At 68.0% G+C, this 228,125-nt stretch carries 203 protein-coding genes, 6 tRNA genes and 3 pseudogenes (2 of these 212 cut by a window edge); 115 read left to right on the forward strand and 97 right to left on the reverse strand.

Translation table 11 applies throughout. The features are described 5' to 3' along the window. Positions 1-1,555 carry the 5' portion of an energy-dependent translational throttle protein EttA gene (gene ettA / locus RF701_RS03780; protein WP_203310016.1) on the reverse strand. The gene continues 125 nt to the left of window position 1, outside the view, so the window shows 1,555 of its 1,680 coding nt (coding positions 1-1,555); the start codon lies at positions 1,553-1,555; the stop codon falls past the left edge of the window. Between the two features lie 144 nt (positions 1,556-1,699). On the opposite strand from ettA, the gene RF701_RS03785 reads away from it, so the two are divergent. The 3 genes from RF701_RS03785 to RF701_RS03795 all read left to right on the forward strand — a co-directional run bounded on the left by RF701_RS03785 (position 1,700) and on the right by RF701_RS03795 (position 3,772). Further along, positions 1,700-3,109 carry a M28 family peptidase gene (locus RF701_RS03785; protein ID WP_308814132.1) on the forward strand — a complete coding sequence of 470 codons (1,410 nt, stop codon included), beginning with the start codon at positions 1,700-1,702 and terminating at the stop codon, positions 3,107-3,109. Between the two features lie 198 nt (positions 3,110-3,307). Continuing rightward, positions 3,308-3,571: a hypothetical protein gene (locus tag RF701_RS03790; RefSeq protein ID WP_203310018.1), complete on the forward strand. Its 264-nt coding sequence runs from the start codon at positions 3,308-3,310 to the stop codon at positions 3,569-3,571. A 125-nt stretch (positions 3,572-3,696) separates the two neighbouring features. Next, positions 3,697-3,772, forward strand: a tRNA-Ile gene (locus RF701_RS03795). Positions 3,773-3,901: 129 nt separating this feature from the next. Here the strand turns inward: RF701_RS03795 and RF701_RS03800 are convergent. Further along, positions 3,902-4,159, reverse strand: a complete 258-nt coding sequence (locus RF701_RS03800; protein WP_203310019.1) for a hypothetical protein — start codon at positions 4,157-4,159, stop codon at positions 3,902-3,904. 333 nt (positions 4,160-4,492) lie between these two features. Here RF701_RS03800 and RF701_RS03805 point away from each other — a divergent pair, with 333 nt between their 5' ends. Together RF701_RS03805 and RF701_RS03810 are read left to right on the forward strand one after the other, a co-directional pair. Further along, positions 4,493-4,636 (forward strand): hypothetical protein, encoded by a 144-nt coding sequence (locus RF701_RS03805; protein WP_308814133.1) that lies wholly within the window; start codon positions 4,493-4,495, stop codon positions 4,634-4,636. A gap of 211 nt (positions 4,637-4,847) precedes the next feature. Next, positions 4,848-4,924 (forward strand) — tRNA-Pro (locus RF701_RS03810). A 16-nt stretch (positions 4,925-4,940) separates the two neighbouring features. Here the strand turns inward: RF701_RS03810 and RF701_RS03815 are convergent. From RF701_RS03815 to RF701_RS03830, 4 genes are all read right to left on the reverse strand, one after another. Further along, positions 4,941-5,189 carry a hypothetical protein gene (locus RF701_RS03815; RefSeq protein WP_210358545.1) on the reverse strand — a complete coding sequence of 83 codons (249 nt, stop codon included), beginning with the start codon at positions 5,187-5,189 and terminating at the stop codon, positions 4,941-4,943. A 178-nt stretch (positions 5,190-5,367) separates the two neighbouring features. Then, positions 5,368-6,192, reverse strand: a complete 825-nt coding sequence (locus RF701_RS03820; RefSeq protein ID WP_308814134.1) for a 4-(cytidine 5'-diphospho)-2-C-methyl-D-erythritol kinase — start codon at positions 6,190-6,192, stop codon at positions 5,368-5,370. Further along, entirely contained in the window at positions 6,189-7,778 is a 1,590-nt protein-coding gene (locus RF701_RS03825) for a tetratricopeptide repeat protein (RefSeq protein ID WP_308814135.1), read from the reverse strand. The genes RF701_RS03820 and RF701_RS03825 overlap by 4 nt, the downstream gene beginning before the upstream one ends. A gap of 7 nt (positions 7,779-7,785) precedes the next feature. Next, complete coding sequence (locus tag RF701_RS03830) at positions 7,786-9,441, reverse strand: electron transfer flavoprotein-ubiquinone oxidoreductase (protein WP_287978584.1); 1,656 nt, start codon at positions 9,439-9,441, stop codon at positions 7,786-7,788. Between the two features lie 136 nt (positions 9,442-9,577). Between RF701_RS03830 and RF701_RS03835 the strand changes: the two genes are divergently transcribed. The 3 genes from RF701_RS03835 to RF701_RS03845 all read left to right on the forward strand — a co-directional run bounded on the left by RF701_RS03835 (position 9,578) and on the right by RF701_RS03845 (position 13,849). Then, positions 9,578-10,333 carry a uracil-DNA glycosylase gene (locus tag RF701_RS03835; protein ID WP_308814136.1) on the forward strand — a complete coding sequence of 252 codons (756 nt, stop codon included), beginning with the start codon at positions 9,578-9,580 and terminating at the stop codon, positions 10,331-10,333. Then, the gene (locus tag RF701_RS03840; RefSeq protein ID WP_308814137.1) at positions 10,330-12,156 is read left to right on the forward strand and encodes a lytic transglycosylase domain-containing protein; all 1,827 of its coding nucleotides are present in this window, start codon (positions 10,330-10,332) and stop codon (positions 12,154-12,156) included. The genes RF701_RS03835 and RF701_RS03840 overlap by 4 nt, the downstream gene beginning before the upstream one ends. Before the next feature lie 103 nt (positions 12,157-12,259). Then, positions 12,260-13,849, forward strand: coding sequence for a long-chain fatty acid--CoA ligase (locus tag RF701_RS03845; protein WP_308814138.1), 1,590 nt, complete (start codon positions 12,260-12,262; stop codon positions 13,847-13,849). An 8-nt stretch (positions 13,850-13,857) separates the two neighbouring features. Here the strand turns inward: RF701_RS03845 and RF701_RS03850 are convergent, their stop codons facing one another. Genes RF701_RS03850 through RF701_RS03860 form a run of 3 tightly spaced genes read right to left on the reverse strand, consistent with a single transcriptional unit; the run spans position 13,858 to position 16,589 of the window. Continuing rightward, a complete protein-coding gene (locus tag RF701_RS03850; protein ID WP_282596512.1) occupies positions 13,858-13,992 on the reverse strand; it encodes a hypothetical protein in 135 nt (44 codons plus the stop codon). Positions 13,993-14,030: 38 nt separating this feature from the next. Continuing rightward, complete coding sequence (locus RF701_RS03855) at positions 14,031-15,470, reverse strand: glycosyltransferase family 39 protein (protein WP_308814139.1); 1,440 nt, start codon at positions 15,468-15,470, stop codon at positions 14,031-14,033. 42 nt (positions 15,471-15,512) lie between these two features. Further along, a complete protein-coding gene (locus tag RF701_RS03860) occupies positions 15,513-16,589 on the reverse strand; it encodes a PA0069 family radical SAM protein (protein WP_308814140.1) in 1,077 nt (358 codons plus the stop codon). 52 nt (positions 16,590-16,641) lie between these two features. Between RF701_RS03860 and RF701_RS03865 the strand changes: the two genes are divergently transcribed. After that, complete coding sequence (locus tag RF701_RS03865; protein WP_308814141.1) at positions 16,642-16,977, forward strand: VOC family protein; 336 nt, start codon at positions 16,642-16,644, stop codon at positions 16,975-16,977. Positions 16,978-17,129: 152 nt separating this feature from the next. Here RF701_RS03865 and moaB read toward each other — a convergent pair whose 3' ends face one another. Beyond that, entirely contained in the window at positions 17,130-17,657 is a 528-nt protein-coding gene (gene moaB, locus RF701_RS03870) for a molybdenum cofactor biosynthesis protein B (protein WP_203310029.1), read from the reverse strand. A gap of 6 nt (positions 17,658-17,663) precedes the next feature. Next, a complete protein-coding gene (dnaE, locus tag RF701_RS03875) occupies positions 17,664-21,215 on the reverse strand; it encodes a DNA polymerase III subunit alpha (RefSeq protein WP_308814142.1) in 3,552 nt (1,183 codons plus the stop codon). Between the two features lie 98 nt (positions 21,216-21,313). Between dnaE and RF701_RS03880 the strand changes: the two genes are divergently transcribed. Then, entirely contained in the window at positions 21,314-21,892 is a 579-nt protein-coding gene (locus RF701_RS03880; RefSeq protein WP_308814143.1) for an HdeD family acid-resistance protein, read from the forward strand. On the opposite strand, the gene RF701_RS03885 is transcribed toward RF701_RS03880, so the two are convergent. The 5 genes from RF701_RS03885 to RF701_RS03905 all read right to left on the reverse strand — a co-directional run bounded on the left by RF701_RS03885 (position 21,889) and on the right by RF701_RS03905 (position 27,845). Further along, positions 21,889-22,368 carry a glutathione peroxidase gene (locus RF701_RS03885; RefSeq protein ID WP_308814144.1) on the reverse strand — a complete coding sequence of 160 codons (480 nt, stop codon included), beginning with the start codon at positions 22,366-22,368 and terminating at the stop codon, positions 21,889-21,891. The two genes, RF701_RS03880 and RF701_RS03885, sit on opposite strands and share 4 nt — an antisense overlap. Further along, positions 22,365-22,958, reverse strand: coding sequence for a GNAT family protein (locus tag RF701_RS03890; RefSeq protein ID WP_308814145.1), 594 nt, complete (start codon positions 22,956-22,958; stop codon positions 22,365-22,367). Before RF701_RS03890 ends, RF701_RS03885 begins: the two co-directional genes overlap by 4 nt. Continuing rightward, positions 22,955-23,632, reverse strand: a complete 678-nt coding sequence (locus RF701_RS03895) for an ABC transporter ATP-binding protein (protein WP_203310034.1) — start codon at positions 23,630-23,632, stop codon at positions 22,955-22,957. The genes RF701_RS03890 and RF701_RS03895 overlap by 4 nt, the downstream gene beginning before the upstream one ends. Positions 23,633-23,696: 64 nt before the next feature. Continuing rightward, positions 23,697-24,941 (reverse strand): lipoprotein-releasing ABC transporter permease subunit, encoded by a 1,245-nt coding sequence (locus RF701_RS03900; protein ID WP_203310035.1) that lies wholly within the window; start codon positions 24,939-24,941, stop codon positions 23,697-23,699. 432 nt (positions 24,942-25,373) lie between these two features. Continuing rightward, entirely contained in the window at positions 25,374-27,845 is a 2,472-nt protein-coding gene (locus RF701_RS03905) for a TonB-dependent receptor (protein WP_308814146.1), read from the reverse strand. A gap of 254 nt (positions 27,846-28,099) precedes the next feature. Between RF701_RS03905 and RF701_RS03910 the strand changes: the two genes are divergently transcribed. After that, positions 28,100-28,567 carry an Hsp20 family protein gene (locus tag RF701_RS03910; protein WP_203310037.1) on the forward strand — a complete coding sequence of 156 codons (468 nt, stop codon included), beginning with the start codon at positions 28,100-28,102 and terminating at the stop codon, positions 28,565-28,567. A gap of 264 nt (positions 28,568-28,831) precedes the next feature. Here the strand turns inward: RF701_RS03910 and RF701_RS03915 are convergent. From RF701_RS03915 to secG, 3 genes and pseudogenes are all read right to left on the reverse strand, one after another. Beyond that, positions 28,832-29,118: pseudogene (locus RF701_RS03915) on the reverse strand (transposase); the annotation flags it as partial. 78 nt (positions 29,119-29,196) lie between these two features. Next, entirely contained in the window at positions 29,197-30,831 is a 1,635-nt protein-coding gene (locus RF701_RS03920) for a CTP synthase (protein WP_203310039.1), read from the reverse strand. A gap of 89 nt (positions 30,832-30,920) precedes the next feature. Next, positions 30,921-31,301, reverse strand: a complete 381-nt coding sequence (gene secG, locus RF701_RS03925) for a preprotein translocase subunit SecG (protein WP_203310040.1) — start codon at positions 31,299-31,301, stop codon at positions 30,921-30,923. 234 nt (positions 31,302-31,535) lie between these two features. On the opposite strand from secG, the gene RF701_RS03930 reads away from it, so the two are divergent. The 8 genes from RF701_RS03930 to eda all read left to right on the forward strand — a co-directional run bounded on the left by RF701_RS03930 (position 31,536) and on the right by eda (position 38,947). After that, positions 31,536-31,877, forward strand: a complete 342-nt coding sequence (locus RF701_RS03930; RefSeq protein ID WP_203310041.1) for a MarR family transcriptional regulator — start codon at positions 31,536-31,538, stop codon at positions 31,875-31,877. Beyond that, positions 31,792-32,184 (forward strand): SH3 domain-containing protein, encoded by a 393-nt coding sequence (locus RF701_RS03935; protein WP_238940942.1) that lies wholly within the window; start codon positions 31,792-31,794, stop codon positions 32,182-32,184. Before RF701_RS03930 ends, RF701_RS03935 begins: the two co-directional genes overlap by 86 nt. Continuing rightward, positions 32,181-33,119, forward strand: coding sequence for an N-acetyl-gamma-glutamyl-phosphate reductase (argC, locus tag RF701_RS03940; RefSeq protein WP_203310042.1), 939 nt, complete (start codon positions 32,181-32,183; stop codon positions 33,117-33,119). The genes RF701_RS03935 and argC overlap by 4 nt, the downstream gene beginning before the upstream one ends. A gap of 4 nt (positions 33,120-33,123) precedes the next feature. Beyond that, on the forward strand, positions 33,124-34,587 hold the full coding sequence (gene zwf, locus RF701_RS03945) for a glucose-6-phosphate dehydrogenase (protein WP_203310043.1): 1,464 nt from the start codon (positions 33,124-33,126) through the stop codon (positions 34,585-34,587). 115 nt (positions 34,588-34,702) lie between these two features. Then, positions 34,703-35,407: a 6-phosphogluconolactonase gene (gene pgl / locus RF701_RS03950; protein WP_203310044.1), complete on the forward strand. Its 705-nt coding sequence runs from the start codon at positions 34,703-34,705 to the stop codon at positions 35,405-35,407. 35 nt (positions 35,408-35,442) lie between these two features. Further along, positions 35,443-37,254 (forward strand): phosphogluconate dehydratase, encoded by a 1,812-nt coding sequence (gene edd, locus RF701_RS03955; RefSeq protein ID WP_308814147.1) that lies wholly within the window; start codon positions 35,443-35,445, stop codon positions 37,252-37,254. A 104-nt stretch (positions 37,255-37,358) separates the two neighbouring features. Further along, complete coding sequence (gene glk, locus RF701_RS03960) at positions 37,359-38,330, forward strand: glucokinase (RefSeq protein WP_203310046.1); 972 nt, start codon at positions 37,359-37,361, stop codon at positions 38,328-38,330. Positions 38,331-38,341: 11 nt separating this feature from the next. Beyond that, positions 38,342-38,947, forward strand: a complete 606-nt coding sequence (eda, locus tag RF701_RS03965; protein WP_308814148.1) for a bifunctional 4-hydroxy-2-oxoglutarate aldolase/2-dehydro-3-deoxy-phosphogluconate aldolase — start codon at positions 38,342-38,344, stop codon at positions 38,945-38,947. 108 nt (positions 38,948-39,055) lie between these two features. Here eda and RF701_RS03970 read toward each other — a convergent pair whose 3' ends face one another. The 6 genes from RF701_RS03970 to fabD all read right to left on the reverse strand — a co-directional run bounded on the left by RF701_RS03970 (position 39,056) and on the right by fabD (position 45,317). Continuing rightward, positions 39,056-40,645, reverse strand: a complete 1,590-nt coding sequence (locus RF701_RS03970; RefSeq protein ID WP_308814149.1) for a DUF5597 domain-containing protein — start codon at positions 40,643-40,645, stop codon at positions 39,056-39,058. Positions 40,646-40,716: 71 nt separating this feature from the next. After that, on the reverse strand, positions 40,717-41,685 hold the full coding sequence (gene mltG / locus RF701_RS03975; RefSeq protein ID WP_210358523.1) for an endolytic transglycosylase MltG: 969 nt from the start codon (positions 41,683-41,685) through the stop codon (positions 40,717-40,719). A gap of 23 nt (positions 41,686-41,708) precedes the next feature. Beyond that, positions 41,709-42,968, reverse strand: a complete 1,260-nt coding sequence (gene fabF / locus RF701_RS03980; RefSeq protein WP_203310050.1) for a beta-ketoacyl-ACP synthase II — start codon at positions 42,966-42,968, stop codon at positions 41,709-41,711. Between the two features lie 171 nt (positions 42,969-43,139). Beyond that, a complete protein-coding gene (locus RF701_RS03985) occupies positions 43,140-43,376 on the reverse strand; it encodes an acyl carrier protein (protein WP_017979028.1) in 237 nt (78 codons plus the stop codon). Between the two features lie 122 nt (positions 43,377-43,498). Then, positions 43,499-44,239: a 3-oxoacyl-[acyl-carrier-protein] reductase gene (fabG, locus tag RF701_RS03990; RefSeq protein WP_308814150.1), complete on the reverse strand. Its 741-nt coding sequence runs from the start codon at positions 44,237-44,239 to the stop codon at positions 43,499-43,501. Positions 44,240-44,357: 118 nt separating this feature from the next. Further along, on the reverse strand, positions 44,358-45,317 hold the full coding sequence (gene fabD, locus RF701_RS03995) for an ACP S-malonyltransferase (RefSeq protein ID WP_308815612.1): 960 nt from the start codon (positions 45,315-45,317) through the stop codon (positions 44,358-44,360). A 236-nt stretch (positions 45,318-45,553) separates the two neighbouring features. Between fabD and RF701_RS04000 the strand changes: the two genes are divergently transcribed. From RF701_RS04000 to rplI, 4 genes are all read left to right on the forward strand, one after another. Continuing rightward, positions 45,554-45,883 (forward strand): RcnB family protein, encoded by a 330-nt coding sequence (locus RF701_RS04000; RefSeq protein ID WP_210358520.1) that lies wholly within the window; start codon positions 45,554-45,556, stop codon positions 45,881-45,883. A gap of 168 nt (positions 45,884-46,051) precedes the next feature. Then, the gene (rpsF, locus tag RF701_RS04005) at positions 46,052-46,486 is read left to right on the forward strand and encodes a 30S ribosomal protein S6 (RefSeq protein WP_203310101.1); all 435 of its coding nucleotides are present in this window, start codon (positions 46,052-46,054) and stop codon (positions 46,484-46,486) included. Then, positions 46,486-46,710 carry a 30S ribosomal protein S18 gene (rpsR, locus tag RF701_RS04010; RefSeq protein ID WP_007403456.1) on the forward strand — a complete coding sequence of 75 codons (225 nt, stop codon included), beginning with the start codon at positions 46,486-46,488 and terminating at the stop codon, positions 46,708-46,710. The genes rpsF and rpsR overlap by 1 nt, the downstream gene beginning before the upstream one ends. Before the next feature lie 12 nt (positions 46,711-46,722). After that, entirely contained in the window at positions 46,723-47,313 is a 591-nt protein-coding gene (gene rplI, locus RF701_RS04015; protein WP_203310053.1) for a 50S ribosomal protein L9, read from the forward strand. A gap of 370 nt (positions 47,314-47,683) precedes the next feature. Here the strand turns inward: rplI and RF701_RS04020 are convergent, their stop codons facing one another. The 3 genes from RF701_RS04020 to RF701_RS04030 are packed head-to-tail and all read right to left on the reverse strand — an operon-like array spanning position 47,684 to position 51,952. Beyond that, positions 47,684-49,198 carry an efflux transporter outer membrane subunit gene (locus RF701_RS04020; protein WP_308814152.1) on the reverse strand — a complete coding sequence of 505 codons (1,515 nt, stop codon included), beginning with the start codon at positions 49,196-49,198 and terminating at the stop codon, positions 47,684-47,686. Then, a complete protein-coding gene (locus tag RF701_RS04025; RefSeq protein WP_308814153.1) occupies positions 49,198-50,769 on the reverse strand; it encodes an MDR family MFS transporter in 1,572 nt (523 codons plus the stop codon). The genes RF701_RS04020 and RF701_RS04025 overlap by 1 nt, the downstream gene beginning before the upstream one ends. 1 nt (position 50,770) lies before the next feature. Next, on the reverse strand, positions 50,771-51,952 hold the full coding sequence (locus tag RF701_RS04030) for an HlyD family secretion protein (RefSeq protein WP_210358517.1): 1,182 nt from the start codon (positions 51,950-51,952) through the stop codon (positions 50,771-50,773). Positions 51,953-52,127: 175 nt separating this feature from the next. Here RF701_RS04030 and RF701_RS04035 point away from each other — a divergent pair, with 175 nt between their 5' ends. After that, positions 52,128-52,694, forward strand: coding sequence for a helix-turn-helix domain-containing protein (locus RF701_RS04035; protein ID WP_308814154.1), 567 nt, complete (start codon positions 52,128-52,130; stop codon positions 52,692-52,694). A gap of 496 nt (positions 52,695-53,190) precedes the next feature. Here the strand turns inward: RF701_RS04035 and mutL are convergent, their stop codons facing one another. Continuing rightward, positions 53,191-54,999 (reverse strand): DNA mismatch repair endonuclease MutL, encoded by a 1,809-nt coding sequence (gene mutL, locus RF701_RS04040; RefSeq protein ID WP_308814155.1) that lies wholly within the window; start codon positions 54,997-54,999, stop codon positions 53,191-53,193. A gap of 135 nt (positions 55,000-55,134) precedes the next feature. Here mutL and RF701_RS04045 point away from each other — a divergent pair, with 135 nt between their 5' ends. The 9 genes and pseudogenes from RF701_RS04045 to RF701_RS04080 all read left to right on the forward strand — a co-directional run bounded on the left by RF701_RS04045 (position 55,135) and on the right by RF701_RS04080 (position 63,343). Continuing rightward, positions 55,135-56,175: a rod shape-determining protein gene (locus tag RF701_RS04045; protein WP_203310059.1), complete on the forward strand. Its 1,041-nt coding sequence runs from the start codon at positions 55,135-55,137 to the stop codon at positions 56,173-56,175. A 25-nt stretch (positions 56,176-56,200) separates the two neighbouring features. Then, positions 56,201-57,112 carry a rod shape-determining protein MreC gene (gene mreC, locus RF701_RS04050; protein ID WP_210358514.1) on the forward strand — a complete coding sequence of 304 codons (912 nt, stop codon included), beginning with the start codon at positions 56,201-56,203 and terminating at the stop codon, positions 57,110-57,112. After that, positions 57,109-57,627, forward strand: coding sequence for a rod shape-determining protein MreD (gene mreD / locus RF701_RS04055; RefSeq protein WP_203310061.1), 519 nt, complete (start codon positions 57,109-57,111; stop codon positions 57,625-57,627). Before mreC ends, mreD begins: the two co-directional genes overlap by 4 nt. After that, positions 57,624-59,708: a penicillin-binding protein 2 gene (mrdA, locus tag RF701_RS04060; RefSeq protein WP_287978912.1), complete on the forward strand. Its 2,085-nt coding sequence runs from the start codon at positions 57,624-57,626 to the stop codon at positions 59,706-59,708. Before mreD ends, mrdA begins: the two co-directional genes overlap by 4 nt. Before the next feature lie 24 nt (positions 59,709-59,732). Next, positions 59,733-60,845, forward strand: coding sequence for a rod shape-determining protein RodA (gene rodA, locus RF701_RS04065; RefSeq protein ID WP_210358511.1), 1,113 nt, complete (start codon positions 59,733-59,735; stop codon positions 60,843-60,845). A gap of 112 nt (positions 60,846-60,957) precedes the next feature. After that, a tRNA-Lys gene (locus tag RF701_RS04070) sits at positions 60,958-61,033 on the forward strand. A 153-nt stretch (positions 61,034-61,186) separates the two neighbouring features. Then, positions 61,187-62,110: pseudogene (locus RF701_RS04075) on the forward strand (SGNH/GDSL hydrolase family protein); the annotation flags it as partial. A gap of 24 nt (positions 62,111-62,134) precedes the next feature. Continuing rightward, a pseudogene (locus RF701_RS17630) lies at positions 62,135-62,281 on the forward strand (PEPxxWA-CTERM sorting domain-containing protein); the annotation flags it as partial. A gap of 330 nt (positions 62,282-62,611) precedes the next feature. After that, a complete protein-coding gene (locus tag RF701_RS04080; protein ID WP_210358509.1) occupies positions 62,612-63,343 on the forward strand; it encodes a Crp/Fnr family transcriptional regulator in 732 nt (243 codons plus the stop codon). Positions 63,344-63,367: 24 nt separating this feature from the next. Here RF701_RS04080 and RF701_RS04085 read toward each other — a convergent pair whose 3' ends face one another. Continuing rightward, positions 63,368-63,598 carry a hypothetical protein gene (locus RF701_RS04085; RefSeq protein WP_308814157.1) on the reverse strand — a complete coding sequence of 77 codons (231 nt, stop codon included), beginning with the start codon at positions 63,596-63,598 and terminating at the stop codon, positions 63,368-63,370. Between the two features lie 65 nt (positions 63,599-63,663). Here RF701_RS04085 and RF701_RS04090 point away from each other — a divergent pair, with 65 nt between their 5' ends. From RF701_RS04090 to RF701_RS04105, 4 genes are all read left to right on the forward strand, one after another. Further along, complete coding sequence (locus RF701_RS04090; protein WP_308814158.1) at positions 63,664-64,611, forward strand: Crp/Fnr family transcriptional regulator; 948 nt, start codon at positions 63,664-63,666, stop codon at positions 64,609-64,611. A gap of 157 nt (positions 64,612-64,768) precedes the next feature. Then, positions 64,769-67,036, forward strand: a complete 2,268-nt coding sequence (gene glf / locus RF701_RS04095; RefSeq protein WP_308814159.1) for a UDP-galactopyranose mutase — start codon at positions 64,769-64,771, stop codon at positions 67,034-67,036. Between the two features lies 1 nt (position 67,037). Next, entirely contained in the window at positions 67,038-67,454 is a 417-nt protein-coding gene (locus tag RF701_RS04100) for a hypothetical protein (protein WP_308814161.1), read from the forward strand. Beyond that, the gene (locus RF701_RS04105) at positions 67,444-69,168 is read left to right on the forward strand and encodes a family 1 glycosylhydrolase (protein WP_308814162.1); all 1,725 of its coding nucleotides are present in this window, start codon (positions 67,444-67,446) and stop codon (positions 69,166-69,168) included. The genes RF701_RS04100 and RF701_RS04105 overlap by 11 nt, the downstream gene beginning before the upstream one ends. Positions 69,169-69,294: 126 nt before the next feature. Here RF701_RS04105 and RF701_RS04110 read toward each other — a convergent pair whose 3' ends face one another. Together RF701_RS04110 and RF701_RS04115 are read right to left on the reverse strand one after the other, a co-directional pair. Next, on the reverse strand, positions 69,295-71,211 hold the full coding sequence (locus tag RF701_RS04110; protein WP_308814163.1) for a PAS domain S-box protein: 1,917 nt from the start codon (positions 71,209-71,211) through the stop codon (positions 69,295-69,297). 171 nt (positions 71,212-71,382) lie between these two features. Continuing rightward, positions 71,383-71,886, reverse strand: a complete 504-nt coding sequence (locus RF701_RS04115) for a MarR family transcriptional regulator (RefSeq protein WP_308814165.1) — start codon at positions 71,884-71,886, stop codon at positions 71,383-71,385. 191 nt (positions 71,887-72,077) lie between these two features. On the opposite strand from RF701_RS04115, the gene RF701_RS04120 reads away from it, so the two are divergent. The 19 genes from RF701_RS04120 to RF701_RS04210 all read left to right on the forward strand — a co-directional run bounded on the left by RF701_RS04120 (position 72,078) and on the right by RF701_RS04210 (position 88,378). Next, positions 72,078-73,223 (forward strand): HlyD family secretion protein, encoded by a 1,146-nt coding sequence (locus tag RF701_RS04120; protein ID WP_308814166.1) that lies wholly within the window; start codon positions 72,078-72,080, stop codon positions 73,221-73,223. Continuing rightward, positions 73,220-74,737 carry a DHA2 family efflux MFS transporter permease subunit gene (locus RF701_RS04125; protein WP_210358501.1) on the forward strand — a complete coding sequence of 506 codons (1,518 nt, stop codon included), beginning with the start codon at positions 73,220-73,222 and terminating at the stop codon, positions 74,735-74,737. The genes RF701_RS04120 and RF701_RS04125 overlap by 4 nt, the downstream gene beginning before the upstream one ends. Before the next feature lie 7 nt (positions 74,738-74,744). Further along, complete coding sequence (locus RF701_RS04130) at positions 74,745-76,220, forward strand: efflux transporter outer membrane subunit (protein WP_308814168.1); 1,476 nt, start codon at positions 74,745-74,747, stop codon at positions 76,218-76,220. A 251-nt stretch (positions 76,221-76,471) separates the two neighbouring features. Then, positions 76,472-76,837 carry a DUF6481 family protein gene (locus tag RF701_RS04135; protein WP_210358499.1) on the forward strand — a complete coding sequence of 122 codons (366 nt, stop codon included), beginning with the start codon at positions 76,472-76,474 and terminating at the stop codon, positions 76,835-76,837. Next, positions 76,834-77,517: a spermidine synthase gene (locus RF701_RS04140; protein WP_308814169.1), complete on the forward strand. Its 684-nt coding sequence runs from the start codon at positions 76,834-76,836 to the stop codon at positions 77,515-77,517. Before RF701_RS04135 ends, RF701_RS04140 begins: the two co-directional genes overlap by 4 nt. 52 nt (positions 77,518-77,569) lie before the next feature. Beyond that, positions 77,570-77,645 (forward strand) — tRNA-Thr (locus RF701_RS04145). Positions 77,646-77,723: 78 nt separating this feature from the next. Next, a complete protein-coding gene (locus tag RF701_RS04150) occupies positions 77,724-78,017 on the forward strand; it encodes a hypothetical protein (RefSeq protein ID WP_246848264.1) in 294 nt (97 codons plus the stop codon). Between the two features lie 43 nt (positions 78,018-78,060). Beyond that, entirely contained in the window at positions 78,061-78,771 is a 711-nt protein-coding gene (locus RF701_RS04155) for an endonuclease/exonuclease/phosphatase family protein (protein WP_203311026.1), read from the forward strand. Between the two features lie 18 nt (positions 78,772-78,789). Further along, positions 78,790-81,084: a patatin-like protein gene (locus RF701_RS04160; protein ID WP_308814170.1), complete on the forward strand. Its 2,295-nt coding sequence runs from the start codon at positions 78,790-78,792 to the stop codon at positions 81,082-81,084. 79 nt (positions 81,085-81,163) lie between these two features. After that, on the forward strand, positions 81,164-81,508 hold the full coding sequence (locus RF701_RS04165; RefSeq protein WP_203311024.1) for a lipopolysaccharide assembly protein LapA domain-containing protein: 345 nt from the start codon (positions 81,164-81,166) through the stop codon (positions 81,506-81,508). After that, positions 81,505-82,176, forward strand: a complete 672-nt coding sequence (gene pyrF, locus RF701_RS04170) for an orotidine-5'-phosphate decarboxylase (protein WP_308814171.1) — start codon at positions 81,505-81,507, stop codon at positions 82,174-82,176. Before RF701_RS04165 ends, pyrF begins: the two co-directional genes overlap by 4 nt. A gap of 4 nt (positions 82,177-82,180) precedes the next feature. After that, positions 82,181-82,555: a VOC family protein gene (locus RF701_RS04175; RefSeq protein ID WP_308814172.1), complete on the forward strand. Its 375-nt coding sequence runs from the start codon at positions 82,181-82,183 to the stop codon at positions 82,553-82,555. Continuing rightward, positions 82,552-82,974 (forward strand): GFA family protein, encoded by a 423-nt coding sequence (locus tag RF701_RS04180; RefSeq protein WP_308814173.1) that lies wholly within the window; start codon positions 82,552-82,554, stop codon positions 82,972-82,974. The genes RF701_RS04175 and RF701_RS04180 overlap by 4 nt, the downstream gene beginning before the upstream one ends. 43 nt (positions 82,975-83,017) lie before the next feature. After that, a complete protein-coding gene (locus RF701_RS04185; RefSeq protein ID WP_308814174.1) occupies positions 83,018-83,653 on the forward strand; it encodes a phosphoribosylanthranilate isomerase in 636 nt (211 codons plus the stop codon). Further along, complete coding sequence (gene trpB, locus RF701_RS04190) at positions 83,650-84,882, forward strand: tryptophan synthase subunit beta (protein ID WP_308814175.1); 1,233 nt, start codon at positions 83,650-83,652, stop codon at positions 84,880-84,882. Before RF701_RS04185 ends, trpB begins: the two co-directional genes overlap by 4 nt. Beyond that, complete coding sequence (gene trpA, locus RF701_RS04195; protein WP_210358491.1) at positions 84,879-85,685, forward strand: tryptophan synthase subunit alpha; 807 nt, start codon at positions 84,879-84,881, stop codon at positions 85,683-85,685. Before trpB ends, trpA begins: the two co-directional genes overlap by 4 nt. Beyond that, a complete protein-coding gene (accD, locus tag RF701_RS04200) occupies positions 85,682-86,539 on the forward strand; it encodes an acetyl-CoA carboxylase, carboxyltransferase subunit beta (protein WP_308814176.1) in 858 nt (285 codons plus the stop codon). Before trpA ends, accD begins: the two co-directional genes overlap by 4 nt. Before the next feature lie 31 nt (positions 86,540-86,570). Beyond that, entirely contained in the window at positions 86,571-87,878 is a 1,308-nt protein-coding gene (locus tag RF701_RS04205) for a glutamate ligase domain-containing protein (RefSeq protein WP_308814177.1), read from the forward strand. Positions 87,879-87,949: 71 nt separating this feature from the next. Then, positions 87,950-88,378, forward strand: coding sequence for a DUF6628 family protein (locus RF701_RS04210; RefSeq protein ID WP_210358488.1), 429 nt, complete (start codon positions 87,950-87,952; stop codon positions 88,376-88,378). 2 nt (positions 88,379-88,380) lie between these two features. Here RF701_RS04210 and RF701_RS04215 read toward each other — a convergent pair whose 3' ends face one another. Both RF701_RS04215 and RF701_RS04220 read right to left on the reverse strand, forming a co-directional pair. Beyond that, positions 88,381-89,709 carry an MFS transporter gene (locus tag RF701_RS04215; protein ID WP_308814178.1) on the reverse strand — a complete coding sequence of 443 codons (1,329 nt, stop codon included), beginning with the start codon at positions 89,707-89,709 and terminating at the stop codon, positions 88,381-88,383. A gap of 87 nt (positions 89,710-89,796) precedes the next feature. Beyond that, positions 89,797-90,234, reverse strand: coding sequence for a response regulator (locus RF701_RS04220; protein WP_308814179.1), 438 nt, complete (start codon positions 90,232-90,234; stop codon positions 89,797-89,799). Between the two features lie 111 nt (positions 90,235-90,345). Between RF701_RS04220 and RF701_RS04225 the strand changes: the two genes are divergently transcribed. Together RF701_RS04225 and rsmD are read left to right on the forward strand one after the other, a co-directional pair. Continuing rightward, entirely contained in the window at positions 90,346-91,686 is a 1,341-nt protein-coding gene (locus RF701_RS04225) for a pseudouridine synthase (protein ID WP_308814180.1), read from the forward strand. Beyond that, positions 91,683-92,228: a 16S rRNA (guanine(966)-N(2))-methyltransferase RsmD gene (gene rsmD, locus RF701_RS04230; protein WP_308814181.1), complete on the forward strand. Its 546-nt coding sequence runs from the start codon at positions 91,683-91,685 to the stop codon at positions 92,226-92,228. Before RF701_RS04225 ends, rsmD begins: the two co-directional genes overlap by 4 nt. A gap of 58 nt (positions 92,229-92,286) precedes the next feature. Here rsmD and RF701_RS04235 read toward each other — a convergent pair whose 3' ends face one another. Beyond that, a complete protein-coding gene (locus RF701_RS04235; RefSeq protein ID WP_308814182.1) occupies positions 92,287-93,549 on the reverse strand; it encodes an MFS transporter in 1,263 nt (420 codons plus the stop codon). A 313-nt stretch (positions 93,550-93,862) separates the two neighbouring features. Between RF701_RS04235 and RF701_RS04240 the strand changes: the two genes are divergently transcribed. Together RF701_RS04240 and RF701_RS04245 are read left to right on the forward strand one after the other, a co-directional pair. Further along, entirely contained in the window at positions 93,863-96,130 is a 2,268-nt protein-coding gene (locus RF701_RS04240; protein WP_374758589.1) for an ATP-dependent helicase, read from the forward strand. Positions 96,131-96,236: 106 nt separating this feature from the next. After that, complete coding sequence (locus RF701_RS04245) at positions 96,237-96,797, forward strand: glycine zipper 2TM domain-containing protein (RefSeq protein WP_308814184.1); 561 nt, start codon at positions 96,237-96,239, stop codon at positions 96,795-96,797. 27 nt (positions 96,798-96,824) lie between these two features. Here the strand turns inward: RF701_RS04245 and RF701_RS04250 are convergent, their stop codons facing one another. Further along, entirely contained in the window at positions 96,825-97,160 is a 336-nt protein-coding gene (locus RF701_RS04250) for a hypothetical protein (protein ID WP_210358481.1), read from the reverse strand. Between the two features lie 93 nt (positions 97,161-97,253). Here RF701_RS04250 and RF701_RS04255 point away from each other — a divergent pair, with 93 nt between their 5' ends. Continuing rightward, the gene (locus RF701_RS04255; protein WP_210358480.1) at positions 97,254-97,745 is read left to right on the forward strand and encodes a hypothetical protein; all 492 of its coding nucleotides are present in this window, start codon (positions 97,254-97,256) and stop codon (positions 97,743-97,745) included. 37 nt (positions 97,746-97,782) lie between these two features. On the opposite strand, the gene RF701_RS04260 is transcribed toward RF701_RS04255, so the two are convergent. Then, positions 97,783-99,888 (reverse strand): prolyl oligopeptidase family serine peptidase, encoded by a 2,106-nt coding sequence (locus tag RF701_RS04260; RefSeq protein WP_308814185.1) that lies wholly within the window; start codon positions 99,886-99,888, stop codon positions 97,783-97,785. A gap of 65 nt (positions 99,889-99,953) precedes the next feature. Between RF701_RS04260 and RF701_RS04265 the strand changes: the two genes are divergently transcribed. Continuing rightward, positions 99,954-101,351, forward strand: coding sequence for an MFS transporter (locus RF701_RS04265; RefSeq protein WP_308814186.1), 1,398 nt, complete (start codon positions 99,954-99,956; stop codon positions 101,349-101,351). Between the two features lie 9 nt (positions 101,352-101,360). Here the strand turns inward: RF701_RS04265 and RF701_RS04270 are convergent, their stop codons facing one another. Together RF701_RS04270 and RF701_RS04275 are read right to left on the reverse strand one after the other, a co-directional pair. Continuing rightward, positions 101,361-102,101, reverse strand: a complete 741-nt coding sequence (locus tag RF701_RS04270; RefSeq protein ID WP_308814187.1) for a hypothetical protein — start codon at positions 102,099-102,101, stop codon at positions 101,361-101,363. A gap of 122 nt (positions 102,102-102,223) precedes the next feature. Then, positions 102,224-103,987, reverse strand: coding sequence for a DUF885 domain-containing protein (locus tag RF701_RS04275; protein ID WP_374758590.1), 1,764 nt, complete (start codon positions 103,985-103,987; stop codon positions 102,224-102,226). Positions 103,988-104,115: 128 nt separating this feature from the next. Between RF701_RS04275 and RF701_RS04280 the strand changes: the two genes are divergently transcribed. The 6 genes from RF701_RS04280 (at position 104,116) to RF701_RS04305 (ending at position 111,230) form a co-directional block, all read left to right on the forward strand. Further along, positions 104,116-104,943 (forward strand): alpha/beta fold hydrolase, encoded by an 828-nt coding sequence (locus tag RF701_RS04280; protein ID WP_203311001.1) that lies wholly within the window; start codon positions 104,116-104,118, stop codon positions 104,941-104,943. A 130-nt stretch (positions 104,944-105,073) separates the two neighbouring features. Continuing rightward, positions 105,074-107,011 carry an acetate--CoA ligase gene (acs, locus tag RF701_RS04285; RefSeq protein ID WP_308814189.1) on the forward strand — a complete coding sequence of 646 codons (1,938 nt, stop codon included), beginning with the start codon at positions 105,074-105,076 and terminating at the stop codon, positions 107,009-107,011. Between the two features lie 235 nt (positions 107,012-107,246). Further along, positions 107,247-109,298, forward strand: a complete 2,052-nt coding sequence (locus RF701_RS04290) for a carbon starvation CstA family protein (protein ID WP_308814190.1) — start codon at positions 107,247-107,249, stop codon at positions 109,296-109,298. A gap of 1 nt (position 109,299) precedes the next feature. After that, on the forward strand, positions 109,300-109,485 hold the full coding sequence (locus RF701_RS04295) for a YbdD/YjiX family protein (protein ID WP_210358472.1): 186 nt from the start codon (positions 109,300-109,302) through the stop codon (positions 109,483-109,485). Positions 109,486-109,738: 253 nt separating this feature from the next. Continuing rightward, positions 109,739-110,824 (forward strand): GAF domain-containing protein, encoded by a 1,086-nt coding sequence (locus RF701_RS04300; protein WP_210358471.1) that lies wholly within the window; start codon positions 109,739-109,741, stop codon positions 110,822-110,824. After that, the gene (locus RF701_RS04305) at positions 110,817-111,230 is read left to right on the forward strand and encodes a response regulator (protein ID WP_210358470.1); all 414 of its coding nucleotides are present in this window, start codon (positions 110,817-110,819) and stop codon (positions 111,228-111,230) included. Before RF701_RS04300 ends, RF701_RS04305 begins: the two co-directional genes overlap by 8 nt. Before the next feature lie 7 nt (positions 111,231-111,237). Here the strand turns inward: RF701_RS04305 and RF701_RS04310 are convergent, their stop codons facing one another. Further along, the gene (locus RF701_RS04310; protein ID WP_203310995.1) at positions 111,238-111,651 is read right to left on the reverse strand and encodes a MerR family DNA-binding transcriptional regulator; all 414 of its coding nucleotides are present in this window, start codon (positions 111,649-111,651) and stop codon (positions 111,238-111,240) included. Positions 111,652-111,674: 23 nt separating this feature from the next. Beyond that, a complete protein-coding gene (locus RF701_RS04315; RefSeq protein ID WP_308814191.1) occupies positions 111,675-113,369 on the reverse strand; it encodes a long-chain fatty acid--CoA ligase in 1,695 nt (564 codons plus the stop codon). Between the two features lie 152 nt (positions 113,370-113,521). Here RF701_RS04315 and RF701_RS04320 point away from each other — a divergent pair, with 152 nt between their 5' ends. The 6 genes from RF701_RS04320 (at position 113,522) to RF701_RS04345 (ending at position 122,517) form a co-directional block, all read left to right on the forward strand. Next, positions 113,522-114,658: a thiolase family protein gene (locus RF701_RS04320; RefSeq protein WP_210358469.1), complete on the forward strand. Its 1,137-nt coding sequence runs from the start codon at positions 113,522-113,524 to the stop codon at positions 114,656-114,658. Position 114,659: 1 nt separating this feature from the next. Then, on the forward strand, positions 114,660-116,978 hold the full coding sequence (locus tag RF701_RS04325; protein WP_308814192.1) for a 3-hydroxyacyl-CoA dehydrogenase NAD-binding domain-containing protein: 2,319 nt from the start codon (positions 114,660-114,662) through the stop codon (positions 116,976-116,978). 60 nt (positions 116,979-117,038) lie between these two features. Next, positions 117,039-118,835 carry an acyl-CoA dehydrogenase C-terminal domain-containing protein gene (locus RF701_RS04330; RefSeq protein ID WP_308814193.1) on the forward strand — a complete coding sequence of 599 codons (1,797 nt, stop codon included), beginning with the start codon at positions 117,039-117,041 and terminating at the stop codon, positions 118,833-118,835. Positions 118,836-119,040: 205 nt separating this feature from the next. Further along, entirely contained in the window at positions 119,041-119,469 is a 429-nt protein-coding gene (locus tag RF701_RS04335; protein WP_203310991.1) for a DUF2147 domain-containing protein, read from the forward strand. 39 nt (positions 119,470-119,508) lie between these two features. Continuing rightward, on the forward strand, positions 119,509-120,813 hold the full coding sequence (locus tag RF701_RS04340; RefSeq protein ID WP_308814194.1) for a porin: 1,305 nt from the start codon (positions 119,509-119,511) through the stop codon (positions 120,811-120,813). Between the two features lie 156 nt (positions 120,814-120,969). After that, complete coding sequence (locus RF701_RS04345; RefSeq protein WP_308814195.1) at positions 120,970-122,517, forward strand: MDR family MFS transporter; 1,548 nt, start codon at positions 120,970-120,972, stop codon at positions 122,515-122,517. Positions 122,518-122,571: 54 nt separating this feature from the next. Here the strand turns inward: RF701_RS04345 and RF701_RS04350 are convergent, their stop codons facing one another. Beyond that, positions 122,572-122,787 (reverse strand): hypothetical protein, encoded by a 216-nt coding sequence (locus RF701_RS04350; protein ID WP_308814196.1) that lies wholly within the window; start codon positions 122,785-122,787, stop codon positions 122,572-122,574. Between the two features lie 77 nt (positions 122,788-122,864). Then, positions 122,865-123,773, reverse strand: coding sequence for a LysR family transcriptional regulator (locus RF701_RS04355; RefSeq protein ID WP_308814197.1), 909 nt, complete (start codon positions 123,771-123,773; stop codon positions 122,865-122,867). A 95-nt stretch (positions 123,774-123,868) separates the two neighbouring features. Between RF701_RS04355 and RF701_RS04360 the strand changes: the two genes are divergently transcribed. The 4 genes from RF701_RS04360 to RF701_RS04375 all read left to right on the forward strand — a co-directional run bounded on the left by RF701_RS04360 (position 123,869) and on the right by RF701_RS04375 (position 132,297). Beyond that, on the forward strand, positions 123,869-125,941 hold the full coding sequence (locus RF701_RS04360; protein ID WP_308814198.1) for a malate synthase G: 2,073 nt from the start codon (positions 123,869-123,871) through the stop codon (positions 125,939-125,941). Positions 125,942-125,984: 43 nt separating this feature from the next. Continuing rightward, positions 125,985-128,360, forward strand: coding sequence for a DUF3772 domain-containing protein (locus RF701_RS04365; protein WP_308814199.1), 2,376 nt, complete (start codon positions 125,985-125,987; stop codon positions 128,358-128,360). A gap of 103 nt (positions 128,361-128,463) precedes the next feature. Next, entirely contained in the window at positions 128,464-131,064 is a 2,601-nt protein-coding gene (locus RF701_RS04370) for a TonB-dependent receptor (RefSeq protein ID WP_308814200.1), read from the forward strand. A 12-nt stretch (positions 131,065-131,076) separates the two neighbouring features. Continuing rightward, positions 131,077-132,297, forward strand: a complete 1,221-nt coding sequence (locus RF701_RS04375) for a histidine-type phosphatase (protein WP_308814201.1) — start codon at positions 131,077-131,079, stop codon at positions 132,295-132,297. Here RF701_RS04375 and RF701_RS04380 read toward each other — a convergent pair. Further along, positions 132,294-132,824: a DUF2141 domain-containing protein gene (locus RF701_RS04380; RefSeq protein WP_308814202.1), complete on the reverse strand. Its 531-nt coding sequence runs from the start codon at positions 132,822-132,824 to the stop codon at positions 132,294-132,296. The two genes, RF701_RS04375 and RF701_RS04380, sit on opposite strands and share 4 nt — an antisense overlap. 88 nt (positions 132,825-132,912) lie before the next feature. Next, complete coding sequence (locus tag RF701_RS04385; protein ID WP_246848261.1) at positions 132,913-134,418, reverse strand: hypothetical protein; 1,506 nt, start codon at positions 134,416-134,418, stop codon at positions 132,913-132,915. A 165-nt stretch (positions 134,419-134,583) separates the two neighbouring features. On the opposite strand from RF701_RS04385, the gene RF701_RS04390 reads away from it, so the two are divergent. The 8 genes from RF701_RS04390 to RF701_RS04425 all read left to right on the forward strand — a co-directional run bounded on the left by RF701_RS04390 (position 134,584) and on the right by RF701_RS04425 (position 144,378). Beyond that, complete coding sequence (locus RF701_RS04390) at positions 134,584-135,465, forward strand: glycosyltransferase family A protein (protein WP_308814203.1); 882 nt, start codon at positions 134,584-134,586, stop codon at positions 135,463-135,465. Then, positions 135,440-136,243: a ChbG/HpnK family deacetylase gene (locus RF701_RS04395; protein ID WP_203310982.1), complete on the forward strand. Its 804-nt coding sequence runs from the start codon at positions 135,440-135,442 to the stop codon at positions 136,241-136,243. The genes RF701_RS04390 and RF701_RS04395 overlap by 26 nt, the downstream gene beginning before the upstream one ends. Before the next feature lie 19 nt (positions 136,244-136,262). Further along, positions 136,263-136,820, forward strand: coding sequence for an RNA polymerase sigma factor (locus RF701_RS04400; protein ID WP_210358460.1), 558 nt, complete (start codon positions 136,263-136,265; stop codon positions 136,818-136,820). Beyond that, positions 136,810-137,763: a FecR domain-containing protein gene (locus RF701_RS04405; protein ID WP_308814205.1), complete on the forward strand. Its 954-nt coding sequence runs from the start codon at positions 136,810-136,812 to the stop codon at positions 137,761-137,763. Before RF701_RS04400 ends, RF701_RS04405 begins: the two co-directional genes overlap by 11 nt. Further along, positions 137,714-140,140: a TonB-dependent receptor domain-containing protein gene (locus tag RF701_RS04410; RefSeq protein WP_308814206.1), complete on the forward strand. Its 2,427-nt coding sequence runs from the start codon at positions 137,714-137,716 to the stop codon at positions 140,138-140,140. Before RF701_RS04405 ends, RF701_RS04410 begins: the two co-directional genes overlap by 50 nt. A 54-nt stretch (positions 140,141-140,194) precedes the next feature. Beyond that, positions 140,195-141,523 (forward strand): 30S ribosomal protein S12 methylthiotransferase RimO, encoded by a 1,329-nt coding sequence (rimO, locus tag RF701_RS04415; RefSeq protein WP_308814207.1) that lies wholly within the window; start codon positions 140,195-140,197, stop codon positions 141,521-141,523. A 66-nt stretch (positions 141,524-141,589) separates the two neighbouring features. Beyond that, positions 141,590-142,987, forward strand: a complete 1,398-nt coding sequence (locus RF701_RS04420; protein ID WP_308814208.1) for a serine hydrolase domain-containing protein — start codon at positions 141,590-141,592, stop codon at positions 142,985-142,987. Then, positions 142,984-144,378, forward strand: coding sequence for a leucyl aminopeptidase family protein (locus tag RF701_RS04425; protein WP_308814209.1), 1,395 nt, complete (start codon positions 142,984-142,986; stop codon positions 144,376-144,378). The genes RF701_RS04420 and RF701_RS04425 overlap by 4 nt, the downstream gene beginning before the upstream one ends. On the opposite strand, the gene RF701_RS04430 is transcribed toward RF701_RS04425, so the two are convergent. Both RF701_RS04430 and tpiA read right to left on the reverse strand, forming a co-directional pair. Then, a complete protein-coding gene (locus RF701_RS04430) occupies positions 144,353-145,132 on the reverse strand; it encodes an energy transducer TonB (RefSeq protein WP_308814210.1) in 780 nt (259 codons plus the stop codon). The two genes, RF701_RS04425 and RF701_RS04430, sit on opposite strands and share 26 nt — an antisense overlap. A 62-nt stretch (positions 145,133-145,194) precedes the next feature. Further along, the gene (tpiA, locus tag RF701_RS04435) at positions 145,195-145,941 is read right to left on the reverse strand and encodes a triose-phosphate isomerase (RefSeq protein ID WP_308814211.1); all 747 of its coding nucleotides are present in this window, start codon (positions 145,939-145,941) and stop codon (positions 145,195-145,197) included. A 119-nt stretch (positions 145,942-146,060) separates the two neighbouring features. Between tpiA and RF701_RS04440 the strand changes: the two genes are divergently transcribed. After that, a complete protein-coding gene (locus RF701_RS04440; protein WP_210358453.1) occupies positions 146,061-148,016 on the forward strand; it encodes a peptidylprolyl isomerase in 1,956 nt (651 codons plus the stop codon). Between the two features lies 1 nt (position 148,017). Further along, a complete protein-coding gene (locus RF701_RS04445; protein WP_308814212.1) occupies positions 148,018-149,508 on the forward strand; it encodes a chorismate-binding protein in 1,491 nt (496 codons plus the stop codon). A 4-nt stretch (positions 149,509-149,512) separates the two neighbouring features. Here RF701_RS04445 and RF701_RS04450 read toward each other — a convergent pair whose 3' ends face one another. Further along, a complete protein-coding gene (locus tag RF701_RS04450; RefSeq protein WP_210358451.1) occupies positions 149,513-149,944 on the reverse strand; it encodes a hypothetical protein in 432 nt (143 codons plus the stop codon). Between the two features lie 188 nt (positions 149,945-150,132). Here RF701_RS04450 and RF701_RS04455 point away from each other — a divergent pair, with 188 nt between their 5' ends. Genes RF701_RS04455 through lexA form a run of 6 tightly spaced genes read left to right on the forward strand, consistent with a single transcriptional unit; the run spans position 150,133 to position 154,886 of the window. Next, positions 150,133-150,720 (forward strand): aminodeoxychorismate/anthranilate synthase component II, encoded by a 588-nt coding sequence (locus RF701_RS04455; protein ID WP_308814214.1) that lies wholly within the window; start codon positions 150,133-150,135, stop codon positions 150,718-150,720. Then, on the forward strand, positions 150,717-151,712 hold the full coding sequence (gene trpD / locus RF701_RS04460) for an anthranilate phosphoribosyltransferase (RefSeq protein WP_308814215.1): 996 nt from the start codon (positions 150,717-150,719) through the stop codon (positions 151,710-151,712). Before RF701_RS04455 ends, trpD begins: the two co-directional genes overlap by 4 nt. Then, the gene (trpC, locus tag RF701_RS04465) at positions 151,709-152,488 is read left to right on the forward strand and encodes an indole-3-glycerol phosphate synthase TrpC (protein WP_308814216.1); all 780 of its coding nucleotides are present in this window, start codon (positions 151,709-151,711) and stop codon (positions 152,486-152,488) included. The genes trpD and trpC overlap by 4 nt, the downstream gene beginning before the upstream one ends. After that, positions 152,485-152,955, forward strand: coding sequence for a cyclic pyranopterin monophosphate synthase MoaC (gene moaC, locus RF701_RS04470; RefSeq protein WP_308814217.1), 471 nt, complete (start codon positions 152,485-152,487; stop codon positions 152,953-152,955). Before trpC ends, moaC begins: the two co-directional genes overlap by 4 nt. Then, positions 152,952-154,133: a gephyrin-like molybdotransferase Glp gene (glp, locus tag RF701_RS04475; protein ID WP_308814218.1), complete on the forward strand. Its 1,182-nt coding sequence runs from the start codon at positions 152,952-152,954 to the stop codon at positions 154,131-154,133. The genes moaC and glp overlap by 4 nt, the downstream gene beginning before the upstream one ends. Positions 154,134-154,190: 57 nt before the next feature. Further along, complete coding sequence (gene lexA / locus RF701_RS04480) at positions 154,191-154,886, forward strand: transcriptional repressor LexA (RefSeq protein ID WP_210358446.1); 696 nt, start codon at positions 154,191-154,193, stop codon at positions 154,884-154,886. Between the two features lie 381 nt (positions 154,887-155,267). Here the strand turns inward: lexA and RF701_RS04485 are convergent, their stop codons facing one another. After that, positions 155,268-157,379 carry a ComEC/Rec2 family competence protein gene (locus RF701_RS04485; protein ID WP_308814219.1) on the reverse strand — a complete coding sequence of 704 codons (2,112 nt, stop codon included), beginning with the start codon at positions 157,377-157,379 and terminating at the stop codon, positions 155,268-155,270. Between the two features lie 169 nt (positions 157,380-157,548). Between RF701_RS04485 and gltX the strand changes: the two genes are divergently transcribed. Genes gltX through RF701_RS04500 form a run of 3 tightly spaced genes read left to right on the forward strand, consistent with a single transcriptional unit; the run spans position 157,549 to position 160,475 of the window. After that, positions 157,549-158,970 carry a glutamate--tRNA ligase gene (gene gltX / locus RF701_RS04490; RefSeq protein WP_308814220.1) on the forward strand — a complete coding sequence of 474 codons (1,422 nt, stop codon included), beginning with the start codon at positions 157,549-157,551 and terminating at the stop codon, positions 158,968-158,970. Positions 158,971-158,985: 15 nt separating this feature from the next. Continuing rightward, positions 158,986-160,269, forward strand: coding sequence for a citrate synthase (locus RF701_RS04495; RefSeq protein WP_203310964.1), 1,284 nt, complete (start codon positions 158,986-158,988; stop codon positions 160,267-160,269). Next, positions 160,269-160,475 carry a hypothetical protein gene (locus RF701_RS04500; protein WP_308814221.1) on the forward strand — a complete coding sequence of 69 codons (207 nt, stop codon included), beginning with the start codon at positions 160,269-160,271 and terminating at the stop codon, positions 160,473-160,475. The genes RF701_RS04495 and RF701_RS04500 overlap by 1 nt, the downstream gene beginning before the upstream one ends. A gap of 66 nt (positions 160,476-160,541) precedes the next feature. On the opposite strand, the gene RF701_RS04505 is transcribed toward RF701_RS04500, so the two are convergent. The 4 genes from RF701_RS04505 to RF701_RS04520 all read right to left on the reverse strand — a co-directional run bounded on the left by RF701_RS04505 (position 160,542) and on the right by RF701_RS04520 (position 164,599). Beyond that, positions 160,542-161,897, reverse strand: coding sequence for a HAMP domain-containing sensor histidine kinase (locus RF701_RS04505; RefSeq protein ID WP_308814222.1), 1,356 nt, complete (start codon positions 161,895-161,897; stop codon positions 160,542-160,544). Beyond that, entirely contained in the window at positions 161,894-162,994 is a 1,101-nt protein-coding gene (locus RF701_RS04510; protein WP_308814223.1) for a hypothetical protein, read from the reverse strand. Before RF701_RS04510 ends, RF701_RS04505 begins: the two co-directional genes overlap by 4 nt. Positions 162,995-163,030: 36 nt before the next feature. Beyond that, positions 163,031-164,212: a hypothetical protein gene (locus RF701_RS04515; protein WP_308814224.1), complete on the reverse strand. Its 1,182-nt coding sequence runs from the start codon at positions 164,210-164,212 to the stop codon at positions 163,031-163,033. A gap of 96 nt (positions 164,213-164,308) precedes the next feature. Next, positions 164,309-164,599, reverse strand: coding sequence for an Hpt domain-containing protein (locus tag RF701_RS04520; RefSeq protein WP_203310960.1), 291 nt, complete (start codon positions 164,597-164,599; stop codon positions 164,309-164,311). Positions 164,600-164,698: 99 nt separating this feature from the next. On the opposite strand from RF701_RS04520, the gene RF701_RS04525 reads away from it, so the two are divergent. After that, positions 164,699-166,990: a hypothetical protein gene (locus RF701_RS04525; RefSeq protein WP_308814225.1), complete on the forward strand. Its 2,292-nt coding sequence runs from the start codon at positions 164,699-164,701 to the stop codon at positions 166,988-166,990. A 175-nt stretch (positions 166,991-167,165) separates the two neighbouring features. Here RF701_RS04525 and RF701_RS04530 read toward each other — a convergent pair whose 3' ends face one another. From RF701_RS04530 to RF701_RS04645, 24 genes are all read right to left on the reverse strand, one after another. Then, complete coding sequence (locus tag RF701_RS04530) at positions 167,166-167,450, reverse strand: DUF1467 family protein (protein ID WP_203310959.1); 285 nt, start codon at positions 167,448-167,450, stop codon at positions 167,166-167,168. A gap of 23 nt (positions 167,451-167,473) precedes the next feature. Next, on the reverse strand, positions 167,474-169,111 hold the full coding sequence (locus RF701_RS04535; protein WP_210358441.1) for a ribonuclease J: 1,638 nt from the start codon (positions 169,109-169,111) through the stop codon (positions 167,474-167,476). 55 nt (positions 169,112-169,166) lie between these two features. Beyond that, a complete protein-coding gene (locus RF701_RS04540; protein ID WP_203310957.1) occupies positions 169,167-169,949 on the reverse strand; it encodes a type III pantothenate kinase in 783 nt (260 codons plus the stop codon). Between the two features lie 47 nt (positions 169,950-169,996). Then, complete coding sequence (locus RF701_RS04545) at positions 169,997-170,695, reverse strand: biotin--[acetyl-CoA-carboxylase] ligase (RefSeq protein ID WP_210358440.1); 699 nt, start codon at positions 170,693-170,695, stop codon at positions 169,997-169,999. 14 nt (positions 170,696-170,709) lie between these two features. Continuing rightward, the gene (gene nuoN, locus RF701_RS04550) at positions 170,710-172,155 is read right to left on the reverse strand and encodes an NADH-quinone oxidoreductase subunit NuoN (protein WP_203310955.1); all 1,446 of its coding nucleotides are present in this window, start codon (positions 172,153-172,155) and stop codon (positions 170,710-170,712) included. Continuing rightward, complete coding sequence (locus RF701_RS04555; protein WP_203310954.1) at positions 172,155-173,684, reverse strand: NADH-quinone oxidoreductase subunit M; 1,530 nt, start codon at positions 173,682-173,684, stop codon at positions 172,155-172,157. The genes nuoN and RF701_RS04555 overlap by 1 nt, the downstream gene beginning before the upstream one ends. Beyond that, complete coding sequence (gene nuoL / locus RF701_RS04560; protein ID WP_308814226.1) at positions 173,681-175,846, reverse strand: NADH-quinone oxidoreductase subunit L; 2,166 nt, start codon at positions 175,844-175,846, stop codon at positions 173,681-173,683. The genes RF701_RS04555 and nuoL overlap by 4 nt, the downstream gene beginning before the upstream one ends. 7 nt (positions 175,847-175,853) lie before the next feature. Then, positions 175,854-176,162 carry an NADH-quinone oxidoreductase subunit NuoK gene (nuoK, locus tag RF701_RS04565; RefSeq protein WP_115380523.1) on the reverse strand — a complete coding sequence of 103 codons (309 nt, stop codon included), beginning with the start codon at positions 176,160-176,162 and terminating at the stop codon, positions 175,854-175,856. Then, entirely contained in the window at positions 176,159-176,770 is a 612-nt protein-coding gene (locus RF701_RS04570; RefSeq protein ID WP_203310952.1) for an NADH-quinone oxidoreductase subunit J, read from the reverse strand. Before RF701_RS04570 ends, nuoK begins: the two co-directional genes overlap by 4 nt. A 45-nt stretch (positions 176,771-176,815) precedes the next feature. Then, positions 176,816-177,301, reverse strand: a complete 486-nt coding sequence (nuoI, locus tag RF701_RS04575; protein WP_115380527.1) for an NADH-quinone oxidoreductase subunit NuoI — start codon at positions 177,299-177,301, stop codon at positions 176,816-176,818. 124 nt (positions 177,302-177,425) lie between these two features. Beyond that, positions 177,426-178,445 carry an NADH-quinone oxidoreductase subunit NuoH gene (nuoH, locus tag RF701_RS04580; protein WP_210358638.1) on the reverse strand — a complete coding sequence of 340 codons (1,020 nt, stop codon included), beginning with the start codon at positions 178,443-178,445 and terminating at the stop codon, positions 177,426-177,428. A gap of 26 nt (positions 178,446-178,471) precedes the next feature. Continuing rightward, on the reverse strand, positions 178,472-180,490 hold the full coding sequence (gene nuoG / locus RF701_RS04585; protein WP_308814227.1) for an NADH-quinone oxidoreductase subunit NuoG: 2,019 nt from the start codon (positions 180,488-180,490) through the stop codon (positions 178,472-178,474). After that, positions 180,490-181,794 carry an NADH-quinone oxidoreductase subunit NuoF gene (nuoF, locus tag RF701_RS04590; protein ID WP_203310949.1) on the reverse strand — a complete coding sequence of 435 codons (1,305 nt, stop codon included), beginning with the start codon at positions 181,792-181,794 and terminating at the stop codon, positions 180,490-180,492. The genes nuoG and nuoF overlap by 1 nt, the downstream gene beginning before the upstream one ends. Then, on the reverse strand, positions 181,794-182,462 hold the full coding sequence (locus RF701_RS04595) for an NAD(P)H-dependent oxidoreductase subunit E (protein ID WP_210358437.1): 669 nt from the start codon (positions 182,460-182,462) through the stop codon (positions 181,794-181,796). Before RF701_RS04595 ends, nuoF begins: the two co-directional genes overlap by 1 nt. Further along, positions 182,462-183,673 carry an NADH-quinone oxidoreductase subunit D gene (locus RF701_RS04600; RefSeq protein ID WP_203311048.1) on the reverse strand — a complete coding sequence of 404 codons (1,212 nt, stop codon included), beginning with the start codon at positions 183,671-183,673 and terminating at the stop codon, positions 182,462-182,464. Before RF701_RS04600 ends, RF701_RS04595 begins: the two co-directional genes overlap by 1 nt. 20 nt (positions 183,674-183,693) lie before the next feature. Then, positions 183,694-184,548 carry an NADH-quinone oxidoreductase subunit C gene (locus RF701_RS04605; RefSeq protein WP_308814229.1) on the reverse strand — a complete coding sequence of 285 codons (855 nt, stop codon included), beginning with the start codon at positions 184,546-184,548 and terminating at the stop codon, positions 183,694-183,696. Next, the gene (locus tag RF701_RS04610; protein ID WP_203310946.1) at positions 184,545-185,105 is read right to left on the reverse strand and encodes an NADH-quinone oxidoreductase subunit B family protein; all 561 of its coding nucleotides are present in this window, start codon (positions 185,103-185,105) and stop codon (positions 184,545-184,547) included. Before RF701_RS04610 ends, RF701_RS04605 begins: the two co-directional genes overlap by 4 nt. Beyond that, positions 185,102-185,476 (reverse strand): NADH-quinone oxidoreductase subunit A, encoded by a 375-nt coding sequence (locus RF701_RS04615; protein WP_308814230.1) that lies wholly within the window; start codon positions 185,474-185,476, stop codon positions 185,102-185,104. The genes RF701_RS04610 and RF701_RS04615 overlap by 4 nt, the downstream gene beginning before the upstream one ends. A 242-nt stretch (positions 185,477-185,718) precedes the next feature. Further along, positions 185,719-186,531, reverse strand: a complete 813-nt coding sequence (locus tag RF701_RS04620; RefSeq protein ID WP_203310945.1) for an inositol monophosphatase family protein — start codon at positions 186,529-186,531, stop codon at positions 185,719-185,721. A 143-nt stretch (positions 186,532-186,674) separates the two neighbouring features. Further along, on the reverse strand, positions 186,675-187,238 hold the full coding sequence (gene efp, locus RF701_RS04625; protein ID WP_203310944.1) for an elongation factor P: 564 nt from the start codon (positions 187,236-187,238) through the stop codon (positions 186,675-186,677). Positions 187,239-187,305: 67 nt separating this feature from the next. Then, positions 187,306-187,905 carry a M23 family metallopeptidase gene (locus tag RF701_RS04630; protein WP_308814231.1) on the reverse strand — a complete coding sequence of 200 codons (600 nt, stop codon included), beginning with the start codon at positions 187,903-187,905 and terminating at the stop codon, positions 187,306-187,308. Positions 187,906-187,909: 4 nt separating this feature from the next. Then, the gene (locus RF701_RS04635) at positions 187,910-188,074 is read right to left on the reverse strand and encodes a hypothetical protein (protein WP_308814232.1); all 165 of its coding nucleotides are present in this window, start codon (positions 188,072-188,074) and stop codon (positions 187,910-187,912) included. A gap of 43 nt (positions 188,075-188,117) precedes the next feature. Further along, a complete protein-coding gene (gene thiE, locus RF701_RS04640; RefSeq protein WP_308814233.1) occupies positions 188,118-188,831 on the reverse strand; it encodes a thiamine phosphate synthase in 714 nt (237 codons plus the stop codon). A 126-nt stretch (positions 188,832-188,957) separates the two neighbouring features. Further along, the gene (locus tag RF701_RS04645; protein ID WP_308815613.1) at positions 188,958-189,863 is read right to left on the reverse strand and encodes a fructose bisphosphate aldolase; all 906 of its coding nucleotides are present in this window, start codon (positions 189,861-189,863) and stop codon (positions 188,958-188,960) included. A 153-nt stretch (positions 189,864-190,016) separates the two neighbouring features. Here RF701_RS04645 and RF701_RS04650 point away from each other — a divergent pair, with 153 nt between their 5' ends. Further along, positions 190,017-190,541 carry a peroxiredoxin family protein gene (locus RF701_RS04650; RefSeq protein WP_308814234.1) on the forward strand — a complete coding sequence of 175 codons (525 nt, stop codon included), beginning with the start codon at positions 190,017-190,019 and terminating at the stop codon, positions 190,539-190,541. A 31-nt stretch (positions 190,542-190,572) separates the two neighbouring features. Here the strand turns inward: RF701_RS04650 and pgk are convergent, their stop codons facing one another. The 3 genes from pgk to gap all read right to left on the reverse strand — a co-directional run bounded on the left by pgk (position 190,573) and on the right by gap (position 193,364). Next, complete coding sequence (gene pgk / locus RF701_RS04655) at positions 190,573-191,763, reverse strand: phosphoglycerate kinase (RefSeq protein ID WP_210358433.1); 1,191 nt, start codon at positions 191,761-191,763, stop codon at positions 190,573-190,575. Continuing rightward, positions 191,760-192,251, reverse strand: coding sequence for an MOSC domain-containing protein (locus tag RF701_RS04660; RefSeq protein WP_210358432.1), 492 nt, complete (start codon positions 192,249-192,251; stop codon positions 191,760-191,762). Before RF701_RS04660 ends, pgk begins: the two co-directional genes overlap by 4 nt. 102 nt (positions 192,252-192,353) lie before the next feature. Continuing rightward, complete coding sequence (gene gap, locus RF701_RS04665) at positions 192,354-193,364, reverse strand: type I glyceraldehyde-3-phosphate dehydrogenase (RefSeq protein ID WP_203310937.1); 1,011 nt, start codon at positions 193,362-193,364, stop codon at positions 192,354-192,356. 253 nt (positions 193,365-193,617) lie between these two features. Between gap and RF701_RS04670 the strand changes: the two genes are divergently transcribed. The 4 genes from RF701_RS04670 to RF701_RS04685 all read left to right on the forward strand — a co-directional run bounded on the left by RF701_RS04670 (position 193,618) and on the right by RF701_RS04685 (position 195,274). Further along, positions 193,618-193,800 (forward strand): hypothetical protein, encoded by a 183-nt coding sequence (locus RF701_RS04670; protein ID WP_203310936.1) that lies wholly within the window; start codon positions 193,618-193,620, stop codon positions 193,798-193,800. Next, positions 193,800-194,108, forward strand: a complete 309-nt coding sequence (locus RF701_RS04675) for a cell division protein ZapA (RefSeq protein ID WP_308814235.1) — start codon at positions 193,800-193,802, stop codon at positions 194,106-194,108. Before RF701_RS04670 ends, RF701_RS04675 begins: the two co-directional genes overlap by 1 nt. Positions 194,109-194,534: 426 nt before the next feature. Further along, positions 194,535-195,071 (forward strand): 5-formyltetrahydrofolate cyclo-ligase, encoded by a 537-nt coding sequence (locus tag RF701_RS04680; protein WP_308814236.1) that lies wholly within the window; start codon positions 194,535-194,537, stop codon positions 195,069-195,071. Next, a complete protein-coding gene (locus RF701_RS04685; RefSeq protein ID WP_308814237.1) occupies positions 195,068-195,274 on the forward strand; it encodes a DUF2842 domain-containing protein in 207 nt (68 codons plus the stop codon). The genes RF701_RS04680 and RF701_RS04685 overlap by 4 nt, the downstream gene beginning before the upstream one ends. 219 nt (positions 195,275-195,493) lie before the next feature. Here the strand turns inward: RF701_RS04685 and RF701_RS04690 are convergent. The 4 genes from RF701_RS04690 to RF701_RS04705 all read right to left on the reverse strand — a co-directional run bounded on the left by RF701_RS04690 (position 195,494) and on the right by RF701_RS04705 (position 198,811). Further along, positions 195,494-195,570: transfer RNA gene (locus RF701_RS04690), tRNA-Asp, on the reverse strand. Positions 195,571-195,634: 64 nt separating this feature from the next. Then, a tRNA-Asp gene (locus tag RF701_RS04695) sits at positions 195,635-195,711 on the reverse strand. 53 nt (positions 195,712-195,764) lie between these two features. Next, positions 195,765-197,000 carry an AI-2E family transporter gene (locus tag RF701_RS04700; protein ID WP_308814238.1) on the reverse strand — a complete coding sequence of 412 codons (1,236 nt, stop codon included), beginning with the start codon at positions 196,998-197,000 and terminating at the stop codon, positions 195,765-195,767. A 65-nt stretch (positions 197,001-197,065) separates the two neighbouring features. Further along, positions 197,066-198,811, reverse strand: a complete 1,746-nt coding sequence (locus RF701_RS04705) for a class I adenylate-forming enzyme family protein (protein WP_308814239.1) — start codon at positions 198,809-198,811, stop codon at positions 197,066-197,068. A 110-nt stretch (positions 198,812-198,921) separates the two neighbouring features. On the opposite strand from RF701_RS04705, the gene RF701_RS04710 reads away from it, so the two are divergent. The 5 genes from RF701_RS04710 to RF701_RS04730 all read left to right on the forward strand — a co-directional run bounded on the left by RF701_RS04710 (position 198,922) and on the right by RF701_RS04730 (position 205,610). After that, a complete protein-coding gene (locus tag RF701_RS04710; protein WP_374758592.1) occupies positions 198,922-200,148 on the forward strand; it encodes a serine hydrolase domain-containing protein in 1,227 nt (408 codons plus the stop codon). A 25-nt stretch (positions 200,149-200,173) separates the two neighbouring features. Continuing rightward, positions 200,174-202,186 (forward strand): 3-hydroxyacyl-CoA dehydrogenase NAD-binding domain-containing protein, encoded by a 2,013-nt coding sequence (locus tag RF701_RS04715; protein WP_308814240.1) that lies wholly within the window; start codon positions 200,174-200,176, stop codon positions 202,184-202,186. Positions 202,187-202,242: 56 nt separating this feature from the next. Continuing rightward, positions 202,243-203,430, forward strand: coding sequence for an acyl-CoA dehydrogenase family protein (locus tag RF701_RS04720; protein WP_246848255.1), 1,188 nt, complete (start codon positions 202,243-202,245; stop codon positions 203,428-203,430). 135 nt (positions 203,431-203,565) lie between these two features. Next, positions 203,566-204,693, forward strand: coding sequence for an acyl-CoA dehydrogenase family protein (locus RF701_RS04725; protein WP_210358426.1), 1,128 nt, complete (start codon positions 203,566-203,568; stop codon positions 204,691-204,693). Then, complete coding sequence (locus RF701_RS04730; RefSeq protein WP_308814241.1) at positions 204,693-205,610, forward strand: acyl-CoA thioesterase II; 918 nt, start codon at positions 204,693-204,695, stop codon at positions 205,608-205,610. Before RF701_RS04725 ends, RF701_RS04730 begins: the two co-directional genes overlap by 1 nt. 10 nt (positions 205,611-205,620) lie before the next feature. On the opposite strand, the gene RF701_RS04735 is transcribed toward RF701_RS04730, so the two are convergent. From RF701_RS04735 to RF701_RS04760, 6 genes are all read right to left on the reverse strand, one after another. Beyond that, positions 205,621-206,733, reverse strand: a complete 1,113-nt coding sequence (locus RF701_RS04735; RefSeq protein ID WP_308814242.1) for a hypothetical protein — start codon at positions 206,731-206,733, stop codon at positions 205,621-205,623. 36 nt (positions 206,734-206,769) lie between these two features. After that, positions 206,770-207,570 carry an SDR family oxidoreductase gene (locus RF701_RS04740; RefSeq protein WP_308814243.1) on the reverse strand — a complete coding sequence of 267 codons (801 nt, stop codon included), beginning with the start codon at positions 207,568-207,570 and terminating at the stop codon, positions 206,770-206,772. Continuing rightward, positions 207,570-208,331 (reverse strand): SDR family oxidoreductase, encoded by a 762-nt coding sequence (locus RF701_RS04745; RefSeq protein ID WP_210358423.1) that lies wholly within the window; start codon positions 208,329-208,331, stop codon positions 207,570-207,572. The genes RF701_RS04740 and RF701_RS04745 overlap by 1 nt, the downstream gene beginning before the upstream one ends. Positions 208,332-208,413: 82 nt before the next feature. Continuing rightward, positions 208,414-209,466, reverse strand: coding sequence for a phosphotransferase family protein (locus tag RF701_RS04750; RefSeq protein WP_210358422.1), 1,053 nt, complete (start codon positions 209,464-209,466; stop codon positions 208,414-208,416). A gap of 19 nt (positions 209,467-209,485) precedes the next feature. Further along, positions 209,486-210,580 (reverse strand): Zn-dependent alcohol dehydrogenase, encoded by a 1,095-nt coding sequence (locus RF701_RS04755; RefSeq protein WP_210358421.1) that lies wholly within the window; start codon positions 210,578-210,580, stop codon positions 209,486-209,488. 105 nt (positions 210,581-210,685) lie between these two features. Further along, on the reverse strand, positions 210,686-211,948 hold the full coding sequence (locus RF701_RS04760) for an acyl-CoA dehydrogenase family protein (RefSeq protein ID WP_308814244.1): 1,263 nt from the start codon (positions 211,946-211,948) through the stop codon (positions 210,686-210,688). A gap of 155 nt (positions 211,949-212,103) precedes the next feature. Here RF701_RS04760 and RF701_RS04765 point away from each other — a divergent pair, with 155 nt between their 5' ends. Next, positions 212,104-213,357: a TetR/AcrR family transcriptional regulator gene (locus tag RF701_RS04765; RefSeq protein WP_210358420.1), complete on the forward strand. Its 1,254-nt coding sequence runs from the start codon at positions 212,104-212,106 to the stop codon at positions 213,355-213,357. Positions 213,358-213,543: 186 nt separating this feature from the next. Further along, positions 213,544-214,071 carry a MarR family winged helix-turn-helix transcriptional regulator gene (locus tag RF701_RS04770; protein ID WP_210358419.1) on the forward strand — a complete coding sequence of 176 codons (528 nt, stop codon included), beginning with the start codon at positions 213,544-213,546 and terminating at the stop codon, positions 214,069-214,071. Between the two features lie 144 nt (positions 214,072-214,215). On the opposite strand, the gene RF701_RS04775 is transcribed toward RF701_RS04770, so the two are convergent. Beyond that, positions 214,216-215,283 carry an acyl-CoA dehydrogenase family protein gene (locus tag RF701_RS04775; protein WP_308814245.1) on the reverse strand — a complete coding sequence of 356 codons (1,068 nt, stop codon included), beginning with the start codon at positions 215,281-215,283 and terminating at the stop codon, positions 214,216-214,218. Positions 215,284-215,314: 31 nt separating this feature from the next. Next, positions 215,315-216,532: an acyl-CoA dehydrogenase family protein gene (locus tag RF701_RS04780; protein ID WP_308814246.1), complete on the reverse strand. Its 1,218-nt coding sequence runs from the start codon at positions 216,530-216,532 to the stop codon at positions 215,315-215,317. Between the two features lie 170 nt (positions 216,533-216,702). Between RF701_RS04780 and RF701_RS04785 the strand changes: the two genes are divergently transcribed. Then, entirely contained in the window at positions 216,703-217,929 is a 1,227-nt protein-coding gene (locus RF701_RS04785; RefSeq protein WP_308814247.1) for an MFS transporter, read from the forward strand. Here RF701_RS04785 and RF701_RS04790 read toward each other — a convergent pair. After that, complete coding sequence (locus RF701_RS04790; RefSeq protein WP_288936099.1) at positions 217,919-218,590, reverse strand: hypothetical protein; 672 nt, start codon at positions 218,588-218,590, stop codon at positions 217,919-217,921. The two genes, RF701_RS04785 and RF701_RS04790, sit on opposite strands and share 11 nt — an antisense overlap. A 211-nt stretch (positions 218,591-218,801) precedes the next feature. Here RF701_RS04790 and RF701_RS04795 point away from each other — a divergent pair, with 211 nt between their 5' ends. The 4 genes from RF701_RS04795 to RF701_RS04810 all read left to right on the forward strand — a co-directional run bounded on the left by RF701_RS04795 (position 218,802) and on the right by RF701_RS04810 (position 222,440). After that, positions 218,802-219,575, forward strand: a complete 774-nt coding sequence (locus tag RF701_RS04795) for a thioesterase family protein (RefSeq protein ID WP_308814248.1) — start codon at positions 218,802-218,804, stop codon at positions 219,573-219,575. 144 nt (positions 219,576-219,719) lie between these two features. Continuing rightward, positions 219,720-220,259 (forward strand): hypothetical protein, encoded by a 540-nt coding sequence (locus RF701_RS04800; RefSeq protein ID WP_308814249.1) that lies wholly within the window; start codon positions 219,720-219,722, stop codon positions 220,257-220,259. Between the two features lie 73 nt (positions 220,260-220,332). Beyond that, complete coding sequence (locus RF701_RS04805) at positions 220,333-221,052, forward strand: response regulator (RefSeq protein ID WP_203310914.1); 720 nt, start codon at positions 220,333-220,335, stop codon at positions 221,050-221,052. Positions 221,053-221,060: 8 nt separating this feature from the next. Next, positions 221,061-222,440 (forward strand): HAMP domain-containing sensor histidine kinase, encoded by a 1,380-nt coding sequence (locus tag RF701_RS04810; RefSeq protein WP_308815614.1) that lies wholly within the window; start codon positions 221,061-221,063, stop codon positions 222,438-222,440. Positions 222,441-222,475: 35 nt separating this feature from the next. Here RF701_RS04810 and RF701_RS04815 read toward each other — a convergent pair whose 3' ends face one another. The 4 genes from RF701_RS04815 to RF701_RS04830 all read right to left on the reverse strand — a co-directional run. Next, the gene (locus RF701_RS04815; RefSeq protein WP_308814250.1) at positions 222,476-223,756 is read right to left on the reverse strand and encodes an MFS transporter; all 1,281 of its coding nucleotides are present in this window, start codon (positions 223,754-223,756) and stop codon (positions 222,476-222,478) included. A gap of 135 nt (positions 223,757-223,891) precedes the next feature. Then, positions 223,892-226,204, reverse strand: a complete 2,313-nt coding sequence (locus RF701_RS04820) for a GH92 family glycosyl hydrolase (protein WP_308814251.1) — start codon at positions 226,202-226,204, stop codon at positions 223,892-223,894. Between the two features lie 63 nt (positions 226,205-226,267). After that, the gene (locus RF701_RS04825) at positions 226,268-227,032 is read right to left on the reverse strand and encodes a Crp/Fnr family transcriptional regulator (protein ID WP_287980609.1); all 765 of its coding nucleotides are present in this window, start codon (positions 227,030-227,032) and stop codon (positions 226,268-226,270) included. 116 nt (positions 227,033-227,148) lie between these two features. Further along, positions 227,149-228,125: the 3' portion of a glycosyltransferase gene (locus RF701_RS04830; RefSeq protein WP_308814252.1), read on the reverse strand. 151 nt of this gene lie beyond the right edge of the window; the window shows 977 of its 1,128 coding nt (coding positions 152-1,128); the start codon falls outside the window, past its right edge; its stop codon occupies positions 227,149-227,151.

Raw genomic sequence — 228,125 nt, forward strand, 5'->3', positions numbered from 1 at the left:
CGAACGCCAGGATGTGGGTGCAGAGGCGATCGAGGAAGAAGCGATCGTGGCTGATCACCACCGCGCAGCCCGCGAACGTCTCCAGCGCCTCTTCGAGCGCACGCAGCGTCTCGACGTCGAGGTCGTTGGTCGGCTCGTCGAGCAGCAGGACGTTGCCGCCCTCCTTCAGCATCTTGGCCATGTGGACGCGGTTGCGCTCACCGCCGGAGAGCTGGCCGACCTTCTTCTGCTGGTCCTGGCCCTTGAAGTTGAACGCGCCGACATAGGCACGCGTGCCCAGTTCCTGCTTGCCGAAGCGGAAGACGTCGAGCCCGTCCGAGATTTCTTCCCAGACGTTCTTGTTGGGATCGAGGTCGTCGCGGCTCTGGTCGACATAGCCGAGGCGCACGGTCGAGCCGACCTCGATCGAGCCGGAATCCGGCTGGTCCTGGCCGGTGATCAGCCGGAACAGCGTCGACTTGCCCGCGCCGTTCGGCCCGATCACCCCGACGATCCCGCCCGGCGGCAGGTTGAAGTCGAGGTTCTCGAACAGCAGCTTGTCGCCATAGGCCTTGGTCAGCCCCTTGGCCTCGATCACCTTGCCGCCGAGCCGCTCGGGGATCTGGATGAGAATCTGCGCCTTGCCGACCGCGCGATTCTCCTGCGCCGCCATCAGTTCGTCGAACGCACGGATACGCGCCTTGGACTTGGTCTGGCGGGCCTTCGGCGTCTGTCGCATCCAGGCCAGCTCGTCGGCGATCGCCTTCTGGCGGCCCTGCTCCTCGCGCTCCTCCTGTTCGAGGCGCTTCGCCTTTTTCTCGAGATAGCCCGAATAGTTGCTCTCGTACGTGTAGTAGCGGCCGCGATCCAGCTCGAGCACCCAGTTCACGACATTGTCGAGGAAGTAGCGGTCGTGGGTGACGAGAATGACGTTGCCGGTATATTCCTTGAGGAAATTCTCCAGCCAGGCGACGCTCTCCGCGTCGAGGTGGTTGGTCGGCTCGTCGAGCAGCAGAATGTCCGGCTTTTCGAGAAGCAGGCGGCACAGCGCAACGCGACGCTTCTCGCCACCCGAAAGATTGGTCACCGGCGAGTCGGACGGTGGGCAGCGTAGCGCTTCCATCGCCTGCTCGAGCTGCGAATCTAGGCTCCACCCATCGGCGGCATCGATCTCCGCCTGCAGGTCGCCCATCTCCGTCATCAGGGCGTCGAAGTCGGTGTCGTCCTTCGGGTCGCCCATTTCGGCGGAGATGGCGTTGAAGCGGTTGATCTTGTCGACGATCGGACCGGCGCCGAGCCGCACGTTCTCGATCACCGTCTTGTCGGGATCGAGTTGCGGCTCCTGCGGCAGATAGCCGACGCGCACGCCCTCCGCGGCCCAGGCCTCGCCCTGGAAGTCCTGGTCGATGCCGCCCATGATCTTCATCAGCGTCGACTTGCCCGACCCGTTGGGCCCGATGATCGCGATCTTCGCGCTCGGCAGGAACTGAAGGTGGATGTTGTTGAGCACGGGCTTGTTCGCGCCCGGGAAGGTCTTCGTCAGACCCTTCATGACGTAGGTATACTGGACGGCCATGTGCCGACGGCTCCTGATCGAGAAAGCTGGGAGGATTTGCACGTGCATGTAGCGACCGGCGATCCTCTGCGCAAATGCCCGGCTTGTGCACCCGGCCGGCAACCGCCAAACCGCGGCAACATGCACGATCCAAAGGGGAAATTGATGACGCGTTCCGCCCTTGCCCTGTTGGCGCTGGTCGCCTCCACCGCGATGCCCGCCGCAGTCGGCGCGCAGCGCGCCGCCCCGCCCCTCCCGGCGAAGGTCGACCCGAAGGTCGCGGCGCTGCGCGATGCCGCGCTCAAGGACGACGTCGCCTGGGACATCGTCGAGGGCCTGACCACCGAGGTCGGCCAGCGGCTCGCCGCGACCGAGGCGGAGGCGCGCGCGCGAAGCTGGGCGGTGGCGAAGCTCAAGGCGCTCGGCTTCCGCAACGTCCATGTCGAGACCTACCAGATGCCGGTCTGGCTGCGCGGCGAGGAAAGCGCGCAGATCGTCGCCCCCTTTCCGCAGCAGCTGAAGCTCGTTGCGCTGGGCAATTCGGGCGCGACGCCCGCGGGCGGCATCACCGCCCCGGTGGTCGTGTTCAAGACCTATGGCGATCTCGCCAACGCCCCGGACGGCAGCCTCGCGGGCAAGATCGCCTATGTCGGCAATGCGATGCAGCCTGCGCAGGACGGGTCGAGCTACGGCACCTATGGCGTCGCGCGCTTCGTTGGACCGGCTCTGGCGGCACGCAAGGGCGCTATGGCGACGGTGATACGCTCGATCGGGACCGATCATCACCGCAACCCGCACACGGGCGGCACCAACTGGCCCGACGGGGTGACCCCGATCCCCGCCGCCGCGCTGTCGGTGCCGGACGCGGAATTGATCGAGCGGATGGCGGAGCGCGGCAAGCCCATCACGATGAAGCTCGTGCTCACGCCCCGCTTCGCCGGCACCGGTACGTCGGGCAACGTCGTCGCGGAGGTGCCGGGCACCGATCCGAAGGCGGGAATCGTGCTCGTCGGCGGTCACCTGGACAGCTGGGATCTCGGTACCGGCGCGATCGACGACGCCAGCGGCGTCGCGATCACGACCGCGGCGGCCAAGCGGCTGCTCGATGGTCCGCGCCCGCGCCGTACGATCCGTGTCGTCTGGTTCGGGGCGGAGGAACCGGGCGGCTTCGGCGGCAAGGACTATGCACGCGTCCATGGCAGCGAGCGCCATGCCACCGCCGGCGAAAGCGATTTCGGCGCGGACCGCGTATGGCGGTTCGAGGTCAACCTGCCGGACAGCGCGAAGCCCGTCGCCGACCGGTTGCAATCTGCGCTCGCGCCGCTGGGCATCGGGCGCGGCGCGGGTGTCGGGGGCGACGGCACCGACGTCGGCCCGACCCTGGCGCTGGGCGTTGCGGCGATCGACCTGAACCAGGATGGCACGCGCTATTTCGACACGCACCACACGCCGGACGACGTCCTGGATCGGATCGATCCCGAACAGCTGCGCCAGAATGTCGCCGCCTGGACGACGATGCTCGCCATCGTCGCCAACGCGCCCGAGGAAATCGGCGCGGTGACGCCGCGCCGCTGAGCCGTCCGGCGAACGCGATTGCCCTCACCGATGCCGGTTCAGCCGATCTCCGAGCGTAACGATTTGCCTCAAATCGGCCGCATTGGTTGCTGGCGGATGAATTTCGGCATTGACCGGGGGGAGTCGTGCGGTATTTGGGCTGTCTCGCGTCGGCAATCGGGTCGGCCGCGAACCTTTGCTTTGCTTGGGAGCAATCGAATGAAGAAGATCGCTTTCGTTCTCGCTGCCGCCGGCCTGATGTCCGTCGCTGCGTGCTCGAAGTCGCCGGAAGCTGCCGCCGTCGAGAACAACGGTGACATGCTGGCCGACAACATGGAAATGCAGGCGGACAACATGGACGCCATGGCCGACAACACCTCGAACGCCGCGGCTGCTGCGACGCTCGAGAACGCGGCCGACAACATGAACGCTGCTGCCGACAACGTCCGCGACGCCGCCGACGCCAAGGCCGACAACATGTAATCGCGCCCGCGTCGGGTCCGCCCGACGCGCCGGTGCATCATGTTGCACGTTCGAAAAGGGCGTTTCCCGATGCGGGAAGCGCCCTTTTTCTTTTTCCGGTCCTGCGCTAGGCGGGAACGAGGGTGGGGCCTGTAGCTCAATGGTTAGAGCTGGCCGCTCATAACGGCTAGGTTGCGGGTTCGAGTCCTGCCGGGCCCACCACTATCGCCTTGCACGACGACAAAGGGTCGCGGGGGAGCACAGCTCGCGGCCTGCCGCGATCAACGCGCGGACGGCCTTACTGACGACCGGGTGCCGCAGCCTCCCCGGCATTCGTCGCGACGTCGCGGATCAATCGGGCAATTTGCGCGACCAGGGTTTCCACCAGCGACGGGGTGCGAACAAGGTGATGCCCTTCTCGTCCGTCGCGCGATACAGATCCCTCGCCAGCGACCGCAACTGCCGGTCGTTCAGCGCGAGGTGCAGCTTGGTATAGCTTCCCTGCCGGAAACCTTCCGCCGAATCCGCGATCTGAAGGGTCAGCACCGTACCGCCGCGGGTCCGATTGCGGCGCCAGCCAGCCAATGCGCCAGCCATCTCGATCAGCATCAAACCCCTCCGGCAGGCGGCAGAACCGCCGATTCGGATTCAATTAACCATCTTTTCCGGTTGCGACCAGATGCCACGGACAGGCGCTTAGGCATTGCGGTGCAAGCCATTACCGATACGTGTCCGGGCATCCGCATGCCGCGGCCAGACGACGTGCCTCTCCCTTCCTTCCACGGCCACTGCCCGCCCGGTCATCGTGCCGCTTCCTGGCACCGATGCGCTTGCATGCACTAGCCCGCCCCATGTATGTCTTGGCTTTCCAACCGGTAAGCGCGATGAATTGGAACCGGCGACCGCGTTAACGGTTTGTTTGCGATCTTCCAGGAGGGGAACATGGACCCGCTTATCATCGTCCTTCCATTGCTGCTCGTCCTGCTCGTCGGATCGATCAGGATGGCGGGGTCGGAAAAGCGCCGCCGGCGCCAGGCGTGGGCCGCCTATTACCGCCAACCGGACAGCTATGGTTCGAAGCGCTGACCCTGCATGAGCAAAACGGGGTGCGATAACGGCTCCGAGGACCATCACGAACCGGTGCGTGACGCCGGCTGCACATCGTCTGCCGCGTTTAACGTCGTCCGCTGCATGTTTTAAGCCATGGTCGACTGCAGAGAGACATTCAGCGGTCGGCGGGCGCAGTCATCAAAGGCTTGCCTCGCGGCACATCTGTCCCTAGGCGCAGTCGCTCGGTCGGGGAGTGGCGCAGTCCGGTAGCGCGCCTGCTTTGGGAGCAGGATGTCGCAGGTTCGAATCCTGTCTCCCCGACCATCCGCAATCCCCCCGCTTATTCGTCAGCGTGATGCGATGCCCGCTGGTCGGTGAGGCGCGCCGTTCCGCGTGGCCAGCGGCTGATGAGGACACGGATCAATCCCCCCTCATGGAAAGCGGCGCGATGCCAGGCGGCATAGCGGCGGCTCCTTATGCGCAGGTCGTGGCGATAGAGTGCGATTGCGCCGATCGGTGCGGCTGCGACTGCGCCGATAACGATCCAGTCCGTCAGATCGAGGTGCTGCCAATACATCGCGTCACCCATTGGGGCGCTCTGTCGGGAGGGAGTTCACGAGCCATCCGACAGAGCGTGCGCTGATCATGCAACCGTACAGAAACGGTAGCAATGACAATGATATGCCGAAAGCTGCTGGCAGTCCCCGATCGGGACGGCGCCGCCGCAGGCCGGGCATGGGGACAGGCCCTTACGCACGCGCGCCGGATCAGCGCAGCACGGTGGCCAGCGTCCACCAGCCGTGCGCGCGCGCCGCGTCAGCAGCCTCGTCGCGCCCGGCCTCGTCCTCGAACAATGCGAAGCAGGTCGCACCCGATCCCGACATCCGGGACAGTGTCGCCCCCGGCGCCGCGTCGAGCAACGCGCGAACGTCGGCAATGACGGGCGCGAGCGCGATCGCGGGGGGTTCCAGGTCGTTGCGTCCCGCCCGGGCCGTCGCCATCAGGTCGGTGCCCAACACAAGGGGGCCGCGGTCTATGCCGTCCCAGCGGCCGAACACCACCGAGGTCGATACCGCCACACCCGGATTGACCAGCAGCAGCGGCCGACCCGACAAGCCCTCGACCGCGGTCAACGCCTCCCCCTTGCCCGTGCCCAGGGTGGTTCGTCCGTCGAGACAGGCGGGGACGTCCGCGCCGAGCGCGGCGGCGATTGCGAACAGGCGTGGATCGTCGACCGCGACGCCATTGATACGGGCGAGCGCCCTCAGCGTCGCTGCGGCATCGGCGGAGCCGCCGCCGATACCGGACGCGATCGGCAGATGCTTGTCGAGCGTGATCGCCACGGCACCGCCGCCGAAGGTCGCGCGGAACGCGTCCCGCGCGCGTGTGACGAGATTGTCGGACGAGGCCGACAGACCGTGACCGAAAGGTCCCGTGATCGCGACATCATCCGTTTCGGCTTCGACGACGGTGATCGTGTCTCCGTCGCGGGCGAAGGCGAACAGCGTCTCCAGCTCGTGGTAACCGTCCGCGCGACGGCGGCGGACATGCAGCGCGAGGTTGATCTTCGCCGGCGCGATCTCCTCGATCATCGGGCGACGCGTCCTTCCGCGATCTTTCGCGACAGACGGGCCGACACGTCTTTGTCCGCTCCGAGCGCGGCGGCCCGCCACGCATAGCGTGCCTCGAAACGCCGCCCCAGCACCCAATACAGATCGCCGAGATGCTCGCCGATCTCCGCATTGCCGGGTTGCGCCTCCGCCGCGCCGACGATCAGCGGCAGGGCGTCACGGTCGCGTCCGACGAGATGATAGGCCCAGCCGAGCGAGTCGGCGATGGAACTGTCCTGCGGCTTAAGGCTGTGCGCGCGTTCGAGCATGGCGACGGCGCCCGCTCTGTCGTCATCGTGGTCGGCCATGGCATAGCCAAGATAGTTGAGCGCCAGCGGTTCGGCCGGCGCCAGCGCGACGGCCTTGCGGAGTGCTTCGCGCGCGGACGGCCAGTCACCGGCCTGTTCCAGCGCCCCGCCATATTGCAGCCAGCTTGCCCATTCGCCGCCGGCGCCCTCGTCGATGATATGACGGTACCAGCGAGCCCCCTCAGCGTAGCGACCCGCGGCGAGCAGGCGGTCGGCATAGCGCTGCCAGTCACCGGCGGTGGCGTCCCTCGCCGTCGCGCGGTCAGCCGCGAGCGACAAGGCTTCTGCATCCTGTTTCGCCCCCGCGAGCACATCGATCCGTGCGGCGGCGGCGGACGGCGCAAAGGGGCTGGTGGCCGGAACGGCGGCGAGCAGCGCGATCGCGCCGTCGGTCATTCCCTCCGCGGCCAGCGCGCTGGCGAGCAGCATGCGCGCACGATCGTTCGAAGGATCGGCGATCAGTGCGGTCCGCGACAGCGCGACCGCCAGCACGGAAGGCCCCTGCCCGGCCAGATCCCCGGCGACACGCGCGAGCAGCCGCGACACGCCGAACGCCAGCGTCGGCCGCGCCCCGATCCCCTTTCGAAAGGCCGCAATGACGGGGTCGTCACCCGTCAGGAAACTCCGCGCGGGCTCCGGCTGCCCCTTGTCGAACAGGAGTTGTGCAGCAGCGAGGCGCAGATCGATGGGCGCACCGGTCGCCTGCATCGCGCGGACGGTCGCGACGCCCCGCACCGTGTCACCGCCCGCGATCTGGAGCAACGCGCCGGTCTCCATCGCAAGCCGCTGCGCGATGGGATCCTTCAGCGCGGCGGCGGACGCGAGCGCCGGCGCCGGATCGACACCCCGAACGAAGCTGGTCCAGCCGCGCAACGCAGGGGCGAGGACGCCGAGCGGCGTGTCGACCAGCCCCGCGATGGCACGATCCGCGGCCGCCACATCGCCACGACGCGCAGCCTCCGCCAGGGGGAACAGCGCCAGATCGCCGGGCGCCTGCGGCGATCCCTGAAGGATGCCGACGGCGCGTGCGGCAAGGGCAAGATCGCCCCCCTCCAGCGCCTCGCGATACGCGCGCGCGGCGATTGCCGCGTCGCCGGGCGATGCCATCAACGCGCGCGCATAGCTCGCGCTGGCGGCGTCCACCTGCCCCGCCGCGTCCGCGGCGCGGGCCTTCATATAGTCGGCGATCCCGCGCGAAGTGGCGCCGGTATCGGCGTGCGCCGGGCGGGCGATCAGCAGGATTGCCGCCGACGCAATCAACGAACGCTTACATATTGGGATAATTCGGGCCTCCGCCACCCTCGGGCACCACCCAGTTGATGTTCTGGGTCGGGTCCTTGATGTCGCACGTCTTGCAGTGGACGCAATTCTGCGCGTTGATCACGAACTTCGGGTCGCCGGTCTCGACACCCACAACCTCGTAAACGCCCGCCGGGCAGTAGCGTTGCGCCGGCTCGTCGTACAGAGGCAGGTTGTGCTCGATCGGAACGTGCGCGTCCTTGAGCGTGAGGTGGACGGGCTGGTCCTCCTCGTGGTTGGTGTTCGAGAGGAACACCGACGACAGGCGATCGAAGGTCAGCACGCCGTCCGGCTTGGGATAGACGGGCGGCTTGACCATGTCCTTGCGCCACAGGCTTTCGTGGTCCGGATGATGCTTCATCGTGAAGGGCATGCGGATGCCGAAATGCTCGAGCCACATGGTCACGCCGGCCAGCCCCGAGCCCAGGAAGTCGCCGAACTTCTTGACCAGCGGCACGACGTTGCGGACGATCGACAGCTCCTTCTTCACCCACGACCGGTCGAACGCCTCCGGATAGGCGGCAAGTTCGTCATGCTCGCGCTGCGACAGGATCGCGTCGACCGCCGCCTCGGCCGCCATCATGCCGCTCTTCATCGCGGTATGCGTGCCCTTGATGCGCGGGACGTTGAGGAAGCCGGCGCTGTCGCCGATCAGCGCGCCGCCGGGGAACACGAGCTTGGGTAGCGACTGCAGGCCGCCGTCGCTGATTGCGCGCGCGCCGTAGGACACGCGCTTGCCGCCCTTCAGGATCGCGGCGATCTCCGGATGCGTCTTCCACTTCTGCATCTCCTGGAACGGCGAGATGTAGGGGTTGGAATAGTTGAGCCAGGTAACGAAGCCGAGGCTGACCTGGCCGTTCGCCTGATGATAGAGCCAGCCGCCGCCATTGGCGTCGTCGCCCAGCGGCCAGCCCTGCGTGTGAATGACGCGGCCGGGCTTGTGGAACGCGGGATCGATGTCCCACAATTCCTTGACGCCCAGGCCATAGACCTGCGGATCGCTGTCCTTGTCGAGCGCGAAGGTGCGGATGATCTCCTTGCTGAGATGACCGCGGCAGCCCTCGCCGAAGAAGGTGTATTTGGCGTGCAGCTCCAGCCCGGGCTGATAATCGGGCTTGTGCGTGCCGTCGCGCGCGACGCCCATGTCGCCCGTGGCAACGCCCTTCACCCGCCCCTGCTCGTCGAACAGGATCTCCGCCGCGGCGAACCCCGGGAAGATCTCGACGCCCAGCTCCTCCGCCTTGCCCGCCAGCCAGCGGCACAGATTGCCCAGGCTGCCGGTATAGGTGCCCTTGTTGTGCAGGAAGGGCGGCGTCCACAGATGGGGCAGCACGGTCTTCTTCTTCGCCGACAGGACCCAGTGCAGATTCTCCGTCACCGGCACCTCGGCAAGCGGGCAGCCGTCGTCGCGCCAGTCGGGCAACAGCTCGTCGAGCGTGCGCGGGTCGATCACCGCACCCGAGAGGATGTGCGCGCCGACCTCCGATCCCTTTTCGAGGACGCAGACCGAAAGGTCCGCACCCTTTTCGGCGGCCATCTGCTTGAAGCGGATCGCGGCGCTGAGCCCAGCGGGGCCTGCGCCGACGATCACCACGTCATAGGGCATCGATTCGCGGTTCGACATCATCTCACTCCCGGATGCCGGTATCCGTAACGGAACGACCGCGCGTGGCGATCGGGCGCGGGCCGGCAACGTCTTGTCCACGAAACGCGATCGGACAAGTTGACGAAAACGTCAACCACGGTGAGAAGGCGCACCGATGGGGGCGGATCAACATCTCGACTGGATGGGCGCGGCGGCAAGCGCATTGTCCTGGTGGCAGGACGCCGGCGTCGACATGCTTGTCGACGACGCGCCCCGCGACTGGTTGGCGCCCCCATCGCCGGAACCGGCCGACCCGCTCGGAACGTCCCTAGGCGGAGCTGCAACGCAGGCGCCCGCCGTCGCCGTGCCCGCCGTAGCCATGCCCGAGACGCTCGAAGCCTTCATGGCGTGGCGCATGGGGCAGGACGTGCCGGAGGCGTCATGGCGCGGCATTTCCGTAGCGGCCAGCGGCCCGGCGGATGCGGCCATCATGGTCCTGGCGGATTGTCCCGACAAGGACGACGGCGATGCCGGCACCCTGCTGACCGGCGCAGCGGGGCGGCTGTTCGACCGGATGCTCGCGGCGATCGGACTCTCGCGTGACGCGATCCACGTCGCCGCGGTATGCGCACGCCGGCCCGTCGCGGGTCGCATGCCGGGCGAGGTGGAGGAACGGCTTGGGGATATCGCGCGCCATCACATCGGCCTTGTCGCGCCGAAGCGGCTGCTGTTGCTCGGCAATGCGGCGAGCCGTGCGATTCTATCGGCGGAAATGCCGGGCACGCGCGGGTCTTTACACCCGTTTAACCATAAACGCGGCACGACACAGGTGGTCGCGACCTTCCACCCGCGCTTCCTGATCGAGAAGCCGGTGGCCAAGGCCGAGGCGTGGAAGGACCTGCAATTGCTGATGGGGGATTGGCCCGCATGACCCGCACGCTGGCGATCATACTGGCGACGACGCTCATTCCGGCTGCCGCGCATGCGGCGCCTGACTCCGCACCGGCCTCGTCGGCCGCAACCACTGGAGCGGCGAACCCGGTCGAACAGGTTCCCGCGCAACTCGATGCAGCGCAGCGCGAGGGGTATCGCGCCGTCTTCCAGGCGATCCGCGAGGCACGCTGGCAGGATGCGCAGATCGGGCTGGACACGATGAAGCCGGGCCCGCTGCATGCGATCGCCCGGGCGGAGCTGTACACCGCCAAGGGTTCGCCGAAGGTCGAGATGGCGCCCCTCGTCGCGCTGCTGAACGAAGCGCCCGAGCTACCGGAGGCGGCGGATCTGACGCGCCTGGCGAAGGCCCGCGGGGCGACCGACCTGCCCCCGCTGCCGATGGCGCAGCGGCTGATCTGGCAGGATGGCGCCCCGCGCCGGGTACGGGCGAAGGCGACGCGGTCCGACGAGATCGCGGCCACGCTTGCCGTGCAGATGCAGCCGTTCGTCAAGGCGGACATGGCGCTCGAGGCGCGCGCGCTGCTGGAGTCGACGAGCGGCCTGTCGCCCGAGGCGCAGACCGAGTGGCAGGCCAAGGTCGCCTGGGTGTATTTCCTGACCGGCGACGACGCCAACGCCCGCGTGATGGCCGCGCAGGCCGGCGACGGTGCGGGCGACTGGAGCGTGCAGGGCCGATGGATGGGCGCCCTCGCCGCCTGGCGCCAGGGCGATTGCGCCGCGGCGGAGGCTGGCTTCGAAGGCGTCGCGGCACGCGCGACGGACGTCGATCTGCGCGCGGCCGCGCTCTACTGGGCGTCGCGGGCCGATATCGTCTGCGGTCGACCCGACAAGGTGCAGGCGCGCCTGCAGTCCGCGGCGCAATTCTCCGAAAGCTTCTATGGTCAGCTGTCGCGGCAGGCGCTGCTGATCCGCGACAAGGCCAAGCCCGGCAGCGGCGTCGTCGCGGCGGACTGGGCACGGCTCGAGAGGCGCCCCAATCTGCGCGTCGCGGCGGCCCTGGTCGAGATCGGCGAGACGGATCTCGCCGACGACGTGATCCGCCAGCAGGCGCGGATCGGCGATCCAGCCGAATTCGGCAGCCTCGTTCGCGTCGCCGAGGCGCTGAGCCTGCCGGCGACGACGGTTTGGCTCGCCCACAACTGCCCGCAGGGCGTCACCGCAACGGCCGAGGCCCGGTACCCGACGCCGAACTGGACGCCCGCCAGCGGCTGGCGCGTCGACAAGGCGCTCGTCTACGCGCACACGCTCGAAGAAAGCGGCTTTCGGAGCAAAGTGACCAGCCCGGCCGGCGCCTATGGCCTGATGCAGATCATGCCCGCCGCGGCGACCGACTATATGCGCGAGCGCGGGATGACGGTGGACAAGGCGGCCCTGTCCAAGCCCTCGACCAATATGGACATCGGCCAGCGGCATCTCGAAAGGCTGCGCGACATGGCGAGCGTGACGGGCGGCCTGCTGCCCAAGGTGATCGCCGCCTACAATGCCGGTCCGAAGCCGGTCGGCGAGTGGAACGCCATCGTCCGCGACGGCGGCGATCCGCTGCTCTACATCGAGAGCATCCCCTATTGGGAGACGCGCGGTTACGTGACGACCGTGCTGCGCAACTATTGGATGTACGAGGCGCAGGCCGGTCGCAAGGCGTCGACCAGCCGGTCCGCGCTGGCGCAGGGTCTCTGGCCTCGCTTCCCCGGTCTGCCCGGCGCGTCGTCGGTCCGCCTCAACACGCGCGCACCCGCCACGGCGATCGCGGTCAACGGCAGCGTCTCGCCGCGTTCGACGACCACCGTCGCGCACGACTGACCGCAACCTTTCGTCACGCGCGCCGCGCTTGTCGCGGTTCCGCGATCGGGTATGTTGCCCCCGCCGACGCGATCCGACGTTCGGCGGATGGAGAGGCGCGACGATGCTTGGCGGCATGCAGGATTTCGAACTTCGGGTTCCTTCGATCCTCGACCATGCGGCGCGCGAGCATAGCGCGCGCGAGATCGTTACCCATTGGGCCGACGGACGCGAGACGCGGACGACCTGGGCGGGCATCGCGCATGATGCGCGGCGGCTGGCACAGGCATTCACGCGCCTTGGCCTGCGACCCGGGGACAGGGTCGCGACACTGGCGATGAACCACGCCCATCACCTGACCGCCTGGTATGGCGCGATCGGCATGGGCGGCGTGATCCACACGATCAATCCGCGCCTTTTCGACGACCAGCTCGTCTATATCGCCAATCACGCGGAAGATCGCGTGCTGCTCTACGATCGCGCGTTCCAGCCGATCGTCGATCGCCTCCGCGACCGGTGGACGACGATCGAACATTATGTCGTGATGGACGGCGAAGGCTCCGGCAGCTTCGCCGCGCTGATCGACGCGGAGGATGGCGACTTCGCCTGGGTCGCCGGTCCCGAACGCGATCCCTGCATGCTCTGCTACACCAGCGGCACGACGGGCAATCCGAAGGGCGTTCTGTTCACGCATCGCTCGAGCGTGCTGCACGCCTTGCTCGTCGCCTCCCCGGCGGTGCTGACGCTCAACTCGGCGGCGGTCCTGCTGCCGGTGGTGCCGCTGTTCCATGCCGCCGCCTGGGGCACGTCGTTCGCCGCGCCGCTCGCCGGTGCGAAACTCGTCTATTCGGCTGTCAACGACGCCGCCGTGCTGTGCGACCTGATGAACCGAGAGAAGGTCACCATCTCCGCCGGCGTACCGACCGTGTGGCTGGCGATGTTCGCGCATATCGATGCGACCGGACAGCGGCCGGAGCATCTGAAGCTGGCGACGATCGGCGGCTCGGCCGCGCCGCGCGCGATGATCGCACGGCTGATGGACATGGGCGCGGAGGTCAAGCACCTGTGGGGCATGACGGAGACGTCGCCCGTCGCGACCGCCGCCGCACCGCCGCCGGACTGGGACGATTGGACGCGCGAGGAGAAGTTAGACCTGCTGACCCGGCAGGGTGCCGTTCCCTATGGCGTGGAGCTGAGCATCCTGGACGATGCCGGAAACCGCCTGCCGCGCGACGGCAAGAGCGCGGGGCGGCTCCACATCCGCGGCCCTTGGGTGATCCAGCGCTACTTCGGTGCGGACACGGACGCGGTCGACGCCGAGGGCTGGTTCGACACGGGCGACGTCGCGGTGCTGCACCCAGACGGATCGATGCAGATCACCGACCGGTCCAAGGACGTCATCAAGTCGGGCGGCGAATGGATCAGCTCGGTCGAGCTGGAGAATGCCGCGATCGGCTGCCCCGGCGTGGCGGAGGCCGCCGCGATCGGCGTGCCGCATCCCAAATGGGACGAGCGGCCGTTGCTCGTCGTCGTCCGCAAGCCGGGGGCGACCGTATCGGAGGAGGACGTGTTGACGCATCTGCGCCCGCTCGTCGCCAAATGGTGGCTGCCGGACGCGGTCGTCTTCGTCGACTCGCTTCCCCATACTGCCACTGGGAAGCTGCTCAAGACGGCGTTGCGCGAGACGTTTCGCGACTATCGCTTCGCCGCCTGAGCGGGATATTACGCGTCCGAAGGCTCGTCGGGAGCGTGATTGCCGTAACCAGCGCCCGATTCCGGCTGCTGCTCGGCGGCGTCGTCGCGGTCCGTCTCGTCGACTGGGTCGGGTTGCTGCTGGTCGGGTCGGGGATCGGTCATCTCTGTCTCCTTGCCCGGAATCAACCGACAGCCGCTGCTTACGATCCCTCCCGGCGTGCGTAGATCGTATAGCCGAGCGAGGTGCCGACAGGCCGGTAGTCGATGGCGATCGCGCGCATCACGATCGCGAAGGTGGCGGGATTGACGTCGCCCTGCGGCGGCGCGGTGACGATCACCGGCGGACGCGCGCGCAGGATTCGCAAGACCTCGTCCGCGGGGTCGACCCCGATCGCGCCCCGCTCGCCCGCGAACGTCAGGTGGGAAGCAAAGGGATAGCGCGTCGGCAAGCAGGCATCGGCAGCCGTGTAGAAGACGGGCGGCGCCTGAAAGACGAAGGGACAACCGCGACCGGCCGCATAGCGATGAACGAGTGTCGCCCCCCGGGCGACATCCCGCCGCGCCGCCGCCGTCTCGCCCGCGTGCGGAAAGCCGGACAAGACTAGCAGCGCCGCCCCCGCCAGGCCGAGCAATGCGAGGAAAGGCCCGCGCCGCGCGGCCCCGATGCCCGCGGCGACCGCCACCGGCACGAGCAGCGGCAACGCATAATGATTGTAGTAGGGGGGAATGGCGAGCCATGCGGCGATCGCCGCCGACAGCCACGTCGCCATCATCAACCGCGCACGTCCGCGCAGTGCGCCGAGACCGAGCAGGCCGACCGCCAAGGGTATCACGAGCACCAGCAATGCGCCTTCCAGCCTGGTTGCGACGGGCTCGTTGGCGGTGACGTGACGGAGGAAGATCGACCGGACGTTGGCGAACCACCAGGCGTCGCCGTGCCCGGTCACGACATAGAAGGCGGCGGCCACGAAGGTCGGTACCAGGGCAAGGGCGGCGAGGAGCGACGCCTCCCGGAGGATAGCGCCCGCGCGCGGATCGCGTCGCCAGCTCGCCATCAACGCCAATCCCGCGAATGCGACGCCCTCGACGACCGCGGTCGGCTTGACCTCGATGGCGAGGCCGATCAGCAGCATCGCGCAGCGCGCGGGCGCTACCGGAGCGTCGCGCAACGTCCGCCAGACGAGCAATGCGGCGAGCGCGACGAGGGGGTTGTAGAAGACCGGCGCCTGCCCGCCGCGCCCGCCCAACAAGGCGATCCAGACGAGATACACGAGGCCCGCGACCACCGCCGCGCGCGCTCCAGCCATCGAACGGGCGATGAGCGCCACGATCCCTGCGGCCGCGATCGCCGCGACCAGCGCAGCCCATTGATAGGCGACCACCGAATCCCCGCCGAACCCCTGCGTGCCGGCATAGACCAGGAACAGGCCGATCGGCTTGCGATCCCAGATGTCCACGTACGGCAAGGCGCCGTGCCACATCCTGCTGCCGACAAGCAGGTACATCTGTTCGTCGAGATCGATCACTGGATTGCCCAGGTCCGGCAGCCGCAGCACGAGCGCCGCGATGGTGAGGATCAGCCACAGGCGAGCCAATCCGCCCCGATCGTCCGTCGCCGCCGTGCCTAGCCCCATGATCATCGCGCCTTCATGACAGCGCATGGTAAATGCTACGCCAACGGATCAGAACAATTCCCCCTGCGGTCCGGCCGGCGCCTTGAAGAGGTCGGTCCGCAGCGGCACGCCGCGATTGGCGAGGCCGTGGCGGCGGCAGGCGATGGCGAAGCGGGTCCGCATCAGTTCCGCCCATGGACCGCTGCCACGCATGCGCGTGAAGAAACCCGGATCATTGTCGCGACCGTCCCGCAACGACCGGATCGTCGCCATGACCTTCGCCGCGCGGTCAGGGTAATGCTCCTCGAGCCATGCACGGAACAGCGGCGCGACCTCGTGCGGCAGGCGTACCGGAATGAAGAAACACGCCCGCGCTCCGGCCGCGGCGGCATGCTCGACAAGATGCTCCAGTTCGTGATCGGTGATCGCGGGAATGACGGGCGCGATGGAGACATAGGCGGGTATGCCCGCATCGGCGAGCGCACGGACGGCGGCCAGTCGCTTCATCGGATGCGGTGCGCGCGGCTCGACCGTGCGCGCGGTGGCGGGATCGAGCGACGTGAGCGAAACCGCCACCGCCGCCAAGCCCTCCGCCGCCATCGGTGCCAAGATATCGATGTCGCGCATCACGCGGTCGGACTTGGTGGTGATCGTCACCGGATGACGCGCATTCCGGAGAACCTCCAGAATGCCCCGCGTGATACGCCAGTCGCGTTCGATGGGTTGATAGGGATCCGTGTTGGTTCCCAGTGCGATCGGGCGCACGGCATAGTCGCGTCGACGCAGCTCGCTCGTCAGCAGCGCGGGCGCGTCGGGCTTCGCGAACAGCCGGCTCTCGAAATCCAGTCCGGGCGACAGATCGTGAAAGGCATGCGTCGGCCGGGCGAAGCAATAGATGCACCCATGCTCGCAGCCGCGATACGGATTGATCGATCGATCGAAGCCAATGTCGGGCGACGCGTTGCGACTGATGATGGTGCGCGGATGCTCGACCGTCACCGTCGTCGCACGCGGCAGGGGCGCGCCGTCGATCGCGTCGCGCGCATCCGCCCAGTCCCCGTCGATCTCCTGCTGCGGGAGATTGAACCGCGTACTTTCGTGGTTCGACGTCGCGCCACGCGCGGCCCTCGGCTTGCGTGCCACCATGAGAAGATGCTAGACGGCCAATGGGAACATAGCAAGAACGATGGGGTGCACCATGGCGCGGATGAACTATCTGGAGTTGCCGGTCGCGGATACCGCGCGGGCCAAGGGCTTTTACGCGGCCGCATTCGGCTGGACCTTCACCGATTTCGGGCCGAGCTATGCGGCCACGATGAGTGGCGATACGGACGTCGGCTTCCAGGCCGACCCGGCGGAGCGCACGCGATCCGCGCTGCCCGTGATCGAGGTCGACGACCTGGAACGGGCGCAGGTGGCCGTCGAAAGCGCTGGCGGGCGGGTCACGAGGCATATCTTCGCCTTTCCCGGCGGCCGGCGGTTCCATTTCGTCGACCCGGATGGACACGAACTGGCGGCCGTCCAGCCCGCCTAGGCCATGCGGGCCGGGGCTAAAAGCATGATGACATTCCATGGATCCGACATTGCTTCGCTATGCTCGCAATGACGGCGTGGTTCGCCCTGATGTCATCCCACTCTAATCCTGCCGGTGTCCGTCGCGCACGGCCACTGCATGGTCGTGCGCGGTCAGCGTTCCGTCAGGCGCGGCATGAGCTCCACGAAATTACAGGGCCGATGACGGCTATCGAGCTGATCCTTCAGGATACCGTCCCATCCGTCCTTCACGGCGCCGGTCGATCCGGGTAGCGCGAAGACGTAGGTGCCCCGGGCAACGCAGGCGCAGGCGCGCGACTGCACGGTCGACGTGCCGATCTTCGCGTAGCTCAGCCATCGGAACAGTTCACCGAAGCCGGGGATCATCTTGTCGGCGATCCGCTCGATCGCCTCCGGAGTCACGTCGCGACCGGTCACGCCGGTCCCGCCCGTCGTGATGACGCAATCGACGGAGGGATCATCCACCCACCGGTCGAGCTGGTCGACGATGGCATCGACATCGTCGCGCAGGATCCTGCGATCCGCCAGTTCGTGTCCCGCCTCCGCGATGCGGGCGACGAGCGCGTCGCCCGAGCGATCCTCGGCCAGTCCGCGCGTGTCGGATACGGTGAGGACGGCAATGCGGACGGGACGGAACGGCAGGCTCGTGTCGATCGGCATGAACAGTCAGCCCACCAGCTGGAGTTGCGAGGCGGCCCGGTCGAGCGCGACATCGGTGACGCCGGGAATCGCCTCGATGGCGGCGACGAGTTCGAGATCCAGCAGGAAATCACGGCCAAGCAGTAGCTTCGCCTCGCCGCCGTCGATCGGCATGCGCACGCGCACCTCGCCGCGCGCGCCGCGCTGCGTCGACAGGAGATCGGCGAGCGCGGTCATCGCCGCCAGATCGGCCACCTTTGCCTCGATCGTGAAGCGGGCATGGGTCGCGAGGCTTTCGAACGGCTGTATGCGCTTGACCGAGACGCGCGGCGTCTCCTCGCCGGGCCTCCGGTCGAGCTCTACCGTGATGAGACCGCAGCCGCCTTCGCGCGCCGCCTCTTCCAGGTCCGCGGCGACCGCATCGTCGAAACAGGTGGCGACGAACTGGCCGCTCGCGTCCGACAGCGTCGCCATCATGTAGCGCTTGCCCCGCGCGGAGGTGCGCCAGCGCGCATCCTCGACCAGCACCGCCATCGTCGCGCCAGCGCGCGTCCCATCCTCGGGAATGCGCAGCTCGGTCAGGGACACATATTGCCGCGCCCCGTGCATGCGCGCGAGGTGCGCGTGACGGTCGACCGGATGGGCGGAGAAGTAGAAGCCGAATGCTTCCTTTTCCTGCTCCATGGTCGCCGCCATGTTCCAGCGCAGCGAACGGTTGAGCTTGATCGTGTCGCCGGCGACGTCGTCGGCGCCGAAAAGGCCACCCTGCCCGCTCGTCCGGCCGGCGTGGGTGTGCGCCGCGAGCCCCAGGATCGTCTCCGCCACGGCGTGGACGGCGGCGCGGTTCGGCTCGATCGCGTCGAAGGCGCCCGCGGCGGCAAGCGTCTCGAGCTGCCGTTTGTTGATCAGGCGCGGATCGACGCGGTTGGCGAGATCGTCCAGGCTCTTGAACGGCCCGGCCGCCTCCCGCTCCGCGACGAGCTTTTCCATCGCGCCCTCGCCCACCGACTTGAGCGCGCCGAGCGCATAGCGGACCACGAGGCCATCCGCCGTCTCCTGCACGTCGAACTCGGCCTCGCTTGCGTTGATGTCGGGTCCGACGATCGCCACCCCCAGGCGCCGCATGTCATCGACGAAGATGCTCAGCTTGTCCGTCAATGCCATGTCGTAGCACATGGATGCCGCGAAGAATTCGTGGGGATGATGCGCCTTCAGCCAGGCGGTCTGGTACGCGAGCAAGGCATAGGCCGCGGCGTGGCTCTTGTTGAAGCCATAACCCGCGAACTTGTCGATCAAGTCGAACAGCTGGTTGGCGTAATCCGCCTTGATGCCATTGTGCTTGGCGCAGCCCTCGACGAAGGTCGCGCGCTGCGCGTCCATCTCCGCCTTGATCTTCTTGCCCATCGCGCGGCGCAGCAGATCGGCGCCGCCCAGCGAATAGCCGGCGAGGACCTGCGCGGCCTGCATCACCTGTTCCTGGTAGACGAAGATCCCGTAGGTCTCCTTCAGGATCGGCTCGAGCAAAGGATGCGGGTAGGTGAGGTCTTCCGTCCCCTGCTTGCGGCGGCCGAAGCTCGGAATATTGTCCATCGGGCCGGGCCGGTAGAGCGAGACGAGCGCGACGATGTCGCCGAAATTGGTCGGACGCACCGCCGACAGCGTGCGCCGCATGCCTTCCGATTCCAGCTGGAAGACGCCGACCGTGTCGCCCTTCTGCAGCAAACGATAGACGCCCTCGTCATCCCAGGAGAGCGCGTCGAGATCGACCAGGATCCCCCGCTTGGCGAGAAGCTGGACCGCCTTCTTCAGGACCGAGAGGGTCTTGAGCCCCAGAAAGTCGAACTTCACCAGGCCGGCGCCCTCGACATATTTCATGTCGAACTGCGTCACCGGCATGTCCGACCGCGGGTCGCGATAGAGCGGCACGAGCTGCGCGAGCGGGCGGTCGCCGATCACCACGCCCGCGGCATGGGTCGACGAGTGGCGTGGTAGGCCTTCGAGCTTGGTCGCCAGGTCCAGCAGGCGCCGGACCTGATTGTCGTTGGCATATTCCTTCGCCAACTCCGGCACGCCGTTGAGCGCGCGCTTCAGGTCCCAGGGATCCGTCGGGTGATTGGGCACGAGCTTGGCGAGCCGGTCCACCTGGCCATAGCTCATCTGCAGCACGCGGCCGGTGTCCTTGAGCACGGCGCGCGCCTTCAGCTTACCGAAGGTGATGATCTGCGCGACCTGATCGCGGCCGTATTTCTCCTGCACGTAGCGGATCACTTCGCCGCGCCGGGTTTCGCAGAAATCGATGTCGAAGTCGGGCATCGACACGCGTTCCGGGTTGAGGAAGCGCTCGAACAGCAGGCCGAGCTTGATCGGATCGAGATCGGTGATCGTGAGCGCCCAGGCGACGGCGCTGCCCGCACCGGAGCCGCGGCCCGGACCGACGGGGATGTCATGATCCTTCGCCCATTTGATGAAATCCGCGACGATCAGGAAGTAGCCGGGGAAACCCATCTGGACGATGACGTCGATCTCGAAGTCGAGGCGTTCGAAATAGTCCGGAAAGCGCGAGCGCAGATAGTCCGAGTCGATGTCCGAATGCGGCTGCTGCGACGCGTCGGCCGGTACTTCTGCCGTCGCGATGCCACGTTCGAGTTCGACGATGCGCCGGAGCCGCGCCTCCAATCCCGCATGGGCATCGCGCCGCAGCATCATCGCCTCGCCCTCGCGGTCGCCGGCAAGGCTTGGCAGGATCGGCTTGCGCTTGGGCGCCATGACGGCGCAGCGCTGCGCGACGAGCAAGGTGTTGTCGATCGCTTCCGGAAGGTCGGCGAACAGGGCACGCATCGCATCGGCGGGCTTCAACCATGCGTCGGGCGAGGACTTGGGGCGATCGTCGCTTTCGACATAGGTGGAATTGGCGATGCACAGCATCGCATCGTGCGCGTCGCGGAACGCGCTCTCGGCGAAGCAGCAGGGGTTGGTCGCGACGAGCGGCAGGTCGCGGGCATAAGCAAGATCGATCAGCGCCTGTTCGGATGCTTCCTCCACCGGATCGCCGCGTCGTGCGATCTCGATAAACAGCCTGTCGCCGAACAGCGCCTGCAGCCGGTCGCAATACGCCTCCGCCCGCGCCGGCTGCTCCTCCGCGAACAAGCGCGCGAGCGTGCCCTCGCCGCCCGCCGTCAACGCGACGAGGCCGTCGGTCCGCCCCGCGAGCATACCGAAATCGACGTGCGCCGGCAGTTCCAGCGGACGATCGAGATGGGCCATACTGACGAGCGCACACAGATTGTCGTAGCCGCGTGCATCCTGGGCATAGAGCGCGAGCCAATCGAGCGGTGCCGCGACACCCTCCGGCATGTCCGGCCTGGCGACGCACAGCATCGTGCCGATCACCGGCTGCACCCCGTCCTTCTTGGCGGCCTCCGAAAAGGCCATGGCTGCGTATAGGCCGTTGCGATCGGTGAGGCCCGCGGCAGGGAACTTCAACGCCTTTGCCTGCTTGGCGATCGCCTTGGGTTCGATCGCACCGTCCAGCATCGTATAGGACGAGAAGATACGAAGCGGCACGAACCCGGAATGCATCGCAGCGGTGTAGCGGCTCCGATGCGATTCGAACAGGCGCCCGGTGGAACCGGCGGTGGATAACCCCGTTACCGCGAAAGAACGCAAAGGGACCAGAGATGACCGATCGCCGCTTCGCCGACCCCCTGTCCGGCACGCCTGCCGGCGCCGGCTGGGGATGGATACTCGCCTATGGCGTGGTTTCGGTCCTGCTGGGCCTCGCAGCCTTCGCCTGGCCTTTCGCGGCGACGCTCGCCGCCACGCTCGTCATCGGCGCCTTCTTCATCGCCGCGGGTATCGTCTCCGTCGGCGCCGGCGTCTTTGGCAAGGGGCATGAAGGGCGCGGCTATGCGATCGGCTTCGGCGTCCTGTCGCTCGTCGTCGGGCTGCTGATGGCGTTCGAGCCGGCGACGGGTGCCTTCTCGCTGACCCTCATGGTCGCCGTCTGGCTCGGCATCCGGGGCGCGCTGGAGATCGGCCTGGGCGTTCGCTTCCGGCACGGACGCGGGCTGATGCTCGCGCTGGGGGTCATCAATATCCTATTGGCGATCTACGTCCTCGCCAGCTTGCCCTGGTCGGCGCTGACGCTCCCCGGCTTCATCCTGGGCATCAGCTTCCTGTTCGGCGGCGTGACGTCGATCGTCTCTGCCGTCCATCATCGCAGGGGTTCGCCCGCCTTCGCGATGCCGACGGCCTAGAGCAGCGCCTCTATGTCCGCTGCGATCGCGTCCGGCCTGGTCGTCGGCGCATAGCGGCGGACGACTTGTCCGGACCGGTCGACCAGGAACTTGGTGAAGTTCCACTTGATCGCCTTTGACCCCAACAGTCCCGGCGCGGCGCCTTTCAGCAGCGTGAACACCGGATCGGCGTCCGGACCGTTGACGTCGATCTTCGCGAAGACCGGAAAGGTGACGTCGTACGTCAGCGTACAGAAACGGGCGATCTCCGCCGCGTCGCCGGGCTCCTGCGCGCCGAACTGGTTGCAGGGAAAGGCCAGTATCGCGAAGCCTTTATCCGCATAGCGGCGGTGAAGCGCCTCCAGTCCCTCATATTGCGGTGTGAAACCGCATTGCGAGGCGGTGTTCACGATGAGCAGGACCTGCCCTGCCCAGCGATCGAGCGGCACCGTCGCGCCATCGGCGGCGCGGACAGCGAGGTCCGTGATGTGCGTCATGCGTGGCGATCCAGCAGGTAGCGCAGATTGGCCTTCACCCCCGGCCATTCGCGATCGAGGATCGAGTAGACGACGGTATCGCGCAGGCGACCGGCGGCCATCTGCTGATGCCCGCGCAGCACGCCGTCCTTCTTCGCGCCGAGGCGCTCGATCGCCGCCTGGCTCCGCCGGTTCAGCGCATCGGTACGGATCTGCACGCATTGCACGTCCATCGCCTCGAAGGCATGCGCGAGCTGCAGCAGCTTGGCCTCGGTGTTCACGCCCGTACGCTGCACGGCCTTGGCATAGAAGGTGCCGCCAATCTCGAGGCGCCGATGCGTCGGGGCAAGCCGCATGTAGCGCGTCGTGCCGACCACGGCGCCGTCGGGCGTTTCGGCGGCGAACAAAAGGGCACGGCCGAAATCACGCTCGCGCGAGGCCGCCGCCCACCAGCGTTCCGGCGTCCGCATGAGCGAGACATTGGCGTAGAAGATGTCCCACAGGTCGCCGCCCCGCGCGACGTCGACGAGCGCCGGCAGATCGCTTTCCGTCAGCGGCCGCAGCGTGACGTGACGCCCGACCAGCGTCGGCGTCTCGCCCCAGGCGTTCACGACAGCACGCCCTCGTGCAACCGGACGATCCTGTCCATGCGCTGCGCCAACCGCTCGTTGTGCGTTGCGATCAGCGCCGCCGACCCTTCGCCACGAACGAGGCGGAGGAATTCGGCGAGGACGATGTCGGCCGTATGCTCGTCGAGATTGCCGGTCGGCTCGTCCGCGAGGATGAGCATGGGGCGATTTGCAAGCGCTCGCGCCACGGCGACGCGCTGCTGCTCGCCGCCCGAAAGTTGGCTGGGCCGGTGGGTCAGGCGGTGACCCAGCCCGAGCGCGGACAGCAGCGCCGCCGCCCGCGCTTCCGCGGGGGCCCGCTCGGCGCCGTGGATGAGTTGCGGCAGCAGGACGTTCTCGATCGCGTTGAAATCAGGCAGCAGGTGGTGGAACTGGTAGACGAAGCCCAGGCGGTCGCGCCGCATCACCGTGCGACCGTGCGCGTCGAGGCTCGCCGCCTCCTCGTCGCCGATACGGATGGACCCCTGGAAGCCGCCCTCGAGCAGTCCGACCGCCTGCAGCAGGGTCGACTTTCCCGATCCCGAGGGGCCGAGAAGCGCCACGATCTCGCCCGGCCCCACCATCAGGTCGACGCCGCGCAGGACGTCGATCGTATGGCCGCCTTGCGTGAAGCTGCGCGCCAGGCCGCGCGTCTGGAGAACGGCGCCCCCGGTCATGGACGCATGCTGCGTTCCGGCGCCGCCCGGTTGGTGAAGCCGGGTTGCGGCTTGGCCTTCGACATCATTCATAGCGCAGGACCTGAACCGGATCGGTGCTCGCCGCCTTCCACGCGGGATAGAGCGTGGCGAGGAAGCTGAAGACGAGAGCCATGGCGGTGATGACGATCACCTCGACGGGATCGGTCTTCGAAGGCAGTTCGGTGAGATAGCGGATCGACGGGTCCCAGAGGTTCTGGCCGGTCACGAACTGGACGAAGTTCACCACGCCCTGCCGATAGAAAAGGAAGATCGCGCCCAGGATCAACCCCGCGACGGTGCCGAGCGCGCCGATGGTCGTGCCGACGACCATGAAGATGCGCATCATGCCGCTGCGCGTCGCCCCCATCGTCCGCAGGATCGCGATGTCGCGCGTCTTCGCGCGGACCAGCATTATCAGGCTCGACAGGATATTGAACACCGCGACCAGGATGATGATCGACAGCACGGTGAACATCGCCACGCGCTCCACCGCCAGCGCCTGGAACAGCTGCGCGTTCATGGAGCGCCAGTCCTGGATGACCGTGCCGGGCGGCAATTTGTCGCCCAGCGGCGCCAGTATCTCGCCCACCTTGTCCGCGTTCGCGGTCTGCACCTCGATCATGCCGACCGACTGGCCGAGCAGCAACAGTTGCTGCGCATCCTCCATCGGCATCATCACATAGGCCTTGTCATAGTCGTAGAGGCCGATTTCGAAGATCGCGCCGATCCGGTAACTGACGATGCGCGGGACGGTACCGAAGGGCGTGGTCTGTCCCTGCGGGCTGAACAGCTGGATCTCGCTGCCGACACTCGCCCCCAGGGCCTCCGCTAGGCGCGAGCCGATGGCGATCTGGCCGCCGCCGGGCGTGATGTTGGCCATCGAGCCCATGACGATCTTCGACCCGACCGCGCCGCGCATGTCGGCGATGCGCATGCCGCGGACCAGCGCCGCCTCCGCGCGTCCGTTGTAGGTCGCCGCGAGCGGCTGCTCGATCAGGGGCACAGCGCTCGTCACGCCCGGCGTCGCGCGGGCCTGCTTCACGATATCCTGCCAGTCGGGCATGCGCCCGCTGACGCTCTGGATCACCGCATGACCGTTCAGCCCGACGATCTTGTCGAACAGCTCGGCGCGAAAGCCGTTCATCACGCTCATCACGATCACCAGCGCGGCGACGCCGAGCATAACCGCGACGAGACTGATCGACGCGACGAGGAAGATGAAGGCCTCCCCCTTGCCCGGCAGCAGATAGCGGCGGGCGATCATCCGTTCGTATCGAGAGAGGATCATGGCACGGGCTCTAGGGTGCGTATCGGCCCCATGCAACGAGATGTTGCGGATTCGACACAGGGTCGCGGCAATCGTCGGCAGGCCGCGACATTGCCGGTGACAACTGCCGTCGGGGTGCCTAGCACAAACTCATCTGAGACACAGGCAAAGGCCGTGGTTCGGGGAACTTGGCGAGACGGCGCAGCGATACGCGCGACGCTCGACAAGACTTAAAGGGGGCTGACGAGTTTTCGTCACGCAGGCGCCCGGATCGGAAACGGTCCGGGCGTTTGCCGTTTCTGCGACCCGCGCACGGTCGCCCGATCAGCCGGGCAGAGGATGGGAGCTTCCAATTCGCACCCCCTGTCCGGCAGTGTCATCTATCGCAGATCAATCCTGAACCGGATCATAACGCCGGCCGGCGACGGTCAAGGCCGTCCGGCCGGCCGGGCATCAGAATCGGGTCGATACCGTCACGCCATAGGTGCGCGGATCGCCGGGCTGGCCGACGATCAGCCCGGTGCTGCCGGATTGCGTCGAGAGCAACTCGAAATAGTCGCGGTCGAACAGGTTGCGGATCCAGCCGAACACGTTGATCCCGCCCTCGCGATACCCCGCCCGCACATTGGACAGGGCGTAGCCCTCCACCCAGGTATAGGCCGAGGGCGAGGGGTTCGACGAGAAGCGCGAACGGTAATTGCCGTCGTAGCCGACATAGGCTTCGCCGCCCTTGCCGCCGACGGGGAGGCTGTATTCGCCGCCGTAGGAGAAGGACCATTTGGATATGCCGGGCAACCGCTGGCCCGAAATGTCGCAGAAAGCGGGGCTGCGACCGCCCGGCGTGCCGGCCGGGTCGGTGACGCCACCCGGCGCGGTCGCGGTGCCGCCCGACAGCTCCGGCGGACATGGGGCGTTGGTGAAGCGGACGTAACGCGCGTCCGCGTAGGCGCCGCTGATGTAGAGGTTGAGGCGGCGGCTCGGCTGGAAGCGCGAATCGAATTCGAAGCCGCGCGACCGGACCTGCCCAGCATTGGCAAGGTACCCGCGGATCACGTTGATCGCATTGTTGTTCACCGTGGCCTGGTAATCGAACAAGTCGGTCCAATAGCCGGCGAGGTTGAGTGTCAGACGCCGGTCGAGGAACTGCGTCTTCAGCCCGATCTCGTAATTGTTGACCTTCTCCGGCTTCACCGTCTGCGTCGTCAGATCGACGCCGGTGCTGGTCGCGTTCAGCGGCAGGCCCGACAGGTTGATCCCACCCGACTTGAAGCTGCGCGCATAGGTCGCATAGGCGTGAATATCGGCGCTGACGTCGTAGGATACGGTGACATCGCCCGACGTGTTCCAGGCGCTGAACCGCGGGCTGTAGCGTTGTGGTGCCAGCGTGTTGATCTGGTTCTGGAAGGTCGTGCGCGCCGCGGCGGTCGGTTGCGCGGCGAGAAGCTGCGCGACGTTATCGGCGGTGGCGGTGAAGGCATATTGCGCGTTGCGGATGCTGACGATCGATTCGTAGAAGCCCGACTTGCGGTCGTAGTTGATGCGGATGCCCGGCTGGACGTGCAGCGCGTCGGTCAGCGCCCAATTGAGCTTGCCGAACACGGCGAAGCTCGTGTTGTCGAACCGGATCGCGTTGGTCGACGTCAGGCCGTTGAGCACGTTGGGATTGGCGGCGTCCGCGCCGGACAGCAGGAAACGGCTCGCCGCCGGTCCCTGGACCTGCGAGCCCTGGGTGTTGATGACCTGATGGAAGACGAAGGCTCCCACCGTATAGTCGAGACGGTTGGTGCCGTTGGAGGCCAGCCGCAGTTCCTGCGACACCTGCTTCTGCTGCGACGGGTTCTGCGACACGGTGGTGATCGGCAGGCCGGTGAAGTCGCGGTCGTTCTGCGGCTGCCAATCCCAATAGCGCCATGCGCTGACGGAGGTCAGCGTCGCCGGGCCGAGGTCCCAGTCGCCGACCAGCGAGACGCCGCCGATCTCCTGTCGCGAATTGATGCCGGCGTCGAGGTCGGTGACGCGGTCGAAGGGGTTGGTGCTCGGCGGGCGATAGCCGAGCGCGGCGGCAAGCGCGGCATATTGCCGCGCGAGAGACCGCTGCGTCGCGCCGACCCGGGCATAATATTGAACGCAGCACAAAGGGTTCTGGACGTTGTAATCGCCCGAAAGCGTGAAGTGCAGCGCGTCGGTGGCATTCCAGAGCAATTGCCCGCGCAGGCCGTTATTGTCCTGCCGATGGAGGTCGCGACCCGAGGTGACGTCGCGGATCGTGCCCTCGCGTTGTGTCGACGAGGCGGACAGGCGGATCGCGACGCTATCGGACAGCGGACCCGAGACCGAGGCCTTCGCCTGCACGAACTGATAATTGCCCGCGCTCAGCTCGACGCGCGCCTCCGGCGTGAAGCTTGGCGGTCGGGTGGTGATGTTGAGCGCGCCGGCCGTCGTGTTCTTGCCATAGAGCGTGCCCTGCGGCCCGCGCAGCACTTCGACCCGCTCGACGTCGACGAAGTCGAAGGTCGAGGCGCCGATCCGCCCGATATAGACCCCGTCGACGTAGAAGCCGACGCCCTGTTCGATCCCGTCGTTGGTGAGGCCAAAGGGCGCACCGAGCCCGCGGATGTTGATCGCGGAATTGCGCGGATTGCTCGAATAGAATTGCAGCGCAGGCTGCTGCTGCTGCAGGCGGTTGACGTTGAAGGCGCCGGTCTTGTCGATGTCCGCGCCGCCGATCACCGACATGGCGATCGGCACCCGCTGCACCGATTCGGCCCGTCGCCGCGCGGTGACGACGATGTCGCCGACCTGCGTCTGGGGGGCGTCGGGCGCCTGGCTGGCATCGCCAGCCTGCGCGGGCGGCGGCGAGGCGGCGGGCGGCGTGGTGGGCGCGGCAGTCTGGCCGGCTAGCAGCAGCGCGAGCGTGAGCGTCATCCGTGTCGTCCCCTGAACCGTTTCGGCAAAGTCCATCATTCCGATGGAGGATCAACACGGCTGAACCTTGGGCGCGACGAAGCGGAGCTTCATGCCGCCATCAACAACTCCTCTTTTCAACAGTTTAGCAGGTCTTGAAATGGCCGGAACGCATCCCAAATGTCGGCTTGCACGATGCCCTCGGGGTCGTGCGACGGCATCGCACATTGGTGGATGCCGGCTCGTTCAACTCGCTTCATCTGGAGGATTTGACCATGCGACTCGATCTGACCCCCTATCGCCGCTCGACGATCGGTTTCGACCGACTGTTCGACTTGCTCGAGGCCAATGCCCGCAGCAACGCGGCCGAGAATTATCCGCCGTTCAATCTCGAGCGTCTCGCCGACGACCGTTATCGCATCACGCTAGCGGTAGCCGGCTTCAGCCGTGACGAGATCGACATCACCGCGCAGCAGAACCTGCTGCTCGTCACCGGCAAGAAGGAAGACAAGGGCGGCAACGCCAACTTCCTGCACGTCGGTATCGCGAATCGCAGCTTCGAGCGCCGCTTCGAACTCGCCGACTTCGTCTTTGTCGAGGATGCGCGTCTGAACGACGGCCTGCTCGTCATCGATCTGGTCCGCGAAGTGCCGGAGGCGATGAAGCCGAAGAGCATCGCGATCAAGACGGGCGCGCCGCTCGCCGCCGTCGAGAACCAGACGGGCGAGGCCAAGGCGGCCTGATCACCGGTTCGGCGTCTGTTGCTCCCTTTTCCAGACGCCGTGGGGCGTCCGGGCCGACGGGCCCGGGCGCCTTTATTCTATGGTCGAAGAGCTATTGTGCGATCCAGCAACGCTGGATCGGCGCGGTAGCGGCCCTCACCCCCGCCCGGCCGACGACCCAGGATACGCCGAGTGGGCGGCCGGTTGGCGGTGAGGGCCGGCGCCGCTTCCACGCACGTAGATTAGTTACTAGGATTCAAGCTCGTTCAGAGCCAGAACGCCAAGGCGGTGGCTGCCGATGGCGGTGCTCCTCGTCACCGCGCCTGCGTCCACCAGCGCATCCAGCAGCTTGAGCCAGAAACCTCGTGGCGGCCACCGAATGAACCGATTGTAGACCCTCGTCGCGGGCCCGTACTCGGCCGGCAATCGCACCAGCGACAGCCGATCTTGAGCACATGCAGGATGCCGGAGATCACCCGCCGATCGTCCACCCGTCGCGCTCCAGGCTGATCCTTGGGCAGGTGCGTCACGATCGCCGCCCACGCTTCATCCGACAACCAAAACAGCGCGATGCCCGCACTTCCGTGACCCACGCCTACAGTGGATCAGGAAAAACGCCCCCCATTCAACCCGCTGATTGGGTTTGAGCCCTAGACCAGGCGGCTCTGCTTTACCGCGGCCGCGATGAAGCTCGCGAACAGCGGGTGGGGATCGAACGGCTTGCTCTTCAGCTCTGGATGGAACTGCACCGCGACGAACCAGGGATGATCGGGCCGTTCGACGATTTCCGGCAGCGTGCCGTCGGGCGACATGCCGCTGAACACCAGCCCGCCCTTCTCCAGCGCGTCCTTGTAGTGCGTGTTCACTTCGTACCGATGGCGGTGGCGCTCATGGATCGTCGTGCCGCCATAGATCGATGCGACGACCGAATTGCCCGCAAGCGCGGCCTCGTACGCACCCAGCCGCATCGTGCCGCCCAGGTCGCCCGACGCCTCGCGCTTCTCGAGACCGTCACGCCCCATCCATTCGGTGATGAGACCGACGACGGGTTCCTCGGTCGGGCCGAATTCGGTGGAAGATGCCTGCGCGATACCCGCGAGATCACGGGCCCCCTCGATACAGGCCATCTGCATGCCGAAGCAGATGCCGAAATAGGGGATTTCGCGCTCGCGGGCGAACCTCACCGACTTGATCTTGCCTTCCGCGCCGCGCTCGCCGAACGCGCCCGGCACGAGGATCGCATCGCACGGCTCGAGCTGCGCGACGATCTCGTCCGCGTCATTCTCGAACAGTTCCGCATCGATCCAGCGGACATTGACCTTGACCCGATTGGCGATGCCGCCGTGGACCAGCGCCTCATTCAAGGACTTATAGGCATCCTGCAGCCCGACATATTTGCCGACCACGCCGACCGTCACCTCGCCCTCCGGATTGGTCAGCCGGTCGACGATGTCGGTCCAGCGCGACAGGTCCGGCGCCGACGAAGGCGTGATGCCGAACGCGCGCAGCACTTCCGAATCGAGGCCTTCGCCGTGATATTGCAGCGGCACCGCATAGATGCTCTTTGCGTCGAGCGCGGGAATGACCGCGCTTTCGGGCACGTTGCAGAACAGCGCGATCTTGGCCCGCTCCGACGGCGGCAGCGGCTTCTCGCAGCGGCAGACGAGCACGTCGGGCGCGACGCCGAGCGCGGCGAGTTCGCGCACCGAATGCTGCGTCGGCTTGGTCTTCAGCTCGCCCGCAGCGGAGATATAGGGCACCAGCGTCACGTGGATGCTGATCGCGTTGCCGCGTCCGACCTCGTTCTTCAGCTGGCGAATCGCCTCGATGAACGGCAGCGATTCGATGTCACCGACCGTGCCACCGATCTCGCAGAGGACGAAGTCCAGATCGTCGGTTTCCGCCTTGGCGAAGGCCTTGATCGCGTCGGTGACGTGGGGGATCACCTGCACCGTCGCGCCGAGATAATCGCCACGCCGCTCGCGTTCGATGATCGTCTTGTAGATGCGGCCCGAGGTGACGTTGTCCGACTGGCGAGAGGCGACGCCGGTGAATCGCTCATAGTGGCCAAGGTCAAGGTCGGTCTCCGCCCCGTCGTCGGTCACATAGACCTCGCCATGCTGATACGGGCTCATCGTTCCCGGATCGACGTTGAGATAGGGATCGAACTTCCGGATCCGGACGCGATAGCCGCGCGCCTGGAGCAGAGCTGCGAGAGAGGCCGCCATAAGGCCTTTGCCGAGCGACGAAACCACGCCGCCGGTGATGAAAATATACCGCGCCATGGGAAGAAACGCCTAGCTTGGATGGGGGGCAAACGACAAGAGCGCGCGCCACGGGGACGCGCGTTTATGCGGCGAACCGCAGAACGGTCTTAGCGGGCGAGCGGGACCGCGCCGTTGTCGGCGGGTGCGGTCGCCGGAGCGACGCCGTTCGCGGGCACCGGCGCGGCATCGGCCGGCGCGTTCGGCACCGCGTCCTGCCGCGGCGCGGGAACCGTCCGGGCGAGCGAGGTGTCGATCGTCTGCGTCTTGCTGCTCGCCGCGAGGAAGGCGAGCGCGATCGACATCGCGACGAACAGCGTCGCGAGGATCGAAGTCATACGCGTCAGGAAATCGGCCGCGCCGCGTGCCGACATCAGGCCGGACGGGCTGCCGCCCATCCCGAGGCCGCCACCCTCCGACCGCTGCATCAGGATCACCGTCACGAGCGCGGCGGCGATGATGGCATGGACGACGAGAAGGAAGGTGAACATCGAGAGACCCGAATTGTCGGTGAAGGCGCGCACATAAGCGGGAAGCGCGGGAGGATCAACCGGGCGTCCGCATACCCTGCCGTCGCCCGGTCGCGCGGCGTCCCTGTCGTTTCGTTAATTTTCTGCGGAAACCAGCGGCAACGCGCGGCGTTATGAACGCGAAACGACGCCCGGAAACGGCGCAGATGCGGGTATTTGCACGTGGGAACAGCTGCTCAGTCCTTGTCGACGTGGATGACCGCCCTGGTCGATTACGTCCGGTCCGGCGAGCCGGATCTCACCAACCGGCAAATGGCGTTGCTCTTGCTGGTCTATCTGAATCCCGGCCCCCATACGGTGCGCGGTCTGGCGCGCGCATTGAACGTATCGAAGCCCGTCGTCACGCGCGCCTTGAATAGGTTGGGCGCGCTCGGCTATCTGCGCCGCCAACGTGACGACAGCGACAAGCGCAACATCTTCGTCGCGCGTACTTCCGAAGGGGCAGAGTTTCTTGAAGAGTTCGGGCATTTCCTCGGCGACGCCGGATCGCCAGCCCACCGCGGCGGCGCCCTCCAGCCAGCCCGACTCGGCGCGTAAGGCCTTCGCGCTGACCGGACGGTCGGTCGTGCTTGATCCCCGTACGCATGCCGTGCGCGGTGACCTGGCCGACGTGCGCCTCGCCGATCAGGTGTTCGCGCCGCATTATGCCGCTGCCCTGCCGACCGTCGTGACGTCGCAGGCGACCTTGTACGGGGATCGCACGCGCAGCGAGCCGATCGGCGAGATGAAGGCGGGTGACGCCTTCGAGGTGCTCGAACTGGCCGGCGATCACGCTTGGGGTCGCGCACCCGCCACTGGCCTTGTCGGCTATGTCGACCGGACCGTGCTGGACTCCGCGGCGTGAGCGTCTCCGTCTTCATCGACGGTGCGGTCGGCACGACCGGGCTCGACATCCGCGAGCGCCTGGCGGGGCGGACCGACCTTGCCGTCGTCACGCTCGACGAGGCGCGCCGGAAGGATGCGGCGGCGCGCGAGGAGGCGCTGAACGACTGCGACATCGCGATCCTCTGCCTGCCCGACGACGCTGCGCGCGAGGCGGTCGCCCTCATTCGCAACGACCGCACGCGCGTGATCGATGCGTCGACCGCCCACCGCGTCGCGGAGGGCTGGACCTATGGTTTCGCGGAGCTGGAGCCGGATCAGGCCGATCGGATCGCGGCGGCCCGGTTCGTCGCCAACCCCGGTTGCTACCCGACGGCTTTCCTGGCGCTGGTGCGGCCCCTGGTCCGCGCCGGCCTGGTGCCCCCGGACTGGCCGCTGTCGTTCAACGCCGTGTCGGGCTATTCGGGCGGCGGCAAGGCGATGATCGCGGAGTTCGAGGAAGGCGCGACGGACACGGCCTTTCGGGCCTATGCGCTCGGCTGCGCGCACAAGCACCTGCCCGAAATGCGCGCGCATGCCGGATTGACGCATCCGCCGATCTTCGCACCGGCCGTCGCCCGGCTTTTGCGCGGCATGCTCGGCGAGGTGCCCCTTCCCCTCCTGCATCTGCCCGCGGCGCCGACCCTGGCGGACATCGAATCGGTGCTGAGGGAGGCCTATGCGGCGAGTCCGCTGGTCCGCGTGATGCCCGGCGACGTCGCGACCGCGGTGATCGAGGAGCACGCCGGCACCGACGGCATGAGCCTGCGCGTCTGCGGCAATGCGGGCACCGGGCAGGCGCGACTGGTCGCGACGCTGGACAATCTTGGCAAGGGCGCGGGCGGTGCCGCGGTACAGAATCTCAACATCATGGCCGGCCTCGATCCGCTCGCCGGCCTGACCCTGACGAAGGAATAGCGACATGCAGCGCAATCCCGTTGGCAAGCTCCTGCTGTTCGGCGCGACCGGCGATCTCGCCAAGCGGATGCTGCTGCCCTCGCTGTACGGCCTCCACGCCGACGGGCTGCTGCCCAAGGACCTGACGATCACCGGATCGGCTCGTGGCGACATGGACGACGACGGCTATCGCGACGTGGTCAAGAAGGCGCTCGACGAGTTCCTGCCCGCGGATCGCAAGGACGAGAGCGCCCTCGGCACCTTCATGGAGCGTATCCAGTTCCAGCCGGCCGACCTGTCCGACCCGAACAGCTTCCAGCCGCTCGCCGACAAGATCGGCGACATCTCGGGCGGCCTCGCCATCTACCTGTCGACCGCGCCGTCGCTGTTCGAATCGGCGGTCGAGGGACTGGAGAAGGTCGGGCTGACCGGATCGACTGTCCGAATCGCGCTCGAGAAGCCGCTGGGCTACGACCTTGCCTCGTCGATCGAGATCAACGATACCGTTGCGCGCGCCTTTCCGGAGGACCGGATCTTCCGCATCGACCATTATCTGGGCAAGGAAACCGTCCAGAACATCCTGGCGCTGCGCTTCGGCAATTCGATGTTCGAGCCGATCTGGAACGCGCAGGGTATCGACAATGTCCAGATCACGATCGCGGAGACGGTCGGGCTGGAGGACCGTGCCGGCTATTACGAAGGCGCGGGTGCGCTGCGCGACATGGTCGCCAATCACATGCTGCAGCTCGTCGCGCTGATCGCGATGGAGCCCCCCGCCCTCTATGACGGCACCGCGATCCGCGACGAGAAGGCGAAGGTGTTCCGCTCGCTGCGCCAAATCAGTCCGGAGGCGGTCCAGTCGTGCACCGTCACCGGCCAGTATGAAGAAGGGGCCGTCGGCGGCAAGGTCGTCAAGGGCTATGACGAGGAGCTCGGCTACGACAGCGACGTGGAGACGTTCGTCGCGATCAAGGCGTTCATCGACAACTGGCGGTGGCAGGGCGTGCCCTTCTACCTACGCACCGGCAAGCGCATGGCCAAGCGGCGCAGCGAGATCGCGATCCAGTTCAAGCCGGTACCGCACTCGATGTTTTCCGGTCGCGGCGGGATCCTGCAGCCCAACACGCTGGTGATCCGCCTCCAGCCGGAGGAATATATCCAGCTGCTGGTGATGACCAAGGAGCCGGGGCTGGATCGCGACGGGCTGCGCTTGCGCGAAGTCCCGCTCAACCTCAGCCTCGACGCGGAATTTGCCGGCACGCGCCGCCGGATCGCCTATGAGCGGCTGCTGCTCGACCTGATCGAAGGCGACCAGACACTGTTCGTCCGCCGCGACGAGGTCGAGGCGCAGTGGAAGTGGATCGATGCGATCCGCGCCGGCTGGGCGGCGAACCAGACCAAGCCGAAACATTATGCCGCCGGCACCTGGGGTCCCGCCGGCGCCATCGCGCTGACCGAACGCGACGGCGTGACCTGGCAAGACGATTGACCCACGTGTTCCTGCGGACGCAGGAACCCAGAGTGATCAGCCGGGCCGCTCGTGGCCCTGGGCTCCTGCCTTCGCAGGAGCGCGGCAGCGCGTACTGCCGGGATGGAGAAGCATTATGACCGAGATCGAATGGTGGGACTATGACGACGCGGGCGAACTCGCCGAGGCGATCGCCGGCGACATCCAGTTCGTCATCGAAAGCGCGATCGATGCGCGCGGCTCCGCGGTCATCGCGCTGGCGGGCGGCAAGACGCCCTTTCCCGCCTATGAGAAGCTGGCGCAGGCCAAGCTCGACTGGAAGCGCGTGACGATCGTTCCGGGCGACGAGCGGATCGTACCGCTCGGCGATCCGCTGTCGAACGTCACGCAGCTCGGCAAGCTATTCATCCCCAAGGGCGCGCGTGTCATCCCGATCGTCCCCAAGCAGACCGAGGACTATAAGGCCGCCGGCCGTTCCGCCGACGCGCTGATGCAGGACCTGCACTGGCCGCTCGACCTGTGTCTGCTGGGGGTCGGCGGCGACGGCCATACCGCCTCCATCTTCCCCGGCCCCGATTTCGACGAGGCGCTGAACGGCCCCAAGGAGCGGCGCATGCTCGGCGTGATGCCCGATCCGCTGCCGCCGGAGGCGCCCGTCGCCCGCGTGTCGCTGTCGCGCGCCGCCATCGCCAGCGCGCGCGCGCTGATGATCGCGGTGACCGGCCAGGCGAAGCGCGATGTGATCGAAAAGGCCATCGACCAGGGGCCGTCCTCGCCCTATCCCATCGGTCGGGTACTCGCAGACGTCGAGCTGCCCGTCGACATCCACTGGGCTCCTTGACCGGCGCCCCACCCTCTCGGACGGATTTCCTCCCCATGAATCCCGCCGTTTCCGCCGTTACCGACCGGATCATCGAACGATCCCGGCCGACCCGTTCCGCCTATCTCGCGCTGATCGAGCGCGAGCGGGACAATGGCGTGCGCCGCCCGAACCTCGGCTGCGCCAATCTCGCCCACGCCTATGCCGGCACCGCCGAGGACCGCGACGCGATGCGCGCCGACGCGGGCATGAACATCGGTATCGTGACGGCGTACAACGACATGCTGTCGGCGCACGCCGTCTATTATCGCTACCCGGAACTCATGAAGGTCTGGGCGCGCGAGGTCGGCGCGACCGCGCAGGTCGCGGGCGGCGTGCCCGCCATGTGCGACGGCGTGACGCAGGGCTATGCCGGCATGGAACTGTCGCTGTTCAGCCGCGATACGATCGCGCTCTCGACTGCGATCGCGCTGAGCCACGGCACGTTCGAGGGCGCGGCGCTGCTCGGCATCTGCGACAAGATCGTGCCCGGCCTGCTGATGGGCGCGCTGCGCTTCGGACATCTACCGATGGTGCTGATCCCGGGCGGGCCCATGCCGACCGGCATCGCGAACAAGGCGAAGGCGGCGGTTCGTGAACGCTATGCCGTCGGCGAAGCGACACGCGACGAACTGCTCGACACCGAGATCCAGGCCTATCACGGCAAGGGCACCTGCACCTTCTACGGCACGGCCAACACCAACCAGATGATGATGGAGGTGATGGGCCTGCACATGCCCGGCGCCGCCTTCGTCCAGCCTCAGACCAAGCTGCGTCAGGAACTGACGCGGGCGGCGGTGCATCGGCTGGCGCGGCTCGGCTGGCGTGGCGACGATTACCGGCCTCTCGGCCATTGCGTCGACGAGCGGGCGGTGGTGAACGCCGCGGTCGGACTGCTCGCCACGGGCGGATCGACCAATCATCTGATGCACTTGCCCGCCATCGCGCGGGCGGCGGGCATCGTCATCGACTGGGAGGATTTCGATCGCCTGTCGCAGGCGGTGCCGCTGATCGCGCGCGTCTATCCGAACGGTTCGGCGGACGTGAACGGCTTCGAGGAAGCGGGCGGCATGCCGTTCGTGATCCGCGAACTGCTGTCGGCCGGCCTGCTCCATGGCGACATCCCGACGATTGGCGGCGGCGATCTGCACGCCTATGCGCAGCGTCCGGTGATGCAGGACGACGCGCTCGCCTGGGAGCCGGTGGGCGACAGCGGCGACGATACGATCCTGCGCCCTGTCTCGGCCCCCTTCTCCGCCGATGGCGGCATGCGCATCCTGACCGGCAATATCGGCCGCGCCTGCATCAAGGTGTCGGCGGTCGAGCGATCGCGCTGGATCGTCGAGGCACCGGCGCGCGTCTTCGCCGACCAGGCGGAGGTCCTTGCCGCGTTCAAGGCGGGCGAGCTGGAGCGCGACGTCGTCGTGGTCGTCCGCTTCCAGGGCCCGCGCGCCAACGGCATGCCGGAACTGCACAAGCTGACGCCGCCGCTGGGCGTGCTGCAGAACCGCGGCTTCAAGGTCGCGCTGGTCACCGACGGGCGTATGTCGGGCGCGAGCGGCAAGGTACCGTGCGCGATCCATTGCTCGCCGGAGGCGCTGGGGAACGGCGCGATCGGCAAGCTTCGCGACGGCGACGTGATCCGCCTCGATGCCGAGGCCGGTACGCTGGAGGCGTTGGTCGATGCGGCGGAATGGGCGGTACGGCCGCTCGCCGACGCGCCGCCGCCGGCAGAGGGCATGGGTCGCGAGCTGTTCGCGATGTTCCGCCAGTTCGCCGATGCGGCCGAGCTGGGCGCGTCGCCGATGCTCGCGGCGGGGGGACTGTAGATACGGGATTCGCGCGTCTCCCATCGCCTGCGGGTGATGGTCTTCCCCGACCGAACGATCGGCGGGAGGTGCGAGGCGCGGGTCGAGCCTTTAGGGAGGGATGAATGCACATCGTAGCCGTGGACATCGGGGGAACGCACGCGCGCTTCGCGATCGCGGAGGTGGACGGCGGTCGCGTGACAGCGATCGGCGACCCGATGACGCTCAAGACGGCGGATCACGCCAGTCTCCAGACGGCGTGGCAGGCGTTCGCCGCGTCGCGGGGCGGCGTGTTGCCGAACGCGGCGGCGATCTCGGTCGCCTCGCCCATCACCGGCGACGTCATCCGCCTGACGAACAACCCCTGGGTGATCCGCCCGTCGCTGATCCCGGAGCGGCTGGGCGCGGACATCTACACCGTCATCAACGATTTCGGCGCGGTCGGCCACGCGGTGGCGCAGCTGCCGCAGGAGCATTTCATCCACCTCTGCGGGCCGGACATCCCGATCCCGACCGACGGCATCACGACGGTCTGCGGGCCGGGCACGGGCCTTGGCGTCGCGCAGGTGCTGAAGACCCCGGCCACCTATCACGTGCTCGCCACCGAGGGTGGGCACATGGACTTCGCGCCCCTCGACGCGATCGAGGATGCGATTTTGCGCCGCCTGCGCCGCACCTATACGCGCGTGTCGGCGGAGCGCATCTGCTCCGGCCCCGGCATCGTCGCGATCTACGAGACGCTGGCGGAAATGGAGGCGCGCCCCGTCCCCAGCCGTGACGACAAGACGATCTGGACGGAGGCGCTCGACGGCACCGATTCGATCGCGCTTGCCGCGCTCGACCGGTTCTGTCTCTCGCTGGGCGCGGTCGCGGGCGATCTCGCGCTGGCGCATGGCGCAAAGGGCGTCGTGATCGCCGGGGGCCTGGGCCTGAGGATCAAGGACAAGCTGATCCGCTCCGGCTTCGATCAGCGGTTCGTCGCCAAGGGTCGATTCCAGTCGATGATGGCCGGCCTGCCGGTCAAGCTCATCACCCATCCCCAGCCCGGCCTGTTCGGCGCCGCAGCCGCCTTCGCGCAGCAGCACACCGGCCAATAAGGACGTACGCCATGACCGATATCGCCACCATCATGCAGACCAGCGCCGTCATCCCGGTGCTGGTGATTGACGACGCCGCCACCGCGCGACCGCTGGCCGAGGCGCTGGTCGCCGGGGGGCTGAAAGTGCTCGAGGTGACGCTGCGCACCGGTGCCGCGATGGAGGCAATCGCCGAGATGAAGGCGGTTCCCGGCGCGATCGTCGGCGCGGGCACGGTCGTCAACGAACGGCAGGCGCGAGACGTGATCGATGCGGGTGTCGAGTTCATCGTCTCCCCCGGCCTGACCGAACGTCTGGCGAGGCCGATCATCGACGCGGGCGTCGCCTATCTGCCCGGCACCGCCACCGCGGGCGACATCATGCGCGGGCTCGACCTGGGCCTCACGCATTTCAAGTTCTTTCCGGCTGAGACCTCCGGCGGGCTGAAGGCCTTGAAGGCGCTCGCCGCCCCCTTCTACCAATGCCGCTTCTGCCCGACGGGAGGTATCACCGAAGCAAGCGCGCCAGACTGGCTGGCGTTCGATCCGGTATTGTGCGTCGGGGGCAGCTGGGTCACGGGCGGCACGATGGCCGAGGTCGAGGCGAAGGCGCGGGCGGCGAGCGGACTGCGCCGCTGACGGGGCATGACGGCTTCGACCCGGGTTATCCGCCCGCTTTACGGCTGAAATGTCCGGATGACCGCCTTCCCGATGCCCCGCCCGGCCATCGGGACGGCGGACGTCCGCTCAGTAGCTGCCCGTCCTGACGCGCAGCAACTTGGGGACGGGGCCGAAATTGAGACCGTAATCGGTCTCGTCACCGTTCAACCACCGTGTGGGGTGCCACACCCCGTCGCGCATCTCGCCTTCCTCGACGCGCAGCAGCTGCCCATGGCGGCCGTCGGCGGCGGTGCGGACGAATTCGACGCGCGTGTCGATACCGCTGACGAGCCAATCGTCCGTGCCGAGGCGTATCACCATCGCGCGGCCCGATTGTGACGGCGAATTGGCGAGGATGGCGGGCGTATCGCCCCAGGGGGGCGGTCCGAAGCTGAGCTGCGCTACCCAGCCGTCGGAGAGCGACAGCATCTGCTTGGCGCGGCCGGGCTCTTCCACCGCGGCATAGAGTCGCCGGTCGAACGCTGCCTGGGCGACGAGGGCGCGTATCGGATCGAGCATCAGGAAATTGGCGCGATGCGCCGCGGTCGCGGCCTCCGTCGCCGGCGTGACGGGGTCGGCGTCGATGCCGAATACGGAAAAGCCCACGCCGCCACGCTGGAGGACGTAGAACAGGAAAGGCGCGGTCTTGGCGTCGAAGCCTGTTTCGGAAACCCAGGACGGATTGTCCGCACGGGCATATTGGTCGAGCACCTTGCGGTATTCGCCGGCGTCGTCGGTGTAGATATCGGTCCCGATGAAATCGACGGAGGGCGCCGCCGCCTTCCACAGATCCAGCATCGTCCAGACCGCGCCGCCGCTGGGATAATCGATGCCAGGATATTTCTTGTCCTTGTAGCGCAGCCAGGTGTTCACATAGACGGGCAAGGGATTGGCCGCCTTGCCCGCCGCCGCGACGCGCTCGATGTAGCGCGCGGTCGCCCAGGCGCCGAACGCCTCCTCCGCATCGGGACCGAAGACATCGCGCCAGCGGCCCGGCTTGCGGCCCAGTTTCGCGACGAGATCGGCGGGCACCGCGTCTGCGAAGGCCGCCTCCGCCGCGGCACCATGGTCACGGATCGCACCGATCGCGCCGGGCTCGTTCTCGACCTGCACCGCGATGACGGTGTGGCGGTCGCCATCCGTAGCCCTGAGGTGCCGCATCAGCGCGACGAAGGCCGTCCGGTCGGCGTCGAGGTTGGACAGTGCATGCGGCGACAGCACGTCGATCGGCTCGCCGCGCGCGTCGATCATGCGGGGAAATGCGATGGGATCGGCCCGCACCCAGGTAGGCGCATAATGGTTCTGACCGTTCTTCCACGTCCCGAACCACAACAGGATGAGCCGCTTTCCCGAGGCGCGCGCCTTGGCGACCAGCGCGTCGACGTTCGTCGTGTCGTATCGGCCGCGCGCCGGCTCGAATTGCTCCCAATAGACGGGCGCCTCGATCGTATTGGCCGCCATGGCCTCCGCCGCTGCCCAAGCGGCCGGCAACCGCGCAGGCCAGGCGCTCGAATTGTGCAGCTGCGCGGCAAGGATGAGGAAGGGCTTGCCGTCGACGCGCAGCATCATCCGTCCGTCGCGCCATTCCACGCGCGGCATGTCCTCGGCCGTTGCGGCACGCGGCGCGATCAGTGACAGCAGTAGGGCGGAAGCGGCTATACGAAGATGGAAGCTCATCATCGTATACTATATGTGGGGCAAGCTGCGTCAACCGCTTGCGGATAGACGGGCGGCTGGCTCCGTCCGGGCTACATCTCGCCGCGGGCGCGACGGATGGCGTACCACTTCTGGACGTTGGCGTTGTGCTGCGCGAGCGTGTCCGCGAAGACGTGACCACCCGTTCCATCGGCGACGAAGTACAGCGCCTTTGACTGGGCGGGGTCGAGAACCGCATCGATGGAGGCACGCCCCGGGTTGGCGATCGGACCCACCGGCAGCCCGGTCTCGGCATAGGTGTTGTAGCCGTTCTTCGCGCGCAGCTCGGACCGCAGGATGCGCCGGCCGAGCGGCCTGCCCTTGGTGATTGGATAGATCACCGTCGGATCGGCCTGCAACGGCATGCCGGCGCGCAGGCGGTTGCCGTACACCGCCGCGACCATGCGGCGCTCCGAGGGTTTGCCGGTTTCCTTCTCGACGATCGAGGCGAGGATGATCGCCTGTTCCGGTGTCGACACGGCGATGCCGGGCTTGCGCTTCGCCCAGGCTGCCTTGAGATACGTGCGCATCGCATTCTGCATCCGCGCCACCACGGCCGCGCGCGTATCGCCGCGCTGGAAGGCGTAGCTGTCGGGCAGGACCGATCCTTCCGCGGGCACCGCGACCGGTCCGACCAGCCCGTCCGCCTTGATCAGCGCGTCGTGGACGAGCACCGACGGGTAGCCTTCGGGCACCACGACCAGACGCTGCAGGACCTTCCCGCCCTGCAGCATCTTGAGGATGTCCGACTGGCTGGTGTGCGCGGGAATGCGATATTCGCCCGCCTTGATCGGCTCGCCCGATCCGAACAACCGCGCTAGCATGCGGAACCGCGAGGCGGACGGGATCGCGCCCGCCTTCTCCAGTTCGCGCGCGGCCCCGGCGAGCGTGCTGCCCTCCGCGACCTGGACGGTGAGCGTGCGCGGCGCGGGGCCGCTGCCGCCCCAGCCATGGACGACCCAGAAGGCGCCGAGGATCGCGACGAGCGCGATCAGCAATCCGATGCAGCCGGCCTTGCGCACGTCAGCTCTCCCGGGCCCGGTCGTCAGACCGCCTTCATCACCAGCGACGCGTTGGTGCCGCCAAATCCGAAGGAGTTGTTCAGCACCGCCCGCACCTTCCGCTTCTTCGCGACATGCGGGACGAGATCGACGCCGACGCAATTGTCGGAGGGATTGTCGAGGTTGAGCGTCGGCGGCACGATCTGATCGCGCATCGCCAGGATGCAGAAGATGCTCTCCACCGCGCCCGCGCCGCCCAGCAGGTGGCCGATGGCCGACTTGGTCGACGACATGGAAAGGCCGTCCAGCGCATTGCCGAACAGACGGCGGACGGCGCCGAGCTCCAGCTCGTCACCCAGCGGCGTCGACGTGCCATGGGCATTGATATAGTCGATGTCCTCCAGCGCGAGGCCCGACTTGCGCATCGCCATCTGCATCGATCGGAACGCGCCCGAACCTTCCGGATGCGGTGCCGTCACGTGGTAGGCGTCGCCCGACAGGCCGTAGCCGATCACCTCGGCATAGATCTTGGCGCCGCGCGCCTTGGCATGCTCATATTCCTCGAGGCAGACGACGCCCGCCCCCTCGCCCATGACGAAGCCGTCCCGATCCTTGTCGTACGGCCGGCTTGCACGCCACGGCTCGTCACGGAAGCCGGTCGACAGCGCGCGCGCCTGGCCGAAGCCGGCGATGCCGATCGGGCAGATCGCGCTCTCCGCGCCACCCGCGAGCATCACGTCGGCATCGTCCATCGCGATCATGCGGGCAGCGTCGCCGATCGAATGCGCGCCGGTCGAGCAGGCGGTGACGACGGCGTGATTCGGCCCCATCAGCCCGTATTTGATGCTGACCTGACCGGAGATCAGGTTGATCAGGCGACCATGGACGAAGTGCGGGCTGACACGCTTCGGCCCCTTGGCCGCGAGCACCAGCGATTCGCTTTCGATTCCCGGCAGGCCGCCGATACCCGACCCGATCGAACAGCCGGCGCGGTAGCGCGCCTCCTCCGGCATGTCGACGAGCCCGGCATCCTCGAGCGCCTGGCCGGCGGCATCGATGCCGTAGACGATGAACGGATCGACCTGGCGCTGGATCTTGTGATCGACGCGCTTGCCGGCGTCGAAGCCATACTCATGATCCGCGGGCTTTACCTCGCAGGCGTAGTTCGACTGGAAATCGGTCGCGTCGAAGCGGGTGATGGTGCCCGCGCCCGACTTTGCGGCGATGATATTGGCCCAGGCGGTCTCCACGTCCGCTCCCAGCGGAGTGACGAGGCCGAGACCGGTGACAACGACGCGACGCATGTTCTTCTTCCTCTCGGGCGCCCAGCCGGCCTTCACCGGCATCCCCCGCCCCGGGGTGGCTCCGCCCGCGGCGGAGCGGCTGCTTCATTCAACGCAAAACGGCTCCCCGCCCTCTAGCCGGGGACGGGGAGCCGCTCAATTCCGGCCCGATGATGCCATCAGGCTAAAGGCTTACGCCTTGTGCTCGTCGATGTAGGTGATCGCGTCCTTGACGGTCGTGATCTTCTCGGCGGCATCGTCCGGGATCTCGACGCCGAACTCTTCCTCGAACGCCATCACGAGCTCGACGATGTCGAGGCTGTCGGCACCGAGATCGTCGATGAAGCTCGCGTCCTCGGTCACCTTGTCGGCTTCGACGCCGAGATGCTCGACGACGATCTTCTTCACGCGGTCGGCGGTCTCGCTCATGGTATTTTCCCTCTTCACGTTGGGGGTGTTTTTAAAAGTTGCCGCACCGCCCGTAGAACGGGGCCGTCCGGCTGGCAAGCGTCTGTTAAGAGTCGCCGGCGTTCGCCAGCGATCCCAGCAAGTTAGATCATCGCCATGCCGCCGTTGACGTGCAGGGTCTGACCGGTGACGTACCCGGCTTCGCGGCTGGCGAGGTAGACGACGGCCGCCGCGATGTCCTCGCCCGTGCCAAGGTCGCCCGCCGGAATGCGGCTGAGCAGCGCGGTCTTCTGCGCATCCGGCAGCACGTCGGTCATCGCCGAGCGGATGAAGCCGGGCGCGACGCAATTGACGGTGATGTTGCGACTGGCGAGTTCCTGCGCCAGCGCCTTCGACATGCCGACCAGGCCGGCCTTGGACGCCGCGTAGTTCGCCTGCCCCGGATTGCCCGTCTGCCCGACGACCGAGGTGATCGACACGACGCGACCGAAGCGCGCCTTCATCATCGGCTTTGCGGCGGCGCGGATCAGGCGGAAGGCGGCCTCCAGGTTGACGCGGATCACCTGATCCCATTCGTCATCCTTCATCCGCATCGCGAGGTTGTCGCGCGTGACGCCGGCGTTGTTGACCAGGATGTCGAGCTTGCCGCTCAGTGCCTCGACCGCCTGCGGCACCAGCGCATCGACCGCGCTCGCATCGGACAGATTGCACGGCAGCGCGACATGGTCGCCGCCCAGCGACGCGCGAAAGTCCTCCAGCTTGTCGGCATTGGAGCCGGACACCGCCAGCCGCGCGCCCTGCGCCGTGAGGGCGCGGGCGATCGCTGAACCGATGCCCCCGGAAGCGCCCGTCACGAGCGCGGTCATGCCAGTCAGATCAAACATGCTTCATAATCCTTATCGGGTCGCGCGACGATACGGCGGGATCGAAGCCGTCGGAGACCATCGAGGCGACGGCCTAGGCGGCCGAGGCCCTTCGCTCCGCTCTGGCTCCGCGGGACCATCACATCGTCTTAAGCAGATTCTCCAGGTCGTCCATCGTCACGACGCTGACGGCGTCGGCGTCGGGCGCGATGCGCTTGACCATGGGGGCAAGGACCTTGCCACCGAACTCGACGAAATGCGTCACGCCGGCCTCGACCATCGCCAGCACCGATTCCCGCCAGCGCACCATGCCCGTCACCTGCTCGACGAGCGCGGCGCGGATCGCATCGGGATCGGCGATCGGCGCCGCATGGAAATTGGCAAAGACCGGGACGAGCGGCGCGGCGATCCGGGCGTCGGCGAGCGCCGCCGCCATGGCATCGGCGGCCGGCTGCATCAGCGGGCAGTGGAAGGGTGCGGAAACGGGAAGCAGGACGCCGCGTTTCGCCCCCATCTCCTTTGCAAGGCCAACGGCGCGTTCGACCGGGGCGCGATGGCCGGAGATGACGACCTGCCCCGGATCGTTGTCGTTGGCGACGGTGCAGACCTGCGCCCCGCCCCCGTCCGCGGCGACCGCCTCGACCGCCGCGGCGGCGATCGCCCGCGCCTTGTCGAGGTCCGCGCCGAGCAAAGCGGCCATCGCCCCCTCGCCCACCGGCACCGCGGCCTGCATAGCCTGGCCACGCAGCCTGAGCAGCCGCGCCGTGGTCGACAGGTCGAATGCCTGCGCCGCGCACAGGGCGGTATATTCGCCCAGGCTGTGGCCGGCGACATACTCCGCCTTGTCGGCGAGGCGCACGTTGCCCTCGCGTTCGAGGACGCGCAGCGTGGCGATCGCATTGGCCATGATCGCCGGCTGGGCGTTCTCGGTAAGCGTCAGCGCGTCTGCCGGTCCTTCCGTCATCAGGCGGAACAGGTTTTGGCCCAGCGCCTCGTCGACTTCGCCGAAGACTTCGCGCGCGACGGGACTGGCGTCGGCCAGCGCCTTGCCCATGCCCACCGACTGGCTGCCCTGGCCCGGAAAGATGAATGCCCGCATCACGCGCTCTCCTCGCAAATAATGGCGCGCGCAAGCCCGGAGGCCGCGCTCATCGCCAATCCTGGTGCGCGCCCCTAGGGCCGTGGCGGCCCTCACGCAACCTGAACGAACCTGTCGGAGTTGCGACATCCTGCGACCGTTTTGCTGGTCGGGCGGGAGAGGTCTGCGACAACCGGACCCCATTTCCTTCCCGACGCCGACTGACGGCGCCTGTTCGCAGATGGGAGTATGCAATCATGAAGAAGCTCGTTCTTACCGCGATCGCCGCCACGCTGGTGGCCGGCCCGATCGCCGCGACCGCCGCGGAGGCCGCCCCGCAGCGCCAGGAAGTGACCACCGTGCGCGAGCGGCCGAACGGCACCACCGTCGTGACGACGCGCACGTGGCGCACCGGCCAGCGCTTCGATCGCCGCTACGCCCCCAACTATCGCCGCGTGAACGAATACCGCACCTATCGCCTGCGCGCGCCGGCGCGCGGCATGTATTGGGTGCGCTCGGGTCGCGACGCGCTGCTGGTCCGGCCCAACGGCACGATCGTCGAGGTTCGGCCCGGCCTCTTCCGGTAAGCACCGGTAAAGCTGCGGCTTGAGGCTTGCCTTTCGGCCGGCCTGTGCTAAGGGCCGCCGATGGAAACGGGGCGGCGGGCGTTTGCTCGTCGCCCCGATTGCATGGACGACAGCCGGAGGGGCGCTGCATGGGGCATGCGTCAGCGATCGGCCAACGAAGGACAAGGCATGGCTCTGTACGAGCACACGTTCCTTGCGCGCCAGGATCTGGCACAGGCGCAGGTGGACGCGCTGGCGGAAAACGCCACGAAGATCATCGAGGACAATGGCGGCAAGGTTGTCAAGACCGAGACCTGGGGCCTGCGCAGCCTCGCCTATCGCATCGCGAAGAACCGCAAGGCGCATTACGTGATGCTTGAGATCGACGCACCGGGTTCGGTGGTCGCCGAGCTGGAGCGCCAGACGCAGATCAACGAGGACGTGATCCGCTACATGACCGTCCGCGTGGACGAGCTGGAGCAGGGTCCGACCGTGATGATGCGCAAGCAGGAGCGCGACCGCGAGCGTCGCAGCGACCGTGAAGGTGGGCGCGAAGGCGGCCGTGACGGCGCGCCGCGCGGCGACCGTGGCCCCCGTCGTGACCGTGAAGAGGAGGCCGCATAATGGCTCGCCCGTTTTTCCGCCGCCGCAAGTCGTGCCCGTTCAGCGCCAAGGATGCGCCGCGGATCGACTATAAGGACGTCCGCCTGCTGCAGGGCTTCGTGTCCGAGCGTGGCAAGATCGTGCCGTCGCGCATCACTTCGGTGAGCGCCAAGAAGCAGCGTGAGCTCGCCCAGGCGATCAAGCGCGCCCGTCACCTGGGCCTGCTGCCCTACGTCGTGAAGTAAGGAGCGAGCCACATGGACGTTATTCTGCTGGAGCGCGTCGAGAAGCTCGGCGCCATCGGCGACGTGGTGAAGGTGAAGGACGGTTTCGCCCGCAACTTCCTGCTGCCGAACAAGAAGGCGCTGCGCGCCAACGAAGCCAACCGCAAGGTGTTTGAGGCGAACCGCGCCCGCATCGAGGCGGACAATGCCGCCCGTCGCAGCGACGCGGAAAAGGATGCTGGCTCGTTCAAGGACGCGTCGGTCACGCTGATCCGTCAGGCATCGAACACCGGCCAGCTGTACGGCTCGGTCGCGGTGCGCGACCTGGTCGAGGCGCTGGACGCTGCCGGCCACAAGGTGACGAAGAGCCAGATCGTCCTCGACAAGCCGATCAAGTCGATCGGCGTGTATGACGTGCGCGTCGCGCTGCACCCCGAGGTCGCGGTGACCGTCAAGGTCAACGTCGCCCGTTCGCCCGAAGAGGCCGAGATGCAGGCGCAGGGCGTCGACGTCATGGCGCAGATGTTCGAGCGTGACGAGGCCGGCTTCACCGAGGATTACGATCCGAACGCCGAGCCGGGCGCAACCGCCGAGGTTCAGTCGGAGGAGCAGGCGGAGGGCTGATCGCCCCTCGTTGCTTTTCCCGAAACGAAAGAGCCGTCCGGTCCGCGCGACCGGGCGGCTTTTTCGTGTTTCGCGGTCGCGGATGATGGCCACGGTCGCCTCCGCGCCGGCATACGGCTGCGGGGGCGTCCGTGCTCAGGCGGATCGCGGCGCTTTCGAAAGAAAAGGCCGCTCCGTCATGCGACGAAGCGGCCTTTTCGTTTCCAGGGTTGCCCTGACCGGGCCGGTGCCTTCCCTTACGGGCAGGTAACGCAGGCGCTGACCACCGCCGCAAGCGGGATAAGGGCAAGCACCAAGGGGACGATCTGTTTCATGATCCGTAGAAATCCGTTGCCAATCGCAATGTAAATGCGCGCTGACGCAAAAGGTTTCAAGAGGGTGAACGAGATGGCCCCGCGGCGTCGCGGTACGGCACGACGTGCACCGGATCGGTCCAGCCGAGGCCCAACGCTTTCTGCACGGCAATATAGCTGTTGGTCAGCTGGGCCTTGCCCTGCGCCACGCCGATCGACGCGGCCAGGCGCTGGCGTTCGATGTCGAGCTGGTCGATCAGCGTGCTCGTGCCCGCGCGCACGCGCTGGTCGTTGAGTTGTGCGGCCCGGGTCGCGGTCGCCTCCGCCTGGGCGAGCTGCGCGAGCTGAAGACGCACGTTGCCGAATCGCGAAAGCGACGTCTCGGCATCCTGCAGAGCTTCGAGGACGGTCTGGCGATATTGCGCGTCGGCGGCATCGCGCTGTGCCTCCGCCTGCCGGACACCCGCGCGCGCGCGACCAAAGTCGAGGATGTTCCAGCTCAGCATCGGCGCGAGCAGCGCGGTGAACTTGCCGGGGTCGACGACGTCGGCGATGCTCGTACCGCCAAGGCCGAACAGGCCCATGAATTTGAGCGACGGAAACAGCTTCGCCGTGTTCACGCCGATCTGCGCATTGCTTGCCGCCAGCGCGCGCTCGGCCGCGCGCACGTCGGGACGATGGGCGATCAAGGCGGCGGGATCGCCGATCGGAACCTCGCGCGGCGGCAACGGCACCGGCACTTCGGTCGCCAGCGTCGCATCGAGCGCGCCGGGCGCCCGCCCCGTCAGGATCGCGAGCTGACCCTTGTATTCGTCGATCTGCGCGGCGAGCGGGATATTCTGCGCGTCGGTGCTTTGCAGCTGCTGCTCCAGCCGGTCGACCTGGAGCCGCGACGCGGTACCCGCCGCGAAACGCTGGCGCGTGAGCGCGAGCGCCTGTCGCTGGAGCGCGGTCGATCGGGCATTGAGCCTGGCCCGCTCCTGCGCATCGCGCAGCGCGACATAAGCCTGCGCGACCTGCGCCGACAGGCTGACCTGTGCATCGGCAAGATCGGCGAAGCGCTGGCCGACGGTCGCCCGTACCTGCTCGACGCCGCGGCGCGTACCGCCGAACAGGTCCGGCTCCCACGACGCCGTGCCGCCCAGATTGAAGAAGTCGAGGCTAGACAGGCTTGTTGCGCCGCCGGTGGCGCTGCCGCCGCCCGAAGCGCTGCCGTTACTGCCACTGCCGCCCAGGCCGGTGCCCGGCAGTTGCGCGTGGAGATAGGTCGCGCTGGCGCTGACATTGGGCAGCGCCGCCGTCCTCTGGGCACGCAATTGCGCCTCGGCCGCCCGTATCCGCGCCTGCGCGGCGTCGATCGTCGGACTGTGCGCCAGGGCATCGTCGACCAGCGCGGTGAGCGTGGGGTCGTTCAGCGTCTCCCACCAGCGCGCCAGACCGGGGGCCGGCGTCAGCGCCGCATCCTGCGCCCGGACGAAGCGGCCGCGCGTCACCGCGTCGGAGGCGACCGACGGCGGCCCCTTGTAATCGGGTCCGACGGTGCAGCCCGCGAGCAGCGCGGCGGTGGATAGAAGCGGGAGCGTCTGTCGCATCAATGCATCGCCGCGGGTGCGGCGTCCTTCGGCAAGGGGCGGAGAAACAGGACGAGGGGCAGCACGACGAAGGTGCCGATCCCCATGATCCAGAAGATGTCGTTGAACGTCATCACCAGCGCCTGCCCCTGGATCTGGCGTTCGATCAGCGGCAGCGCGCCCGGTCCGCCGAGGCTGTGGACGTAATCCTGCACCGCGATCGCATTGGCGTTCAGCGTTTCCTCGATCCGGCGCGAATGGAACCAGGTCCTCGTGTCCTGGAGGATCGAGATGCCGGCGAGCGCAAAGCTGCCGCCGAGGTTGCGGACCGCGTTGAACAGGCCGGACGCGTCGCCCGCGTCCTGCGGCGGCACCGAGCGCACGACCGCCTGGCTGAGGAACAACATGCCCAGGATCTGCCCGACGCCGCGCAGCAGCTGCGACGCGGTGAAGTCGCTGCCGTCCGACGTGATCGTCAGGTGCGCGTCCATCAGAGCGGCGCCACCCATGATGACGAGCCCCGCGGAGACCGCGAGGCGGATGTCGATCCGTTTCAGCAGGATCGGCACGATCGCCATCATGAACAGGCTGGGGATGCCCGACAGCAGGACCACCTTGCCCGATTGCAGCGCGTTATAGTCGGCGATGGAGGCGAGGAATTGCGGAATGGCATAGGAAGTGCCGTAGAGCACGACGCCTAGCACCATCCCCATCAGGGCCACCGCGCCGAACTGCCGATCGAGCAGCAGCTTGAGCTTGATGACCGGCCGCTTGGCGGTGATCTGCCCCGCGCAGATGAGCGCGAAGCCGACCGTCGTCACCAGCGCCATCAGCCGGATCAGTCCGGAGGAGAACCATTGTTCGCGCTGCCCTTCCTCGAGAAAGACGGTGAGGCCGCCGAGCCCCAGCGCGAGCCCCGCGATGCCGAGCCAGTCCGCCTCCCCCAGCAGGTCGAGCCGGCTCTTCTGGTGCGGCAGGCCGACGAGCAGCAGGATGACCAGGGCGGCACAGATCGGCAGGTTGATGAAGAAGCTGTAGTGCCAGCTGATATTCTCCGTCAGCCATCCGCCGATGAGCGGGCCGATCACCGGCCCCATGATCGCCGTGACGCCGAAGGCGGCGATGCCGATCGGCTGCTGGCTGCGCGGCAGGCGCGTCGCGATGATTGTCTGCGCGGTCGGGATCATCGCGCCGCCGGTGAACCCCTGCCCGACGCGACCGATGATCATCGCAGTCAGCGACGTCGCGGTGCCGCAGATCATCGAAAAGCCGGTGAACAGACCCGCCGCGATGAGCAGGAAGGTCCTGAGGCCCAGCAACCGCTCCAGCCAGGCCGCCATCGGGATGATCACGATCTCCGCGACCAGATAGGCGGTGGCCACCCAGGTGCCCTCCGTACCGCTCGCACCGATCTCGCCCTGGATCGTCGGCAGCGCCGAATTGACGATGGAGATGTCGAGCGTCGCCATCAGCGCACCGAGCGTCCCCGCCGCAACCGCGAGCCATGCGGACAGATCGGCCTTTTGCGCGCCGCCGGCCGGTCGGTCGGCGGCGCGTCCCGCGCCCGTCTGGCGCGCGGCGGCGCTGGCCATGTCAGCGACCCCGCTGGTCGAGCTGCTTCTGCTGCTCGCGCAGCCGATCCAGCTGGCCCTTGGCGCCGATCGTGTCCACCGTAACGGTGACCGACAGGCCCGGTACGAGCAACCGGCGCGCATCCGGGCTCGCTTCAATCGCGATCCGCACCGGCACGCGCTGCACGATCTTGGTGAAGTTGCCCGTCGCGTTCTGCGGCGGGATCAGCGAGAATTGCGCGCCCGTGCCCGGCGACACGCTCTGCACCTGGCCCTTCAATTCAATCCCGTCGAGCGCGTCGACCTTGATCGTCGCCGGCTGGCCGGGACGCATCAGCGCGAGCTGCGTCTCCTTGAAATTGGCGGTCACGTAGAGCTTGTCGAGCGGTACGACCGACATCAGGCGCGTCCCGGCCTGGACGAACTGGCCCACCGTCACCGTCTTGTCGCCGATCCGGCCGTCGGTCGCGGCGCGGATCAGCGTGGAGCCGACATCGACGTTGACCGACGCCAATTGCGCCTGGGCGCCCTGCGCCTGCGCCTGCCCCTGCCGCAGCTGCGCCGCGAAGGACGCGACGCGACGGCGCTGCATGGCGACCGCCGCGGCCTGCACGCGGACGGCCTCGGCCGATTGCCGCGCGGCGAGCTCCAGCTGCGACAGTTGTTCCCGCGTCTCGGCGCCCGAGGCGGCGAGCGGTCGATACCGCGCGACTTCCGCCGCGTCGTGCGCCGCCTTGATCCGCGCCGAATCGAGCTGCGCCTGCGCCTGCGCGATGGTCGCATATTGTTCGTTGATCGAGGCGCGCGCGGCATCGGCGCTGGCGCGGGCCTGAGCGATCTGCGCCTCCGCCTGCGCCGCCTGCGCGCGATAGGTGCGCGGATCGATGCGGACGAGCGGCTGCCCCGCCTTCACGTCCTGGTTATCGCCGACCATGACCTCGGCGACATAGCCGCTCACCTTGGGCGCGACGGTGACCGCATCCGCCTGTATCGTCGCGTCGTTCGTGTTCTGCAGGAATTTTCCGCGACTTTCGTAGCGCAGGTACCAGACGATACCGACCACGACGACGATGGCGAGCAGCGCCAGCAGGATGACCTTCGCCCGGCCGCTCAGCCGCTTTGCCGGCTTGCCGTCGCCGGCCGACGCCGCGTCGGCGTCCGCCTCCTGTCCTTCGCCCTGGCCCGAATGCGGCGTGTCGCTCATCGATTTGTCGTCCGTTCCGTCGAGGTGGAAAGCGAGGGCCCCGCGACCCGAAAGCGGACGCCGTGTCCGCTATTGCAGGAACCCCCGTATTCGGCAAGGGTTCCACGAACCACGAAGACGTGAAACCGCCGTATCGAAAGGTGAGGATGCAGGGATTTATGGGCGACGGATCTTGATGCCGACGGCGACCGGTCGGGCACAGCGCCGCGATGCGCAGGTCAGGCGCGAGGCGCTGCTCACGGCCGCCGCGGAGTGCTTTCGCGAGTCCGGCTTCGAAGTGCCGCTTGAACAGATTGCCGAGCGGGCCGGTGTCGGCCGGGGTACGCTCTATCGCAACTTTCCCGATCGACTGGCGCTGGCGATCGCGATCCTCGAACGCGAGATCGATGCCGCCGCCGCGCTGATCGACCCGGCTGCGCCGATCGCGGATACCCTGCTGCACCTCGTGCGCCACGGCACCCGGGCGAGCGCCATGTTCCAGCGGATCGCGATCGACATCCCCCCGACCGGCGAGAACCGCGACCGATTCGAAGTGCTGCGTCAGCAGCTCGCCCGGATTCTCGCTCCCGTCGCGGATCGCGCCCACGCGGACGGCACGTTGCGGCGCGACATCGACGCGCTCGATCTCGTCCTCGTCGTCCGCATGCTCAGCGGCCTCGCCAAGCAACGGTTCACGGACCAGGACATCGACGGCGACCTGACCCTGGCGCTCAATCTGCTCCAGCGGGGCCTGCGCCCCTGATCGCCCGGGTTACTTCCGGCCGAACAATTTCTCGGTGCCGCCGTGCGCCAGCCTCACCAACGTCAACCGATAAACGCTATGCCTGAATCGCTGAAATCGGTGGAGCGCCGACGGCACCGGCGGTAGACCGAGCCATGTTTGTGATCGAAGACGAGTGGCACGCTGAATGGCTCGGAGAGTATGTCAGCCGAGACGATGCTCTCGACGCGCTTCAGAAGCTGGCAAATTTACCATGGAACGAGCCACCGAATGTTTGTCCATGCACAAGCTGGCGGACATGCGGGCGACGTTACCGCCTGATTGAGTTTGACGGCTCAGCTGAGCTATGGAGGAAACTTGGGGCACAACCAGTTCTTGAGATATCTGCAACAGGGACGAAATGGCTCACCGGACCGAAAGCAGTTAAAGCTAAATAACCGCGTCCGGGCACAAGATGCCCGTCATTCAGTATTTAAAGATCCAGCCGAGAAGTTCCTCAAAACTTAGCACAACTTGCTCATTTTCTGCCGAACAGTTTCTCAATGTCGCCGTGCGCCAGCTTCACCCAGGTCGGGCGGCCGTGGTTGCATTGGCCCGAATGCGGCGTCGCCTCCATTTCGCGCAGCAACGCGTTCATCTCGGCGACCGACAGGATGCGCCCGGCGCGCACCGAGCCGTGGCAGGCCATCGTCCCCGCCACCGCATCCAGCCTTTCGCGCAGCGACAAGGCCTGGTCGAACGCAGCGAGTTCGTCGGCAAGGTCGGTCACCAGCCCGGCCGGGTTCGCCTGGCCGAGCAGCGCCGGCGTCGCGCGCACCAGCATCGCGGTCGGTCCGAACCGCTCGAGCAGCAGGCCGAGCTCGGCGAGCTCTTCGCCTCGCGCCTCCAGCCGGTCGCAGCCGGGCTCGTCGAGCTCGACCACTTCCGGGATGAGCAAGGCCTGGCTCGCGACCCGCCCGCCGGCCAGGGCGGCGCGCATGCGCTCCAGCACCAGCCGCTCGTGCGCGGCATGCTGGTCGACCAGCACGAGGCCGTCCTCGGCCTCCGCGACGATGTAGGTCTTCGCCACCTGCCCGCGCGCGACACCGAGCGGATGCGCGGCGGTCTGCGGCGGCGGCTGCCACGCGGGCTCGGCGCGCGCGGCCGGCGGCGGGGCGAGGAAGGCTGGACGGCGGTCGTGGACGCTCCGCGCGAACAGCCCCTCTCCCACGCCGGCGGGGAGCGCGTGCAGCCCCGATGCCGCCGCGCTCCCGCCGACCATGGCGTCAGCGGTATCGCGTTGCGCAAGCGGCTCCGCCTGCCACATTGCGAGCGCCGAGTCCGCCGGCCGCTGCACGCTGCGATGGCCGGCCTCGTCCAGCGCGCGGCGCAGGCCGGACACGATCAGCCCGCGCACCAGTGCGGGATCGCGAAAGCGGACCTCGGTCTTGGCGGGATGGACGTTGACGTCGACCTGGTCCGGCGGCACGTCGAGGAACAGCGCGACGACCGCATGCCGGTCGCGCGGCAGCATTTCGGCATAGGCGCCGCGTATCGCTCCCATCAGCAGCCGGTCGCGCACGGGGCGGCCGTTGACGAACAGATATTGGTGGTCCGCGACGCCGCGATTGTAGGTCGGGATGCTCGCCACCCCGCCGAGGACATGGCCGTCGCGCGCCAGGTCGATCGGCACCGCATTGTCGGCGAGCGCCCGATCGGTCAGCGCCGCGACACGGCCGGGGCGATCCTCTCCGGCCGAGACCGACAGGGCCCGCCTGCCGTCATGCTCCAGAGAGAAAGCGATGTCCGGCCGCGCCATCGCGAGACGGCGTACCGCATCGAGGCAGGCGGCATATTCCGCGCGTGCGCTGCGCAGGAACTTGCGCCGCGCCGGCACGCGGCCGAACAGCTGCTCGACCACGACGCGGGTCCCCGGCGGCAAGGCGGCCGGTGCCTCCCGCAAGAGGGCGCCGTTGTCGACCGTCCTCGCCCAGCCCTCCGCCCCCCGCACGCGACTCTCCAGCGTCAGCCGCGCGACGCTGGCGATCGACGGCAGGGCTTCGCCGCGAAATCCCATCGTGGTGACGTTTTCGATCGCCTCGTCGGGCAGCTTCGACGTCGCATGCCGCTCCAGCGCCAGCGCCATGTCGGCAGGCGCCATGCCGCACCCATCGTCCGCGACCTCGATCCGCGCCAGCCCGCCTTCCGCGAGCACGACCGCGATCCGGGTCGCGCCCGCGTCGATGGCATTCTCGACGAGCTCCTTCAACGCGCTGGCGGGCCTTTCCACCACTTCACCGGCGGCGATGCGATTGACGAGTTGTTCGGGCAGGCGACGTATTGACACCGGCCAAGCTCTATACCAAGCGACGGCATCCCGCGAGCCTCCCGCAACGACGTGACGGAACGACCCCTTGGCCGATACCGTGGCGTACGGCGGCGCTGGCGGAGCCCTCGCACCGAAGACGGAACCTTTCGCCCGATGGCCCTCCCCCGCTTGTTCAAATTCATGTCGCATGACATGGCGATCGACCTCGGCACCGCGAATACCGTGGTCTATGTCCGCGGCCGTGGAATCGTGCTCAACGAGCCGTCCGTCGTGGCGGTCGAGACGATCAACGGCATCAAGAAGGTGAAGGCGGTCGGCGACGACGCCAAGCTGATGATGGGCAAGACGCCCGGCAACATCGAGGCGATCCGCCCCTTGCGCGACGGCGTCATCGCCGACATCGATGTGGCCGAGGAGATGATCAAGGCGTTCATCCGCAAGGTGCACGGCCCCCGCAAGTTTGCGCGCTGGCCCGAAATCGTCATCTGCGTGCCCTCGGGTTCGACCAAGGTCGAGCGTCGCGCCATCCGCGACGCCGCGTCGAACGCCGGCGCGAGCCAGGTCTATCTGATCGAAGAGCCCATGGCCGCGGCGATCGGCGCCGACATGCCCGTGACCGAGCCGATCGGCAGCATGGTCGTCGACATCGGCGGCGGCACGACCGAAGTCGCGGTGCTGTCGCTGCGCGGTCTCGCCTACACCACCTCCGTCCGCGTCGGCGGCGACAAGATGGACGAGGCGATCGTCAGCTATATCCGCCGCAACCACAATCTGCTGATCGGCGAAGCGACCGCCGAGCGGATCAAGCAGGAGGTCGGCATCGCCCGTCCGCCCGCCGACGGCATCGGCACGACGATCCACATCAAGGGGCGCGACCTGGTCAACGGCGTTCCCAAGGAAATCCAGATCAACCAGGGCCAGATCGCCGAGGCGCTGTCGGAACCCGTCGCGACGATCGTCGAGGGCGTCCGTGTCGCGCTGGAGAATACCGCGCCGGAACTCGCCGCCGACATCGTCGACCAGGGGATCGTGCTGACCGGCGGCGGCGCCCTGCTCCAGGGACTGGACGAGGTGCTGCGCGACGAGACGGGCCTGCCCGTGACCGTGGCGGAAGACCCGCTTACCTGCGTCGCGCTGGGCACCGGCCGCGCGCTGGAGGATCCGATGTTCCGGGGCGTGCTCCAGAACGGTTAACCGCCAACGCTGAGGGGAGCGGCGCATGGCGCCTGCCCGCGACCGTCGCACGGGTTTTTCGCGACGGCGGCAATATTCGGCCTTCTTCGCCTACGTGCTCGCGATCGCGGGCGCGCTGGTGGGGATTGCGCTGCTCGTCGTGTCGAGCTTCAATCCGCCGGCCTTCGCGGCGCTGCGCATGACCGTGGCCAGCGTCGCCGCGCCGGTGGCGTCGGGACTCGATGCGACCGTAGGCGTGGTGCGTGCGGTGCCGGACGCTATCGGGTCATGGTTTCGCGTGCATGGCGAGAACGCCGAGTTGCGCGCCCAGGTCGCGCGCGACGCGCGGCTGCTCACGCGCGCACGGGTCATGGCCTATGACAACCGTCGCCTGCGGGCGTTGCTCGCGCTTCGGGATCGGTCCGAGGACGTCGTCGTGACCGCCCGACTCGTCGCGTCGTCCGCGACCAGCGCGCGTCGCTTCGCGCTTCTCAATGCCGGGCGTTTCCAGGGCGTGCGGCCGGGCATGCCGGTCCGCGGGCCCGTCGGCCTCGTCGGGCGCGTGCTGGAGACGGGCCCGATCGCGGCGCGCGTCCTCCTCGTCACCGATCCCGAAAGTCTGGTTCCCGTCCGCAGAACGCGCGACGGCCTGCCCGCGCTGGCGGCCGGCCGCGGCGACGGGCGGGTCGACATCCGCTCGGTCAACGCAACCAACGTGCGCTTCCAGCCGGGCGAGATGTTCGTGACGACGGGTACGGGCGGCATCTATCCGCCGGGCATCCCCGTCGCGGCGATCGCCGCGAGCGCGATCGACTCGGCCATCGCGGTGCCGATCGCGGCGCCGGATGCGCTCGACTTCGCGCTGGTCGAACGGCCGTTCCTGCCGATCCCCGCGTCGACGCCCCGAGCGGCCGCCGCCACGCACGTGCCGCCGCAGGCTCCCCCACCGGCGCCATGAACACGATCGACCACCAGCCGTTCCGCATGCCCCTGCCCCCCGGGCGGGCGCGGGCGGTGCCCTGGCTGACCGTGATTGGCGGATCGGCCCTCACCGCCGTTGTCCCCGTCGTCGCCAGTTTCGCGCTGCTGCCGCCGCTCGGCCTCGTCCTGCTGCTGACCTGGCGGTTGCTGGCCCGCTTCTCGCTGCGCGCCTGGGCGGCCGCGCCGCTCGGCCTGTTTGACGATCTGCTCAGCGGCCAGCCGCTCGGTTCCGCCGTCCTGCTGTGGTCGGCCTGCTTCCTGACGATCGACCTGATCGAGCAGCGGCTCGTCTTTCGCGATTTCTGGCAGGACTGGTTGATCGCCAGCGGCTGCATCGCCTTCTGTCTGGTCGCCGGACGCTGGATCGCCTTGCCGCTCGGTGCGCGGGTCGATCTCGTGCTATTGGCGCAGATCGTGATCACGATCGCCTTGTTCCCCCTGTCCGCGCGATTCGTCGCATGGATCGATCGCAAGCGGGGCGCCGCCGCGTGAAGCGTTCGAAGCGGATCGTCACGGAGGCGACCCAAACCTACAGCTTCTCGCGTCGCGCCTGGCTCCTCGGCACGGCGCAGTTGGGCATCGGCGGGCTGCTCGCAGGCCGCATGGGCTGGCTCGCCGTCGCGCAGAACGACAAGTACAATGCGCTCGCGGAGAAAAATCGCGTCAGCCTGACCAAGATCCCGCCCCGCCGGGGCTGGATCGTCGACCGGCACGGCGCCCCGATCGCGAACAACCGCACCGATTTCCGCGTCGACATCATCCCCGACCGGCTGGAAGACCCCGACCGGACGCTCGCCCTGCTCGCACAGATCCTGCAGCTGCCTCCGGAAGAGGTGGAGCGAATCAAGATCGATCTGAAGGGGGCCGCGGGGTTCCAGCCCGTGCAGGCTGCCGAGAATATCGACTGGGAGCGATTCGCCGCGGTGTCGCTGCGCCAGCCCGAATTGCCAGGCATCGCGCCGACGCGTGGCTTCGCGCGCCACTATCCCGGCGGCGCGGCGGTTGCGCACCTGACCGGCTATGTCGGAACGCCGACCGCCGAGCAATATAAGGCGACGCACGATCCGCTGCTCGTCACGCCGGGATTCAAAATCGGCAAGGACGGGCTGGAGAAGATGCTCGAGCCTCAACTGCGCGGCACCGCGGGAGCGAAGCGGGTCGAGGTGACCGCGCGCGGCAAGCTGGTGGCCGAGCTCGCGACGCGCCCCGACGTTCCCGGCAGGACGCAGCGGCTGACAATCGACGCAGGCCTTCAGGACTATGCCGCGCGGCGCCTCGGCACCAATTCCGGTTCGGTCGTCGTGATGGACTGCAACACGGGCGAGATCCTGGCGATGGTCTCCGTCCCCGCTTATGATCCGAACAGCTTCTCCAACGGGATCAGCCACATGGAATGGCAGATGCTGTCGGAGAACGACCATGTGCCGTTGATGAACAAGGTCACCCAGGGGCTCTACCCGCCGGGGTCGACGGTCAAGCCGATGAACGGTCTGGCGCTGCTGCATGCCGGGGTAAAGACGAGCGACCGGGTCGTATGCACCGGGGCGATGAAGGTAGGCACGGGCATATTTCACTGTCACAAGAAGGGCGGTCACGGCGCGCTCGACCTCAAGGGCGCGATCGAACAAAGCTGCGACATCTATTTCTACGAAATGATCCGCCGTCACGGCTATGACGCGATCGCGCCGATCGCTCGCGAAATGGGACTGGGACAGAAGTTCGACCTTCCGCTCGCCACGCAACGCTATGGCACGGTCCCCGATTCCGCTTGGAAGCTACGGAAATACAAGAGCAAGTGGACGGTTGCGGACGGGCTCAACGCGTCGATCGGCCAAGGCTATGTGCTCGCCAATCCGCTACAGCTTGCGGTGATGGCGTCGCGGCTCGCGTCCGGCAAGGCCGTGCAGCCGAGTCTGCTCGCGGACCAGGTGCATCGCAATCCCGCACCTCTGCCTTTCCCTGCCGAGGATCTGGCCGTCGTCCGCAACGCCATGTTCGGCGTCGTCAATTCGGGGGGCACAGGCGGTGCGGCGCGCATGTACGTCCCCGGCGTTGCGCTGGCGGCAAAGACCGGCACCGCGCAGGTTCGCCGCATCACCATGGCGGAGCGGCGGGCGGGCGTGCTGAAGAACGGCCAATTGCCCTTCAAGCTGCGCGATCACGCCCTGCTGATCGCCTTCGCCCCGGCGGACAATCCGAAATATGCGATGGGCATCGCGCTGGAGCACAATGGGCATACCGTCCGCAATCTCGACGCGCCGCTGATCGGACGCGACATCATGACCTACATGTTCGACAAGCAGCGGGCGATGACGAGCCTTGGCGAGATGGAGCCGACCTGGGGCGGCGACATCGCGACGCGGATGGCGGCGGAGGCGGCGGCTTATCGGGCGGCGCACGCACCCGCGCCGGCGGCGGAGGCGACCAAGACCGACGCCACCGTGCCGAGCGACTCGGATGCGGTGGAGGCGGCGACCAGCCTCGCCAACCAAACGCAGGCGGCGCTGGCGAACGAGAGCGCAGGCGATACCGTCGCGGAAGGTGGGTCGACCGAGCGGAGCGACGATCGATGAGGACGGGCCGATGAGGACGGGCCGATGAGCCGGGGGGGCATCGTTCCCGAACCGATCGCGCGTCTACCGTGGCGGGTCATTCTGCTCGTGGTCGCGATCGGCACGTTCGGCCAGGTCGTGCTGTATTCGGCCGCGGGCGGTTCGCTGCACCCCTGGGCGCTGTCGCAAGGCCTCCGCTTCTACGTCTTCGTCGCCGGCGCGATCGCCTTGTCCTACGTGCCGGAGCGCGTCTGGCGTGCGGGCGCCATACCGGCCTATGGCGGGCTGGTCGTGCTGCTCGTCTTCGTCGAGCTGCTCGGCGCGGTGCGCGGCGGCAGCCAGCGCTGGCTCGACCTCGGCTTCATCCGTCTACAACCGTCCGAATTGATGAAGCCGGCGATCGTTCTCGCCTGCGCACGCTTCTACGACATGCTGCCCGCGGGCGAGACGCGGCGGTTCAGCGCGATCTGGCCCGCCGCGCTGCTGATCGGCGTCCCGGCGGCGCTAATCATGAAACAGCCCGACCTCGGCACCGCGCTGATGGTCTGCGCGGGCGGCGCGACGGTCATGTTCCTCGCGGGCATTCCACTGCGCCTGTTCGTCGGCGGCGGGATCGGTATCGCCATCGCGGCGCCGCTGGCGGTCAATTTCCTGCTGCACGGCTATCAGCGGAACCGCGTGCTGATCTTCCTCGATCCCGAAAGCGACCCACTGGGCACGGGCTATCACATCAGCCAGTCGAAGATCGCGATCGGGTCCGGCGGCATCTGGGGCAAGGGCTTCCTCCAGGGCACGCAGAGCCATCTCGACTATCTGCCGGAAGGCCATACCGATTTCGTCTTCGCCACGATGGCGGAGGAATGGGGTCTGATCGGCGGCTGTCTCCTCATCTTCGCGTTCCTCCTGGTCATCCGCTGGGGAATCAACGTGGGACAGAATGCCGGCACGCGATTCTCGCGCCTGACGGCGGCGGGCCTGTCGACCACGATTTTCTTCTATGTTGCGATCAATCTGGCGATGGTCATGGGCCTGGCGCCGGTTGTTGGCATTCCCCTGCCCCTGGTCAGCTTCGGCAGTTCGGCGCAGATGACGGTGCTGCTGTGCCTCGGCATCCTCATGTCGATCGATCGGGAAAACCGCCGCCGCGTCCGCTGGTGAGAAAAAACCGCATGCGGGGCTAAAAAGGGGTTGCGAGGGGGCGAAACTCTGCTAATTGGCCGCCTCCCGACGCGGTCGGCGCCCTACCAAAGCGCCACGATCCACCGGTCATGGACGCATAGCTCAGTTGGTAGAGCAGCTGACTCTTAATCAGCGGGTCCTTGGTTCGAGCCCAAGTGCGTCCACCACCCTTCCTGCAGGTCATGGCTTTACCGGAGCGGGTGCGAGCGTACCCTCTGCAGTCGCGAAAACATGATTAACTTGCGGTAAAGCTTGGTGAAAGGTAGCTTCTCCTGACGCATCGAGACGCCTGCGAAAAGGCGTCCGTCCAGGAGAGAGCCATGAACGCGTTCAAACGTACCCTCATTGCGACGGCGCTGATCGTCGCGCCCGCCGCTCTGGCGTCGACGCCCGCTGCCGCGGCGACCTATCTCAATCTTTACGTCTTCGGGGACAGCCTGGTCGACTCCGGGAACGCGCAGGCGCTGCGCGCCGCCGCGGGCGGCGCCGACCCAGCCCCCGCCGCGGCCGGCTACTACAACGGACGCTTCTCCAACGGGTACAATTTCGCCGATTATCTCTCGATGGCGATCGGCACGGGTCCGGCCACGGCGGCGGCCTATGGCGGAACGAACTTCGCGGTGGGCGGGGCCCAGGCGCGCGAGGTCGTCGGTGATGCCAGCCCCAGCTTCGCCGATCAGCTCGCATCCTTCGCTGTCTCCGGCAAGACGATCGACAGCCGGTCCCTCGTCCTCGTCACGTTCGGCGGGAACGACGTCCGGTCCGAGCTGGCGAAGGTAGGCGCAGACCCGACCTACCAACCCGATTTCACCCAGACCCTCGCCGCCTTCCGCGCCGGTCTGGACACTCTGTACGCGGACGGCGCGCGCAACTTCATCGTCACGGGGCTTCCCAACATCGGACAGATCCCGGCCGTGACCGACTTCAATTCGCCGGCGCTTTCGGCGGCCGGCACCATCCTGTCGCGCAGGCTCAACACCGGGTTCGATATTGCGACCGGCCGCGACGATCTGGTCGGCATCGACGACATCGTCGCCTCCTTCGGTGCGGCGACCGGAGCCAATGCCGCTTTCTACGACCTGTTCGGCGCGCAGCAGCAGATCTACGCCAATCCCACGGCCTATGGGTTGCCATCGACCCTCAACACCAGAGCAGCGTGCATCCGCGTGCCAGGCGCCGTGCCCGCGTGTGACGGGCTGGTCTATTTCGACACGATCCACCCGACCACGCAGCTTCACAGTGCCATCGCCAGCGGGATCGAAGCGCAACTCGGGGTCGCTGCCGTGCCCGAGCCGGCGAGTTGGTCGCTGATGATCCTCGGCTTCGGCGCCGTCGGAGGGGCCATGCGGCGGCGTCGGCACACTCTGCGCGTCGGATACGGCAACGCCGGCCGGCGCATCCGCGGTATGGCTTAGCGCGCGCCATCAGAGCCACGGTTGCGCACCTCTTGCAATCGAGCTTCAGCCGGGTTGCATGGCGTACGCCCCAGCGGCGCCGGTCGGCCAGTCGGGCCCCTGGGCCCGATCCGGCCGATCCCCGGGCGCCGCGGCCCGGCGCGATCGATGATGCGATACCACGCACCTTTGAGAACAGGCCGGATCGAGTGCGGCCGGTTCCATCTCGCACCACGCTGCAGCCGACGGGATCGGCATCTCAACCCACTGACAAGATGGAATTATTAGTTCTGCATCGGCAACGGCCCTGCGCCATTGACCCCCATCGCATCGGTCGATTAGGCCCGTTCCATGCCGTATCCGATTCATCGATACCGCGCCTTCGCATCGTTGACGCCGCGCGAGGAAGACGTGCTCAGGTCGCTCGGCGATACGGAAACGCATCGGCGCAAGGGCGAGACCTTCCAGCACGAAGGGGACGTGCTGAGCGGGTTTCATCTCCATACAAGCGGGTGGATCGCATCCTCGATCGCCGTGCCGAGCGGGAAGCGTCTGATCCAGAAGCTGCACCTGCCCGGTGACATGCTCGGAACGCCCAGCATGGCGCTGGAACAGGCGGCTGATACGCTGACCGCGGTCACCGACGCGACGACGGCCTTCGTTCCCTATCAGAGGTTCGGCGAGCTCTTTGTCGAAGCCCCCCGACTGGCAGCGCTCTTCACCATTGCGGTACAGATGGAGCGCCTCTCGCTGATGGATGCGCTCGCAGTGCAGGCAACCGCGTCCGCCCAGGAGCGCATCGCACGCCTCTTCCTCGATCTCCACGCGCGGCTCGATCCGCTAGGCCTCGTTGACAACGACACGTTCGATATGCCCGTGACGCAGGAGATCATCGGCGACCTTCTCGGCATGACCAACGTCCACATCAGCCGGACGCTCAAGACGCTGGAAGATGCCGGTTTGGTCGTCCGGCACCGACATCGGCTCCAGCTGCTCGATCTGCCCGCGTTGCGCGCCCTTTCGCCGCTGCGGCCCCGCAAGCCACAGTTTCAACCGGCCTGGCTCCCCGCGGCATCCAATTGAATACGCCGGCGCTATTGAAAGCGCTCAGTGGCGAATGGCGAAAAGGGGCACCACGCCAACGTTGATCGATACGCTGCGCCGCTCACCCGAGGCGACGTCCTCGACAATGCACAGGATGGCCTGCTCCCCATATGCGGCGCCCGCCGTCTCCGCGCAGATCAATGCCGCCGCCTCGATGCTGTTCTGCAAGGCGCTTTCGATCGAGGCATAATGGCCCTCAGCCTTGTCCTGGCACCGGCCGTCGTCGAAGATCACCGAGAAGACGCGCATGCTCCCTGTATCCGACATAGCGATTGCGATGTCACGGGTCTGGACGTGCCATGACGACCGGTATTGATCTACTATTGCCTGATCCATGTTATGACGTGCCAACCCCGCGAGGTGCCTTTGGCACTGATCAGGTCTGTCTAGATCTGCGCTTATTCTCGATGTCCGAGAACACGTTAATCCCCGTTAATGCGCGACGAGCAACGCATGTTAAGCCGAGATTTGGTTCAAGCCCGGAGGAGTGCTGCGTGACCGGTCACGATGGCGTGGTGACGCTCCGCCCTTTTTTACGGAAATTGACGCAACTCGTGCAGTTGCAGAGCGGCGACGCAGACGCCGTCGAGCTATTGCAATTCAAGATTGCGCAGGTCGCCCGCCAACGCGACGCGATCGCCAGGGGCGAGACCGTGTCGTATCTGTACGTCGTGCTGGAAGGCTGGGCTGCCCGTTACAGTCTGCGGCCGGACGGTACCCGTCGCATCACCGGCTTTCTGCTGCCGGGGGATTTCTGCGGCATCCATGCCGTTTGTCACGCCCCCATGGATCACGCGATCGTCGCGCTGACCGACTGTACCTTGGCCAAGATCGAGCTGACGCAGGTCGAGGCTCTTGTCTCCGACAGCCCGATAATCGGCCGCGCCTTGTGGTACGCCAAGCTGATCGACGAAGCGATCCTGAGGACCTGGCTCCTCAATTCGTCGGACGCCGTCCGGACGCTCGCCCACCTGCTGTGCGAACTCGACGCGCGTCTGCACCACGGCACCGAGATCGAAGCGGGACCGCGCCGCTTCGACCTGCCGATCACGCAAGAGCAGATCGGCGACGCGCTCGGCCTGACCAGCGTGCACATCAATCGATGCTTTCGTCACCTGCGGGAGGCGGGCCTCGTCGACATCGGCCAGGGCCGCCTGACGATTCCGGATGTCGAGGCGCTGCGGAAGGCGGCCGCCTTCGATCCGACCTACCTGCACTGGCGCGGCGACGGTTCGGGACGTCGTTAGCACCGTGTGACGGCCGCGTGCCGGTCTCAGCGCCGCTCGGCTCGTCACAAATATAGATCAAGTAACAAGTTCGTCCGGGTTGACGCGCTTTAGCGCGGGACGGGTCTGCCTGCGCCTACGCTCGGTTTTCCGGCGGGGGCCGATCAGGGAGATACTGATGAGCGCCGCAGATCAAGCGCAACCCGTGACGATCCCCTCGCAGCAGCCGTTGCTTATCTGCTTTTCGCACCTGCGCTGGAACTTCGTCTTCCAGCGCCCCCAACAGCTGATGACCCGGTTTGCCGCACAGATGACTGTGGTCTTCTGGGAGGAACCGCTTGTCGAGGGGGAGGACCAACCGACGCTGTCCGTGCGCCAGGAGGGCCACGTCATCGTCGCCGTGCCGCGCCTGCCGGCAGGGCTTGACGCTGAGGCGACGCATGCCGCCCTTGCCCGGCTTCTGACCGTCTTTCTCGTCGGAAAGCCGTCGGTGGCGGTTCGCTGGTATTATACCCCCATGATGCTTGCCTTCTCGCGGCAACTACTGGCACGCTGCACCGTCTACGACTGTATGGACGAGCTGTCCGCCTTCCGCTTCGCTCCTCCGACGCTTCTCGATCTGGAAGGTGAGCTGCTCGGCGCGGCCGACGTCGTCTTCACCGGCGGCTACAGCCTCTACGAAGCCAAGCGGGGCCGGCATGCCGACGTGCGGCCCTTTCCCTCCAGCGTCGACGTCGCCCATTTCGCCCGCGCGCGTGACCTCGCTCCTTCGAGACGAAACACGCCGATCCTGGGTTTCTACGGCGTGATCGACGAACGCATGGATCTCGAACTCGTCGCCCGCCTCGCCGACGAGCGGCCCGAGTGGCGGATAGAGCTGGTCGGACCGGTGGTGAAGATCGATCCCGCCGACCTGCCGCAACGATCGAACCTTCATTATCTGGGCGCGCGGTCGTACGAGGATCTGCCCGACGCGGTCGCGCGCTGGGATGTCGCGCTGATGCCGTTCGCGATCAACGACGCGACGCGGTTCATCAGCCCCACCAAGACCCCCGAATATCTTGCCGCCGGACGGCCTGTGGTGTCGACGCCGATCGTCGATGTGGCACGCCATTACGGCACGATGGCCGGCGTGATCATCGCATCCGGATCGCGCTTCGTCTCGGCCTGCGACGATGCGCTCACGCTCGCTCGCGGGGCCGACCTCGCATGGCGCGACGAAGCCGACGCCTTGCTCGCCGCGACGTCATGGAACGATACGGCCGCGGCGATGCTGGCCGCGATCGCCGAAGTCTCGTCCGGCCCCGAACGCCCGCATTACGACGTCCTCGTCGTCGGTGCCGGCTTCGCCGGCAGCGTCATGGCGGAGCGGTTCGCCGCCGACGCCGGCAAGCGCGTGCTGATCATCGACCGCCGCCCCCATATCGCGGGGAACGCGTATGACGAGGAAGACGCATCGGGTATCCTCATCCACCGCTACGGTCCCCACATCTTTCACACGAACGCCGCCGACATATTCGCCTATCTGTCGCGCTTCACGCAGTGGCGCCCCTACGAGCATCGTGTTCTCGCCGAGGTGCGCGGGCGGCAGGTGCCCATTCCGATCAATCGAACGACGTTGAACATGCTGTTCGATGCGGGGTTGAAGGACGACGAGGACGCCGCCGCCTTTCTTGCCAAGCGCGCGCAGCCGGTCGACGATATCCGCACGTCGAAGGACGTCGTCGTCTCTGCGGTCGGAGACGAACTGTATCGCCTGTTCTTCCGCGGCTACACGCGCAAGCAATGGGGTCTCAGCCCGTCCGAACTGGACAAGGCGGTCACCGCCCGGGTTCCGACACGCACCAGCACGGACGACCGGTATTTCGACGACGCTTACCAGGCCATGCCCGCCGGTGGCTATACCGCCATGTTCGCGCGGATGCTCGATCACCCGCTCATCGACGTGCGGCTCGGCACCGACTTCACCTCGGTCAGGGAGACGATCGACTATGACCTTCTCGTCTTCACCGGACCGATCGACGAATATTTCGACTATCGTTATGGCGCCCTGCCCTACCGCTCGCTGCGCTTCGACCATCGCACGCTTCGGGTGGAACGGCACCAGCAGGTCGCGGTCGTCAACTATCCGGACGAAGCCCTGCCGTACACGCGCGTCACGGAATACAAGCATCTCACCGGGCAGACGGCGCGGGTCACTAGCGTGACCTACGAATATCCCGCTGAGGAGGGCGATCCCTATTATCCCATCCCCCGGCCTGAGAATCAGGCGCTCTTCAAGCGCTATGAACTCCTGGCGCTCGCGGAACCCGACGTCCTGTTCGTGGGGCGACTGGCGACCTACCGCTATTACAACATGGATCAGGTCGTGGGTCAGGCGCTCGCCACCTATCGCAAATACAGGAAGCGGGAGGATGCGGCGGCCTTGGCGACGGCCGCCGAATGACATGACGGGCGAAACCGGAGGAGACGCGCTACGAAAGCGGCACATCATCCTCGTCCACGAAGACGCTTTCGCTGCGCGCTATCTCGCGGACGTCCTGACGCACAGTGGCGCCGCGGTGACGCGGCTGCCGGCGTGTGACCTCGATGCGATCGTCCGCGAGGCCGTATCGCGGCAATCGGCGCTGGTGGTCAGCGACGCAGCCCCGGACGGCGCAGCGATCGCGGAAGCCGCCGCCGCCCTCGGCATACCTTGCGTCATTCTCCGATCCGCCCGGCGTGCCTCGCCGGGCGTGACCGGCGCGTGCGTGCTGAACGCGCCATTCGCCGGCTTCCAGGTCGTCGAGATGGTGAACGCCCTCCTCGGACCTGGCTCAGCCGCCGGCACCACGCCGGCCGATCCGGCGCTTCATGGGCAGTAAAGAGACGCGGATCGCACTTTGGGGCGGCGTCGAATGCACCGTCAATCGTGTCGGCGATGCATATCGGGACCAGATCCAGATGAGTGGCCACGACGTTCGACCGGACGATCTGGACCTTTTCGCGCGGCTCGGCATCAAGGCTCTGCGCTATCCTGTGCTTTGGGAGAGAGCCTCGCCAGGGGCCATGCCAGACTGGACGTGGTCGGATGACCGCCTCGACCGACTGCGGCAATTGGGGATCGCCCCAATCGTTGGGCTCGTCCACCACGGCAGCGGACCGCGACACACGCATCTGCTTGACGAGCGCTTTGCAGCAGGCCTCGGGCGGTTCGCGGGCGAGGTCGCCGCGCGCTACCCCTGGGTGGAGGCATGGACGCCGGTCAACGAACCGCTGACGACCGCACGCTTCGCAGCGCTATACGGCCATTGGTTTCCGCATGTCGCCGACGAGCGCGCGTTCTGGCTTGCGCTGCTCAATCAGGTGGATGCGACGCGTGCGGCGATGAAGGCGATCCGGCGGGCCAATCCCGCGGCGAAGCTGGTGCAGACGGACGATCTCGGCCGTACCTATGCGACGGATGAACTGGCTGATCAGGCGGCGCATGACAATCTACGGCGCTGGGCGAGCTGGGACCTGCTGTTCGGGCGCGTCGACCGTAGCCACCCCCTGTCCGACCGCCTGCGTCGCTTCGGTTTCGCGGACCGTCTGCGCATCATTGCCGATGATCCCTGCCCTCCCGACGTCATCGGCCTCAACCATTATCTGACCAGCGACCGGTATCTGGACCATCGCCTCGACCGCTATCCGGATCACCTGCACGGCGGCAATGGTCACGCGCGCTATGCCGACACCGAGGCGTTGCGGGCGCTTCCCGAGCAACCTGCCGGGCTCGCCGGCGCCCTCAGGGAAGCCTGGACGCGCTATCGCACGCCGATTGCCCTGACGGAGGTGCACAACGGCTGTACTCGCGAGGAGCAGCTGCGATGGGCGGCGCAGGCTTGGGACACCGCCCATCTGGCCGAAGCGGACGGCATCGCGGTCGTCGCGGTAACCGCATGGTCCTTGCTCGGCAGCCATGGCTGGGACACGCTGTTGACGGCGGAGGGGCGCTACGAACCGGGCGTGTTCGACGTCGCCTCCGGCACACCCCGCGAGACGGCGCTGGCGACGCTGTGGCGCGGGTTGCCGGAGGGGGCGGCGCGCCATCCTGTCGCGCGCGAACCCGGCTGGTGGCAGCGGCGGGAGCGCCTCCTCTATGCCGACCCTGCGTCGCCCACCGCGCCCGACCCGGCGCTTCCGTCGAGGCGCCCGCTTATCATCTGCGGACCGGACAGCGGGCTTCGGCAAGCCGTCCTGCGCATATGCGCCGCCCGCGGCATCGATCACGTCGCCGTCGACGACGGATGGTGCGCATGGCTGCGCGCCAGGGCCGCCCGGCGCCCTCCCTCCCGGGCGATCGTGCCGTGGGCCGTTCTGTGTGCACATGCGAACGTGCGCGCGTGTCACTGCTCTTTGAGCGCGATCCGCGCGCCTCGCACCGTTCGGCGTTCCGGCACACCGGCGGCGGCTTGCCCGATGGAGGTCGTCCCGTTCCTCCGCCTGTCTGGCGAGGCGGCGGCGTCGATGCCATCGAGCGCGTGCATCCACGCGGCGCTCGATCGCCTCATCGACGAGACATCGCCCGGTCATGGTTGCCCGCCCGCCGCCATCTGAAAACCGACGTCTGCCGTCCCGTGCCCGGGCTGCCGGCGACGGTGGGTCGGTTCGATAGGCTGGGCGGTCCTGCTTGAACGCGTCGCTGCGCCGTCAGGACGGATGGTACCGGCCTCACCTGCGGGCTCAGCGCAGATACGACAGCAAGCCGGCCACCGAATACGGCTTGCGCAACACGGGAAAATCATGGTCCCCCTGATCCGCGATCGCGTCGCTGTAGCCGGTGGCGAGCACCACCGGCATCGTCGGCCAGCGACTTCGGATGCGACGTGCCATTTCGAGCCCGTCGATGCCGGGCATGACCACGTCGCTGAATACGAGGTCGATCTTGTCGTGCGCCCGCGCGAGCAGGTCGAGGGCGTCCTCCCCGCTCGTCACCCAGCTCACGATCTGCCCCAGTTCCTCCAGCAGGCTACGGGCGGAGCGGCCGACCGCCTCATTGTCCTCGACGAGGAGAATCCGCCTCGTTCTCAAGGCACCGTCAGCCACGCCGTCCCTCGCGTCGCGCGCGACCGGCACGTCGTCTGCAACCGGCAGGTACAGCGTGAATGTCGTACCGATGCCGAGCTGGCTCTCGACGTCGACGTCGCCGCCAGACTGTTTGGCGAAGCCATGCACCTGGCTGAGGCCGAGCCCGGTGCCCTTGTTGATCGCCTTGGTCGTGAAAAACGGCTCGAAAATCTTCGGCATCGTGTCCGGCGCGATGCCGCTGCCGTTGTCGATGACGCGCAGCGCGACGAAGCGGCCATGCGTGGGGTCATGGTCCCTTACTGCGGGCAGACCCTCCACCGTCTCGCTCGACACTTTCAGCGTACCACCCGCGGGCATGGCGTCTCGCGCGTTGATGACAAGATTGAGCAGCGCGGTCTCGAACTGATTGCGGTCGGCGTTGACGATCGTCCCCTCGCCTGCCTCGATCACGATCGCGATCGAGGCGCCGACGCTCGTCTCGATCAGCGGCCGAAGCTCGACCAGCCGGTCGCTGACGTCGAACACTTCGGGGCGCAGCGGTTGGCGGCGGGAAAATGCCAACAGCTGCGACGTCAGGGCCGCGGCGCGGTCCGCAGTCTCGGCGATGGCCTCGACATAACGCTCGCGCTTTTCCGGCGACAGCGTCGGCACGCGCAACAGGTCGGCCGAGGAGCGGATGATCGTGAGCAGGTTGTTGAAATCATGCGCGACGCCACCGGTCAGCCGGCCTACGGCCTCCATCTTCTGCGCCTGCGCCATCGCTTCGCGCGCGCGTTCTATCTCCTGCTGCGCCTGCCAGCGCTCCGTCAGGTCGCGGGTGATCTTCGCGAGCCCGATCAGCGCGCCCTGCTCGTCCAGAATGGGATAGATCAGCACGCCGGCGCGAAAACGCTCGCCATTCTTGCGGACTTGCCAGGTCTCGGCCTCGTACCTGCCCTTCTCGATCGCGGTCTGCAACGCGCGCGCCGGCTCGCCGTTCTGGCGATCCTCTTCGGTAAAGAAAGCCGAGAAATGCGCGCCGACGATCTCGTCCGCGCTATAGCCCCTGATCGCCTGCGCACCGCGATTCCAGTCGGTCACGAAACCGTCGGGATCGAGCATGTAGATGGCATAGTCCCTGACGCCCTGGACGAGCAGGCGGAACCGCTGTTCGCTTTCGAGGAGGGCGCGTTGCGCGGCCCGCTTGTCGGTGATGTCCCGGGTCACCTTCGCGAACCCGATCAGCGCGCCATGTTCGTCGCGCACCGGATCGATCACCACGCTGGTCCAGAATCGGGTGCCATCCTTGCGGAGCCGCCAGCCCTCGGCCTCGAACACGCCCTTTTCGGCGGCAATGCGCAGGGCACGCGCCGGAAGCCCCGCGGCGCGATCTTCTTCGGTGTAGAAGCGCGAGAAATGCTGGCCGACGATCTCCTCGGCGGTATAGCCCTTGAAGCGCTCCGCCCCGGCGTTCCAGCTTGCGACATGGCCGTCGCGGTCGAGCAGGTAGATCGCATAATCCCGGATGGAATTGACCAACCGCTCGAAACGGTCCGATCCGCTCAGCTCCGACGGCACGTCACGCGAATTCACGTCAGGTAATTCGCCCGGTTTCAAAATCGCCAAACGCCCTCGCTCTGCGATCCCGTGACCGCGCGCCGGTGCCATAGCAAGCGGCAGCCCGTCTGTCGTAAGCGTAGATCAAGCTCGCCTTTCAAGCACCGCACCGCACCGCGCCGGGCGATCGAGAGGCGCCGGCCAGCCTCAGGTCCGGGTCCCCTGATCGGATCCGCTGGTGAGGTCGGCGATCACCTCGTCCAGCAACGTCGTCAGCAGCTTCATCTTCTCCGGCGCCACGCCGAGACTGGCATAATGATCCTCGCTGTTCGCAAGGACACCCAAACGCTGCAGCACCGGCAGGGCGACCGCCGTCACGTGCAGCCGGTTGACGCGTCGGTCGCCAGGATCGCGCCGACGCTCGACCCATTGCAATCGCTCGAGACGATCGACGGTCTGACCGATCGCGACCGGTCCGATGTCCAGGCGTTCCGCCAGTTCCTTCTGCGTGCACCCCGCATTGACGTAAATGGAGGCAAGCGCCCGCCATTGCGCCTGGGTCAGCGATCCCTCGCCCGCAAGCGCCATCGTGCGCGCGCGTTCATCGAACCGCTTGCGCAGCAAGCGCGCGATCAGCGCCACCTGCGACGCGAAACTCCGCGGCGGATTCTCGATACTGGTGTCCGGGTTGGGTCCGGCGGGGTTCGTCATCCGCAATGTCCCCCTCGTCGATGGCGTCTGATGGTGCCCGATCCGGGCGCTTCCCTCTATCCGAAAATAAGGTAAGTGCAACTACCTCGTCAGGCACCGTATTATTCGGTTGCGTTCTTCCTCGTTCGGGAGCACCGACAAATGGAATCACGGCCGGTCTGTCGATGCCGATCCGGATCCCCCGAGGTGTTATGAGCTTGGACGACCGCCCCGATCATCGATTCGATCCGGCTGCGCTGGAAGACGCGCCGCCCATCAGCGACCCTGCCCCCGTCGTGGAGGCGGTCGATACGCGATCGTCGCGGCGCAGCCGGCTCCGCCTGCCGCTGCTGATCGCGGCACCGATCGTCGCGCTCGTGCTCGGCCTGTTCTTCTACCTGAGCGGGGGGCGGTATCAGGAAACCGACAACGGCTATATCCAGGCGGGGCTGGTGCCGGTCGCGGCCAGCGTCAGCGGCCCCGTGATCGCGGTCATGGTCCACAACAACCAGCACGTCCGCGCCGGCGACGTCCTGTTCCGCATCGATCCCGCCCCGTTCCAGGCGGCGGTCGACGAGGCGGCTGCGGAACTGGCCAACGCCCGGTCCCAGGTGTCGTCGCTCCGCGCCAACTATCGAGAGGGCGAGGCCGGGCTCGCTGCGGCTCGGGCGCGTCTTGCCTATGCGGAACGCGAGGCGGCGCGGCAGAAGTCGCTGCTTGCGGAAGGCATCTCGTCGCAAAACCAATATGATCAGGCCGTTCTCGCGGCGCAGACGGCGCGGCAGCAGATCCAGACCTCGGTCCAGCAGAATGCGGGCGTCGCGGCGTCGCTGACCGGCAGCGTCGACGCGCCGACCGCGGTGCAGCCTGCGGTACAGCGCGCCGAAGCCGCACTCGAGCGCGCGCGACTGAACCTCGGCTATACCGTGGTGCGCGCGGCGCAGGACGGCATCGTCACCAAGGTCGACCAGCTGCAGCCCGGCAGTTACGTGACCGCCGCCAAGCCGGTCTTCACGCTCGCCGGTACGTGGTTATGGGTCGAGGGCAATTTCAAGGAGGACCAGCTCGACCACATGCGCGTCGGCCAGCGCGCGACCTTCCACGTCGATGCCTTCCCCGATCTCGCACTGACCGGGCGCCTGACCAGCTTCAGTCCCGGTACGGGCAACAGTTTCGCGCTGCTGCCCGCTGAGAACGCGACCGGAAATTGGGTCAAGGTCGTGCAGCGCCTGCCGGTCGAATTCAGCATCGACCGGCTGCCGCCCGACGTGCCGCTGCACGCAGGCCTCAGCGTCGAGGTGCGGGTCGATACGGGGCATCGCCGCCGTCTGTTCGGTGGCAACGCCGCCACGCGATGACCGGCTCCTATCCCGACACGATCTCGCGGCGCTTCATCACCGCGTCGGTGATGGCGGCGACGGTCATGAATTCGCTGGACAGCACGATCGCCAATGTCGCGCTGCCGCACATCCAGGGCAGCGTCTCCGCGTCGGGCGAGGAGATCACCTGGGTCCTGACATCCTATATCGTCGCCGCCGCGATCATGACGCCGCTCACGGGTTGGCTCGCCGGGCGGTTCGGGCGCAAGCGGCTGATGCTGTGGTCCATTGTCGGTTTCACCATGGTCTCTGGACTGTGCGGGATCGCCAACGGACTCGGCGAGCTGGTCGGTTTCCGCCTGCTGCAGGGCGTGTTCGGCGCCGCGCTCGTGCCGATGAGCCAGGCGATCCTCCTCGACATCAATCCGCCCGAACGTCATGGCCCCGCCATGGCGGTCTGGGGCATGGGGGCCATCCTGGGCCCGATCATCGGCCCGGCGCTTGGCGGATGGCTGACGGACAATTTGTCGTGGCGCTGGGTCTTCTACATCAATCTGCCGATCGGCGCGCTCGCCTTCGCGGGCCTATCCGGCTTCCTGACCGAGACCAAGGACGCCGCCCGTCCGCGGCTCGACCTGTTCGGCTTCGCGATGCTCGCGCTCGCGATCGGCTCGATCCAGCTGATGCTCGACCGCGGCCAGACCAAGGACTGGTTCAGCTCGACGGAAATATGCGTGGAGGCGGCGCTTGGCCTGTTTTTCGGCTATCTGTTCGTGGTCCACACGCTGACCGCGCAGCGGCCCTTCATCGACATCGCGATGTTCAAGGACCGCAATTTTCTGACCGGATCGATCTTTGGTTTCTTTCTGGGCACCGTGCTCTTCGGTGTCCTCGCGCTCCTGCCGACGATGCTGGAGACGCTGATGGGCTACCCCGTCGTGCTGACCGGCCTCGTCACCGCACCGCGCGGCATCGGGACGCTGATCTCGATGATCCTCGTCGGCCGCCTCATCAAGAAGGTCGATGCACGCCTGCTGATCTTCGCCGGCTTCGCCATCGCGGCCTATTCGCTGCATATCATGTCGGGCTTCACGCTCGGCATGAACGAGCGGCTGGTGATCGTGTCCGGCTTCGTCCAGGGGATCGGGACGGGGCTCGTCTTCGTGCCGCTGACCACGATCGCCTTCGCGACGCTCGACGCGCGCTATCGCAATGAGGGTGCGGCGATGTTCACGCTCACCCGCAACATCGGCTCGGCGGTCGGCATCTCGATGCTTCAGGCGCTGACGATCCGTAACGGCGCAACCGTCCATGCCCGGCTGGTCGAGGGCATCCGGCCCGACAATCCGATGCTGCCCTCGTCCTTCGATTTCGATGCGCCGACCGCCGTCGCGGCGCTCAACGCGCAGATCACCCGCCAGGCGGCGATGGTCTCCTACGTCGACGCCTTCTGGCTGCTCTTTCTGCTCACCCTGGGCGTCATCCCGCTCCTGCTGCTGATGCGCCGGCCCCGCGCCGGTGGCGGCGACGGGCCGACGATCCACATGGACTGATCCGCCGATGCGTGCTGCTTCCCTCGTCCTCCTCGCGGCCGCGCTGGCAGGCTGTACCGTCGGACCCGATTTCCAGCGGCCGCAGGCACCCGCCGCGGCAGGATATCAGGCGCCCGGTGAGACCGCGCCCGGCCAGGCGGTGTTCGGTGACGGCCCCGAACGGCGCTGGTGGACCGCGTTCGGCGCGCCGCAACTCGACACGCTGGTCGACCAGGCGATCGCGCACAACCGCAGCCTGGCGGCCAGCAACGCGACGCTCGCCGCGAGCCGTGACGAACTGCGCGCGATCGTCGGCCGCCGGCTGCCGCAGGTCGATGCCAATGCGCGGATCGACCAGCAACAGGTGAACCTTGCTGCGTTCGGATTTGCAGGCAACAATCCGCTCGCACCCGGCGGCAACCCGGAATTCCATCTGTACAGTGTCGGCGGCGGGGTCAGCTACGATCTCGACCTGTTCGGCGGGCTGCGACGAAGCGTCGAGCAGGGAGCGGCGGAAGCGGAGGCACAGCAGCGTCAGACCGAGGCGGCGCACCTGTCGATCGCCGGCCAGGTCGTCAACCAGGTCCTGACCATCGCCGCCCTACAGGCGCAGATCGCCACCGCGCGCGCGTTGCTCGCCGACGACCAGCGCAACGTCGACCTGACGCAAAAGCGTCGGATCGGCGGCGAGGGCACGATGGTGGAGGTGCTCAACGCGCAGAGCCAATATGCCGCCGATCGCAGCGACCTGCCGCAGCTCGACCAGCAGTTGGCGGAGGCGCGCCACCTTCTGGCGACGCTGCTGGGCACGACGCCGGACCGGCTTCCGGCCACCGACATTCCGATGGAACGGCTCACCCTGCCGGCGACGGTTCCCGTGGCGATGCCGTCGCAGCTCGTTCACCGGCGACCGGATATCCTGCAGGCGGAGGCCGAACTGCACGCCGCCACCGCCGCGATCGGCGTCGCCACCGCACGGCTCTATCCCGACATCACCCTCGGCGCGACGCTGACACAGGGTGCGCCGGCGCTCGGCGACCTCGTGAAGAACGCCTTTCGCGGCTACGATCTGTTTGCCGGCCTGACGGCGCCGATCTTCCACGGCGGCACGCTCAAGGCACAGCGAGCGGCCGCCGTCGATCGCGCGCGCGCCAGCCAGGCCCGCTACGAGCAAACGGTGCTGGTCGCCTTCAGCCAGGTCGCGGACCTTCTTTCCGCCTTGCAGAACGATGCGCGCGCGGTGGCCGATCAACAGGCGTCGGTGCGCGTCGCCGAACGGTCGCGGCATCTGTCGCAGCGCAGCTTCGAGGTGGGCAATTCCGGAATCCTCCAGGTTCTGGAAGCCGAAAGGCTGTATCAGCGCGCACGCAACGGGCTCGTCGTGGCACAGACCCGCCAGTTCCTCGACGTGGCGCGTCTGCATGTCGCAACGGCAGGCGGCTGGATCGCCACCCCGGTCGTTGGCGAGCCCGACGCGGGGCGCGGCGGCGTGGCCGCGCGATGATCCGTCGGCGCGGTCGACATCCGGCGCCGCGGCAGAACCTGCGCCAACGCCGTCCATGGGTTGAATTGGGGCCGGCCACGGGATAGGTGGGCCGCGTTGGTGGTCGCCCATCCGTCGCCCTGGCGGCTGGTGCAATGGAACGACCCTGGTGCGTCCACCAGTTTTTCTCCGACGGCTCCGCAGCGATGCGGGGCCGTTGTGCATTGGGGCTTTCGCGCCCCGCAGGAACGGTCAAGCGACGGATCAGCGATATGACAGGCTACAAGACTCCCGATTTCTCCCAGCGCGCCGCCGCGTCGCGCGACGCCAAGGCCAATGCCCTCGAAAAGCTGCGCAACAAGGCGGCGCCGGACCCCGAGGTCGTTGCGGCCCGTACCGCCGCCCGCGAGGCGAAGGAAGCGGCGGAGGCCGAGAGGCGCGCCGCGCACAAGGCCGCGATCGAGCAGAAGAAGGCCGCCAAGGAGGAAGCGCGCGCCAAAGCCCAGGCCGAGGCCGAGGCGGCGGCCGAAGCCGCTGCCGCCGCCAAGCGCCCACCCTCGGTGCCCACCGCTGCGGAGCTCAAGGCGGCGCGCGACGCCCGCTACGCCGCACGCAAGGCCCGGCAACAGGGCAAGTGACCCCGCGCGAGCTGATCGGCGTGGCGGAGGTGCCGGGCGGCGAGCCGCTCCGCCTGTTCCGTCGCGGCGGCGACTTCATGATCGTGCTCGACCGCAACGAGCTGATGAGCACGCGGATGAGCGGGTCGGAGATCGCGCTGGGTACCATGGCCTGCGATCGGATCGCGGGCCGCCCGGCGCCGCACGTGCTGATCGGCGGCTATGGCATGGGCTTCACGCTGCGCGCGGTGCTCGGCCGCCTCGAAGAGAACGCCCGCGTGACCGTCGCCGAGCTGGTGCCCGGCATCATCGAATGGGCGCGCGGCCCCATGGCGGACCTGACCGCCGGCTGCCTCGACGATCCCCGCGTGACGCTGGCCATCGGCGACGTCGGCGCGTCGATCCGGGCCGGAACGCACGCCTATGACGCCATCCTGCTCGACGTCGACAACGGCCCGGACGGACTGACCCGCGCCGCCAATGACGGCCTCTACGCCGCGACCGGTCTGGACGCCGCGCGTGCCGCGCTCCGCCCGGGCGGCGTGCTGGCCATATGGTCGGCCGCCCCCGACGCCGCCTTCGCAAAAAGGCTCGCGCGAAGCGGCTTCGCGGTCGACGAGGTGCGCGTGCGGGCGCGCGATACCGGCAACGGCACCGGCAAGGGCGCGACGCACATCATCTGGTTCGCCACGCCGCGTTGAGCGGCAACGGGCTGGACCCGCGGCGCGCACTGTTGCATGGGGGCCCGAAGGCGCCGGGTTAGCTCAGCTGGTAGAGCAGCGGTTTTGTAAACCGAAGGTCGCGGGTTCGATCCCTGCACTCGGCACCACCTTTTCCTCGAAAGGACGATTTTCTGACCCTCGCCGCCCGCGTTGCCTTTTGCGCCGCGCTCGCCTTCGCGCTGGCGATGGCCTGGACGCCGCATCCTCCCAACCTGCCGTTGCCCAACGACGACAAGGTGCAGCACATGCTCGCCTTCGGTACGCTGACGGTCCTGGCCGCCGCCGGGTGGCCGCGCGCGGAGCTGCTGCGGATCGGCGAGCGCCTGTCGTTCGTCGGCGCGCTGGTGGAGGTGGTGCAGTCGATCCCCGCGCTCCATCGCGACTGCGACATCCACGACTGGCTCGCGGACACATTTGTCATCGTCGTCGTGCTGTTGGTCATCACCGCCTGGCGCCGCGCGCATCCGGCAATCGCCTGAGCATCTGAAACCCCGCGCCGATGCCGAGCGTTGCGGTAGCGCAATGGATTCCCGTTCCACGATCAAGGTCGCCAGCTACAACATCCACAAGGGGATCGGCCTCGACCGCCGCCGCAATCCCGAACGGGTGCTGGAGGTATTGCGCGAGATCGACGCCGATGTCGTCGCGCTGCAGGAGGCGGACCGCCGCTTCGGCGCGCGCGAATCGGTCATCCCGCTGCATCTTCTCGACGAGCATAGCGATTGGAAGGCGGTGGATTTCGGCATGCGCGCGCTGTCGATGGGCTGGCACGGCAACGTCATCCTGGTTCGCAAGGGCGCGCAGGTCGTCGACCGCGAGGCTATCCACCTGCCCGCGCTGGAGCCCCGCGGCGCGGTCATGGCGGACGTCCGTACGGGAGCCGGGATCATCCGCGTCGTCGGCATGCATCTCGACCTGTCGGGTCTGTGGCGCCGACGGCAGGCGGCGGCGATCCTTGCGCACGTCGACGCCTCGCTGCATCGTCATCCCACGGTATTAATGGGGGACCTGAACGAATGGACGGCGGCGGCGGGCTGCCTGCGCGATTTCTGCCGGGATCACACGATCGCGCCGACCGGGCCGAGCTTCCACTCGCGCCGTCCCGTCGGGCGGCTCGACCGCATCATGGTATCGCGCGACCTGCGCGTCGCCGACTGCGGCGTGCATGCCAGCGCCGCGGCCCGCAAGACGTCGGATCACCTGCCGATCTGGGCGACACTTACACCGGCATGAGACGCTCGCGGTTTCGCCATGCGTGAGAAGGAACTGCGCCTCGCCCTGGTCTGCTACGGCGGCATCAGCCTCGCCGTCTACATGCACGGCATCACGAAGGAAGTCTGGCGGGTGGTGCGCGCCAGTCGCGCCTGCCACGATGGCGTTCCCGCCGCCGGTGGCAGCGAGCAGATTTATGCCGCGCTGATCGAGGAGATTGAGGCGACGGCGGGCATGCGACTGCGCGTCCTCACCGACATCGTCGCCGGCGCGTCGGCAGGGGGAATCAACGGCATCTTCCTGGCGCAGGCCATCACCACGGGACAGAGCCTGGAGCCGCTGACCGACCTCTGGCTCACCTCGGCGGACGTCGAGGCGCTGATCGATCCGGATGCGGCGCCGGCTTCGCGCTTCTCCAAGATGTGGGCGCTGCCCCTGGCGTGGATGGCGGCGGGGCGCAGCGCCGACAAGGTCGCCGAACTCGACGAGGCGACGCGCGAGGAGGTGCGCGCCAAGCTGTCGCATTTCGTCCGCTCGCGCTGGTTCGAGCCCCCGTTCGGCGGGGCCACGTTCACCACCATGCTGCTCGATGCCTTCGACGCGATGGCCGCCACCGAGCGCGGACCCCGCCTGTTGCCGGAGGGGCAGCCGCTCGACCTGTTCGTTACGGTGACCGACTTCACCGGGCATCCCGAACGGCTGACGCTCAATTCGCCACCGGAAGTTCTGGAAACGGAACATCGCCTGGTGATCGGCTTCAGCGACCACGGCGGCGGCGCGGCGCTCGCGGCGATCCCCGAGCTCGCCTTCGCCGCGCGCGCGACCTCGAGTTTTCCTGGCGCCTTTCCTCCGTTCAGCGTCGGCGAGCTTGATCGCGTCCTGGCCGGGCGCGGCCTGGAATGGCCCAGGCGCTCGGCGTTCCTGCGCCGCGCGCTGCCGCGGCACTTCGCGGCGAGGCAGGCGGAGAAGGCGGTGCTGATCGACGGATCGGTCCTCGCCAACGCCCCGTTCCGCCCCGCGATCGACGCGCTCAAGGAGCGACCGGCACGGCGCGAGATCGATCGCCGGTTCGTCTACATAGACCCCTCGCCCGGCATCAAGATCCGGCTTGGCTCCGGCGGCGGCGATCCTGGTTTCTTCCAGACGATCCTGGGTGCGCTGAGCGATCTGCCGCGGCAGCAGCCGATCCGCGACAATCTGGACGCGATCGCCGCGCGCTCGGCGCGGATCGACCGGATGCGCGGCATCGTCACCGCGCTGCGGCCCGCCGTCGAGGAAGAGATCAGCGCGCTGTTCGATCACACCTTCTTCCTCGACAGTCCGACGCCCGCCAGGCTCGTGGCGTGGCGGCGGCGCGCGCAGTCGGCGGCCGCGACCCGCGCGGGCTATGGCTATGCGGCCTATGGCCACCTCAAGCTCGCCGGGGTGATCGATACGATCACCGCGCTGCTCTATCACGTCGGCGGGGAGCCGGGGCAGCATCGCTGGCGACGGCTGAAGGCGGCTATCGAGGCCGCGATCGCCGCGCGCGGCTTCGGCCCTGGTCACGACGGGGGCGTCCCCACCTTCATCGGCAAGGAAAGCGCCGCGACGGTCGATTTCCTGCGGACGTTCGACATCGGTTTTCGCATTCGCCGGCTCCGGCTGATGGCCCGGCGCCTGACCGAGGTCGAGGCGGACGGCATCGACGTCGAGCCGATTCGCGACGCGATCTACGACTCGCTGGCGCTGTATCTTCAGCGACAGCGCGCCGATGACCATCCCCAGCTGCGCGGTGCGGTACGCGCGCTGCGCGGCGCCGATGCCGGGCCCTTGCTCGACAGTCTGGCGGCGGCGCTCGACCTCACCCGGCTGGATGCGGAGACCGACGCGCGGCTGGCGACGGCGTTCGTCGCGATCGACAGGGCGCCGCGGCGTGCGCTGCTCCTCGCCTATCTCGGTTTCCCCTATTACGACACGGCCACCCTGCCGCTGCTGCAAGGCGAAGGCCTGGACGAATTTGACCCGATCAAGGTCGACCGGATCGCGCCAGACGATGCCACCGCGATCCGCGGCGGCGGCGCGGAAGCGACCCTGAAGGGTATCCAGTTCAACAGCTTCGGGGCGTTCTTCAGCCGCGCCTACCGTGAGAACGACTATCTGTGGGGCCGGTTGCACGGTGCGGAGCGGATGATCGACATCTGCATCTCGACCCTGCCGCCCAACGTACGGATGCGTGCCGGACGCGCCGCGGCGATCAAGCGCGCCGCCTTTCGCGCGATCCTCGACGAGGAGGAAGGCCGGCTGACCGCCATTCCCGCGCTGATCGCCAGCCTGCGCCGCGAAATCGGCTGAGCCGCCGGGCCTCCGCGCGCCGGGCTGGCCATCGGGCCATGCAGCGGCTAGCGTTGCGGATACTCTCCGGGAGTTCCGCATGCAGTTCCTCAAGATCCTGTTCTGGTTCCTGCTCGCCTTCGTTGCGGCGCTTTTCACCTATGGCAATTGGACCAGCATCCAGATCAACCTGTGGGGCGGATTGATCGCTGACGTGAACCTCCCGCTGCTGCTGCTCGTCACTTTCCTGCTCGGCTTTCTGCCGACCTATCTCTACCTCGGCGCGGTGCGCTGGCGGCTGCGCCAGCGCCTGACCAACAGCGAGCGCATGCTGGCCGATCTGCGCGCGGTGCCGCCGGCGCCGGTGTCTGCGCTGCCCATCGCCCCGGCGGGCGATGCGCTGCCCATCGACGAGGCGGTCGCCGCCGAGGGGCGCCTGCTGTGAGCCCGATCTATGTCGCGATCGACACGCCGGACCTCGCGCGGGCAAAGGCATTGGCCACCCGCGTGCGCCACCATGTCGGCGGGCTGAAGCTCGGCCTCGAATTCTTCTGCGCGCATGGCCGGGCGGGGGTGCGCGAGATGGAGGCGCTCGGCCTCCCCGTCTTTCTCGACCTGAAGCTGCACGACATCCCCAACACCGTCGCCAAGGCGGTGATGGCGCTCACCCCGCTGGCGCCGGCGATCCTGACGGTCCACGCGTCGGGCGGTCGGGCGATGCTGGAAGATGCCAAGGCCGCCGCTCCGCCGCAGACGAAGGTGGTGGCGGTGACCATGCTGACCAGCCTCGACGCCGACGATCTCGCCGCGACCGGCGTTTCCGGCAGCGCGCACGATCATGTGCTGCGGCTTGCGGAGCTGGCCCATGACGCGGGCATCGACGGCATCGTATGCTCTGGTGCCGAAGTGGCCGCGGCAAAGTCCTTTTGGCCGAAGGGGTTCTTCGTCGTTCCGGGCGTGCGCCCGGCGGACGGCCAGGTCGGCGACCAGAAGCGCGTCGTCACGCCGCGCGCCGCGCTCGACGCCGGTGCCTCCGTGCTCGTCATCGGCCGCCCGATCACCCAGGCCGAAGACCCGGACACGGCCGCGCGGGCCATCGGCGCCACGCTCTGACGCCATGGCGACGATCCGCCCCTTCCTGCCGTCGAAGGACTTCGCGCGGTCGCAGGCTTTCTACGAGGCGATCGGCTTCAAGCGCGTGTATGCCGACGAGACGGTGGCGATCCTCGACTATGAGGGTGCCGGGTTCCTGCTCCAGAATTATTATCAGGAAGACTGGGCCGGAAATTCGATGCACCAGCTGTTCGTCGACGATCTGGACGCCTGGTGGCGACGGACGGACGGACTTGCGCAGCGCTTCGGCATACGCGAACCCATGGCGCCGGAGGTGAAGCCGTGGGGTATGCGCGTGGGCATGCTCGTCGATCCGGCTGGCGTGCTGTGGCATGTCTGCGAGGCGGAATCGCCCGCCGGGCATGACGGACCGCGATGAGCGATGATGCGGAACATGCCGGCGGCTGTCACTGCGGGGCTGTGCGCTTCGCCGTCCGCCTGACCGGCGGGCTGGCAGCGGCGCGTCGCTGCGACTGCTCCTATTGCCGGATGCGCGGTGCCGTGGCGCTGACCGCCAGGGTCGGGGATCTGGAGGTCATCTCGGGCGCCGACCAGCTGTCGACCTATCGGTTCAACACGGGCGCCGCGGAACATCATTTTTGCCGGACCTGCGGCATCTACACGCACCACCGCCGCCGATCGAACGGCGGTGAGTTCGGCGTCAATGCCGCCTGTCTCGACGGCATCAGCCCGTTCGACTTCCGTGTGGTTCCGGTCAACGACGGCATCCATCACCCCTCCGACGGCGGCGGGGAGCGCATTGCCGGCATCCTCCGCTACGAGCCGATCGAGCGTTGAACGGGCTTTGCGCCGCGGTCGCATAACCGCTAGCGCCTGCGCCATGTCCGCCCTCACCAAAATTTGTGGCCTGTCGACGCCCGAGACGCTCGACGCGGCGATCGGCGCCGGCGCCAGCCACGTCGGCTTCGTCTTCTTCGCCCCCTCGCCCCGCGACCTTCCGTTCGATCGCGCCGCGGGTCTTGCCGCGCGCGTGCCGGCACGCGTCCGCCGCGTCGGCGTATTCGTCGATCCCGACGATGCCCTGCTCGATCAGGCGGCGGCGGCAGGCCGGCTGGACGCAGTCCAGCTCCACAAGACCGCACCCGCGCGCGCCGCCGCCATCCGCGCGCGGCTGGGCCTCGAAGCCTGGGCGGCGGTGCCCGTAAAGACGCGCGCCGACCTTGACCTTGCCCGGGATTTCGTCGGTGCGGCCGACCGGATCCTCTACGACGCCAAGACGCCGGAAAGTGCCAGCCTGCCGGGAGGCATGGGGCTGCGATTCGATTGGGCGCTGCTTGACGGCTTCGCGCATCCCCTCCCCTGGGCTCTCTCCGGCGGGCTCGACCCCGTCAACGTCGCGGAGGCGATCCGTCGGACGCGGGCACCGTTGGTCGACGTGTCCTCGGGCGTCGAGCGCGCACCGGGGGTCAAGGATGTGGACAAGATCGTCGCCTTCCTTAAAGCGGCGCAGCTATGAACGCTCCGAACAGCTTCCGCACGCAACCCGACGAGCGCGGTCACTTCGGCGCTTTCGGCGGCCGCTATGTCGCCGAGACGCTGATGCCGCTGATCCTCGATCTCGACAGCGAATACCGCCGCGCGAAGGCGGACCCCGCCTTTCGCGCCGAGTTCGACGACCTGCTCGAACATTATGTCGGCCGGCCCAGCCCCTTGTACCATGCCGAACGGCTGACGGCGGCGCTGCGCGAAAGCGCGCCGGAGGGCATGGGCGCGGAGGTGTGGTTCAAGCGCGACGAGCTCAATCACACCGGCGCGCACAAGATCAACAATTGCATCGGCCAGATCCTGCTCGCGATCCGCATGGGCAAGACGCGGATCATCGCGGAGACGGGGGCCGGCCAGCACGGTGTCGCGACCGCCGCGGTCTGTGCGCGCTTCGGCCTTCCCTGTGTCATCTACATGGGCGCCAAGGACGTCGAGCGACAGCAGCCCAACGTCTTCCGCATGAAGCTGCTCGGTGCGGAGGTCCGCCCGGTGACCAGCGGCGCGGCGACGCTGTCGGATGCCATGAACGAGGGGCTGCGGGACTGGGTCGCGAACGTCCACGACACCTTCTACATCATCGGTACCGCCGCGGGCCCACACCCCTATCCCGAACTGGTGCGCGACTTCCAGAGCGTGATCGGGCGCGAGGCGCGGGCGCAGATGCTGGCCCGCACCGGCCGGCTGCCCGACCTGCTCGTCGCGGCGATCGGTGGCGGATCGAACGCGATCGGGCTGTTTCACCCGTTCCTAGACGACCCGGAGGTCGCGATGCTGGGGGTCGAGGCAGCGGGTCACGGCCTTGGCGGCAGCGAGCATGCAGCCAGTTTGGCAGGCGGTTTCCCCGGCGTGCTCCACGGCAACAAGACCTATCTCCTCCAAGACGAAGACGGCCAAATCGCGGAGGGGCATTCGATTTCGGCCGGTCTCGACTATCCGGGCATCGGGCCGGAGCATGCCTGGCTGCGCGATATCGGACGCGTCGAATATGACAGCGCGACGGATGCGGAAGCGCTGGACGCGTTCCAGTTGCTGTGCCGGACGGAAGGAATCATTCCCGCGCTGGAGCCGAGCCACGCGATCGCCGCTGTGACCCGTCGCGCGCGCACCATGCCGCGCGACGCACGCATCCTCGTCAACCTGTGCGGCCGCGGCGACAAGGATATCTTCACCGTCGCCAGCGCGCTGGGCGTGGCGATATGAGCGCGCGCCTTGCGGCCGCCTTCGCCAAGAGTCGGCCGGCACTCGTCACCTTCGTCACCGCCGGCGACCCCACGCCGGACGCGACGCCCGCGATCCTCGACGCGCTGGTCGCGGGCGGCGCCGACGTGATCGAGCTCGGCATGCCCTTCACCGACCCGATGGCGGACGGACCGGCGATCCAGGCCGCCAATGTCCGCAGCCTCGCCGCCGGGACGCGCACCGCCGATATCCTGGAGATCGCACGCGGGTTCCGTGCACGTCATGCCGACGTGCCGCTCGTGCTGATGGGCTACGCCAATCCGATGCTGCGCCGCGGCCCGGAGTGGTTCGCCGCGGCCGCCGCAGATGCGGGCGTCGACGGCGTCATCTGCGTCGACGTGCCACCCGAGGAAGACGATGCGCTCGGCCCCGCGCTTCGCGCGTCCAGTATCGCGCCGATCCGCCTTGCCACCCCGACGACCGACGCCGCACGGCTGCCGCAGGTGCTGGAGGGTGCGTCGGGCTTCCTCTATTACGTCTCGGTCGCCGGCATAACCGGCCTGCAGCAGGCGGCACAGGCGTCGATCGACGCGGCCGTCAGCCGTCTCAAGGCCGCGACCGACCTGCCGATCGCGGTCGGGTTCGGCGTCCGCACGCCCGAACAGGCTGCGGCTATCGGCGCGGTCGCGGACGGCGTCGTCGTCGGCTCAGCCATCGTCGAGATCGTCGCCACCCACGGTGCGGATGCACCGTCGGCCGTCCGACCCTATATCCAATCGCTCGCGGTCGCCCTCGCGACCGCCCGGAAAGGCATGAAGCAATGAGCTGGATCACCAGCGTCCGCAATGCGCTGTCGCGCGTCACCACGCGCGAGACGTCAGAGGAGAATCTCTGGCACAAGTGCAAGGGCTGCGGCCAGATGGTCTTCACCAAGGAACTGGAGGAGAATCTCTACGTCTGCCCGAAATGCGACCATCACGAGCGGATCGGCCCCAAGCTGCGCTTCCAGCAGGTCCTCGACGATGGCAGCTGCCAGGAACTGCCCTCGCCCAAGGTTCCGGAAGACCCGCTCAAGTTCCGGGACTCGAAGCGCTATACCGATCGCCTGAAGGCCGCGCGCAGCAGCGCTCATGAGCAGGATGCGCTGATCAACGCGCGCGGCACGATCCACGGCCACCGCGTCGTCATGGGCGTGCAGGACTTCGCCTTCATGGGCGGTTCGATGGGCCTCGCGGTCGGCGAGGCGTTCGTGCGGGGTGTGGAGGCGGCGATCGCCGACCAGGCGCCCTATCTCATCTTCACCGCCGCCGGCGGCGCGCGCATGCAGGAGGGCATTCTCAGCCTGATGCAGATGCCCCGCAGCACCGTCGCGATCCAGATGCTGCATGACGCCGGTCTGCCCTATATCGTCGTGCTGACCGACCCGACGACCGGCGGCGTGACCGCCAGTTACGCCATGCTCGGCGACGTGCAGATCGCAGAGCCCAACGCGTTGATCGGATTCGCCGGCGCGCGCGTCATCGAGAGCACCATCCGCGAGAAGCTGCCGGAGGGGTTCCAGCGCGCCGAATATCTGCTCGACCACGGGATGCTCGACATGGTCGTGCATCGCAAGGACCTGCGCGAGCGGCTGGCGACGGTCATCGGTTACCTGAAGCCGAGCGCCAAGGCGGCCTGAGCCTCCTCGCTCCGGCGGAAGCGAACGGACAATGCCCGACCACGCGACATCCACCGACCCCGCGGTCCAGGCGCAACTCGATCGGCTGTCGCGGCTCTCGCCGGGCGCCGACATACTGGGGCTCGACAGGATCACCCGGCTGCTCGCGCGGCTGGGCGATCCGCATCATGCGATGCCGCCAGTCTTCCACGTCGCCGGCACGAACGGCAAGGGCTCGACCTGCGCCTTCCTGCGCGCCGCGATTGAGGCGACGGGCCATGACGTGCATGTCTTTTCCAGCCCGCACCTCGTGCGGTTCAACGAGCGTATCCGCGTCGCCGGCAGGCTGATCGAAGACGCAGCGCTGGCCGCATTGCTGGCCGAGGTGCTCGATCATGCGGAGGGCATTGCGCCGAGCTTCTTCGAGGTGACGACCGCCGCCGCCTTTCTGGCCTTTGCGCGTAGCCCGGCGGCGGCGGCGATCGTCGAGGTAGGACTGGGCGGCCGACTCGACGCGACGAACGTGATCGCCCGTCCCGCGGTGACGGGCATCGCGGCGCTCGGCCTCGATCACCAGGCGTTCCTGGGCAGCCGGCTGGTTGACATCGCGGGCGAGAAGGCCGGCATCGCCAAGCGGGACGTGCCGCTGATCACCATGAACTATCCCCGCCAAGCGCGCGAGCGGGTCGCCGCCCTGGCGGAGGCCGCCGGTGCACCGGTCTTCGCGCGCAACCGCGACTGGTGGAGCGAGAGCGGGCGGACGACGATGCGGTACCGCGATGCCGGCTTCGCGCTGTCGGCGCCGCGGCCCCGGCTGGTTGGCCCGCACCAGTCGCGCAACCTCGCCCTCGCGATCGCCATGTTGCGTCACCAGGCGGCGGTCAACGTTCCGGAAGCGGCCCTGCGGGCGGCATCGCAATGGGCGCAATGGCCCGCGCGCATGCAGCGCCTGGCGGCCGGGCCGCTGCGTGATCGCCTGACCGGGGCGAGCGACTTATGGCTGGACGGCGCGCATAATCCGTCCGCCGCGCTGCCCGTGGCGCGGGCCTTGCGCGGCATAGCCAAGGGAAGACCCGTGGTGATGGTCATCGGCATGCTCGCCAACAAGGACGCGACCGGCGTGTTGCAGCTGCTCGCACCGGGCCTGTCGCGGGTGATCGCGATCCCGGTGGAGGGGCATGAATGCCACCCCCCGGCGCACCTCGCCGCCTGTGCGCAGCAACTCGGGGTAAGCGCCACGACCGAGACAGGCCTCGCCGGGGCGCTCAACCAGATCGACGGCGATTGCGTCGTGCTGATCGCCGGGTCCCTCTATCTTGCTGGCGAAGCGCTCCGCCTGAACGGCGAGGCGCCGGATTAAGGTGCATTTATGCGATTGACTTGCAATAGCAGACGCATGAAGGTGTGGCTCGTATTCAGGAGTCGCACCTCATGGACGACGTCAAGGCCTTGCTTGCGCCGCTACCGCACCATCTTCCCGTCTGCCCGAACACGCGACTGATCCTCGTCGCGATCCGTCGCATGGGCGCGCACGGTCTTGCCGATGCCCGCGCGGCGCAGATATTCATCGCCGCGTTCGGCGAGGGCTTCCGTCGGCCACTGATCCTGATGCGCGCGTTGATGGCCGATCTCGCGGCGGCCGCGGCAGACACGATTGCCATTGCGCCATGCTGCTGCGCGCGCATGACCGCTGCCGAACAGGCCCTGGTGGCGATACTTGCCCGTGTCGAGACCGCACCCGAGGTTGCACGGCTGCTTCTCGCCGATCTGCTGTCGACGCGCCGGGTCGACGGCGTGCTCTCCAGCGCAGCCGCCGTCGCGGCATGTTTCACCGACGAGGGGCGGCCGATCAGCCACTAGGACTACGCGTCGCCGACGCGCGCATCCCCCTCGCCTGCCGTGCCCGCACTGCCGATCGACCGATCGACGAGCCCGGATCGGCTCATCCACCAGAACAGGGCGACGCCCGGCAGCGCCGCGACGGTGGTCAGCAGGTAGAAGTTCACGTAGCCCAGCGCCTCGATCAACGCCCCGGCCGTGGTTCCCGTCACGATCCTGCCGAGAATGCTGGCGGCCGCGGAGATGAGGGCGAACTGGGCAGCTGTGAAACGAAGATCGCACAGCGCGGAAAAATAGGCGATCACCACGACACCACCGAAGCCGCTCGCGATATTCTCGAAGCCGATCGCGCCGGCCATGCCAAGCGTCGAATGTCCCGCGGCCGCGAGCAAGGCGAAGCTGAGGTTCGATACCGCCATCAGCGCCAGTGCGAGAAGCACCGACCGCTTCATCCCCATGCGGGCATAGAGCACGCCCCCGATGAAGATGCCGACGAGATAGGCGAGGAAGCCGACGAACACGTCGTAGAAGGCGATCTCGTCGCCGGTGAATTTCAGATCGTCGAACAACAGGCGGAATGTCAGGTTGGCGAGCGTGTCGCCGACCTTGTGAATGAGGATGAACGCCAGGACGAGCATCGCGCCGGGGCGGGCGAAGAACTGCACGAAGGGTCCCCAGACGGCGCGGAACGCCTCGCCCAGCCCGCGTCGCTCCTGAGGCTCGCGGTGGCGCTGGGGTTCGCCGAAGACGAGCCCGGTGACCATTGCGGGCAATGCGAGAGCGGCGCAGACGATATAGGCCGCCGACCAGCCCATCCGATCCGCAACAACGAGCGCAAGCGCACCGGCCCCGGCCGACCCGATGCGCCAGCCGTATTGGCTCATGCCCGAGCCGACCCCAAGCTGCCGTGGTTCCAGGAATTCAATGCGATAGGCATCGATGACGATATCGAAGGTCGCGCCCGCAGCGCCCACCAGGATTGCCGCCAGCGCGGCGGCCGCTATGTCGGCGCGCGGATCGACCAGCGCCAGGTTCACCACCGCGGCGATGACCAGCACCCCTGCGACGATCAGCCAGGATACGCGCTGCCCCAGCCGCCCGAGGATCGGCACGCGGACGCCGTCCACGACCCAGGCCCAGAGGAATTTCAGGTTGTAGACGAGAAAGGCGAGGCTGAACGCAGTAACCGTCTTCTTGTCGATCCCGTCGCGAGCAAGCCGCGTCGTCAGGGTCGCGCCGATCATCGCATAGGGGAAACCGGACGATATGCCCAAGAGGAAGGCGGCGATCGGTCCGCGTTCGGTATAGGGCCTCATGCCGTCCCACCAGGACTGCCGCCTTGCCTGATCCATGATCGCGTCACCCGCCCCCGAAGTTCAAGCGGCCGGCATAGAGCGTCAGGGCCGGCGAAGTCCATGCGCCTGCCGCGATGCGTTCGATCAGCTTGTCGCAGCGCTTTCGAAAAGGCGCAGCCCGTTCGGCAGCCGCCGCGGCTTGTGACCGGACAGATGCGCGTCGAGCGCAGTCAGCGTGCCGAGCAGGTCGCGCTGGGCATAGGGTTTGCTGAGACAGCCGGCGGCGAAGGCCGTCGCCTCCACGGGGCAATTGCCGGTGACGAACAGGACGGGGACGCCCTGTTCCTGGGCGGCACGCGCGACATCCAGGCCGGACCCGTCGGCGAGGCTTACGTCCACCAGGACCAGATCGAGCGCGGTGCCCGAGCGGATGATATTGGATGCCTCCGCGACGCGATCGACCGTCGCAACCACCGTATAGCCCGCATCGGACAGGAAATGCTCGGTGTCGAAGGCGACCAGCGGTTCATCCTCAACCACCAGCAGCTTGGTGATCTTGCGCTTCTTCTTGCCGAACAGCATCTACCCGCTCCACCGGGCACGGTTTGTTACGCCCGCGCCACATAACGCGCGCCGGCCGCTTCGGTCGCAAATAATTTCGCAACGCCTTGATGATGCGGCTATGGGCGGTCGATGGCTCCCAATCCCCCTTCCAGTGCCGCCAAGGGCGACCGAATCGCCAAGCTTCTCGCCCGTGCGGGCATCGCGTCGCGACGCGAAGTGGAGCGCATGATCGCGGACGGGCGCGTCGCGCTGAACGGCACGCTCGTCGAAACGCCTGCGACCATCCTTCCGTCGTTGCGCGGGGTGACCGTCGATGGCAATCCGGTCGCCGCGCCCGAGCCGACGCGGCTGTTCCTGTTCCACAAGCCGACCGGTTTGCTCGTGACGGAGCGTGACCCGCGGGGTCGGCCGACGATCTACGATCGCCTGCCCCGCGATCTGCCGCGGCTGGTCCCAGTCGGCCGCCTCGACCTCAACACCGAAGGGCTGCTGCTGCTGACGACCGACGGGGGATTCAAGCGCCAGCTCGAGCTTCCATCGACGGGGGTCGAGCGCACCTATCGCGTGCGTGCCTACGGCAATGTCACGCAAGCGCAGCTCGAGGATCTGGCGGACGGCATCGAGATCGAAGGCATACGCTACGGCTCGATCGATGCGAATATCGAGCGACGGACCGGCGCCAACGTCTGGATCGAGATGACGCTGACGGAGGGCAAGAACCGCGAGGTCCGTCGCGTGCTCGAGCACCTGGGCCTTCAGGTTGGCCGGCTGATCCGCACCCGCTACGGCCCCTTCCTGCTGGGCGACCTGCCGACGGGAGAGATCGGCGAGGTCAAGCAGCACGAGCTCGTCGCGTTCCGCCGCACCCTGAAGGGCGGCGCGCCCGATGATCTTGCCGGCGATGCGCCCCGACCCGGCTTCCGTACCGCCGCGACCGTCGATCGGGCAGCGCGTTCGCGCGAGCGCTCAGGCGGCGATCACCCGCGCGTGCCGCGCCCGGTCCGCCAGGATGATGCAGACGGCCGCTCGCCTCGACCGGCCCGAACCGCCGCGCGCCGCGTGCAGGCCGACGCCGACGCTCCCGCGCGCGCGTCTCGCGCCCCGCAGTCGTCGCGACGGGACGAGAATGTCGCGGCTCGCGCACCGCGCGCGGACGCCGGACGGTCCGCGCGGACCGCGACGCAGGTGGGACGCCCCGACCGCGCGGCCCCGAGCGTTGCCGGATTCCCGCGCGCGGCCAGCGGACATCAACGCCGTCCCTCGGGCGAACCGTCCCTTCGAACCGTTGTCGATGAGAGCGGCCGGCGTCCTTCGCGCGGCGGCGATGTTGGGCGGCCGCCGCGCGGCGGCGATGCCACTGGCCGACCGCGGGGTACTGACGGCGGTCGATCGCCGCGCGACGGCGGTCCGGGTCGCCCCCCGCGGGGCGGCGGCAAGGGCGGACGTTCGCCGAGGAATGGCCGCTCATGAGGGTGATCGCCGGCACCTGGCGCGGACGGCCCCTCGTCGCGCCCAGGGGCGACGCCACCCGGCCGACCGCGGACCGGACGCGGGAGGCGCTATTTTCCATGCTTGCGAGCCGCTTGGGCAGTTTCGAGGGGCTGGCGGTCGCCGACCTGTTCGCCGGATCGGGCGCGCTGGGGATCGAGGCGCTGTCGCGCGGGGCCGCATCGTGCCTCTTCGTCGAACAGGATCGCGCCGCGCTGGATGCGCTCAAGGCCAATCTGTCCCGTCTCGACGCGCGGGGCGACGTGCGCGCGACGTCGGTGATGGCGCTGGGCGCCGCGCCGGCGCCGCTCGACCTCGTGATGATGGATCCGCCTTACGGCACCGGCGCCGGGGCAGTCGCGCTCGACAAGCTGGCGCGGCTCGGATGGGTCGGTCCGGCCAGCTGGGTCAGCATCGAGACCGCGCGCGAGGAGGAGATCGCCGTGGCTGGCTTCGCGGTCGACGCATCGCGGGTGCATGGCAAGGCACGCCTGACGCTGCTGCGGCGGGACTCCCAGCCCTGATGCAGGTCGGGCATGGCGCGGTCACTTTCCGCGCCTCCGGTGCCTATCGGCATGTCGGCTATGGGCCGGTTGGTTCCCGGCGGGGCAGCAGGACGAGACCCGCGAGGCTGACGATCCCCGCCGCCACGAGGTAGAGACCGACCCAGCCAAGACCATGCGGAGCGAGCATCTGCGCCGCATTCGGGGCCAGCGCGCCGCCGATGATTCCCCCCAGGTTGAAGGTCATCGAGACGCCGGTGTAGCGGACCCCCGCCGGAAAGAGCGTGGGCAGCCAGCCGCCGAGCGGGCCATAGGCAAAGCCCATGACGAACAGGGCAAAGGCCAGCCACCCGAACACGACCAGCAGCGATCCGGAGCCCAGCATGGAGCCCATCGCCAGACCCGCCACGATACAGCCGCCGAAGCCGGTCGCCAGCATGCGCGCCGCGCCGATCCGGTCGGCCAGCATGCTCGCGACGATGATGCCGGCCGCGAGGAACAGGATGGCCACCAGTTCCGCCCCCAACAGCGCTTCACGCCCATAGCCAAGGGTCGCGGTCCCGTAGCTGAGCGTGAAGGCGGTCGCGAGATAGAAGAGCGCGAAGCAGGCGACGACCCCGCCGGTTCCGGCGACGAGCGCCCTGGCATGGCCGGCCAGAAGCGTCGCGACCGGAACCTTGGGCAGGGCATCCGCCTTCGCCGCCGCGACGAACGCAGGCGTTTCCGTCAGCTTGAGGCGCACCCACAGGCCGAGCGCGACGAGGACCGCGCTGAGCAGGAACGGCAGTCGCCATCCCCAGCTGCGGAAAGCCGCGTCCGACAGGAACAGGCCGAGCACCAGGAACAGGCCGTTCGCCATGATAAAGCCGACAGGCGCGCCGAGCGGCGGGAACATGCCCCAGGTGTTACGGCGATGCGGCGGCGCGTTCTCGACCGCGAGCAACGCCGCCCCGCCCCATTCGCCGCCAAGACCCAGCCCCTGGCCGAGCCGCATGACACACAGAAGCAGCGGCGCAATCCAGCCGATCTGCGCATAAGTCGGCAGAAAGGCGATGGCGACGGTCGAACCGCCCATCAGCAGGAGGCTTGCGACGAGCGTCGACTTGCGCCCGATCCGGTCGCCGAAATGGCCGAAGACGACTGCGCCCACCGGTCTGGCGAGGAAAGCGACCGCGAAGGTGGCGAAGCTCAACGCCTGTCGCGCCGCCGCGCTCTCGCCGGGGAAGAACAGGGTCGGAAAGACCAATGCCGCCGCCGTCGCATAGATATAGAAATCGTAAAATTCGACTGCCGTACCGACGAGGCTGGCAGTCAGGACGCGGCGGGCCGAGGGCGATTGCATCGGCCGAGACTAACCGGGCAAGGCTGCCGACGGAAGGGTGCTGGCCAGCCGCATAAAAGTGGCATCCGGCATACGCCTGACATCTTCGCGCAACAATGCCACCCTAGATCAGGTCTGGTCGATGCCCCCCTCCCCCTGTGGGCTCGACGTTCGGTCGCCACCCCTGTCGGCCGATCCTCCCTGAACTACGGGGCAGTCGATCACGGCTGCCCCGATTTTTCCGCGCGACGCGTGGCTGTGCCGCGGTGCAGCCTGCGCTTCGCTCTTGCCCCGCCGCGCGCCGTTCCCTACCTGTTCGCCGGTGACCGACACCGTGACCCCCGTGCAAGATCCGCCGTATCTCAAGGGCCTGAACCCGCCGCAGCGAGAGGCCGTGCTGACCACGGAGGGTCCGGTCCTGATGCTGGCGGGTGCCGGTACAGGCAAGACAGCGGCGCTGACGGCGCGCCTCGCGCATCTTCTCTGGACGCGAAAGGCCTGGCCGTCGGAAATCCTCGCCGTCACCTTCACCAACAAGGCGGCGCGCGAGATGCGCGAACGCGTCGGGCGGCTCGTCGGCGAGGCGGTGGAAGGCATGCCATGGCTCGGCACGTTCCATGCGATCGGCGCGAAGATGTTGCGGCGGCACGCGGAGTTGGTGGGCCTGCAGAGCAACTTCACGATCCTCGATACCGACGACCAGCTGCGCCTGCTCAAGCAGCTGATCGTGGCGGCCGACCTCGACGAGAAGCGCTTTCCCGCGCGCAGCCTCGCCGGCCTCATCGACGACTGGAAGAACAAGGGCCTCGTCCCGGCCGACATCGATGCGGGCGAGAGCGAGCGCTACGCCAACGGGCGCGGCGGCGAACTCTATGCGCAATATCAGGACCGGCTGCGCGCGCTGAATGCCTGCGACTTCGGCGACCTGCTGCTGCACATGCTGACCATCCTGAAGGCGCATCCGGACGTGCTGCGCCTGTATCAGGAACGCTTCCGCTACATCATGGTCGATGAGTATCAGGATACCAACGTCGTCCAGTACCTCTGGCTGCGCCTGTTGGCGCAGGCGCGGCGCAACATCGCCTGCGTCGGCGACGACGACCAGTCGATCTATTCCTGGCGCGGCGCCCAGGTTGAGAACATCCTGCGTTTCGAGCGCGACTTCCCCGGCGCGACGGTAATCAAGCTGGAGCAGAACTACCGATCGACGCCGCACATCCTCGGCGCCGCGTCCGGCGTCATCGCGAACAACGGCGGCCGGCTTGGCAAGACGCTGTGGACGGAGCTCGACGTGGGCGAGAAGGTCCGCGTCATCGGCGTGTGGGACGGGCCGGAAGAGGCGCGCCGCGTCGGCGACGAGATCGAGGCGGCGCGGCGCGGCGGCACCAGCCTGGACCGGATCGCGATCCTCGTCCGCGCGCAGCACCAGACCCGAGAGTTCGAGGACCGGTTCATCGCCATCGGCCTCCCCTATCGGATCGTCGGGGGCTTTCGCTTCTACGAGCGGGCCGAGATCCGTGACGCGCTCGCCTATCTGCGCGTCGTCAACCAGCCGTCAGACGATCTGGCGTTCGAGCGGATCGTCAACGTGCCGAAGAGGGGCCTGGGCGACAAGGCGCTGGCCAAGATCCACCAGCTGGCGCGGCTGGAAGGCCTGCCGCTGACGATCGCGTCTGCGCGCATCCTCGACACGGACGAACTGACGCCCCAGGCACGGCGCGCGCTGGGCAACCTCGTCGGCGACATCGCCCGCTGGCGCGACATGGCGCGCGAGCTGCCGCATGCGGAACTGGCGCGCCAGCTCCTCGACGAGAGCGGCTATACCGCGATGTGGCAGGCGGAAAAGTCGGTCGAGGCGGCGGGACGGCTGGAGAATCTGTCGGAGCTCGTCCGTGCCATGGAGGAGTATGAATCGCTCGGCGCGTTCCTCGAACACGTCAGCCTCGTCATGGACAATGAAGGCGGCGCGCAGGATCCGCAGGTCACGATCATGACGATCCATGCCGCCAAGGGGCTCGAGTTCGACACCGTCTTCCTGGCGGGCTGGGAGGAAGGGCTGTTCCCCTCGCAGCGTTCGCTAGACGAGGGCGGGACGAAGAGCCTGGAGGAGGAGCGTCGGCTCGCCTATGTCGCGATCACCCGCGCACGGTGGCTGGCGGTGATCCTGCACGCGGCCAACCGGCGCATCTATGGGCAATGGACGTCGAGCATTCCCAGCCGCTTCGTCGGCGAGCTGCCGCCGGAGCATGTCGACAGCGAAACCACGATGTCGGGGGGCGAGAGCCTGTGGCGCGCCAATTGGTCGGAACGCGCCGACCCCTTCGCCGACGTCGCGCGCGGGACCGGCCGAGGCCCCGGCTGGCAGCGCGCGGCGGGTTCGGGGTCCGGCTTCACCACGCAACCGACCCGCATCGTCGAAAGCCGCACGAGCGCGGTGAGCCTTGGCAGCAAGGGCCGCAGCGACCTGTCCACGGGCATGCGCGTGTTCCACCAGAAGTTCGGCTATGGCGCGATCGCGGAGATCGAAGGCAACAAGCTGGAAATCGACTTCGAGAGCGCGGGGCGCAAGCGTGTGATGGACAGTTTCGTGACGATCGCGTGATCCTTATCCAAGTCGGCAGATAGGACCGTTCAGGAACCGATCAGGCGGCGCCTGCGTAGTTTGCCGATGTTGCCGGCACCGGCCGGTACCACGAGGAGGAAAAGACATGATCGCTCGCCTGATCGCCGCCGCCGCGGCGGCCGCAACCCTAGCCGCCGCCGCGCCCGTTGCCGCGCAGAGCGGCGCCGACGATGCTCGCTGGGCGGCCGCGCAGGCGCGCTTCGATGCCGAACTTGCCCGTTATCGTGCCGAATTCGATCGCTATCGTGCGTCGCGCGGCAGCTACGGGTCGTATGGCGCCGCGCCGACCGGACCGGGCGGCTATCGCCAGGCGCCGATCCCCGGCTCCTATGACCAGGGTTATGCCGAAGACGATCGCTACGAGAACGGCTATGATCCGGCCCGCTATTATCGGTCGGGCGGCAGCTATCGCGAACGCGTCCTGAGCCCCGACGAGCGCGTCTACGCCGGCAACGATGGCCGTTATTATTGCCGCCGCAGCGACGGCACGACGGGGCTGATCGTCGGCGGCGCCGCCGGTGGTATCCTCGGTAACCTCATCGACGGCGGACACAGCCGCATCGTCGGCACGCTGCTCGGCGGCGCGGCCGGCGCGCTGGCAGGCAAGTCTATCGACCAGAACCAGTCGGAGATCCGCTGCCGCTGATATCGTGGGATTTGGCGTCGGGCGGGCTCAGGCCCGCTCGACGCCGAGCAGCGTCACCCCGGCGTATTTCTCCTGCGCGGGATCGTAGAGCGGACTGGGGAAGAATGGCCGGTCCTGAACGATCGTGGGATCACCGAGACCGTCGAGCTTGAACGTGCCCATCTTCTCCTCGCGCGGGGGCTTGCCGTCGCGGTCGAGGGTGACGGCATCGACATAGACCTCGCCGTGGCGCGTGTAGAGGATGTGCGGCGCGAGCGTGACGACGCCGCGGTTGTAGGTGGCGGTCACGACCCTCAGGCGGACGATCGCCTCGAAAAGGGTCGGCAGAGGTCCGGACGGTGCGCCTTCGCTGGGCTGGGTCATCCTCGTCGCCTTAGTCAATTGCGCTGCGGTGCAGCAAGAACGCTTTTTGCAACGCTGCGTTCATCTGCCGCAACCGGACCCAAGGAGTCGAGCATGAGCGAGACGGCGACGAAGAGCGACCCCGATTTGTGGGAGAAGGTGAAAGCCGAGGTGACCGCCGGCGCAAAAGGAGGACGCAAGGGCCAGTGGTCCGCCCGCAAGGCGCAGCTCGCCGTCGCCGAATACAAGAAGCGGGGCGGCGGATATGAGGGTTCGAAGGACCCGCACAATACGCTCCACGAATGGACGGAAGAGGACTGGGGCACGAAGTCGGGCAAGGAAAGCGCCAGGACCGGCGAGCGATATCTGCCCAAGAAGGCCCGGGATGCGCTGAGCGACGAGGATTACGCCCGGACGACGGCCAAGAAGCGGGCCGACACCCGCAAGGGGCGTCAATTCTCGGCGCAGCCTGACGATGTCGCGGAGAAGACCGCGGCCTATCGCGACCACCGCAGCAAGGCCGATCTCTATGCCGAAGCGAAGAAGCGGGACATCCGCGGCCGGTCGACGATGACCAAGGCCGAGCTCGCGAAGGCGCTGGCATGATCCGCCCCCTCCCGCGAGCGGGAGGGGGAGCTTTGGACTAATCGCCGGCCGGCCCGAGGAGCTTTTGGGCGAAATAGGTCATCTGCAGCGCCTGCAACCGCGCGCCCTGCTCGATGTCGGCATCGCCCGAATGGCCGCCCGCGGTGTCCTCGTAAAACAGGTAAGGCAGATTATATTCCTTGAGCCGGGCGGCAAATTTGCGCGCATGCTGCGGCCCGACTCGATCGTCCTTCGTCGTCGTCCAGATATAGGGCTCCGGATAGGCCGCCCCCTTTCGGATATTCTGATAGGGCGAGATCGTGCGCAGGAACGCGCGCTGCTCCGGCACGTCGACGGAGCCATATTCGTCGACCCAGGACTTGCCCGCCTCGATCTTTTCGTACCGCATCATGTCGAGCAGCGGGACCTGGATGGTCACGGCCTTCCACATGTCGGGATGCTGGTTGAATTCGACGCCCATCAGCAGGCCGCCGTTCGACCCGCCATAGATCCCCAGCTTCTGTGGACTGGTCAGCTTGCGGCTGAACAGGTCCTTCGCGACGCTGGCGAAGTCGTCGTAGATCACCTGGCGCTTGGTCATCCGGCCGGCGTCATGCCATGCCGGGCCAAACTCGCCGCCGCCACGGATGTTGGCGAGGACATAGGCGCCACCGCGCTCCAGCCACAACTTGCCCGTGATCGCCGAATAGCCCGGCAGCATCGGCACCTCGAAGCCGCCATAGGCCGTCATGATCGTCGGGGTCGATCCGTCGAGCGGCATGCCCTTCCGGTGGACGATGAAATAGGGCACCTTGGTCCCGTCGGTCGACGTCGCCTCATGCTGTTCGACCTGCAACCCGCTCGCGTCGAACTTCGCGGGCAGCGTCTTTACCGGCGCACCGGCCCGCGCGGCCGCCGCGTCGAGCGGCAGCAGCGTCGTCGGCGTCAGGAAGCCGGTGACGGTCAGATAGGCATGATCGCTCTTGTCTTCGGCGCTCGCGACACCGAGCGAAGCATTGTCGGGGAGCGCGACCGGCTGCGCCGTCCAGCCGTTCGCCCCCGGTCGGTAGACCGCCGCGCGGCCGCGAACGTTGTCGTTGTAGATCAGGATCAGCGTGTCGCGCGTGGTCACGACCTCGTCGACCGACTGACGCGGATTGGGTGCGAAGACCACCGTCGGGTTCAGCGTCCCCTTCTCGACATCCGCCAGCGGCATGGACGCGATCGCGCCCGCCGGCACCTTGCCCCACGGGTCGCTGGTGCGGAACAGCACGTGTCCGTTAACCATGCCTTCCGGAAAGGTGCGCGCCGGAATGTCGAGCTTGCGCGTCCCGGCCGGCGTCCAGACATAGGTTTCGCCGCCGAAGAAGGTCGTCCGCCGCGTGATCACGACCAGGCGATTGCCTCGCCCGTCGGTGATGACGCCGGCATAGGTGCCGAGCTGGTCGCCGGGCTGGCCGCGGTAGATTTCGCTCGCCGCCTCCAGCGGCTGGCCGCGCTTCACCATCTTGACCACGAACGGATAGCTCGACGCGGTCATCGTCCCCGCCCCCCAGTCGCGGCTGACCAGCAACGTGTCCTTGTCGAGCCAGCTCGCGCCCTGCTTCGACTTCGGCAGCACGAAACCGCCCTCGACGAACCGGCTGCTCGCGAGGTCGAATTCGCGATAGGTGATCGCGTCCTCGCCGCCCTCGGACAGCGCGACCAGGCACAGCCGCTCCTCGGGCTGAAGGCAGGTCGCGCCCTTCCACACCCACTTCTTGCCCTCCGCCTTGGACAGCGCGTCGAGGTCGAGCACGGTCGTCCATCGGGGTGCCGGCTGCGCGTAATCGGCTTCGCTCGTCCAGCGCCAGATGCCCTGCGGATGATCCGCATCGCGCCAGAAATTGTAGATGCGGCCGTACAGCTGGCTCGGCATCGGGATGCGATCCTTGGCGGATGCGATCGCCAGCGCCTCCTTGTAGAAGGTCTGGTAGCGCGGATCGTTCTGCAGTCGCGGCAGCGTGCGGGCGTTCTCCGCCTCGACCCAGGCGAGCGGCTTGGCGCCGTCCTTGTCCTCGAGCCAGACGTAGGGATCGGTATCACTGGTCATGTCCCGGCTCTGCGCGAGCGAGGGCGCCGCGGCAAGCATCGAGGTGGCGATCAGAAGCGCGCGAAAAAGCATAAGGTCCCTCCCAGGCATTATCAGCAGCTTGCCCGTCCGCTCGGGCGCGCGCAATGCGCTTTGCCATGATCGACGGCCTGCCCCTGCCCCGCCGCTACCTCGCCATCGCCGCACTGTCCGCCGGAACCGCGCTCGCCGTCATCGACGGCGGGATCGCGACCGTGGCGCTGCCCACGATTGCCCGCGACCTGCACGTCGCAAGCAGCTCGGTGGTCGCGGTGGTCACCGTCTACCAATTGATCCTGGCAATGATGATCCTGCCCTTCGCCGGCATCGGCGACCGGTTCGGGCTGAAGCGCACCTATCAATTCGGGCAGATCGTCTTCACGATCGCGACGCTGCTCTGCTTCTTCGCCAAGAGCCTGCCCTTCCTGCTCGTCGTCCGCGCCGCGCAGGCACTGGGCGCGGCAGCAGCGCTCAGCGTCTCGTCGGCCCTGATCCGCTCGATCTATCCCGCCAAACAGCTCGGCCGCGGGCTCGGCATCAATTCGGTCGTGGTATCGAGCTCCGCGGCGCTCGCGCCGACATTGGGCGGCCTCGTCCTGTCGATCGCGCCCTGGCCGTGGGTGTTCGCCAGCGCGGTGCCGTTCGCGCTGCTCAGCCTCGCGCTCGGCCGCGCCTTGCCCGCCCCGCGCAGCCATGACGAACCGTTCGACGTGCTCGGCGCGGTGATGTGCGCGAGCATGATCGGCCTCGTCATCGGCGGCGCGGAAAGCGCCGTGCACGGCGACAGCCCGGTCGTTTCCACCGCGATCGTCGCGGTCGGCGCTCTCGTGGGCGTCATCTTCATCCGGCGCGAGCGCGGCGAGGCGAAGCCGATCCTGCCGATCGACCTGCTCGGTCGCCCCGTCATCGCGCTGTCGGCGATCGGTGCGTACACCGCCTTTACCGCGTCGATGACGCTGCTGCTGTCGACGCCCTTCCGGCTTCAGCACGAATTCGGTCTCAGCGCGGCGGAGGTCGGCGCGGCGATCGCGCCCTGGCCGCTCACCAACATGATCGTCGCGCCGCTTGCCGGATGGCTGTCCGATCGCGTGCCCGCGGGGCTGCTCGGCGGCATCGGCATGGCGGTGTCGATCGTCGCACTCGTCCTGATCGCGCTGCTCCCCGCCGATCCGGCCTATATCGACATCGCCTGGCGGATGGCGCTGTGCGGATCGGGTTTCGGCCTGTTCCTGCCGCCCAACGCGCGGCTCATCATCGGCTCCGCCCCCCGCGAGCGCGCCGCCGCGGCGGGCGGCCTCGTCGGCACCGTCCGCCTCGTCGGCCAGACCACGGGCGCGACATTGGTCGCCGCGCTGCTCGCCCTGGGCATCGGCGGCGGCGCCACCCCCCCGCTGATCGCCGCCGGCCTCGCGCTCGTCGCCGGCCTGTGCAGCCTCGCCCGCCTGCGCCCCTCGATCCGTAACCCGCGCAGCGACGAGGCGGAGGATGGCCAGCCGGCGACGCACGTCGCACGCTGAACCTTTCCGTCATGGACGATGTGGCGAACACCATAATTCGCCCTTCACCAGACTTGGGGCATGGCAGGGGCGGTCCGGCAAAGGCAGCCTCCGGCCCGGACGCCAGAGCCCAAGCCGCCGTTGCAGCCCGGGCATTTCGGAATCGATGACGGCGAGCGGATTGCCGTCGCCGTAGCGCGTCGCGCTGCGATAGCGCATCACTTGTCGATAACGGCCATCGCCGCCGATCCGGTCAACGGTCATCCAGAAGCCGAACGGGGCGTCCTGCGTCGGCGTGGCGGTCACGAACGCACCCCGCAGCGGTCCGCGCTCGATATAGCGAACCTCCTGATTGTTGTTGCGCCCGACCTGCCGCGTGAACGCGGTTGCGAAGGCGTCGGCAGCACGGTCGTAGCGAAAGGCGACGACCGCCACCCGCTGATCGCCATTTCCCCCGTGCCTGCTCGCGACTCGCACCAGCAGCAGCGGCAAATCCGGCCTTGGCCGTACGATCCGGACCGTTTCGAGATAATGCGGCTGCGCAAAATCGTCCGGCTTGCCGTCATAAACCAGAGCTTTATCCAGATTTGGCTGGCACGCCGTCGCCGGACCGGCGCTGAAGCAGAGGCGGATGACGCCCGGAATCGCGTCGTCCGGGTCGCCGAGAGGATCGGGAACAGCCGCCCCCTGCGTCGCGACGAACCGCCACGGAGAGCGCGTCGCGAACGACTTGGCGAGGTCGATGGCGGCTATCGTGCGCCCGGCGGCCATGGCCGGACGCAGTGCCGGCCCCGCCCAGCCCTGCGTGCCCCCCGCGAAGAGGAGCAACAGGATGACCGATTGCTTCAGCATCACCCGCTGCCTCCTCGCTCGCCGACGTCAGGCACGCCCGCTCAGAACACCGCCTTCGCCGTCGCCTCGCCCATCATCTCGCGCCGGACGAGCGGGATCGGCGGTCCGCCGTAGCTCAGGAACTGGTCGTGGAACGCCTTCCACGCCTTGCGCCCGCCGCGGCTGGCGGTCCAGTCAGCGCGCAGCTTGCGGATCATCAGCTTGCCCATCGTATAGTTGAGATACGCCGGGTCATAGGTGCCGCGCGCCGCCTGCTGGCGCGAATTGCCCTCGTCCTGATAGCATTGCTCGCGGAACATCTTCAGGCTCTGGTCCTGCGTCATGCCGCGCGCATGGAGGCCGATCGCCGACAGGAAGCGGCAGTCGCGCAGCAGCGCATTGCTGATCTGGCCGACATGCGTTTCGGGATCGCCGTTGTTGAGCCCGGCCTCCCACATCATCTCCTCGGCATAATGCGCCCAGCCCTCGGCAAAGGCATAGCCGACGAACAGCCGGCCGAAGAGCGACGGCGACCGGTTGGCGTGGAGGAACTGCACGAAATGCCCCGGCATCACCTCGTGCACGGAGGTGAAGAGCAGATCCGCCTTGCCGGGCACGAAGGCGTCCTGCGTCTTCTTGTCCCAGGCGGGATCGGGCGGCGAGATGTAATAGACGGAGGGGATGCCCTTATCGAACGGTCCCGGCGGATCGATATAGGCGCTGTTCTGCCGGTTGTAGGGCGGACTCTCCTCGACCTTCGCCTCCTCGGTTCCCGGAATGGTGACGAGGTCGTTCTTGATCACGAAGGCGCGCAGCGTCGGAATCTGGCGGCGGGCCTCCGCCACCGGGCCGTCGGCCGCCTTGTTCGCCCCCATCTTGTCGAAGCATTGCGGTATCGTCTGCCCCGGCGCGAACTGCGCGCAGGCGGCGGTCAGCGCCTGCTGGTTGCGCTGGAGGTCGGCACGGCCCGCCGCCTCGAGCTGCGCGAGCGGCGTGTCGACACCTTCGGTGGCCGAAATCATCCGCTGGAAGCGATCGGCACCGAGCGCGAAATTGCCCGTGGCGCTACCCTTCTGGCTCGCCACCCAGCTACCAAGATCGCGCATCGCCTTGCTCGCATTGGCGGCCGCCTGGTCCAGCTGTTGCTGAAGGCCGGCGTCCTTGACGTCCGCGAAGGCCTTCTTCGCATCGCCGACGTAATAATCGGCAAAGCCGTTGAAGCCGGCCGTGCCGTAATCGACGAAGGACCGCGGCATCGGCGTCTTCAGATTGGCGCGGATGTTCGCCGCGGCGGCGGGCACGCGGGTCAGAAACGCGATCAGCGCCTTCATCCGCGTCGGTGCGTCGGCATAAGGGCGGGCGATATAGACGTTGGGGTCGAGGCCGCCGCCGACATAATAAGCAGGATTGTTATGCGGCTGGTCGGCGTCCTCCAGCCAGAACAGCTTCCCGCGGGCGACCTGGATCAGGTAATCGCGCTCGAACCGCTCCTGCGGCTTCAAAGCGGCATCGGCGAAGCCCTTCGCCGTGTCGATCGCCTGATGAAGGAACGCCGACTGACGCTTGAGCCCCGCCGCGCTCCAGTCGGGCAGCTGGCCGTCGAAATCGTGGCGCCCCTGATACACGGCGTTGGCGGGATCGAGCTTGAACCAGCCTTCGATGAAGCCGTCGCGGAATCGCGACCAGTCGGTCTGCGCGGCCGCGCTGCCCGCAGCGGCCGGTGGCTGGGCCGCGGCCTGTTCGTTGGCCGCATCCTGTACCTTCACCTGGCACGCCGCCGTCGCCACCGCGAGCGCCGCAAGCGAAACAGCCATCCTTAGCCGCATGTCGTCTCCTGATTCGTCCTTCGTTCAGCGATGCTGGCACCGTTGGTACGCTTGCGCCAGCCCAAGACGTTGGAACGGCACCCGATCGGCCTCGTTGCATCTCCGGCAGAAGCCATGGAGATAAAGCAATGCCTTACGTCAAAACGCGCGACGGCACGGACATCTACGTCAAGGATTGGGGCCAGGGGCGTCCCGTCGTGCTGCTGCACGGCTGGCCGCTGTCGGCGGACAGCTGGGACCCGCAGATGATGGCACTTGCCGATGCCGGCTTTCGCGCCATCGCCTATGACCGCCGCGGCTTCGGCCGATCCGGCCAGCCGTGGAGCGGCTACGACTATGACACGCTGACCGACGATCTCGCCGACGTGCTGGAAGCGACGGGCGCCACCGACGGCGTCACGCTGGTCGGCTTCTCGATGGGCGGCGGCGAGGTCGCCCGCTACATGAGCCGCCACGACGGCAAGGGCGTGTCGGCGGCCGCGCTGGTCGCCTCGGTCGTGCCCTATATGCTCAAGACCGACGACAATCCGCACGGCGTGCCGGAGGAAACCTTGCAGCAGATCGGCGCCGGCATCCAAAAGGATCGCGCGGGCTTCTTCCGCGACACCTTCTTCAAGCAGTTCTTCGGCGTCGGCTACATCACCTCGCCGGTGAGCGACGCGGTCCTCGACTGGGCGACCACGACGGCGATGATGGCGGGTCTGAAGCCCACGCTCGCCTGCGCGGAGTCGTTCGGCCATACCGATTTCCGGCCCGACCTCGCCGCCTTCCGCGTGCCGACGCTGATCATTCACGGCACCTCGGACCAGACGGTGCCGATCGACACGTCCGCGCGTGCGGCGGCGGTCGGCATCGCGGACAGCCAGCTGGTCGAATATGACGGCGCGCCGCACGGCCTGTTCGCGACGGAGGGCGAGCGGCTGACGCGCGACCTGCTGACCTTCCTGGGCCGCTGAGGATCTGCCTTCCGCCACGTCGTTCCGGCTCCGGCCGGGCGGCGGGGCGGAAGGCGATATTCCGCGGCTTGCCTGCCCTTCGATCCCGACTACAGTCCGCGCCGCCCCGCCCTCCCTGTACGGAAGCGTCATGACCGATCCCGAAATCTATCCGATCACCGGCGACTGGACGAACGCCAGTCTCGATCCGAAGCGGTACACCGATCTGTACGAGGCGGCGGCGAACGATCCGGGCGGCTTCTGGCTCGACCAGGCTACGAAGCGGCTCGACTGGGTCAAGGCGCCGACGATCGCGGGCGATTGGTCGTTCGCGAAGGCCGACTTCCACATCAAATGGTTCGAGGACGGCGTGCTGAACGTCGCGGCGAACTGCATCGACCGGCATCTCGATGCGCACGGCGACGACATCGCGATCATCTGGGAGCCGGACGAACCGTCGGAGGAGCCTCGGCAGATCAGCTATCGACAGCTCCATGACGAGGTCTGTCGTTTCGCCAACGTGCTGAAGGCGGAGGGCGTCGGCAAGGGCGATCGCGTCACCATCTACATGCCGATGATCCCCGAGGCGGCCTATGCGGTGCTCGCCTGCGCGCGCATCGGCGCGATCCATTCGGTGGTGTTCGCCGGCTTTTCCGCCGACGCGCTGGCCGGACGGATCGAGGATTGCGGATCCAGGATCGTCGTCACCGCGGACGAGGGGCGACGCGGCGGCAAACGGATCAAGCTGAAGGCCTGCGTCGACGAAGCCGCTGCGCGTGCGCCGACGCTAAAGCGCGTCATCGTGGTCCGCGCCACCGGCGGCGACGTGGCGATGACCGATCGCGACATCTGGTACCACGAGGCCGCGGCGAACGCCGGCACGTCCTGTGCGCCCGAGCCGATGGGCGCCGAGGACCCGCTCTTCATCCTCTATACCAGCGGGTCGACGGGCAAGCCCAAGGGGGTTCTGCACACCGGCGGCGGCTATCTGCTCTGGGCCAGCATCACGCACCAATGGGCGTTCGACTACAAGCCGGGCCAGATATTCTGGTGCGCCGCCGACATCGGCTGGGTGACGGGCCACACCTACATCCTCTACGGCCCCCTCGCGAACCGCGCGACGACGCTGATGTACGAAGGGTTGCCCAACTGGCCGGACGCCAGCCGCATCTGGCAGGTCGTCGACCGGCACGAGGTGCACGCTCTGTTCACCGCGCCCACCGCGCTGCGCGCGCTGATGAAAGAGGGGGACGATTTCGTGAAGCGGACCGATCGGTCGAGCCTGAAGGTGCTCGGCTCGGTCGGCGAGCCGATCAATCCCGAGGCGTGGCGCTGGTACCATGACGTCGTCGGCGAGGGCCGCGCGCCGATCGTCGATGCCTGGTGGCAGACGGAGACCGGCGGGATCATGATTGCCCCGCTGCCCGGCGCCGTTCCGATGAAGCCGGGATCGGCATCCAAGCCGTTGCCCGGGGTGACGCCGCAGCTCGTCGACGAAAAAGGATCGCCGCTGGTCGGCAAGGCGGAGGGCAACCTCTGCATCATCCAGAGCTGGCCGGGCCAGATGCGCACCGTCTGGGGCGATCACGAGCGCTTCTTCCAGACCTATTTCACGACCTACGAAGGCAAGTATTTCACCGGCGACGGCTGCCGGCGGGACGCCGACGGCTATTACTGGATCACCGGCCGGGTCGACGACGTGATCAACGTGTCGGGCCACCGCATGGGCACGGCGGAGGTCGAAAGCGCGCTCGTGCTGCACGACGCGGTCGCGGAGGCCGCAGTCGTGGGCATGCCCCACGACGTCAAGGGCCAGGGGATCTACGCCTATGTGACGCTGAACACGGGGCAGGAGGCGTCGGAGACGCTGCGCGGCGACCTCGTCCAATGGGTTCGTCACGAGATCGGCCCGATCGCCACGCCCGACAAGCTGCAATTCGCGCCAGCCCTGCCCAAGACGCGATCGGGCAAGATCATGCGCCGCATCCTGCGCAAGATCGCCGAGGGCGACACCTCGAGTCTCGGCGACACGTCGACGCTCGCGGATCCGGCCGTGGTCGACGACCTCGTCGCCAATCGGGTCGGCTGATCCCTATCGCCGGCGGCATGTCGGCATGCCGGATCGGTGCGGACACCCGATGGTTGGCAGCATCGCGTTCGCCAAATCGGAAGCCGTGAGCGCCGGGGTCGGCCAGGCGCGGTGCCCGGGGATCATCAGTCGCACGGCGTCGATACTCTGGGTACCCGATCCCTGCCCCGCCGACATGCGTGCTTGACGCCTGCCCCCGCATCGCCTCTCTGGTGGACGACTGCGGGAGAGGGTGATGACGATCGCGAACAAGCTCGGCTGGATTGCGGTCGCGCTGATCGGCGCCGGGGCGCTCGGCCTGGTGGCCCTGTCCCGCGGCGAGCATGTCAATGCGGTGTGGATCGTCGTCGCTGCGGTCTGCGTCTATCTGATCGCCTATCGGTTCTATGCGCACTATCTGGCGAAGGTCGTCGTCGGCCTCGACCCAGCGCGCCCTACCCCTGCGATCCGCCGCCCCGACGGGCTCGACTTCGTCGCCACCGACCGGCGAGTCCTGTTCGGCCACCATTTCGCTGCCATCGCGGGCGCGGGTCCGCTCGTCGGCCCCGTGCTCGCCGCGCAGATGGGCTATCTGCCCGGCATGCTGTGGATCCTGTCCGGGGTGGTGCTCGCCGGTGCGGTACAGGACTTCATGATATTGTTCATCTCGATGCGCCGCGACGGGCGCTCGCTCGGCGAACTGATCCGCATGGAAATGGGCGCCATTCCGGGCACGGTCGCGCTCGTCGGCGCCTTCGCGATCATGGTGATCATCCTGGCGGTGCTGGCGCTGATTGTGGTCCGCGCGCTCGCCAATAGCCCATGGGGGTTGTTCACGGTCGCTGCGACGATTCCCCTCGCGATACTCATGGGCCTGTACACGCGCTTCGTCCGCCCGGGAAAGATCGGCGAGGTATCGCTGCTCGGCCTGGTCGGGTTGATCCTCGCGATCATCTATGGCCGCGATGTCGCCGCCTCGACGGTCATGGCACCCTGGTTCACCTACACGCCCGTGCAGCTATGCTGGATCCTGATCGGCTACGGCGCAATCGCCTCGCTGCTCCCCGTGTGGCTGCTGCTGGCGCCGCGCGACTATCTGTCGACCTTCCTCAAGATCGGCGCGATCGCCGCACTCGCGATCGGCATCCTCGTCGTGATGCCCGACATGCGGATGCCGGCGGTCACCCGCTTCATCGACGGCAGCGGTCCCGTCTGGTCCGGTTCGCTCTTTCCTTTCCTATTCATCACGATCGCCTGCGGCGCGGTGTCGGGCTTCCATGCCTTGATCGCGAGCGGCACGACCCCGAAACTGATCGCGAGCGAGGGGGATGCGCGGTTCATCGGCTATGGCGCGATGCTGATGGAAAGCTTCGTCGCGATCATGGCGCTGATCGGCGCCTCCATCATCGATCCCGGCGTCTATTTCGTGATGAACAGTCCCGCGGCGGTGGTGGGCACGGACGCCGCCAGCGCCGCCGCGGCCGTCGGCGCGATGGGCTTTCCGATCGATGCGGCATCGATCGCGCAGACCGCTCGCGACGTCGGCGAGACGACGATCATCAGCCGCGCGGGCGGCGCGCCGACGCTGGCCGTCGGCATGGCGCACATCTTCAGCCGCGTCGTCGGCGGCCAGGCGATGATGGCCTTCTGGTACCATTTCGCGATCCTGTTCGAGGCGCTCTTCATTCTCACCGCGGTCGACGCCGGCACGCGTGCGGGGCGTTTCATGCTGCAGGACCTGATCGGACTGGCCGTTCCATCCTTCCGCAACGCGACCTCCTTCGTGCCGGGCCTGATCGGAACCGCGCTCTGCGTCGCCGCCTGGGGCTTCTTTCTCTACCAGGGCGTGACCGATCCCCTTGGGGGCGTGAACACCCTGTGGCCGCTGTTCGGCATCTCCAACCAGATGCTGGCCGCGGTCGCGCTGACGCTCGCGACGGTGGTGCTGTACCGGATGAAGCGCGAACGCTTCGCCTGGGTGACGATCCTTCCGGCGACCTGGCTGGTGATCTGCACCTCCACCGCCAGCCTGCTCAAGCTGCTGTCGCCCGATCCGCGCGTCGGGTTCCTCGCCCACGCCACGCGCTTCGCGGACGCCGCCGCCCGCGGCGAAATGCTGGCCCCTGCCAAGTCGCTGGCCGAGATGCGCCGGATCGTCATCAACGACCGCATCGACGCGGCGCTCTGCGCGCTGTTCCTCGCCGTGGTGGCGACGATCGTCCTCTATGGCGTACGAACCTGCCTCGGCGCGCGACGCAGCGCCACGCCGACGGTCACCGAAGTACCGCCGACGCTGGCGGCGACCTGACATGCGCTCCTGGCTTTCCCTGATCGCGCAGACCGCCCACGCCATGGTCGGCGTCCCGTCCTATGCCGCCTATGTCGCGCATATGCGCTCGGCACACCCGGAAGCCCCCGTCATGGACGAGGCGACATTCTTCCGCGAGCGGCAACAGGCCCGCTACGGCGGTCGCGGTGGCGGCAAATGCTGCTAGGCGGCGTCTAGCCGAAGGCGAGAATCGCGGCGCAACACAACGTCAACGCGGTTCCGCTCATCCAGCACAGCGACCGGAAACTGCACGCGCACACATGTGGATCCATCCACTCCATGGCACCTCTCCTCCCGTTCTTCGACGGCAGGCCACCAGAATATCACATCCACGATCGTGAAAAAGACAGCGCCCCTAACCCATTCATCCCGCCGCGCTCGCGCTTGAAGCGAATAGGCGCTGTCGGTACAGGAAGCGCATGTCCCCGAACGAATTGCCGGACAGGTCCGCGTCGGACGAGCCCGGTACGAGCGTTCCGCAACGCTACCTGAGACTGCTCGCGGATGTCGCCGAACGGCTGCTGGCCGCCGCTGATCCCGCCGACATGGTCGACGAGATATTCGATCTGATGCGGCGCGAGTTGCGGCTCGACGTCTTCACCAATTATCGCGTGGCGGGTGACCGGCTCGTGCTGGAGGCCCATGGCGGCCTGACCCGCGACGAGCCGGCAAAAATCGCGACGCTGGCTATGGGCGAGGCGATCTGCGGTACGGTCGCGCAGACGCGTCATATCCATCACGCGATCTCGATAAGGACATCGGACGATCCGACCTATGCCTTTGTGCAGTCTCTCGGCCTCGACTGCTACGTCTGCACGCCGCTGATGCACGGAGACGCCCTGTTGGGCACGCTGAGCTTCGGGCGGCGGTGGACGAACCGCTTTTCCGCCGACGAACTCCGCTTCCTGCGCGTCGCCTGCCATTATGTCGCGCTCGCCAAATACCGGCTGCGCGTCGAAGCGGCCCTTCGCGACGGCATGGAGGCGCGCGAGCGGCTGCTGGGCGAGTTGAAGCACCGGGTGCGCAACGCTCTCCAAGTCGCCGTCGGACTCGTCGGGGCGGAGGCGGGCGACCTCGCGTCGGCGGCACAGGCACCGCTGTATCGTGCGGTCGATCGACTGCAGGTGCTCGCGATCGCGCATCGCCCTCTCTACGGCGACCAGCCCGCCGGTCTGGTCGACGTCACCGGCCTGATCGAGGCACTCGTGGAGGATCGCGCCATTCCCGCCGTCCTGGCGGAGACGTCCGCACTGGCACCGCTTCGGGTCGAGACGGCGGCCGCGCTCGCGCTGCTGTTGCATACGCTCACGCTGGGCGTGCCAGCGCATCGTCCGGTCGCGATCCATCTGGCCGGCTCGCAGGACGCGGTGCGCTTACGCCTGGTCGGGATCGCCGCGAACACCGAAGCGTCCCGGATCGCGCGCGGCCTGCTGCATCAGTTGCGGGGGAGGATCACGCCTGCAACGGATGGCATGATCCTGACGTTACCCATGGCCCATGACTGATCACCTACCCGCCCTCAAGCTTCTCGTCGTCGAGGACGAGGCCATGGTCGCGATGCTCGTTGAGGATGCGCTGACGCTGCACGGTCATGCGGTGGTCGGCGTGGCGGACACGCTGGCGATGGCGATCGAGATCGCCGATCGCGAGAACCCCGATCTGGCGCTGTGCGACGTCAAGCTGGCCCTCGGCGACGATGGCGTCGCGGTCGCGCATGCCCTCGCCGCGCGTGGCATACCCAGCATCTTCCTAAGCGGCACCTGCCCGGAGGCGGAGTCGCATGCGCTGATAATCGGCTGCGTCGCCAAGCCTTTTCACAATGCGAGCCTCGGCGACGCTGTGAATGCCGCTTACGCGATCACGCGCGGCGAAACGCCCGCGCGACTGCCGGCGATGCTGACACTCTACTGAGCCGAGATCACCCCCGTGCGGCCCGCGGTCCGTCACCATGCGCATTGACGCGGTCGAGCGCCTCCGCCTCGATCTTGGTGAGTTCGGCCAATGTGGTATCGAGCGCCTGCCGCTGCTGCTCGAGTTCGTCGATCCGCTCGCGGCAGCGGCCGGCCAGCGCGCGCATCTGCTCGAGATGCTGGGGGTCCGCATCGTAGAGATCGAGGAACTCCTCGATGTCCTTGAGCGAGAAGCCGAGCCTTTTGCCGCGCAGGATCAGTTGCATGCGGGCGATCTCGCGTCGGCGATAGACGCGCGTGGTACCGATCCGGCTCGGCTCGATCAGGCCGCGATCCTCATAGAAGCGCAGGGTCCGCGGGGTGATGCCGAGCCGCTCGGCCACCTCCTGGATTCCCTGCAGCTCCGCGCCCTCGTCCGTCATCCAATCCTCCCGTACCGGCCGGCCTATTGTCCGGCCTTGCGCATTTCCTCCTCGACCAGCTCCTTCTTCGAAAGTTTGCCGATCAGGGTCTTGGGCAGAGTGTCGCGTATCTCGACGGCGCGGGGAAGCTCGATCTTGCTGACCTTGTCGCGCAGGAAGTCCCGCAATTGCTCACCCGTCACGGAACCCGGCTCCGCCAGCGTTACGAACGCCTTGGGGCTCTGGCCGCGATAAGGGTCCGGAATGCCGATCACCACCGCCTCGGCGACGGCGGGATGCTCGTACAGCGCCTCCTCGATCACGCGGGGATAGACGTTGTAGCCACCGCACAGGATCATGTCCTTGATCCGGTCGACGATGAACAGATACCCGTCGTCGTCGAGATAGCCGACATCGCCGGTGCGCAATGCGCCGTCGGCGAAGGCGCCCGCCGTCTCGTGCGGCTTGTGCCAATAGCCGCTCATCACCTGCGGCCCGCGGGCGCAGATCTCGCCCTTTTCCCCCTTCGGCATGATGCGCGACGGATCCTCGCGGTCGCGGATCTCGATCGTCGTCCCGGGGAACGGAAGGCCGGCCGACCCCTCCTTGTTGATCCCCTGGAAGGGATTGCAGGTGATGATCGGCGATGCTTCGGACAGGCCATAACCCTCGACCAGCTTCGCGCCGGTACGCTGCTCGAACAGGTGGCGCACCTCGATGGGCAGCGGTGCGCCCCCGGAGATGCAGACCTTGATCGAGGAGAGGTCCGGCACGTCGGCGTCGGACAGGTTAGCCAGCGCATTGTAGATGGTCGGAACGGCCGGGAAGTAGGTCGGCCGCGTCCGTTTGAGCGCCGCCAGCAGCTGCTCCATCTCGAAACGGGGCAGCAGGATCATCTCCGCCCCCACCAGCGTCGAGAAGGTCAGCACGTTGGTCAACGCGAAGACGTGGAACAGCGGCAGCACACCCATCACCCGGTCCTGGTCCGGCGTCTCGCCGCCGACATGGACGAGCATCGCGTCGGTGTTGGCGACGATGTTGGCATGGCTGAGCATCGCGGCCTTGGGCAGGCCCGTCGTGCCACCGGTATATTGCAGCACCGCAACCTCGTCCGGCGACACCGCGACCGCTGCCGGCACCTTACCCTTTGCCATCAGGTCCCGGTAATGGAGGTGCATGGCATCGCGGGGCGCCCGGCCGATCTCCTTGCGCTTCAGCAGCTTGTACGCGACTTTCTTGATCCCCGGCAGGACGTCGGCGATCGGGCAGCTGACCACGTGGCGGATTCCCGTCTCTCGGGAGACCTTGAGCACGCGCGCCTGAATCTCCGCGAGGTCGCAGGTGACGATGATCTCCGCCCCCGAATCGTGAATCAGGTGCGCGAGTTCGCGCTCGACGTAGAGCGGGTTGACGTTGACCACGATCCCGCCCGCCTTCAGCGTCGCGTAGAAGAGTATCGGGTAATAGGGCGTGTTCGGAAGACACAGCGCGACGCGCGTACCCTTCACCACGCCCAGCGCCTGCAATCCCGCGGCAGCGCGATCGACCGCCTCCGCCAGCGCCCCCCAGGTGGTCGTCGCCCCGAGGAAATCGACCGCGACGCGCGTGGGGAATCGCCGGGCCGACGCATCGAGCAGAGCGCCGAGCAGCCGCGGCCGCTCATCGAGCGGCACGCCCCGCTTGATCGACAACGGCCCCTGCTCAACGGCCTCCCCGGCGTCGCTCGGCATCCCGGTCATGTCTGTCCTCTCACGGTTCGGCGCGTCCGACGATGCTTGTCGACGCAGCCCACTTGACGTAATGGGAAGGTATCGCACCTATACGGTACTTCGCAAGTAACGTTATTTGTCAGGGCCGCCGAGGTCCACTTGCTGCCTTTCGAGAGGATATCATGACCAACGTCGTCATCGCCGGATACGCCCGCTCGCCCTTTCATCTCGCCGGCAAGGGCGCGCTCGCCCGCGTGCGGCCCGACGACCTCGCCGCACAGACGATCCGCGGGCTGATCGAGAAGACCAAGGTCGATCCGTCGGAGATCGAGGACATCATCCTGGGCTGCGCCTTCCCCGAGGGCGAACAGGGTCTGAACGTCGCGCGCATGATCGGCCTGCTTGCCGACCTGCCGCTGTCGGTCGGCGGCATGACGGTCAACCGGTTCTGCGGATCGTCGATGAGCGCGATCCACATCGCCGTCGGCCAGATCCAGATCGGCGCGGGCGAGGCGTTCATCTGCGCCGGTCTCGAGTCGATGAGCCGCGTACCGATGGGCGGCTACAATCCGCTGCCGAACCCGACGCTCGCGAAGAAGAATGCCGGCGCGTACATGGGCATGGGCGACACGGCGGAGAATGTCGCGCAGAAGTATCAGATCACCCGGGCGGAGCAGGACGCCTTCGCCGTGAAAAGCCAGCAGAAGGCCGCCGCCGCGCGCGCCGACGGCCGCCTCTCGGACGAGATCGTGGCGATCCAGACCAAGGCGGGTCCTGTCGCGGAGGATGGTACGATCCGTCCCGAGACCACGGTCGAGGCGCTTGCCGGCCTGAAGCCCGCGTTCAACCAGGACGGTTCGGTGACCGCCGGCACCTCGTCGCCGTTGACCGATGGCGCGTCGGCCGTGCTGGTGACCTCCGAAGAATTTGCGCGGAAGCATGGGCTGAAGATCCTCGCACGGATCAAGTCGGTCGGCATTTCCGGCTGCGAGCCCGAGACGATGGGCCTCGGACCGATCGGCGCCTCGAAGAAGGCGCTGGAGCGCGCGGGTCTCTCCGTGGCCGACCTCGACGTCGTCGAGATCAACGAGGCGTTCGCCAGCCAGGCGATCGCCTGCATTCGCGATCTCGGCCTGAAGGACGAGACGATCAACAAGGACGGCGGCGCGATCGCGATCGGCCATCCGCTGGGCGCGACCGGCGCCCGCATCGTCGGCAAGGCCGCCGCGCTGCTGGAGCGCGAGGGCGGCCGCTATGCGCTCGCCACGCAATGCATTGGCGGCGGTCAGGGCATCGCCACGGTTCTGGAGCGCGCGTGACATGAGCGACGCCATCAAAAAGGTCTGCGTGATCGGCGCGGGCGTCATGGGCGCGGGCATCGCCGCGCAGGTCGCCAACGCCGGCGTGCCCGTGCTGCTGCTCGACATCGTGCCCAAGGACGGCACGGACCGTGACGCCGTTGCCAAGGGTGCGGTCGCCAAGATGCTCAAGACCGAGCCTGCCCCCTTCATGTCGAAGGCGGCGGCGAAGCTGGTCGAGACGGGCAACATCGACGATCACCTGGCCCGCGTCGCCGAATGCGACTGGATCGTCGAGGCGATCGTCGAGCGGCTCGACATCAAACAGGCGCTGTACGCCAAGCTCGAACAGTTCAAGCGTCCCGGCACCGCGGTCAGCTCGAACACCTCGACGATCCCGCTCGGCCATCTGGTCGAGGGGCGCGGCGATCAGTTCAAGGCCGACTTCCTGATCACGCACTTCTTCAATCCGCCGCGCTACATGCGGCTGATCGAGATCGTGCGTGGGCCGCATACCGACCCCACCGTCGCCGGACGCGTCGAGGATTTCGTCGACCGCTTCATGGGCAAGCGCATCGTGCGGGCCAAAGACACGCCGGGTTTCATCGCCAATCGCATCGGCACCTATTGGCTGGCCGTCGCGATCAACGCGGCGATGGACCAGGGACTGACGATCGAGGAGGCGGACCAGATCGGCGGCCGTCCGATGGGCGTGCCCAAGACCGGCATCTTCGGCCTCGTCGATCTCGTCGGCGTCGACCTGATGCCGCTTTTGTCGAAGAGCCTGTCGTCGACGCTGCCGGCGGGCGATCCCTATTTCGACACGGTGCGGCCGATGCCGCTCGTCGACAGGATGATCGCCGAGGGCTTCACGGGGCGCAAGGGCAAGGGTGGCTTCTATCGCTTCGACAAGGCGACCAAGACCAAGTTCGCGCTCGATCTCGCCACCGGCGACTATCGCCCGCAGGCGAGCCCGGAAAAGCTGCCGTCGGCGGCGGAGAAGGATCTCGCCGCGCTGATCGCGCTGCCCGGCAAGGCCGGCACCTATGCCTGGACGATCCTCGGCAGCGTGCTCTCTTATGCCGCGATGCTGGTCGGCGAGGCGGCGGACGATGTCGTCGCGATCGATGACGCGATGAAGCTCGGCTACAATTGGAAGTTCGGGCCGTTCGAGCTGATCGACCGGATCGGCGCCGCCCGCCTCGCGGAACGGCTGCGCGCCGAGGGTCGCGCCGTTCCTGCGATCCTGGATATCGCCGGCGACAGACCCTTCTACCGGATCGAGAACGGCACGCGTCAGTATCTCGGCCGCGACGGCGCCTATCATGACATCGTCCGTCCGGACGGCGTGCTCCTGCTCGAGGACGTCAAGCTGCGCGGTGAGCCGTTGCTGAAGAACGGGTCCGCCGCGCTTTGGGACGTCGGCGACGGCGTCGCCGCGCTCGAGTTCACGACCAAGATGAACGCGCTCGACGAGCAGATCATGCAGCTGATCCAGAAGGCGATCCCGCTGGTGAAGGCGCAGTTCAAGGCGCTGGTCATCTACAACGAAGGGTCGAACTTCTCGGCCGGCGCGAACCTCGGCCTCGCCATGTTCACGGTCAACATCGCCGCCTGGGGCGAGGTGGAGAAGCTGATCGCCGCCGGCCAGGCGGCGCTGAAGGCGCTGAAATACGCCCCCTTCCCCGTCGTCGCCGCGCCTGCCGGCATGGCGCTTGGCGGCGGCTGCGAGGTCGTGCTCCACGCCGATGCGGTACAGGCGCATGCCGAAAGCTACATCGGCCTCGTCGAATGCGGCGTCGGCCTGCTGCCCGGCTGGGGCGGCAATGGCGAATTGCTCGACCGGATGGCGAAGGCGCCGATGATGCCGCGCGGGCCGATGCCCGCCGTCGCCAAGGCGTTCGAGACGATCTCGACGGCGCAGGTTTCGAAGTCCGCCGCGCTGGCAAAGGAGATGATGTTCCTGCGCCCGAGCGATGGCATCACGATGAACCGCGACCGGCTGCTCGCGGATGCCAAGGCGAGGGCGCTGGCAATGGTCGACGGCTATGCGGCGCCCGAGAAGCCGACCTTCCGCCTGCCGGGCGAGAGCGGCCGCACGGGTATCGCGGGCGTGGTCGACGGCTTCCGCAAGAAGGGCATGGCGACACCCTATGACGCGGTCGTGTCCGATCGCCTCGCGACCGTCCTGACCGGCGGCGAGGCGGATCTGGTCGACACGGTGACCGAGGACCAACTGCTCAAGCTCGAGCGCCAGGCCTTCATGGCCAGCGTCAAGGACCCGCGCACCCAGGCCCGCGTCGAGCACATGCTCGAAACCGGCAAGCCCTTGCGCAACTGACAGGACTATCCCTCGTCCCGGCGTGTTCCGGGGCGACGGGATCAGAGGATCGAGACGACCATGCAAGTCTACACCGCCCCCCTGCGCGACATGCGTTTCGTGCTGCACGAGCTGTTCGCCGACGACCAGTTCGCGAACCTTCCCGCCTTCGAGGAATTCACGCCCGATCTTTTCGACGCCGTGCTCGAAGAGGCGGCGAAAATGGCGCAGGATATCCTGCTGCCCCTCAACGCCAGCGGCGATGCCGAGGGATGTCGCCTGGAAAATGGCGTCGTCCGCACGCCCGCGGGCTTCAAGGCCGCCTATGACAGCTTCCGCGACGGCGGTTGGGCGGCGCTCGCGTCCGACCCCAGCTGGGGCGGACAAGGACTGCCGGAGAGCCTCAACAAGCTGGTGGAGGAGATGATCTGCTCGGCCAATCTGTCGTTCAGCCTCTATCCCGGCCTCACGCACGGCGCGACCACCGCGATCGAGGGCCATGCCTCGGAGGATCTGAAGCGGGCCTATTTGCCCAAGATGGTCAGCGGCGAATGGTCGGGCACGATGTGTCTGACCGAGTCGCACTGCGGCACCGACCTCGGCCTGCTCCGCACCAAGGCGGTGCCGCAGGCGGACGGCAGCTACAAGGTGAGCGGCGCGAAGATCTTCATCTCCTCGGGCGACCATGACCTGACGGACAATGTCGTCCACCTCGTCCTGGCGCGCCTGCCGGACGGGCCCGCGGGCGTGCGCGGCATCAGCCTGTTCCTCGTGCCGAAATATCTGCCCAACGACGCCGGCGAGCCGGCGAGCGCGAACGGCGTCTCCGTCGCCGGGCTCGAGCACAAGATGGGTCTCAAGGCATCCGCCACCTGCCAGATGGTGTTCGAGGATTCGACCGGCTGGATCGTCGGCGAGCCGGGCAAGGGGCTGGCCGCCATGTTCACGATGATGAACACCGAGCGCGTCTCGGTCGGTATCCAGGGCCTCGGCATCAACGAGATCGCCTATCAGTCCGCCGTTGCCTACGCCAAGGACCGCCTGCAGGGCCGCGCCCTGTCCGGTCCGGCGCGTCCCGACCTCCCCGCCGATCCGATCATCGTCCATCCCGACGTGCGTCGCAGCCTGATGACGATGCGCGCCTATGCCGAAGGATGCCGCATGCTCGGCCAATGGGCGGCGCGGGCGCTAGACGCAGAGAAGCACGCCGCCGATCCCGAGGTGAAGCAGCGCGCGGCCGATTTCGTCGCCCTGGTCACCCCGGTGGTGAAGGCGCTATTCACCGATCTCGCCTTCGAGGCGGCGAACCACGGCGTGCAGGTTCACGGTGGCCACGGCTATATCCGCGAGACAGGCGTGGAGCAGTTCGTCCGCGACGCGCGCATCTGCCAGATCTACGAGGGGACGAACGGGGTGCAGGCGCTCGACCTCGTCGGCCGCAAGATGCCCGCACATATGGGACGCCAGATGCGCCCGTTCTTCCATGCCGTGTCCAACCTGTGCGAAGCGATGGCCGGCGTTCCGGACAAGGCGCTGGCCGGGATGACCGCCGGCCTTCAGCAGGCGTTCGGCGCCCTGCAGCTGTCGACCGCGACGATCGCGCAAAAGGGTATGAAGGACGCGGAGGAAGCCGGCGCTGCGGCGACCGACTATCTGCGCCTGATGGGCCTGGTCGGCATGGGCTATTGTTTTCTCAAGGCCGCGAAAATCGCGACGGACCGGCTGGCGGAAGGCAGCGAGGAGGCCGGCTTCTACCGGGCGAAGCTCGCCACCGCCGGCTTCTTCTTCGACCGCCTGCTGCCGCAGGCGACCGCCGCCTTCCTGGCGATCAAGACCGGCAAGCGCTCCACCATGGCGCTGGAACTCGACGCCTTCTGAGCGTTTGAAGCTTGACAGTACGGCTGACGTGATTAGGCGGGCCTGACATGCCGTATACGGCAGCAGGCTCGCCGAAAGGTTCGTTGAATGACGAATTCGGCACGTCTCGCGGCGACCGCAAGCATGCGGCGTCTTCGCCTTCGGGCCCCTGCCCCGCCGCCCGCGCCCTTTAGCGGACGGCCCGTTCGGAGAGGAGAGTTTTCGCATGTCCCTGCTTCTCGTCGGCGCGCTGCTTGCCGCCGCCCCCATGGCACCCGCCGCGCAGGCCGCCAATGCGGATGCCGCGCTCGGCATGTGGAAGACGGAGACGCGCGGCGGCGTCGTCGAGATCCAGCGCTGCGGCGCCTCGATCTGCGGTCGCATCGTGACCTCCGAGTTGCTGCGGACGGAACCGAATCTCAAGGACAGCAAGAATCCCGACGCCAGCCTTCGCAACCGCCCGCTGAAGGGGCTGCTGATCCTCAGCGGCTTCAAGGCCGATGGCAATGCGTGGAGTGGCGGCACCATCTACAAGGCCGATGACGGCAAGACCTACAAGGCGACGGTGACGCCGATCGACGCCAACACGCTCAAGGTGCGCGGCTGCATCTTCGTCCCGCTCTGCAAGACGCAGACCTGGACCCGCGTCCGCTGATCCTCATTTTCCCGCTTATCTGTCAGTAAAGGCTTTCCCATGTCCCTGCGTACGAAATTTGCCCTTTCGGCCACCGCGCTGATCGCCTCCGCCGGTTGGGTTGCGACCGCCCATGCCCAGGCCTTCTACCTTCAGGAACAGTCCGCGCGCGGCGCGGGTCGTGCCTTTTCGGGCGAGGGCGCCGATACGGGCGCTCAGTCGCTGTGGTGGAACCCGGCGTCGATCGGCGGCCTCGATCATGTCGATGCCGCGATCTCCGCGGCGGTGATCCTGCCCAAGGGCAAGGTCAACAACGCCGGCACGCTGATCTGCCGCCCGGGCCAGGCCTGCGCGCCAGTCGGCGGCGACCAGGTCTCGCGCGACCCGATCAACAACGGTGTGCTGCCGTCGGGAGCGATCGCGGTGCCGTTCGGCGACAAGGTCGCGGTCGGCCTCGCCGTCACGTCGCCCTACAGCTTCACGACGGACTACGCTCCGACCAGCTGGGCGCGGTACAGCGCGCTGCGCACCAAGCTGCAGACGGTCGACATCCAGCCCAGCCTCGCGATCGCGCCGACCGACTGGTTGCGCGTCGGCGGCGCGGTGAACGTCGAGCACGTCTATGCCAGCCTCGGCAACGCCCTGCCCAACGTCTCGCCGCTGCAGGCGGACGGCCGCCAGAAGCTGGAGGGTGACGGCTGGGACCTGGGCTGGAGCGCCGGCGTCCAGATGCACAACAGCTGGGCGACCGTCGGCATCAGCTACAAGTCGCGGATCAAGCACACGCTGACGGGCGACCTGACCGTCACCGGACTGCAGGCGCCGATCCCCACGACGCAGAACGTGACCCTGTCCGGCCTGAAGGCGCAGTTCTACACGCCGGCGCAGACGATCGTCTCGGGCCGCTTCAAGCTGGCCTCGCCGCTGACCTTCAACGCGCAGATCGTCCGGTACAACTGGAGCAAGTTCGACGCGATCCGGCTCGGCGCGCCGCTGAACACCGCGCTGCCGGAAAACTATCGTGACAGCTGGAGCCAGGCCGGCGGCTTCGACTATGCCGTCTCGCCCGCGCTGACGCTGCGCGCGGGCGTGCAGCATGCCAACACGCCGACGCAGAACGGCCTGCGCGATGCGCGCGTGCCGGACGCGGACCGTTGGAACTACGGTGCCGGCGGCACCTTCCAGCTGACGCCGCGCATCGGGATCGACTTCGCGGGCAATTACGTCGACTTCAAGGACGCGACGATCGATCGCCGCACCGCGGCCTATGCGGGCACGCCGCTCCAGACCCCGGTCCTGACCAGCGGCACGCTGACCGACGCGCGCGCGCTCGTCTTCTCGCTCGGCGCCCATATCGGCCTCTGATCGCGGACCAAGCCCCTCCCCCCTGCGGGGAGGGGCATTGCCCCTCGATAAGTCACTGGTCTTTCCCTATATCGCGGCTATCGCCGCAACAGACGACGCAACTTGCCGGAGAGGTACCCGTTCGGGTCCCGTCAATCCTTGGGAAACCTCGCTCCGTTGCAACTCCACCTTCCCGCGTCGCTCGATCCCCGCCAGCTCCTTCGGCCGCGCCGCCGCGGCATCGCTTCGGTCAACGCCGAGGTGCGCGATGGCATCGTACCCGCGGGCAGCGATATCGCGCAGACGCAGGACAATGACGGCGGCGAGCAACCGACACGCAATTACCGCACGGTCGCGCTGATCATCGCCACGGCGATGTTCATGGAAAACCTCGATGCAACCGTGCTCGCGACGGCGTTGCCGACGATGGCGCGCGACTTCGGCGTACGCGCGCCCGAAATGAGCATCGCGCTCACGTCCTACCTTCTTGCCCTCGCCGTCTTCATCCCCGCGTCCGGCACGATGGCGGACCGCTTCGGCGCGCGCGCGGTGTTCCGGGCGGCGATCGGCCTGTTCGTGGCCGGCTCGCTGGCGTGCGGGCTCGCCCCGACGTTGCCGCTGATGGCGCTGGCACGGTTCGCGCAGGGCGTGGGCGGCGCGATGATGATGCCGGTCGGCCGGCTCGTCCTGCTCAAGTCGGTGGCGAAGCGGGACATGGTCTCGGCGATGTCCTGGCTGATCATGCCCGCGCTGATCGGCCCCATCGTCGGGCCGCCGTTGGGCGGCTTTATCGTCACCTATCTCGACTGGCGATGGATCTTCTGGCTCAACCTGCCGATCGGCGTGGTCGGCATCTGGCTCGTCGGCCGGTTCATCGCCGATATCCGCGAAGAGGCGCCGCACCCGTTCGACCCGGCCGGGTTCCTTCTGTCGGGAATCGCGCTCGGCTGCCTGCTGATGGGCTTCGAAATGGCGAGCCGCAGCGGCGAAGGTCGTCTGGCCGCGATCCTCGTCGCGGTCGGCGCAGCCTTCGGCGCGCTGTATCTGCGCCACGCCAAACATATCGCCCATCCGATCCTGGACGTATCGCTGATGCGCGTGCCGACCTTCCGCCTGTCGGTGATCGGCGGCTCGCTGACCCGCATCACACAGGGTGCCCAGCCCTTCCTCCTGCCGTTGATGATGCAGCTCGCCTTCGGGCTCAGCGCGGCGCAGAGCGGCGCGATGACCGTCGCCGGGGCGATCGGATCGTTCGGGATGAAGGGAGTCGCGCGCCGGATCCTGCGCCGGTTCGGATTTCGCGCAAGCCTCGTGGTCATGGGACTGCTCGGGACCGGCGCCTATGCGGCCTGCGGCCTGTTCCGCGCCGACTGGCCCCTTACCGCGGTCTTCGCGGTGCTCGTCGTGTCGGGCTTCCTGATGTCGTTCCAGTTCACCGCCTACAACACGATCGCCTATGACGAGATCGACAAGACGCGGATGAGCGCGGCGACCAGTTTCTATTCGACCTTCCAGCAGCTGATGCTGTCGCTCGGCATCTGCGCCGGCGCGACGGCATTGCATGCTTCGATGCTATGGTCCGACCGGTCGCGGCCGGGCTTCGCCGACTTCTCCGTGGCGTTCTGGACGGTGACCGCGATCTCGCTGTGCGCTGTCTTCGTCAACCTGCGCTTCGACCGGGAGGCGGGAGCCGAATTGACCGGCCGCAGCCGTCCGCGCACGTAAAAGCGGCCCCGGCGGATACGCACCGGGGCCGCGCTCACTAAACTTTGCGGTGGATCAGCGCGCCTGCGCCGCCCGGGCGGCACGCGCCTTCTTCGCATAATGGTGGTGCATCGCGACACAGCCGACCGCCGCACCCGCCATGCCATGGCCCTTGCCGACCATGTGGCCGGCGACGCCGCCCGCGACGGCACCGCGGATACAGCCCTTGGCGAGCACGGGCTGCGCGGCAACGAGCGTCGTGCTCGCGGCGATGAGCATCAGAACCTTCATGATCGTCCCTCCTCGTGTCGATCGTCGATGAGCCGGAATAAGCCGCAACGGGCCGACCCCGTTCCATGAATTCGACGTCATCCGGCGCGTTCGGGCATCGCCCAGTCCGCTTCGTCCACGACCTCGCGCAGAAAGGCGACAAAGGCCGTCACCGCGGGACTGACATGCGGCGTGGGCAGATGCACCGCATAGATGGCGGCGCTGGCCGAGCCTTGCCACGGCGCCAGGATGCGGACCAGCCGTCCCTGCGCGAGGTCGCTCGCCACGTCCCACAGCGAACGCAGCGCGATGCCCGCGCCGCCGAGCGCCAGTTCTCGCACCATCTCGCTCGAATTGGTGCGGACGTGGCTCTTCTGCCGCACGATCGCCGGTCGGCCGCCGCCGGACAGGCGCCACGGCATCTGCCCCTCCGCGGCCAGCAGGCGATGTCGCGTCAGGGCCGCGATCGAATCGGGCGTGCCATGGCGCTCGAGATAGGCCGGTGCCGCGCACAACAGCCGGCGGCTCCCCGCCAGTCTGTGCGCGACGAGGCCGTCGCCGATCGCCGGGGCGATGCGGACCGCGACATCGATCCGCGCGCCGTGCAGGTCGACGAAGCCGTCGTCCAGATCGATCGCAAGCTCGATTTCCGGATACCGGGCGATGAAGGTCGCGAGATGCGGCGCGATATGGAGACGGCCGAACGAGGTCGGCGCACTCACCGTCAATCGACCGGCGGCCTTGCCGCCGCGCCCCGCGACCCGCGCCTCCGCTGCGTTCAGGGCAGAGGAGATCGGCGCCAGATCGTCGCGGAACCGCTCGCCTGCGGGGGTCAGGGCCAGCCGCCGCGTCGTCCGATGGACCAGATGCGCACCGAGCCGCTGCTCGAGGGCGGCGAGCCGCTTCGACACCGCGGCAGGTGACAGGCGGAGCATGCGCGCCGCGCCCGTCAGGCTGCCCGCCTCGGCCACCGCCGCGAAGACGGCATAGTCCGGATCGAATGCCATTCTTTCCTCTTTCGAAAAACACACCGTCGATCGTGTCGTCTATCGAACGGATCATCGTCGCGCTACAAGCCACGCTCGAGCGACGGAGATCCGATATGTTGAGCTTCACCGAACGCGCCGGAATGCAGGTTTCGGCCGACCTGGCCGCGTTCCTCGAAACGGACGCGCTGCCCGGGACCGGCGTCGATACCGCCGCCTTCTGGCAGGGGATGGCAAGGCTGTTCGAACGGTTCGCGCCCGAGAACCGCGCGCTGCTGGCGGAGCGCGATCGGCTGCAGGCGGCGATCGACGCGCGCTATGCCGCAGGCGAAGCGGTCGACGAACGCTTCCTGCGCGACATAGGCTATCTGGTGCCGGAGCCGGAGCCCTTCGCGATCGCGCCGGGCCTGGTCGATGACGAGGTCGCGACCATCGCCGGGCCGCAACTGGTCGTGCCCATCCTCAACGCCCGGTTCCTGCTCAATGCAGCGAATGCGCGCTGGGGCAGCCTCTACGACGCGCTATACGGCTCCGACGCGATCCCGGGCGCGCGCGCGCCGGGGTACGATCCTGCCCGCGGGGCATTGGTGGTCGCCTGGGCGAAGGCGTTCCTCGACGAGGCGCTGCCGCTGGCCGGGGGATCCTGGGGCGATCTGACCGGAGAACCGCAGCTTGCCGATCCGTCGCTGTTCGCCGGTCGCGGCGACGGGTCGCTGCTCTTTCGCCACCACGGCCTGCATATTGAGGTGGTGATCGACCGCGATCATCCCATCGGCCGCGACGATCCCGCCGGCATCGCCGATGTCGTGCTGGAGAGCGCGATCACGACGATCTGCGACCTGGAGGATTCGGTCGCCGCCGTCGATGCGGCCGACAAGGTCGCGGCCTATGCCAACTGGCTGGGCCTGATGCGCGGCGACCTCACCGAGACGTTCGAGAAGGACGGCCGCGCCCTGACGCGCCGGCTGGCAGCCGATCGCACCTATCGCGCGGCGGACGGCAGCGAGATCGTCCTGCCCGGGCGCAGCCTGCTGCTCGTGCGCAACGTCGGCCACCTGATGACGACCCCTGCCGTCCGACTGCCCGATGGCGACGAGGCGCCGGAAGGCATGCTCGACGCCATCGTCACCAGCCTGATCGCGCGGCACGATCGCGGGCGGGCCAACGGCCGGCACGGCGCGATCTACATCGTCAAGCCGAAGATGCACGGCCCCGCGGAGGCCGCCTTCACCGACCGGCTGTTCGATGCGGTCGAGGACCTGCTGTCGCTGCCGCGCCATACGATAAAGGTCGGCGTGATGGACGAGGAGAGACGCACCAGCGCCAATCTCGCCGCCTGCATCGCCGCAGTCCGCAACCGGCTGGTGTTCATCAACACGGGTTTCCTCGATCGCACCGGCGACGAGATCCACACCGCGATGCGGGCCGGCCCGATGATCCGCAAGGGCGAGGTCAAGGCGAGCGGCTGGATCGCCGCCTATGAGGATCGCAACGTGCAGATCGGCCTTGCCTGCGGGCTCGCCGGACGCGCGCAGATCGGCAAGGGCATGTGGGCGGCGCCCGATCGCATGGCGGACATGCTCGACCAGAAGATCGCGCATCCGATGAGCGGCGCGACGACCGCCTGGGTCCCCTCGCCGACCGCCGCCACGCTGCACGCCACGCACTATCACCGCGTCGACGTCGCCGCGCGGCAGCGCGCCCGGCAGCGCGAGGGGGTCGCGCCCCTCGCCGCCCTGCTCGCCCCGCCTCTGGCGGCGGGCCGCAACTGGTCCCCGGAGGAGGTGCGCGAGGAACTCGACAACAACGCGCAGGGTATCCTCGGCTATGTCGTGCGCTGGATCGACCAGGGAGTCGGCTGCTCGAAGGTGCCCGACATCCACGACGTCGGCCTGATGGAGGATCGCGCGACCCTGCGCATCTCGTCGCAGCACATGGCCAATTGGCTGCTGCACGGCGTCGCGACGGAACGGGAGGTCGAGGAGGCTCTCGCGCGCATGGCGGCCAAGGTCGATCGCCAGAACGCCTCCGACCCCGCCTACCGCCCCATGGCGGGCCGGGAGGCGGACAGTATCGCCTTCCAGGCCGCCCGCGCGCTGGTGTTCGAGGGCGTGGGGCAGCCCAATGGCTATACCGAGCCGCTCCTGCATCGATTCCGGGCGGAGGCGAAGCGGCGCACCGGACAATAGCCGCTTGCCTCTCCGCCGCGGCGCGAGGCAAGGATGCGTCCGCATGTCGTGGATCCTACGCCTGTCGCTCGCGCTCGCGCTCCTTCTCCCGGCCGTCGGCGCGCGGGCGCAGGCCCCATCGCCGGGCGACCTCGCACGCCAGATCGACGCGGCCGAGATCGACTTGCGCAGCGTCGATCGCGCGCTCGACGGTCGGGTAGCGCGTGGCGACATCAAGACGCTGCGGGGCAAGATCACCAATGCGCAGCAGGATGCGCAAGACGCGGCTGAACAGCTGCACGACCAGCTGGCCCTTGTCGATGCGCGGATCGCGCAGCTCGGCCCGGCGCCGAAGGACGGCAGCGAGGCGCCCGACATCCATGCACAGCGCAGCCGGCTCGCGCAGCAGCACAGCACTTTGGACGCGGCGGTCAAGCGCGGCAATCTGCTCGGTGTCGAGGCCGAGCAGCTGCTCGCGGAGATGGATCGGACGCAGGCGGAGGAGCTCAGCGAGCGCATCACCGCCAGGGCACCGTCACCGCTTTCCCCCGATTTCTGGCGCCAGATCGCCGAGAACCTGCCGCGCGACCTGCGACGCATCACCGCCTTCCTCAACCAGGGCACCGCCCAGATCGCGACCCAATGGCACGGTGGGTTGCCGTGGCATGCCATCGTCGGCGCGATCCTCGCCCTCGTTCTGCTGTTTCCCGCGCGCCTTATCGCCCGTCGGGCGGGGCAGCGCTTCCTGGTCGAGGATGCGCCGGGCCGGCGCGTGCGACGCTCCGCCAACGCCATGTGGCGCGTCGCGATTGGCACGCTGATGCCCACGCTCGCCGCCGCTTCCTTCGTCCAGGGATTGCGCTGGTCGGGTCTGCTGCCGCAGCGGTGGAGCGACTTGCTCGATGCGCTGGTGATGGCGGCGGGATTCAGCGGCTTCACCATGGCGATCTTCGGCGCGCTACTGATGCGCAACCAGGCCTCGTGGCGGATCGCGCCGATCGGCGACGAAGCGGCCGCGCGCTTGCGGCCCCTGACCCAGCTGCTCAGCCTGCTCGCCTTCGTGACAATCATGATCGAGGCGTTCGAGACGAGTATCGGCGCAAGCAACGCGGCGCAGGTGGCGACGCAGGCCGGCGAGGCCCTGCTCCATCTCGCGCTGATTGTCGCGACGCTGCTCGTGATCGCGACGCTTCGCGCGCGCCGCGCCGCCGCGCAGCCCGATGCGGCGAGCACGTCGGCGACCGCCTGGCTCGGCGCCGCGACGCTGCTCGCCTGGGTGGTGGTCATCGGCGCCATCGGCGCGCTGCTGCTCGGCTACGTCAGCCTCAGCCTGCTGCTGGCGCGGATGATCGGCTGGACGACGGTCGTCGGAGGCAGCGTGTATCTGTTGATGGCGGCGGTCGACGACGTGGCGACCACGCTGTTCCGTCGATCGAGCCGGCTGGGCGTGGTGCTGGTCCAGGGTCTGGGTATCCGTGGCAGCGCGGTTGACCAGTTCGGTGTGCTGTTCTCCGGCATCGTCCGCCTCGCGCTCGGCATCGCCGCGCTCGCGCTGCTGCTGAACCCGTTCGGTGCGGGTGCGGGTGTCGCCGCCATCTTCGGGCGGCTGGGCGCGCTGGCGCAGGGCGTGCAGATCGGCGGCATCGCCATCTCGCCGGGCGCGATCCTGCAGGGTCTGCTCGTCCTGTTCGTGGGGCTGGCGCTCGTACGCGCGTTCATGAGCTGGCTCGAGAACCGGTATTTGCCGACCACCGACCTCGACGGGTCTGGCCGCAATTCGGTCAGCCTCGTCGCGCGCTACGTCGGTATTGCGCTCGCGGTGATCTGGGCGCTCGCATCGCTCGGCATCGGCGTCGAGCGGATCGCGCTGCTGCTGTCGGCGCTGTCGGTCGGCATCGGTTTCGGTCTTCAGGCGATCACGCAGAACTTCGTCTCCGGCCTCATCCTGCTCGCGGAACGCCCGATCAAGATCGGCGATCTCGTTCGCGTCGGCACAGACGAGGGCGACGTCAAGCGGATCAGCGTCCGTTCGACCGAGATCGAGCTGGCCGACCATTCGACGCTGATCGTCCCGAATTCGGAACTGATCACCAAATCGGTGCTCAACAAGACGCTGAGCAACGCGCTCGGCCGCATCCAGCTGCAATTTTCCGTGCCGCTCGGCACCGACGCCGACCTCGTCCGCTCGCTCGTGCTACAGAGCTTCACGGAAGAGCCGGCGGTGCTCGACGCGCCGGCGCCGGCTGCGTTCATCGACGGCATCGCCAACGACCGCATCCTGTTCAACTGCTTCGCACACGTCGCCAGCGCACGCGCCGCCTATCCGACCCGCAGCGCGATCCTGCTGGTGCTGCTGCGCCGGTTCCGCGAGCGCGGCATAGAGATCGGCACATTGCCGCAAAAGCTGGAAATCATCCCCCCGAACATTCGAACAGAATGAACGTCACATTTGGTTCATCTTGGTGAAACGAGCATGAAAAGGTGATTGCCTAGCGACGTCCCATCAACGGCACCGAGGTGCCGATTCTGGGGGACAAGCCGTCATGACATCCGCCTCGCTGCGCGCTGGCGCCTCCGCGCTCGGCCTTTTCGTGGCGTCCGCCGCTCAGGCGCAGACGTCGCCGGCCGCCCGCGCGACGGAGGCCACGCCTGCCGACGATCAGACCGAGGCGGACATCCTCGTCGTCGGCACCGCGCAGGGCGAGAAGAAGGCGATCGAGACGAAGCGGCAGGCCGACAACGTCGTCGAGGCACTGTACGCCAATGACGTCGGCAAGCTGCCCGACCAGAATGTCGCGGAAGCCGTCCGCCGGCTGCCGGGTGTTTCCGTGGCCAACGATCAGGGCGAAGGCCGCTACGTCATCATCCGCGGCGTCAATCCGAACCTGGTCAATGTCGTCCTCAACGGTCTGACGATGCCGGCCCCGGAGCCGGACGGACGGCAGGTCAAGCTGGACGACATGCCGTCGGCCCTGATCAACTCGGTGATCGTCACCAAATCGCTGACGGCGGACCAGGATGCGAACGCGATCGGCGGTGAGGTCAACATCCGCACCCTGACGGCCTTCGACCGCAAGGCGCCGCTGTTCGCGGACGCGCGGCTGCAATATGGCGCCTATCACCTCAACGGTGGCCATCCTTACGAAGGCGACGCGCAAATCGGCGGCCGGTTCGGCGCGAACGAGCAGTTCGGTGCGGTGCTTTCGGTGAACTACTCGCGCCGGCCGATCGAGTCCGAGAACTTCCAGGGTTCGACCAACTGGCGTGCGGTGACCACCGCGGCAGGGTCGATCGCGCCGAGCGTCGTCCTGCCCGACCAGGGGGCGCTGCGCGACTACAACCTCGCGCGGACCCGCGAGGGCGTCGTCCTCAACCTCGACTGGCATCCGACGGACAGGGCTAAATTGTTTCTGCGCGGCACGTTGTCGCGGTTCGACGACAACGAGACCCGCGACCAGTTCATCATCGACAACCAGTCCGCCGTCGTCGCGACGGGGCCGACGAGCGGCACGTTCCGGGGACGCGGCAGCATCCGCGTTCGCCGACGCGAGGAAACCGACAATACCAAGTCGGTGCAGGCCGGCGGCAACTTTCGCTTCGGCGACGCGGCACTCGACCTGGCCGGGGCATGGACGCGGGCGCAGAAGCGCGACCCGCTCCGCTCCGAATATAACTTCCGCACGGGCGGAAGCGCGCTGACGGTCGCTTATGACGTCTCGGACACGCCCTATGCCTTCACGCCGTCGGTCCAGCCGAATGCGAATCAAAGTGCCTATGCGCTCAACAGCGTCAATTACGACACGCGCAACGCGGTGGAAACGCTGTGGCAGGGCCGCGCCGACCTGACGCTGCCGCTGGGCTTCGCGAACGACAGCAGCCTGAAGGTCGGTGCCAAATATCTCGATCGCCACAAGACCAACGCCCGCGACTATCTGACCTACGGACTGACCGCGGGCCGTGCGTTCACGCTCGCCACCGTATCCTATCTGGGCGACACGAGCTTCTACGACGGTCGCTACGTCTTTCCGGTCCGGATCGGCTATGACACGGCGCAGGCCTATCTCGTCGCCAATCCCGGCACCATCACCGCCAACATCGCCTCCAGCCGGACCAACAGCCTGGCCAATGACTATGACGTCGCCGAGCAGATCTGGGCCGGCTATGCGATGGTCACCGCGCATCTGGGCCCGGTCACGATCGTGCCGGGCGTGCGTGTCGAACATACGCGCGATCGGACAAAGGCGAAGCTGGTTACCCCCGCATCGCCGCTGGACTTGGATTACAACGCCTTCGGTGCGAAGAGCTATACCAACTGGTTTCCCGGCCTGAATGCGAAGTGGGAAGTGACCGACGGCCTGCTGGTCCGCGCCGCTGCGACGACGTCGCTCGGCCGGCCGAACTATCCCGATCTCGCCCCCTATGTGCTCGTCGACCAGACGGTGTCGCCGGTCAACGTGACGCTCGGCAACCCTGCTCTCAAGCCGTACCGGGCGGTGAACCTCGACGCGGCGATCGAATATTACCTGCCGGGCCAGGGACTGCTGTCCCTGGGCTATTTCCGCAAGGTCATTGACAACCCCATCTACACCGGCGCGACACTAGGGGTGAACGGCACCTTCGCGGGGCAGGTGCTCAACGGCGTCACCGTCGCGCAGGCGACGAACGTCGACAAGGCAGTGCTGGACGGACTGGAGGCCAATCTCCAGATACGCTTCACCTTCCTGCCCGGCGCGCTGGACGGTTTCGGCATCGCTGCCAATTACGCTCATATCACCGGTCATGGCGAAGGCGTGATCCCCGGCGGGCGAAGCGGACGTTTCCCGCTGTTCCTGCAATCCCGCGATGTCGGCACCGCGCAGCTGTTCTACGAGAAATATGGCTTTGCCGTCCGCGCGGCCTATTCGTACCGCTCCAAATATCTGGACACGTTGGGCGCAACGGCGGCGACCGATCAGTATACCGACGCCAACGGTCAGCTCGACGCCAACATAAGCTACGAGGTCACGCCGCAACTGACCTTCTTCGGTCAGGCATTGAACCTCACCGATGCACCGTGGCGGCGCTTCATCGGCACGAAGCCGCAACTGGTCGAACGAGAACGCTATGGCTACAGCTTCCGCTGGGGCGTGCAGCTGCATTTCTGACGGGGACAGACGATGATCCGGACGACATTGGCTGCGGCCCTGGCCCTCGCCTCGCCGGCAGCGGCGCAGCAGCTTCCGGTCCCCACGGGGCTGATGCTCGATCGCACCGTGGTATTGATGCGCCACGGAGTGCGGCCACCGACAAAGGCGCCGCCGATGCCGGCCGGCGTCGCGGATCGGCCCTGGCCGACATGGCCGGTCGCCCCCGGCTATCTGACGCCGCACGGCGGCGCGGCGGTCACGCAGGTCGCGGCCTTCGACCGTGGCTATTGGGTCGCCAAGGGACTGTTGCCGGTGACGGGCTGTGCCCGTATCCGTCTTGTCGCCGACAGCGACGAACGGACGATCGAGACGGCCAAAGCCTATGCCAGGGGGATCGCGCCTGGCTGCTCCGCATCGATCGAACATCGGCCGCAGGGCGAGGCCGACCCGCTCTTCTCGCCCATCGATGAAAAGGCGGTGTCTTTCGATGCCGCGACGGCGCAGGCGGCGGTGCTGGCCGCCGCCGGACCCGGCGGCATCGCCGGTCATGAGGCGCGTGTCCGGCCGCTGTTGACTCGCCTCGACGCGATCCTGTGCGAAACGCCCAGGCCCGGATGCGGCGTCGGCGACCAATCAAGCGATCTGGCACCGCGTCGCCCCGACCGTCGGCCGAAGCTGTCCGGTGCCCTCGACCGAGCGTCGACGGCGGCGCAAATCCTTCTGCTCGAATATGCCGACGGCAAGCCGATGACTGAGGTCGGCTGGGGCCGCGCCACCGCGGAGGACATCGCCGCGCTGGCGGCGCTGCATGCGCTCGAATTTCAACTCCTCGCGCGGCCAGCCTATCTCGCACGCGCCAATCTGTCCCTGCTGTCGCCGCTCATCCTCGATGCGCTACAGGGCGCGGACCGGGCGCCGGTCACGATGATCGTCGGCCACGACACCAATGTCGCGGCAATGGGTGGCCTGCTCGACCTGCACTGGCGAGTCCCCGGCCTTGCTGCCGACGACCCCTCTCCCGGCGGCGCGATCCTGTTCGAACGGCTCACGGATGCGGAAGGTGCACATTACGTTCGCGCGGTGTTCCGCAGCCAGACGATAGACCAGATCCGCAACCTCACGCCCCTGACGTCCGGCCGCCCGCCCTATATGGCACTGCTGCCCATTCCGGGCTGTTCCGCGAAGGGCATCATCGGCCTTTGCACGGCGAAAGCGTTCGCGGCGAAGCTGTCGGCGACCCCGCGAGACTAGAGCGGCTGGAAGCCGCGCAGGCCGCGCAGATACTGCAGGCGGATCGTCGAGACCGTCACGCCGTTTCCGGCATCGACGACCGCCTGGGCGAACTTGGGCTTGGACCGGCCGATCGTTCCGGCACCCGGAAAGCCGACGCCGTCGCTCCAGATCGAGAACTTGTCCTTGCCCGTCCGGTTGTGGCGCAGCAGCAGGGCGTAGCGTCCCGGCCGCGGGACCGAGACGCACATGGCAAAGTCGCCGCTCGCCGGCGGCGCGGCGCGCGTGCGGCGGAACGTCTTGCCTTCCGCGACCAGCGCCGTGTCGTCCCGCAGGAAGTCGTCCTCGGAGGCGGGGTAGAGTTCCAGCCACATCTCGCCCTGCCGGTCCTTCAGCCCGGCGACGTTGACCTGGATGGCGGGCCCCCTGCCTGCGCGACAGGCGGTGGCGTCGGAACCCAGCATCTCGATAGGCATCGGCGCCGCGGCGGAGGCCAGCATCAGGCCAAGCGGCAGCAGCGGCAGGAACGGGCGGAATGCGATCAGCACGACGTCATGGCTCCATTGCAGAGGGTGTCGCCCGTGTAGACGATGCCAGGCGGCACAACCCGCACCGCGCCCGCCCCGAGGCGGCGGCTTATCGTCCTGCCGACAGCCGGTCGCGCCGGACATAGGCCAGGAGGTGGCCGTCCTCGCGCGGGACGGAAAGCGACAAGCGATAGTCGCGGCGAAGAGCCGCGGCGACCGCCGCCTCGCTGTCAGGGTTCCAGGGCGCGAAGGGCTCGTCCATCGTCACGATCACCGGCGGCCTGCCCGCCAGCACGCGGCGCACCTCGGCCGCCTCGTCGATCCCCGTCGCCCCGCGCTCCGCGTCATAGGCCAGCGTCGAGGGAAAGGCATAGGGCGTCGGCACGCACGCATCCGCCAGCACGTAGAGCACCGAGTCGCCGGCGAAGACGAACGGGCACTGGTCGCCGTCATAGGTCCGCATCACCGCGGCCACGGCGCGCGCGGACGCCGCGTCGGTGGGTACCAGCAGCACGCGCGCCACGAAGAGCACCGCGCCATAGCCCAGCAGCGCCACGATCGCTGCCCGGTGGCGACCGAGGACCGGCGCGGCGATCATCGTCAGCGGCACCATCAGCGGCAGCGCATAATGGTCGAAGAAGGCGCCGATCATCGCGAACGCGACCAGTGCGGCGCCCAGCCAGCCGAACACGATATAGGTTTCGGGCCGGCGCGGGCGGCGACGCCATGCCGCCACCGCGCACAGGATGAGGGGCAGCAGCTGCGCGCCGGTTCCCGCCAGCCGCGCCGCGATCTTCGCGGCCGGATACCCGTGCCGCAGCGCGATCGAGGCGAAGTTGGAGAACCAGAAGGCGGCGAACACCGCCGGCCCGCGCAGCCAATAGGCGAGCACGACGATGGCGGTCGGCGCCACCCCCAGCACTGCCCAGAGCAGCATGGCGCCGATCAGCATCGCGACCGATCCGCCCGCCCTGCGCAGGTACCAGCTGTGCGCCAGGCCGAAGAACGCCCCCTCCACCACGGGCGTGTATTTGGTCTGGATCGCGAGGCCGGCGAGCAGGCAGGCCGCGGCGCCGCTGGCCACGATCGCGCCCGGTCGCCGGGCGGCGGCGAGCGCCGGCAGCCGGAGCGTCAGCACGGCCGCTGCCGCCGTGAACAGATTGTAGAAGACCGGCGACTGTCCACCCCGTCCGCTCAGCAGCGACAGCCACAGCAGATAGGCGACCGCGGCCGCGAAGGCGCCGACCCGCGCCGCGCCGAGCCGGCGCGCGCCGTACATGACGAGCGCCGCCGTTCCCGCCGCGAAGAGCGTCGCGACGAGCTGGTACGCAAGGATACCGTCACCGGGCAGCAGCCGGATCGCCGCATAGATCAGGAAGAGGCCGACCGGCTTGCGATCCCACAGGTCGATATAGGGAACGGCGCCGTCCAGCATGCGGCTGCCGACGAGAAGATAATATTGCTCGTCGACATGGATGACCGGATTGCCGAAGTCGCGGCACCGGATGGCGACGGCGACCACGACCAGGGCGAGGGCCCACGGCCACCAAGCCACGCGATGCGGACGGGACGGAACGGAGGTGTGCGGGTCGTGCGCGGATGCCGGTGAAGCCATGCCGCCCGCCTAGCCCGAGCGCTCCCGGCCGCACCATAAGGATTTTTTTACCAGTCGATGTACGGGCCGGCCCGATCGGCGTCGTCTGATGGGTGGGGAAGGCAAAGCGCCCTTCGTCACTGGGGGAGACGGTGACGAGGCAGCGCCCGACGAGCGAGACTGGGCATGTATCTGAGCTTCGATCAGGACGCGGGCTTCGGCGGGGAGCCGTGGAGCGTCATCGCGCCACGCGCGACGACTGCCTGGACCGTGCTGATCCCGTTCTTCAACGAGGCGGCGTTCCTGCCAGCCACGATCGCCAGCATCGCCGCGCAGCACGTGCCGGCGAAGCTCATCCTCGTCGACAACGGCTCCACGGACGGCAGCGCCGACATCGCGCGCAGCGCGGCACGCGCGCACGGCCTCGACGCTTTGGTGCTGACGGAGCGCACGCCGGGCAAGGTGGCGGCGCTGCGGACCGGCCTCGCCTGGGTGCGCACCACCTATGTCGCGACCTGCGACGCGGACACCCTGTATCCGCCCCACTATCTTGCCGAGGCGGAACGGTTGCTGTCGCGTGACGGTTGCGTCGTCGCGGGTGCCTATTTCGTCGAGCCGGGTGCGGATCAGTCCGACCTGGACGCGGAGGCCCGGAAGATCCTCGCCGCCGCGCGCGCCCTGCCGCGCCAGTGCCATGCCGGCGGGGCCGGCCAGGCGTTCCACGTCGCCAGCCTGCGCGCCGCGGGCGGCTTCGATCCCGATCTGTGGCCGTTCATCCTGGAGGATCACGAAGTGATCCATCGCACGATGGCACTGGGCGATATGCACTATTCGCAGGACCTGTGGTGCATGCCCTCCCCGCGCGAGCGGGACCGCGACTCGATCCGCTGGACGCTCTTCGAACGTCTGGTCTATTCGGCCACCGCGCCCTGGGCCGGCAACTGGTTCTTCTACAAGTTCCTCGGTCCCCGCTTGCAGCGGCGGCGTCTGATGAGCAACAAGATCCGCGAGCGTGCCTATCACGATTTGGAAGGTCCGGCTTTTGCCACGTCTAATTCTGTGTGCTGACGACTTCGCCTTTTCGCGTCAGACCAGCGAGACGATCGCCGCCCTGGCGCGGGCGGGCAAGCTCAACGCCACCAGCTGCATGGCCGTCATGCCCGGCTGGACCGACGACGCCGAACTGCTCCGCGACCTGCCATCCCATGTCGAGGTCGGGCTTCACCTTACGCTGACGGGCGAGGTGCCGCTGACGCACATGCCGGAAACCGCGCCGGACGGCGTGCTGCCCGATATCGACCCCTTGTGCAGGCTCGCCGCACGGCACCTGATCGCGCTTGACGAGATCGCGCGCGAAGTCCGCGCCCAGTTCGATGCGTTCATCGGCGTGCTCGGCCGGCCGCCTGCCTTCGTCGACGGGCACCAGCACGCCCATGCGCTCCCCGGCATCCGCGAGATCGTGCTCGCCGAGACCGCGCGCCGCGCGCCCGCGGCATGGGTGCGCGACTGCACCGACGGCGTGCTCGCCATGCTGTCCCGCCCATTCGTCGGCAAGGCGATCGGAAGCGCCTATCATTGTCGCGGCCTGCGCCAGGATGCGGCGCGCCACGGGCTCCGCTGCAACGAAGGTTTCGCGGGACATTACGACTTCGCACGCGACTACGGCACGATCCTGCCGAAATTCCTGCGCCGGCCGGGCAAGATGCATCTCGTCATGTGCCATCCGGGCGCGGGGCATCGTGACGGCGACGCGATCGCCGCGGCGCGGCCGCGGGAGGCGGCGGCCTTGCAAGCTGCCGCAATCGCGGACATGGCTGCGACAGAAGGGCTGGCATTTCCGGCCTGAAGCTTGGGATTCGGGCGGATTGGCGGAAGACGGGCTGCGCGGCATCTTCCTCGAACAGCGACCGATGCTGCTGCGCATGCTGACGGCGCGGCTGGGCAGTCGCGACGACGCGGAGGACGTGCTGCAGGACATGTGGCTGCGGCTTGATCGGTTGAGCGACGGCCCCGTCGCGCAGCCGGCCGGCTTCCTGTATCGCGTCGCCGCCAATCTGGCGACCGACCGCCGCATCGCCGGCAGTCGCCGCGTGGCCCGGGAATCGGCGTGGCTGGAGACGATGCCTTCGGCTGATGAGGTGCCGAATGCGGAGCGCGCGCTGTTCGCGCGCAGCCAGCTGCGCGTGGTCGAAGCCGCGATCGCCGACATGCCGGAGCGGATGGCGACGGCGCTGCGACTGTTCCGCATCGAGGGGGAGTCGCAACGCGTCATCGCCGGGACGCTGGGGATCAGCGTCAGCGGCGTCGAAAAGCTCCTGCAACGGGCCTATCGACAAATTCACGACAGATTGCAGCACGCCGATGAGGGTTTGGATGATCCGCGTCGTCTAGAGGATGAAAGGGGTCCCACGCGTGCAGGCTGACCGGACGATTATCGATGCGGCGATCGCCTGGCACCTGCGCCAGGATGAGATGTCGGCGCGCGAGTGGGAGGCGTTCACCCTCTGGCTCGAAGCCGACCCCGCCCATGCGTCGGCCTATGATCGCGTCGCGATGGACGACCGCCTGATCGCCGCCGCTGTCTTTCCCGCGCCGCAGGCAGCCAACGACGACATGCCATTGCCGGGCCATCGTCGCGGCTGGAGCATGCGCGGCTGGGTTGCCGGGGGTGCGATGGCGGCGGCGGTGGCGGTGGTGGCCGCGACCGGCATGCTCACGTCCGCCCCTTCCGGCACCTATGTCGTCGCGACGCCGAACGGCCAGCCGCGCACCGTCACGCTGGCGGACGGCACGCGGATCGAGATGAGCGGCGGCACGCGCCTGACGCTCGACCGTGGCGACCCGCGCACCGCGTCGCTCGAGAGCGGTGAGATCACGCTGCACGTTCGTCACGATGAAAAGTCGCCCTTCACGCTGCAATCGGGCGGTCTCGCGATCCGCGATCTCGGCACCGTGTTCGACGTCGCGCGCACCGGGACGCGAACGGACGTTGCGGTCGCCGAAGGGTCCGTGATGCTCGCGCCCGCGGATGCGCGCGTCGTGATGACTGCCGGAGACGCCGCCGCGGTGGCGGATGGCCGCATCGTCCGCAGCAAGGTGGCGCCGGACGAGGTCGGCGGCTGGCGCCGGGGTCACCTGTCGTTCGACGCGGTCCCGCTGGGCACCGTCGCGGCGCGGATCGGCCGCCTGTACGGTTTCCGTCTCACGCTGGCGGGCGACTTGTCGAGCCGGCCCTTTACGGGCATGGTCGCGATGACGGGGATTGCCGATCGGGACGTACCGCATCTGGCCGATCTGATCGGGGCGACGTGGCGACGTGACGGAAAGGCATGGATCCTGGCGAGCGAGGCGACGACGCCGCGTTGAGGCGCATGTCGCGGGCGTCGTCCCGCTTCTGCTTTCGCTAATCCTTCCCTTACTGCCTTCGCCCGCCGCTGCGGCGCCGCCGCGCGAGACATCGATCGTACTGGCACCGTCGACGCTCGATCGCGCCCTGCTCGACCTCGGCCGACAGACCGGCATCGAGATCATAAGCACCGAACATGGCCTGAACGCGGTTCGCACCCATGCGGTTACCGGCCTGTTGCCGGTCCGCGTGGCACTCGATCGGTTGCTCGCCGGCACCGGCTTTCGCGCCGAGCCGATCCGCGGAGGCGGCTTCCGCGTGGTCCGGCAGCGGACGCCGACGCGCCGCGCCCCCGCCCGCCGCCCGGCGCCTCCGGCTGAGCGATCGCAGGGCTCGGACTCGAACGGCGCCGACATCATCGTCACCGCCAGCAAGCAGGCGATCCCCCTGCTGCGATATCCGGGCAGCATCGCCTTCTCGATCGGCACGCCGCGATTGCCCAACGGCTCGGTGGGCGAGGTGACCGACCTGTCGCGCACCCTGCCGGTGATCCAGAGCACGCAGCTCGGGCCGGGCCGCAACAAGCTGTTCATCCGCGGCATCGCGGACAGCAGCTTCTCGGGAACGACGCAATCGACCGCCAGCGTCTATCTCGACGATGTCCAGCTCAACGCCTCCGGTGCGGACCCCGGGCTGCGCCTCTACGACATGCGCAGCGTCGAGGTCATGGAAGGACCGCAGGGCACGCTGTACGGTGCGGGCGCGATCGGCGGGGTGGTACGGCTCACCTCGAATGCGCCCGATCCACGACGCGTTGCGGGGTCCGTCACCGCGGGCGCGGTCATGACCGCGCATGGCGACAATGGCGGCGATCTTGCCGCGATGCTGAACCTGCCGGTGGCCGAGAACGCCGCCATCCGCGGCGTCGCCTATACGGCGCGTGACGGCGGCTATATCGACGATAGCCGACGCCACCGGCGCGATACCAATGACACGTTCGTCAGCGGCGGCCGGCTGGCGGCTCGTTGGCAGAGCCAGAGCGGATGGCGCGTCGACGCAAGCGGCGCCGCGCAACATATCGTCAGCCGCGACGGCCAATATGCGGAGCCCGTCGTCGGTCCACTCACGCACGCTGCCGCCATCGCGCAGCCCTTCGACAGCAGCTTCCTGTTCGGTCGCCTGGTCATCAGCCACGACTGGGCGAGCGGCCTGTCCCTCGTCTCGGCGACGGGAGTCGCGCGGCTCGAAACGGCCGATACGTTCGATGCGACGCCGTACGCCCGCGTCCCGCCGCCGCCCGTCGCCTATCGCACGGACATGGACAAGCTGCTCGTGTCGCACGAAAGCCGGCTGTCGCGCAGCTTCGCCAGCGGGGCATCGTGGCTGATCGGCGTGTCGTTGATCAGCGACAAGTCGATCCTCAGCCGCAAGTTCGAATATGTCGGGCGCGAGGCGGACGTCATCGGCGTCAGCAACGTCACGCGGCAGGCGTCCGTCTTCGGCGAAGCCACCTTCGTGCTCGACCCCGCGCTGTCGGTGACGGCGGGGCTGCGTGCAACCGCCGCCCGCGTCGACGGCGAACCATCCTCGACGCCGCGCGGCGGCTATATTCGCGGCCGTTCGACGCAGCGGCTCGATCCGACCGTCGCCCTCTCCTACCGGCTGGGCGCCCGGCTCGCCGCCTTCGCCCGCTTCCAGACGGGCTTCAGGACCGGCGGCCTCGCGGTCGCGCAGGGGGTCGGACGCGTCGCGAACTACAAGCCCGATTCGATCCTGCTGGGCGAATTCGGACTGCGACGGCTGCGCAGCGGCGCGACCGGGCTGGCCTTCGCCGCCAGCGCGTCGACGGCCTGGTGGCGGGATATCCAGGCGGACCTGATCAATCGCCGCGGCGCGCCCTATACCGACAATATCGGCAACGCCTCGATCTATACGGTGGAAGCGACCGCGGACTGGATTCCGGTCGCGGGCCTCGACCTGACCGGGGCGCTGCTGTTCACCGAAAATCGCGTCAGCGGCCCCGTCGCGGATCAATCGAAACGCGACAACAGGCGCCTGCCCGATACGCCGCCGCTGGCGGGCAATGCGGCGATCACCTATGCCTGGAACCGGACGGCGGCGTGGCAGCCCCGGGTCGGCGCGACGATCGCCTATGTCGGGCGGTCGGTGCTGGGGACGGGCGATCTGCTCGACGTCAGCCAGGGGCGCTACTGGTCGCTGGGTGCGTCGGCGGGGGTGCGCTGGCGCAATCTGGACTGGCGGCTCGGCGTGGACAATCTGACGGACACGGCGGTCAGCCGCTTCGCCTATGGCAATCCGTTCCGGCTGGCGATGCGCGACCAGACGACGCCGCCGCGCCCGCTCAACGTCCGGCTGGGGGTAACCGCGGCCTGGTAGCCGCACGCAAGTCTGGAAAACGCCGCGTTTTGCGCCTATGTGCCGCAACCTCCCATGGCAACGAAACTCCCCTCTCCGCCCCGCGTCGGCATGGTCTCGCTCGGCTGTCCGAAGAATCTCGTCGACAGCGAGCGCATCCTCACGCAGTTGCGCTCCGACGGCTATCAGATGTCGGCCGACTATGCCGGCGCCGACGTCGTGCTCGTCAATACCTGCGGCTTTCTGGATTCCGCCAAGGAGGAAAGCCTGGAGGCGATCGGAGAAGCAATCAAGGAAAACGGCCGCGTCATCGTGACGGGGTGCATGGGCAAGGAAGCCGAAGTGATCCGCGCCCGGTTTCCCGATGTCCTCGCCGTCACGGGCGCGCATCAATATGAGCAGGTCGTCGATGCCGTTCACGCCGCCGCGCCGGCGAACCTGTCTCCGTATCTCGACCTCGTGCCGGATGCCGGGCTGAAGCTGACGCCGCGGCACTACAGCTATCTGAAAATTTCGGAAGGCTGCAATCATCGCTGCAGCTTCTGCATCATCCCCTCGCTGCGCGGCGATCTCGTCAGCCGCCGGCCCGACGCGATCCTGCGCGAGGCGGAAAAGCTCGTCGCCGCGGGGACGCGCGAACTACTGGTGATCAGCCAAGACACCAGCGCCTATGGCATCGACATCCGCAAGGAGCCGCGGATGTGGCACGGGCGCGAGGTCGTGCCCCACATGACCGATCTCGCGCGCGAACTCGGCCGCATCGCACCCTGGGTCCGGCTGCACTACGTCTACCCCTATCCCCATGTAGACCAGGTCATCCCGCTGATGGCGGAGGGGCTCGTGGTGCCGTATCTCGACATTCCGTTCCAGCATGCCGCCCCGTCGGTGCTGCGAACGATGAAGCGGCCCGGCAATGACGCCAAGGTTCTCCAGCGCATTCACGAGTGGCGGAGGATTTGCCCGGACATCGCGATCCGCTCGACGTTCGTCGTGGGCTTCCCGGGCGAGACCGAGGCGGATTTCCAGTATCTGCTCGACTGGCTCGACGAGGCGCAGCTCGATCGTGTCGGCGCGTTCCGCTTCGAACCGGTCGAGGGGGCGGCCGCGAACGCGCTGCCGGATCACGTTCCCGAGGCGGTGAAGGAAGAGCGTTACGCCCGGATCATGGAGAAGACCGCGGCGATTTCGGCGGCGAAGCTCCAGGCGAAGGTCGGCCGCACTTTGCCCGTGATCATCGATGAGGTCGGCGACGAAGGGGCGACCGGCCGCAGTCAGGCGGACGCACCGGAGATCGACGGCCAGGTCTTCCTGCGCGACGCTGCACACCTGGCCGCCGGCGATATCGTGTCCGTCGTCATCGAGGATGCCGACGAGCACGACCTCTACGGCGTACCGGCGTCATAGATCTTCCTTCCAGGCCGGGCGCCGATCCCATTGCGCCTGCGCCCGCTTTCTGTTTCGGTGGCGCGCATGCTTCGTCGTCTGATCGTCGCCGCGCTGCTCGCGGCCCCCGCCCCCGCCCTCGCCCAGGCGCTGACCCCGGCCGAAAGCGCGAAGATCGATACCATCGTCGCCGATACGCTGCGCGACACGGGCGTACCGTCGGCGTCGATCGCGGTCGTACGCGACGGGCGGATCGTCCTGGCCAAGGCCTATGGGAAACAGTCTGAGACCGCGAAGATTGCCGATCCCGCAGCGCTGTACCAGATTGCCTCCATCTCCAAGCAGTTCACCGCCGCGGCGATCCTGATGCTGGCGGACGAAGGCAAGCTCAAGCTCGACGATCCCGTCAGCGAATATGTCTCCGGCGTCACCGAGGGCGACCGTATCACCATCCGCCAGTTGCTCAGCCACACGTCCGGCCTGCGCGACTATTGGCCACAGGACTATAGCTTCAAGGCGATGGCAACGCCCGTCACCCCGCGCGAGATCGTGCGCCGCTGGGGTTCCGAGAAGCTGGACTTCCCGCCCGGCACGCAGTGGCAATATTCCAACACCGGCTATGTCGTGGCGGGCATGATCGTAGAGAAAGTTGCCGGCGAGCCGCTGCTGACCTTTCTCCAGCGGCGGATCTTCCAGCCCCTGGGCATCCGTGCGATCGATCAGGACAAGGCGGTCGGCCCCGGCTTCCCCCAGGGGTACAAGCGCTATGCGCTGGGCCCCGTCCGGGTCGAGACGCCGGCGGCGCCCGGCTGGCTCTACGCGGCAGGGGAATTGGCGATGAGCGCCCAGGACCTCGCCAAATGGGACATCGCGCGCATCGATCGCGCCCTGCTGCCCGCCGCCGATTGGCAGGCTCAGGAAACCGAGGTCAAGCTCGCCGACGGCTCGGGGACGGGATACGGTCTTGGGGTCGATGTCGGCACGCGCGACGGACATCCGATCGTCGAACATGGCGGCGAGGCGGTCGGCTTCCTGTCGGAGAACATCGTGTTTCCGAAGGATCGCGCCGCGGTCGTCGTGCTGACCAACGCCTGGTTTTCCGATGCGCAGAGCCGCATCGCGAACGGCATCGCCAAGGTCATCCTGCCGCCCGCCGCCGCGACCATTCCCGGCGATGCCGAAGCGCTGACGCAGGCGCGCCGGCTGTTCGATCAGCTGCGCGGCGGTACGCTCGACCGCGCGCTGCTCACCGAAGACGCGAATTATTATTTCACACCGTCGGCGCAGGCGGACTATCGCACGAGCCTCTCCGCGCTCGGCGAACCGACCGGCTTCACGCAGGTCGGCCGGGCGAAGCTGCGGGGCGGCTTCGTCTACCGCGGCTTCCGGGTCACCTATCCGGGGCGGACGCTGTCGATCGCGACCTTTGCACTGCCCGGCATCGCGCAGCCCTTCGAACAGTTCCTGGTGAGCCCCGCACAATGACCGCGACTGATTTTGCCGCGCTGCTCCAGCCCGACCGCGGCCAACCGGCGCGCACGATCCAGGTCGTCCCGCCGGATCGCTTCGCCGCCTGGCTGACCGCGCAACCGCAACGGGTCCGTACCGCCGTCGCCGCGCATGGTCTGACCGGCAAGGCGGGGGACCGCGCCGTGCTCCCGGCGGAGGCGGCGGACGACTGGTCGATGCTGCTGGTGTGCGACGAACCGACCAGCTCGCCGTGGCGGATCGCGTCGCTCGGCGCCTCGCTGCCGCCGGGCACCTATCGTCTCGCCGACGCCGACGCGGGCGCGTCGGCACTCGGCTGGTTGCTCGCACAGCACCGGTTCGACCTGTATCGCAAAGGCAATCATCCCGATCCACGCGTGCTGCTGACCACCGAACCCGCTGCGATCCAAGAGACCGTGCGCGTTGCGACCGCGACCGCGCGCGTCCGCGATCTCGTCAACACCGGCGCGTCGGACCTCGGCCCCGCCGAACTCGAAGACGCCGCGTCCGCGCTGGCGCAGGAGCATCATGCGACGCTTTCGGTGACGCGCGGCGAGGCGCTGGCGAGCGGATATCCGATGATCCACGCGGTCGGCCAGGCCGCGGTGCGGGAGCGGGCGCCCAGGCTGATCGAGCTCGGCTGGGGCGATGCGGCACACCCGCGCGTCGCGATCATCGGTAAGGGCGTGGTGTTCGACACCGGCGGCCTCGATCTCAAACCCTCGACCGCCATGCGCCTGATGAAGAAGGACATGGGTGGCGCGGCCCATGCGCTGGCGCTGGCCGAGCTAGTGATGGCGGCAAAGCTACCCATACGGCTGCATCTGCTGATCCCGGCGGTGGAAAATGCCGTCGCGGGCAATGCGTTTCGACCAGGTGACGTGCTGCGAAGTCGTGCTGGCCTGACGGTCGAGAACACGAACACCGATGCGGAGGGGCGCCTGATCCTGGGCGACGCGCTGACCCGGGCTGGCGAGGAGGCGCCCGAGCTGATCCTCGACTTCGCGACGCTGACCGGGGCCGCGCGCGTCGCGCTGGGGCCCGACCTGCCGCCGCTGTTCACCGACGACGAGGCGCTGGCCGCGGATCTGCTTGCCGCCGGTGCGACGGTGCACGATCCGCTGTGGCGCCTGCCACTTTGGGATGGCTATGACGAGATGCTCAAGTCGGACATCGCGGACATGGTCAATGCGCCCGACGGCGGCTTCGCCGGCGCGATTACGGCCGCCCTGTTCTTACGCCGCTTCGTCCCGAAGGGCGTCCCCTGGGCGCACATGGACGTGTTCGCCTGGCGACCGGCGGCGAAGCCCGCGCGGCCCAAGGGTGGCGACGCCTTCGCGCTGCGTGCCTGCTACCAGCTGCTCAAGACCCGCTACGCCGCGCGTTGAGTTCGGCGTCGCCGGGAATGTCCCACTCCTGATCGCGCAACACGGTCGAGAGGACGGGCCGCCCGTCGGCATCGCGCCAGGGGCGATAGCGGAACCGCGTCTCGACCGCGCGACAGGTGATCGCATCGATCTCTGCGCTGCCGCTGGTGCCGACGACGCGACAGTCGCTGGCACGGCCATCGATCCCGACGCGATACCGCATGCGGACGGTGCCGTGAAAGCCCTCCTCCAGTGCCCAGCGCGGGACGTCGCGACCGCGTACGTCGCCGCGGACAAGGACGGGCGTGCGCTCCAGCCCGCTGCCGTCGCCGTCGCCGTCACCGCCCGCGCCGTTGCCATTGCCGATGCCGCCGGCGCCGGTCCCCGGCCCTGGACGATCGGAGGCGCCCGACGTCGCCTGCACGCCGACATTGGGCAAGGGCGCGACGACGATCGGTGGCGGTACGGTCATGATCACCGGTACCGGTGCGGTGACCTCAGTCGCCTTGGAGCGGATGTTCGGCGGGGACGCCTTGCCGCTGGGCCGCATCACCTTCCTCGGCGGCGGCACGACGCGCTCGGGCGGCGGGGGAGGATCGGGCAGGACGGTGAAGGTGTCGAGGCCCTGCTGCATGGCCGGCGGTAGGAATCCCGCCGCCAGCCCGTGCAGCAACACGAACCCCAGTCCGCCCACCATCAGTGCGGTGAGCGCGGCGGCCCCTGCCCGTTCCCCGAGCCCACGCTGATCAAAGCTTCGTCGCGGCGCAATCATCATCGATCAGATGATGCCGCACCACGCCTTTCGCAACGCTGACCGCGGCGTGAGCGGCGTTGCGCCTACAGCGCCGCCGCCGCGCGAATGATCGGCACGAACTTCGCGGCGGTCAGGCTTGCGCCGCCGACCAGCGCGCCGTCCACGTCGGGACACGAAAGGATGCCGGCCGCATTGTCGCCGGTGACCGAACCGCCATACAGGATGCGGATGCCGTCCGCCGCGTCGCCGACGAGCATGCGCAACTTGGCGCGCGCAATGGCATGGATCGACTGGATATCCTCCAGCGTCGGCGTGCGGCCCGTCCCGATGGCCCAGCGGGGTTCGTAGGCCAAAGTGAACCAGCTGCCGTCGGCATGGTCGGGCACCGATTTCTCGATCTGCGCCTGGACGACGCGCTCGGCGCGATCCGCGTTGCGTTCCGCCTCCGTCTCGCCGCAGCAGGCGATCACCGTCAGGCCATGGCGTCGCGCAGCCGCCGCTTTCGCCCAGGCATCGTGGCTGGTCTCTCCCTGGTCGGCACGCCGCTCGGAATGGCCCACGATCGCAAACCGCGCGCCCGCCTCGCGCACCATGCCGGCGGAGACGCAGCCCGTGTGCGCCCCGCTATCTGCCTCATGCACGTCTTCCGCGCCGATCATCAGGGCAGGCACGCGCTGCGCCGCCGGCGCGATCAGCGTGAAGGGTACCGCGACCGCGACGTCGACGCCGGGTGACTCGGCCGCCGCCGCGGCGATACCGTCCAATTCATTGAGGCACGCGAGCGACCCGTTCATCTTCCAATTGCCTGCCACCAGCTTGCGCCGCGTCATCGTCTTCCCCTTGACCCATGTTCTTTTGTGGGTCCGGCGATGGCGCGGCGCGCGCTTGATGGCAAGCCGCCATCCCCGTAAAGCCCGTGCAACTCATCAAGGGACGATCGGCCTCTTTCATGCTCAGCTTCTTCCGCCGGATCATCAATTCCAAGGCCGGCGTCATCGTCACCTTCGTCGTTTTGGGCGTCATCGCGATCGCGTTCGCGGCCGGCGACGTCACCGGACTGCGTGGCGGAAACAGCGGCGGCCTCACGGGCAATTACGTCGTCAAGGTCGGGGGCGAGAAGGTCTCCGTCGCCGACCTGGAAAGCCGCATGCAGAGCGAGCTGCAGGATGCGCGACAGCAGCAGCCGACGATCACCATGGCCGACCTGATCGCCCAGGGCGGAATGCAGGCGGCGCTCGACCGGTCCGTCAACAGCCTCGCGCTCGACGAATTCGGTCATAATCAGGGCATGATCGTCTCGAAGCGTGCGGTCGACGGCCAGATCGCCAGCATTCCGGGGCTTCGCGGGCCCAACGGCCAATTCGATCCCGCCATCTATCAGCAACTGTTGCAACAGCGGCGGCTGACCGACGCGCAGGTGCGCAGCGACATCGCGCGCGGCCTGATGGCGCAGCAGCTCATCCTGCCGACGCAGGGCGCGACGCAGTTCCCACAGAAGGTCGCGCTGCCCTATGCCAGCCTGCTGCTCGAGAAGCGCGACGGGCGGATCGGCTTCATCCCGGCACAGGCGATGGACACGGGCGCGGCGCCGAGCGATGCCGAAATCCAGGCCGCCTATCGTCGCGGTATCGCGCGCTACACTGTGCCGCAGCGGCGCACCGTCCGCTATGCGATCGTCACGCCCGACCAGGTCAAGGCGCGCGTCGCGCCGACCGACCAGGAGATCGCGCAGGTCTATAACGAGCAGAAGGTCCGCTACGCCGCGGTGCAGAAGCGCGACATCACGCAGGTCGTCGTGCTTGACCAGGCCGGCGCGAACGCCCTTGCCGCGAAGGTCAGGGGCGGCGCCGCGCTCGCCGACGCGGCCCGCGCGGCTGGGCTCGAGCCTTCGACGCAAAAGGCGATGACGAAGGACGCCTATCGGGCGGCGACCTCCGCCGCGGCCGCGGACGCTGTATTCGGTGCCGCCAAGGGTGCGGTGGTCGGGCCAGTGCGCGGCGCGCTCGGCTGGATCGTCGCGCGAGTCGACACCATCGCCGACGTCCCGGGCAAGACGCTGGAGCAGGCGCGGCCGGAGATCGTCGCGGAACTGACCAAGCAGAAGCAGGAGCAGGCGCTGCGGCAGATCCACGATGCGCTCGATGATTCGCTCGCCCGCAACACGACGTTCGACGAAGCCGTCGCCGATCAGAAGCTGGCGGGGCAGCAGACGCAACCGCTTCTGGCCAACGGCGTCAATCCCGATGCACCCGGCACCCCCGCAGATCCGAAGCTTGCCCCTATCGTCGCCGCGGCCTTCCAGATGCAGGAAGGCGATGCGGCACAGCTCGTGCCGCTGGGCCAGGACGGCGGCTTCGCGCTGGTCGCTCTCGGTCGGATCACGGCCGCGACGCCCCGACCGCTGGCGCAGGTGCGCGACGCGGTCGTCGCCGATATCCGTGCGGACCGCGCCCGTGCCGCGGCGCGCACGCTGGCGGCGCAGGTCCTGGCCAAGGTCAACAAGGGCATGCCGCTGGCGCAGGCGCTGGCAGGCGCAGGGCGCGCATTGCCGCCGCCGCAGGCGATCTCCGCGGTCCGCGGCCAACTCGCCGCCAATCCCCGCGGCGCGCAGCCTGGCCTGGTGCTGATGTTCAGCATGGTGCCGGGCACTGCGAAGATGCTGGAAGCGCCAAATAAATCGGGCTGGCTGATCGTCGACCTCGATCGCGTCACACCCGGCGACGCGCGCGGCAACGCCCAGCTCGTCACCGGGACGCGGCAGGATCTCGCGCGGATCGTCGGACGCGAATATGTCGACCAGTTCGCACGCGCGGTCCGTAATCAGGTCGGCGTGAAGACCGACACGGGTGCCCTGGCGCGCGTGCGGGCGGAGCTCAGTGGCGCGAACCCGGCCGCCGGCAACTGACGTGCAACAGGCGATCGACGCGCTCGCCGCGGGCGGCCCCGCCTTCGTCTGGCGACGGCAGGTCGCGGATACCGACACGCCCGTCGCCGCCGCGCTGAAGCTGATCGAGCCTGGACGCGGCGACTATCTGCTGGAATCGGTCGAGGGCGGCGCGACCCGGGGGCGGTACAGCCTGATCGGGCTCGCCCCCGACCTCGTCTTCCGCGCGCGCGGCGACGCGGCCGAGATCAACCGCAACTGGTCGAGCGATCGCGACGCCTTCGCGCCCGCCGGCCGCCCCACGCTCGACGCTCTGCGCGCGTTGGTCGGCGAGTGCCGGGGCGAGGTGCCCGTCGATCTGCCGCCAGCGCTCGCCTGCCTCGTGGGCTATTTCGGCTATGAGACGATCGGCCTGGTCGAACGGCTCGACGCGCCTGCCGCCGATCCGCTTGGCCTGCCCGACATGCTCTTCGTGCGCCCGACGACGATCCTCGTCTTCGACCGCCTTGCCGACGCGCTGTACCTGGTCGCGCCGCTGTGGCCGGGTGAGGGCGATGCCGCGGCGCGGGTCGCGGCGGCCGAGGCGCAGCTCGACGATGTGGCCGCGCGTCTCGCGGGAACGCCCCTGCCGGCCCCCGTCCGCGCCTCGGCGACGGAGCCGGTCTACACCCCCGCGATGGCGCCTGCCGCCTACGAGAGGATGGTCCTGCGCGCGCAGGACTATATTCGTGCCGGCGACATATTTCAGGTCGTGCTGGCGCAGCGTTTTTCCGCGCCCTTCGCATTGCCGCCGCTCGAACTCTATCGCAGCCTGCGGCGGATCAATCCCTCGCCGTTCCTGTACCATCTCGACCTGCCCGGCTTCGCGCTGATCGGCTCCAGTCCGGAAATCCTGGTGCGCGTGCGCGACGATGCGGTGACGATCCGTCCCATCGCAGGCACTCGCCCGCGCGGCCGCACCGCCGCAGAGGACGAGGCGAACCGGCAGAGCCTGCTCGCGGATCCCAAGGAGCGGGCAGAGCATCTAATGCTGCTCGACCTCGGTCGCAACGATGTCGGTCGTGCCGCGGCACCGGGATCGGTCAGGGTCACGGCGAGCTACGGGATCGAATTCTATAGCCACGTCATGCACATCGTATCGAACGTCGTCGGTACGCTGCATCCCGACCGTGACGCAATCGATGCACTGTTCGCGGGCTTCCCGGCCGGTACCGTCTCCGGCGCGCCGAAGGTGCGCGCCTGCCAGATCATCGCGGAACTCGAACCGGAGCGGCGCGGCGCCTATGCCGGCGGCGTCGGCTATTTCTCGCCGGACGGATCGATGGATTCGTGCATCGTGCTGCGTACGGCGATCGTGAAGGACGGCATGATCCATGCGCAGGCCGGCGCCGGCGTGGTCGCCGACAGCGTGCCGGCCTATGAGCAGCGGGAATGCGAAGCGAAGGCCGGTGCCATCCTCGCCGCGGCTCGCGACGCGGTCGCCCGTGCCGCGGAGGCCGGATTCGGCCAGTAGCCCGTCAGGGCACCTGTTCGGCCGCGGCACGCTTGGCCCGTTCCTCGGCCGCCCACTGACGGTTTGCCGCCAGCGCACATCCGCTCTGTCCGCCGGTGCCCACCGGCGAACAGGTGTCGGGCAGCCCCCCTGCGACGCGGCCGACCTGATCCATCGTCGCCGTGCGGTTGACCCAGCTCTGGTTCTGCGCCGGGATGGGTCCGCTGTCGCGGAACTGCTTGGGAATGCGATAGGGCTGATCGAGCGTCGAGCAGACGACGATCTCGTTGCTGCTGCTCTGCGGGCATTTCTCGCCCCGGTTGAGCGTGACGCTGCGCACGCGTTGGGGCGGCTGGCCGCTCGCCGCCTGTTCCGCCGATCCGGCCGATTCTGCAGTCTGCGCCGAAGCGACAGCGGGGAGGCCGATCAGCGCGGCAACGATCAGGGGGCGAAACATCACAACGTCTCCTTCTGCGCCAATCAACGATCGAGCACGGTTCGGGCTCCATATCGCATCGTCCGCGATACGCCATGCTCGTTGCCGGCCCATGGTGCCCGAACCTGCATTGCCGGGGCCACATTGCCGGAAGATGACTCGCGGGCAACAGCCGTTGCGTGGCCTAGCCGTTGCGCTATGGCGCAGCGATGATCCTCGTCATCGACAATTATGACAGCTTCACCTGGAACCTCGTCCATTATCTGATGGAATTGGGCACGAAGGTGGAGGTGGTCCGCAACGACGCGATCTCGCCGGGGCAGGCGCTGTCGTCGGGTGCGGAGGCGTTCCTGATCTCGCCGGGCCCCTGCACGCCCAACGAGGCTGGCGTCAGCCTGGACCTGGTCGGCGCCTGTGCCGAAGCCGGTCGGCCGCTGCTCGGGGTCTGCCTGGGGCATCAGGCGATCGGTCAGTATTTCGGCGGGCGGGTCGAGAGGGGCGGCCTGATGCACGGCAAGACCTCGCCCGTCCTGCACGACGGCACCGGGCTGTTCGAGGGCCTGCCCTCGCCTTTCACCGCGACGCGTTACCATAGCCTGATCGTCAACGACGTTCCGGCGCCGCTGGTCGTCAACGCGCGCGCCAACGACGGCAACGTCATGGGCTTCCGCCACGAAAGCCTGCCGATCCACGGGGTGCAATTCCATCCCGAGAGCATCGCCACCGAACACGGCCATGCCATGCTCGCCAACTTCCTGAAGGCCGCGGGCATCGCGACGCGGGCGATCGCCGCGTGACCAGCCATTCCCTGCTGCCCGATCCGTCGACGCCTCTGTCGCGCGAAAGCGCGCGCCAGGCGTTCGCGGACATTCTCGACGCCCGAGCCTCCGAAGAGGATATTGGCGCCTTCCTGCTCGCACTGTCCGATCGCGAGGAGACCAGCCTCGAGATCGCCGAGGCGGCGCGCAGCCTGCGCGAACGCATGGTGCCCATCGGGGCCCCGCCGGGCGCGATCGACGTCTGCGGCACGGGCGGCGACGGCCACCACACGCTGAATGTCTCGACAGCGGTCGCGCTCGTCGTCGCCGCCTGCGGCGTACCGGTCGCGAAGCACGGCAATCGTGCCGCATCGTCCAAGGCCGGCGCGGCCGACACGCTCGAGGCGCTCGGCCTCGACCTCGACGTGGCGGGCGCGACCGCCGAAGGCAGCCTGGCCGACCTCGGCATCGCCTTCCTGTTTGCCGCCAACCATCATCCCGCGATGAAGCGCATCACCCCGATCCGTCGCCGCATCGGCAAGCGGACGATCTTCAACCTGATGGGTCCGCTGGCCAATCCGGCGCGCGTCTCGCGTCAGCTGCTCGGCATCGCGCGCCCGGACTACACCGGCCTCTATGCCGAGGCGCTGGCACAGCTCGGAACCGAGGCTGCGGCAGTGATCGCGGGCGAAGAGGGTCTGGACGAGCTTTCCACCGCCGGCCCCAGCATCGCCGTCTGCGTCGGCACCGCCGCCCTGCCCGCGCGGATCGCGCCCGAGGACGCGGGTCTCGCCCGGCATCCGCTTGCCGCGCTGCGTGGCGGGGATCCCGCCTATAACGCCACTGCCCTGCGGCACCTCTTGGCCGGTGAGGATGGCGCCTATCGCGATGCCGTTCTACTCAACGCCGCGGCGGCGCTCGTCGTCGCGGGCCATGCCACTTCCCTCATCGAGGGCGCGCGCGATGCCGCGCGCGCCCTCGATGACGGCAGCGCCGGCGCGCTGCTCGACCGCTGGATCGCCTACCGATGACCACCATCCTCTCCCGCATCGTCGAAACCAAGCGCGCCGAGGTCGCCGCCCGAAAGGCGACGACCAGCCTGGCCGACCTGGACGCCCGGATCGCATCCGTGACGCGCCCGCGCGGGTTCCGCGCGGCGCTCGACGCCAAGCAGGGCCATGCGCTGATCACGGAAATCAAGAAAGCGAGCCCGTCCAAGGGTTTGATTCGCGAGGACTTCGACCCACCGGCGCACGCCCGCGCCTATGAGGCCGGCGGCGCCGCCTGCCTGTCGGTGCTGACCGACGAGCAATGGTTCCGCGGCTGCGACGACGACCTCATCGCCGCGCGCGCCGCCTGCAGCCTGCCGGTGATCCGCAAGGATTTCATGGTCGATCCGTGGCAAGCGACCGAATCGCGCGCGATCGGCGCCGACGCGATCCTGATCATCGTCTCCGCCCTCGACGACGGCCAGATGGCGGAGATCGAGGCGAGCGCCCTCGACTGCGGCATGGACGTGCTGGTCGAAGTCCACGATGCGCACGAATTCGATCGCGCGCTGCGGCTGAAATCGCGGCTGATCGGCGTCAACAACCGCAACCTCCATGACTTCACCGTCGATTTTCGCCGCACGTTCAAGCTTGTCGACAGGGCGCCGCCGGGGTGCACCTTCGTCGCGGAAAGCGGCCTGTCGGCACGCGCCGACCTCGACGCGCTGGCGGACCATGGCGTGCATTGCTTCCTGATCGGTGAGTCGCTGATGCGCCAGCCCGACCTCACCGCCGCGACCCGGGCCTTGCTCGGATGAGCGGCCTGACGCACATCGACGCCGATGGCGCCGCCCGCATGGTCGACGTCGCCGGCAAGGCGGTGACGACGCGCGAAGCGACCGCGACCGGCCATATCGCGATCGCCGCCGATGCGCTTGCCGCCATCCGAGACGGTGCGACGAAGAAGGGCGATGTCCTCGCCGTGGCACGGATCGCCGGCATCATGGCGGCGAAGCGCACCGCCGACCTCATCCCCCTGTGCCATCCGTTGCCGCTGACCCGCGTCACCCTCGACCTGGCGATCGCGGCCGACGGCATCGTCGCCACCGCGACCGCGGCGACGGAGGGCAAGACCGGCGTCGAGATGGAGGCGCTCACTGCAGCGTCCGTCGCCTTGCTGACGATCTACGACATGGCCAAGGCGCTCGACCGGGCCATGACGATCAGCGGCCTGCGCCTGCTCGCCAAGTCCGGTGGCGCGTCGGGCGATTGGCAGGCGGCATGAGCCTGCTGCCGATCGCGGAGGCGCAGGCGCGGCTGTTCGCGCTCGCGACGCCGGTTGCGATCGAGACCGTGCCGCTCATGGCCGCACATGGTCGCTGGGCGACAGAAGACGTTAGGGCCCAGCGAACGCAGCCCGCACACGACCTGTCCGCCATGGACGGCTATGCGATCCGCGCCGCCGATTTGCCCGGGCCCTGGACGATGATCGGCGAGAGCGCCGCCGGACGTCCCTTCGCCGGCCGCGTCGGCGTGGGAGAGACGGTCCGTATCTTCACCGGCGCCGCGCTACCCGATGGCGCCGATACCGTGATGGTGCAGGAAGAGGTCGAGGCGGCCGGAGCGACGATCCGCCTGGTCGGCGAGGGGCCCGGCCGGGCCGGACGCAACGTCCGCCGCCGCGGGCTGGATTTCACCGAAGGCGACCGATTGATCGCAGGCGGCGAGCGGATCACGCCCGCCCGCCTCGCCGTCGCCGCGACAGGCGGCGTCGGCGCGATTTCGGTGCGTCGCCGCGTCCGCGTCGCCATCTGCGCGACCGGAGACGAACTGGTCGCGCCCGGGACGCAGCGGACGCCGGGCGAGCTGCCCGAATCCAATCGCGCGATGCTGGCGGCGATGCTGGCGGATCTGCCGGTCGACCTGATGGACCTCGGCATCCTCCCGGACGACCTGCCGACACTGCGCGACGCCTTCTCCATGGTCGACACCGACCTGCTCGTCACGACCGGCGGCGCGTCGGTCGGCGATCACGATCTCGTCCGTCCCGCGATCGAGGCGGCGGGCGGCCGCATCGACTTCTGGCGGATCGCGCTGCGCCCGGGCAAGCCGATGATGGCGGGCCGGCTCGGCGCGGCGGCGCTGCTCGGCTTGCCGGGCAACCCCGTCTCCGCCTTCGTCACCGCCATGCTGTTCGTCCGGCCGATGATCGCGCACCTTGCCGGCGCCGCCGATCCCCTGCCCCGCGCCACCAGCGTGTTGATCGGCGAGGATCTGCCGGCCAATGGCGCACGGACAGATTATCTGCGCGCGGAACTTCGGGACGGCCGGGCCTATGCGTCGACCATCCAGGACAGTTCGATGCTGCTCACGCTGGCGCGGTCGCATTGCCTCGTCGTCCGTCCGGCCGGCGCGCCCCCAGCCCGTGCCGGCGACTCGGCGCAGGTCCTGATGATCGCTTGACGGCAAGTAAAGTGTTCCCTAGAAGTTCCGCGTCTGTTCTGACGGGAAGGACCGCCCATGCTCACGCGCAAGCAGCACGAGCTTGTCTGCTTCATCAATGATCGACTGGAAGAGACCGGCATCTCCCCGTCGTTCGAGGAGATGAAGGAGGCGCTCGATCTCAAGTCCAAATCCGGCGTGCATCGGCTGATCAGCGCGCTGGAGGAACGCAATTTCATCCGCCGATTGCCCAACCGCGCGCGCGCGCTGGAAGTGCTGCGGATGCCGGAACGTCCCGAGAAGACGTCGCCCGCGGCCAGTGCCGCGGCAGCGGCGCCGGCGGCCGCACCAGCGCGCGGCAATGTCCGCCCCGCAACCACGCCCGCAAACGACGTCGTCGAGATCCCGCTGCATGGGCGCATCGCGGCGGGTGTCCCCATCGAGGCATTCGAGGGCAGTTCGATGCTCGCCGTCCCGGCGGCGCTGCTCGGATCGGGGGAGCATTATGCGCTCGAGGTTTCGGGCGACTCGATGGTCGAGGCGGGTATCCTCGACGGCGACTATGCGCTCATCCGGCGCACCGAGACCGCGCGTGACGGCGAGATCGTCGTCGCGCTGATCGAGGACAGCGAAGCGACGCTCAAATATTTCCGGCGCGAGGGCGCGATGATCCGGCTCGACCCGGCCAATCGCGCCTATGAGCCGCAGCGCTATCGCCCCGACATCGTCCGCGTACAGGGCAAGCTGTCCGGTATCCTGCGTCGTTACGACTGACGGCGCGGTACGGGGCCGGAACGGAGACGCTCGCCGCCACGGACGGTTCGGCATCGGGGCAGCGGATGCGTCTGCGTATCTGCGTGGATCGCGACGGCCGCTTTAAGCCGCGACCGCATGCGTCGATGCGAGCCGGCACGCACGCCTCGCGGACGCTTCCTTCCTTCGCGGCCGCGGAAGGCGGTCCGCAGCGCCTTAGGGGTGCGCTCGTCCCGTATCGCTCTTTGCCGGGCCTCGCGACAGATCGCAGGGTGCGCAAAGGCGGGAATAGCGCGGAGCGCGCCTGCCCGCGGCCGTTTCGCGGCGTGCCCGGCGCGACGGTCGTATTTGCGCATTGCAGCTCTCGATCGCGATACGGGTCGGGCCGCGCATCGATCGTCGTCAGGACCCGCGACCGAGCGATCCCGGATTGCGCGCAAAGCTGGCAGCATGGGTACGGCGCGTCCATGGATTCGCAGAGACGTCCCGATACCGAATCGCCTCGGTGGGCGTCGCATGCGGCGGCGTCACCCAGGGATGGGCATCCTCGGGCGTCCGGACGGTGACGACGCGCCGGGACGCGAGCGCGATCGAAACACCGCCCGTGCGCCGCAATAGGCCGAGGTCGAGCCGCAGCCAGCGCGGACGGCACCGCGCGGGAAGACGGCGGTCGCTGACGACGATGTCGGCACGCGCACACGCCTGGCGCAGCATCTCCCATGGCAGGGGATAGGCGCTGCGCGTTGCGAGAAGGCGCCAGTGCCGTCCGCCGCGGACGAGCGCGATCGCGCAGGCGTCGCGGGTGCATTGCGCTTCGGGACGATCCGACACCAGCATCGGATCGTTCTGCCCGCCCCCGGTTTCGCGTAGCATGTTGCGGACGTAGTCGCCGGACCTGTCGCGCAGAACGGCCAGACCGTCGCGGGTGCGCACCGCAAGGTGCCTGCCGTCGCCCGTGATGAGGATGTCGGGCGCCGGCGTGAACGCCATCCAGAGGCACCCCGCGACGAGCGGCACCGCGCCCAGCCAGCGGACCGAGGACTGCCATAGCGCCAGCCACAGGCCGCCGCCGACGCACAGGGCGAAGGCCGATGCTGGCACGGTGGCGAGCGCCATGGCGGACCCCGGCAGCGCGGCGACGGATCGGGCGATCCACAGCAGCAGCGCCATGCCCTTTCCCGTCAGCCACCAGAAGGGTGCGCCGAGCCCCGCCGCGTCCATCAGCAGCGCGAGCGCCTCCAGCGGCATGATGACGAAGGTGGTCAGCGGTATTGCGACGATATTGGCGAAGGCGCCATAAATACCCGCCCGGTGGAAATGATAGATCGCTATCGGCATCAGCGCCGCCTCGACCAGCAGGCCGGTGACCAGCAGCGACAGGAGTTCCCGCGCGACGCGGCGCACGCGCGTGACCTCCTTGGCGGCGAAAAGCGACGCGATCCGGGGATGCTCGTGAAACGCGACGATCGACACGATCGCGGCGAAGGAAAGCTGGAAGCTAGGCCCGACGAGCGCATCCGGCCAGCCGATCAGGACGACGACGGCACCGCCGGCCACCAGTCGCAGCGTGATCGCCTGCCGTCCCATCGCCATTGCAGCCAGCACCATCAGCGCGGCGACGCATGATCGTATCGTGGGAATCTGGTTGCCGGTCAGCCAGGTATAGCCGATCGCCGCGGCCGCGCCCGCCATGGCGGCGACGAGGGGCAGGCGAATGCGCAGCGCGAGCCATGGCCAGAGCGCGAGCAGGCGCAGGACGACGATCATCGTCGCGCCGACCGCCGCGGTGATATGCAACCCGCTGACCGACAGCAGGTGGGCCAGTCCCGCGCGGCGCATGGCCTCCGCGTCGGCCTGGCTGATCGCCCCCTCGTCCCCCGTCGCCAGCGCCGCGGCGATGCCCCCCGCGCTCCCCTCGAGCTGCGCGGTGATGTGGCGCGTCAGGCGGTCGCGCAACGCGGCGCCGCCCTCGCTTCCGCGCCTCGAAACGGACAGGGGGCCGAATGCCCGTCCTGTTGCGCCGATGCCCGCGAACCAGGCGACGCGCGCATAATCATAGGCGCCGGGCACCGCCGCTTCGGGCGGCGGCAGCAATCGCGCCGACAGGCGCACGCGATCGCTTGGCGCGATCGTATCCCGGACGTTCGCCGCGTCGACGTTGACCCGTATGCGGGTTGGCAGGCCGAGCCCGGCATCGGGGCGGATCGTCAGCCGCACCAGGCCGCGCGCGGTCAGGGGTTCCGCCTGTTCCACCACCCCTGCGAACCGGACCACCGCCGGATGAGCGAGCACGGGTGCGGTAGCGCGCTCGGCATGCCACCAGGCGAGGGCCACGCCGATCGCCACGGCGAGCGCGCCCGTCGCGACCGCCCGCGCCAGTCGGGTTCGCCCGTCGATCGCGGCCGCCCCCAGGCCCAGGCCGGTCGCAGCGAGGATTGCCGTCCGCCACGCGCGCGGATCGGGCGACACGAACCAGATCGCGATGCCCAGGCCCAGCATGACGGGCAGCCACAAGGGCAGCTGCTCGCGTTCCGATTCCAGCCATCGCTCGATCCGCCGGAGCGACCGGCCCCCTCCCGCGGGCCACGGGATTTGAAGGCGCGGAATGCGCGTGCTAGGGGCCGCCGCGGTTGAATAGGCCATCACCTCGAACCCTAAGGAGCAGGCGCGGTTGGGCGCAACAGTGGATCACGACGCGAACGGGAACGCCGCCGCCACGGGCACGGCGATCGTCACCCGGTTCGCCCCTTCGCCGACCGGCTATCTCCATCTGGGCGGCGCGCGCACGGCGCTGTTCAACTGGCTTTTTGCCCGCCATCACGGCGGCAGGTTCCTGCTGCGCATCGAGGACACCGATCGCGCCCGCTCGACCCAGCCGGCGATCGACGCGATCCTGGCGGGGCTGAAGTGGCTCGGCATCGACTGGGACGGCGATGCGGTCTTCCAGTTCGCGCGCGCCGACCGGCATGCCGAGGTCGCGCACAAGATGGTCGCGAGCGGCAACGCCTACCGCTGCTACATGACGCAGGAAGAGATCGCCGCACAGCGCGAGGCGGCGCAGGCGGAAAAGCGTCCCTTGCGGATCCGCTCGCCCTGGCGTGACCGGACCGATCATCCCGAGGGCCAGCCCTATGTCGTCCGGCTGAAGGCACCGCGCGAGGGTGCGACGACGATCGAGGATCGCGTGCAGGGATCGGTGACCGTGCAGAACGCGGAGCTTGACGATCTCATCCTGCTGCGGTCGGACGGCACCCCCACCTACATGCTCGCGGTGGTCGTCGACGACCATGATATGCGCGTGACGCACGTGATCCGTGGCGACGACCACCTCAACAACGCGTTCCGGCAGTTGCCGATCTACCGCGCGATGGATTGGCCGGAACCAGTCTACGCCCACATTCCGCTGATCCACGGTACCGACGGCGCGAAGCTGTCGAAGCGCCACGGCGCGGTCGGGATCGAGGCCTATCGCGACGAGCTCGGGATCCTGCCCGAGGCGTTCGACAACTATCTGCTTCGCCTCGGCTGGGGCCATGGCGACGACGAAATCATCAGCCGCGAGCAGGCGGTAGAATGGTTCGATCTGGCCGGCGTCGGCAAGAGCCCGTCGCGTTTCGACCTCAAGAAGCTCGAGAACCTCAACGGACACTATATCCGCGCCGCCGACGACGGGCGGCTGGCCCGCCTCGTCGCGAACATCGGTGGATACGGCGAAGACAGCATCCCCCTGCTCACCCAGGCGATGCCGTTCCTAAAGGCGCGTGCCGCCAATCTCAACGAACTGGCGGACGGCGCCCGCTTCCTCTTCGCGCAGCGTCCGGTGACCTTGGAAGCGTCCGCCTCGGACCTGCTCTCCGACGAAGCGCGATCGTTGCTTGCGCAACTGCACACGGCGCTTGACGCAGTGCAGCAGTGGGATCAGGAGACGATCGAAGCAGCGGTACGGCAGGTCGCCGACGCCCGGGGCGCCAAGCTCGGGCAGGTCGCCCAGCCGCTCCGCGCCGCTCTCACCGGGCGCAAGACATCGCCCGGCATCTTCGACGTGCTCGCGCTTCTGGGCAAAGAGGAAAGCCTCGGCCGGATCGCGGACCAGATGGCAGTCTGACAGGAAGGACAAGACATGACCGACACCGCGAAATTCGCCCTGGACGGCAAGGAATTCGAATACCCGGTCATGTCGGGTTCGGTCGGCCCCGACGTGGTCGACATCCGCAAGCTGTATGCGCAGACCGGCGCCTTCACCTACGATCCCGGCTTCACGTCGACCGCCTCGTGCCGGTCGGCCCTGACTTATATCGACGGCGACGAGGGTGTGCTTCTGCACCGCGGCTATCCGATCGGCGAGCTCGCCGAACAGTCGAGCTTCATGGAGGTCGCCTATCTGCTGCTGAACGGGGAACTGCCCTCGGCGGACGAGCTGCAGACGTTCAACACCACGATCACCCGCCACACGATGGTGCACGAGCAGCTCGCGGCGTTCTTCCGCGGGTTCCGCCGCGATGCGCATCCGATGGCGATCATGTGCGGCGTCGTCGGCGCGCTGTCGGCCTTCTACCACGACTCGACCGACATCCACGATCCGGTGCAGCGCACCATCGCCAGTCACCGGCTGATCGCGAAGATCCCGACGATCGCCGCGATGGCGCACAAGTACAGCGTCGGGCAGCCGTTCCTGTATCCCGACAATTCGCTGAGCTACACGGGCAACTTCCTGCGCATGACCTTCGGCGTGCCGGCGGAGCCTTATGAGGTCAATCCGGCGGTCGAGCGGGCGATGGACCGCATCTTCATCCTGCACGCCGATCACGAGCAGAACGCCTCGACCTCGACCGTCCGCCTCGCCGGATCGTCGGGGGCCAATCCGTTCGCGTGCATCGCGGCGGGCATCGCCTGCCTGTGGGGTCCGGCGCACGGCGGCGCGAACGAGGCCGCGCTCAACATGCTGCGCGAGATCGGCACGCCCGAGCGCATTCCGGAATTCATCGCCCGCGCCAAGGACAAGAACGATCCGTTCCGCCTGATGGGCTTTGGCCATCGCGTCTACAAGAACTACGATCCGCGCGCGACCGTGATGCAGAAGACGGTGCGCGAGGTGTTCGACGCGCTCAAGGTCAACGATCCCCTGTTCGAGACCGCGCTGCGGCTCGAGGAGATCGCGCTCAGCGACGATTATTTCATCGAGAAGAAGCTGTTCCCGAACGTCGACTTCTATTCGGGCGTGATCCTGTCGGCGATCGGCTTCCCGACCGAGATGTTCACCGTGCTGTTCGCGCTGGCCCGTACCGTCGGCTGGGTCGCGCAGTGGAACGAGATGATCACCGATCCCGACCAGAAGATCGGCCGTCCGCGTCAGCTCTACACCGGGCCGACGCAGCGCAGCTACGTTCCGGTGGCGGAGCGCTGATGCGCCGGCTCCGGCCGATCCTCCTCGCGGTGGGCGTCATGCTGGCGCTCACCGGTGCGCTGTGGATCGGCCAGGGTCTCGGCTACGTCCACTGGCCCGAATCGAGCTTCATGCTCGACCAGCGGATTTGGGCCGACCGCGGCAGTGCGGTCGCGGTCTTCGGTCTTTTGCTGATCCTCGTCGCACGGCGGCTGCCGCGTCACTGACGTCCCGCGCGCCGCGCAAATCCTGCCGCCGCCGGAGCCGCCTATGCGGCCACGGCCGGCCGGAGCCTATACGTCGGCGGCGGGCAGGCTGAGCGTGAACGTGGCCCCCTCGCCCGGCACGCTCTCCACCGAAAGGTCGCCGCCCATCGCACGTGCCAGCCGGCGCGCGATGTAGAGCCCCAGGCCGTTGCCCCCGGCCTCCGTTGGATCCACGCGCTCGAATTTCTCGAAGATACGCGCCTGGTCCTCGGGCGCGATGCCCTTGCCCTGATCCGCGACGACCGCCTCGGCCATTGCGCCGACCCGTGCCGCGGTGACCGTGACGACGCCATGGGCGGGCGAATAGCGAACCGCGTTGCTGATCAGGTTGACGAGAATTTGCAGCGTCCGTCGGAAATCGCCGGACGCGGCGATGCGCACGTCGGCCAGCGGCCGCGCGATGGCGATTCCGGTGTTCGACGCCTTGACCGACAGCAGGCCCGCCGCGCGGCGCGCGACATCGGCGAGGTCGATCGTCTCCACATCCGGGCGGAAGCCGGGACGCTCGACCGCCTCGAGATCGACGAGATCGTCGACGAGACCGAGCAGATGCCGTCCCGCATTGGCGATGTCGGACGCGTAATCCGCATAGTCGGCCTGTACCGGGCCCTCTGCGCGCGCATGGATCGTGTCGGCATGGGCGATGATCCGCGCGAGCGGCGTGCGCAGCGCCCGGTCCAGCCCCTGCGTGAAGTTCGAGGAGATCGCCGGTTCCGCGGAGGCCTCGACGACGGGGTCGAGCACGCGCGCGACGCCGATCAGGCCGGCGAAGCCTCCGCTCTGGTCCTGCCGCACGCGGGCGTCGAGCGCCACCGCGCGGCCGTTGATGCGCAGTCGCGCGGGCTGCGCGGTAAAGGGGCGCCGCCGTGCCATCGCCTCGAGGATGGGCATCGCGCCCCCGCTGTCGCTTTCGAGCGAGAAGAGCGCCGTCAGCGGCTGGCCGAGCAGCGCCAGCGCATCGATGCCATATTGGCGCGCACCCTCGATGCCGACGAAGGTCAGATACAGCGCGGCGTCGGTTTCCCACGGCAGATCGCCGTCCTCGTGCACCGGGCTTTCGGCTGCTTCGGGAACCGGACGCGGCCTGACCTCCCGCCATCCCGATACGGCGATGCGCACGACCTCGCCATCTGGCTGCGCGCGCACCCACAGATCCAGGTCGGTATCCCCGTCCGCGACGGTGACGCCGCGCGAAACCAGGATGCCGAGCCGCTTCGCCAGCCGCGCGATGGTGGCGAGCTGCGGAACGGCCGGGATTTCCCCGATCCCGCCGCCAGCACCCGCATTGAGCGCCAGCAACGCGGGGTCGGCCGACGCCAACCGTCCCGCCGCGTCGATCACCGCGTGCGACACGGGTATGTCGGGCAGTCCCTTGATCCTCAACGCATGCTCTCCCGGGCCAGCGCATCGATCGCGAGGCGAAGGTCGTGATGCAGCGTCAGCGGCGCCAGCGCCGAACGCGCGGTTTCGATCGGCACCGCCGCGATGGCGTCGAGCGCGTCTGCGAACGCCTCGATGTCGCGCCGCGGATCGGCATCCGCCAGGGCGAGGGCGATACGTGCGATCGTCTCCCGGTCCAGCGCCACCGCGCGCAGCGCCAGCCAGAGCCGATCGCCTTCGGGCTCCAGCACGATCTGCCGCGCCGCCGAGAAATCGATGTCGACCCCGCGCGCGAGCACCGCGATGAACAGCAGCAGGCGGCGATCGCCGAGCGCATCGACCAGCAGCGGCCCGATCTCCTCGCTGCGGGCATCGATCGCGGTCGCCAGCCGCATCGCCGCCGCCTCGGGCCGCTGGCCCTCGTCGTGGGCGCCGAGATTGCGCTGTGCCGCGGCGACGATCGCACGATCGAGCGCGGCGTCGCCGGCATCGCCGACGTTCTGCGCCTCGCGGATACACGCCGCCACCCACCAGACGAGCTGGTGGTGCCGCTCGGCCGGCAGGGCGGAATGATGCGCCCTGCCCTGCTCGATCGCGGTGCGCCGCCGCGCCTCGGCGGTCAGCAAGGCGCGTGCCGCCGCCGCGACGACGCCGTCATCGACCTCCGTCAGGCGGATCAGCAGGCTCGGCTGCTCCGCGTCCGCGGAGACGGGAGCGAGCGCCTGCCCGATCTGGTCGGCACGGACCTGCGCCAGCAGCTCGTCCATCAGTTGGCGATCGCGCAGCAGGCCGGCGCGGCCGAGCCGACGCAGGACGTCGTCGGGGCCGCGCAGGATGCGCTCGGCGGCATCCGACTGCGTTCGTTCGGCAAGCACCCGGGCCGCATGGTGGCGAATGTCGGTCTCGATCGCCCGTACCACCGCCTCCAGCAGCTGGCCCAGCATCGTGCGCGTGCGCTCGTCCAGCCGCGCGTCGTCGGGCAGGAAGAAATCGGCGATCGCCGCCCCCAGTCGCGAATCGGCGGCAGCACCCAGCCGCCGCGCCGCCGCGAGGCGCGCGGCGAGCGTATGGCGTTGCTGATGCTCCGGCTCGACCGACATGGTCCTCGCGCTAGTCCCTTTAGCGTTAAGGTGGTGCTAAGGCTCGCGCCGCAGACGTTCGATTGCGGCGAACGCCGTCGCCACGGCATAGACGCAGCCCGCGATCAGCGCCACCAGCGGTGCATCGACCAGCGCACCGAGCCAGACCGGCACCAGATAGGCCGGGGCGCTGCCCCACCATCCGTTGCGCGGCGCGGGACCGACCGCACGATCGCCGAGCGCGGCGACGAGGACGAGGCCGATGGCAAGCACCAGCGGCACGCCGTCGCGCGCCAGCACCGTCTCGTCATGACCATAGGTAAGCACGGCGAGCGCCGGCAGGACCGACGCGCCGACCTTCAGCCCCCGCGCCATGCCGGGATCGTCGCGCAGATCCGCGAGCGCGCTCGCGACCAGCAAGCCCACCGTCCCCGCCATGGCCAGCAGGAGCCCGGCTATGGGATGCGACAGATACGTCAGCACGAGTGCGATGAGACCGACGACCGCGCCGCCTGCCGCCACCGCCGGCGCGGACACGCCGCGCGGCACGAGCAACGGGATCGTGGCGCGGGCGATCGGCGTGACGACGAAACGCTCGAACCAGCCGCTGCGGCCGGAAACCATCGCGGTCAGCACGCGGCGGCCGCGCGCCTCCAGCGCCTGTCCGGAATGGCCGAGCGCATGGCCGCCCCGGATCGCGCCGGCCGGCAACAGCATGTGGACGGCCTGCGCCTGTTCGGCGAGCCTGATCAGCGTCGACTGCAGGTCGTAGTCGCGGGGCAGCGCCGCGAGTTCCGCGACGCGACGCGCCTCGAGCCGGGCAACGCCGGCCCAGACCATGCCGCCGCCCACGCGTTCATATCCCGTCTGCGCCGCGTCCTGCGGCATAACCAGCAACGCATCGCCGCCACCCTGGGCGAGCGCGGCGATCGTTTCCTCGGTGGTCGTCAGACCGTCCGCGAGCATGAGCACGCGTGCCAGCGGGTGCAGCTTCTCCGCCGCCTCGGCCGCGGTGCGGACGGTGTCCACCGCGATCCCGCGGCGGCCGATGCGGTTGATCGCACCGAGCAGTTCCGGCGTCAGGCGCGCGACGACGATGACGATCTGCGACGCGCCGGCGGCGACCAGCAGCCGCGCCTGATATTCGATCAGCGTCATGCCGCCGAACGGCAGCGTGGCGGTCAACATCGCGGGCCGATCGTCCGCGTCGTGCATGGCAATGAGAAGGCCCGCGAGCATCCGCCTGCTGGTAGGGGCTAGGTCCGGCGCTGGCTAGGTCGGATCGACATGGCCGGCCTCGTGCCGCTGTATCCTGGGGTGGGGGTCGGTCGTGCGCTACAGGCGCGCGACGGTCCGCTTCAGCTTGGCGAGCGTGGGCGCGTCGTGCGGCAAGGTCGCCGCGCGATTGGCCATGGCCATCAGCCGTACCGCGCCGAAGCTCGCGGCGAGGCCCGTCAGGCGGGCGGTCGCGTCGCGCCACGCGGCACGGTCCTCTGCCGCTTCCAGCGCGGCGACCGCGTTATGCGCGCTCTCGACGAACGCGACGCGCAGTTCCGCGATAAGAGCGGGTTCGTCGCCGACCGCGGCCGCGAGGGTCGCGTCGATCGCTCCGGGATCATAAGCCATCGCCGCGACTCTAGGTGCGGGAGCTTAACGCTTCGTTGCGGTTTCGCTTTGTCCGCGCGGCAAAGGCGGGTAGGTTCGCCTTGTTCAAAAGGGGGTTCCATGATCGTCGACATGCGGGCGGACGCCGGCGGCCACAGCCATGCGGAACATGTCGGCATCGCGCCGCACGCCCATGACGATCATCTCGACCTTGCCGATCAGGATCCCGCGTGGACGCTGTCAGTCGCGCCCGAAACACCGTCGCGCGCATGGGTGTTGCCCGTGATCGCGCTTGTCGTGTCGCTCGCCTGGCTCGTTGGCATGCTGTGGCTGGTCCGCGATGATGTCGCGCTGCTGAGCCCCGTCGCGCTGGTCGAACTGATCGCCGCGCTCGCGGTCGTGCCGGCGCTTCTGGGAATCATCTGTCTGCTGGTGATGCGTACCAGCCGCGCCGAGGCGCGCCGATTCGGCGACACGGCCCGCGCGATGCGGACCGAGGCGGCAAGTCTCGAACGGACCGTGGCGGTGCTGTCCCGATCGCTCGACGCCAACCGTCGCGTGCTGGCTGAGCAGATCTCCAGCCTGATGACGATGGGCGACGGCGCGAACGAGCGGCTGCTGGCGGTCGGGCGCGGGCTTTCGGCCGAGGTCGCTGCGGCGGAAGCGCATGCCCGCACCCTGCGCGAGGTCGCGACGACGGCGCAGGCAAGCGTCGACGTGCTGCTCGCAACCCTGCCCCGTGCGCAGGACGAGATCGAGGCGGCGCGCACGCAGCTGGAGGCCAGCGGGCTGACCGCCGGTCGCCACGCCGCCGCGCTCGAGGGCCAGTTGGCGGCCCTGGCCGAACGCGGCCGCGAAGCGGATCTGATCGCGGGCGGCGCGGCGCAGCGGCTCGCCGCGCACCTCGCGCGGATGGAGGCGACCAGCGAGACTGCCGGGGCCCGGCTCGAGGCGGTGACGAGCGAGATGTCCGGCTCGGTGGACGCGTTGCTCGGCCGCACCGCCGACGCGATCGACGAGGCGCGCAAGGGCATCGCGACGCAGGGCGATGCCATGCTCGCCATGCTGCGCGCCAACCAGGCCGCGCTCGACAGCGCAGCGCGCAACAGTGCCGACGCACTCGCCGAACGGATCGGTGCGGTCGAGGACGTCATCGATCGGGTCGTCACGCGGCTCGAACGCCACCGCGCCGCCAGCGACGACATGATCGTCGTCATCGATGCGGAGATCGATCGCGTCGAAACCCGCATGGACGCGCTGCATACGCAGGGCGTGGAACGATCGCAGATGCTCGCCGCCTCGATCAGCGCGCTGGGCGGTTCGGCCGATGCGATGACCGAGGCGCTGCGTACCGGCGAGGCGATGGCGACGCGGACGATCGGCACGACCGAATCGTTGCTGATCGCGCTCGACGCCGCCGCGCGCGAGATCGACGAAACCCTGCCCGAGGCGCTCGCCCGCCTCGATGCCCGGATCGCCTCGAGCAAGCAGGTGGTCGTCGCGGCCAAGCCCGAGTTGCTCGCGCTCGTCACCGCCGCGGAAAGCACGCACGATGCGATCGAGGCGATCGCCGGCGTCATCGCCGATCAGCGCCGGACGCTCGACACGCTGTCGAATACGCTTCTCCAGACGCTCACCGAGGGACGCAGCAAGGCCGACTCGCTCGGGACCATGGTCGACGAGACGATCGAGCGGACGCATCGCTTCGCCGAGGAGGCCGCGCCGCGGCTCGTCGAGGCGCTGCTGCGGGTCCGCGACACCGCGTCGACCGCCGCCGATCGGGCGCGCGAGACGCTCGCCTCCGTCATCCCCGAGGCCGCCGCGGCGCTGGAGGAGGCGAGCACCGTCGCGATGCGGCGCGCGGCGAGCGACACGGTGGAGCGGCAGGTGCGCGCGATCGGCGAAGCGACCGACGACGCGGTCGCCGCCGCGAGCCGCGCCACGGAGCGACTTTCCGCGCAGGTGCAGGAGATTCTCGACAAGACCGCATTGGTCGAAACGCGGATCGAGGATGCACGGACCGAACGCGAGGAGGCCGATCGCAACAGCTTCGCGCGGCGCGCCTCGCTGCTGATCGAGTCGCTCAACTCCGCCGCCATCGACGTCACCAAGGCGTTCGCGCCGGAAGTGTCGGACAGCGCCTGGGCCGCCTATCTGAAGGGGGACCGCGGCGTCTTTACCCGCCGCGCGGTGCGCATCCTCGAGCCCGCCGATGCGCGCGAGATCGCCCGGCTCTACGACGACGACGCGACCTTCCGCGAAACGGTCAACCGCTACATCCACGACTTCGAAGGGATGCTGCGCACGATCCTGGCGCAGCGCGACGGTTCGCCGCTCGGCGTGACGTTGCTCTCGTCGGACATGGGCAAGCTCTACGTCGCGCTCGCACAGGCGATCGAGCGCCTGCGCTAGCGCGCGATCCAGCGGAGCGCGCCGCTGTAACGCCCCCCCCCTCGCGCGCGGTTGCGCCGCCGGCGGTCGGTGGACGATCAGCGGATGGACCTCGGCGCGAAGGCGGCAGGACCGCGTTCCCGTGCGGGACCGGTCGTATCGCGCACCGGCGCCGCGCGGCGGCGGACGCCGCTGCTCAGGCGTCGTTATAGATTTCGTCGGGATTGAACAGGTCGAGCATCCGCGGCGTCACCCAGCCGAACTCGTAGTTCGCAACGAACAGGCCGAACAGGATGGTCGCGACGATCGTGACCCTCAGCGCGAGCCGCCCGAGGTGGAATTCGTGCGGCGCGCTTTCGGCCTGGCCGGGTACGTGCTCTCCCCCAACCTCTCGCGTCGTCCTCACGCCCCAGGGCAACACGAGGAAGACGGAGAAAGCCCAGAACAGCACGTAAATCGCCAGCATTGACGTCCAGCGCATGGGGCCTTCCTCCGCTTGCCGGTTCAGGCCTGGACGATCAGCACGTCGACGATCGGCTTCTTGCCCGTCCAGCGGGTCGCCACGCGGCGTACGGCGAGGCGGATGTCCTCGCGGCGCCGATCGACTTCGCGCTTACCGCTCATCGCCTCCTGCGCCGCGGCGACCGCATCCTCGACGAACGCCAGACGATCCTCCTCGACGGGTACGCCCTGCACGCGCACCTGCGGCGTGCCGATGCCGCGCCCGTTGCGATCGATCGCGACCGCGACCGAGATCTGGCCGTTGATCGCCAGCTTGCGGCGCTCGTTGATCGTCGATCCGTCGGCGGGCAGGATCACGTCGCCGTCCAGCACGAGCCGGCCCACGCCCGCATGGCCGATCTTCGTCGCCTGACCCGGCAACAGCCGCACGATCTCGCCGTCGCTCTGCACGATCGCCTGGGGCACGCCCTGCGCCTGCGCGTAGCGGGCATGTTCCATCATGTGCCGCATCTCGCCATGCACCGGCACGAGCAGCTCTGGACGGATCCACCCATACATCTGCGCGAGCTCGGGCCGCCCCGGATGGCCGGAGACGTGGACATGCGCCTGACGCTCGGTGACCATGCGCACGCCCTTGGCGGCGAGCGTGTTCTGGATCTTGCCGATCGCGATCTCGTTGCCCGGGATCTGCTTCGACGAGAAGATGACCGTGTCGCCCTCGTCCAGCTTGATCGTATGGCTGCCGTCCGCGACGCGGGCGAGCGCGGCGCGCGGTTCGCCTTGGCCGCCGGTGGCGACGATCAGGACCTTGTTGCGGGGCAGCCGCATCGCCGTCTCCGGATCCACGGTCTCGGGAAAATCACCCAGATAGCCGCAGGCGCGCGCCACCTTCAGGATCCGGTCCAGCGAGCGGCCGGTGACGCAGAGCTTGCGTCCCGTCTCGCGCGCCACCTCGCCCAGCGTGTGCAGCCGCGCGGCGTTGGAGGCGAAGGTCGTCACCAGCACGCGCCCGCGCGCCTTGGCGATCGTCTCGGCCAGCCCGCGCCGCACCGACGACTCGGAGCCGGACGCTTCCTCGTTGAAGACGTTGGTGGAATCGCAGACGAGAACGTCGATTCCCGCATCGCCGATCTTGGCGAGCGTCTCGCCGCTCGTCGGCTTGCCGATCACGGGATGGGGATCGAGCTTCCAGTCGCCGGTGTGGAAGACGCTGCCGGCGGCCGTCTCGATCACCAGCGCATTGGGCTCGGGGATCGAATGCGACAGTTCGACGAAGCGGACGCCGAACGGCCCGATCCGCTCTGCCCCGCCCGGCTGAACGACGCGCAGCTTGACGCGGTTGGCGTTGCCCTCTTCCTCCAGCTTCCCGCGGATCAGCCCGGCGGTGAACGGCGTCGCGTAGAGCGGCACGCCGAGGTCTTCGGCCAGATAGGGCAAGGCGCCGATATGGTCTTCGTGCCCGTGCGTCAGCACGATGCCGACCAGGTCCTCGCGGCGATCCTCGATGAAGGCGAGGTCCGGCAGGACGAGGTCGATGCCGGGATAGGCCGCATCGGCGAAGGTGACGCCGCAATCGACCATCAGCCATTTGCCGGCATGGCCATAGAGGTTGACGTTCATGCCGATCTCGCCCGAGCCGCCGAGCGCGCAGAAGAGCAATTCATTATTCTTGGGGGTCATCAATATCTTTCGGAAAATCTCTCGTGCGCCCGCCAGGCCGAACGGCGCGAGCGCGTCATGGGTGGATATGGGCTCTTTCGGCCATGATCGCCAGTCCCTGTATCGTCAGGTCGGGCTCGACGACGTCGAAGGCGGCGGTATGTTGCTCGAACAGGATCGCGAGGCCGCCGGTCGCGATCACCTTCACCGGGCGGCCGACCTCGGCGCGCAGCCGCGCGACCAGTCCCTCGATCATCGCGATATAGCCCCAGAAGATGCCGATATGCATCTGGTCGACCGTATTGCGGCCGATGACGCTGGTGGAAGCCGGTGCCTCAATCGCGATCCGCGGCAGTTTCGCCGCGGCGCTGACCAGCGCGTCGAGCGACAGGTTGATCCCGGGTGCGATGATCCCGCCCTTGTAGGCGCCGCGATAGTCGCTGACGTCGAATGTCGTCGCGGTGCCGAAGTCGATCACGATCAGGTCGCCCTCGTGCAGCGCATGCGCCGCGATCGTGTTGACCGCGCGGTCCGCGCCGAGATTCTGCGGCTCGTCGACGTCGAGCGCGATACCCCATTCGACCGGCGCGCGCCCCGCGATCAGGGCCTCGGTACGGAAGTATTTGCTCGCGAGGACCTGCAGATTGTGCAGCGCGCGGGGCACCACCGTCGCGACGATCACCGCATGGACGTCATCGCGCGCGAAGCCTTCGAGCGCGAGCAGCTGGCTGAGCCAGACGGCATATTCGTCCGCCGTCCGGCGCGGATCGGTCGCGATCCGCCAGCGGCCGCGAATCTCGCGTCCTTCGACCAGCGCGAACACGACATTGGTATTGCCGGCATCGATCGCGAGCAGCATCGCCTACGCCACCTTCCCTTGCGGCGGCCCGCGCCGCCCGATTGCCCTCACGGCAGGAATACGTCGCCGGCGTGCATGACACGCCGGGTACCGTCAGCCAAGCGCAGGACCAGCGCGCCATCGGCGTCGAGACCGTCGAACAGCGCCTCCAGCCGGGTCTCGCCATCCCGCACCGACAAGGCCGTCCCGACCGGATGCGCCGCTGCGAGCCAGGCGCGTCGAACGACATCGAACCCTTCGTCCCGCCAGCGGGTGATCCACCGCGCGAGGACGTCGGCCAGCACCTCCACCAGCGTCGCCGCCCCGATCGCGCAATCCTGGGCCGCCAGGCTGGTGGTGCGTCGGTCGGGCAAGTCCGGGTGATGCGCGACATTGACGCCGATACCGATCACGACCGCATCGCCGCTCCGTTCGAGCAGGATACCCGCCAGCTTCGCGCCGTCGACCATCACGTCGTTGGGCCATTTCAGTATGGCCCTGCCAGGCATATAGAGGGAAAGCGCCTCGTGCAGCGCCACCGCCGCGAGCAGCGCCAGCGACGCCGCCGGCGGGTCGCCGGCTCGTAGCCGGACGAGCGTGCTGGCGTACAGATTGCCCACGGGCGATTCCCACACGCGGCCCTGCCGGCCCCGCCCTGCCACCTGCCGCTCGGCACGGAGCCACTCGCCCTCCCGCGCGCCGTGCGCGGCGAGGTGGAGAAGATCGGCGTTGGTCGATCCCGTCTCGACGATGGTACGGATCGACACGGGCGGTGAAACGATCAGAACAGCGCCTGTGCCGCCGCCATCGTCCACGCGCTGAGCGGTGCGATCAGCAGATAGCCGAGCGGCGAGATGAACGCCGCCGTGACGACGATCAGGCCGCCTTCGAGCTTGCTGTCGCCCGCGCCGAACGCCGGCGCCGGCTCGTCGAAGTACATCGTCTTGACGACGCGCAGGTAGTAATAGGCGCCGATGACCGAGGCGACATAGCCGATCACCGCCAGCGGGAAGAGCCCTGCCGCGATCGCCGCGTCGAACACCGCGAACTTGGCATAGAAGCCGAACAGCGGCGGAATGCCGGCGAGGCTCAGCATGAACATCATCAGCGCGAAGGCGAGGCCCGGCCGCGTCCGCGACAGGCCACTCAGCGCGGCGATGCTCTCCACCGGCTGGCCATCCGCATCGCGCATCTGAAGCACGACGAGGAACGAGCCGAGCGTCATGACGACATAGATGGTGAGGTACACCAACACCGCCGACACGCCCGTCGGCGTGCCCGCCGCCAGGCCGATCAGCGCGAAGCCGACATTGTTGATCGACGAATAGGCGAGCAGGCGCTTGATGTTGGTCTGACCGACCGCCGCCACCGCACCCAGGATGATCGACGCGAGCGCCGCGAAGATCACGATCTGGCGCCACTGGTCGGTCGCCGGGCCCATCGCCTCCACCGCGACGCGGACCGCGAGGCCCATCGCCGCGACCTTGGGTGCGGAGGCGAAGAACGCCGTCACCGGCGTCGGCGCACCCTCGTAGACGTCCGGCGTCCACATGTGGAACGGTACCGCCGAGATCTTGAAGGCGAGACCGGCGAAGACGAAGACCAGCCCGAAGAGCAGGCCGAGCGAGCGCGGGCCGGCGTAGGCCTGCGCGATCCCGTCGAACAGCGTCGTGCCCGCGAAGCCGTAGACCAGGCTGATGCCGTAGAGCAGGATGCCGCTCGCCAGCGCGCCCAGCACGAAATATTTGAGGCCCGCTTCGGCCGAGCGCGTATCGCGGCGCATGAAGCTCGCCAGCACGTAGGCCGCGAGGCTCTGCAGTTCGAGGCCGACGTACAGCGTCAGCAGGTCGGCGGCCGACACCATGATGCCCATGCCCGCCGCGGAGAGCAGGATCAGCACCGGATATTCGGGACGCAGATCGTCGCCGCTGGTGCGCTGGAAGAAGCCGGGCGCCATCAGGATGGCGATCGCTGCGGCCGGGAACATCAACAGCTTGGCGAAGCCGGCGAACGCATCGGCGCGGTACAGGCCGTCGAAGGCCATGCCGCCGCCCGACGCGGGACCGGCCACGGCGACGCAGGCGCCGGCCAGGATCGCGACGGCGGCCCAGGAGATGGCACGGGTCGAGCCCTGACCGCCCCAGGCGGCGACGAGCATCAGGACGATGGCACCGACCCCGAGGATCACCTCGGGCAGCGTCATGGCGAGATTGGCGGCGTAATCCATTAGTGCGCGCCCTCGGCTGCAGCGTGAACAGGCGCGGCAGGCTTGCCGGCGGTGGGTTTGGAGTCGCTCGGCGGCGCCGCGCGGTCGATCCGGGCGAGCAGCACGCCGACATCCTTGCGCATCGGCGCCATGAAGCTCTCGGGGTACACGCCCATCCAGAGCGCCACGGCGGCGACCGGTGCGAGCAGCCAGAGCTCGCGCCCCGACAGGTCCTGCATCTCGCGGACATCGTCCGACTTGATCTCGCCGAACACGACGCGGCGGTACAGGTACAGCATGTAGGCCGCGCCGAGGATGATGCCGGTGGTGCAGATCAGCGCCGTCCAGGTCGACACCTGGTACGTGCCCATCAGGCTGAGGAATTCGGCGACGAAGCCGCTCGTCCCCGGCAGGCCGATCGATGCCATGGTGAAGAACAGGAAGAACAGGGCGTAGCGCGGCATGTTGATCGCCAGACCGCCGTAGCGCGCGATCTCGCGGGTGTGCAGCCGGTCGTAGATGACGCCGACGCACAGGAACAGCGCGCCCGACACCAGCCCGTGGCTGAGCATCATGATCATCGCGCCCTCGATCCCCTGCCGGTTGAAGGCATAGAGGCCGATGGTCACGATCGCCATGTGCGCCACGGAGCTATAGGCGATCAGCTTCTTCATGTCCGACTGCACCAGCGCGACGAGGCTCGTGTAGACGACCGCGATGCCCGACAGGAGGAAGATCAGCCAGGTCAGCTGGCCCGACGCCTCGGGGAACATCGGCAGGCTGAAGCGCAGGAAGCCATAGCCGCCGAGCTTGAGCAGCACGCCCGCCAGGATGACGGAACCGGCCGTCGGCGCCTGCACGTGCGCGTCGGGCAGCCAGGTGTGCACCGGCCACATCGGCATCTTCACCGCGAAGGAGGCGAAGAAGGCGAGCCACAGCCATGTCTGGACATGCGCGGGGAAGTCGTACGCCATAAGCTCGGGGATGCGCGTCGTGCCCGCCGCGCGCGCCATGTAGAGCATCGCGATGAACATCACGACCGAACCGAGCAACGTGTACAGGAAGAACTTGTACGACGCGTAGATGCGGTTCACCCCGCCCCAGATGCCGATGATCAGGAACATCGGGATCAGGCCGGCTTCGAAGAAGATGTAGAACAGGAACAGGTCCTGTGCCGCGAAGGTGCCGATCATCAGCACCTCCGTGAACAGGAAGGCCGCCATATATTCGGGCACGCGGTTGGTCACCGAGCGCCAGCTCGCCCCGATGCAGATCGGCATCAGGAACACGCTGAGCATGATCAGCAGCAGCGCGAAGCCGTCGATCCCCAGCGCCCAGGCGAAGCGCCCGAACACCGGCTGGTATTCGACGAACTGCCATTGCGCGCCGCCGATGTCGTAATTCGTCCACAGCAGGATGCCGAGCGCGAAGTCGATCAGCGTCGCGACCAGCGCGGTCATCCGCGCGCCCTGCGGCGACAGGAAGAGACAGGCGATGGCGGCGATCGCGGGGACCGCCAGCATCAACGACAGGATGGGAAAGCCGCTCATTTCGCGATCGCCCAGGTAACGGCCGCGGTCAGCCCGATCAGCATGACGAAGGCATAGGTATAGACATATCCGTTCTGAAGCCGGCCGGCGATCCGGCTGGAGAGCTGCACCGCCCAGGCCGAGCCGTTCGGCCCGAACCGGTCGATCGTCTTCTCGTCACCGCGATGCCACAGCAGGCGGCCGATCGCGAAGGCGGGGCGGACGAAGAGCAGGTTATACAGCTCGTCGAAATAATATTTGTGGAGCAGGAAGCGGTACAGGATCCGGAACTGGTCCGACACCGCCTTCGGGAAGCTCGGCGCCTTGATATAGGCATACCAGGCGGTGACCAAACCGAGCAGCATCGCGATCGTCGCCGACAGCTTGATGGCCACCGGCACACCGTGCATCGCGTGCATCAGATGCTCGCGGAACGCGATGTCGCCCTTCCAGAAGCCCTCGCCCGCGCTCGGCTCGATGAAGAAGCCGTGGAAGACGAAGCCCGCGGCGATCGCCCCGATCGACAGCACGATCAGCGGGATGAGCATGACCAGCGGGCTCTCGTGCGGATGGTAGCCGCCGGTCCCGGCGGGCAGGTCCTGCTGCGCGGGGCCGTGCTCGGACGGGCGGTCGCCCGCGTCTTCGGCCTGCGCCGGATTGCCGTGCGCCTCGCTCGGATGGTGGGCGTCATGACCATGCGCGTCATGCGCATGGGCGACGTGGGCGTGGTCGGCATGGGCATGATCGTCATGGCCGTGGCCATGCGCATCGTGCAGCGCGTGCTGGATATGCTCCGACGCGGCCCAGCGCGGCTTGCCCCAGAAGGTCAGGAACATCAGGCGCCACGAATAGAAGCTGGTGATCGCCGCGACGAGCACGCCGACGAACCACACGCCCGGCTCGCCCGCCGCCCAGCTCGCCTCGATGATCGCATCCTTCGAATGGAAGCCGGCGAACCCGATCGCGAGCGGATTGCCGAACAGCGCGGGGATGCCGACGCCGGTGATCGCCAGCGTGCCGGCCATCATGCCCCAGAAGGTGAGCGGGATGCTTTTGCGCAGGCCGCCGTAATAGCGCATGTCCTGCTCGTGGTGCATCGCATGGATCACCGATCCCGCGCCCAAGAACAGCAGCGCCTTGAAGAAGGCGTGCGTGAACAGGTGGAACATCGCCGCGCCATAGGCGCCGACGCCGGCGGCGAAGAACATGTAGCCGAGCTGCGAACAGGTCGAATAGGCGATGACGCGCTTGATGTCGGTCTGCACCATGCCGACCGTGGCGGCGAACAGGCAGGTCGCGGCGCCGATCGTGGTGACGAAATGCAGCGCGGTCGGCGACATCTCGAACATCGGCGACAGGCGGCAGACCATGAAGACGCCCGCGGTGACCATCGTCGCTGCGTGGATCAGCGCCGACACCGGGGTCGGGCCCTCCATCGCGTCCGGCAGCCAGGTGTGCAGGCCGAGCTGCGCCGACTTGCCCATCGCGCCGACGAACAGCAGCAGGCACAGCACCGTCATCGTGTCGAAGCGATAGCCGAGGAAGCCGATCGTCGATCCCGCCATGGTCGGCGCCGCCGCCAGGATCGCCGGGATCGACACGGTGCCGAAGACGAGGAAGGTGCCGAAGATGCCGAGCATGAAGCCGAGGTCGCCGACGCGGTTGACGACGAACGCCTTGATCGCGGCGGCATTGGCGCTCGGCTTGCGGAACCAGAAGCCGATCAGCAGGTAGCTGGCGAGGCCGACGCCCTCCCAGCCGAAGAACATCTGGACCAAGGTGTCCGCGGTCACCAGCATCAGCATCGCGAAGGTGAACAGCGACAGATAGGCGAAGAAGCGGGGCTGGTCCGGGTCCTCGCTCATATAGCCCCAGCTATAGAGGTGGACGAGCGCCGAGACGCTGGTGATCACGACGAGCATGATCGCGGTCAGCTGGTCGACGCGCAAGGACCAGGCGACATTCATATCGCCGCTGACGATCCACTGGAACACCGGCACCACCGTCGCGCTGTTCGCGCCCGACAGGAAGCCGAGGAAGATCGGCCAGGACAGCAGGCACGATACGAACAGCGCGCCGGTCGTCACCAGCTTGGCCGGGACGAAGCCGATCGCCTTGTTGCCGAGCCCGGCCACCGCCGCTGCGAGCAGCGGCAGGAAAACAATGAACAGGATGGACGTCACCTGCCGATTACCCCTTCATCCGGTTGACGTCGTCGACCGCGATCGTGCCGCGGCCACGGAAATAGATCACCAGGATCGCGAGCCCGATCGCCGCCTCGCCCGCGGCGACGGTCAGCACGAACATCGCGAACACCTGCCCCACTAGATCGTGGAGGAAGGCCGAGAAGGCGACGAGATTGATGTTCACCGCCAGCAGGATCAGCTCGATCGCCATCAGGATGACGATCAGGTTCTTCCGGTTGAGGAAGATGCCGAGCACCCCCATGGTGAACAGGATGGCCGCGACGACCAGATAGTGGATGAGACCGATGGTCACAGCTGGACCCCCTCGCCGACCGGCGGCTGGACGTTGCGCGTTGCGTCCTGCGGACGGCGCGCGTTCTGGCGGCTGATGTTCTGGCCGCGCACGCCGCCACGCTGGCGATGCGTCAGCACGATCGCGCCGATCATCGCGACGAGCAGCACGAAGCCCGCGCCCTCGAACACGAACAGATAGCGCGTGTAGAGCAGATTGCCGATCGCCTGGATGTTGGGCACGTTGCCTTCGATCGGCGCGATCCGCTGCGACAGCTTGACGCCCCCCGCGCTCCACGCGCCGACCGCGATGATGATCTCCGCCGCGAGGCCGACCGCGAGCGCGAGGCCGAGCGGCAGGTAGCGCGCGAACCCGGCGCGCATCTGCGCGACCTCGATGTCGAGCATCATCACCACGAACAGGAACAGCACCGCGACCGCACCGACATAGACGATGACGAGCAGCATGGCGATGAACTCCGCCCCGACCAGGACCATCAGGCCCGCGGCGTTGAAGAAGGCTAGGATCAGCCACATCACCGAATGGACCGGATTGCGCGACGATATGGTCATCGCACCCGAACCGATCACGACGATGGCGAACAGGTAGAAGGCTAGAGCCTGGATCACGATTTGGTCGGCCCCCTTAAGCCGGGATGAGCGGTGCGGCGCGCATTAACGGTACGGCGCATCGGCGGCAAGGTTCGCCGCGATCGCGCGCTCCCAACGGTCGCCGTTGTCGAGCAGCTTCGCCTTGTCGTAGATCAGCTCTTCGCGCGTCTCGGTCGAGAATTCGTAGTTCGGCCCCTCGACGATCGCATCCACCGGGCAGGCCTCCTGGCACAGCCCGCAATAGATGCACTTCGTCATGTCGATGTCGTAGCGCGTCGTGCGGCGGCTGCCGTCGTCACGCGGCTCCGCCTCGATCGTGATCGCCTGCGCCGGGCACACCGCCTCGCACAGCTTGCACGCGATGCAGCGTTCCTCGCCGTTCGGATAGCGGCGCAGCGCATGCTCGCCGCGGAACCGCGGGCTCACCGGGTTCCGCTCGAACGGATAATTGATCGTCGCCTTGGGCTTGAAGAAATACTTCAGCGTGAGGGCATGCGCCTTCACGAACTCCCAAAGCGTGAACGATTTGACGATCTGTGCGACGCTCACGATCCAAACCCCATAACCCGGTCGATGGCGACGACCGTCAATCCGATGATGACGCCGCCCAACGCGCGACGCCGGAGTGCGGCGGGGTCCAGCCCCGCGCGCACGATCAAAGCACTTACCCGGTTCACACCGGCACGCGCATCCACATCAGCACGCCCGACACTAGGAACACCCAGAACAGCGACAGCGGCAGGAAAACCTTCCAGCCCAGCCGCATCAGCTGGTCGTAGCGATAGCGCGGGACCGTCGCCTTCACCCAGCTGAACACGAAGAAGAAAAACAGCATCTTGGCGAGCAGCCAGATGATGCCCGGCACCGCATACATCCAGCCGACGTTGAGCGGGGGCAGCCAGCCGCCCCAGAACAGCGTCGCGTTGAGCGCGCACATCAGGATGACGTTGGCATATTCACCCAGCCAGAACAGCGCGAAGCTCATCGAGCTGTATTCGGTCTGGTAGCCGGCGACGAGCTCGCTCTCCGCTTCGGTCAGGTCGAACGGCGCGCGCTGCGTTTCGGCGAGCGCCGAGATGAAGAACACCACCGCCATCGGGAACAGCAGCGGGTTGATCCAGAAGCCGTTGACCCAGCCCAGGCCATGGCCCTGCTGCGCCATGACGATGCCCGACAGGTTGAACGTACCCGACCACAGCACCACCGAGATCAGCACGAAACCGATTGCGACCTCGTAGCTGACCATCTGCGCCGCGGCACGCAGCGCGGAGTAGAAGGGATATTTGGAGTTCGACGCCCAGCCCGACAGGATGATGCCGTAGACGCCGAGCGACGAGGCCGCGAGCACGTAGAGCAGGCCGACGTTGATGTCGGCGACGACGACGCCGGCCTGGAACGGGATCACCGCCCAGACGATCAGCGCGACCGTGAAGGTGATGATCGGCGCGAGCAGGAACAGCACGCGGTTCGCCGCGGCCGGGACGATCGTCTCCTGCAGGAAGACCTTGAGGCCGTCGGCGAACGACTGGAGCAGGCCGAGCGGCCCCACGACGTTCGGGCCGCGGCGCAGCGCCATCGCCGCCCAGATCTTGCGATCGGCGTAGATGATCATCGCCACCGCAAGCATCAGCGGCAGCGCTATGACCAGGATGCCGACGATCGTCGCGACGAACCATGCCCAGCCATAGGACATGCCGACGGTGGTGTTAAAGAAATTGGTCACTCCGCCGCCTCCGCGAACGTCTCGCCATGGACCAGTTCGGCCGAGCAGCGCTGCATCGTCGGGGACGCGCGGCAGATGGCGTTGGTCAGATAGAAATCCTTGATCGGATAGCCCGCGAGCGTCCCCTGACCGGCGCCGTCCAGCGCCGGCGGGTTCCATTCATAGCCGGCGAGCTGGCCGATATTGCGCAGCGCCGGAACCTCGGTCGCCATCGCCTCGCGCAGCCCGGACAGGCTGTCGAACGGCAGCGTGTGGCCGAGCCCTTCCGACAGGGCGCGGAAGATCGTCCAGTCCTCGCGCGCGTCGCCGGGCGCGAAGACCGCGCGCTCGCCGCGCTGCACGCGACCCTCGGTGTTGACCCAGGTGCCGGACTTCTCGGCATAGGTCGAGCCCGGCAGGATCACGTCGGCGTGATGCGCGCCCATGTCGCCATGGTGGCCGACATAGACCTTGAAGCCGCCGAACCGCGTGAAATCCACCTCGTCCGCGCCCAGGAAGAAGGTCACCCCGGCGTCCGCGACATCCGCGATGCCGCCCTTCTGCGCATAGCCAAGCATCAGCCCGCCCATCCGGCTCGCCGCCATGTGCACGACGTTGAAGCCGTTCCATGCGGTGCCGTCCTCGAGCGTGCGCACCAGGTTGAACTGCCTGGCGAAGCCCAGCGCGGCGCCATGGCCACCCTTCAGCGCGCCACCACCGACGATCACCATCGGCGCCTTGGCATCGGTGAACGCCTTGGCCACCGCCTCCGGCAAACCGCCGAGCAGCGACAGTTCGCTGCCCAGCCACTCGACCTTATAGGTCAGCTCGGTCTCCGGGCCGATGCCGTAGACCTTCGCGCCCTTCTTGATCGCCTTGCGGATGCGCGTGTTGATCAGCGGCGCTTCCCAGCGCAAATTGGTGCCGACCAGCAGGATCGCGTCCGCGCGCTCGACGCCTGCGATCGTCGTGTTGAAGTTGACCGCGCCCAGGCTGGACACGTCATAGTCCATGCCCGTCTGCCGGCCCTCGAGCTTGGTCGAGCCGAGCTTCGCGAGCAGCGCCTTGGCGGCATACATCGTCTCGCAATCGACCAGGTCGCCGGCGACCGCCGCGACGTTCGACCCGGCCGCATCGACCTTGGCCTTGATCACCGCGAACGCCTCGTCCCAGCTCACCGGCGCTAGCTTGCCGTCGCGCCGCACATAGGGACGGTCGAGACGACGACGCACCAGGCCGTCGACATGATGGCGCGTCTTGTCGTGCGCCCATTCCTCGTTGACGTCCTCGTTGATGCGCGGGACGCAGCGCAGCACCTGGCGGCCGCGGCTGTCGAGGCGGATGTTGGTGCCGACCGCGTCCATCACGTCGATGGTCAGCGTCTTCTTCAGCTCCCAGGGCCGCGCCTCATAGGCGTAGGGCTTGCTGGTCAGCGCGCCGACCGGACACAGGTCGACGACATTGCCCGAAAGCTCGCTGGTCACCGCCTGCTCGAGATAGCTGGTGATCTGCATGTCCTCGCCGCGATAGATCGCGCCGATCTCCTCGACCCCCGCGACCTCTTCGGCGAAGCGGACGCAGCGGGTGCATTGAATGCAGCGGGTCATGATCGTCTTGACGATCGGACCCATATACTTCTCGGTCACCGCGCGCTTGTTCTCGGTGTAGCGGCTGTACCCCTTGCCATAGGCGACGGACTGGTCCTGTAGGTCGCACTCGCCGCCCTGGTCGCAGATCGGGCAGTCGAGAGGATGGTTGATGAGCAGGAACTCCATCACGCCTTCGCGCGCGTTCTTCACCATCGGCGTGGTGGTGAACACTTCCTGGTTGTCGGCGGCGGGCAGCGCGCACGACGCCTGCGGCTTCGGCGGTCCGGGCTTCACCTCGACCAGGCACATGCGGCAATTGCCGGCGATCGACAGCCGCTCGTGATAGCAGAAGCGCGGGATCTCCCTGCCCGCGGCCTCGCATGCCTGGAGGACGGTGGCGCCCTGCGGTACCTCGACCTCGATCCCGTCGACTTTGAGCTTGGGCATTATTCGGCAGCTTCCTGCATCGGGGCGAGCGAGCCGCCGTTGCGTTCGATGATCCGGCGCTCGATCTCCGGCCGGAAATGACGGATCAGGCCCTGGATCGGCCACGCCGCGGCGTCGCCGAGCGCACAGATCGTATGACCCTCGACCTGCTTGGTGACCTGCTGCAGCGTGTCGATCTCGCTGATGTCGGCGTCGCCGGTGCGCAGCCGCTCCATCACGCGCCACATCCAGCCCGTACCCTCGCGGCACGGCGTGCACTGGCCGCAGCTCTCGTGCTTGTAGAAATAGCTGATGCGGCTGATCGCGCGGACGATGTCGGTCGACTTGTCCATGACGATCACCGCCGCGGTGCCGAGGCCCGACCCGACCGCCTTCAGCCCGTCGAAGTCCATCGGCGCGTCGATGATGTCCTTGGCGGGGACCAAAGGCACCGACGATCCGCCCGGGATCACCGCGAGCAGATTGTCCCAGCCGCCGCGGATGCCGCCGCAATGCGTCTCGATCAGCTCGCGGAAGGTGATGCCCATCGCATCCTCGACCACGCAAGGCTTGTTCACGTGCCCGCTGATCTGGAAGAGCTTGGTGCCCTTGTTGTTCTCGCGCCCGAAGCTCGAGAACCAGTCCGCGCCGCGACGCAGGATGGTCGGCGCGACGGCGATGCTCTCGACGTTGTTCACCGTCGTCGGGCAGCCGTAGAGGCCCGCGCCCGCCGGGAACGGCGGCTTGAGCCGCGGCTGGCCCTTCTTGCCCTCGAGGCTCTCGAGCATCGCGGTCTCTTCGCCACAGATATAGGCGCCCGCGCCGCGATGGACGAAGACGTCGAAGTCATAGCCCGAGCCGCAGGCGTTCTTGCCGATCAGCCCGGCGTCATACGCCTCGGCCACCGCCGCGAACAATGTCTCGGCCTCGCGGATATATTCGCCGCGGATGTAGATATAGGCGGCGCGCGCGCGCATGGCGAAGCCCGCGATCAGCGCGCCCTCGATCAGCTTGTGCGGATCGTGACGGATGATCTCGCGGTCCTTGCACGACCCCGGCTCCGACTCGTCGGCATTGATGACGAGGAAGTTCGGCCGGTCGGGCTTGGGCTCCTTGGGCATGAACGACCATTTCGTGCCGGTCGGGAAGCCCGCGCCGCCGCGGCCGCGCAGACCCGATGCCTTGATCACGTCGATGATCGCGTCCTGGCCGATGGCCATCAGCGCCTTGGTATTGTCCCAGTCGCCGCGCTTCAGCGCCGCCTGCAGGTTCCAGGGCTGGAACCCGTAGACATTGGTGAAGATGCGGTCCTTATCGGCGAGCATCAGGCCCACTCCCCGCGATAGTCATGATTTTCCTCGACCATCGCCGTCAGCGTCGTCGGGCCGCCCTCGGGGCAGCTCGTCTGGCGGCCGATCGTCGATCCGGTCTTCGGCTGCTCGCCCTTGGCGAGTGCCTCCAGCACCGCGATCGTGCGATCATAGTCCAGATCTTCGTAATTGTCGTCGTTGATCTGGACCATCGGCGCATTGGCGCAGGTGCCCAGGCACTCAACCTCGGTCAGCGTGAACAGGCCGTCGGGCGTGGTCTTGCCCTTGATCAGCCCCTTGTTCTTGCACGCCGCCAGAACGTCGTCGCTGCCACGCAGCATGCACGGCGTCGTACCGCAGACCTGCACGTGGTAGCGGCCGACCGGCGCCAGGTTGAACATCGTGTAGAAGGTCGCGACCTCGAACACGCGCATATAGGGCACGCCGATCTGGCGCGCGACGAACTCGATCACCGGCACGGGCAGCCAGCCTTGCGTCTGCGTCTCCTCGCCGACCTGCCGCTGGGCAAGATCGAGGAACGGGATCGACGCCGACTGCTCGCGACCCGCCGGGTAGCGCGCGAGGATCGCATTCGCCTTCTTCTGATTCTCTTCGGTCCAGGCGAAGCCGCCCCAGCGTGCGCGGGTCTCGGCCTCGTCGGGAATCTGTGCTGCTTCAGCCATTAGCGGTCACATTCACCAAAAACGATGTCCATCGCGCCCAGGATCGCGGTCGTGTCCGCCAGCATGTGGCCCTTGGACATGAAGTCCATCGCCTGCAGGTGGCTGAACGCGGTCGGGCGAATCTTGCAGCGATAGGGCTTGTTCGACCCGTCGGAGACGAGGAACACGCCGAACTCGCCCTTGGGGCTCTCGGTCGCGACGTACACCTCGCCCGCGGGCACGTGATAGCCCTCGGTATAGAGCTTGAAGTGGTGGATCAGCGCTTCCATCGAGCGCTTCATCTCGGCGCGCTTGGGCGGCACCACCTTGCGGTCGGTCGAGGCGATCGGCCCTTCCGGCATGTCGCGCAGGCACTGCTTCATGATCCGCGCCGACTGGCGGACCTCCTCGACCCGCACCATGAACCGGTCGTAGCAGTCGCCGCGGGTGCCGACGGGGATGTCGAACTCCATCCGGTCGTAGACGTCGTAGGGCTGCGACTTGCGCAGGTCCCACGGTATGCCGGCCGCACGGATCATCGGGCCGGAGAAGCCCCAGGCGATCGCATCCTCGCGGCTCACCGTCGCGATGTCGACGTTGCGCTGCTTGAAGATGCGGTTGTCGGCGACCAGGCTGATCGCGTCCTCGAACAGGCGCGGCAGGCGCGTGTCGAGCCAGTCGGCGATGTCGGTAAGCAGTTTGAGCGGCACGTCCTGGTGGACGCCGCCCGGGCGCATGTAATTGTGGTGCATGCGCGCGCCGGACGCGCGCTCGAGGAAGTTGTAGCAATCCTCGCGGATCTCGAACAGCCACAGGTTCGGCGTCATCGCGCCGACGTCCATCACGTGGCTGCCAAGGTTGAGCATGTGGTTGGAGATGCGCGTCAGCTCGGCGAAGAACACGCGCAGATATTGCGCGCGCAGCGGCACCTCGATGTCGAGCAGCTTCTCGATCGCGAGCACGAACGTATGTTCCATGCACATCGGCGAGCAATAGTCGAGGCGATCGAAATAGGGAATCGCCTGCGCATAGGTCTTGTATTCGATCAGCTTCTCGGTGCCGCGATGCAGCAGACCGACGTGCGGGTCGACTCGCTCGATGATCTCGCCGTCCAGCTCCATGACGAGGCGCAGAACGCCGTGCGCCGCGGGGTGCTGCGGACCGAAGTTGATCGTGTAATTCTGGATGGTGACGTCGCCCGTCGTCGGATCGGACGCATCCTCGACACCCATCAGTTCGCTGACATAGTCGCTCACTGGTTCTGTCCCTCACCCTTGGTCGGCACGACGTCGGACTCGCCGGGCTTGCTTTCGGCCTTGTTCCCACCGTGCCGCTCGCCGGCGCCGGTCTGGCCGGCATCGGTGGTCGCCGTCTTGGCATAGGGCTCGCTGCCCGCCTTGGGCGTCGCCACCGGGGCGGTCGCCGCATCGGCCTTCTGGATCTGGTCGGCCTTCAGCGGCGTCGGCGCGCCCTTCGCCTCGGGCAGCATGCCCTTCTCGTCGCCGGGAAGGACATATTCGGCGCCCTCCCACGGGCTCTGGAAGTCAAAGTTGCGGAAGTCCTGGCTCAACTGCACCGGCTGGTAGACGACGCGCTTCTCCTCCTCCGAATAGCGCATCTCGACGAACCCGGTCATCGGGAAGTCCTTGCGCAGCGGATGGCCGCGGAAGCCATAGTCGGTCAGAATGCGACGCAGGTCGGCATTGCCGCTGAACAGCACGCCGTAGAGATCGTAGATCTCGCGCTCCAGCCAGCCGGCGACCGGCCAAATCCCCGTCACCGACGGCACCGGCGTCACGTCGTCGGTGGAGACATGGACGTGCAGACGGTGGTTGCGGGTCAGCGACAGCAGGCAATAGACGACCTCGAACCGCTCGGGGCGATCCGGATAGTCGACGCCGGCGATCTCCATCAGCTGCTGGTATTCGAGGCCGGGCGTATCACGCAGCGCGGTCAGCGCCGGGACGATCGCCTCGCGATCCACGTACAGCTTGACCTCGCCGACCTCGGCGACCGCATGCAGCAGCGACGCGCCCAGCGCGCCGCGCACGGCGTCGATCGTCGCATCGTTCAGATGCGCGGCATAGGCTGGTGCGGGCGCTCTCACCGTTCGATGCTCCCCTGGCGACGGATCTTCCGCTGCAACTGCATGATGCCGTACAGCAGCGCTTCCGCGGTCGGCGGGCAGCCGGGGACGTAGATGTCCACCGGCACGACGCGGTCGCAGCCGCGCACCACCGAATAGCTGTAATGGTAATAGCCGCCGCCATTGGCGCAGCTGCCCATCGAGATGACGTACTTGGGCTCCGACATCTGGTCATAGACCTTGCGGAGCGCGGGCGCCATCTTGTTGCACAGCGTGCCGGCGACGATCATCACGTCCGACTGGCGCGGCGACGCGCGCGGCGCGGCGCCGAACCGCTCCAGGTCGTAGCGCGGCATGTTCACGTGGATCATCTCGACCGCGCAGCAGGCGAGGCCGAACGTCATCCACCACAGCGAGCCCGTGCGGGCCCACTGGAACAGTTCCTCGGTCGAGGTGACCAGAAAGCCCTTGTCGGTCAATTCACCGTTCAGGCTGTCGAAAAAGCCCTGGTCGGGCGGGATGAGCGAGCTGCTCCCTGCCGCGCGATCGAGCTCAACGGGTCCGGATGTGGGGGTCATTCCCAATCCAACGCTCCCTTCTTCCAGGCGTATACGAGTCCCAGCGCCAGCTCGCCGATGAAGATCATCATGGAGATCCAAGCGGTCCAGCCGAGCGAAAAGACGCTGACTGCCCAAGGATATAGGAAGGCCGCTTCGAGATCGAAGATGATGAACAGGATGGCGATCAGATAAAAGCGCACGTCGAACTGGCTGCGCGGATCCTCGAAGGCGGGGAAGCCGCACTCATATTCGCTGAGCTTCTGCTCGTTGGGCTTGTGGGTGCCGGTCAGCCGGGCGACCACCATGGGCAGGAACACGAACGTGCTCGACAGCGCCAGGGCGATACCCAGGAAAATCAGGATCGGCAGATATTGCGACAGGTCGACCAAGGGGCTTCTCGCAAGTGCGAATGGATGGGGTCGCTTTAGGACGGTGACAGGAGCCGGGCAAGGCCGCGGGGCGTGAGAATGAATCGCAGGAAGCGACGGCTCGGGTTCGATCCACGTGTGTGGAAGCGGTTACCGACGCCCACCCTTTCGCGCGCACGGCGCTCCCTTCCTCTTCCATCGGGAGAGGAAAGGGGCGGCAACGCCGCCGATGGAGTGAGGGTGAGTGCGGAACGCCCGCAGCGTTAGCGCAAAGCGCCCGCCACCAGCTTGTGCAGCTTGGTATGAAGGCCGTCGTTCGCCGCGAGGAACTCGTTGCGCTCCATCGCGCGGTCTGCGCCGCGGAAGTCGGTCACATAGCCGCCCGCTTCCTTGACCAGCAGCAGGCCCGCCGCCGTGTCCCAGGGCTTCAGACCCGACTCCCAATAGCCGTCGAACCGGCCCGCCGCGACCCAGGCGAGGTCGAGCGCGGCCGAGCCGAAGCGGCGGATGCCCGCGACCTCCGGGGCGATCGCACCGAAGATGCGGCTCCACTGGACGAAATCGCCATGGCCCAGGAACGGGATGCCGGTCGCGATCAGCGCTTCCGACAGGTCGCGGCGCGCCGAGACGCGCAGGCGCTGGTCGGTATGCCACGCACCGCGCCCCTTTTCCGCCCAGAAGCTCTCGTCGGTGATCGGCTGATAGACGAGCCCGGTCGTCACCTCGCGCTTGCCGTTGGGCAGCGGCTCCTCGACCGCGATCGAGATCGCGAAATGCGGGATGCCGTGCAGGAAGTTCGACGTGCCGTCGAGCGGATCGATGATGAAGCGCGGCTTCGACGGATCGCCCGCGACCTCGCCGCCCTCTTCCATCAGGAAGCCCCAGTCGGGCCGCGCCTTGCGCAGTTCCTCGAACAGCGTCTGCTCGGCGCGCTTGTCGGCCATCGACACGAAGTCCGCGGGTCCCTTGCGGCTGACCTGCAGGTGCTGGACCTCGTTGAAGTCGCGGCGCAGCCGCGGCGCGGCCTTGCGGGCGGCGCGCTCGATGACGGTGAAAAGGCCGGAATGGGAAGGCATTCGATCATCTCCCCCCTCCCGCAGGCGGGAGGGGTCGGGGGTGGGCAAGTCCGGGGGGTTATGGTCGGGGGCGACCCGCTGACCGCCATGTCGCGGTCACGGGCCAACACCCCGCCCCTCCCGCGCGCGGGAGGGGGACTTCGTCAGTCCGCCCGGCGCACATATTCCTGGTTGTACACGTCGACGACGATGCGGGTGCCGCTGGCGATATGCGGCGGCACCATGATGCGCACGCCATTGTCGAGGATCGCGGGCTTGTAGCTGGACGAGGCAGTCTGCCCCTTCACCACCGCGTCCGCCTCGACGATCGTCGCCTCGATCGTGTCGGGCAGCTGCACACTGATCGCTTCCTCGTCGTACAATTCCATCACGACGTCCATGCCGTCCTGCAGGAAGGCAGCGGCATCGCCGAGCAGGTCGCGCGGCAGCGTCACCTGGTCGTAGGTGTCCTTGTCCATGAAGACCAGGCCGTCGCCGTCGGCGAACAGGAACTGGAAGTCCTTGGTGTCGAGGCGGACGCGCTCCACCGTCTCGGCCGAGCGGAAGCGGACGTTGTTCTTGCGCCCGTCGCGCAGGTTCTTCAGCTCCACCTGCATGTACGCGCCGCCCTTGCCGGGCTGGGTGTGCTGGATCTTCACGGCGCGCCAGATGCCGCCTTCATACTCGATGATGTTGCCGGGACGGATGTCCACGCCGCTGATCTTCATGGATCTGAACCTACTGGAAAGAGCGAGTGAGCGCCGCCACAAGGGGTCGCGCCCGGAAGGCGCGCTCTTACCGTGGCGCCGTGCCCGCGGCAAGTATCGGGTAGGGATCGACATCCTCGCCCTGCCACCAGCGCATCCCCGGCGCCATCCGCTGGACGCCGAAATGCAGGTGGTAATTGCCAGGCCCGGCATCGCCGCTGTCGCCGACGAAGGCGATGGTCTCGCCCGCGCGGACGATCCGCCCCTCGGCGATTCCGGGCGCGTAGCCGGCGAGGTGCGCATAATAATAGACGGTCCCGCCGTCGGTCGATCGCACGTACAGGGTCGTGCCGCCCCTGCCCGACTGGAACAGCTTTTCCACGCGCCCCGGCGCCGCGGCAAGCACCGCCGTGCCCGCCGCCGCCGGAATGTCGAGGCCGTGATGCGCGCGTGCGCCGCCCTCGCGCGGATCGCCCCAATTGTCGCGCAGCGCCGCGCGCGCGACACCCGCGACCGGCACGACCAGGCGACCGGGGGTCGTCGCTGGACCCACCGCCCCTGGCGACGGCGCGGTGGCATCGCGCGCCATGCGCGCCTCCGGCCGGATCGTGCCGATCCGCGTCACCGACGCAAAGCCGGCGATCACCACCACGATCGCGACCAATATGCCCCAGCCCAGTCGCGTCATGCGGTCAGCCGCGCACCGCGGCGTCGGTCGCGGTCGCCGATCGCATCCCGGGCGCGTCGGCGCGATCCGGACGATGCGCCTTTGTGGGCGGGACGCCCTGCGAATGCCCCTCGGTGGCGCCGGCGATCGCGACCAGCGCGGCAGCAGCGAGGAAAGAGCGTTTGATCATGGGTCCTCCCGGCGGCCGAAGGGCCGATCGAGGGACCAACGGCTCACCGCCGGGTTGTTTCCATCGCGGAATGATCCGCCAGCACCGCCGCGAAGGCGCGCACCGCCGCCGCCTCGTCGCCCTGCCATACCGCGCCCGACACCGCGAGGAAGTCCGCCCCGGCGCGGACCAGCGGCGCCGCATTGGCCGGCGTGATGCCGCCGATCGCGACGCAGGGCAGCTCGAACAGCGCCGACCACCAGGACAGGATCACCGGCTCGGGGCGATGCTCGACCGTCTTGGTCGTGGTCGGATAGAAGCTGCCGAACGCGACATAGTCCGCGCCCGCCTCGCCCGCCTCCATCGCCAGATGGCGGCTGTCGTGGCAGGTGACGCCGATCTGCACCGACGGACCCAGGATCGTGCGCGCCTCGCGCGCATCGCCGTCGTCCTGGCCCAGATGCACGCCGTCCGCGCCCAGCCGCTTGGCCAGGCTGACGCTGTCGTTGACGATGAACGCCACCTCGCGGTCGGCACAGATGCGCTGCAGCGGCTCGGCGAGGCGCGCGGCGCCATGCTGGTCGATGTCCTTGACGCGGAACTGGAAGGCCGCGACCGGTCCGGCGTCGAGCGCGCGCGCCAGCCGGTCGGGGAAGTCACCCGCCACGTCGAGCGGCGAGATCAGATAGAGCTGGCAGGGCGGCCGCGACAGGTCGCGCTGGAACGCGGCGGCGAAATCGGGGTCAAGCGGACCGAGCGGATCTTCGTCTGGGGTCATGCCGGCGGCTGTATCGCGCAAGGCCGCCGAGCGAAAGCCACCCTCGCCCTTCCCCCTGCCGCCGCGCCTAGCGGGAGGGCCCGCCCCCGCAAGCGCGCCGGCAAGGGCGGGGGCGAGTTCGACCGGTCAGGCCGCTTCCGCGACCTTGTGCGTCGATGCCGCATAGATTTCGTCGATCGCCGCGCCCAGCGCCTTGTCGAATTCGGCGTCGGTCATCTGCGCGCGCAGGTCTTCGAGCAACGCGCGGCTGAAGCTCGCGATCATGCCCTTGTTCTTCGCCAGCTCGGCGCAGGCGTCGGTGCGCCCGTAACCACCCGACAGCGCGACGACGCGCAGCACCTTGGGATGCGCGATCAGCGCGTCGTAGCTACCCGGACGGGCTGGCAGCGACAGCTTGAGCATGACCTTCTTGTCCGCATCGAGCGCGTCCAGCGCCTTGTGCAGTTCCTCGACCAGGATCGCATCCGCCTCGGCGCGCTCGGGGCTCTTGATGTTCACCTCCGGCTCGATGATCGGCATCAGGCCGCAGGCGATCACCGCCTCGGCGACCTCGAATTGCTGGCGGACGATCGCCGCGATGCCGTCGCGATTGGCGAGATTGACGACCGACCGCTCCTTCGTGCCGAACACGCCCAGCCCGCGCGCGCGGCCGAGCAGGTCGGCGAGGCCCGGGATGGGCTTCATCAGCTGCACGCCGTTCGCCTCCTCCTCCAGGCCCTTGTCGATCTTCAGGAACGGCACGACCCCGCGATCGTGCAGCACGGTCGGCACCGGCCGTCCGTCCGCGTCGCCGTCCATCGTGCGCTCGAACAGGATCGCGCCGATCACCTTGTCGCCGGTGAAGGCGGGCGAGGTGATGATGCGAACGCGCATCTGATGGATCAGGTCGAACATGCCGGCGTCGTCGGACCAGGCGCCCTCCTCGATCCCATAGCTCTTCAGCGCCTTGGGGGTGGACCCGCCCGACTGGTCGAGCGCCGCGATGAAGCCCTGTCCCTCGGCCATCTTCGCGGTCATTGCGGCGGTATCCATCATCCCCGATTCTCCTTTTTGTGCGTCTTTGCGCATACGTATGCGGGGCCGCTCGTAGCGGGCGCCGCGAGGCGCGGCAATCGCCGCGTCGCGACGATTGACCACGACCCGCGATCATGGCTTCCTGCCGCGGACAGGGGGGACACGAACATCATGGACCGTATCCGTACATGCCTCGCCGCCGGCCTGCTCGCGGCGATCTCGACGCAGGGCAGCGGCGCCGCATCGCCACCCGACGCCCATACGTCGGCGCTGGTCGGCAAGCCCGCGCCCGATTTCGAGCTGACGCTGATCGACGGCGCCAAGGTGAAGCTGTCGGACCTGCGCGGACAGGTGGTCGTGCTCAACTTCTGGGCGACGTGGTGCGTGCCGTGCCGCACCGAACTGCCGATGCTCGACGCCTATTACCGGCTGCGTCAGAAGAACGGGCTGCGCGTGTTCGCCGCGACGACGGAGGATTCGCTGCCGATCTTCCGTCTCAAGCCGCTGTTCGGCGCCATGGCAATCACGCCGGTGCGCAAGGTGAAGGGCAATTACGCGCCGATCGGCGGCGCGATCCCGACCAACTACATCATCGATCGCGCCGGGATCGTCCGCTACGCCAAGGCTAACGCGCTGGACGTCGACGACATGAACACGGTGCTCGTGCCGCTGCTGAACGAGCGTCCGCCGGCCTGAGCCCCCGGCCAGGCCCGGCGGAACGGGCGGATCAGCGCGACAGCGCGGCGACGCCGGGCAGTTCCTTGCCCTCCATCCATTCCAGGAAGGCGCCGCCCGCGGTCGACACGAAGGTGAAGTCGTCCGCGACGCCCGCCTGGTTGAGCGCCGCAACCGTATCGCCGCCGCCCGCCACCGACACCAGCGTCCCCTCCTGCGTCAGCGCGGCGGCGGTGCGCGCGAGGCTGACGGTGGCGACGTCGAAGGGCGGCGTCTCGAACGCGCCCAGCGGACCGTTCCACACCAGGGTACGGCAATTCTTGAGCACGTCGCCCAGCGCCTCGACCGCGTTGGGGCCGACGTCGAGGATCATCTCGTCCGCCGCGACCTCGTGGACGTTGACGGTCCGCATCGGCGGATTGGGCTTGAACTCGGTCGCGACGACGACGTCATAGGGCAGGTGCACCGTGCAATTGGCCGCGTCCGCCGCGTCGAGGATCGCCTCGGCCGTCCCGGTCAGATCGTGCTCGCACAGCGACTTGCCGACGTTGACGCCGCGCGCGGCGAGGAAGGTGTTGGCCATGCCGCCGCCGATGATCAGATGGTCGACGCGGCCGACCAGATGCTTGAGCACATCGAGCTTGGTCGACACCTTGGCGCCGCCGACCACCGCGGCCACCGGATGCTGCGGATTGCCCAGCGCCCGTTCCAGCGCGTCGAGCTCCGCCTCCATCGCGCGACCGGCGAACGCGGGCAACACCTTGGCCAGCCCTTCGGTCGAGGCATGCGCACGATGCGCGGCGGAAAAGGCATCATTGACATAGAAGTCGCCAAGTTCGGCAAACATTGCAACGGTTTGCGGGTCGTTCTTCTCTTCGCCCGCGAAGAAGCGCGTGTTCTCCAGCACGGCGATGTCGCCCGGCTGCATCTGCGCGACCGCGTCGGCGGCGCCGTCCCAGTCGACGAACCGCACCGGCCGGCCGAGCACCTGCGCATAGGGTTTCGTCACCATCGCGAGCGACATCTCCGCGTTGCGCTGCCCCTTGGGCCGCCCGAAATGCGCCAGCACCAGCACCTTCGCGCCGCGGTCGGCCAGCTCGGTCACCGTCGCCAGCGTCGCGCGCAAGCGGGTGTCGTCGGTGACCTGCCCGTCCGCCATCGGCACGTTCAGATCCTCGCGCACCAGCACGCGCTTGCCCGCGACATCGCCGATGTCATCGAGCGTCTTGAAGGGCTTGGTCATAAAAGCTGTCCTTGTAGGAGATCGAGAATGACGACGTCATCGCCCAGCGCGATGCGGCCGCCGCGCCGAACGCGCGAACAGGCGCCGCCGCGCCAGTCGGAGGTGAGCGCGGCCTTCAGGCCGGTCGCGATCGTTTCCATGCGACTGCACGGATCGCATTCGACGGTAACTTCCAGGACGACCTGCGCGCCGATGCCAATCAGCGTACCCGCCACCTGCGGCAGGTCGAGCCCGTCGATCAACAGGTTTGCGCGCCGTTCCTGCCACGGGATGGCATGGCCGAGCTCGGCCATCGCCGCTTCCCAGTCGCCGCGCTCGATCAGCGTCACCTGCCGCCGGCCGCGTCCGCCCGGCTTGACCGCGCCGCGGAAGTCGCCGTGCAGCCCGCCCTCGACGGTCACGTCGACATGGTCCAGCACCTCCATCGGCGCCTTGGGGAAACCGTGGCGGGCGATGCCGGCGAGAGTGCCCACAGGCTCCTCCGTCATCGCGAAGAGCGAAGCGACGCGGCAATCCAGCGCGTCGCGCGCGCGACCCTGGATTGCCTCGCTATGCTCGCGATGACGATGTCGTCATGCACCGCGGCGTCTTTACAGGAACTTCGCCATCGCCGTGGCCGTGTCGACCATGCGGTTGGAGAAGCCCCATTCGTTGTCGTACCAGCTGACGACGCGCACCAGCTTGCCGTCGATCACCGCCGTCTCCAGGCTGTCGACGGTCGACGATTGCGGCGAATGCATCAGGTCGATCGAGACCAGCGGCTCGTCCGAATAGACCAGCACGCCCTTCAGCGGCCCGTCCTCGGCCGCCGCCTTGAGCAAGGCGTTGACCTCGTCCTTGGTCACGTCGCGCGCGGGGGTGAAGGTCAGGTCGACGAGGCTGACGTCGGGCACCGGCACGCGGATCGCCGATCCGTCCAGCTTGCCCTTCAGCTCGGGCAGCACCTCGCCTACCGCGCGCGCCGCGCCGGTGGTCGTGGGGATCATCGACATGGCGGCCGCACGCGCGCGGCGCAGGTCCGGGTGGATCTGGTCGAGGATCTTCTGGTCGTTGGTATAGGCGTGGACCGTCGTCATCAGGCCGCGCTCGATCCCGATCGCATCGTTCAGCACCTTGGCGACCGGCGCCAGGCAGTTGGTCGTGCACGACGCGTTCGAGACGATCGTGTGCTCGCCGGTCAGCTTGTCGTGGTTGACGCCATAGACGACGGTCAGGTCGACGTTCTTGCCGGGCGCGGAGATCAGCACCTTCTTGGCGCCGGCGTCGAGATGCTTCTGGCACGAGGTACGATCGGTGAAGAAGCCGGTGCATTCCAGCACTAGGTCGACGCCCAGTTCCTTGTGCGGCAGATTGGCGGGGTCGCGCTCGGCGGTGACGCGGATGCGCTTGCCGTCGATCACCAGGTCGTTGCCCTCGGCGGTGACGGTGCCCGGATACTTGCCATGCACGCTGTCGCGGCTGAACAGCCAGGCGTTGGACTTGGCATCGGCCAGGTCGTTGATCGCGACCAGTTCCAGCGCGTCGCCGCCGCGCTCGATCATCGCGCGCGCGACCAGGCGGCCGATCCGTCCGAAGCCGTTGATCGCAACCTTCACCGTCATCCTGACTCTCCTCTTGGGATGCAGCGCGACGCCGAAAGAAGGGCTCGCGCCGGACGGATGCGCCTTTGCGGGGACGGGGGTACCGCTGTCAACCGGCGCCGGCCCGTCGCGGGTCATTATGGGTCATGCGGAGCCGCGGACGCTTGCGGCCGCATGCCCGACGCCTCGCATCTTCGCGCAAATCCCCCCACCCGTCGCCGCACGCGCGATTGCCCGCTTGCCGCCACCGGGAAGCGCGCCTACCTCCCTCGAAATGCCCGACGATCCTTCCGCCGTAGACCGTATCGACGCCGCCATCGCCCGGATCGAGGCGGCGATCGACGCGCGCGCGCGCGCCGGCGACGCGCTTGCCCGCCGCCATGCCGCGCTCAAGGCACGAATGGCGGAGGCGGTGAGCGCGCTCGACGAGGTGATCGCCCGGGGCACCGCCGCCTGATGGCGCAGGTCACGCTCGACATCGGCGGCCGCCACCACGCCATCGCCTGTCGCGACGGCGAGGAGGCGCGCCTGACGCAGCTCGGCAGGATGGTCGCGGAACTGTGGCCGGCCGGCCTGCGCGCCGCCGCGAACATACCCGGCGAGCGCGCGATGCTGTTCGTCGCCCTGATGCTGGCCGACGCGCTCGACGAAAGCCGCAATCGCGCGCCCGAAGGCGCGGCTGTCAGCGAGGCCGCGCTCGCCCGCATCGCGGATCGTCTGGAAACGCTTGCGGATGCCCTTGAGCAGACGCCGCCGAGCGCCTAGATAGGTGGGCGGCGGGTTCTGCCCGGTACGAGCCTTGATAATCCCTGAGGCTATTCTTCATCCACGGGGGCTGTCCCTGCCCAGGCCCTGGCCTGACGCACATGGTCCCCACCTGACGTATTGGGCGTCGGTGGATATGATGGCAAACGGCCATGGCGGTCCCGCCACCCGCCCCCTGATCCCGCACCGCGATGGCGGACATGATGCAGGCTCTTCCTCTCAGAATGCCCTATCGATCCGGGTCGTCGCGATCCGTGGAGCGTCGCGCGCCGATCGGCGGCATCGCGGACTGTGGGTCGGCGCCGCAATGACCTCGCAGATGCGAACGGCAGGGACTGGGTGCGCGACACCGCGCACGGCGCACGGCAGCGGTCGCTCGGGGCCGCGTCCGGCGTGCGCGGGCGCTTCGGGCCCGACGACGCCGGCATGACCGACAAGCGAGCGCTTCGAGCCCGTCTGCGCGCTGTTCGCGACGGCTTCGCGCGCGATGGCGTCGTTTCGCCCTCGCCTGCCTTTCTGGCGCATCTGTCGCCGGGGCTGACGCTCGCCAGCTACGTGCCGGTCGGCAGCGAGGCCGACCCCCTCCCCCTCGTCCATGCCGCAATGGCCGCGGGTTGCGTCGTCGCGCTGCCGCACGTCGTCGATCGCATCTCCCCGATCCGGTTCCTCGCCTGGGATACGGAGGCCCCGCTCGTCGCCGGCCCGTTCGGCTTGCGCCAGCCTGCCGATTCGCCGCACGAGCGCGCGCCCGACATCATCCTGACGCCCCTCGTCGGCTTCGACCGCCGCGGCAATCGCCTGGGTCAGGGGGCCGGCCACTATGATCGCGCCTTCGCCCGCCATCCGCATGCGTGGCGAATCGGCGTCGCCTGGTCCGTCCAGGAGACGGCGGCACTGGCCCCCGACCCATGGGACGTGCCACTGCACGCCATCGTCACCGAATCGGAGTGGATAGTCCCGTGACCCCGACATGGCGCAAGCCCGCCGGCATGTTCGCCATTCTGGCGTTGATCGCGATCTGGTGCGTCGTCATCGCAAGCCTGTCGCCGGTCGTCGGCGGCTGGGCATGGTGGCTGCAACTGCCCTTCTATCTCGTCACCGGCATCGTCTGGATCGCACCGCTCAAGCCGCTGCTGCGCTGGATGGAGACGGGCCGCTGGCGCTGACGCGCCTGTACTTTTCGCCTGATCTGTGTTAAGGGAATGCTAGGACCGGGCGTCCTCTTTCTCACCCCATGCCGGGGATCCGAACATGACGCGTCGTCATTAGGCGGACGGGCGCTGTCTCTCTGCCCGCGCCTTATGGCGACGGCAAAACCACCAAACGTGTGCGACTTTTGCGACCTTCCGGAAACAATCCGGAAACAAACGCCCTCTTTTGGGGCGTGGCGCGAGTGACGGGGCTCGAACCCGCGACCTCCGGCGTGACAGGCCGGCGCTCTAACCAACTGAGCTACACCCGCGTGTACGACACGCGGCGCATGGCGCTATGCGTTTTCTCGGCAGATCCGGCCACCTCGTGAGAGGTGGCGCGAGTGACGGGGCTCGAACCCGCGACCTCCGGCGTGACAGGCCGGCGCTCTAACCAACTGAGCTACACCCGCTTGGAAGCGTTGAGGCGCGCCGACTAGGCGATGGTCGCAGGGGTGTCAACGGCCTATTCTTCGGGAGGGTCGTCGACACGTTCGTTTCGCCGCCGCCGCGCGCGTTCCTGATGCACCAGCGTGCCATGCTCGAAGAGAAATCCGGCGATGTCGGGCTTGCCCGCCGCGCCGATCACGGTCTGGATGATGATCAGCAGCGGTACCGCCAGCAGCGCGCCTGCCGTCCCCCAGACCCAGCCCCAGAAGCTGAGCGAGACGAGGATCATCAGGGGGCTGATCGTCAGCCGGTGTCCGACGATCAGCGGGGTGATCGCATTCGCCTCGACCAGGTGGCAGCCGATCATGACCGCCGGCGGCAGCATCGCGACCCAGATGTCGGTGAAGGTCATCATGCCGCCCACCGCCAGCAGGAACGCCGCCAGGATCGGGCCGAAATAGGGGACGTAGTTGAGCAGGGTCACGATCCCGCCCCACATCAGCGGCGATGGCATGCCGATGAAGTAGAGCGCGGCCGCGACGACGCAGCCGAGCGTGATGTTGATCAGCGTGATCGTGCCCAGATAGGCCGATACGTCGTCGACCACGTCCTGGATGACCCGCGCGGTCGCCATCGCTCCGTCGAAGCTGGTTCGTCCGGTGATCGTCCGGCGGCGCATGCGCGTCCAGCCCGACAGGAAAAAGTAGACGATCAGGACGCCGAAGAAGAACTGGATGATCACCGTCGGCGCGGAGGTCGCGGCGAGCTCCAGGATCGAGCTGGGCGGCGACACGGCGGCGGTCTGCGGCTGGCGCGGCGGCGCGGAGGCGATCTGCCGGAAAAGCTTGTTCACCGACTTCTCGAGCGTCGAATAGAGGTCGAGCAGTGGCGACAGATTGTGCTGGATGCGCATGATCCGGCTGGGCAGCAGCTGGAAGAAGTCGGTGGCGGGCACCACGATCGCCGCGATCGCTACATTGGCGACCAGCAGGAAGACCAGTACGCACAGCAGCGCCGCGAGCGCCGACGGCAGGCGCCGACGCTCCAGCCATTCCAGTACCGGTACCAGCGCGATCGCGATGACCAACGCGGCGGTCAGCGGCAGGAAGAATTCGGCGCCGGACTTGAGCGCGAAGGGGATGCCCGCGACCAGCCCGATGCCCGCGATCAGCGTCAGCGCGGCGAGCAGCCGGTCGCGCCGCTGCGCGATCCTGCCGATCTCGTCGCGCCCCGGGACCAGCGGCGCGCCCAGCGCCGCTTCGTCCTCCGGGGAGAGGGCGGGTTGGCGGACGGGCACGGGGTCGTCGATCATAACCCTGCTCTAGCGCATTTTTCCGCTACGCAACCCTGCTTCTTGCATCGTCCGCGGCGCCCGCGTCAGGCAGCCACGGCACGGTCCGCGAACAGCGTCTTGAGCGTGGTCTTCAGGATCTTGCCGTTGGCGTTGCGCGGCAGCGGTTCCGGCAGGAAGCGGATCGCGACCGGCACCTTGAACGCGGCGAGGCGCTCGCGCACCCAGGCCTGCAGTTCCGCCTCGGTCGCGACGCAGCCGGGACACAGATGGACCACCGCCACCGGCTCCTCGCCCAGCACACGGTGCGGGATGCCGACCAGCGCGGCGTCGGTCACCGACGGATGGGCATAGAGGACATTCTCGACCTCGATCGAATAGATGTTCTCGCCGCCGCGGATGACCATGTCCTTCGCCCGGTCGGCGATGAACAGGAAGCCCTCTTCGTCGAGCCGGGCAAGGTCGCCGGTGCGCACCCAGCCGTCGACGAAGGTCGCCGCCGTCGCCTCGGGCTTGTTCCAATAGCCCTTCACGACCATCGGCCCGCGCGCCCACAATTCGCCGATCTCGCCCGGCGGCAGCACGGTGACGCCGTCCTCGCCACGGATCTGCAGGTCGGCGGTCGCGACAGGGGCGCCGGCGCTGTCCGGGCGGTTGAGATAATCCTCGCCGCCGTGCTGCGTCACCGTCGCCATCGTCTCGGTCATGCCCCAGCCGTTGCCGGGCAGCGCGCCGAACTCCTCATGGATGCGCCGGACCAGCTCGGGCGCGGACGGCGCCCCGCCATAGGCGATCGTCTCGAGCGAGGAGAGATCGTATCGGCCGCGGTCGGGATGCTCAAGCAGTTGCCAGGCGATCGTCGGCACGCCGCCGGTCATCGTCACCCGCTCGCGCTCGATCAGCGCCAGCGCCTGGCCCGCGTCCCACTTGCGCATCATGACAAGCGTCGAGCCGCTGGCGACCATGCCCATCAGCCCGGCCGAGCAACCGGTGACATGGAACAGCGGGATGACGCCCAGCGAGACGCGCGGCGCGGGCTCGGGCGGCATCTCGCCCCGGCGCAGATGGCTCCGCGCCGCGGTGAAGGCGCTCGACAGGATGTTGGTCATGATGTTGCGGTGCGTGCCCAATGCCCCCTTGGGCGCACCCGTCGTGCCGCTGGTGTAGAAGATGGTCGCGTCGTCCTCGGGCTCGATCGTCACCGGCGGCAGCGGCGTCTCCGGAAGAAAAGCCCAGTCGTTGGGCGCGCCGATCACCGCCTCGAGCCGCTCGACCCCGGGGGACGGTTCACGGCTGCGGGCGACGATGACCCGGTCGAGCGCGGGCAAGGCCGGATAATGGTCTGCCAGGCGTGCATGCCGCTCCGCGTCAACGATCAGCAGCTTCGTCGCCGAGTCGGCCAGCCCGTATTCGAGCTCGGCGCCCGTCCACCAGGCATTGAGCGGCACGACGATCGCGCCGATCGCCGCCGCGGCGAAGAAGGCGACCGGCCATTCGGGCAGGTTGCGCATCGCCACGGCGACGCGATCACCCTTCCCCACCCCCGCCTCGACGAGATGCTCCGCAAGCCTCGCCGTCGCGCGGTAGAAGGCCTCGAACGTCACGCGGTCGTCCTCGAGTACCAGGAAGATCCGGTCGCCGTGCGCGCGGCTGGCCTGCAGTAGCTCGCGGATCGACGCGGGCGCGTTCTTCCAGACGCGCGTGGCCAGTCCGCGGATCGGCACCGTCTCCATCTCGAACGGGGCGCCGGGCGCGGTAAGCAGCGTGGCGACGGCGTCCATCGACATCGCCGGCCATGAAGATGGAAGGGGAACGATCGGGTCGCTGGCCATCGGTTCTGCCTCTCCTGTCGACGCTGACAATCGCGTTTCGATGCAAGGTTACTGTTGATTTGCACGGCGCTCAAGGCGATACAAGTCCAGCTTCGAAATCAGGGTATGGGATGAGGATGATCAGCGAGAGCCCAGCGATGCATGGCTTCGACCCCGCTCGGCTGGCGGCGATCGACGCCTTCATCGCTGACCGCTATCTGGCGTCCGGCCGCCTGCCCCACGCGCAGCTCCTGATCGCCCGCGATGGGAAGATCGTTCACTTCTCGCATCAGGGCGCGGCGCGGGAGGGCGGCGCGGCGGTCGACGAGAGATCGCTGTTCCGCATCGCCTCGATGACCAAGCCGATCACGTCGCTCGCGTTCATGATGCTCGTCGAGGAGGGCAAGGTGGCGGTCGATACACCGGTCCACCACGTCCTCCCCGAGTTCAAGACCATCGGTGTCTACAATGGCGGTGGCGGTGGCGTGCCGTTCCTGACCCGGCCGACGGCCGAGCCGATGCGCATGCTCGACCTGCTGCGCCACACCGCCGGCCTGACCTATGGGTTCCAGAACCGATCGAACATCGACGCGGCCTATCGCGAGGGACGGATCGAAAGCTGGCACGGCAATCTGGATCTCGACGGTTTCGTCGCCGCGCTCGCGCAGCTTCCGCTTGAATTCTCCCCCGGGGAAGCGTGGAACTACTCGGTCGCCACGGACGCGCTGGGTGCCGTGATCGAGCGAGTATCAGGGCAGACGCTCGATGTCTTCTTTCACGACCGGATCTTCGCCCCGCTCGGCATGCACGACACCTTCTTCCAGGTGCCGGATGACAAGCTGGGCAGGCTGACGGATTGCTGGACGTTCGTCGAGGGCAAGGGCCGCGTGCTGCACGACCGCGGCAGCGCTAGCGCCTGGAGCCGTCGGCCGAAGCTCCTGTCGGGTGGCGGCGGCCTGGTTTCGACCGCACTGGATTACCATCGCTTCTGCCGCCTCTGCGAAAATGGCGGCACGCTGGACGGCGCCCGCCTTGTCAGCCGCAAGACGCTCGATCTCATGACGATGAATCACCTGCCGGGCGGGAAGGACCTGTCGAGCCTGTCGCGGTCGCTGTTTAGCGAGACGCAGAATGCAGGCACGGGGTTCGGCCTCGGTTTCGCCGTGACGCAGGATGTCGCGCGAACGATGATGCCGGGATCGAAGGGGGAATATTACTGGGGCGGCATGTTCTCGACCGCCTTCTTCATCGACCCGGTCGAGCGGCTGCATATGGTGTTCATGACCCAACTGAGCCCGTCCGGCCTGTACCCGATCCGGCGTGAACTCAAGACGATGATCTACGCCGCTCTCAACTGATTCAAGACCTTCTGGAGCCTTTGCCATGTCCTCGCCGATCCGCACCGAACGCCACGACGACGTCCTCCTCGTCATCTCCGACAACCCGCCGGTCAACGCACTGGGCGCTGCGGTACGACAGGGCCTGGAAGCCGCGATCAAGGAGGGCGAGGCGGACGGTTCGATCACGGCGATGGTGATTCGCTGCGACGGCCGCACCTTCTTCGCCGGTGCCGACATCACCGAGTTCGGCAAGCCTCCCGTCGAGCCGATGTTGCCGGCGGTGGTCGATATGATCGAGGCATGCACCAAGCCCGTGGTCGCGGCTATCCACGGCACCGCCCTCGGCGGCGGCTGCGAGGTGGCGCTCGGCTGCCACTATCGCGTCGCGGTGCCGTCCGCGAAGCTCGGTACGCCGGAGGTGAAGCTGGGCCTGCTGCCGGGCGCAGGCGGCACGCAGCGGCTGCCTCGGCTGGCCGGCGTGCCGCTCGCGCTCGAGATGACGGCAAAGGGCGATCCGATCTCCGCGAAGAAGGCCGAAGCCGCCGGGCTGATCGACAAGATCGTCGGCGAAGACAGCCTGGAGGCGGACGCTATCGCCTTCGCCCGCGAAGTCGCCGCCAAGCGTCCGATCCCGCGCGCCTCCGACAAGAGCGCACAGGCCGATCCCGCCGCCGTCGAAGCGTTTCGTAAGGACAATGCCCGGCGCTTCCGCGGCTTCGAGGCGCCTGCGGCCAATATCGCCTGCGTCGTCAAGGCGACCGAAGTCCCGTTCGCCGAGGGCATCGCATTCGAACGCGCCGAGTTCATGAAACTGATGATGGGCACTCAGTCCGCCGCGCAGCGCCACATCTTCTTCGCGGAGCGCCAGGCGGCCAAGATCGACGACATCCCCGCCAATATCGCACTGCGCCCGATCAGCCGCGTCGGGGTGATCGGCGCGGGGACGATGGGCGGCGGTATTGCAATGAACTTCCTGTCGGCGGGCATCCCCGTGACCATCGTCGAAATGGCACAGGAGGCGCTCGACCGCGGCACCGGCGTCATCCGCAAGAACTACGAAGCCACCGCCGCCAAAGGACGCATGAAGCCGGAGCAGGTCGACGCCGCCATGAACGCGTTGTCGCCGACGCTCGACTTCGAGTCCCTGCGGGAGTGCGACCTGATCATCGAGGCCGTGTACGAGAATATGGACGTGAAGAAGGACATCTTCGCGCGGCTCGACGGCATCGCCAAGGATGGGGCGATTCTAGCCTCCAACACCTCCTACCTCGACATCGACGAGATCGCGGCCTGTACCAAGCGACCCGAAGATGTGGTGGGCATGCACTTCTTCTCGCCTGCCAACGTCATGAAGCTGCTCGAGGTGGTGCGCGGCGCCAAGACGGCGCCCGATGTGCTGGCCACGGTCATGGCCCTGGCCAAAAAGATCAGGAAAATCGCGGTGGTCGCCGGCGTCACCTATGGATTCATCGGCAACCGCATGCTGATGCCGCGGCAGGTCGAGGCGAACAAGCTGCTGCTGGAAGGCGCGACTCCCGAGCAGATCGACCGCGTCCATGTCGCCTTCGGCATGCCGATGGGGCCGTTTCAGATGGCGGACCTGGCGGGTGTCGACATCGGCTGGCACCGCGATCCCAACCGTATCGAGAATATCCGCGACGCATTGGCGGCGGAAGGCCGTTGGGGTCAGAAGAAGCAGGCCGGATTTTATGACTATGACGAGAAGCGGAACCCGACCCCCTCGCCCCGCGTCGCCGAAATCATCCAGGAGTGGCGCGACAAGACGGGGATACCGCAGCACGAGGTCACGGACGAGGAGATCGTCGAGCGGACGCTGTACCCGATGGTCAACGAAGGCGCGCTGATCCTTGAAGAGGGCAAGGCACAACGCGCATCGGATGTCGATGTCGTCTGGATCTATGGCTACGGCTGGCCCGTCTACCGCGGCGGACCGATGTTCTGGGCCAAGACCGAGGGTTATGAAAAGGTCGTCGCGGGCCTGGAAAAGCATGGCTTCGCCGTGGCGCAGAGCCTGAAGAGCGGCACCATCAAGTAAGCCAATCACGTGCCCGTCACCTGCCTAGAGCAGGGTTGACGAAAGGGAACAGGATCATGACCGACCTCGAGAACTTCCGTACCGAAACACGCGCGTGGCTAGATGCGAACTGCCCTCCCGAGATGCGCGAGCCCATCCGTTCCGATGCCGACGTCTGCTGGGGCGGCCGGCGCTACGACCCCTCGGCCAATCCCGCGCAGGCTGAATGGCTGAAGGTCATGGCGGACCGTGGCTGGACCGTTCCGGATTGGCCCAAGGAATATGGCGGCGGCGGCCTTACGGCGGCCGAGACCAAGGTGCTGCGGGAGGAGATGGCGGCGATACGGGCGCGCATCCCGCTCAGTTCGTTCGGGATCTCGATGCTCGGGCCGGCGCTGCTGAAATATGGTAGCGAGGCGCAGAAACTGGAGCATCTACCGAAGATCGCGCGCGGCGAGATCCGCTGGTGCCAGGGCTATTCCGAACCCAATGCGGGCAGCGACCTCGCCGGTCTCGCGACGAGCGCGGAGGATGCCGGCGATCATTATGTGGTCAACGGGCAGAAGGTGTGGACCAGCTACGCGGACAAGGCCGACTGGATCTTCTGCCTGGTGCGCACCAGCAAGGCATCCAAGCAGGGCGGCATCAGCTTCGTTCTGTTCGATATGGAAACGCCGGGGGTTTCGACCAAGCCGATCCTGCTGATCAGCGGTTATTCGCCCTTCTGCGAGACCTTCTTCGACAATGTGAAGGTGCCCAAGGCGAATCGCGTGCATGAGGAGAACAAGGGCTGGGATGTCGCCAAATACCTGCTCGGGCACGAGCGGGAGATGATCAGTGGCATGGGACTGGCAGGCGGCGGCCGCAACCCACTCATTGAGGGCGCCATCGCGACCGTGGGCCTTGATCATGACGGGCGACTCGCGGATCCGGTGCTCCGGAGCCAGATCGCCTTGTTTGAGGTCCGCGCCCGCGCCTTCGGATCGATGAGCGAGCGGTTCATCGACGAACTAAAGGCCGGCCGTGCGCATCCCGCGCAGCCGAGCATGATGAAATACGTCGGGACGGAGCTCAACAAGGATCGCCACGAGCTGATGATGGCGGCGGGTGGATCGGATGCGCTCGAATGGGAAAGCGAGGCCTCCAACCACGGGGCGGGCGCCCGCGCCTGGCTGCGCACCAAGGCCAATTCCATCGAGGGCGGGACCAGCGAGATCCAGCTCAACATCATCGCCAAGCGCATCCTGGAGCTGCCGGGCGCGTAACGACGGCCCCGATTCGGGACCCAAGGGACAGAAGCCGCGCAGCGGCGAACGGCTGAGGGCGGGGTCGCGATCTGTACGCGTCGACCCGCCCTCACCCACCCCCCTCCCGGCAAGGAGGGGGCCAAGGAGAAAACGATGCCTCTCTACCTCAACGACGAACAGACGATGCTGCGCGATACGGCTAGGGAGTTCGTCGCCGAACACGCTCCCGTCTCGCATCTGCGATCCCTGCGCGACGCGGACGATCCCACCGGCTTCTCTCGCGACCTGTGGAAGCAATTCGCCGAGATGGGTTTCACCGGCATCCTCGTCGGCGAAGATCATGGCGGCATGGGCCTCGGTCATGTCGAGGCAGGGGTCGTGCTGGAGGAGATCGGCCGAAACCTGTCGCCATCGCCGTTTCTCGCCACCGCAGTCGCCGCGGTCGAGGCATTGAAGGGCAGCGCGCAGGCGAATGCATGGTTACCGCGTATCGTCGCGGGCGATACCGTCGCGGCATTGGCGATCGATGAGGGGCCCAAGCATCGTTCCTCGATCGCGATGAAGGCGGAGCGGGCGGGCAATGGTTTCCGCTTGTCGGGCACCAAGCAGTTCGTCGCGCATGGCCATGTCGCGGACTTGCTGATCGTGGCGGCCCGCACGTCTGGACGTGCAGACGACGAAGGCGGTGTCACACTGTTCGCCGTGCCGCGCGATGCTGCGGGCCTTTCCGCCACGCCCGAACGACTGACCGATGCCAGCCTTGCGGCCCGGCTGACGTTCGATGGCGTGATGGTGGATGCCGACGCCGTTATCGGGGAGGTCGACGCGGGCCGCGCCCCCTTGGACCGCTTGCTCCGGGCGGGACGGACGGGCGCCGCGGCGGAGCTGATCGGCGTCGGTGGCGGCGCCATGGACATGACCATAGGCTACCTCAAACAGCGCAAGCAGTTCGGCGTGCCGATCGGCGGCTTCCAGGCGCTTCAGCACCGCGCAGCCCACCTCTACAGCGAGATGGAGGTCGCGCGGGCCGCGGTGCTGAAGGCGCAGCAGCTGCTCGATGCCGGCAGCGACGCTGCGGATGAGGCGGTGTCGGTGGCCAAGGCGATGAGCGGGATGGCGACGACGCTTTCCGTTCAGGAGGCGGTGCAGATGCATGGTGGCATCGGCATGACGGATGAGTATGACGTCGGCTTTTACATGAAGCGGGCCCGTGTGCTCGCTGAGATGTTCGGCGACATCGGCTTCCATGCCGACCGCCTGGCAAGGAATGCGGGATATTGATGAACGACGACTCCCTCTCTTCCGATCTCGGGCCGCCCCAGAAGTCGCCCGAGGAACTCGCGGCGATGCTGGTGGCGCTGCTCGATGTCGAGGAGATCGACACCGATCTGTATCGTGGCGCGCGCCAGCCGGGCGGCCGCGGTCGCGTCTTTGGCGGACAGGTCATCGCCCAAGCCCTGCAGGCCGCGCAGCGGTCGGTGGCGGGCAAGGACGCACACTCCCTCCACGCCTATTTCATGCGGCCGGGGGATGAGGATTTCCCGATCATCTTTCGCGTCATCCGCGACTTCGAGGGGCGCAGCTTCGCCACCCGCCGGGTGGTCGCCTTGCAGAAGGGGCAGCCGATCCTCAATCTCGCCGCGTCGTTCCAGGTGCCGGAAGAAGGCTTGCATCACCAGGATGCAATGCCCGACGTGCCCCCACCCGACGCGCTCAAATCCGAACGCGAGCTGCGCCTCGCCATCGCCGACCAGGTGCCGGAGAAGATCCGCGCCTTCTTCCTGCGCCGCCAAAACGCGATCGAGATGCGTCCGCTCTATCCGCGCAGCTGGTTCCAGCCGGAAAAGCGGGAGCCGACCAATGCGGCGTGGTTCCGCGTCGCCGCACCGATCAGCGACGATCCGACGCTTCATCGTGCCGCGCTGGCCTATGCGTCGGACATGGCGTTGATGGCGACGTCGATGATGCCGCACGGCGTCAACTGGCTGATGCCGGACATGCAATGCGCCAGCCTCGACCATGCCCTATGGCTGCACGAACCGTTCCGCGCCGACGACTGGCTGCTCTACGTCACCGACAGCCCCTGGGCTGGGCATGCGCGCGGCATGAACCGAGGCAGCATCTTCACACGTGATGGCCGGCTCGTCGCCAGCGTCGCGCAGGAGGGGCTGATCCGCCAGCGCAGTCCGAAAGTTTGAGCGAGGCCGGTCAGTCGGGTGGCGGCAGCCGATCCGTCCCGGTCAGCAGCACGGCCTCGCCATGCTCGCCGGGCCGGCCCATCCGATAGCGCACGCGCTCGGTGCAGCCGACATAGCCCGGTCCCGGCCGGAAGGTCGCGGCGCGCAGCATGTTTTCGGCGGCAGTGCCGAAGTCCGCGGTCGGCTCCGCGACCTTCGCATGGACGTTGCCGATCTCACCCCAGGGGGCGACATCGTAGGTCACGATCGCCCATCCCTCGATGCTGCGCGCCTGATAATTCGGCGGATAGGCGAAACGCGGTGCCCGATCCCAGACATGGTCCTTCGGACAGGTCGCCGCCGCCGGCCGCCAGTCCTCCTCCATCGGCGGAGCGGGCGCGGGCAGGATCGCTGGCCCCTTGAAGTAGCCATAGGTACAGCCGGTGTGGGCCCCCTTTTCGAAGCGTGAGCGCGCCACTGCCGTGCGTCCGGCGGTGTCGAGCGCGGACGCACCATCGCCACCGATCGTCCGGACCCGGCGAGGCTTGCCACCTGGCGACAGGTCGAACCCTATCATCGTCCAGCTGTGGTATCCGGGCTGATCGGGCAACCGCTTGAAATCCGGGAAGGCGCGCAGCAGCGCGGCGGGGGCGGGATCGCCGCAATCGCCACCGGCGTGGATGCGATCCCACAAGCTGCGCGGAGGATTGCTGCGCGGAGTCATGAAGGTCGCCATGACATCGCCAAGGGGGGCGCTCGACACCGGGGTGAGATCCGGCGTGAAGGTCAGAACGCAGCCGCGCCGTTCCTGGCCTGGCACGAACCGCGCGGCAGCGAGTGCGGGCGCCAGATCGTCGGCATCGGGAATGAAGTCCTTGTTCCGCCTGGTAATGGAAAGCGGCCGACCGGCGGCATCGATCCGGAAGTCGATCGTCAGGGACAGGCGATTGCCGGAGTAATAGACGGTGGTGCGGCGCGGCTCCGCAGCCCGCGCCGGCGCCTGGGGTCCGCCTTCCTTGCACAATACCGGACTTGCCACCCAGTCGAGCAGCCATTCTCCCCTAAGTGGCACCGGCGGCGCGGGCGGCGCGGAAGCGGCGGACTGCACGGCAGCCGCGATGGCAGCGACGAGGATGATGGTCATCACAGCATCCTGCGCGCCAATGGTGACGGCATCAAGTCATACGGCGGTCTTGCCATACTCCTGCCGGGTCACCGGATGGCTGGTCGAAAGTCCCCCGTCTACGACGAGCGCATGGCCGTTGACGTAGCTCGCGGCATCCGAGGCGAGAAAGGCGATGGCCTCCGCCAATTCTTCGGGCTGGGCCCCGCGGCGCAGCGGATTGAGCCGGCCCACGCGGTCGAGCTTGCCGGCGTCGCGGGCATAGTCGAACGTCGGCTGCGTCATGCCCGTCTCCGTCAGTCCGGGACAGACCGCGTTGACCCGGACGTTGCTGCCCGACAGCTGCTGTGCCGATACCTGCGCCAGATTGATGACGCCCGCCTTGGAGGCGGAATAGGCGGGAGAGCCGGCACCCGAACGGAGCCCGGCGACGCTGGCGGTCAGGACGATCGCACCGCCGCCACGCTCGGCGATCCGCGGCGCGGCATGCTTGACGGCAAGAAACGGTCCGATCAGGTTAACGCGGAGCACCTCCGTGATCAGCGCGACGTCGGTATCGAAGAGGTTGGCGAGGCCGCCGGAAATGCCGGCATTGGCGACCATGACGTCCAGGCCGCCGAACCGGTCGCAGGCCAGCGCGATCGCGCGGATCACGTCCTCCTCGCGCCCGGCGTCGATCCGGATCGCCTGCGCCGCGCCGCCAGCCTCCGCGATCAGGGCGGCGGTCTCCTCCGCGCCGTCGGTCATGTCGGCGACGACGACCCGAGCTCCCTCGGCGGCGAAGAGGCGTGCGGCCGCGCGGCCGATCCCGGAGCCGGCACCGGTGACGACGATTGACTTGTCATTAAAGCGCGCCATCAGATCGTCACCCCGCCGTCGACGACGAGCGCCTGCCCGGTCATGTAGCGACTGGCGTCCGAGGCGAGATAGACGATCGCACCCGCGATATCGATGGGATCGCCAAGGCGGCGGAGCGGCGTGTGCCGGCTGGAGCGTGCCTCCGCCTCCGGCGTATCCCAGAGCGCGCGGGCGAAGTCAGTCTTGATCAGGCCAGGCGCGACGCAGTTCACCCGGACATTGTCGGGACCGTATTCCACAGCATAGTTGCGGGCGAGCTGGAAGTCGGCCGCCTTGGAGACGTTGTAGGCGCCGATCACGTCCGAGCCCCTGAGCCCGCCGATCGACGAGACGATGACGATCGAGCCTGCGCGACGCTCCCGCATCTCGGGTGCGACCATCTGGATCAGCCAGTGGTTGGAGAGGATGTTGTTGTCGAGGATCTTGCGGAACTGGTCGTCGGCGATGCCGGCGAGCGGCCCGTAATAGGGGTTGGAGGCGGCGTTGCAGACCAGCACGTCGATCCGCCCCCAGGCGGCGCGGGTGCGGTCGACCAGCGTCTGGAGCGCGGCCTTGTCGGAGATGCTGGCGGCGATGGCGAGGGCGCGGCCCGGACCGAATTCCGCCTCGATCTCCGCCACCACGGCCTCGCAGGCATCCTGCTTGCGACTGGAGATGACCACCCGCGCGCCCTGGCGGACGAGTTCGATGGCGCTGGCCTTGCCGATGCCGCGGCTGGAGCCGGTGACGATCGCGACCTTGTCGGTCAGGTCGAACAACATAGGGCTTGACTTTCTTGAAAGGTCACAAAGGTCACGGTATTTACAGCGAATCGTATCTAAGACCTGATGGTAGAAAACCCCATCAAGCGCCCGCCTGCTCTGCAAAATGCCAACTTGCCGCCGCAAGACGATAGACCTGCGCCGCGGAGCGTTCCGCCTGCGCGCTGGACGCGGTGCCGTCGACGATCCGCTTCTTGATCCCCTGCACGATGCCGGTGAGGCGGAAGAGGTTATAGGCGAAATACCAATTGAGGTCGGGGACGCCGTCACGCCCCGTCGCCGCGCAATAGCGCGCGACCATGTCTTCGATCGTGGGGATGCCGGTTTCCGGACCGGTCTGCCCCTTCACCCCCGAACGCCCCTCCGGCTCGGTCACCCAGCTCATGAGAAAATAGGAGAAGTCCGCGAGCGGATCGCCGAGCGTCGACAATTCCCAGTCCAGCACCGCGACCACCCGCGGCTCCGTCGCGTGGAAGATCATGTTGTCGATGCGATAGTCGCCGTGCACGATCGACGTGCGCGTCTGGTCGGGCACGGTCCGGGGCAGCCACGCGATCAGCCGCTCGACCTCCGGCATGGTCTCCGTCTCGCTGGCGCGGTACTGCCGCGTCCAGCGTTCGACCTGGCGGGCGAAGTAATTGCCGGGCTTGCCATAGTCGCCGAGGCCCGCCGCCTGGTAGTCGGTAGTATGGAGCGCGGCGAGCGTATCGACCATCGCATTGTAGACGCCGGTGCGCTGATCCGGCGTATAGCCCGGCAGCGTCCCGTCCCACAGATTGCGCCCCTCCACCAGCGCCATGACGTAGAAGACCGCGCCGATGACGTCTTCGTCCTCGCACAGCCCATAAGGGCGGGCGACAGGGAAGCCGGTGGGGTAAAGACCCGCGATCAAGCGATATTCGCGGTCCACCGCATGGGCGGACGGCAGCAGCTTGCCGAAGGGCTTGCGACGCAGGACATAGGCGCCCGACGGGCTGTCGAGCCGATAGGTCGGATTGGACTGGCCGCCAGCGAACTTGGCGTAGCGGAGCGGGCCGGTGAAGCCGGCGACGTTCGCCTCCATCCACGCGGACAGTCGGTCGAGGTCGAGGCGATCCTTGTCCGCCACGGGGATGATGCTGGGTGCTTCGGTCATACGTCGGGTCCGGGGCGGGTCAGTCGAAGACGATGACGCTGCGGGTCGCGTCGCCGCGGCGCAGTTCGTCGAAGGCATGGTTGATGCGGTCGAGCGGCAGGCGATCGGCGATGATCGTATCGAGGTCGAGCAGCCCACGCTGATAGAAATCCACCAGCCGGGGGATGTCGACGGGGAACCGGTTGTAGCCCATGAAGCCGCCCTGCAGCGTCTTGCCCGACAGGAGATCGATCGCCGACAGTCCGACGGATTCCGTCGGCGGCAGCATGCCGAGGATCGTCGCGGTACCGCCACGCCGAAGCACCTTGACCGCCGTGGCGGCCGATTGCGGGCGGCCGACGGCCTCGATGGCGTGATGGACGCCGCCCTTCGTAATCGCGACGACCTCGTCCGCCGCGGTATCGCTCGTCGCGTCGATCGTGTGCGTCGCACCGAGCGTCTCGGCGACCGCGCGCTTTTCCGCGACGGGGTCGAGCGCGATGATCTTGCCGGCGCCCGCGATCTTCGCGGCGTTGACGGCGGCAAGGCCGATGCCGCCGCAGCCGACGATGCACACCGTTTCCCCCGGCGTCACGTCGGCGACATTGAACACCGCGCCCGCCCCCGTCGTCACCGCGCAGCCGATCAGCGCGGCGCGGTCGAGCGGCATGTCGCGATCGATCGCGACACAGGCATGTTCGTGCACCAGCATCATCTCGGCATAAGCGGACAGATTGAGCATCTGCGCGATCGGCCGTGCATCCTGGCCGGCGCCGAGCATCAGCCGGGGCGGCGCCCCCTTCGGGCGGCGGACGCTGCTGTCGACACACAGGAACATGCGGCCGGTGACGCAGAATTCGCAATGGCCGCAAAAGGCCGAGAGACAGGTGACGACATGGTCACCGACCCGCACCGTGCGCACCTCGTCACCCACCGCCTCGACGACGCCGGCCGCCTCATGGCCGGGAATGGTGGGCAGCGGATGCGGATAGGTGCCGTCGACGAAATGCAGGTCCGATCGGCAAACCCCGACCGCGTGCGTGCGGATCAGCACCTCGTGCGGGCCCGGCTTGTCGATCGTGACGTCCTCGATGACGAGCGGCGTCCTGGCTTCGTGGAGCACGGCGGCTTTCATGACGATCCCTTTCGCATGGTCGCTTCCCCCCTCACCCTCCCCTTTTGCCGTCTTCGGCGGGAGGGGGCGGCTCGGCCGCCCCGGGGTGAGGCACGCTGTCTTCGCCTACCGGCCGGACCTTTCCAGCGCGATATCGGCGTAGCGCCCGAATTCGTGGCGCGCGATGGCACGGTTGTGCACCTCGTCCGGTCCGTCCGCGAAGCGCAGCGTGCGCACCGCAGCCCAGTCGTGCGCCAGCTTGAAGTCCTGGCTGACGCCGCCGCCGCCATGCGCCTGGATCGCATCGTCGAGGATCTGCAGCGCCATCGTCGGCGCCTGGACCTTGATCATCGCGATCTCGAGCTGCGCGGCCTTGTTGCCCGCCTTGTCCATCATGTCCGCGGCCTTGAGGCAGAGCAGCCGGGTCATCTCGATATCGATGCGCGCGCGGGCGATCCGCTGCTCCCAGACCGAATGGTCGGCGATCCGCTTGCCGAAGGCGACGCGGGTCAGCAGGCGCTTCGCCATCGCCTCGATCGCCTCTTCGGCCACGCCGATCGTGCGCATGCAGTGATGGATGCGCCCCGGGCCGAGCCGGCCCTGCGCGATCTCGAAGCCGCGTCCTTCGCCCAGCAGCATGTTCTCGACGGGCACGCGGACATTGTCGAGCCGGACCTGACCATGGCCGTGCGGCGCATGGTCATAGCCGTAGACGGTCAGCATCCGCTCGATCGTCACGCCGGGCGCATCCATCGGCACCAGGATCATGCTCTGCTGCTGGTGCCGCTTCGCCTCCGTATCGGTCTTGCCCATGACGATCGCGACCTTGCAGCGCGGATCGCCGACGCCGCTCGACCACCATTTGGTGCCGGAGATGACGTAATGGTCGCCGTCGCGCACCATCCGCGTCTCGATATTGGTCGCGTCGGACGAGGCGACGGCGGGCTCGGTCATCAGGAAGGCGGAGCGGATGTCGCCCTGCATCAGCGGGCGCAGCCATGCGTCCTTCTGCGCGCGGGTGCCATAGCGGTGCAGCACCTCCATGTTGCCCGTGTCGGGAGCCGAGCAGTTGAAGCATTCCGAGGCCCAGCCGATCCGCCCCATCTCCTCCGCGCAGAGCGCATATTCGAGGTTGGTGAGTTGTTCGCCCTCGAACGCGAAACTGTCGTCGACCGGCGGCATGCCCGAGTGCGGCGGCATGAAGAAGTTCCACAGACCGGCGGCCTTGGCCTTCGCCTTCACCTCCTCGATCACCGGGATTACCTTCCAGCGGTCGCCGTCATGCTCCTGCGCGTGATAGTCCGCCTGCCGGGGCCGGATCTCCGCCTGGATGAAGGCGCGTACCCGATCCCGGAAATACGTCTCGCGCTCGTTGAGGGTGAAATCCATGAGGCTCCTCGTCCCGCTATCGTTTGGGCAGGTTTATGCCATACCGCATATTCGGTAAAGCCTTCCGCCAGCTTGGTGGGCGAGAAAATACGCGGCGTCCCGGCGTCAGCCAAAAAACACTGTTTCTTCGAAAGTTCGGTTGATACAGTTGCGCGATGACGGACGCGGGGGCGCCCACGCAGGTGGGGATCGGTGAGGAGGAAACGGGCACCAAGCGGTTCCGTGCGAAGCGCGACGCCATATTGGCCGCCGCTGCGGAAGCGATCAACGAACAGAGCGCGAAGGGCATGACCTTCGCCGATGTGGCGCGCCGCGTCGGGCTGAACACGACCAGCGTCACATATTACTTCAAGCGCAAGGAGGACCTCGCGGCGGCGGCGTTCGAGCACACGCTCGACCTGCTGCTCGCGATGCTGGACGACGCGGCCGCCGAAGCATCGCCGCAGGCGCGGGTGCGCCGGTTCCTGGCGCTCAACATGGCGCGCCTCGCGCGCGTGCAGCGCGGCGAGGAACGCGCCATGGCGGTGCTGTCGGACCTGCGCGCGTCGGAAGAGCCAAACCGCACGCGCCTGCTCAATCGCTGGCGCGAGGTCTTTCGGCGCACCCGCGCCCTGTGGGGGCCGGCAGCGAGCCGCGCGCATACCGACCTGTTCGGCGCCCGGGCGCACGTGCTGCTGGAGAATATCTTCTGGTTGCCGGCGTGGCTCGACCGGTACGAGCCAGACCAGTTCGACCGGGTCGAGGCGCGGCTGATGGACGTTTTCGCGGGCGGCATCGCCCAGCCCGACGCCCGCTGGTCGCCGGCGCCGATCGACCTGGCGCATGCCGAGACCGAACCGGGACGCGCCGCCTTCCTGCTTGCGGCGACCCGACTGATCAACGAGCTCGGCTATCGCGGCGCGTCGGTACAGCGGATCGCGGCGGAGCTGAACGTCACCAAGGGCAGCTTCTACCACCATCTGGATGCCAAGGACGATCTGGTCATCGCCTGCTACCGCCGCAGCTTCGACACGATCTCCGATGCGCAGCGGCTGGCCGACGCGGCTGGCGGCAGCCAGTGGCAGCGCCTGTCGAGCACGATCGCGACGCTGCTGGACGTGCAGTTCGCCGAGCGCGCGCCCTTGCTGCGCACGACCGCGCTCAGCGGCCTGCCCGCCGACGTGCGCAGCGCGATGGTCGACCGGTCGAACCGTATCGCCCGCCGCTTCGCGGGCACGATGATGGACGGCATCGCCGAAGGATCGATGCGCGCGGTCGATGCGCTGATCGCCGCACAGGCGTTGATGGCGCTGCAGAATGCGGCGTTCGACATGCGCAAATGGGCCGCGGCGATGCCACGCGATCGCGCGATCGGCGTCTATGCGTCGACGATCCTGTTCGGCATGTTCGACGACCGCGCGATCGACTGACCCCGCCCCGGACCGGGCTGGAGGCGCCTGAGGCCGTGGACGGCGCCGCATGTAGCTCAGATTTCGATTTTGTTCCCGCCTGTCGGAAATTTTATAAGTTTAGGGTGCGGATGTTGTCCTTCGGCGTCGTCATGACGTCATGGGACGACGCTGGCGTCGTTCCTGCTAGGAGACGAGACGCGAGGCATGTCCGACACGATCAAACCGCCCCCCGCCCAATTCCTGCGCGACGACGTCATTCGCGGCGGGATGGACCTGTTGCTGTTCGCCCATAAGTCGCACCTGCGCCATTCGGACGCCGAACTCGCGGCGCTCGGCCTGGGGCGCGCCCATCATCGCTGCCTCTATTTCATCGGGCGGCAACCGAACCTCTCGGTCGGCGACCTGCTGTCGCTGCTCGGCGTGACCAAGCAGTCGCTGGGCCGCGTGCTCGGCGCGCTGATCGAACGCGGGCTGGTCGAGCAGCGGACGGGCGAGACGGACCGTCGCCAGCGGCTGCTGCGGCTGACGCCCGCCGGCGATGCGCTGGAGCGCCGCCTCTTTTCGGGCCTGCACCAGAACATGAGCCGCGCCTATGCCGCATCGGGGGAGGAAGCGGTGACCGGCTTCTGGACGATGATGCAGAACCTGATGAGCGACGAGGCGCAGCGTCAGTTCGCCGCCTTCCACGCCGTGCCCGGCCGTACCGGCGAGATGATGGCCGCGGCGCACTGATCGCAGGCCGGGCGGCGCACGGCCGGGGGGACCGGCGCCGCCCTTGCGCTCCATGCGCCGCCCGATAGCCGGCCCCTGCATGTCTCGACCGGTGGCGCGGTCAGCGCGACGGCGCGCCGCCGCGCACGAAGCGCGGCTGCTGCCTCAATAGCCCGCCAGCCGGCCGAAGCGGTCGCGGTGCCAGGCGGCGTTGCCCCACATCGCCTCGAGCACGGCGGCGCGCTTCAGGTAGAAACCGGCGTGATGCTCGTCGGTCATGCCGATGCCGCCATGCAGCTGCACCATTTCGCGGCTGACGAGCTTCGTGGTCTCGCCGCCGACCGCCTTGGCAAGGCTGACCAACTGCGCGACGTCGGATCGGCCCGCGTCGATCGCCTCCAGCGCGCCCTCGACCACCGAGCGCATCAATTCGAGCTCGGTGAACATCTTGGCCATGCGATGCTGCAGCGCCTGGAAGGTGCTGAGCGGCTGACCGAACTGGACGCGCGTCTTGAGATAGGCGTTGGTGTCGTCGAACGCCTGACCGGCGAGGCCGAGCATCTCGGCGGTGACGAGCGCGGCGGCCCGGTCGCAGATCGCGGCCGTCAGCGCCTTGTCGCCGAGCCGCACGGCGGGCGCCGCATCGAAACGGACGTCGGCGTGGCTGCGGCTGTCGGCCATGCGGCGCGGCGTTCTGGAGACCGCCGCATCGCCGGCGACGAGATAGAGGCCGTCCGCCGCCGCGACGACGAAGGCATGCGCCCCGTCCCCCTCGGCGACGAACATCTTCGTGCCCGTCAGCCGCCCGTCCGCGACGACCGTTGCGAGCGCCTCCGGATCGTGCAGCGGTCCCTCGTCGACCGCGAGCGCGACAATCGCCTCGCCGGCCGCGATGCGGGGCAGCCATGCCGCCCTGGCCTCGGCATCCTCGCCCATCGCGATCGCGCTCGCAGCGGCGGCGGTCGCGGCGAGCGGCGTCGCCGTCAGCGTCCGGCCGAGCTGTTCGAGCACGAGCCCCAGCGACAGATACCCCATGCCGGCGCCGCCATCCGCCTCCGGCACGACGATACCGGGCCAGCCCATCTGGCCGACCTCCGCCCAGACGGCGGGATCGAAGCCGGCGGGCGGCGCGGCGTCGCGCAATGCGCGAAAGGCGGCGACGGGCGATTCCTTGTCGGTCCAGCTCTGCGCCATGTCGCGCAGCATCGTCTGGTCTTCGGTCAGCACGGCCATGTCTGTTGCTCCGTTCTCCGCGGCGCGGCGATCACTGGTGGTCGAGCATCCCGAGGATGCGCTTGGCGACGATGTTGTTCTGGATCTCGGTCGAGCCGCCGTAGATCGAGACGGCCTTGCCCCACAGCCAGGTGCGGGTCTGGGTCAGTTCCTCCTCGCTGAAGCCCTCGCCCTCCCAGCCTAGGCCGTTCATGCCCATGATCTCGATGGCGAGTTCCGCGCGCTCCTGCGTGATCCTGGCGCCGACGTTCTTCATGATCGACGAGGTCGCGGACGGCCCCTGGCTTGCCTTCGCCTCCAGCGCGGCGCGGCGCAGCGTCAAGGCGAAGGCGCGTACGTCCATGTCGTGGCGGATCAGCCGCGCGCGCAGATCCGCGTCCGCGAGCCGCCCCCCGGCGTCGACGCCGCGGTAGCGCTTGGCGATCTCGCCGAGCGGTGTCCCGGCGAGAAGACGCCCGGTCGAGCCGCCGCCCGACAGGCTGGAGCGTTCGTGCTGGAGCAGGCGCTTGCCGATCGTCCAGCCCTCCCCCTCGCGGCCGACGAGATTCTCCTTGGGCACCTTCACGTCCGTGAAAAACGTCTCGCAGAAGGGCGAGGCGCCGGAAATGAGGCGGATCGGCTTCACCTCGACGCCCGGCGCGTCCATGTCGATCAGCAGGAAGCTGATCCCCTCGTGCTTGCGCGTCCGGTCGGTGCGGACGAGCGCGAAGCACTTGTCCGCCCACTGGCCGCCGCTGGTCCAGGTCTTCTGGCCGTTGACGCGATAATGGTCTCCGCAATCCTCGGCGAACGTCTGCAGGTTGGCGAGGTCGGAGCCCGCGCCCGGTTCGGAATAGCCTTGGCACCAGCGGATCTCGCCGCGCGCGATCGGGGGAATGTGCTCGCGCTTCTGCGCCTCGCTGCCATATTCGAGCAGCGTGGGGCCGAACATCATCACGCCCATGCCGCCGATCGGGTTCCACGCGCCGATCCGTGCCATCTCCTCCGCCAGGACGCGCGCCTCCGCACGCGACAGGCCGCCGCCGCCATAGTCGCGCGGCCAGGTCGGCACGCCCCAACCCTTCGCGCCCATCGCCTCGCGCCAGCGGCGCTGGTCGTCCGTCTCCTCAACCGGCCCCTCCACCGCGGACATCGCATTGTCCTTGTGCGCCAGCGCGGAAGGGAAGTTCGCGGCCAGCCACGCGCGCGCCTCCGCGCGGAAGGCGTCAAGCGGATCGGCGGGGGCGTCGGGCGCGGCAAGCGTGGCCATCGGCATCTCTCCTCAGCCCGATTCAGAAGATCGGGTATGCTGGACGGGCATCGCACGGATGCGCGCGCGATGCAAATGCATCGAACCGGTGGATTGGCGGAGGGGCACCGACGGTCTACACCGGCTCGAAGGGCGGCAAGGCGACCCATCCGGCGGCAAGGGGAAGAAGCATGCGATTCGAGCATCGGGCTATCCCGATCGTCCTCGCCGCCGTCGTCGTCGACGTGATCGGGCTGGGCATCGTCATGCCCGTGCTGCCGGCGCTGGTGACGCATCTTGGCCGGATGGATCTGGCGCAGGCCACGCGCGTGTCCGGCTGGCTGCTCGCCGTGTTCGCGATCGGCCAGTTCGTCGCCGGTCCGATCCTCGGCAACCTGGGCGACCGCTTCGGGCGACGGCCGGTGTTGATGGCGTCGATGGTCGCCTTCAGCCTCGATTATCTGCTGATGGCGGCGGCGCCGACGCTCGCATGGCTGTTCGTCGGGCGCGCGATCGCGGGCGTCGCCGGCGCGACGTTCGGGCCGGCGGGCGCGGTGATCGCTGACACGACGCCCGCCGACCGGCGTGGCCCGATCTTCGGCCTGCTGGGCGCGGCATTCGGCGTCGGCTTCATCCTCGGCCCGGCGCTGGGCGGTATCGCCGCCGGCTGGGGCACCCGCGCGCCCTTCGTCGTCGCCGCGGCGCTCGCCGCGCTCAACGCCGTGGCGATGGCGCTCTTCCTTCCCGAGACGCTCGCACCGGAGAACCGCCGGCCGTTCCGGCTGCGGGACGCACATGTCGTCGACGCGTTCAAGCCGCTGTTCGCCGCCGGCAATGCGACGCCGCTGCTGGTCGCCTGGTTCCTGTGGCAATTGGGCAATACCGTCTACCCCGCGACCTGGTCGTTCTGGGCGGCGATCCGGTTCGGCTGGAACGCCACGGCGATCGGCTGGAGCCTCGCCTGGGTCGGCTTCCTCAGCGTGGTCGTCCAGGTGGGGCTGACGCGGCGCGTGCTCGCGCGGGTCGGCGAGCGCAACGCGGCGGTCATCGGCCTGTTCAGCGCCACCGCGACACTGATCGCCTATGCCTTCACGACGCAGGGATGGCAGGTCTATGCGTTCTTCCTGCTCGGCTGCCTGGGCGCCTTCGCCTATCCGGCGATGAACGCGACGCTGTCGCGCATGGTCGACGCAACGCGGCAGGGTGCGCTGCAGGGCGGCATCGGATCGATGAATTCGGTCGCGGCGATCCTGGGGCCGCTCATCGCCGCGCAGAGCCTGGGCTGGGGCGCCGCCCACGGTTTCGACGGCGCCGCGTTCATGGTCGCCGCCGCGCTGATCGGCAGCGCGGCGTCGATCATCTGGCTGCGCGTACCGACGGCATCGCCAGCGCCGGAGTCGCCGGCGATCAGTCGCTGATCGTCCAGCCCTGCGCGCTGCGGCCGCGCACGCCCTGCTGCGCGAGCAACAGGCTCTGATAGCTGGTCGGCGGCACGGCCACGGGGACGAAGGCGGCGGTCTCGACGGGGGCGATACGCACCGGTGCGGCGACCATGACCGGCAGGCGTGGCGCGACGCCGCGCATGGCGACCCGATCGACCGTGAAGGCATGGAATTCCTGCCCCGCTGCGAAGCGCGCGTGCTTGCCCTTGACGAACGCGCCTGCGACGATGCCGCCGAACGCCACCGCCCCAATCGTCGCCGCGGTCGCGCCGTCCCCTTCCGCGCGGAAGCGCCCCGTCACGGGGATGGAGCGGCCCTCGACCTCGACCGATCGCAGCGCGATCTCCAGCTTGCCGGACCGCCCATAGGCGCCCTTGCCGGAGCGAACCGCCACCTCTCCGACGCCGGGCGTACCCTGCGGGATGAGCAGGCGGCCATCGGCGTAGACATCCCGACTGACGGTGACGCCGAACCGCTGGCCGACGTGCGCGCCCGCGGAACTGAGGTCCTGATCCAGCGTGACGGCGATGTCGCTATGCGCGGGCAGCGCGGCCTCCTGCGCCTGTGGCGTCGCCTGTGCCGGCATGGCCAGCGCCGCCGAGACGAGCCCCAAAGCGACCTTCCCCAAATTCGCCATCGTTCCCGCGCCTCCCATGCGCCGTCATGTCCATACGGTGCGTATCTAGGCGAAAGGCCTTCGCGAGCGATGAAGCGCGATCGTTAACGCCGCGCTTACCATAGCCATCGCCGACGTAACCGAATTCTGGTTTTCGACGATTGCGTATGGTCGTGACGGCCAAAGCCGCCTAGCGTCGCGCCATGCTCGAAAACCGCGAATCCGACCTGCCATGACGGGCCTCAAGACGATCCTCGACACGCTGGAGCCTGCGCCGGACGGGTGGCGCGGGACGATCCCGGAGACCTGGCTGCAGGGGAGGACGTGCTACGGCGGCCTGTCGGCAGCCCTCGCGCTGCACGCGGCGCAAGCCTCGGACGTCGACCTGCCGCCGCTTCGTTCTGCGCTGGTGGCGTTCGTCGGCCCGTTGAGCGGAACCGTCGTCGTCCGCGCGACGCGGCTGAGGCGGGGGCGCAACGCCGCCTTCGTGCAGGCGGATGTCGAGGGCGAGGCCGGGCTGGGCCTGCGCGCGACGTTCGTGTTCATGGCGCCCGTGCCGTCGCGCGTCGATCACCGCGTCGAGGCGCCCCTGCCCTTTGCGGTGCCGGAACCAGGAGCGCCGACGCAGAACGGTCACCCCGCCGTGCGCTTCTCGCAGAATTTCGACATGGTCGACGACGTCGCCGGCACCGGCCCGGCGGAATGGCGGCGCTGGGTGCGGCTTCGCGACCGCGACGGCCTGGACCCGGCCGTGGAGCTCATCGCCGTCGCGGACTGCCTGCCGCCCGCCGCGCTGAAACTGATCGGCGGTCCCGCGCCGGTCAGTTCGATGACCTGGCAGCTCAACCTCCTCGATACCCCGACACTGCCGCGCGACGGTTGGTGGCTGCTGGAAAGCGCCACCGATCATGCCCGGGCCGGTACGTCGAGCCAGCGCATGGCGATCTGGTCTCCGGATGGCGGCCGTATCGCGGAGCAGATGCAGAGCGTCGCGCTGTTCGGGTAGGCCTCGTCCGGGCGCAAGGTCGCGGCCGACGCGACAATTTGCGACATTCGCGCAGTCGCCCGACACAAGCATGGGACATAACGATGGCAAAGGAGGCGCGAGCGTAGACGGGATGGGCCCGCTGCGCCGGAGATCCTGATCCGCATGCGTATCCCCTTCATCACGCTGGCGATCGCCGCGAGCGGCTTTGCCGCGACCCTTGCGTCCGCGCAGACCGCGGTGCCCCCGGCATCGTCGCCTCCGCCGCCCGGCGGCGCCATGATGCGCGCCGATGCCAATCACGATGGCGTGGTGACGCGCGACGAGGCGCTCGCCGAGGCCGGCGCCCGCTTCGACGCGATGGACGCCAACCACGACGGCTCGCTTTCCGCGGCGGAGCGCCAGGCGTTCCGCGCCTCGATGCGCGCCCGCTGGCGGGGGCAGATGACCGGCAACGCGGCGCCGCCGCCTGCGCCACCGGCTCCACCGACCCCTCCCCAGCCCGCTGCCGGCGGGAACGACGATGGTCCCGCGGTCGCGCGGGCGGACTATGTCGCGCGGGCCGGCATGCGGTTCGATCGCATGGATGCCAATCACGACGGCAAGCTCGACGCGACCGAGATGACGCAGGCGCGTCCGTACGGGCGTCGTGGCATGCGTGTTGGCGACGCACCGCCGCCCCCGCCCCCCGCCGACGCACAGTGACGGATCCGGACCGGGCGGCCGCAGGACGCCCGGCCAGCTTGCGGGAGGGCGCACGATGACTAATGCGGACGGAATGGGAGACATGCCGCATCTGCTGCTCGTCGACGACGAGCGCTCGATCCGCGAGCCACTCGCGCATTACCTGACCCGGCAGGGCTTTCGCGTCACGCAGGCGGCGGACGCCGAAAGCGCCCGCACCCGGCTGGCGGCCTATGCCATCGATCTCGTGATCCTCGACATCATGATGCCGGGCGAGGACGGCCTGTCGCTGTGCCGCCACATCGCCGCGACGAGCGATACGCCCGTCATCCTGCTGACCGCCAAGGCGGAGGAGACCGACCGCATCGTCGGCCTTGAGATGGGCGCGGACGATTATGTCGTGAAGCCATTCAGCCCGCGCGAGCTGGCCACGCGGGTCAAGGTGGTGCTGCGTCGCCTGACCGCGGGCGGCACGCGCCAGCACGCACCGGAGAGCGGCTCCTATGCCTTCGCCGGCTGGGTGCTGAAGACGGGCGAGCGGACGCTGGTGGATCGCGAGGGCGTGTCGGTGCCCCTGTCGACGGGCGAGTACAATCTGCTGCTCGCGCTCGTCACCCGGCCGCGCCAGGTGTTGACGCGCGACCAGCTGCTCGACCTGACGCAGGGGCGCGAGGCAGCGGCCTTCGACCGCGCGATCGACAATCAGGTCAGCCGTCTTCGCCGCAAGATCGAGACGGACGCTAAGGCGCCGGAAATCATCAAGACCGTGTGGGGCGGTGGCTATACGCTGGCGGCGGAAGTCACGCGGCTGTGAGCGGCGCGATGGACGGCGCGGCGAACGGCGCGACGCGGCGCCTGTGGCGGCCGCGCACGCTGGCCGGACAGCTCGCGCTGCTCGTCGCGATCGGCCTGTTCATCGCGCAGGCGATCAACTTCGGCCTGCTGCTGCGCGAGCGGCGGGGGCTGCGCCTGGAGCAGACGACCGGGCCTGTCGTGGCGCGGCTGATCGACGCGGTGGAGCGATCGGTGCGGCCCGGACGACTGCGCGGCGACCGCGAGACGCACGCGCGGGTGCGCCGCTACGCCGCCAATCCGATACCCACTGCCGCGCAGCGGCTGCCCGAGGTCGAGGTCGCGCTGCGCGAGGCGCTGGCGGAAACGGGCCTGCGGCCGGGCCGGATCGTGACCGGCCTCGGTCGCATTGATCCGGCGAACCCCTGGCTGCGGCGCATGCCGCTCAAGCGCGCGGAGCGCCTCATCGCGCGCGGCGCCGAGCTGCGCATCGCGGTCGAGCGGCCAGGACAGGACTGGCTGGTGCTCAACACCTTCTGGTTGAGCGACGACCGCGACCTGGTGTGGCGGCTGGCCGGGCAGACGGCGGTCCTCTATCTGCTCGTGCTGGTGCCGCTCCTGCTCGCGGGACGCCAGCTGTCCCGCCCCCTGCGCGAACTGACGCGCGCAGCGGAGCGATTCGGCCCGCGCGACGAGGGTGAGGCCGTACCGCCGAGCGGTCCGGAGGACGTGCGCCAGCTCATCACCGCGTTCAACGACCTACGGCTCCGCGTCACCGCGATGCTCGACGAGAAGGACCGCATGCTGGGCGCGATCGGCCATGACCTGCGTACGCCGCTCGCCGCGCTGCGCGTGCGTATCGAATCGGTGGAGGACGACGCCGACCGCGCACGGATGGCGGACACGATCGCGGAGATGAACCGGACGCTCGACGACATATTGTCGCTGGCGCGGATCGGGCGGCCAAGCGAGGCCCCGACCGAGGTCGATCTCGCCGCGCTGGTCGATGCGGTGGTCGAGGATTTTCGCGATCTGGGGCAGAATGTCGCCTTCGAGGAGGCGGCGCGGCTAAAGATGCGGATGCGACCCGCGCTGATGCGGCGCGCGATCCGCAACCTGATCGAGAATGCGGTGAAATATGGTGGCGGCGCGGAGGTGCGGCTGGTCGTCTCGGCGCGCGAGGTGGCGATCGAGGTCGCGGATCGCGGCCCCGGCATCCCCGACGCCCGGCTGGACGACGTGTTCGACCCCTTCACGCGGCTGGAGACCTCGCGCAATCGCGACACCGGCGGCATCGGCCTGGGCCTGGCGCTGGCGCGGACGATCGTGCGCCAGGCGGGCGGCGACATCCGCCTCGCCAACCGCGACGGCGGCGGGCTGTGCGCGACGATCGCGCTGCCGCGCGGCTAGGGCGTGAATTACCTCTGGTAAGGCGGTGCCGAGCCTCAGTCCTCCACGATCGCGCTGTCGACGCGCGTGTCGCGCATCCGCCAATAGGTGACGAGCGAGACGGCAATCATCGCCGTGACATACCAGTAGAAGGCGTTCTCGGCGCCGGCCCACTTCAACCAGAGCGCGACATATTCTGCCGTGCCCCCGAACGCGGTATTCGCGAGCGCATAAGGCAAGGCGACGCCAAGGGCGCGGACGTGCGCAGGGAACAGCTCCGCCTTCACCACCGCGTTGATCGCGGTGTAGCCGGTGACGATCAGAAGCGCGACCATCACCAGCGCGAAGGCGAGTACCGGGCTGCGCACGGTTTCCAGCAATGTGAAGATCGGCACCGTCGCGATCATGCCGGCGATGCCGAAGCCGATCATCAGCGGGCGGCGGCCGATCCGGTCTGAAAGGGCGCCGGCGAGCGGCTGGAGCGCGGCATAGAGCGCCAGGGCGCCGGTCATGATCCAGGTCGCGGTCTCGCGGTCGAAGCCCGTCGTGTTGACGAGGAACTTCTGCATGTAGGTCGTATAAGCGTAGAAGGCGAGCGTGCCGCCGGCGGTGAGCAGCACCACGGTCGCCGCCTCGCGCGGATGACGGCTGAACAGCAGCCAGCCGCTCGACCGGGGCTTGTCGCGGGCATTCTCGAACGACTGCGTTTCCGCGAGGCCGCGGCGGATACGAAAGACGAGGATCGCGAGCAGGCCGCCGAGCGCGAACGGCAGCCGCCAGCCCCAGGCCTCCAGTTGCGCCTCGCTGAGCACCGCCTGCAGCAGCAAAAGGGTGAAGAGGGCGAGCAACTGCCCCGCGATCAGCGTGACATATTGGAAGGACGAGAAGAAGCCGCGGCGGTCCCGGCCAGCCATTTCGGACAGATAGACCGCGCTCGCGCCATATTCGCCGCCGACGCTGAGCCCCTGCATCAGCCGGGCGACGACGAGGAGCGCCGGTGCGCCCCAGCCGATCGTCGCATAGCCGGGCGACACCGCGATCAGCAGCGCGCCCGCGCACATCAGCGTCACCGACAGCGTCAACCCTGCCTTGCGCCCGTAGCGGTCGGCGTAGATGCCCATGATCCACGCGCCGACCGGCCGCATCACGAAGCCGACCGCGAAGATCGCCGCGGTGTTGAGCAGCTGCGCGGTCGGATCGCCCTTCGGAAAGAAATGCGGGGCGAAATAGAGGCCGAAGGCGGAATAGACGTACCAGTCGAACCATTCGACCAGATTGCCCGCCGACCCGCCGAGGATCGAGCGCAGACGATGATGGCGGTCGGGTCGATCGGTCATGGCAGGATCATAGCCCGCCCGGCCGCAGCGTCACCCCCTTCGCGAGGCGCCTGCTACCAGGATGAGAACAGGACGTGGCCATGCCCCCGGCCGATGCCCCGATCGGTGCCGCAGCGCAGCCGGTAATGCGCCTCGTCAATAGGGCGTCATCGAATAGGGCCGGTCCGCCTTGGCGGTCGCCCAGGCGCGGTTCGGCGTTGCCTGCATGGCGAATCGCAGCTCGCCGCCCGCCATGATCTGCTGATGCGTCAGGTAGCTGCGCTCGAGCGCCTTGCCGTCGAGCGTGACGCGGCCGACATAGCGGTTGGCGTCGCTCAGCCCGTCGGCGACGATCACGAACCGCTTTCCGTTGGGCAGCCCCAGCGTGGCGCGGCGCACGAACGGGCGTCCGATGACATATTGTCCGGAAGCCGGCGTGACCGGGTAGAAGCCGAGCGCGGTAAAGACGAGCCAGGCCGACATCTGGCCGAGGTCGTCGTTGCCGGACAGGCCGTCCGGCGTCGGCTTGTACTGGCTGGCGACGATCTGGGCGAGCCGCTCCTGCGTCCGCCACGGCTGACCGGCGAGCACGTAGAGATAGGCGACGTGGTGGCTCGGTTCATTGCCGTGGATATACTGGCCGATCAGCCCGGCGATGTCTTCCGCATGGCTGTAGTCCAGCTTCGAATTGTCGTAGTCGAACATGGCATCGAGCTTGGCCACGACCTTCGCGTCGCCGCCGAGCAGGCGGAACAGGCCACCCTGGTCATGCGGCATGAACCAGCTATATTGCCAGGCATTGCCCTCCGTATAGTCGGAGCCGTAGTTGATTGCGGTCGGATCGAACGGCGTGCGGAAACTGCCGTCACTCTTGCGCGCGCGCAGGAAGCCGGTTTCGCCATCGAAGCTGTTGCGCCAGTTGGCGGCGCGCGGATCGAAGGTGGCGGCGATGTCCAGGCGCCCCATGGCACGCGCCATCCGGGCGATCGTCCAGTCGTCATAGGCATATTCGACCGTCTTGGACGCCGCTTCGGGCTCCTTGTCGATCGGCACATAGCCGCGCTTCATATACTCGCCCAGGCCGCCATAGGGCGCGTAGGTCGCGCTCGCGACCATGGCGTCGAGCGCCTCGCGGGCGTCGAAGCCGCCAATCCCCTTCAGATAGGCGTCGGCGATCACCGGCACGGCATGATAGCCGATCATCGTCCACGTCTCGCGACCCGCGAACTGCCAGACCGGCAGGATGCCGTCGGGGCTGTAGCGACGGCTGTCGACCAGCGAGCGGACGACGTCGGTCGACGTCTGCGCCGGCTGGATCAGGGTCAGCAGGGGATGTTCGGCGCGGAAGGTGTCCCACAGCGAGAAGGTCGAGCGGAAGGTGTAGCCCTCGGCGCGGTGCACCTGATCGTCCGGACCGCGATACCGCCCATCGGCGTCGCTCCAGACGCTGGGGGCGAGCAGACTGTGGTAGAGCGCGGTGTAAAGGCTGGTGCGCATCGGCGCGTCGGCATCGATCTCGATCGCGCCGAGCGCCTTGGTCCAGGCGGCCCGCGTCGAGGCGAGGATCGCGTCGAAGCCGCCGGGCTCGGCGTCCAGATTGGCCACCGCCCCCGCCTCGTCGACACCCGACAAGGCGACGCGAACCTCGAGCGACTGCAGCTTTCCGAAGTCGAGCCGCGCCTCCAGCTGCCGCCCGAGCTTTTCCGCGACCGCGTCGCTGCCCCGCCCCGGCCCCGCGAACCCGCTATAGGGTATGCGGCTGTCGCGATCGACGAAGGCGTGATCGGCGAGCGGCGCGGAGAAGCGCATCGCGAAGAAGAGCTTGCGCCCCGGCGCCCAGCCGCGCGTCTCGCGGAAGCCGGTCAGCGTGCCGTCGCGGCGCAGATGCAGGCCTGACCAGAGGATCTTGCCGGGATAATTGTACAGCGACGAGCGCAGATCGATGACGAGGTGCGCGGGCTTTCCCCAAAAGGTGTAGCGGTGCACGCCGACGCGGGTGCCGGCGGTAAGTTCGGCGCGCACGCCGTAATCGTCCAGCATGACCGAGTAATAGCCGGGGCCGGCAGCCTCGCGGGCGTGATCGAAGGCAGAGCGATACCCGGAATGCCGGACCGCCGGGTCGCCAGGATCCATCTTCACGTCATCGCCCGCGACGGGCATGACCAGCACGTCACCGAGATCGGAATGGCCCGCGCCGGAGAAGTGCGTGTGGCTGAACCCCTGGATGGTCGGGTCTTCGTAGCGATAGCCGGCGGCGTGTCCGTAGCATTGGCGGATCTCGCAACCGGTATCCGTGTCGGGGCTGAGTTGCACCATGCCGAACGGTGCCGTGGCACCGGGGAAGGTATGACCCTGTCCGCCCGTGCCGATGAACGGTCGCGTCGGGGGCAAGGGATCGCGACGGGCCGTCTGTCCGAGGGCTGTCGATGCGACGAGCATACCGCCCGCGGCGAGGAGGAAAGCGCGCATATCCCGCGTTAGAGCATGGCCAGCCGCGGCTGGAAAGGGTGTGCCGTCGCTAAGCTGCTGCGATCAGGGGCACTTCCATGCGCTGCAATCTGAAAAGAGATAGTCCGGCTCGAACTCCGCAACGATCGCGAGACGGCGTTGATCGAGGATCTCCACCTGCCCTTCACGAAACACCAGCAGTTCCTGCTCGCGGAGGACGCGCAGCGTACGATTGACGTGCACGCCGGTAAGGCCACAGGCCTCCGCCAGGTCGGGCTGGGTCAGCGGCAAGCCGAAGCGCCCGTCGCGCGCGAGTCCGACCATTTCCATGCGGGCGTTCAGCTCGCAGAAGAAGTGGGCGAGCCGCCCTTCCGCCCCCAGACGCCCGATCCGGAAGATCCACTCGCGGTGCATCGCCGCATCGGTCAGCGTCGAATACCACAACATCCGCGTCAGCCGCGGATGGTCCTCGGTGATCCGGGTCAGGACCTGGTGATCGAAGAGAGCGACCTTGACCGGTCCGAGCGTACCGACGTCATGATCGAGACGACCGGTGGGAAAGCCGTGGAGGTCGACGAAATCGCCGGGAACCTGGATCGACACGATCTGACGATATCCCTCGCGGTCGTCCATGTAGCGGCTGACGTATCCCTCGACGAGGAACATGCTGCGCTCCACGGGCTCGCCGCGCCGGACGAGGAGGTGGCGGGGCGGGAAGGTCTTCACCTCGCCGGCCGCATCTTCCAGGACGCGGCACTCGTCGGACGTCATTCGATGCCGGCCGCGGCCCATCAGGAAGCGGCCCGTCAATGGATAGCTGACCAGATCGTCGCCAGGATCGTCCCTCATGGGGCGCTAAACCGATACGATCGCGCAACGTTCCCTGCCCGGACCTTTACCGGCGCCAGAGGATTGCGAGGATGGGCGGATCGATCGAGCGCGCAGCGGATCGAAGCCCAAAGCCGCTAGACCGAAACGCGCTCGACCGGCGCGGTGGCCGGCGATCTTAACCGGTCGCGCGACGGCCGATCCGTCCGCGCCTTGCCGTCGATGGCCTCGCGCAGATGCGCTTCGAGTTCGACTGCCCGGTGATCGGAGTCATGCGCGGCGAGCACGCGGGCGCGAGCGGCATGGCCCATCGCCGTCGCATCGCGGGCCAGCGCGGCGATCACCTGGTCCGTCGTATCCGCCAGGATGATCTCGCGGTCGGGCGCGAACAACTGGTCCAGCCCGTGCCAGCGGTCTGAGATGATCGGGGTCGCGCAGGCGGCGGCCTCGAACAGCCGTACGGAGGGCGACCAGCCGGCCTCGATCATGTCGGCACGGGTGACGTTGAGGGTAAAGCGACTCGCGGAATAGAAATCGGCATGCTCGGCCGGCGGCAGGTGCGCGATCCGCTCGACATTCGCAGGCCAGTCGATCGTCGCGGGATATTGTGGCCCCGCGACGGCGAAGCGACGATCCGGACAGGCGCGCGCAACATCGATCAGCAGCCGCCTCAGCGTCGGCTGTCGATCGTCGCTGTAGGTGCCGAGATAGGAAAGGTCCCAGCGGACGGGAACGTCGCGCGGGCGATAGGCCCGGCTGTCGACGGAGCAGTAGAGCGCCCGTGCCCTCGGGCTGCCGAACTCCCGCTCGAGACGGGCGAGCGTCGGCCCGCCGGTGAAGGACAGATACAGATCGTAGCCGGGGATGACGTCGGGCGCGAGATATTCGAAGTCGCCGCGCGCGAGCTTTGCGAGCGTCACGGGGGTATCGATGTCGTAGAAGGCGGTGACGCCGCGCGCGACGCGCTGGACATGGCGACCGACCGCGACGCCGTCCGGAACATAGCTGCCGACGATCACCGCATCCGCGGTCGCGATCTCCGCGCGCCATCGGTCGAGGTCTTCGAGGTCGCGATAATAGAAGAAGCGGCAGAAGCCCGGTTCGGGAAGGTCGC

The sequence above is a fragment of the Sphingomonas sp. GV3 genome, from assembly GCF_031082075.1.
In the GTDB taxonomy this organism is placed as follows: domain Bacteria; phylum Pseudomonadota; class Alphaproteobacteria; order Sphingomonadales; family Sphingomonadaceae; genus Sphingomonas; species Sphingomonas beigongshangi.

Excerpts from the sequence above, each read along its gene's own strand:
- RF701_RS03785 (WP_308814132.1), top strand. The coding sequence starts at position 1,700 with ATGACGCGTTCCGCCCTTGCCCTGTTGGCGCTGGTCGCCTCCACCGCG.
- RF701_RS03790 (WP_203310018.1), top strand. The coding sequence starts at position 3,308 with ATGAAGAAGATCGCTTTCGTTCTCGCTGCCGCCGGCCTGATGTCCGTC.
- RF701_RS03800 (WP_203310019.1), bottom strand. The coding sequence starts at position 4,159 with ATGCTGATCGAGATGGCTGGCGCATTGGCTGGCTGGCGCCGCAATCGG.
- RF701_RS03805 (WP_308814133.1), top strand. The coding sequence starts at position 4,493 with ATGGACCCGCTTATCATCGTCCTTCCATTGCTGCTCGTCCTGCTCGTC.
- RF701_RS03815 (WP_210358545.1), bottom strand. The coding sequence starts at position 5,189 with ATGGGTGACGCGATGTATTGGCAGCACCTCGATCTGACGGACTGGATC.
- RF701_RS03820 (WP_308814134.1), bottom strand. The coding sequence starts at position 6,192 with ATGATCGAGGAGATCGCGCCGGCGAAGATCAACCTCGCGCTGCATGTC.
- RF701_RS03830 (WP_287978584.1), bottom strand. The coding sequence starts at position 9,441 with ATGTCGAACCGCGAATCGATGCCCTATGACGTGGTGATCGTCGGCGCA.
- RF701_RS03835 (WP_308814136.1), top strand. The coding sequence starts at position 9,578 with ATGGGGGCGGATCAACATCTCGACTGGATGGGCGCGGCGGCAAGCGCA.
- RF701_RS03840 (WP_308814137.1), top strand. The coding sequence starts at position 10,330 with ATGACCCGCACGCTGGCGATCATACTGGCGACGACGCTCATTCCGGCT.
- RF701_RS03845 (WP_308814138.1), top strand. The coding sequence starts at position 12,260 with ATGCTTGGCGGCATGCAGGATTTCGAACTTCGGGTTCCTTCGATCCTC.
- RF701_RS03850 (WP_282596512.1), bottom strand. The coding sequence starts at position 13,992 with ATGACCGATCCCCGACCCGACCAGCAGCAACCCGACCCAGTCGACGAG.
- RF701_RS03855 (WP_308814139.1), bottom strand. The coding sequence starts at position 15,470 with ATGATCATGGGGCTAGGCACGGCGGCGACGGACGATCGGGGCGGATTG.
- RF701_RS03860 (WP_308814140.1), bottom strand. The coding sequence starts at position 16,589 with ATGGTGGCACGCAAGCCGAGGGCCGCGCGTGGCGCGACGTCGAACCAC.
- RF701_RS03865 (WP_308814141.1), top strand. The coding sequence starts at position 16,642 with ATGGCGCGGATGAACTATCTGGAGTTGCCGGTCGCGGATACCGCGCGG.
- moaB (WP_203310029.1), bottom strand. The coding sequence starts at position 17,657 with ATGCCGATCGACACGAGCCTGCCGTTCCGTCCCGTCCGCATTGCCGTC.
- dnaE (WP_308814142.1), bottom strand. The coding sequence starts at position 21,215 with ATGCATTCCGGGTTCGTGCCGCTTCGTATCTTCTCGTCCTATACGATG.
- RF701_RS03880 (WP_308814143.1), top strand. The coding sequence starts at position 21,314 with ATGACCGATCGCCGCTTCGCCGACCCCCTGTCCGGCACGCCTGCCGGC.
- RF701_RS03885 (WP_308814144.1), bottom strand. The coding sequence starts at position 22,368 with ATGACGCACATCACGGACCTCGCTGTCCGCGCCGCCGATGGCGCGACG.
- RF701_RS03895 (WP_203310034.1), bottom strand. The coding sequence starts at position 23,632 with ATGACCGGGGGCGCCGTTCTCCAGACGCGCGGCCTGGCGCGCAGCTTC.
- RF701_RS03900 (WP_203310035.1), bottom strand. The coding sequence starts at position 24,941 with ATGATCCTCTCTCGATACGAACGGATGATCGCCCGCCGCTATCTGCTG.
- RF701_RS03905 (WP_308814146.1), bottom strand. The coding sequence starts at position 27,845 with ATGACGCTCACGCTCGCGCTGCTGCTAGCCGGCCAGACTGCCGCGCCC.
- RF701_RS03910 (WP_203310037.1), top strand. The coding sequence starts at position 28,100 with ATGCGACTCGATCTGACCCCCTATCGCCGCTCGACGATCGGTTTCGAC.
- RF701_RS03920 (WP_203310039.1), bottom strand. The coding sequence starts at position 30,831 with ATGGCGCGGTATATTTTCATCACCGGCGGCGTGGTTTCGTCGCTCGGC.
- secG (WP_203310040.1), bottom strand. The coding sequence starts at position 31,301 with ATGTTCACCTTCCTTCTCGTCGTCCATGCCATCATCGCCGCCGCGCTC.
- RF701_RS03930 (WP_203310041.1), top strand. The coding sequence starts at position 31,536 with ATGACCGCCCTGGTCGATTACGTCCGGTCCGGCGAGCCGGATCTCACC.
- zwf (WP_203310043.1), top strand. The coding sequence starts at position 33,124 with ATGCAGCGCAATCCCGTTGGCAAGCTCCTGCTGTTCGGCGCGACCGGC.
- pgl (WP_203310044.1), top strand. The coding sequence starts at position 34,703 with ATGACCGAGATCGAATGGTGGGACTATGACGACGCGGGCGAACTCGCC.
- edd (WP_308814147.1), top strand. The coding sequence starts at position 35,443 with ATGAATCCCGCCGTTTCCGCCGTTACCGACCGGATCATCGAACGATCC.
- glk (WP_203310046.1), top strand. The coding sequence starts at position 37,359 with ATGCACATCGTAGCCGTGGACATCGGGGGAACGCACGCGCGCTTCGCG.
- eda (WP_308814148.1), top strand. The coding sequence starts at position 38,342 with ATGACCGATATCGCCACCATCATGCAGACCAGCGCCGTCATCCCGGTG.
- RF701_RS03970 (WP_308814149.1), bottom strand. The coding sequence starts at position 40,645 with ATGAGCTTCCATCTTCGTATAGCCGCTTCCGCCCTACTGCTGTCACTG.
- fabF (WP_203310050.1), bottom strand. The coding sequence starts at position 42,968 with ATGCGTCGCGTCGTTGTCACCGGTCTCGGCCTCGTCACTCCGCTGGGA.
- RF701_RS03985 (WP_017979028.1), bottom strand. The coding sequence starts at position 43,376 with ATGAGCGAGACCGCCGACCGCGTGAAGAAGATCGTCGTCGAGCATCTC.
- fabG (WP_308814150.1), bottom strand. The coding sequence starts at position 44,239 with ATGTTTGATCTGACTGGCATGACCGCGCTCGTGACGGGCGCTTCCGGG.
- fabD (WP_308815612.1), bottom strand. The coding sequence starts at position 45,317 with ATGCGGGCATTCATCTTTCCGGGCCAGGGCAGCCAGTCGGTGGGCATG.
- RF701_RS04000 (WP_210358520.1), top strand. The coding sequence starts at position 45,554 with ATGAAGAAGCTCGTTCTTACCGCGATCGCCGCCACGCTGGTGGCCGGC.
- rpsF (WP_203310101.1), top strand. The coding sequence starts at position 46,052 with ATGGCTCTGTACGAGCACACGTTCCTTGCGCGCCAGGATCTGGCACAG.
- rpsR (WP_007403456.1), top strand. The coding sequence starts at position 46,486 with ATGGCTCGCCCGTTTTTCCGCCGCCGCAAGTCGTGCCCGTTCAGCGCC.
- rplI (WP_203310053.1), top strand. The coding sequence starts at position 46,723 with ATGGACGTTATTCTGCTGGAGCGCGTCGAGAAGCTCGGCGCCATCGGC.
- RF701_RS04020 (WP_308814152.1), bottom strand. The coding sequence starts at position 49,198 with ATGCGACAGACGCTCCCGCTTCTATCCACCGCCGCGCTGCTCGCGGGC.
- RF701_RS04025 (WP_308814153.1), bottom strand. The coding sequence starts at position 50,769 with ATGGCCAGCGCCGCCGCGCGCCAGACGGGCGCGGGACGCGCCGCCGAC.
- RF701_RS04030 (WP_210358517.1), bottom strand. The coding sequence starts at position 51,952 with ATGAGCGACACGCCGCATTCGGGCCAGGGCGAAGGACAGGAGGCGGAC.
- RF701_RS04035 (WP_308814154.1), top strand. The coding sequence starts at position 52,128 with ATGCCGACGGCGACCGGTCGGGCACAGCGCCGCGATGCGCAGGTCAGG.
- RF701_RS04045 (WP_203310059.1), top strand. The coding sequence starts at position 55,135 with ATGGCCCTCCCCCGCTTGTTCAAATTCATGTCGCATGACATGGCGATC.
- mreC (WP_210358514.1), top strand. The coding sequence starts at position 56,201 with ATGGCGCCTGCCCGCGACCGTCGCACGGGTTTTTCGCGACGGCGGCAA.
- mreD (WP_203310061.1), top strand. The coding sequence starts at position 57,109 with ATGAACACGATCGACCACCAGCCGTTCCGCATGCCCCTGCCCCCCGGG.
- rodA (WP_210358511.1), top strand. The coding sequence starts at position 59,733 with ATGAGCCGGGGGGGCATCGTTCCCGAACCGATCGCGCGTCTACCGTGG.
- RF701_RS04080 (WP_210358509.1), top strand. The coding sequence starts at position 62,612 with ATGCCGTATCCGATTCATCGATACCGCGCCTTCGCATCGTTGACGCCG.
- RF701_RS04090 (WP_308814158.1), top strand. The coding sequence starts at position 63,664 with ATGACGACCGGTATTGATCTACTATTGCCTGATCCATGTTATGACGTG.
- glf (WP_308814159.1), top strand. The coding sequence starts at position 64,769 with ATGAGCGCCGCAGATCAAGCGCAACCCGTGACGATCCCCTCGCAGCAG.
- RF701_RS04100 (WP_308814161.1), top strand. The coding sequence starts at position 67,038 with ATGACGGGCGAAACCGGAGGAGACGCGCTACGAAAGCGGCACATCATC.
- RF701_RS04105 (WP_308814162.1), top strand. The coding sequence starts at position 67,444 with ATGGGCAGTAAAGAGACGCGGATCGCACTTTGGGGCGGCGTCGAATGC.
- RF701_RS04115 (WP_308814165.1), bottom strand. The coding sequence starts at position 71,886 with ATGACGAACCCCGCCGGACCCAACCCGGACACCAGTATCGAGAATCCG.
- RF701_RS04120 (WP_308814166.1), top strand. The coding sequence starts at position 72,078 with ATGAGCTTGGACGACCGCCCCGATCATCGATTCGATCCGGCTGCGCTG.
- RF701_RS04125 (WP_210358501.1), top strand. The coding sequence starts at position 73,220 with ATGACCGGCTCCTATCCCGACACGATCTCGCGGCGCTTCATCACCGCG.
- RF701_RS04130 (WP_308814168.1), top strand. The coding sequence starts at position 74,745 with ATGCGTGCTGCTTCCCTCGTCCTCCTCGCGGCCGCGCTGGCAGGCTGT.
- RF701_RS04135 (WP_210358499.1), top strand. The coding sequence starts at position 76,472 with ATGACAGGCTACAAGACTCCCGATTTCTCCCAGCGCGCCGCCGCGTCG.
- RF701_RS04150 (WP_246848264.1), top strand. The coding sequence starts at position 77,724 with ATGGCCTGGACGCCGCATCCTCCCAACCTGCCGTTGCCCAACGACGAC.
- RF701_RS04155 (WP_203311026.1), top strand. The coding sequence starts at position 78,061 with ATGGATTCCCGTTCCACGATCAAGGTCGCCAGCTACAACATCCACAAG.
- RF701_RS04160 (WP_308814170.1), top strand. The coding sequence starts at position 78,790 with ATGCGTGAGAAGGAACTGCGCCTCGCCCTGGTCTGCTACGGCGGCATC.
- RF701_RS04165 (WP_203311024.1), top strand. The coding sequence starts at position 81,164 with ATGCAGTTCCTCAAGATCCTGTTCTGGTTCCTGCTCGCCTTCGTTGCG.
- RF701_RS04175 (WP_308814172.1), top strand. The coding sequence starts at position 82,181 with ATGGCGACGATCCGCCCCTTCCTGCCGTCGAAGGACTTCGCGCGGTCG.
- RF701_RS04180 (WP_308814173.1), top strand. The coding sequence starts at position 82,552 with ATGAGCGATGATGCGGAACATGCCGGCGGCTGTCACTGCGGGGCTGTG.
- RF701_RS04185 (WP_308814174.1), top strand. The coding sequence starts at position 83,018 with ATGTCCGCCCTCACCAAAATTTGTGGCCTGTCGACGCCCGAGACGCTC.
- trpB (WP_308814175.1), top strand. The coding sequence starts at position 83,650 with ATGAACGCTCCGAACAGCTTCCGCACGCAACCCGACGAGCGCGGTCAC.
- trpA (WP_210358491.1), top strand. The coding sequence starts at position 84,879 with ATGAGCGCGCGCCTTGCGGCCGCCTTCGCCAAGAGTCGGCCGGCACTC.
- accD (WP_308814176.1), top strand. The coding sequence starts at position 85,682 with ATGAGCTGGATCACCAGCGTCCGCAATGCGCTGTCGCGCGTCACCACG.
- RF701_RS04205 (WP_308814177.1), top strand. The coding sequence starts at position 86,571 with ATGCCCGACCACGCGACATCCACCGACCCCGCGGTCCAGGCGCAACTC.
- RF701_RS04210 (WP_210358488.1), top strand. The coding sequence starts at position 87,950 with ATGGACGACGTCAAGGCCTTGCTTGCGCCGCTACCGCACCATCTTCCC.
- RF701_RS04215 (WP_308814178.1), bottom strand. The coding sequence starts at position 89,709 with ATGGATCAGGCAAGGCGGCAGTCCTGGTGGGACGGCATGAGGCCCTAT.
- RF701_RS04220 (WP_308814179.1), bottom strand. The coding sequence starts at position 90,234 with ATGCTGTTCGGCAAGAAGAAGCGCAAGATCACCAAGCTGCTGGTGGTT.
- RF701_RS04225 (WP_308814180.1), top strand. The coding sequence starts at position 90,346 with ATGGCTCCCAATCCCCCTTCCAGTGCCGCCAAGGGCGACCGAATCGCC.
- rsmD (WP_308814181.1), top strand. The coding sequence starts at position 91,683 with ATGAGGGTGATCGCCGGCACCTGGCGCGGACGGCCCCTCGTCGCGCCC.
- RF701_RS04235 (WP_308814182.1), bottom strand. The coding sequence starts at position 93,549 with ATGCAATCGCCCTCGGCCCGCCGCGTCCTGACTGCCAGCCTCGTCGGT.
- RF701_RS04245 (WP_308814184.1), top strand. The coding sequence starts at position 96,237 with ATGATCGCTCGCCTGATCGCCGCCGCCGCGGCGGCCGCAACCCTAGCC.
- RF701_RS04250 (WP_210358481.1), bottom strand. The coding sequence starts at position 97,160 with ATGACCCAGCCCAGCGAAGGCGCACCGTCCGGACCTCTGCCGACCCTT.
- RF701_RS04255 (WP_210358480.1), top strand. The coding sequence starts at position 97,254 with ATGAGCGAGACGGCGACGAAGAGCGACCCCGATTTGTGGGAGAAGGTG.
- RF701_RS04260 (WP_308814185.1), bottom strand. The coding sequence starts at position 99,888 with ATGCTTTTTCGCGCGCTTCTGATCGCCACCTCGATGCTTGCCGCGGCG.
- RF701_RS04265 (WP_308814186.1), top strand. The coding sequence starts at position 99,954 with ATGATCGACGGCCTGCCCCTGCCCCGCCGCTACCTCGCCATCGCCGCA.
- RF701_RS04270 (WP_308814187.1), bottom strand. The coding sequence starts at position 102,101 with ATGGCCGCCGGGCGCACGATAGCCGCCATCGACCTCGCCAAGTCGTTC.
- RF701_RS04275 (WP_374758590.1), bottom strand. The coding sequence starts at position 103,987 with ATGCGGCTAAGGATGGCTGTTTCGCTTGCGGCGCTCGCGGTGGCGACG.
- RF701_RS04280 (WP_203311001.1), top strand. The coding sequence starts at position 104,116 with ATGCCTTACGTCAAAACGCGCGACGGCACGGACATCTACGTCAAGGAT.
- acs (WP_308814189.1), top strand. The coding sequence starts at position 105,074 with ATGACCGATCCCGAAATCTATCCGATCACCGGCGACTGGACGAACGCC.
- RF701_RS04290 (WP_308814190.1), top strand. The coding sequence starts at position 107,247 with ATGACGATCGCGAACAAGCTCGGCTGGATTGCGGTCGCGCTGATCGGC.
- RF701_RS04295 (WP_210358472.1), top strand. The coding sequence starts at position 109,300 with ATGCGCTCCTGGCTTTCCCTGATCGCGCAGACCGCCCACGCCATGGTC.
- RF701_RS04300 (WP_210358471.1), top strand. The coding sequence starts at position 109,739 with ATGTCCCCGAACGAATTGCCGGACAGGTCCGCGTCGGACGAGCCCGGT.
- RF701_RS04305 (WP_210358470.1), top strand. The coding sequence starts at position 110,817 with ATGACTGATCACCTACCCGCCCTCAAGCTTCTCGTCGTCGAGGACGAG.
- RF701_RS04310 (WP_203310995.1), bottom strand. The coding sequence starts at position 111,651 with ATGACGGACGAGGGCGCGGAGCTGCAGGGAATCCAGGAGGTGGCCGAG.
- RF701_RS04315 (WP_308814191.1), bottom strand. The coding sequence starts at position 113,369 with ATGACCGGGATGCCGAGCGACGCCGGGGAGGCCGTTGAGCAGGGGCCG.
- RF701_RS04320 (WP_210358469.1), top strand. The coding sequence starts at position 113,522 with ATGACCAACGTCGTCATCGCCGGATACGCCCGCTCGCCCTTTCATCTC.
- RF701_RS04325 (WP_308814192.1), top strand. The coding sequence starts at position 114,660 with ATGAGCGACGCCATCAAAAAGGTCTGCGTGATCGGCGCGGGCGTCATG.
- RF701_RS04330 (WP_308814193.1), top strand. The coding sequence starts at position 117,039 with ATGCAAGTCTACACCGCCCCCCTGCGCGACATGCGTTTCGTGCTGCAC.
- RF701_RS04335 (WP_203310991.1), top strand. The coding sequence starts at position 119,041 with ATGTCCCTGCTTCTCGTCGGCGCGCTGCTTGCCGCCGCCCCCATGGCA.
- RF701_RS04340 (WP_308814194.1), top strand. The coding sequence starts at position 119,509 with ATGTCCCTGCGTACGAAATTTGCCCTTTCGGCCACCGCGCTGATCGCC.
- RF701_RS04350 (WP_308814196.1), bottom strand. The coding sequence starts at position 122,787 with ATGAAGGTTCTGATGCTCATCGCCGCGAGCACGACGCTCGTTGCCGCG.
- RF701_RS04355 (WP_308814197.1), bottom strand. The coding sequence starts at position 123,773 with ATGGCATTCGATCCGGACTATGCCGTCTTCGCGGCGGTGGCCGAGGCG.
- RF701_RS04360 (WP_308814198.1), top strand. The coding sequence starts at position 123,869 with ATGTTGAGCTTCACCGAACGCGCCGGAATGCAGGTTTCGGCCGACCTG.
- RF701_RS04365 (WP_308814199.1), top strand. The coding sequence starts at position 125,985 with ATGTCGTGGATCCTACGCCTGTCGCTCGCGCTCGCGCTCCTTCTCCCG.
- RF701_RS04370 (WP_308814200.1), top strand. The coding sequence starts at position 128,464 with ATGACATCCGCCTCGCTGCGCGCTGGCGCCTCCGCGCTCGGCCTTTTC.
- RF701_RS04375 (WP_308814201.1), top strand. The coding sequence starts at position 131,077 with ATGATCCGGACGACATTGGCTGCGGCCCTGGCCCTCGCCTCGCCGGCA.
- RF701_RS04385 (WP_246848261.1), bottom strand. The coding sequence starts at position 134,418 with ATGGCTTCACCGGCATCCGCGCACGACCCGCACACCTCCGTTCCGTCC.
- RF701_RS04390 (WP_308814203.1), top strand. The coding sequence starts at position 134,584 with ATGTATCTGAGCTTCGATCAGGACGCGGGCTTCGGCGGGGAGCCGTGG.
- rimO (WP_308814207.1), top strand. The coding sequence starts at position 140,195 with ATGGCAACGAAACTCCCCTCTCCGCCCCGCGTCGGCATGGTCTCGCTC.
- RF701_RS04420 (WP_308814208.1), top strand. The coding sequence starts at position 141,590 with ATGCTTCGTCGTCTGATCGTCGCCGCGCTGCTCGCGGCCCCCGCCCCC.
- RF701_RS04425 (WP_308814209.1), top strand. The coding sequence starts at position 142,984 with ATGACCGCGACTGATTTTGCCGCGCTGCTCCAGCCCGACCGCGGCCAA.
- RF701_RS04430 (WP_308814210.1), bottom strand. The coding sequence starts at position 145,132 with ATGATGATTGCGCCGCGACGAAGCTTTGATCAGCGTGGGCTCGGGGAA.
- tpiA (WP_308814211.1), bottom strand. The coding sequence starts at position 145,941 with ATGACGCGGCGCAAGCTGGTGGCAGGCAATTGGAAGATGAACGGGTCG.
- RF701_RS04440 (WP_210358453.1), top strand. The coding sequence starts at position 146,061 with ATGCTCAGCTTCTTCCGCCGGATCATCAATTCCAAGGCCGGCGTCATC.
- RF701_RS04450 (WP_210358451.1), bottom strand. The coding sequence starts at position 149,944 with ATGTTTCGCCCCCTGATCGTTGCCGCGCTGATCGGCCTCCCCGCTGTC.
- RF701_RS04455 (WP_308814214.1), top strand. The coding sequence starts at position 150,133 with ATGATCCTCGTCATCGACAATTATGACAGCTTCACCTGGAACCTCGTC.
- trpC (WP_308814216.1), top strand. The coding sequence starts at position 151,709 with ATGACCACCATCCTCTCCCGCATCGTCGAAACCAAGCGCGCCGAGGTC.
- moaC (WP_308814217.1), top strand. The coding sequence starts at position 152,485 with ATGAGCGGCCTGACGCACATCGACGCCGATGGCGCCGCCCGCATGGTC.
- glp (WP_308814218.1), top strand. The coding sequence starts at position 152,952 with ATGAGCCTGCTGCCGATCGCGGAGGCGCAGGCGCGGCTGTTCGCGCTC.
- lexA (WP_210358446.1), top strand. The coding sequence starts at position 154,191 with ATGCTCACGCGCAAGCAGCACGAGCTTGTCTGCTTCATCAATGATCGA.
- RF701_RS04495 (WP_203310964.1), top strand. The coding sequence starts at position 158,986 with ATGACCGACACCGCGAAATTCGCCCTGGACGGCAAGGAATTCGAATAC.
- RF701_RS04500 (WP_308814221.1), top strand. The coding sequence starts at position 160,269 with ATGCGCCGGCTCCGGCCGATCCTCCTCGCGGTGGGCGTCATGCTGGCG.
- RF701_RS04510 (WP_308814223.1), bottom strand. The coding sequence starts at position 162,994 with ATGTCGGTCGAGCCGGAGCATCAGCAACGCCATACGCTCGCCGCGCGC.
- RF701_RS04515 (WP_308814224.1), bottom strand. The coding sequence starts at position 164,212 with ATGCTCGCGGGCCTTCTCATTGCCATGCACGACGCGGACGATCGGCCC.
- RF701_RS04520 (WP_203310960.1), bottom strand. The coding sequence starts at position 164,599 with ATGGCTTATGATCCCGGAGCGATCGACGCGACCCTCGCGGCCGCGGTC.
- RF701_RS04525 (WP_308814225.1), top strand. The coding sequence starts at position 164,699 with ATGATCGTCGACATGCGGGCGGACGCCGGCGGCCACAGCCATGCGGAA.
- RF701_RS04530 (WP_203310959.1), bottom strand. The coding sequence starts at position 167,450 with ATGCGCTGGACGTCAATGCTGGCGATTTACGTGCTGTTCTGGGCTTTC.
- RF701_RS04535 (WP_210358441.1), bottom strand. The coding sequence starts at position 169,111 with ATGACCCCCAAGAATAATGAATTGCTCTTCTGCGCGCTCGGCGGCTCG.
- RF701_RS04540 (WP_203310957.1), bottom strand. The coding sequence starts at position 169,949 with ATGCTGCTCGCGATCGATGCCGGCAATACCAATGTCGTGTTCGCGCTG.
- nuoN (WP_203310955.1), bottom strand. The coding sequence starts at position 172,155 with ATGGATTACGCCGCCAATCTCGCCATGACGCTGCCCGAGGTGATCCTC.
- RF701_RS04555 (WP_203310954.1), bottom strand. The coding sequence starts at position 173,684 with ATGAGCGGCTTTCCCATCCTGTCGTTGATGCTGGCGGTCCCCGCGATC.
- nuoH (WP_210358638.1), bottom strand. The coding sequence starts at position 178,445 with ATGTCCTATGGCTGGGCATGGTTCGTCGCGACGATCGTCGGCATCCTG.
- nuoG (WP_308814227.1), bottom strand. The coding sequence starts at position 180,490 with ATGCCCAAGCTCAAAGTCGACGGGATCGAGGTCGAGGTACCGCAGGGC.
- nuoF (WP_203310949.1), bottom strand. The coding sequence starts at position 181,794 with ATGCTCGCCGATAAGGACCGCATCTTCACCAATGTCTACGGGTTCCAG.
- RF701_RS04595 (WP_210358437.1), bottom strand. The coding sequence starts at position 182,462 with ATGGCTGAAGCAGCACAGATTCCCGACGAGGCCGAGACCCGCGCACGC.
- RF701_RS04600 (WP_203311048.1), bottom strand. The coding sequence starts at position 183,673 with ATGGGTGTCGAGGATGCGTCCGATCCGACGACGGGCGACGTCACCATC.
- RF701_RS04610 (WP_203310946.1), bottom strand. The coding sequence starts at position 185,105 with ATGACCCCCACATCCGGACCCGTTGAGCTCGATCGCGCGGCAGGGAGC.
- RF701_RS04620 (WP_203310945.1), bottom strand. The coding sequence starts at position 186,531 with ATGCCTTCCCATTCCGGCCTTTTCACCGTCATCGAGCGCGCCGCCCGC.
- efp (WP_203310944.1), bottom strand. The coding sequence starts at position 187,238 with ATGAAGATCAGCGGCGTGGACATCCGTCCCGGCAACATCATCGAGTAT.
- RF701_RS04630 (WP_308814231.1), bottom strand. The coding sequence starts at position 187,905 with ATGACGCGACTGGGCTGGGGCATATTGGTCGCGATCGTGGTGGTGATC.
- RF701_RS04635 (WP_308814232.1), bottom strand. The coding sequence starts at position 188,074 with ATGATCAAACGCTCTTTCCTCGCTGCTGCCGCGCTGGTCGCGATCGCC.
- thiE (WP_308814233.1), bottom strand. The coding sequence starts at position 188,831 with ATGACCCCAGACGAAGATCCGCTCGGTCCGCTTGACCCCGATTTCGCC.
- RF701_RS04645 (WP_308815613.1), bottom strand. The coding sequence starts at position 189,863 with ATGGATACCGCCGCAATGACCGCGAAGATGGCCGAGGGACAGGGCTTC.
- RF701_RS04650 (WP_308814234.1), top strand. The coding sequence starts at position 190,017 with ATGGACCGTATCCGTACATGCCTCGCCGCCGGCCTGCTCGCGGCGATC.
- pgk (WP_210358433.1), bottom strand. The coding sequence starts at position 191,763 with ATGACCAAGCCCTTCAAGACGCTCGATGACATCGGCGATGTCGCGGGC.
- RF701_RS04660 (WP_210358432.1), bottom strand. The coding sequence starts at position 192,251 with ATGACGGAGGAGCCTGTGGGCACTCTCGCCGGCATCGCCCGCCACGGT.
- gap (WP_203310937.1), bottom strand. The coding sequence starts at position 193,364 with ATGACGGTGAAGGTTGCGATCAACGGCTTCGGACGGATCGGCCGCCTG.
- RF701_RS04670 (WP_203310936.1), top strand. The coding sequence starts at position 193,618 with ATGCCCGACGATCCTTCCGCCGTAGACCGTATCGACGCCGCCATCGCC.
- RF701_RS04675 (WP_308814235.1), top strand. The coding sequence starts at position 193,800 with ATGGCGCAGGTCACGCTCGACATCGGCGGCCGCCACCACGCCATCGCC.
- RF701_RS04680 (WP_308814236.1), top strand. The coding sequence starts at position 194,535 with ATGACCGACAAGCGAGCGCTTCGAGCCCGTCTGCGCGCTGTTCGCGAC.
- RF701_RS04700 (WP_308814238.1), bottom strand. The coding sequence starts at position 197,000 with ATGATCGACGACCCCGTGCCCGTCCGCCAACCCGCCCTCTCCCCGGAG.
- RF701_RS04705 (WP_308814239.1), bottom strand. The coding sequence starts at position 198,811 with ATGGCCAGCGACCCGATCGTTCCCCTTCCATCTTCATGGCCGGCGATG.
- RF701_RS04710 (WP_374758592.1), top strand. The coding sequence starts at position 198,922 with ATGAGGATGATCAGCGAGAGCCCAGCGATGCATGGCTTCGACCCCGCT.
- RF701_RS04715 (WP_308814240.1), top strand. The coding sequence starts at position 200,174 with ATGTCCTCGCCGATCCGCACCGAACGCCACGACGACGTCCTCCTCGTC.
- RF701_RS04720 (WP_246848255.1), top strand. The coding sequence starts at position 202,243 with ATGACCGACCTCGAGAACTTCCGTACCGAAACACGCGCGTGGCTAGAT.
- RF701_RS04725 (WP_210358426.1), top strand. The coding sequence starts at position 203,566 with ATGCCTCTCTACCTCAACGACGAACAGACGATGCTGCGCGATACGGCT.
- RF701_RS04730 (WP_308814241.1), top strand. The coding sequence starts at position 204,693 with ATGAACGACGACTCCCTCTCTTCCGATCTCGGGCCGCCCCAGAAGTCG.
- RF701_RS04735 (WP_308814242.1), bottom strand. The coding sequence starts at position 206,733 with ATGACCATCATCCTCGTCGCTGCCATCGCGGCTGCCGTGCAGTCCGCC.
- RF701_RS04740 (WP_308814243.1), bottom strand. The coding sequence starts at position 207,570 with ATGGCGCGCTTTAATGACAAGTCAATCGTCGTCACCGGTGCCGGCTCC.
- RF701_RS04745 (WP_210358423.1), bottom strand. The coding sequence starts at position 208,331 with ATGTTGTTCGACCTGACCGACAAGGTCGCGATCGTCACCGGCTCCAGC.
- RF701_RS04750 (WP_210358422.1), bottom strand. The coding sequence starts at position 209,466 with ATGACCGAAGCACCCAGCATCATCCCCGTGGCGGACAAGGATCGCCTC.
- RF701_RS04755 (WP_210358421.1), bottom strand. The coding sequence starts at position 210,580 with ATGAAAGCCGCCGTGCTCCACGAAGCCAGGACGCCGCTCGTCATCGAG.
- RF701_RS04760 (WP_308814244.1), bottom strand. The coding sequence starts at position 211,948 with ATGGATTTCACCCTCAACGAGCGCGAGACGTATTTCCGGGATCGGGTA.
- RF701_RS04765 (WP_210358420.1), top strand. The coding sequence starts at position 212,104 with ATGACGGACGCGGGGGCGCCCACGCAGGTGGGGATCGGTGAGGAGGAA.
- RF701_RS04770 (WP_210358419.1), top strand. The coding sequence starts at position 213,544 with ATGTCCGACACGATCAAACCGCCCCCCGCCCAATTCCTGCGCGACGAC.
- RF701_RS04775 (WP_308814245.1), bottom strand. The coding sequence starts at position 215,283 with ATGGCCGTGCTGACCGAAGACCAGACGATGCTGCGCGACATGGCGCAG.
- RF701_RS04780 (WP_308814246.1), bottom strand. The coding sequence starts at position 216,532 with ATGGCCACGCTTGCCGCGCCCGACGCCCCCGCCGATCCGCTTGACGCC.
- RF701_RS04785 (WP_308814247.1), top strand. The coding sequence starts at position 216,703 with ATGCGATTCGAGCATCGGGCTATCCCGATCGTCCTCGCCGCCGTCGTC.
- RF701_RS04790 (WP_288936099.1), bottom strand. The coding sequence starts at position 218,590 with ATGGCGAATTTGGGGAAGGTCGCTTTGGGGCTCGTCTCGGCGGCGCTG.
- RF701_RS04795 (WP_308814248.1), top strand. The coding sequence starts at position 218,802 with ATGACGGGCCTCAAGACGATCCTCGACACGCTGGAGCCTGCGCCGGAC.
- RF701_RS04800 (WP_308814249.1), top strand. The coding sequence starts at position 219,720 with ATGCGTATCCCCTTCATCACGCTGGCGATCGCCGCGAGCGGCTTTGCC.
- RF701_RS04805 (WP_203310914.1), top strand. The coding sequence starts at position 220,333 with ATGGGAGACATGCCGCATCTGCTGCTCGTCGACGACGAGCGCTCGATC.
- RF701_RS04810 (WP_308815614.1), top strand. The coding sequence starts at position 221,061 with ATGGACGGCGCGGCGAACGGCGCGACGCGGCGCCTGTGGCGGCCGCGC.
- RF701_RS04815 (WP_308814250.1), bottom strand. The coding sequence starts at position 223,756 with ATGACCGATCGACCCGACCGCCATCATCGTCTGCGCTCGATCCTCGGC.
- RF701_RS04820 (WP_308814251.1), bottom strand. The coding sequence starts at position 226,204 with ATGCGCGCTTTCCTCCTCGCCGCGGGCGGTATGCTCGTCGCATCGACA.
- RF701_RS04825 (WP_287980609.1), bottom strand. The coding sequence starts at position 227,032 with ATGAGGGACGATCCTGGCGACGATCTGGTCAGCTATCCATTGACGGGC.